We start from the raw sequence: 170207 nt of genomic DNA, 5'->3' as shown, positions 1-170207 counted from the left end.
CTTTGATAAATCTAGTGATGATGGCGTAGAGGAAACACTCCTTTCCATTCCGAACAGGAAAGTTAAGCTCTACAGCGCCGATGGTACTGCATGGGAGACTGTGTGGGAGAGTAGGACGTTGCTAGGTTTTTTGTTTTGGCTCGATAGCTCAGTCGGTAGAGCAGAGGACTGAAAATCCTCGTGTCCCTGGTTCGATTCCTGGTCGAGCCACCAGGAAAAAGCACTAACTTATGTTAGTGCTTTTTGTTTTACAAAAAATAATATTAAAAACCTACTAATATTTTAATTAGTAGGTTTTTAGATTTAAATTATAAAGATGCAAGTACTTCTTCGATATGGCCCTTAACTTTAACTTTTCTGAATTCATGCATAAGAATTCCTTCTTCATTGATTATAAAAGTACTTCTTTCAATTCCTAAAACTTTTTTACCGTACATATTTTTTTCTTTAATTACATCATACAATGAGCAAATAGCCTTATCTTCATCAGCTAATAGTATAAAAGGAAGACCAAATTTGGTGATAAATCTATCGTGAGATTTTAGGTTGTCCTTACTAATACCTATTACTACAGCATTTTTATTCTGAATACTAGTATAGTTATCCCTAAAGTCACATGCTTCAGTAGTACAACCAGGAGTATTATCTTTAGGATAGAAGTATAATATAACCTTCTTACCTCTATAATCACTTAGTTTATGTTCTTTCCCATCCGATCCCATCAGAGTGAAATCAGGAGCTAATTCATTTATATTAATCATAAAAAGCACCTCCAATATATTATAAAATATTATATAATAATTATTATTAATTATCAAGAGTATTTATAGTAATTATTATTAATAATAAGTTGTGATTAAGGGAAGATACTGTTAAAATGTAGGTATACTAATTTATATATATGAAGGAGATAAACGATGGAAAATAAGGTATTAGCAGTAGTTGCAGGAAATGAAGTAACTGATAGGGACTTAGATGCAATAATAATGAGATATCCAGAAGATAAGAGAATGTATTTCAATAATGAACAAGGCAAGAAACAACTTTTAGAGCAAACAATAGCATTTGAATTAATGAATAAGTTTGGAGAAGAGATTGAGCTTGATAAGACAGTAGAATATAAAGAAACTGTAAATAACTTAGCAAAAGAAATCCTTACTCAAATGACAATAAATAAAATATTATCAGAAGTAACAGTTACTGATGATGAAGTAAAGAAATTCTTTGAAGATAATAAAGAAAAATTCCAAGAAGCAGCAACAGTGTCAGCAAAGCATATATTAGTGGAAAATGAAGAAGAAGTAAAGAATATAAAGAAAGAAATAGATGCAGGAACTTTAACATTTGAAGAAGCTGCAATGAAATATTCAACTTGTCCATCAAAGGAACAAGGTGGTAATCTTGGAGCATTCGGCAGAGGGATGATGGTTCCTGAGTTTGAAGAAGAAGCTTTCAATTTAGAAATAGGAAAAGTAAGTGAACCAGTTAAAACTCAATTTGGATATCATTTAATCCTTGTTGAAGCTAAGAATGAAGCAAAAGAAAAATCTTTTGATGAAGTTAAAGACATGGTAACTGCACAATTAATTCAAGAAGCACAACAAAAGAAATATATTGATGTTGTTATGGAATTAGAAAAGAAATATGGTGTAGATAGAAAGTAATAAAAACTCCCGTTATGGGAGTTTTTTTATTATAGTATTTCATGAAAATTCAATATATATTTATCAGCAATATTTATTAATTCAGCATTTTGATATTCTGCAAATTTATCATAGATAGCAACTATCTTCATATTTGCTAATTTAGCTCCTTTAACGGCTTCTAATATATCTTCGAATACAATACATTCCCTAGGAATAGTATCCAATTTATTAGCAGCTAATAGATAAACATCAGGATTATTTTTACCTTTTTTAGCCTCATCTGTAGTTGTTATAGCATCAAAGTAATCATATATACCAACACAACGCAATCCAGCCTCTAGTAAAGGGGTAGAGTTACTAGTAGCTAGTCCAATTTTAATGCCGGACTTTTTAAGGTACTGTAATAATTCAAGTGCTCCATCCTTTAAAGTTACACTTTCTGTATAGTGCTTAAGGGCCATATTGTGCCATGTATCTAAAATAGAATCTATTGAATCAGTTAAATTAAATCTATTTTTAAAATAATGCGCAGTTTCTTGGAAACTTAAGTGATTTATCTCATCTTTTAAGTTCTTAGGCATATCAAAGCCTTTATCTTTTAAAAAATCAACGTCAATTTTTTCCCAAATCCACATTGAATCAATTAGTGTTCCATCTAAATCAAAAATTGCTGCTTTTATATCTTTTAACATTTGTCACCTCTGAAATATTTTAAGAATTTACTATAAGTATATAAATATAATAGCCTAAAGTAATAGAAAAAGAAACATAAGGAAATTATTATTTAATCATTGGTAGAATAAAAGAATCAAAAAATCATGGTTAAATTATATATAGATAAATAAATTTAATAAAAAGAGTAAATACTATTTCAATAGGGTTTATAAGGGAGATAAGAATATGGTTATAGTATTTATCTGTTTATATGTAATTGCGCTAGTAATGATATATTCTTTATGTAGGGCGGCAGGAAAGGAAGATAAGTTTAGGAATAAATAAAAATAGGGTAAAGAAAAAGGTAGACTTAAAAGTCTACCTTTTTTACTGGTCGGGGTGACAGGTCTCGAACCTGCGACCTCATGGTCCCAAACCATGCGCGCTACCATCTGCGCCACACCCCGTAGTACAAGTATAATTATATATTGTTGAAATGGCATTGTCAAATATATCTTTGTGAAATATAGATGTAAAGAAATATGATGAAATTATTTACATAAAGTAGAATTAAGAAGAATATAAAAGCATATGGTAAGTATACAAAGGTAGTAAAGGATAATGAAATGTATAAATCTTAAATTAGAATCAATTACCGTTGTGGCTTCCCCCTATAGATGTTATAATTTAAAGTGTGATTCTATTAAAATGACGAAATACAGGAGGGGAGGAGTGGTCAAAAGACCATATATATTATGAAAAATAAAATTTTAGCTGCAATTATAGCAGGAGTAATAGTTCTTAGTACTGTAATGCCAGCAATGCCAGTAAGTGCTACACCGGCAAGTCAAGAGCTACAAGAAGTACAAAATAAGCAAAAAGAATTAGAAAAGAAGCTTGCGGAACTTAGAGAAAAGGTACAAGTTTTAGATAATCAAATAAGTCCACTAGCTGAGAAGATTAATAAGAATAATAATGAAATATCGAATATAAATAAAGAAATAGATAATACGAAGAAGGAAATAGAGCAATCAAAGGTAGATATATCTGAAAAGGAGCAGGTCTTAGGGGAAAGACTTAGAGAACTTTATAAATCAGGTGGACAAACTAGTTACATATCTTTAATATTTAGTGCAGATAGTTTTAGTGATTTAATAAGTAAAGTTGATTCAGCTAGTAGGCTTGTAAAACTAGATAAGAAAGTTGTACAAGAACTTGTAGAAAAAAAGGACAAGCTAGATGAAAAAATAGGTTCTTTAGAGGATAAGAGTAAGGAAATTGCCAAGATTAATGAAGATACTGAAAAGCAAAAAGAAGAATTAGATGTAAAGAAAGCTGAAATACAACCTGTTCTTAATGAAGCTAATGCAGCAGCAGAGGAATATGCAAGAGAAAACTTAATACCTATGGAAAGAAGTATGGTTAAGTCACAAGTTGATATTTGTATGGATTCTAATAGCTCATTAGATCAGCTTAAAAGTGCTGTGAGCCAATTAAGAGCAATTAGAAGTGCTAATCAAATAAAGAGTCCTGTCGTTGATAAGGAAGTGGTTGATGCAATAGAGAATGCTAAGAAACTTATTAAGCAAAAGGAAGATCAAGCATCAGCGCCTAACAGAGGTGATGGAGTTACAGCAAATGCAACTCAAGCAGCTATATTAGATGAGGCATATAGACATTTAGGTAAGCCATATCTATGGGCTGGAAAAGGACCAAATAGTTTTGACTGTTCAGGTTTTACTTCATATGTTTATAGACGTGTTACAGGCATTGAAATAGGAGGATCAACATATTCACAAATAAATGCAGGTAGAGAGGTATCGCAATCTGAATTACAGCCAGGAGACTTAGTATTCCCGCATTCAGGTCATGTTGGTATATATGTTGGTAATGGACAAATGATTCACGCACCACAGACTGGAGATGTAGTTAAAGTATCATCAGTATATAAGTTCTGGAGAGCAAGAAGAATACTTAATTAAAATTATGGAGAGCAGAAATGCTCTCTTTTTTTGATATTATTTAATTTAAAGAAAATATTAAGGAATACATAAAATCAGATATCTAAAAAGGTGCAGGATAGGCTTTTAGTTAAAATTACAGATTAGTAATAGCTATAAAATAACCTTGTAATTTGTTACTTATGAAATATTAATGTATAATAATATTTATTATTTTTGTGAGGTAATTAATATGAATGAAGTTAAGATATATGAAGATGAAGCTATTGATGATTTACAACTTAATGGTTTGAAACTTATTCAAAAAAATGATGCTTTTAGGTTTGGAGTAGATGCAGTATTATTATCATATTTTGCAAATGTGAAAAAGAACTTTAGGGTTATAGATTTATGTAGTGGAACAGGCATATTACCATTTCTTATGTTAGGAAAATATTCGCCAAAAGAAATACTTGGAATTGAGATACAAGATGAGATGACAGAGATGGCTAATAGAAGCACAAAGCTTAATTCTGTGGAAGATAAAGTTAAATTTATTACAAGAGATTTAAAGGATATAGATTTCCTTAAAACTCTTGGAAGATTTGATGTATTAACTGTTAATCCACCATATAAGCTTAATAGTGCAGGTATAGTTAACCCATCAGATAAGTTAGCAATAGCAAGACATGAGGTAATGTGCAATTTAGAGGATGTTATAGCTGCTTCTAGGGTGCTTTTGAAAGATAATGGAAGAATGTATATGGTTCATAGACCAGAACGCTTAGCAGACATTATAACGCTTATGAGAAAATATAAGATTGAACCTAAGAGAATAAGAATGGTCCATCCTAATACAAAGAAGGCACCTAATATAGTATTAGTGGAAGGTCAAAGAGATGGTGGAAGCTTCTTGAAATGGGAGGCACCGTTATATGTTTATAATGATAATGGTGGTTATAGCGACGAAATAAATCAGATTTATGGGAGGCATGAACTATAATGAGTATAGGAAAACTTTATTTAGTACCAACGCCTATAGGCAATTTAAAGGATATTACATTAAGAGCATTAGAGGTATTAAAAGCAGTAGATATTATTGCAGCAGAAGATACAAGACAAACATTGAAGTTACTAAATCATTTTGAAATAAAAAAAACACTTATAAGTTATCATCAGCACAATGAACAAGGTAAGAGTAATGAAATTATAGATAGGCTTAAGGAAGGTCAGAGTATTGCTATAGTAACGGATGCAGGAACCCCTGGAATATCAGATCCAGGTGCAGTTATAGTTAGTAAATGTATAGAAGAAGAGATAGATTTTGATGTGCTACCAGGTGCGACAGCTATTACAACAGCCTTAGTTTATTCTGGATTAGATACAACAAGATTTATATTTAGAGGGTTTATACCGAGAGAGACAAAGGACAGAAAGATACTTTTGGAAGAGATAAGGGAAGTAAGAGAATCAATAATTTTTTATGAATCTCCCCATAGATTACTAAGTACTCTTTCATTGCTATATGAAAGTTTAGGCAATAGAAGAATAGCTGTATGTAGAGAATTAACAAAGCTGCATGAAGAAATCAAAAGAGGTACATTAGAAGACGTAATAGAGTTCTTTGAAGATAAGGGGCCAAGAGGTGAATTTGTATTAGTATTAGAAGGTAAACAACAGAATGAAATAGATAAAGAAAATAAACAGAAATGGGAAGGGCTAAGTATAGAAGAGCATATAATAAATTTAATAGATGAAGGGCTATCTAAGAAGGATGCTATTAAAAGGGTAGCAAAAGAAAGAGGACTTCCTAAAAATGAAGTTTATAAGCACTCAATGAATATTTAAATATAGAAAAGGTACCTCTAGGGGATAGAGGTACCTTTTTAGAGAATATAGGGGATATATTCTCTATGTAATATAATTTAATTACTTACTAGCTCTCATTTCTTCTAAGCAGTTTTTGCAGATGTTCTTACCTTTGTAGTTAATAACATCTCTAGCATCTCCACAGAAGATACAAGCTGGTTCATATTTCTTTAATATTATTTGCTCTCCATCTACATAGATTTCTAAAGCATCCTTTTCAGCTATGTCTAGAGTTCTTCTTAACTCTATTGGGATTACTATTCTTCCTAATTCATCTACTCTTCTTACTACACCTGTTGATTTCATAAAGTTTCCTCCTTGATTTTTGCATCTTTCGACAATTTACTATGCTATGTTACCAAAATTGTAATTTAAAGTCAACCTTAAATTCAAATTTAATTTAATAAATTACAAATTTCACTATAAAACTATGTTATATATAGAATATACTACCATAAATTAGAATTGTCAATAGTTTACAATTAAAAAAATAAAAATTATTTTTAAATTAAGAATGGCTTGTCTACATTGTTTGATTAATATATATAGGAATTATAATCTAACGGATGAAAAATATAAAGAGAAAAATAAGCAAAAACTGTTAATTGTAAAATGTAGAATAAGAGTCTATAGTTAATTGATTTGTCGAAAAATGAATAAAAAATATACTATTATGTAGATAATATTATGGATATTATCTAAGTAAAAAATATAAGTGGAAAATGAATAAAAAACATTATAATGGTAAAAATAACTTGTAATAAGTTTTTATTTACTATATAATATAATAAAATAATAAAAAATAAAGGTGGAATATATATGGGCAAAAAGCTTGATTCTAATTATATTAAAGGGTTAGCTGAAGAAATGTCTAAGAGTAGTATGATTTCATATGGAGATTTACCACAATATGATTTATTCTTATCACAAGTTATAGATTTTCTTAATGATAAATTTACTGATGATAAATATACAAACAATATAGTTCAAAACTATATTAAGAGTGAAGTTATAACAAAACCTGAGGATGGCAAAAAAAGAGGCTATACCAAATTACACTTAGTTCAATTGGTTTTATTAAGTTATATGAGACCAGTTTTAACGACAGAAGAAATTAAAAAGGTATTTAGCCTAGCTTTTAATGAAATTAATGATAGAGATGATGATATTATTTCTTGGGAATCTGCCTATAAGGTATTTGCAGAAATTCAACAAGAGAGTTATGATTCATTTTTAACTAATCCTATAGGGGATGAAGGAAAGTTAGATGAGCTAATGAAAAACTTTGATTTAGATGAAGGCGATGAAGAAAGAATAAGAATATTTATTCTGGTTATTTCTCTAGTAGCTCAAGCAAGTGTAATTAAAAAATTAGTACAAAAAATAGCAAATGAGTATCATGCGGAATAGGAGAAATTTTTCTCCTATTTTTTACGCTATAAAAAATATAATTGGTATGTTTAATTTTAATTGATTTAGATAGGAATTAGTGAGAGTTATGGAGATTAAAAAGTCCGTTAGAGAATTTATTGAATTTATTATGAGTAGAGGTAGTCTTGATAATAGGTTTATTACAAATGCTAGAGCTATTGAGGGAGTAAGAGCACATCAAAAATTACAAAAAAGTAATGAGGAGCTATATAAGGACTATGAAAAAGAAGTTTTCCTAAAGGCAGATATTAGTATGGGGATATTTAAATTACATTTAGAAGGTAGATGTGATGGTATCATTGTAGAGAATGGTGATGTGGTTGTAGAAGAAATTAAATCTACATACACCCCCTTAGTAGACATCCCAGAAGATTATAATACTATGCATTGGGCACAGGGAAAAATATATGCGTATATGCTATGTAGGGAGAAAGACATTTCTTATATTTATGTTCAATTAAGCTATTACAACTTAGATTGCAATGAAGTAAAATCCTTTAGAAAAAAGTATGAATATATAGAGTTGGTGGAGTTTGTTAAAGAACTAGTTAATAGTTATGAAAAATATGCTATGGCTGATTATGAACATAAGAAGGTTCGAAATGAAACAATAGAGATGATACAGTTTCCTTTTAAGGGATATAGAAAAGGTCAGTTAGAACTAGCTAAGGCATGGTACGGAACAATAAGAGAAGGCAAAAGGTTATTTGTTCAGGCACCTACAGGAATAGGAAAGACTATTTCAACTATATTTCCAAGTATTAAAGGAATAGGGGCAGGTTTAGGTGACAGAATTTTTTACCTAACTGCGAAGAATGTAAATAAAAAGGTGGCTGAAGATACCTTTGATAAACTAAGAGAAGATGGGTTGATATTTAGAACAGTATCTTTAGTAGCGAAAGAAAAAATTTGTCTTAATGATAAAGTTAGCTGTAATCCAGAAGATTGTCCTTATGCAAAAGATTACTACTCAAAGGTGAAGAATGTGATTTTTGAAGTACTTGAGAATGAAGAAGGGGTTTCCCGGGAAATATTGCAACATTATGGAGAAAAATATAAAATATGTCCTTTTGAATTATCATTAGAGCTTGTAAATTGGAGCGATGGAGTAATTTGTGACTATAATTATATATTTGATCCAAGAGTATACCTAAGGCGGGTAATAGATGAAAAAGGTAGGGATAATATAATCCTTTTAGGTGAGGCTCATAATCTTGTTAGCAGAGGACGGGATATGTATACTGCAAGTCTATATAAAAGTAAGTTTTTAGAACTTAGAAGGGAGACAAGAGGAAAAGTTCCATCATTGTATAGGCATATTAATAAGATAAATGACTATTTCATACAAGAAAGAAGAAATTGTGAAATAGAAGATAGAAATTATATATCTACTGAAGAAATGCCAAAAGAGCTATGTCAATTACTAAGAGTGTTTACAAGAGAGGCTGAAGAAGTATTAGGTAGGAAGGATAAATTGAGCTTTCATGAGAAACTACTCGATTTATACTTTGATTCAAATAGCTTTTTATCTATGTCTGAATTATATGGAGATGATTATGTAACCTATGTTGAAGGAACAAAGGATGAAGTAGAAATCTGCTTGTTTTGCGTAGATCCATCCAAAAGATTAAAGGCAACAATGGATAAGTGTAGGGCAACAGTATTATTTTCGGCAACACTATCTCCTTTTGAGTACTTTATTAAGGTTCTAGGGGGAGATATAGAAGATTATAGGTTAAGACTTAACTCACCATTCCCTAAAGAGAACTTAAAGGTTTACCATTATCCAGGAAATACGAGATATATGGCTAGAGAAAGAACCTTGCCAAGTATATGCGGTAAGATAATGAAATTTATAAAACAAGAGGAAGGTAATTACATTATATTTTTCCCATCTTATGACTATATGAAAAAGGCAAGTGAATTCCTATATGAGGAATATTGCTCAGAGGAATTTATTGTTCAGAAATCGGATATGGATGAAAAAGAAAAGGAAGAATTCTTAAATCAATTTTCAGAAGATAGTAAAAAAATAGCATTATGTGTAGTTGGTGGAGCATTTTCAGAAGGGATTGATTTACCTGGTAAGAGACTTATAGGTACAGTTATTGTAGGAGTAGGTTATCCTAAGATATCCTTACAAGGTGAGATAATAAAGAATTATTATAAAGAGGATGGAGATAAGATAGCATATGTATATCCAGGCATAAATAAAGTAATGCAAGCTGTTGGAAGAGTTATTAGGACTGAAAGTGATATTGGAAGAGTACTTTTAGTTGATGATAGATATAGAAATAGAATATATTCTTCACTAATACCAGATGAATGGAAACCACTTTTGGATAGTAAAAAATAACACTCTAGTTTAAGTAAATCAACTAGAGTGTTATTACATTGTAAATTAAGAAATAGAAATAGTATAACTACATCCAAAAGATTTATTTTCATCTAAGGATATGATACCTTCTTTTTCTTTTAACTCTCCAGTAAAGTTATCATAGTCAGCATGACCAAACCAAGGCTCAATACATACAAATGGAGCTCCTGCTGCTGGTGCCCATAATCCCATATAAGGGAAACCTGTGAAATCTAGAGAAAGTGATTTACTATGATTTTTTGATTGAATAGTAATTTTATTAGATTTTAAATCATCAAATACTAAGGCATCATTATTAAATACTTCTTTTGATAGAGGTATAGTGTCAGAGTTGTTTAGGTAATCTAATCTTTCACCTGTAAAGTATCCTTGTTTATTAAGCAACATTATTGAACTTGTTTCCTTAGAATTAAATTTAAATGAATAGTCTTCAAGTTTTTCATTTTCTTCAATAGGACACATAAAAGCAGGATGGGCCCCTATTGAGAAAAATATTTCTTTATCATCTAAGTTATTAACTGTATATGTTACTTTAACTGCATTTTCCTCAAGAGAATATGTGATTTGTAGTGAGAATTTATAAGGATAAACCTTAAGAGTATCTTCGGAGTACTTTAATTCAAAAGTAATTGAATCTTCAGATTGTGATAATAAGTTGAAATCAGATATTCTTGCTAAACCATGCTGAGGTAATTCATATTCGATACCATCGACTCTATATTTTAAATCTTTAACCTTACCAACTATAGGGAATAAGATTGGAGCGTGATATTTCCAAAATTCTGGATTACCATTCCAAAGATATTCTGTTCCAGTAATTTTACTTGTTAATGAGTGGATTTCGCCACCGTGGTTACTTGCAGTTATCTTAACTGTTGAATTTTCTAATGAGTAAATCATAAATCTCATCCTTTCATTATTAAGTAGAATAAATATCATAAATTTATTACAATATAAATTATACTATAGGACAAATTAATGTTAAATATATATAGACTTATTGAATGTTGTGATAATAGGATTTATAATAAATATTTTGAAATAGGGAAAAATTTTTATGATAATATGAGTAGTATATAAATTAAATATAAGAATTATGAACATAGAATTATAATAAAAGCATATATAATAGAAATATTAGTATAAGGAAAAATGGTGAAATTAATGATAGATAATAAACAAGAAAGAAAAATATCAAAAGTGGATTTATTAATCCATTTAATAGTAAAAGTAAAGAGGGATGATATTTTTGCGCTTGCATCGCAGCTTGCGTATTATTTAGTATTAGCATTTTTCCCGTTTTTAATATTCCTTATTACATTAATGGGTTTTATTAAACCTAATGCAATCGATATTCTTGAAGGATTAAAAGCAATAATGCCAACTAGTGTTTTTGAGTTAACAGAGTCAACAATAAGGGAAATTCTTGGATCTCAGAATACAGGATTATTAGGGATATCAATCCTATTGTCAATATGGACAGCATCTTCAGGATTTAGAGCTGTTATTAAAGGTATTAATAAGGCTTATAATATAAAAGAAAAAAGATCATACATTAGAAGATCAATAATTTCATATATAAGCACAATAGTATTAGCATTAACTGTTGTAGCAACTCTTATTTTATTGGTTTTTGGTAGTGCTATAGGAAGATATCTCACAGAGATTTTACCATTTCATGATGTAATATTAGTAACTTGGAATATATTAAGGTATGTAGTTATAATTTTTGTATTAATTTTTGTATTTGCTGCTATTTACAAATTTACTCCATCAAAAAGATTAAAGTGGCGTCAGGTACTGCCAGGGGCAATTGTTAGTACCTTTGGATGGATAATAATATCTTTAGCTTTTTCATTTTATATAAATAACTTTAATAATTACTCAAGATTTTATGGCAGCTTAGCAGCTGTTTTCATATTAATGATATGGTTATTCTTAACATCAATAATCTTTATGTTTGGAGTAGAGATTAATTCTGTTTTAGTGATAAAGAAAAAAGAAAACAAATTTTAGAATTTTATTTTAAATCTTGAATAATAATTTCCTTATATGTCAATTATTATTAAGGAAGATATTCAGGAGGTGCTAAAATGAATAAAATAGTATTGTTAGGTAGATTAATTAAGGATCCTGAACTAAGGACTCTAGAGAGTGGAGAGAAAGTTTTTAGCAAGTTTATTGTAGCAGTTGATAGAAGCTTTAAATCCGCTGATGGAACTAGAAAGGCTGATCTCATTCCTGTTACTGTTTGGGGTAAAAAGGCTGAGGTAATATGTAAGTATATGAGAAAGGGAAGTTATATAAGTTTAAGTGGTCGATTAAGAACGGGAAGCTATGAGGATAGAGAGGGAAATAAAAAGTATATAGCAGAGGTTGTAGCAGAAGATTTTAAATTTGTTGGTGGAAGAAGGGACTATGAGGAAGATAGACCAGAGGAAATAAATGAAAATTAGATTATAATCCCATAAAATATAATAGGAAATATAGTGTAATAAAATATATTATAGTAAATCTTGAAATGTTTGATTTTTGTGTTATAATAGGTATATGAGATGATAACGTATTCACGTTTTTCAATTATGGTTTATGAGAATTATGGTTATATAAAAAAGAGCTTATGGCTCTTTTTTGTTTTATAGGACAAAAGGATGAGATTAATTTGTTAATCTCATCCTTTTATTATAGATATTATTATATTATTTGAATAAAAATGCATTATTTAGAAAGAAGGTATATTACTCGACAAAAATAGTACTATAAGTAAACAAAATAAACCAATAAATCTTAAATAAAAGTAGAAGAAGTGAATAATTAGTTTTTTTATGTCAATAAATAAAAAATAATTTTTAAAGATACACACCATGCTTTGACAATATTTTAGAAAACAGTATGATACCATTTACTTATTAATTAATATTATGTCTAGTAAATGAAAGGAGTATAAAGGTATGGTTGTAGAGAACTTACTTATTACAAGATCTATAAATAGTGTGGAAATGAAGTACACATATAAGCTGACAAAACGTAACTACGAAGATGTACAAGCATATGGCATAGAGATAGAAAGAAATGATATGAAAAATGGAAAAATTATAAATATAGTAAAAGATAGTGTAGACTTAATTTCAACTCAAAGACATAAAGTAAAGGAATTATTAGATATGTTATATAAGAATGAAGTATCACCAATTCATCTAGTTGATATAATTGGGAGCTATGTTGATGAATATGTCTATGATTTTGATAATATTAGTATAAAGGCAAGTAATCAAAATTGAAGATATGACGATATAAAGAAGTTTTAAATTTTTCTTTGATATATAGTAAAATATAATTCGAGGGGATGGTGACAATGATAAAAGGAATTGGAACTGACATTGTAAAGGTAGAAAGAATAGCACAATCTATTAGAAGAACAGAGAACTTTCTGCCTGGATTATTTACATTAAAAGAAATTGATTATTTTAAAAGTAGAAAGAATAATGTGGAAACAATAGCTGGGACATTTGCTGCTAAGGAAGCGGTAAGTAAGGCTTTAGGAACAGGGTTTAGGGGGTTTAGACTAAAAGACATAGAGATAATTCATGATGAACTAGGAAAGCCAGCTGTTAATTTAAGCGATAAGGTAATAACTTTATTTAATTTAACTAATTACAAAATACATCTAACAATTTCCCATACAAGTGAAGATGCAATTGCTTTTGCGATATTAGAGGATATTTAATAAAGATTAGATATTAAGAAGGAAAGTATACATATTTTTTAGTAATAGATAAACGAGCAATTCAAGAGACATAATATAAGAAATACTGAAAACATTAGAATATATGATTACAAACTAGAATAATTTCAACAAGGTACTAATAAGAATATTAATGAATAATTTACCTTGGAGGAAATATGAAGAGTGAAATGCAGTTCTTAAAAAATATTAAAGGGAAGAAATGGATGTTGTTATTATTACTAATTCCCTTTATATCAATCATATTAATAATAACGTTCAGGCATACATATGCTCCAACAAATGAAGAGATTATAGAAAAAATTAAAAAGATAGATGCTTACAATACAAAGGCAGAATATATAATAAAAAATACTAAGAGTGAGTATAAAGAAGAAACAAATATGTATTATTGTAAAGATATTGGTATGAGAATAGAATTTGGGGAGGATAGGGTTAAGATATACAAAGATGGTTTCGTTAGTATGAATGATAATGGTGATGAATACGAGATAAAGGAGAATTTTGATACATTATATCCATTGGCATTCTATAATAATATTTTAAATAATGAAATAAAGGAAGTAAAAGAAGGAGCAGAAGAATGGGGAGATATAAAGTATCTTGAGGTCGATGTGTCTTTGTCAAGTAAGAACAAACATATATCTTCTGCAAAGGTTTATATCAACAAAGAGGACAAGAGCCCAATTATCACAAAAATATTTGATATTGATGGAAAAGAAAGAGTAACGATAATATATAAAAACTTTAAGGAGCTAAAAGAAATAGATAGGGGACTATTCTAAATATACAACTTAGATAATTTATGAAAATGTATTCTGAGTAGGTGCTATTGTATATGCACCTATTTCAGAAAATTATTAGTAAATAATTAATTAACCATAGAAGAAAGCTAAAATTATAGTTTTATAAATAGAAGATGAAAATTTAATAGGTAAATAAAAAATAAAAAAAAGGCCAAGATTAACATCACAGTAGGATATAAAGATATATACATATGACCTGTAGGCAAGGAGAGCGTTATTTATCTTAGACTATGGTAGTAGAAGTTTGTATGAAAACTGTTAACAGACTAAGGATATATATAGCATAAGTCTACAAAAAAAGTGAGGATATTATATAAATAGTAATTTATTTGTAAAAAAGGGTATTTAAATATACATTATCCTTTGACATAGTGACATAATTTGCAATATAATTTGAGTATACATAGAACTCTTTACTACCAAGGAGGAAGAATTATGTCACAGCTATCAAAGAGTAAAGGAATATTGGAAATAAAAAAACAAAATAAAAAAAATAGTAAATTATTTGAGGAAGATTTAATACTATATAGTGAAGAGGATAAAGACCTCGAGTTTTTTGAGATAATGAAAAAAGGTTATATAGAAATGGGTCAAATTAACTTAAGTATTGCTATTGATGATGAGAAAGAACTTGTTGATGTTAATAATTATGAGACATGGCTTTGCGGAGTGTGATTATTTAGATGACGACTATGGTAGTAAAAAGAGGAGATATTTTTTATGCTGATTTAAGTCCGGTTATTGGATCAGAGCAGGGAGGAATAAGACCTGTAATAATAATGCAAAATGATATAGGTAATAGATACAGCCCAACAGTGATTGTTGCAGCTATTACATCGCAGATAAATAAAGCAAAATTACCTACTCATGTGGAGATATCTTCAGAAGAGTACGGACTAAATAGGGATTCTGTTGTTTTACTTGAACAAATAAGAACTCTAGATAAGAGAAGATTAAAAGAAAAGATAGGACATATGACTGATAGCGATATGGAAAAGGTTAACAAAGCTTTATTGATAAGTTTAAGTTTGGTATAAAAATAGAAGGGAATAAAAGGAATCGAGATGAAACTTATTTCATCTCGATTTTATTTTAATAAAAATAAAATACATCATAAATACAAATAGTATATACTAATTAAAATGTTTACATAAGAAAAGTAAGCATAATTAAATATATAGTATATCCAAACTACAAAAAATGTGCTAAAATATTCTTAGAAAATTAGGGGAAAATAGAGTCTATAAACATATTAAATTATCTAGGAGGATATATAATGAAGAAAAGTAAGGAAGAGCTAATTCAAATTTCTAAGCTAATTAGAAAGGATATCGTTGAAATGTTAACAGAGTCAGCTTCTGGGCACCCAGGTGGTTCATTATCAGCAACAGATATAGTTACAACATTATTTTTTAATGAATTAAACATAAATCCAGAAAATCCGAAAGATGGAAATAGAGATAGATTTGTATTATCTAAGGGACATGCAGCCCCTGTTTTATATAGTGCATTAGCAAGAAGAGGATATTTTGATCCAAAGGAATTATTAACTTTAAGAAAAATCGGTTCAAGATTACAAGGACATCCTAATATGAATGATCTTCCAGGAATCGATATGTCAACAGGTTCACTTGGCCAAGGAATATCAGCAGCAGTTGGAATGGCATTAGCTGGAAAGACAGATAATAAGTCATATAGAGTATATTCTGTTTTAGGTGATGGAGAACTTGAAGAAGGTCAAGTATGGGAAGCGGCTATGTGTGCAGCTCATTACAAATTAGATAATTTAACAATATTTATAGATTTTAACGGATTACAAATAGATGGAGATATTACAAAAGTTATGAATCCATCACCAATAGATAAGAAATTCGAAGCTTTTGGTTGGAATGTAATGATTATAGATGGACATAATTACGATGAAATTTTAGATGCTATTGAAAAGGCTAAGAATCATAAAGGTCAACCAACTGCGGTAATTTGTAATACTGTAAAAGGTAAGGGTGTATCATTTATGGAAAATGAAGCTAGTTGGCATGGAACAGCACCAAGTAAGGAACAATGTGAAGCAGCAATTAAGGAAATTGGAGGGGACAAATAATGAGTAAGAAGATAGCAACTAGAGAAGCTTACGGAAAAGCATTAGCAGATTTAGCAAGTACAAATAAAAATGTAGTGGTTTTAGATGCAGACCTTTCAAAGTCAACAAAGACAGCAGATTTTAAAGATGTTGCTCCAGAAAGATTCTTTAATATGGGAATTGCTGAAGCTAATATGATGGGAGTTGCAGCAGGACTTTCAACATGCGGTAAGGTTCCATTTGTAAGTACATTTGCAATGTTTGCAGCAGGAAGAGCTTTCGAACAAATAAGAAACTCAATATGTTATCCTAAATTAAATGTCAAGGTTTGTGCTACACATGCAGGGTTAACAGTAGGTGAAGATGGAGCATCTCACCAAGCTATAGAAGACATCTCGCTTATGAGAAGTATTCCAAACATGACTGTAATCAATCCAGCAGATGCAATAGAAACAGATGCTGCTATAAAAGCAGTTGCAGAAATGAATGGTCCATGTTATGTGAGACTTGGAAGAATGGCAGTTTCAAATGTAAATGATGCAAGCACATATAAATTTGAAATTGGTAAGGGTGTTACTTTAGCAGAAGGAAATGATGTAACTATTATAGCAACAGGAATAATGGTTGAAGCTGCATTAGAAGCTAAAGAAGAGTTAGCTAAAGATGGAATAAATGCAAGAGTAGTGAACATTCATACTATAAAACCAATAGATAGCGAGCTTATAGTTAAAGCAGCTAAGGAAACTGGTGCTATAGTAACTGCAGAAGAACATAGTATCATAGGTGGACTAGGTTCAGCAGTTGCAGAAGTTGTTTCAGAAGAGTGTCCAGTACCAGTAGTAAAGCTAGGGGTTAATGATACATTTGGAGAAAGCGGAAAGCCAAATGAATTATTAGAAGCTTATGGATTAACTACTAAGGAATTAGTAGCAAAAGTTAAGAAGGCTTTAGAATTAAAGAAATAAATTATTGATATAAAAATAGGGTGTATCAAAATAGTAGGTTATTTTGATACACCCTATTTTTAATATTTAAATATAGTTGAGACTATATTTAAATATTAACAACAAAGGATATTTTTTAGTGACAAGAGGAACTATAATTATAATTAGATATTAAAAAGGAGGAGTGGTTAGTATGGATAAGAGTAGAATAAAGGAGTATTTATTAATAACATTTGGAATTATATTGGTAGCTATATCGGTAGAGTATTTCTTTGCACCAAATAATTTAGCAGCAGGTGGTGTAACTGGATTAGCAATAGTTATAAATAGTCTTATTCCAAGTATAGGCGTTGGAACTATTACATTGATAGTTAACTTATTATTATTTGCCTTAGCATTTATGGTCATTGATGGGAATTTTGGAGGGAAAACTATTTTTGCTAGTGTTGGCCTTTCAGTGGTTATGTGGATTATTGAAAGTTTTTTTGCACCAAGTGCAATTACAAATGATTTGGTTATTGCTACAGTATTTGGAACAATTATCTCGGCTTTTGGGATGGCAATAGTATTTAATAACAACTCTTCTACAGGGGGTACAGATATACTAGCTAAGATATTAAATAAGTTTTTACATATCAATATTGGTACGGCTCTACTTATAGTAGATTTCTTAATAACCTTTGGGGCTGCTATGGTATTTGGATTAGACATTGGATTTTATTCTATGCTTAGTGTAATTATCTTAGGGATTACAGTTGATAGATTTATTGATGGATTTAATCTTAGTAAAGAAATAATCATTATGAGTAGTAAGCAGGATGAAATAAGTAAATTTATTTTAGAGGAATTGTTTAGAGGGTGTACTTACTTAAAAGGTGAGGGTGCTTATACAGGTAAGGACATAAAAGTAATTTATACAGTATTAGGTCGTAGTGAATTTATTAAATTAAAAGGATTTATAAAAAAAATCGATCCCAAGGCATTTATTAGTGTTAGGGAATCTCATGAAATTTTAGGAGAAGGCTTTAAAGAAATGGACTAAACTTAAGGAGGAACTAATGAAGAAGTTTAAAGAATATCTATTAATCACAGTAGGAATTATAATAATTTCTATAGGGCTAGAGTATTTTTTCTTTCCAAATAAGATAGCTTCAGGGGGAATATCAGGATTAGCTTTAGTATTGAACGATGTATTTAATGTAGAACCAGGAATTGTAATGACAATGTGTAATGCAGTGTTATTTGTATTGGGATTCATTTTCATTGGAGGGAGCTTTGGTATAAAAAGCATATATGCAGCTTTTGGATTATCAGCTATACTATCAGTAATAGAAAAAACTATGGCACCAGTAGGACTAACAGATAACTTAATACTTGCAAGTATTTTTGGAAGTGTTCTTTTAGCAATGGGATCTGCCATTGTTTTTAATCAAGGCTCATCAACAGGGGGTACTAGTATTACTGCCAAAATATTAAGCAAATATTTTAATATGGATATAGGTAAGGGACTTTTAATTTCAGATTCAATAGTTATTATATTAGCAATATATACATTTGGAGTAGAGCTTGGCTTGTTTGGATTATTGAGTGTATATTTAACTAGTAGTTTAGTTGATAAATTTATAGATGGATTTAACTCTTGTAAGCAAGTTATAATATTTACATCGCAACAAAAACTTGTGGTTAATTACATTAAAGACGATGTAGATAGGGGATGCACAGTTTTTAAGGGGAAAGGAGGATATACAGGGGAGGAGAATACTGTTATATTTACTGTTCTGAATAGAAGAGAGTTTATTAAACTTAAGCAATTCATGAAAGCAGAAGATCCAGGAGCATTTATAACTGTAAATGAAGCTACAGAGGTGTTAGGGAAAGGATTTGGAAGTTTGATAGAGCAGTAATAGGATAATTAAGAATGACGAGTTTTCCGAATTTATAAAAAAAATATATAATGAAGTAAAATAGTGAATTATATCCTCATATAAGAGGACTATGGTATAATATAACTGTAAGATGGACAGGTATTTTAAAGAAAAATATCTAAAAGTGCTAAGGAGTGTTAACATGATAAAATTTAAGAATGTATCTAAAATTTATGATAATAATGTAAAAGCCCTATCAGATGTAAGTATTGATATAGAGGCGGGGGAATTTGTATTCCTAGTTGGTCCATCAGGATCAGGTAAATCAACTTTTATAAAAATGCTTCTAAAAGAGATAGAGCCTACTAAAGGGAGTATTGTTGTAGGAGGTACAAATTTAACAGATTTACAAAGAAAGGAAGTTCCGTATTTTAGAAGAAAAGTAGGGATGGTATTCCAGGATTTTAGATTAATTCCTAATCTAAATGTATATGAAAATGTAGCCTTTGCGATGAAAGTTGTAGAAGCATCACCAAGAGAAATCAGAAGAAGAGTACCTATGGTATTATCACTCGTTGGGTTATCTCATAAATACAAAATGTTTCCAAACGAATTATCAGGTGGAGAACAACAGAGAGTATCATTAGCAAGAGCTATTGTAAATAACCCATCTGTATTAATTGCAGATGAGCCTACGGGAAATCTTGACCCAGAAACAGCTAAAGAGATAATGGCTTTATTAGATGATGTAAATAAAGCAGGAACTACAATTTTGATGGCTACTCATGCTAAGGATATAGTTGATAACATGAAGAAAAGAGTTATTGCTATAGAAGGTGGAGAAATAGCTAGAGATGAAAAGCGAGGTATGTACGAAGATGAAAATTAATACAGTAAATTATTTCATAGGAGACGCGTTTAAGAGTTTAAAAAGAAATAAGACTATAAGTATAGCATCAGTTATAACCGTCTTAATTACATTCTTAGTTTTAGGAGTATTTTCACTTGTTGCAAAGAATGCAAATTTAGCAATTATAGGTGTTGAATCTAAGGTAGAGTTAAAGGTGTTTTTACTTGATGATGTAAAATTAATCGACAAAAGAGAAATAGAAGTTAAGCTTAGAGAACAACCAGGAGTAAAGGAAATACAATACGAATCAAAGGAAGAGGCCTTTAAGAACTTTGAAAGTAGTATGCAAGAGAGTGAAGGGATGTTACAAGGATATACTTTAGAAAAGAATCCATTCCCAGAGTCATACATAATAAAACTTGATGATCCAAGTTATGCAGAGAGTATAAGTGAAGCTGTTAAAGATTTACCAGGAGTTGAAAGTATAAAAAATCAGCAAGATTTAATAAATACTGTCCATAATATAGTTAGAGGTGTAAAAATTATAGGTATAATCCTATTTGCAATTTTAATAGGAGTATCTATATTCTTAATAATGAATACAACAAAGTTAACAGTATATTCAAGAAGAAGAGAAGTTGGAATAATGAAGTTTGTTGGAGCAACAGACTGGTTTATTAGATGGCCATTCATTATTGAAGGAATGGTTATAGGGTTCTTTGGAGCACTATTCTCTGTAATAGCAATATATATTAGTTATGAGCTTGTATCTTCATGGATAGCGGCTAATATGATAGCAGTAAGGCTTGTACCAACTAGTTATGTATCAATATCACTATTATGGAAGTTTATTCTAGGTGGTATTGCGGTTGGTGGAGTTGCAAGTTATGCAGCATTAAGAAAATTCTTAAGAGTATAATTTATAATTATAAGAATAGAATACTTACTATAGGAAAGGGTATCTTCGAAGAATGAAAGGAAGTTTGAGTAATGAGCCAATTGGGAGAAGGAAGAGAAAATAGTATAAAGAGAAAAAAACTTACTAAAAATCTTTTGATAGTAGGAACTGTTATAGCGATAATAGGATCATTTTTTGCAGGAAATATATTTGCAAAATATGGATATGTTATGGGACCTAATGGGGCTGAATACTCAAAGGTAATGAAGAACATAAAAGATGTAGATAAGTATAGTGCTTTATTTGAAGTAAGAGAGGACTTAAATCGTCTTTATGATGGAGAATTAGATGATAACGCTATGCTTGAAGGAGCTATAAAAGGAATGACTAATGCCTTAAAAGATCCATATACAGTTTTCATGAATAAAGAAGAATATGATAAATTTATGGAATCTAATTCGGGAGCATTTATGGGTATTGGGGTATATATAGCTTTAAAAGATGATAAGGTCACTGTAGACTCTCCAATTGAAGGCGGTCCTGCAGAAGCTGCTGGTGTAAAGGCAGGAGATGTAATATTGGCAGTTGATGGAGAGGAAATAGGAAATGATCAATCTAAGGCAGTATCATTAATATCAGGAGTAGAGAAGAAGGCTGTTAAACTTACTATTAGTAGAGGTAATGGTGAAGTATTTGATGTTGACGTAATGAGAGACACAGTAAAGACAGTATCAGTTAAGGGTGAAATGATTTATAATGAAGTAGGATATATAAGATTAACAAGTTTTGATAAAGATGTATCTAAAGATTTTAATAATATGCTTAAAGATTTTAAAGCAAAAGGAATGAAGGGTTTAATTCTTGATCTAAGAGGAAATGGTGGTGGATATTTAACAGAAGCTGTTAATATTGCATCAGAGTTTATTCCAAAAGGAAAGACAGTAACCTATACAATAAATAAATATGATCAAAAAGATGTATCATCTTCAGTTGGAGGTATAGCAGAAGGTACACCACTTGTTATATTAACAGATGGATTAACTGCTAGTGCTTCAGAAGTTGTTACAGGAGCCTTAAGAGACTACGATATTGCAACGACAGTAGGTACTACAACCTATGGAAAAGGTGTAGTACAATTACCTTTTGAAATAAAAAGCGGTATTGGTGGATTAAAGGTTACAATTTCAAAGTATTACACACCTAATGGTGAAAACATTAATAAAAAAGGAATTAATCCTGATTATGAGGTTAAGTTATCAGAAGAAGATATTAATAGAGCCTATGACAGAAATAGTGATCCTCAATTCCAAAAAGGTCTTGAGGTAATCAAAGACAAGATTAAGTAGGAGGGGCGTGAGTTATGGATTTAGTACTATATACATTAAGATCTGTGGCATATGTTATTGTAGAGCCCTCACTAATGTTAATATTAGTTTTACTCGGAGTAATGTTTTTCATTAAAAATAGAAGATTAGTTGTAATGCAAAAAATGATAGTAGGGGAGAGTGTAAACTCTCCCCTAGAACTTACATTATCACAAATAGTATTAGGTATATTTGCAGGGATACTGGCAAGTTTAATTTTAAGTCATTTGGGAGTAATATTTACAAAAAATTCAGGTATTGAGTTCCTATTCATGTTATCAGTACTGTTAATGTTTATAAAACCTAGATTTGTATGTTTTTCTTATTCAGGAGCAGTATTAGGAATAGTAAGTTTAATATTTACTTATTTCAATATAACAACAAGTAATGGAGAAGGACTGTTTAGGGTTGATATTATGGCTCTTATGACCTTTGTAGGTGTTTTACATATTGTTGAAGGAATTTTAGTGATGTTTGATGGGGATAGAGGAGCTATACCGGTATTCTCCAATAGAAATGGCAGAATTATTGGTGGCTATGCCCTAAGTAGGTATTGGGTATTACCTATAGCTATTTTCATTGCCTACTCTACAGCTTCTGTATCTGGAGCTGGAACGGAAAGTATTGGTACACCAGGATGGTGGCCACTTTTAAATAGTGATAGTATAATGTCTATTATTAACACTATGGTGCTTACGTTACTTCCTATGTTTGGTGTATTGGGATACTCCTCAGTTACATTTACAAGAAAGAAAAAAGAAAAGGCAATATCATCAGGGGTTTTTACATTAGGTTTTGGTATATTGCTTACTCTTGTAGCACAGTTAGCTAGGTTTGGATTCATTGGAGAAATAATAGTGGTATTATTTGCACCTCTAGCTCATGAAGGTATGATGATAATTCAAAGAAAATTAGAGGAAAAGAGATCTCCTATATTTGTGAGTGGAGCAGATGGAATATCTATTCTTGAAGTAATTCCATATTCAAAAGCATTTGAACATGGATTAAGAGCTGGGGATAAGATACTTAGTATAAACGATAAAGAAGTATTATCTGAAAAAGAAATATACTCAATTGTGAAAGAGGGTATATATAATTTTACATTAAGAGTAAGAGACAAAAGAGGTAGTGTTAAAGAGATTTATATGAAAAATGATAAGAGAGGATTTGGTGCTGTCTTAGTTCCTAAAGCTGTAACACCGGATAAGGTAGTATCATTTGAGAATAGAAACTTTAGCGAGGTATTACAAAAAATAAAAGAAAATAGAGAAAATAAAGATAAGTGATATAATGAGGTTGGCTGGTAACAGTCAACCTTTTTTGTGGATAAAAATATTAAATAGGGACAAAGATAATATTATATGATTGACTATAATAGGGGGAAAAAGTAAAATATAGATACGAATATAAGTTCGATTAAAGAGAGCAGGTGAAATTATGGGAGAATTTAAAATACATTCAAAATTTAAACCTACAGGTGATCAACCTAGGGCTATAGATGAGCTTGTTAATTCAATTAACAATGGTAATAGAGGGCAAACATTACTTGGAGTAACTGGATCTGGAAAGACCTTTACAATGGCGAATATAATAGAAAAGTTACAAAGACCAACAATAATATTAGCACATAATAAAACTTTAGCAGCACAGCTATGTTCAGAATTTAAAGAATTTTTTCCGGACAATATTGTTGAGTATTTTGTATCTTATTATGATTATTATCAGCCTGAGGCTTATGTACCTCAAACTGATACATTCATAGAAAAGGATGCATCAATAAATGATGAAATAGATAAACTTAGGCACTCTGCCACTTCAGCATTATTTGAAAGAAGAGATGTAATTATAGTAGCATCAGTATCTTGTATATATGGATTGGGTAACCCAGATGAATATAAGAAGCTTACAGTTAGTTTAAGAACAGGAATGGAAAAAGATAGAGATGAGATAATAAGAAGTCTTATTGAAATTCAATATGAGAGAAATGATATAGATTTTAAAAGAGGTACCTTTAGAGTAAGGGGAGATTCATTAGATGTAATACCAGCATCATCATCGAATAAAGGTATTAGGATAGAATTTTTTGGGGATGAAATTGATAGAATAAGAGAGTTTGATGTCTTAACGGGGACTATTTTAGGAGAGAGGGAACATGTAGCTATATTTCCAGCATCTCACTTTGCTACTTCAACAGAGACTTTAGAAAAAGCAATAAAAAGAATTGAAGATGAACTTGAAGAGAGGCTAAGAGAGCTTAATGCCCAGGATAAGTTATTAGAGGCGCAAAGAATAAGACAAAGAACTAATTTTGATATAGAAATGATTAGGGAGATGGGATATTGTAGCGGGATAGAGAATTACTCAAGGATACTTGATAATAGAGATCCAGGTACACCACCAAAAACATTAATAGATTACTTCCCAGAAGATTTCTTAATGTTTATAGATGAAAGTCATGTTACATTACCTCAAGTAAGAGCAATGTATGCAGGAGATAGATCAAGAAAGGATTCACTTGTTGAGTATGGATTTAGATTACCTTGTGCATATGACAATAGACCTTTAAAATTTCCGGAGTTTGAAAAGAAGGTTAATCAAGTAGTGTTTGTAAGTGCAACACCAGCCCAATATGAACTTGATAATTCTTCAATAATTGCTGAGCAGATTATAAGGCCAACGGGATTATTAGATCCAGAAATAATCATAAGACCAGTTACTGGTCAAATAGATGATTTATATGCAGAAATTCAAAAGACAACAGAAAGAGGCTTTAGAACATTAATAACTACTTTAACTAAGAGGATGGCTGAGGATTTAACAAAGTATTTGACGGAGCTGGGGATAAAAACTACTTATATGCACTCTGATATAGATACTATTGAGAGAATGCAGATAATTAGAGATCTTCGTTTAGGAGAATATGATGTTTTAGTTGGAATAAACCTTTTGAGAGAAGGTCTTGATATTCCAGAAGTAGCATTAGTGGCAATATTAGATGCAGATAAAGAAGGTTTCTTAAGGTCGGAAACATCTCTTATACAGACAATCGGTAGAGCAGCTAGAAATTCAGAGAGTAAGGTAATTATGTATGCGGATAGAATAACTGGATCTATGGAAAGGGCAATAAAAGAAACTGAAAGAAGACGAAAAGTTCAAAATGAATATAATGAAGAACATGGAATAATTCCCACAACAATAATTAAGGATGTTAGGGAAGTGATTGAAGCAACTAAGGTATCAGAGGAGTCAGTTGAATATAGTACTGAAGAAGAAAGCGGGAGCTTAAGTCCAAAGGAAAAGAAAGCATTGATTAAGAAGTACACAGCAGAAATGATGGATGCAGCAAAGAATCTTCAATTTGAAAGAGCTGCAGAACTTAGAGACCTTTTAGAAAAGTTAAAAGAATAGAAAAAGAGATAAGCAATTTGATTGCTTATCTCTTTTTATTTATTAATATTTGAAAGGACTTTTCGAAGTACCCTTTTACCAACAACATCTTCTTCCATTTGAGCAATAGCTGTATTAATTTTTTCCCATCCAGCCATCTCTACTTCATCTGATTTTGTTAATGTTCCAGATTTATATCTTGCTTGGAATGTTAGCATAAGCAATTCTTTACCATCTATATATTCAGTTCCAAGAAACTCAATATTATCTACCTTTATTCCTGTTTCTTCCAAAACTTCTCTATAAACGGTATCTTCTGCTTTTTCATCTACACCTATATAGCCTGAAATAAGAACCTTAGAATTTTTATATATGTAGCTCTGTTTCAATAAGAGTATTTCATCATCCTTAATAACAGCAACCATTATACATGGTTTTGGTAAGTCAAAAAACAATTCATTATCATATGAACAATAAGGTACTCCACCTTCATCCCAGCTATATTTCTCTTCTAGTTGTTTTCCGCAAATTGGACAAAAGTTGAATCTCATATTATCCCCCTGTTTTCTATAGTCTATATATTAATTACTATAGCATAGTATAGTAGCTACCTCAATATAATATCCACAGGTTTATCTAAAGTTATACCTAGTTCAGTAACATTGCATGAATAGGCGAAAATATCCACTCCATGTTTATCTGCAAGTCTTAGTGCGTTACCAAAATTTGGATCAGTTTCATCGTTTGGTCTAAAACTTTTTACATCATCTATTTGAATTAAGAAAAGAACTCCAGCTCCACGACCGCTATTTTTCACATCAATCAATTCTAATAAGTGTTTTGTTCCTCGCTCTGTTGGAGCATCTGGGAATCTACAATGACCATCTTCTTCTAGTGTAACACCTTTAACTTCTAGATAATATTCTTCACCATTTTCATTAGATAGTTTAAAATCAAATCGACTAGAACCAAAAGTTTTTTCGCTTAAAATTTGAGGATACTTTTTCAACTTATCCACAGCACCATTTTCTAGAGCTTCTTTTACTACCTTATTTGGAATTTGAGAATCGATGCTTATTAAGGTATTTTCTTTGTAAGCTGCTATTAAATCAAAGGCTGTTTTTCTTGTAGGATTAGTTTCTTCTCTTAGGAAAACTGTACATCCAGGAACTAATATTTCACGACAACGCCCAGTATTAGGTACATGGACAACAATTTCTTCTCCCTTAAATAATACATGGGCATTAAATCTATTAGGTCTTTTTATAAAGGTTGCTTTGTGTATATTTTTATTATAGTTCATTTATCCACCTCTTTTATACACATTATCCACAGAAACTATCCACAGTTTTGTTGAATATGTGTGTATTTATTATAGAAAGTTACTCTTTGTATGTAACAGATTTTAACGGATAATTATTTTTTATGCAACTTTCTCTATATTGTTGTTGTAATAAAAAGAATTAGTATATATTGTGTTTTAATTTCTGTGGATAAAGTATTAGCTAAAAACAGGTTATCCACAGAAATGCAATTTCTATCCACATTATACACATAAACGCCTATTTTAGGGCATTAAGCTTGTGTATAACTTTATTTACTTATCCACATGGTTTTTATAATTTATGAGAATAAGTCAGAGAATGAAAATAAACAATTATTATTAGATAATTAATAGTAGTTATTATATAATATAAAAGAATATGGTAGTATAATTGACAATAATATAGATAAACTTTAAAATGGTTATAGAACTTATGTTCGGGATTAAATTATAAGAAGAAGTACAAAATATAGATATTAAGTGAAAAGGGGATTACATTATGAAAGATAAGATAATAATTAAAGGAGCAAAGGTACATAACTTAAAAAATGTAGATTTGGAAATTCCAAGAGATAAGTTGGTTGTATTCACAGGACTATCAGGATCAGGAAAGTCATCATTAGCTTTTGATACATTATACGCAGAAGGTCAAAGAAGGTATGTAGAATCTTTATCTGCTTATGCAAGACAATTTTTAGGACAAATGAACAAACCTGATGTTGAGTATATAGAAGGGTTATCACCAGCAATTTCTATAGATCAAAAAACTACAAGCAAAAATCCAAGATCAACAGTAGGAACTATTACTGAGATATATGATTATTTAAGATTATTATATGCAAGAGTAGGAACACCATACTGTCCAAAGTGTGAAAAAGAAATTAGTAAACAAACTGTGGATCAAATAGTGGATAAAGTTATGAATCTTGGGGATAGAACTAAAATTCAGATATTAGCACCTATTATAAGAGGTAGAAAAGGTAATCATGAAAAAGTAATTGAAAATATAAAGAAAAGCGGATTTGTAAGAGTAAGAGTTGATAATGAAATATATGATTTAAGCGAAGAAGAAATAAAAATCGAAAAAAATATTAAGCATAACATTGAAGCAGTCGTTGATAGATTAATTATAAAAGATGGAATAGAGGGTAGATTAACAGATTCTTTAGAAACAGCCTTAAAATTAGGTGAGGGATTAGTATTAGTTAATATTATAGATAAAGAAGATATATTATTTAGTGAAAAGTTTGCATGTCCTGACTGCGGAATAAGTATAGATGAGCTTGCTCCAAGATTATTTTCCTTTAATTCACCTTTCGGAAAGTGTGATGAGTGTGACGGGTTAGGTAGCTTGTATGAAATAGACGAAAATCTAGTTATACCTAATAAAGAACTAAGTATTATGGAGGGTGCAATAGCTACCTGGGGAGAAGGTAGATTAAAGGGAGATTCATGGACATATGCAATTTTAAAAGCTTTAAGTAAGGAGTATGATTTTTCATTACAAACTCCAATAAAGGATTTATCAAAGAAGGTTGTAGATATACTATTCTATGGAACTAAGGGTAAGAAGCTACCTGTAGAGTATGTAAAGGATGGGGTAAAAGCTATCTATAACTATGCTTTTGATGGAGAAATAAATTCTTTAAAGAGGAGATATAATGAAACTAACTCAGATATGATTAAAGGCGAAATAGAACAATATATGAGTAATAATCACTGTCCTAAATGTCACGGAGCAAGGCTTAAGAAAGAAGCTTTAGCAGTTAGAGTGGGAGATAAAAATATAAACGAATTTACTAAATTACCAATTAGAGAAGAATTAGAGTTCTTAAATAGCATAGAATTCTCTGAGAAGAATAAAATTATTAGTGAGCAAATTGTAAAAGAGATTAGGAGCAGATTACAATTTTTAATTGATGTTGGACTTGATTATTTAAATCTATCAAGAAATTCAGGAACTTTATCAGGAGGAGAATCTCAAAGAATAAGATTAGCAACACAAATTGGATCATCATTAATGGGAGTCTTATATATTCTAGATGAGCCAAGTATAGGACTTCATCAAAGGGATAATGATAGATTAATTGGAACATTGAAGAATCTTAGAGATGTAGGTAATACAGTTATAGTTGTAGAACACGATGAGGATACAATGAAAGAAGCTGACTATATTGTTGATATAGGACCTGGGGCAGGGGAACATGGTGGTAAGATAGTTGCAGCTGGTACGCTAGATGAAATAAAAGCATGTGAAGGGTCTATTACTGGTCAGTATTTAACTGGAAAGAAGAAGATAGAAACACCTACATCAAGGCGAAAAGGTAATGGACAAAAAATAACAGTTAAGGGTGCAAAAGAAAATAATTTAAAGAATATAAATATATCAATTCCTTTAGGAACATTAACAACAGTAACAGGTGTATCTGGATCAGGAAAGAGTACTCTAGTGAATGATATATTATATAGAGGGTTGAATAAATTAGTAAACAGAAGTAAAAATCCAGTAGGTGCTCATAAGGAAATATTAGGCTATGAGAATATAGATAAGATAATAGATATTGACCAAAGTCCAATAGGAAGAACACCTCGTTCTAATCCAGCAACTTACACAGGAACTTTTGATATCATAAGAGAACTATTTTCTACAACGCCAGAAGCAAAGATGAGAGGATATAAGCCAGGAAGATTTTCATTTAATGTTAAAGGTGGAAGATGTGAAGCATGTTCAGGTGATGGAATTATAAAGATAGAGATGCAATTTTTATCTGATGTATATGTTCCTTGTGAAGTATGTAAGGGAAAGAGATACAATAGAGAAACTCTAGAAGTAAAATACAAAGGTAAGAACATAGACGACATATTAAATATGACAGTAGAGGAAGGATTAACATTCTTTGAAAACCTACCTAGAATTAAGAATAAACTACAAACATTATATGATGTGGGATTAGGATATATTAGACTAGGTCAGCCATCAACTCAATTATCAGGTGGAGAAGCTCAGAGAATTAAATTAGCTTATGAGCTATCAAAGAGAAGTACAGGAAAGACTTTATATATCTTAGATGAGCCTACTACAGGATTACATATTGATGATGTAAGTAGATTGGTTGAGATTCTTCAAAGATTAGTTGATGCAGGTAATACAGTTATAGTAATAGAGCATAACTTGGATATGATAAAATGTGCTGATTATATGATAGATTTAGGACCAGAAGGTGGAGATAAGGGTGGTACATTAGTAGCACAAGGGACTCCAGAGCAAATTGCTAAGAATAAGAATTCATATACTGGTAAGTATTTAAAGAAGATGCTGTAATTCTTAATTAATTATTATGTAATAGAATAATTATGGTTTTATACATCATTTGTTGTATAATCTAAGTTATATAGGAAAAATATTTTTGAGGTGAAGTTATGAATTTTTCTAAAATTGCAGCTGTGGTGTTTGGTATTATTTTTATAATTATTTTATACTCTATAATTTACCAAGCTCTAAAAATAATGAGTAAAGATGTCAAGGGTGGTGGAAGAAAGAGACAACCTACATCCAAGAAAACCCATGGGCTAGAAGTGCTAGAAGCAGTAGAGGGTACGAATATAAAAAAGGGATCAGTAATTCCAGTTAGAAGTACTATTACTGTAGGAAGAAAAGATGATAATTCCATTGTATTATCAGATCAGCACGTATCAGGTAACCATGCTAGATTAGTGATAAAAAATAATATTCTTTATATTGAGGATTTAAACAGTACAAATGGAACTTTTGTAAATGGAAATAGAATTACAGGTAGAGTGAAGCTATTTGGAAATGATGAAATAAAGATAGGAACAACGAATTTTAAAGTTTTAGCATAGGTTTAAGGATCGAGGTGGTAAGGTGAAGATGCGAAAGGATGAAAAGAAGCTATTAATATTTACATATATTTTATGTATAGCTCTTTTTGGAAATCTAGCAATATTAAAGAATCCTATTAATAAAAGTGCGTTAATAATGGGTGTAGTATTATGTTTAGTAATAGGTTATGCACACTACGTAATCAGAAAGTTTTATCCCGATGGAGATAAGTTCTTACTTATATTTGCAAGTATTCTATCTGTAATAGGAATTGCAATGATATATAGAATCGAGCCACCAGAAGGAATTAAACAAGTGGTTTGGTTTATTTTGGGGATAATAGTATACATTTTAACGGTTGTACTATTACCAGATATGACAAAGTTATCAAAATATAAACACGTGTATCTTGGAATAACATTAGTATTAATGCCATTAGCATATTTATATGGATTAATAACTGGTGAGTCTACTTATGGTGCAACTAACTGGGTATTTATCGGGGGGATGGGATTCCAGCCTTCAGAATTTGCAAAGATAACTTTAGTTATATATTTAGCAGCAGTTTTAAAGGATTATGATTCTGAAAAGAAGGGATTAGATCGTATAAAACAATTAATACAACCAGCGCTAGTAGTAATGTTCTCACTAGGATGTTTAGTTCTTCAAACAGATTTAGGTTCTGCATTAATATTCTTTGGAGTTTCAGTATCTATATTATATGTTGCTACATCAAAAAAGAAATATGTTGCAACTTGTTTAGGACTATTTGCAATAGGTGCTAGTATAGCATATAAACTATTTGGTCACGTTAGAAATAGAGTTGAGATATGGAAAGATCCATGGGCTGATCCAAATGGAGCTGGACATCAAATTGTAGAAGGATTATTTTCAATTTCTTCAGGAGGGATGTTTGGTTCTGGGTTAGGACAAGGATATCCAGGTTTTGTGCCAGTACCAAGTTCAGATTATATTTTTGCAATAATTTGTGAGGAATTTGGGATGGTATTTGGGATAGGAATAATGATTTTCTTCTTCTTACTATTCTATAGAGCTATAAGAGCAGCTTTTGTAACTGAGAATAAGTTTTCACAGATTACAGCAGTAGGATTAAGTGTAATGATAGCTTGTCAGGTATTGGTTATAATCGGAGGAATATTCAAAGTGATTCCTTTAACAGGTATAGCACTACCATTTGTTAGTTACGGTGGTAGTTCGATGCTGACTACTTTCTTTGCACTAGGAATATTACAAAAGGTATCAGAGGAGGGCTAGAATATGAATGACTTTAGAAATAATGTAAAGAAGGTAATGGTAGTCTTTTCATTTCTTCTTGTAGCTTTGATATCTTATATTGCATATTTCCAAGTTTTTAAGGCACCTGAAATAGCTGCAAAGACTACAAATAAGAGATTATGGGCTAAGAGAAATGAAGTTTTAAGAGGAACTATTTATGATAGAGATAAGAATGCCTTAACTAGTGGTGAGAAAACAGGTACCCTTACACAATCAAGAGAATATATACAGGGAGACTTATATGTTCATGCTTTAGGTTATGTTAATCAGAAGTATGGATTAACTGGATTAGAGGCTGCTTATGATGAAGAATTATCTACTTATAGTAGTGTAGGAACGGGATTAAGAAGCTTTCTTAGAGATTTTGATTCGGAAGAATTAAAAGAGGCTTTTAAAACAAGGGGAAAAGATGAACCTAAAGTTGGCAATGGATTAATTACAACTTTAGATCCAGCAATTCAAAAAGCAGCTTATGATGCTCTTGGGAATAGAAAAGGTGCTGCAGTGGCCTTAAATCCAAAGACTGGAGAGGTATTAGCTATGGTATCTAAGCCAACATACAATCCCAATGATTTAGATGCAGCCATGGCTACTGGGGAAAATGAAGGAATTCCACTTATAAATAGAGCGGTTGCAGGATTATATCCTCCAGGGTCTACTTTTAAACCTATTACAGTAGCAAGTGCATTAGAGAATATTCCTGGTGTTACATCGAGGATATTTAAGGATGAAGGTAGGATAGTATTTAATGATAAACAGTCATTGCCTAATGTAGGTGGGCAGGCTCATGGAGATATTAATCTTAAGACGGCATTTCAGCTATCAAGTAATGTAGTTTTTGGTACTTTAGCAATGGAACTAGGGAATGATAAGTTGAAGGAAACAGCAGAGAAGTTCGGATTTAATAAATCAATTCCTGCAGATGGATTTAGAATTGAGAATAGTAGATTCCCTACATTAGAAAAGTATGAAAAAGGCATGATTGCACAAAGTGGTATTGGTCAAAGTAGTATTTTAGCAACACCTATGCAAATGGCATTAGTTGCGAGTGCTATAGCTAATGATGGAATAATGATACAACCTAAGCTTGCAAATGAAGTAGTTGATATGAATGGAAATACAGTTAAGAAAATAGGCAGTAAGAAATACTCACAAGCACTATCGGCTGAGGATGCAAATATAATAACTGATTATATGGTAAACTTAGTTAAGAGTAATGGAATGTCTTATTTTAATGGTAAAAATGTTGCAGGTAAAACAGGAACAGCAGAAAATTCTTCAGGGAAAGATCATTCATGGTTTATAGGATTTGCACCAGCAAATGATCCTGAAATAGCAGTAGCCGTAATTGTTGAAAATGGTGGATTCGGGGCAACATCAGCAGCACCAGTTGTTGGAAGCATGATGAATGCGGCTTTTAGTAAATAAAAAATATTTTTAGAGCATTGTAGAAATACAATGCTCTTTCTAATTTAATAAATATTACAAAAAATGTTTAAAAATGGAATAGACTATATTATAATGTATATTGTATATGTAAACGATATTTAAGTTTAATTGGAGGAATAGATATGCTTGATGATTTAGGATATAGAAAAAATATTAATATTTTTAGTGAATTATTATTTATAATCCTAAGCTTAGTAGCATTTTTATTTCGAATAAATCAGATTAATTTTGTATTTGGAATAACATTTAATCTATCAAGTATATTTTTGTTAATAATATTTAGTGTATGGGGCTTTAGGAGAAGTTTGATAGTAAGTATATTAATTTACACAGTTTCGATTTTTTTTGACGTTAGTCCGAGCAGTATATATATTATTATAGAAATAATATTCATAGGAATATTTGATAGATATAATAAAACCATTGACTTAATAGTTAAGGATTTATTATTTTGGCTTATTGTTGGAGTACCAATATACTTAGTAGTAAATAATATTAGTTTAAGGAATTTAAATAATGAGTACACATTATTTTTAATATTGAAGGATACGACAAATGCAGTTATAAATGCAGTTATAGCAGAATTGGTAGTTACGTATATTCCCATAAGAAGATGGCTAGGGAAAAAATATGAGATATATTTTAAGGATTGCATCTTTCATACTTTGATAGTAATAATAGTATTTCCATTTGTGTATAATTTCTTTATTAGTACATTAAAGGCATATGAATGGATGAATGAAAATGATAACTTTCACTTTAATAATTATATAGATATTGTGTATAGAGAGGGAGTGGAGCAATTTAGATTGATTCTATTATTCTCAGTTATTGCATTGTGTATAATATTTTTAATTAATAAGAAGATTTTCAGAAGTTTAAGAAACCTAGCTAAAAGTACAAGGGGAATGGTTGAAGAGATAAATCTTCTTGATAGGATTGATTGGCCAAATAGTAATGTTGTTGAAATAAACTCATTAATTAATAACTACAAAGAAGTTGCTTTTAGTTTGAGGGATAAGTTATTAGAGAGTAAGAGTTTAAATAAGAAGTTAGAAAATCAAACTAAGGAATTGATATTATCTAAGAAGAAGCTCCACAAGCAAGCATATTACGATATACTAACAGATTTACCGAATAGATTTAATTTTATGGAGCAGTTAGAAGGAATAGCAAATATTAAAGATATTGAAAATAAAGTTGCTATAATTTTCTTTGATATCAATAGATTTAAGCAGATAAATGATACTTTAGGTCATGACACAGGAGATAGGTTATTATTCTTAATAGCAGAAAGAATGAGAAGTATAGTATCAGATAAGACTTATGTTTATAGATTGGGAGGAGATGAATTCGTAGTAGTCGCCACTATAAAAGAAGATACAGAGGCAAGAATATTGGGAGATAGTATAATTGAAATTTTAAAAGATAGATTTATTATTGATAAAAAGGAGATAGAAGTAACTGCAAGCATGGGGGTAAGCATATATCCAGATGATGGTGAAGATATTAATTCTATAGTGAAATATGCAGATATAGCAATGTATAAGTCAAAAGAGAATGGAGGAGGTTACTTAGAGGTATTTAATGAAGAAACAAAAAAGGTATTCACGGAGAAGCATAAGATAGAGAAGGAAATAATTAATGCAATAAAGAATAATGAGTTTACACTATATTATCAGCCTAAAGTTAACTGTGATACAGAAGAAATAGTTTCCTTAGAAGCCCTTGTTAGATGGAGAAACAAAGAGTTAGGAGAAATTAAGCCTTCAGTATTTATACCAATAGCTGAAGAGAGGAATCTTATAGCATCTATAGATAGATTTGCACTATTAAAGAGTTGTGAAAAAATTAGAGAGTTAAGAGATAAGGATAATATAAATATGCAGATATCAGTTAATATATCTCCAAAGCACTTTGTAGAAGGCGAATTGTTGGTAGAAGTTAAAGAGGCATTAAGTAAGCATAATGTACCATCTAAATATTTAAAAATTGAGATAACAGAAGGAATGATAATAAAGAATTTAGATATTGCAATAAAAATAATTAATGAATTAAATACTATTGGTGTAGAAGTTTGTATGGATGACTTTGGAAGTGGATTCTCATCATTTAACCAATTAATAAACTTACCTATTGATGAGTTGAAAATTGATAGGAAGTTTGTTAAGGGGGTAAATAAGAATAATAAGAAAGGAATGGTTGCAAGATTAATAGTTGAGTTAGCTCATGGTTTGAAATTAAATGTTGTTGGAGAAGGGGTTGAAACTAAGGAAGAAGCAAGCTATCTAAAGTTAATTGGTTGTAATCAACTGCAAGGGTTTTTGTACGGTAAACCTATGGGGGATGATGAGTTAGATAATTATTTACAAAAACAGATAAGATAGCTATAAGTTTTCATTATGCAATATGAAAATTATTTTTGAATATGAATAGGAACTCTTATATTTCTTGAAAGGTTAGAACTCGTAGAGTTATTGACCATGAAAATGAGGGTTCTTTTATTTTGTTATTAAATAAGATTTTATAAAAGGATAGAATAAGCAATAAAAATGAGTATAATAATATTTAAGACTACTCAATGGGGGTGACTAAAATTTTTGATTTTGAATATCAATTAAAGATATTGCCTGATAAACCAGGTGTTTATTTAATGAAAAACTCTTTAGGAGAGATTATATATGTAGGAAAAGCTAAGATACTTAAAAATAGAGTTAGACAGTACTTCCAAAATTCTAAAAACCACTCAGAAAAGGTTAAGAGTATGGTTAAGAATATATCAGAATTTGAGTATATAGTAACGGATTCAGAGATGGAGGCACTCATCTTAGAGTGTAATTTAATTAAAAAGTATAGTCCTAAATATAATATTGCATTAAAGGATGATAAATTTTATCCTTTTATAAAGGTAACAACAAATGAGGATTTTCCGAGAGTATTTATTACTAGGAACTTTGTTAGGGATGGAAATAAGTATTTTGGACCATATACAAATGTGACAGCAGTACATGAAACAATAAATTTAATAAGAAAAGTATTCCCAATAAGAACATGTAAAAAAAGTATAGTTGAGGGAGAACCACCAACTAGACCTTGTTTGAATTATCATATAAAGAAATGTAGTGCGCCTTGTGGAGGACATATCTCAAAAGAAGATTACAATAAGATAATATCTGAAATTATGGATATACTGAGTGGAAAAGATAGAAGTATAGTAGCTAGATTGAAGGATGAAATGCATAAGGCATCCATGGCCCTTGAATTTGAAAAGGCAGCTTCATTTAGAGACAAGATACATGCTATAGATAACTTGGTGGAACGACAAAAGATATTTAGAGTATCTGAAGGTGATGAGGACTTTATAAATTTATATAAAGATGAAAAAGATACATGTATACAGATATTCTTCTTAAGGGATGGTAAGATTACAGGGCGGGAAGATTTTATGATAGAAAACAGTGCAGATGAATTAGATGAGGTGATATTATCTCACTTTATGATAAGTTTCTATGGAGGTACTGCTAAAATTGCTAAAAATATTTATGTCCCTAAAGTGGAAGATGCAGATCTATTAGAAGAATTTCTAACGATAAAAAGAGGATCAAAGGTATGGATTAAGGTTCCTCAAAAGGGAGATAAAAAAGATCTATTACAAATGGTTAAGGATAATGCAAAATTAACATTAGAACAGTTTAAAGATAAAATATTAAGGGAGAAAGAAATTAATAAAATATCAACGGAAGAGCTACAGAAAGTTTTAGAGTTAGATGAAGCGCCTCACAGAATAGAAGCATATGATATATCAAATATACAAGGGGTTGACTCTGTTGGTACTATGATTGTTTTTGAAGGTGGAAAGGCAAAAAATAGTGATTATAGAAAGTTTAGAATAAAAACTGTAAAAGGTGCCAATGATTATAATAGTATGCGAGAAATCTTAACTAGGAGATTTGAGCATGGATTAAGAGAAATACAGGAAATACAAGAAAGAAATTTAGATTTCTCTAAAGGTAAATTTTCAAACTTCCCTGATCTTATAATGATGGATGGGGGAAAAGGACAGGTAAATGTAGCATTAGAAGTATTGAGGGATTTGAATATAGATATTAATGTTTGCGGTCTTGTTAAGGATGATAAGCACCAAACAAGAGGAATTATCTATAATAATAAAGAGGTTATGATTAACAGAAGTTCTAACTTAATGCAACTTATAAGAAGAATTCAAGATGAGGTTCATAGATTTGCAATCACATATCATAGAGCATTAAGAGATAAAAGAACTCTACATTCAGTTCTTGATGATATACCTAATGTTGGAGAGAAGAGAAGAATAGCTCTATTAACACGATTTGGTAGTGTGGAAAATATAAAGAAGGCATCAGTTGAGGAATTATTAGAGACACCATCAATAGATAGGAAGAGTGCAGAGAGTATTGTAACCTATTTTAAAGGAAAGTAACAAATTCATTGTATTATGCTATAATATATTGATAAAAGTTACGAAGTTGTATCTTGTTTAATAAAGTCATTTATTTTATACTATTAAAATAAGACTTTCTTGTTAAAAATAAGTAATTAAGAGGTTGAGGAGTTTAGCATGCATCAATATTTAAAATATAAGGATTTATTCCAAAAAATATATTCAGATAATCAATTAGAAACAAATGCAAATATGAGTGAACATATATACTTCAAAGTAGGTGGACCAGTAGACATACTATTAAATCCCTCTAGTGTTGAACAGATAGTAGAAACTCTTAAAATATGCAAAGAAAAGAATATACCTTACTATGTGATAGGAAATGGATCTAATCTCCTAGTTAAAGATGGTGGAATTAGGGGAGTAGTTATAAAGTTAAGTGCTTTAAATACTATTCAAGTTAATGGAAATGAAGTGAAAGCTGAGACTGGAGCCTTATTAAAGGATGTTTCTGCAGAGGCAGTAAAAAATTCGTTAACTGGATTTGAATTTGCATGTGGGATACCGGGATCCGTAGGCGGAGCAGTATTCATGAATGCAGGTGCATATGATGGTGAAGTAAAAAATGTAATTAAAGAAGCAGAAATTATAGATAATGAGGGAAATATTGTTACTTATTCCAAGGATGAGCTTGAATTAGGATATAGAACTTCAAGAGTTATGAAGGATGGGTTTATTGTTATTAGTGCTACCTTTGAACTAAATAATGGAGAAGAAGAGAAGGTTAAAGCAAGAGTAGATGAATTGACTTTGAAACGAGAAGAAAAGCAGCCATTAGAGTATCCGTCTGCAGGAAGCACCTTTAAAAGACCTGAGGGACATTTTGCAGGTAAGTTGATTCAAGATGCTGGGTTAAAAGGCTTTGCCATAGGTGGAGCAGCAGTTTCTGAGAAGCATTCAGGTTTTGTAATTAACAGGGGTGGAGCTAAGGCTAAGGATATATTAGACTTAATATCTCATATTCAGGAAGAAGTTAAAAAGCAATTTGATGTTGACCTACATCCTGAAGTAAGAATTTTAGGTGAAGACAGTATAGAAATAGAAGAGTAAAGATATTTTACTTGTTTAAATATCATTTATAGAGAAAATGGTTAATTCTAAAAATTTAGAATTAACCATCTTCTCTTATTTAAAAAACGGGGAAAAGAATATTGGGGATCTTACATAGCTACATAAGTTATTCTTTGAAATGTAATTGTTTAAATGGTATAATTAGTAGATAAAGGAAGCTGGAGGGATAATATGGGCACAATTGTAATGGGAATAGCAGGTGTTGGATTAGCTATATTTGGAGTACTAGTAAGGTTTAACAAGAAGATATCATTGATTCCTGCAATAACAGAGGAACGATTATTAAAGATAAAAAAAGTGGACAAGGTTGCAAAGGATTTTGGGAACAGCTTATTTATTATGGCAGGTGCTGTAATAATTATGACGCTAGGCATGTATTACTTTGGAACAGTAGGTGGATTAGCAGGACTTGTATTAACAGTAGCATCAGCTGGAAGTTGGAATAGTCTAGCCAACAGTGTAGATGACAAGATAAAAAAACGAATATATTAGTACAGTTTTATTTAAAAGAGTATGATTAATCTTACTCTTTTTTTATTTATTTTTAATCCTTTTTTTAAGATGTTGTTAATCTTTTAAATTTGGGTCTTAAAAAAATAATCTATGATATAATATACGTATAGAGTAACATCGATAGGAGGGATACCCATGAGATTTGTGGTAGTAACGGGATTATCAGGAGCAGGAAAAACAGAAGCAACAAAAAGTTTAGAAGATATGGGCTACTTTTGTGTAGATAATTTACCACCAAAGCTTATCCCTAAGTTTGCAGAAGCTTGTAATACAGGGGCAATTGAAAAGGTGGCATTAGTAATAGATATAAGAGGTGGAATATTCTTTGATGATTTATTCGAATCATTAATGTTCTTAAAAAATAATGAGTTTGAGTATGAAATATTATTCCTTGATTCATCTGATGAGGTTTTAGTTAAGAGGTTTAAGGAAGCTAGAAGAAGCCATCCATTATCACCTCAAGGAAGGGTGTTAAATGGAATAAATGAAGAGAGAAAGAAGCTTAGAGAAGTTAAAGATAGAGCAGATATAATTATTGATACATCTAAGTATGCAATAAGGGATTTAAGAGAAAAGATAACTAAGTATTATGGAGAAAGCGACGTTCCAGAGAAAGATTTATCAGTAACTGTATTAAGTTTTGGATTCAAATACGGCATTCCAGTTGATTCGGATTTAGTTTTTGATGTGAGATTTATACCAAATCCTTTCTACATACCAGAGTTGAAAAAGTATTCTGGAAGTGATGAACCAGTTAAAAAATACGTTTTAGATCAAAATGAAACGAAGGGGTTTATTACAAGATTAGAGGATATGTTAAAGTTCTTAATACCTAATTATATAAAAGAAGGTAAGAGACAACTTATAATATCAATAGGATGTACAGGCGGAAGACATCGTTCAGTAGCAATTGCTAATGAGATACATGAAAGATTAGTTAAGGATAATTTTAATGCTAGAATAGAACATAGGGATATAAGTGAGGATCTTCATAAAGGAGTCAAGAAACTATGAGGCTTGCAGATTGGTTAAAGCCAGGGATAAAGGTTAAGAGATGGCTTATATTTGGAGTATTAGGGGTACTGTTGATAGCATTTGGCTTTACTGAACTTGTTAATCATAGACTCTATCATATATATTATAAGATTTTTTATATATTTCTTAACTTGACTGGTATATTTGTTATTTATATTTCAGTAACTGAGGCAATGAAGTCAATTTTAGTTTTAGTTAATAAGGGGTATCTAAAGGTATCTCTTGATAGTAAAAAGATCGAAAGTTTGATATATGAAAAAAGACTTTTGGTTAGAGGTCCTAAAATAGTGGTAATTGGAGGGGGAACTGGATTATCTACAATGTTAAGGGGACTTAAGTATTACACATCTAATATTACAGCAATAGTTACTGTTGGTGATGATGGTGGAGGTTCTGGTGATTTGAGAGAAGATCTAGGAATGTTACCACCAGGTGATATAAGAAACTGTATTTTAGCATTAGCTGATACAGAGCCTTTAATGGAGGAATTGCTACAATATAGATTTCAAGATGGAAGATTAAAAAATCAAAGTTTTGGGAATTTATTTTTAGCAGCTATGGCAGGAGTATCAGATAACTTTGAAGATGCAGTTCAAAAAATGAGCTCGGTTTTAGCTGTAACAGGTAAAGTACTGCCAGTTACCCTAGATGACATGCATCTTGTAGCATACTTGGAAAATGGAAACAAGGTATGTGGCGAATCTCAAATTCCTGAAGAAGCTATAAAGCAAAAATCAAAAATTAAAAAATTAAAGATTAATCCAGAAAATGCTGAACCTTTAGAAGAGGCATTAGAAGCAATAAAAGAAGCAGATGCTATAGTAATGGGACCGGGTAGTCTTTATACAAGTGTCATATCTAATTTGCTAGTAAAAAAGATTAGCCAGGCAGTAAGAAAGAGTAGTGGATATAAGATTTATATATCAAATATAATGACTCAACCAGGAGAAACTGACGGATTTTCAGTATCTGACCATTTAAAGGTACTGAAAAAGTATGGTGGAAAGGATATTGTTGATTGTGTCATAGCAAATTCAGGACGAGTATCTGATAAACTTTTAGAGAGATATATTGAAGAAGGATCAGAAATGGTTGACCTTGATAAGAATATAGTTAAAGAGTTAGGTGTTGACTTAGTAGCTGAAAATATTATTAAGGTTAAAAAAGGTTTTATAAAACATGATTCTGAACGTCTTGCAGAAGTTCTTGTTGATACAATAATGGAGAAAAAGTTATTGTATGATAGAAAGAAGATAATAGAATATATGTATTTATCCCAGCGTATAAAGGAAAGGGAGAAAGAGGAGAAAGCTGAGAAGGAATCAAACAAAAATTAATATGAAATAGCACTTATTTTTGGTTTATAACATAATGGTTAGAATCATATATAAGTGCTATTTATTTCTATGGATTAGAACTTTCATTAGCCTCGTTAAGTTAAATATTTTATGCTATAATTAAATATCATATTACATAGAAAATTATTGATTAATCATAGATAGAAGGAGAATACCATATGTCATTTTCATCAAAGGTAAAAGGAGAAATAAGCCGATATACAGATATAAGTAAATCAGAAGCTTTAGCTCAAATTTCGGCAATAATGAAGGTAGGAGGAACCATTGGATTTAGCGGAAAGGGACTATCCTTTAAGATAACTACAGAAAATCCAGCTAGTGCTAGATTAATATTTACATTACTTAAGGAACATTTTGATATTCACTCTAGATTAATGGTTAAGAAGAGTAATTCATTAAAGAAAAATAATATATACATGGTTCTTATTGATGAAGAAATGGGTGTAAGGGATTTACTTAGAGATACTGGGATATTGAGAGATATAGATGGAGTAATGAGTTTAGACTACAGAATAGAAGAAGAGATGATAAGTGGAGATGAAGAAAAAAGAGCATACATTAGGGGGGCCTTCTTAGGTGGCGGTAGTGTAAGTAACCCTGAAAAAACATATCATTTAGAGTTTGTTACTCATAGTGAAGAGTATGCTATTGATTTATGTAAGCTTATAAATAGCTATGGATTAAACTCAAAGGTTATACAAAGAAAAAATTCATTTATTATATACATAAAAGAGGGAGAGCAAATAGTTGATTTATTAAATATTGTAGGGGCTCATACCTCATTATTAGAGCTTGAGAATATAAGAATTATGAAAGAGATGAGAAATAATGTAAATAGGCTTGTAAACTGTGAAACTGCAAATCTATCAAAAACAGTAAATGCAGCAGTTAGACAAGTTGAAAGCATAAAGCTTATTCAGTCTCAAATAGGATTAAAAAGATTACCTAAGAACCTTAGGGAAATAGCTGAACTTAGATTAAATTATCCTGATGAATCATTAAAAGAATTAGGTGAGATGCTTGAACCACCAGTAGGGAAATCAGGAGTTAATCATAGATTAAGAAAGATTGAAAAGATAGCAGAAGAATTAAGAGCTAGTGAATAGAAAGGAAGTGAATGAATGGGAGATAAGAAGTTTTGTCACCTACATCTTCACACTGAATATAGTTTACTAGATGGTTCAGGAAAGATTCCAAAACTTATTAAAAAAGCAAAAGAACTTGGTATGGAAAGCATAGCCATTACAGACCATGGAGTCATGTATGGCTGTGTTGATTTTTATAAGCAGGCCAAGGAACAAGGAATCAAGCCAATTTTAGGATGCGAGATTTATGTGGCAAGTAAATCAATGCATATAAAACAGGTGGATAAGGAGAATCATACAAACCATTTAGTACTTTTAGTTAAGAATGAAGTAGGGTATGAAAATTTAATGAAAATAGTTTCTCAAGCATCTATAGAGGGGTTTTATTATAAGCCGAGAGTAGACCATGAGTATTTAAGAGAACATAGTGAGGGTATTATTGCTTTGAGTGCTTGTCTAGGAGGAGAAGTACAGAGTTATTTATTAAAGGATAATTATGAGAAGGCGAAGGAAGTAGCTTTACTTTATAGGGATATATTTAAGGATGGATTCTATGTAGAATTACAGAATCATGGAATGGAAGAGCAGCGAAAGGTTAATGAAGGAAATATAAGAATATCAAGAGAAACTGGAATTCCTTTAGTTGCTACTAATGATGTTCATTACATAGAACAGAAGGATTCAGCATCACATGATATATTAATGTGTATACAGACGGGAAAGACAGTGGATGATGAAAATAGAAGGAGATATCCTTCAGATCAATTTTACTTAAAATCTCCAGAAGAGATGTGGGATATGTTTTCTTATGTACCAGAGGCATTAGAAAATACAATTAAGATTGCAGAGGAATGTAATTTTGATTATAAATTCCATGAATCTAAGCTACCTAAGTTCCCATTGCCAGAAGGTAGAGAACCTTATGAATATCTTAAAGAAACCTGTTATAGGGGACTAATAGAAAGGTATGAGGTATTTAGTGAATTAGTTGAAAAGCCCTTTGATTTAGAGGCTATTACTAAATTAGCAGAGAAGGATAGTAATGCAAAGGAATATGTTGATAGACTTGAATATGAGTTAGATATAATTAACCAAATGGGATATGTTGATTACTTCCTAATAGTTTGGGATTTTATAAGGTTTTCTAATGAAAATGGTATACCTACAGGACCAGGAAGAGGATCAGCGGCAGGATCAATAGTAGCCTTTACATTAGGAATTACTAAAATTGATCCAATAAAATATAGCTTACTATTTGAAAGATTTTTAAATCCAGAAAGAGTAAGTATGCCAGATATCGATTCTGATTTCTGTTATGAAAGAAGACAGGAAGTTATAGATTATGTTGTAGATAAATATGGAGTAGAGGATGTATCACAGATAATTACATTTGGAACAATGGCTCCTAGAGCTTGTATAAGAGATGTAGGAAGAGCAATGGATTACTCCTATGCAGAGGTTGATAGAATAGCTAAGATGATTCCTACAATGCTTGGAATCAGCATAGATAAGGCATTAGAGCTAAATCCAGAGCTTAAATCTGCTTACGACACTGATGAAAGAGTAAAACATTTAATAGATATTAGTAAGGATCTAGAAGGATTACCAAGGCATTCATCAACTCATGCTGCAGGAGTGGTTATTGCATCTAAGCCTTTAGTGGAATACGTACCACTTCAAAAGAATGATGAAATGATTGTAACTCAATTTGGTATGACAACCCTTGAAGAGTTAGGCTTATTAAAAATGGATTTCCTTGGCCTTAGAACTTTAACTGTAATGAATGATGCAGTTAAGATGATTCAAGAAAATAGAGGGAAAGAAATCGACCTAGATAAAATAGATTTTGATGATAAAGAAGTTTATAAGATGCTAGGAGAAGGTAGAACTGCTGGGGTATTCCAATTAGAATCACCTGGGATGACTTCCTTCATGAAGGAATTAAAACCAGATAATCTAGAGGATATAATAGCAGGTATTTCCCTTTATAGACCAGGTCCTATGGCGGAGATTCCTAAGTATGTGGAGTGCAAAAGGAATCCTGATAAAGTTCAATACATAGTACCAGAATTAGAAGAAATACTAGATGTAACTTACGGAGTAATGGTATATCAAGAACAAGTTATGGAGATAGTTAGAAAGCTTGGCGGATATTCTATGGGAAGAAGTGATATGGTTAGAAGAGCCATGTCAAAGAAAAAACATAAAGTTATGGAAGAAGAAAGAAGAAACTTTATATATGGAATAGTAGATGATAAGGGTAATATTGAAGTACCAGGATGTATTAGAAATGGAATAAGTGAAGAAGCTGGTAATAAAATATTTGATTCCATGATGGATTTTGCATCCTATGCATTTAATAAGAGTCACGCGGCTGCTTATGCTGTAGTTGGATATCAGACTGCATATTTAATGAAATACTATCCTGTAGAAACAATAGCTGCCATGCTTAACTCAGTAATGGGTACTAGTGAAAAGGTAGCACATTATATTAAATTTGCTGAAAGCCAAGGAATACAGGTATTACCACCGGATTTAAATGAAAGTTATTCTAAATTTACAGTTAAGGGTGATAGTATAAGGTTTGGCCTTGCAGCAATAAGAAACGTTGGTTGGAATGTAGTTGAAAGTATTGTAAGGGCAAGAAAATTAAAAGGAGAATTTACTTCTTTAGAAGATTTTGTAGATAAGATAGACTTATCATCTGTAAATAAAAGAGCTGTTGAAAGTTTAATTAAGGCAGGTGCTTTAGATAGGTTCAAAGTATTTAGGTCAAAGCAATTAGCTGTTTTTGAAAAAATAATGGATGGTGTTTCAGGTGAACGAAAGAGAAATATAGATGGGCAGATTAGCTTATTTGGAATAGCAGAAGAAGCAATAGATTTACCAAAAGCTAATTATCCAAATATAAAAGAGTTTAATAAGAAACATATCCTGGCAATGGAAAAAGAGATGACTGGAATATACCTTTCAGGACATCCATTAGATGAGTACAAAAAGAGTTTAGAATTACAGACATCAACCACCATTGATACAGTATTTAAATCATATGAAATGTTACAAGAAAGTTTAACTAATGAGATAGATGTAGAAGGTTTAGTTGAAGATCCTCCTATAAATGATAATGATACGGTTATTTTAGGTGGAATACTAACTGAGGTAAATCAAAAAGTAACAAGAAATAATACTATGATGGCCTTTTTGAAGCTTGAGGATTTAACAGGTACAATAGAGGTGATAGTTTTCCCTAAGGCACTAGATAGGCTTAGAAGCTTAATACAGCAGGATTCATTAGTAAAGATTAAAGGCAGAATTAGTATTAAGGAAGATGAACTACCTAAACTAATATGTGAAAGCATAGAAGGGTTAGAAAAAGTAAATTCAGATAAACTATATATAAGAGTTGAGAATGAAGCAAGGGCTAAAGAGGTAAGTCATCAGATGAAAGACATTATTAAAGGGAATAATGGTAATACAGCAGTATATATTTTTGCGGCAGATAAAAGACAATATTATAGATTACCAAATGATAGATGGATAGATACTGAGACAGAAGTGATCGAAATAATAAAAGATAAGTTTGGCGAGGATAACGTAAAATTAATAGAAGGTTAAGGAGAAGGGTGAGCAAATTACCCTTCTTTTTTATTTATTCACCTATAAAATTATCCATGTATTTTTGATATATTATAATGCTCAGGTACATGTAATTTTTAAGTGTAAAAGAAAGTAAAAATTTTACGAACTTAGTAATTTGTTTTGTAAATGATATCAAATATAATGAGGTTGTAAATGATATCAAAATAATAAACTTAAAGAAAAATTGTAAGGAGTGAGGATAATGTATAATAAATTTCTAGAAGCATTAGAAAGATACCTTTCACCAATAGCTGGAAAGGTAGCAAGTAATAGTTTATTAATGGCAATAAAAGATGCATTCATATTAAGTATGCCTTTTACTGTAGTAGGTTCTTTAACAGGACTTGTAAAGTCACAGGGGGATTATTGGTTTAATGAATGGGGAGTTCCATTAGACGGACTTTTAGGGAAGATACTTAGTATATTTGGAAACATAAATATAGTTGCAATGGGGTTAGTTGGAATAATTATAGTTATATCATCATCATATTTTTATTCTAATCATTTAAAAGAGAATAACCCAAAAGTAACGCCAGTAGTAACATCACTAATTGCACTAGTAACTTACTTTGTAACAATACCAGATAAAATTATACTTGGAACAGAAACAATTTCAGCATATACACCGAATTTTTTCAATTACGAAGGTGTGTTTACAGGGTTAATAATAGGTCTATTAACAGCTTATATATATTCAAAGTTAATAGCATCAAAGTTTACAATTAAATTACCAGATTCAGTGCCACCGATGATTATGGATTCATTTAGGGCAATAATACCATTCTTTTTAGTATTATTCCTATTCTCCACATTAAGAGTAGTGGTAGAAAGTTTTGGATTTGAATCATTACAAAAGCTTGTAGCAGAAACAATTGTAACACCTTTATCAGGAATTGGGACAGGCTTACCAGCAGTAATTATTGTAATCATTATAATGCAATTACTTTGGTTCTTTGGAATTCACGGATTTTCAATTATGTGGGGATTAATATCAGTATTATGGATGCCAATATTTATGGAACATATTGATTTATATCTAAAAACAGGAAGCTTTGATGCAATCACTCAAGTAGCGCCAAATACATTAAGTAACGTTTATGCAATGATAGGTGGATCAGGTTCAACATTAGCACTTGTTGTATTAATATTAATGGTTGCACCAAAGGGATCAGCTGAAAGAGCAGTTGGAAAGGTTTCATTAATACCAGGATTCTTTGGAATAAATGAACCATTAACATTTGGTTTACCAATAGTATTAAACCCAATAATGTTTATTCCATTTGTATTTGTACCAGTAATAAATGCGATTATAGCATTCTTTGCAATAAGCTCAGGGCTTGTTACTCCATTGGTTGTATTAAACTCTGGGGCAGAGCCAGCATTTTTAAATGTATTAGTTTTAGCAGCATTTAAATGGTCACCAGTAATTTTATATGCATTACTATTTGTATTAGATATGGTTTTATATTCACCATTCTTAAAGTTACAACTTAAACAAAATAAGATGAACCAAGAGGCTTAATCGTCTCTCATATACAATAGGACTAAGAGGGTTAGCATTCTTAGTCCTAAAAAATATAGCAACAGAAGGTGAAAGAAATGAAAAATATACATTATATTAATCACACTCATTGGGATAGAGAATGGCTAAGGTCATCAGATACATACAGAATTAGATCAGTATATATGTTTGATATGCTTATAGATATATTAGAAACAAACAGTGAATATAAATATTTTACATATGATGGGCAAACTGCAGTTGTAGAGGATTATCTTCAAATAAGACCTGAAAACAGAGAAAAAATAAGTAAGTTTGTCAAGGAAGGAAGAATATTCATAGGCCCTTGGTATACTCAGCCTGATCTAGCTTTAGTTAGTGGAGAGTCATTACTTAGAAATTTAATTATTGGAAGTAATATTGCAGAAAATCTTGGTCATTGTATGGAGTGTGGATGGATACCAGATGCATTTGGACAAATACAGTCAACTCCACAAATTTTCAAAGAACTTGGGATGAAGTCACTTTTCGTTTGGAGAGGTTTCAACTATGAGTATACAGAGGATTCGGTATTTTTATGGGAAGCACCAAATGGGGACAATATTTTAACAATACATTTTCCACTAGGTTATGGATATTATAGATACTTACCTGAGGATAAAGAGGATGCATATAAAGATATAATGGGCTTTACAGAAAAAGTTGAAAATAGATTTATAGATGGTGAAATACTATTAATGGGCGGAAGTGATCATACTAAGCCACAAGAAAGTATTGCAAAAACAATTGCTGAGCTTGAAGAGATGGTTGAAAAAGATGGTTATACTATAAAGCAATCAAATCCTGAGATGTTTTCAAAGGAAGTAATAAAGAAAATAAAATCTTCTAATAGAAGACTTGAAGTATTTAAAGGTGAAGCAAAATCAGCTGCCCTTGGAAGAATACATGCAGGTATAACCTCGACAAGAATGGATATTAAAAATGAGATGAAAAAATATGAGGTAATGTTACCCCTTGTAGTAGAGCCTATGTCAATAATTAGTAGTACTATTGGCGGAAAATATGATCAATCAATAACTAATTATTATTGGAAGACTATTTTTAAAAATCAATTCCATGACTCAATATATTCATCTTCACCAGAGTCAATAAATGAAACTGTTAAAAATAGGTTATTAAATTTAAGACATGGACTTAATGAACTTATATGGTTAAATTTAAGAACACTAAAGGATAAACTTGATTTTACATCGGTTAAGGAAAATGAAGAAGTTGTTGTATTATTTAATACACTTCCTTATAAGAGAAATGATCTAGTACTATTAAACTTTATATGTAAAGATACGGAATTTACATTGAAAGATGAGAATGATAATATAATACCATTTGTTACAGTAGAAAATATGGAGAAAATTAATACGGAAATTGAAAACTACAATGGAACTGAAAATTATCATGATGCAGCTGAAATTATTGAAGGAACAAAATTTAATGTACAAGTGAAAATTAAGGGTGATATATTACCTAAAATGGGATACAAGGTAATTAAAGTTTGTTATGGAGAAAAGTTTGAAGAAGAAGTTTGCGGTAGTGTTAAATTAATAGATGAAAGAACCTTTGAAAATAATTATTTGAAGGTGAAAATTAATGATAATGGAACATTAAATATTTTAAATAAATCAAATAACATTAATTATGAGAATGTACATTACTTTGAGGAGGCTGGTGATGATGGAGATGAATATAATTTCTCACCGCCAGTAGAGGATAAGGTAATTACAACAAAAGAGTTAACTCCAATTATTGAATTAATGGAGAATACAGGCTATGAGGTTAAATTTAAGATTATATTTAATATTGAAACACCTTTAGAATGTAGAGATCATAAGAGATCAGATGAAATGGTTAATTCTGAAATAATTACTGAGGTATCTTTAAAGGATGAATCACATAAAGTTGATTTTAGAACAACAATAGATAATAAAGCAAAGGATCATATTATTAAAGCTGTATTCGAGGATGTTGAGTGTAGTGAAGAAAGTCTTTCACAAGATCACTTTGGAACTATAGTTAGAAATAATAGAATATTGGATCAAGTTGGTCTTAAAAATGGAGCAACAGAGGAAGAACTACCGATTTATCCAATGCAAAGATTTGTTAAGCTTAATAATACGAAAAATACATTTGCAGTACTTAGTAAGGGTCCTTGTGAATATATGATTTACAACAATAAGGAAATTGCACTAACCTTATTTAGAGGTATTGGTAAGTTTGGGAAAGCAGATTTATTAATAAGACCAGGAAGAAGTTCAGGATATAGATTAGATGCACCATCATCTCAGCTTTTAAAGAAATTAACTTTTGAATATTCATTATTCCTTGGAGAAGGTGAGGAAGTTGGAAGATTATTTAGAGAAGCGAACATGCTTAATGTTGATGTACCATCTAGACAATTAAATATATTTAAGAGAGAAAAGAATGAGGCAAGACCTTGGGAAAATTCTATATTAGAGTTACCTGAAAATGTAGAGTTGACTGCATTTAAGAAAGCTGAAAATAGAGATGGATATGTTTTAAGAATATTAAATCCAAGCAAAGATGATATTCATAATGTTAATATTAAGGTTAACATTGGAGAAGAAAAGGCATATTTAAGTTCTTTAAGGGAGAGAGAAGAGGCAATATTATCACTTGATAATGGTATGATTACTATTCCATATATTAAAAAAGAAAGTTTTGTAACTATAATAATAAAATAAGAGGTTATATATATGTAAATGTTTAAGTTAAGTGTTTCTTATTAGATTAAATCTTGTATAATATTAATATTACAGCTGGTCTAAAGCTTTAATTTAGAAGGAGTAGTGGGATTAATGAGTTTACTAAAGATGTATCAAGAAAATGAGAAATACTTGACTAAAACAGAAAAGCAATGTTTTGAGAATTTATTAAAAAATATTGAAATAAAACCTGATATTACAATACAGAAGATTGCGGATGAAACTAGCGTATCAACAACCACTATATTTAGAATGATCAAAAATTTAGGCTATGGATCCTTTGGGGACTTTAGGTATGATTTATTGTATTTAAAGAGAGAGAGGATTTCCACAGGATATGATAAGAATAATGATGCTTTAGAATCTATTGAGGAAAATCTTGCTGAAACAATAAAACTTTTAGGAGAGATTTCAATTGAACCAATAGTTGATAAAATAATGAATGCAAAAAGGGTAATGGTTTGCGGAAGTGGAATGAATCATTACATAGGCAGAATTTTAGAAGTAAAATTGAATTTATGTAATATTGATACCAAATACAGGGAAGATAGTTGGCTTATGTATTTAGAATCATCAAATCTAACAAAGCATGATGTAGTTATTATATTATCTAAAACAGGTGAAACAAAGTCATTAATTGATATTGTGAAAAATATAAAAATAAATGGAGTAAGTATAATTTATATAGGGGAAGTTGGACACTCAACCATAGGAGATTTAGCAGACTACAAGCTTGCGGTTGCAAAGGTTGAGGAAGAGGGAATAGATATGGACTCTAGGCTTCAAGAGCATCTTGCAATAAATCTATTGACTAAAAAAATTACTGATAGAATACAAGCTACTAAAGAGGAGGGTGTATTAAGTGGAAAATAATAAAAAATTAGAGCAAATAAAAAATAGTATATATGAAATAGGAAATAAGTTAGGGAAGCAATTAGAGAATGAAAAACTAAGGAAAATGTTTTACGATTGTTTCATAAATACGATTGATACTACAGTTGATGTAATGGAAGAAGATGCTTTTGTAATTACAGGAGATATCCCTGCAATGTGGCTTAGAGATTCTGCAGCACAAATAGAACACTATTTACCATTTGTAAATGAATATCCAGTATTAAAAGATTTATTTTTAGGCCTTATTAATAGATATGTTAAGTGCATTAAAATTGACCCTTATGCAAATGCATTTAATAGAGAGGCAAATGGGCAAAAGTGGGACAATGATATTACAGAGGATAGTCCATGGGTTTGGGAAAGAAAGTACGAAATAGATTCCCTTTGCTACCCTGTAAGATTAATGTATAACTACTGGAAGGAAAGTGGAGATGATAGCTTTTTTAAGGAGGATGTTAAGGAAGTTTTAGAAACAATAATTGCTTTATGGACAGTGGAACAAAATCATTTTGAAAAATCTAAATATAGATTTACAAGATTAAATTGTCAATATCAAGACACACTTCATAATGAGGGTATGGGAAATCCAGTTTCTTATACAGGGATGACATGGTCAGGTTTTAGACCTAGTGATGATGCATGTACATATGGTTATTTACTGCCTTCAAATATGTTTGCAGTTGTTGTTTTAGGATATATGGAGGAAATCTTTGAGAAAGTTTATAAGGATGAATCTTTAAAAATAAAAGCTAAGTCTATTAAAGTAGAAATTGAAGAGGGAATAAATAAGTTTGGAATTATTCATCATGAGGAATATGGCGATATTTATGCCTATGAAGTTGATGGAAATGGAAATATAAATTTAATGGATGATGCAAATGTACCAAGCCTTCTTGCAATTCCTTACTTAGGATATAGAAATGCTGGGGATGAAATTTATCAAAATACTAGAAGGTTTGTTTTAAGTAAAAATAATCCTTACTATTATGAAGGAAGTGAAGCTAGGGGAATAGGTAGTCCACACACTCCTGAGGAATATATATGGCATATAGCTCTTTCTATTCAAGGGTTAACATCACTTGATAGGTCTGAAAAGATGGACATTGTAAGAACTCTTATTAATACTGACGGTGGTAAGGGATTGATGCATGAAGGCTTTAATTGTAATAATTCTGAGGAGTTTACAAGAGAATGGTTTGCATGGTCAAATTCTATGTTTGCAAAGTTCATATATGATACTTTGATAAAAGGTTAATAACCAAAGACTATAGTTTAAGTAATCCTAAAATAATCGATCTATAGTAATTAGAAAAAGCTAGGGAATAATAAAAACCAGTGGTCGAGCAATAATAAATGCTTACTACTGGTTTTTAACTTAATATAGATTAGCGACTTTATTTTTCATAATATTATCATTTTTCCTTTGGATTTTATAAAAAAATGACTTATTAATTACTAAATGGACAAAAAAATACTAACAAAAGAATGAAATGGTAAAATAAAATAGGGAAAAAATGATAAATAATCAAATGAAAATTATTACAAAAATTAAATCGTGAAATATTTCAAAATTATCGATAAATTTACCTTGGCTAGGGTATAATAGATATTGTAAATAGGTGAAAACGACAAATTAATATAATAAGTTGCAAAAGTTCTGTGAATTACATTGATAAATTGCCGAAATTTTTGTACAATAAGTATCGGTCATCAATATGTGGGTAAATTTAGTATATATGGGACTTGGTTGGTCCCTAGTGGTGTGTAAGGAGGAACAAAAATGAAAAAGATAGCTATTTTAACAAGTGGTGGAGATGCACCAGGAATGAATGCTGCTATAAGAGCTGTTGTTAGAACTGCATTAGACAACGGTTTAGAAGTCATGGGTGTTCAAAGAGGATATGCTGGTCTTATAAATGGAGAACTATTTAGTATGGACAGAACATCTGTATCTGACATTATCCAAAGAGGTGGAACAATGTTAAGAACAGCAAGGTGTGTTGAATTTAAACAAGAAGAGGTAAGAAAAAGAGCTGTTAAGATACTTAAAGCATATGGAGTAGACGCTCTAGTTGTTATCGGAGGAGATGGATCTTTCATGGGAGCCAAGCTTCTATCTAAGTTAGGTGTTAAAACAGTAGGATTACCAGGTACTATAGACAACGATTTAGCTTACACAGATTACACAATAGGATTTGATACTGCCTTAAACACAGTGCTAGATGCAATAAACAAGATAAGAGATACTTCAACTTCACATGAAAGAGTTTCTATAGTGGAAGTCATGGGAAGACACTGTGGAGATATAGCAGTTTATGCTGGTCTTGCAGGTGGCGCAGAAGCTATCATAGTTCCAGAAAAAGACTTTGATAAGAATGAATTATGTAAAACAATACTTGAAGGAAAAGCAACAGGGAAAATGCATAACCTAGTTCTTTTAGCAGAAGGTGTTGGTGGAGCATTTGAACTTGCAAAGGAAGTAGAAGATGTTACTGGAATAGAAACCAGAGCAACAATATTAGGACATATTCAAAGAGGTGGAAGCCCAAGTGCATTTGATAGAGTTTTAGCTTCAAAGATGGGGTCAAAGGCTGTAGAAGTGCTAATGGAAGGAAAAACTTCAAGAGTAATTGGAACTAGAGGAAATAAAATAACAGATGATGATATAGATGAAGCATTAGCAGTTGAAAGAAAGTTCGATCAAGAATTATATGACATTGCTGAAGTTTTATCAAAATAATAAATGCCAATAATTTTAAATTTATCATAACAACAGCGACAAAATTAAACAAAGGGAGTGTTATTTACATGAGAAAGACTAAAATGGTATGTACAATAGGACCAGCTAGTGAAAGTGACGAAATATTATCAAAAATTATAGAAGCAGGAATGAACGCTTCAAGACATAATTTTTCACATGGTGATCATGAAGAACATGCAGGAAGAATAAATAAAGTTAAGGAATTATCTAAGAAGTATAACAAAGAAATAGCTATAATCCTTGATACTAAAGGACCAGAAATCAGAACTGGTAAATTCGAACCAAATAAGGTTGAATTACAATTAGGTACAGATTTCACAATATATGCAGGTGAAGAAGTGATAGGTGATGCCACTAAGTGTTCAGTAACTTATGCTGGATTAGCTAACGATGTTAAGCCTGGAGATACTATCTTAATAGATGATGGTTTAGTAGGATTATCAGTTAAATCAGTAGAAGGAAACAAGGTTCACTGTGTAGTTAATAATACAGGACTAGTTGGAACTCATAAGGGTGTTAACGTACCAGGAGTATCAATAAAGCTTCCAGCTTTAACTGCTAAAGATGAAGCAGATCTTAAGTTCGGTTGTGAAATCGGAGTTACTATGATAGCTGCATCATTTATCAGAAAAGTTGCTGACGTTGTTGCTATAAGAGAATTACTTAAGAAGAACGGTGGAGAACATATACTAATCTGCTCTAAGATTGAAAACCAAGAAGGTGTTGATAACATAGATTCAATACTTGAAGCATCAGATGCTATCATGGTTGCTAGAGGAGACCTTGGAGTTGAAATTCCAATAGAAAGAGTACCAGCAGTACAAAAAATGATCATAGATAAATGTAAGCAAGCTGGAAAGCCAGTTATAACTGCTACACAAATGCTTGATTCAATGATCAGAAATCCAAGACCAACAAGAGCAGAAGTTTCTGACGTTGCTAATGCAATTCTTGATGGAACAGATGCAATAATGTTATCAGGAGAAAGTGCTAATGGAACATATCCAGTAGAAGCTGTTGAAACTATGTCAAGAATCGCAGTTGAAACTGAAAAGCAATTAGACTATGAAGTAGCAGTTTCATATGCTAAAAAACATATTCCTGCAATTGGTGGAGTAATATCAAGAGCTACTTGTAATGCTGCAAGCGAATTACAAGCATCTGCAATCATTACTTCTACTCAAAGTGGTGCTACTGCTAGAAGAATTTCTCAATGTAGACCAGAGTGCCCAATTATTGCAGTAACTCCAGATGAAAAGGTTGCTAAGACTTTAGCATTCTCATGGGGAGTATATCCAATAGTTGCTGACAGAATGGAATCAACTGATGAAATAATGGATAAGTCTGTTGTAATAGCTGAAAAGAATGGATTTGTTAATAAGGGAGAAACTGTAGTAATCGCTGCAGGAGTTCCAGTTGCAAAGGTTGGAGCTACTAACTTAATGAAGATAAGCGTAGTAGAATAATATATTAAAAAAACTCTCGATTAATCGGGAGTTTTTTTCTTTGAAAGAATATAAGTAGAATTATTAACAGAAAGTTTACAAATATATTATTTTATATTAGGATATAATGTATAATATCAATAAAAATAAGCTATAATCTATATATGGAATTGATTGGCAACTGATTCTGTAATTTGCACCCGAAAGGGTGCATTTTTTACGCTCCAGGAAATTATCATCCATATTAAAATTTAGATAACTTTTGAAAATAATTATGTTATTAAAGTTAGTTAAGGGGAGTAAAAAAGAAATATATGTGCCAGCAATATTTTCCTCAAACAAGCTTCAGAAATGCAGATGCGCCAAAAAGTCTTCCCTAATAATCGCTACGACTTTTTTGTGGGAAAATAGAGAATAAATTTCCCTGATTTGTCCAAACTAACTATAAAAGTATAAGGGAGGATGAGTGTAATGACTAAATTAAGTTGTACAGCAAGAAATTGTGTGAATAATGAAGGTGGATTATGTGGAGCTGAATATATAATGATAGAGGGGATAGATTCCACAACCAGTGGGGAGACATATTGTTCTAATTATAGGGAGGAAACTATGGTCAGCCAGATTGCAGCTTTAGGTAATACAAATTACATTGGAGAAGTAATGCAAATGCTATCTTCAATGGGTGAAGTACTTATGAGCCCGGAAGTATGCTGTCATGCAAAACATTGCTTTTATAATGGTAATGGGAAATGTGAAGCAAGGGATATTATGATTATAGGTGATAATCCAACAGAATCAGTAGATACAAGATGTGAAACATTTGTAGAATAATGGAGGACTAAGGCTATTGTTATATGATATAATTTATTGAAGTTAGGAATGTAAAGGGGATTTAAAAGTTGGTAGAAAAGAATAAAGAATATATTTTAGATATAATAGCTCAAGGTTATGAAGGTGAAGGAATAGCTAAGATTGATAGCTATCCTATATTTATAGAAGGTGCATTAACTGGTGAAAGGGTTAAAGTTAAAATAATAAAGGTTAAGAAAAGCTATGCTTATGGAAAGCTTGAAGAAGTATTAGAAAGGGCAGTGGAAAGAGTAGTGCCTAAGTGTCATCATTACAAAAGATGTGGTGGTTGCTCTATCCAACATATGAGTTATAAAAAACAATTAAACTTTAAATTTGAAAGAGTGAAGGATTGTATTTCAAAGATAGGTGGATTATCAGAAGGGTTAGTAAAAGCCCCATTAGGAATGGAAGAACATCCATATAGATATAGAAATAAAGTTCAGCTACCTATTGGAAAAGTAAATGGTGAAGTAGTAATAGGTTTCTATGCACCACGAAGTCATAATATAATAGACTTAGAGAGTTGTTTAATTCAAGATGAGATAGCAGATAAAGTAGCTAGACTTACTAAAGGGTGGATAAAGAAAAACAACATTGAACCAGCAACTTTAGATGGAGAGTTTAATTCAAAAGGATTATTAAGACACATAATGATTCGTAGGGGATTTAAGACTGGTGAAGTAATGGTAGTACTTGTAGTAACTACTAAGGATATTCCAAATTTAAATGAATTTAAGGATTTAATAGTTGAAAATATAGAGGCAATTAAAAGCATAGTTTTAAATGTTAATCCAAAGAATACAAATGTTATATTAGGTGAAGAATGTATTACTTTATATGGTTCAGATACAATACAAGATTACATAGGCCAATTTAAATTTAGCATATCCCCATTATCATTCTTCCAAGTAAATCCTGTGCAAACAGAAGTACTTTATAACAAGGCATTAGAATATGCTGATTTAACAGGTGAAGAAACTGTGTTTGATGCATATTGTGGAACAGGCACTATAACATTATTTTTATCACAAAAAGCTAAGAAGGTCTATGGAGTGGAAATAATAGAAGCTGCTATAAATAATGCAAAAGAAAATGCCAAGTTAAATAATGTAGATAATGCAGAGTTCTTTGTAGGAAAATCAGAAGAGATTATACCAAATCTTATTGAAGAAGGAATAGAAGCAGATGTAATTGTTGTAGATCCACCAAGAAAGGGATGCGATATAAAATTATTAGAGGCTATAGGAAGAACTAAGCCAAAGAAAGTTGTATATGTTTCTTGTGATCCAAGTACATTGGCTAGAGATTTAAAGATATTAGAGGAAAAAGGATATAGAACTGTTGAGGTGCAACCTGTTGACATGTTCCCTCAAACATCACACATAGAATCAGTAGTATTAATGTCAAGATTAAAGTAAGCTCTAGAGAGCAGTATGAAAAAATATGAAAATTGCGGAGGATTATTTGACAAATAATCTAAAGTAATATCTATAGTAAAAAGAACTCCTTATTAGGGAGTTCTTTTTTGTGCATAAAATTAATAAGATATATTTAGAAAAAATATACAAAACTGTATTGACAAGAAAAATAAGGATGTTATAATTAAACCATACAATTCCTAGTAAACATATATGAATTATAAATTAAATAAAAACTTATCAAGAGTGGTGGAGGGACTGGCCCAATGAAACCCAACAACCAGCATTTTTCATTTAAATGTATGGTGTTAATTCCTGCAAAGTAGAGTTTGAGAGATAAGAAAACAGGCACGTACGGTATTTATTACCCTAGGAGGCTATTTTTCTTATAAGAAAAATAGCCTCATTTTACTTGGTAGGATATATTTAAAGTATTTAACATTATGAAAAGCAGAGGAATATTATATAAGAAGTAATTATGAAAGGGTGTAATAGATATGACAACTGAAAGATTACAAATAGTAAAAGATAAATTAGGTGAGGAGCTTAGCAGTATATTTTGCAAGTTGCATCAAAATCCTGAATTATCAAATGAAGAATTTGAAACAACAAGAATTCTAAAAGAGGCTTTAGTAAAAGCTGGAATAAAGGTATTAGATTTACCATTAAGAACTGGTTTGGTAGCAGAGGTAAAGGGCAGAGAGAATGGGCCTATAGTTGCAATTAGATCGGATATAGATGCATTACCAATATCGGAAGAAACAAGTTTATCCTATAAATCTGTAGTGAATGGAAAGATGCATGCTTGTGGACATGATTTTCATGCTACATCAATTTTAGGAGCAGCATATTTATTAAAATTAAGAGAATCGGAGTTGGCAGGAACTGTGAAAATTTTATTTCAACCGGCAGAGGAAACAGCTCATGGAGCAGAACAAGTAATAAATACTGGAGTACTATCAGATGTTCAAGCTATATTTGGATTACACACTTCAAGTGATTTACAAGTAGGAACAATAGGGACAAACATTGGACCATTAACTGCAGCAGTTGATAGATTCGAAATAACTGTATTAGGTGTTGGAGCTCATGCAGCAGAGCCAGAAAGAGGAATAGATCCAATAGTAGTAGCAGCTAATATAATAACATCACTTCAAACTATTATAAGTAGAAATATAAGTGCATTTGATCAAGCACTTATAAGTATTACTCATATAGAGAGTGGGAAGACATGGAATGTAATACCAAAGTCAGCTTATTTAGAAGGAACAGTTCGTACTCTAAATCCTGAAACACGTAAGTTGATAGAAAAAAGAATCAAAGATGTTATCCATGGCATAGCACAATCTTTTGGAGCAGAGATAGAAGTAAAGTGGCATGCAGGACCTCCTGCTACAAATAATACTGAAGAATGGACTAAGATTTCAATGGAGGTTGCTAGTGAAATAGGATATGAAGTTCAAAAGCGCCAAACAGGATTAGGTGGAGAAGATTTTGCTTATTATCAAGAAGAGATACCAGGAACATTTATTTATGTTGGAACTGGTAAATCATATTCTCATCATCATCCTAAATTCCAAGTTGATAAAAGTGCACTAAAAGGTACTTCAGAGTATTTCGCAAAATTAGCTGAAAGAGCTTTATTAGAATTAGATAAAGATAAAAGAGAAAGCTAAAGGAAGGAGGGAAATAGCATGATTGAACTACAAAATGTGGGGAAGGTGTTTAAGAGAAAAGATATAAGTGTAGAAGCCTTAAAGAATGTAAATCTTAAGATTGATAAGGGTGATATATTTGGAGTAATAGGATTTAGTGGAGCGGGAAAAAGCACTTTAATCCGGTTGGTTAATTCATTAGAGGAGCCAAGCTCTGGAAGTGTAATTGTAGCAGATAAAGATTTAAATAAACTATCAACTAAAGAATTAAGGAACCTTAGAAAGCAAATAGGTATGATCTTTCAACATTTTAATTTGCTTAATTCAAAAACTGTTTTTGATAATATTGCTATTCCGCTTAAACTAAATAATACCCCTAAAAGTGAAATAGAAAAAAGAGTTAATGAGTTATTAGAATTTGTAGGACTAGAGAGTAAGGCTAAAAGTTATCCAGATGAATTATCAGGAGGGCAAAAGCAGAGGGTAGGTATAGCTAGAGCTTTAGCTACTAATCCCTTAATACTATTATGTGATGAGGCAACATCTGCACTTGACCCTCAGACTACTGAATCTATTCTAGAACTTCTTAAGAAAATAAACAAGGAATACAATATTACAATTTTGATAATTACCCATGAGATGAACGTAATTAAAGATATATGTAATAAGGTTGCTGTTATAGAGAAGGGAGAAATAATTGAGGAAGGTAGTGTGTTGGAGGTATTTGGAAGACCTAAAGAAGAGACAACAAAGAGTTTTGTTAGAACGGTTATAAAAGATAGTATTCCTAAAAGTATCATTAACTCACTTAGCAGTGAAGAAGGGAATAATAAAGTGTTAAAGCTTGGTTTCGTTGGAACTAATACTAAGGAAGCATTAATATCTGCTATAGCAAAAAGATTTGATGTTGAAACTAATATTTTATTTGCAACAGTTACAGAAATACAAGGAACAGTATTGGGGAATTTAATAGTGCAATTAAGAGGGGAAGAATTTGCAATAGAGTTAGCTTACAAATATTTAAAGGATAGAAATGTAGTAGTGGAGGAGGTATTGATATGGTAACTATAACTAATGAACAAATAGTAAAAGCAATTGTTGAAACCCTTCAAATGCTTAGTTTCTCATTAATAATAGGATCAATAATAGGTATTCCACTTGGTGTAGCTTTAGTTATAACAAGGAAGGATGGAATAATTAAAAATAGATTTATTTTTACTATATTGAGTAATGTAATAAATATAGTTAGATCAGTACCATTTATCATATTATTAGTTGCAATAGTACCATTTACAAGGCTTGTAGTTGGTACATCTATTGGGACAAGTGCAGCAATAGTACCATTAATAGTTTATATTAGCCCATATATCGCTAGATTAGTTGAAAATTCACTTCTTGAGGTAGATGAAGGAATTATTGAAGCCGCAGAAGCTATGGGGGCAACACCACTAGAAATAATAAGATATTTCCTTCTTCCAGAAGCCTTAGGGTCATTAATATTAACTATTACAACTGCAGCTATTGGGCTAATAGGAGCTACTGCCATGGCGGGAACAATAGGAGGGGGAGGAATAGGAGATTTAGCTATTTCTTATGGATACCAAAGATTTGATACTCCAGTAATAGTTGTAACAGTAGTTATTTTAGTGATTTTTGTTCAAGGAATTCAATGGTTAGGAAATATATTAGCTAGAAAGGTAAGAAGACATTAGCAAAAGGAGAGGAGACTAAATGAAAAAGATATTATCTAAAAAAGTCATTATACCGATTTTTATGAGCATATTAGTATTTGCTTTGGTTGGATGTGGAAAATCAGATGAAGATAAACAAGATAAAAAGAAAATTACAATAGGTGTATCAGTAGGTCCATATAATGATCTGTTTAACGATGGAATAAGACCTATATTAGAGAAAAAGGGATATGAAATTGAAGATGTTAGTTTTTCAGAATTCATACAGTCAAATATTGCTTTAACGGAAGGGCAAATTGACTTTAATCTAGCTCAGCATACAGCTTATTTAAATTCTTTTAATAGTGAGAAAAAATCAGAACTAGTACCAATAGTTCATATTCCAACAGTGCCAGCTGGGATATTTTCAAATAAGTATAACTCTATAGATGAGTTAAAGAATGGAGCAATAGTAGCAATACCTAAAGATCCTTCAAATGCAGGAAGAGCATTTAATGTGCTAAAAAAGGCTGGTTGGATAAAGCTAAAGGAGGGAATAGATCCTGTAAAGGCTACAATTAATGATGTGATAGATAATCCTCATAATATTGATATAAGGCTTATGGATTCAACTCAAATCCCACGTGCAATGGATGATATTGATTTTGGTGTTTTACCTGGAAGTATAGTATATGAAGCTAGAATTGATCCATCAAAGTCATTATTGGCTGAGGATGTAATTAGCGATTTAGAAATAACTGTTGTAGTTGATAAGAAAAATAAAGATACACAATGGGCTAAAGATATAGTTGAAGCATATAAATCAGATGAGTTTAAAAAGTATTTAGAGGAAAATAATAAAAACAATTATTGGCAAATACCAGAAGATTTAAAGTAAATATATTAAATAGGGGGCAAGTATAAAATGGGGAGAAAATTATTCATTAAGGTTATTACAGTGCTTTGTGCAAGTACACTAGCATTTGGGTTAGTTAGTTGTGGGAAAGCAGAGGAAGGTTCTAATGATAAAAAGGTTATAACTATTGGGGTATCTCCGGGGCCATATAATGATTTATTTGATGCTGGGGTAAAGCCTATACTAGAAAGTAAAGGATACGAGGTTAAGGCAGTAACCTTTTCAGATTTATTACTATCAGAGGTGGCTTTAACAGAGGGGCAAATTGATTTTAATGTGGCACAACATACAGCTTATGCAAATGCCTATAACAAAGAAAAAAATGCAGAGCTTGTATCGATAGTACACATACCAACAGTTCCAGCAGGTATATACTCAAATAAATATACTTCAATTAAAGATATTAAAAATGGAGCAAAGGTCGCAATACCAAAGGACCCGTCAAATGCAGCTAGAGCATACAATGTATTGCAAAAGGCAGGGTGGATTAAATTAAAAGAAGGAATAGATCCAATGTCAGCAACTTTAAATGAAATTGTAGAGAATCCTCATAATCTTGATATAACTTTAATGGAGTCATTACAAATTCCACGTGCAATGGATGATATTGATTTTGCTATATTACCAGGTAGCGTAGTATATGCAGCAAAGGTTGATGCATCAAAATCTCTTTTATCAGAAACTGTTATTAAAGATTTAGAAATAACAGCTGTTGTTGATAAGAAAAATGTAGATACTAAATGGGCTAAAGATATAGTGGCAGCATATAAATCAGAGGCGTTTAAAAAGTATTTAGAAGAGAATAATAAGGATAATTACTGGCAAATACCAGATGACCTAAAATAAAAAATTATTGTAAGAAGGCATATTCCTTTAGAGGGATATGTCTTTTTAGATATGTAAAGATATAATGTGATATTATAGTATTAAAAGAACTAAAGAATATAGGAGATTAAATTATGAATGGAAAGAATCGTTCAGATATAAAAGCTGGAATAAAGGTTAAAATCGTACAAAAGCAAGACCAAAGAACAGGTAAACTTACAGAGGGAGTTGTTCAAGATATATTAACTAATTCATCAAATCATCCTCATGGAATAAAGGTTAGATTAGTAGGTGGAATTGTAGGTAGAGTACAAGAAATAATTGAATAAAGGAATGACGTGGATAAAATTGTAATATACCACCTTGAGTTGTATAATCATAGTAAGAATAATTAATAATAGGTGATTATAGTGATATACTGTTTGGAAAATAGTACTGTACATAGGGATACTATAGAAAGTTTATATCTTGATAGGAAAAAGGAACTTATCTGCATACTGACACTAGAGGAATTAGGAGAGTTAGCGAAAGATATTGATATAAACGAAAGAATAGTATCAGAGTGTTTGAATAGTAGAACATCAAAATTTGAAAGTCATGATGGATTTGATTATATAGCTTTAAAAGTACCATCCATTGAAGATCCATTTAAAGAACCTAAGAGAATATGCATATATTTTAGAAAAGATATACTTATTTTTATTTGTGATAATACACTTATGGTTTCAGAAACATTGAGCGAACTAGTAAAAAATCAACAAAAGTGTTCAAGTCTTAGCAAGATTTTAGATATATTTTTTGATAAGCTTACAATTGGAGATACATATGCTATAGAGAATATTGAAGAAGAAATTGCTGAATTAGAAGAGGGATTAGTAAATTCAATAAAATCTGATTATTTGAAAGAGATAATTGGACTTAGAAAAAAGTTATTGATTTTAAAAAGGTATTACGAGCAATTTTATAATATAGCTGAGGGAATAGAAGAAAATGAGAATGGTCTAATAGATAAAAAGACAATTAAATCCTTCAGGATAATGACTAGTAGAATAAATAGACTATATCAAAGTGTTATTAATTTAAGGGACTATGTTACACAAGTTAGAGAGGCATATCAAGCACAGATAGATATTAATCAAAATAACATAATGAAGTTATTCACTGTTATTACAACTATATTCTTACCGCTTACCCTTATTGTTGGATGGTATGGGATGAATTTAAATATGCCAGAGTATAACTGGAATTATGGTTATCCATTTGTAATTGTTATAAGTATTATCGTTATAATATTGTGTATAATTTGCTTTAAGAGAAAGAAATGGTTTTAGCATATTTATATCTTATGATATCTAGAAGAATATCATATAAGAACAGGGTATTTCATATTTCTTTGAAGACTACATGTGTTAGAGCTGGTAGAATTAAAAAGATATATTAAGTACCTTGTTCTATTTTAAATCTCTTATATAGTTTCTGTCTTAATTAAGTTAAGATTACTTTTTAAACAATCTTTTACCTTCCTTCAAAGTTTCTAAAACTTGAATATTTTTTATTTCCATAGGATCAACTTTAAGAGGATTTTTATCTAAAATTACTAAGTCAGCTAATTTACCTTCTGTTATGGAACCTTTCTTATCTTCCTCAAAATATTGATATGCAGCATTTATAGTAACTCCTTTTAATGCCTCTAATGGAGAGATTCTTTCATCAGCACCGATTATTACACCGGATTTTGTAGATCTATTAGTGGCAGCCCATACTGTTTCAAGCATATTAGGAGCTATTACAGGAGAATCTTGATGTAAAGTATAGAGTACACCTTTCTTTATAGCACTACGAAGAGGACTTATCTTAAAAGCTCTATCTTCTCCAAGATTAAAAATATGTATATCTCCCCAGTAATATGTATGTGCTACAAAGAACGAAGCAATCATATCTAGAGTTTTCATTTCATCTAATTGATCATATCTAACAGTTTGAGCATGAATAATAACAGGACGTATTTTCTTTGCAGAGTTACCTTTTCCTAAGATGTCTTGAAAGGAATTAAGCAATTGATCTGCAGCAGCATCACCATTGCAATGTGTAAGAAGTTGAATATTTTCATCTAAAGCTGTTCTAACAAAATCCTCCACCTCTTTATCATTATAAATTGCATATCCACGGTAATCAGCTGAATTTTCATAAGGTTTAGTAAGCCAAGCTGTCTTTCCTTGGGGAGACCCATCTAAAAATATTTTATATCCACCAATTTTAAATCTGTTTACATATTTTTTGAGGTATTCATTATTATCCATTAAATACTTACTATTTTTTAAATCCACATAACCAACCAAATCTATTTTAAGCTTATGATTTTCTGCAATAAAACTAAGTAAATTAAATTCAGCATCTTTCATTATTCCTTCTTGAGCTGTTGTTATACCGTAGCTTAAATAAATATTTTGGGCTTCTTCAATTTGTTTTGAGATTGATTTTAAAGATGGTTTATCCATTTTAGAAGAGTATTGCATAAAGGCATTTTCCTCTAGGTAACCATTAGGCTCATTTGTATTACCAACCCTACCAATTACCCCACCTTCAGGATCAGTGGTATCCTTACCTATACCAAGTTTCTTTAAGGCCAATGAATTTAAAACACCCATGTGACCGGAAGCATGAGATATCATTATTGGATTATCGATTGAAGCCTTATCTAAAATATCTTTATTAGGATGCTTACTATTTGGTAGTGAGTTATTATCATATCCAAAGCCTACTATCCACTTACCCTTAGGAATACTTTTAGAATTTTTAAATTCTTTAATTTTATTTATTAATTCTTCTATGCTTGTTACATCTCCTAAAGGAACTAAGCCTAGTGTAGTTGCAAGGGCAGAAAGATGACTATGAGAATCTATAAATGAAGGCATTAAAGTTTTACCTTTTAGATTTATAACTTTAGTATTTTCATTTTTAAATTTTAGAATATCATCTTTACAACCAATTTTATGAATTAGACCATTTCGTATAAGGATGGCATCAACATATAGAGTCTCATCCATTGTTAAAATATCACCGTTATAATATATAATTTCTCTCATAAAAAACCTCCTTATAAATAGATTAGTATTATAGTATGAATTAATTGACCATATAAAATACTCAATTGATTGAAGAAATGTAATTGAAGAGAGGAATAAATTTTGTAGGGGATTACAAAGGTGGAGATATAATTTGTAATATAAACAAATAAATATAAATATTATCAATATAGATACTAAATATAAAACTAATATAAATTTAGTAGAAGAAATAGTGTGGAGGAAGCCATTATGAAAAGAGGAGCAGGGGTTATAATGCATATAGCATCATTACCTGGGGAGTTTGGAATAGGTTCATTTGGAAATGAAGCATATAAATTTGCAGAGTTTGTGAAAAAATCAGGATTTAAATATTGGCAAATACTACCTTTGGGACATACTTCTTATGGAGATTCACCTTATCAATCTTTTTCAGCCTTTGCTGGTAATCCATATTTTATAGACTATGATTTCCTTAGAGATGATGGGCTTTTAGTAGATGAGGATTATAAAAATGAGAATTATGGAGAGTTAGATAATTCAATTGATTATGGAGCAATATTCCTGTCTAAATTTAAGGTTTTAAAAAAAGCATTTGAAAATTATAAAAAGAATAATATTTCACAAATAAGATATGGTATAGAAGAGTTTCAAAAGGAAAATGATTTTTGGCTTAAGGACTATTCTTTATATATGTCATTAAAATATCACTTCTCATTTAAGAGCTGGTATGAATGGGATGATAGTATTAAAAGAAGAGAAGCTACAGCAATCAATAGTTATGAGGAATTGCTTAAAGATGAGATAGAATATTGGAATTTCATACAATATTTATTTTACTTTCAATGGAGGAAACTAAAAAATTATGTTAATAAACTAGGTATACAGATAATTGGGGATATACCAATATATGTAGCGGAGGATAGCGTAGATACATGGAGTAATTCAGATAGCTTTAAAATGGATAAAGATATATTAGAACCACTAGTTGTAGCAGGATGCCCGCCAGATTCATTTTCAGAAACAGGACAACTTTGGGGAAATCTAATTTATGATTGGGACAAGATGAAAAAAGATAACTATAAGTGGTGGAAAATGAGAATAAAAGAAAGCTTAAAATTATATGACATAGTTAGAATTGATCATTTTAGGGGATTTGAATCTTATTGGGAAATACCTTATAAAGATAAAACAGCTGTAAATGGTAGATGGATAAAAGGGCCAGGAAAAGAATTTTTTGAGGATATTAAAAGAGACATTGGAGAAGTAAATATTATAGCTGAAGATTTAGGTTATTTAACAGATGAAGTAAGGCTATTTCTAAAAGATACAGGATTCCCAGGGATGAGAGTATTACAATTTGCTTTTGATGGAGCAAATAATAACAATTATTTACCTCACAGATATTCTAAAAATTGTGTGGCTTATACAGGAACACATGATAATGATACATTCTTAGGGTGGTATGAGACAAGCGGAAGTGATAGGGAAGTTATAAATGCTAAGAAATATTTAGCTTTAAATAAAGAAGAAGGTTATAGTTGGGGATTTATAAGAGGCGTATGGAGTAGTATTGCAGATGTTGCAATAGCACCAATGCAGGATTTTTTGAATCTAGGAAATGATAGTAGAATGAATTTACCCTCTACTCTAGGAGCTAATTGGGGATGGAGAGTAGAAAAGAATAGTCTTAGCAATGATTTAGCTAATAAGATTTATGAAATTACAAAAATATATGGGCGGTGTGATTAAAAATTAAGAGCTATCTTTTAGATGGTTCTTATTTTTTAATCTAATTTTTACATATTGCCAATAAAGAATTTATTTTACAGAGATATTATGAAAATAGAATAATATAGTTAGGAGAAATATATTGAGTAAAACTGATATATCAATTGAAAATATTATTATGGACAACTTAATCTTAAATATAAATGAAGGTCGATATCTACCAGATGAGAAGCTACCATCAGATAATGAACTTTCGGATAAATATGGAGTGCCTAGAATAAAGATACGTCATGTTTATGAGAGATTAGAAGCTATGGGATATATATATTCTTTACAAGGAAGAGGACGATTCTTAAAGAATAGAAATGAAAATATTGAACTTATTTTATCAGGTAAAGAGAGCTTTTCTAAGAAAATAATAGAACAAGGATATGAATTGGAATCTAAAAATATATTCTGTGAAAGAGTGCCATACAACGAAAAGATATATGGTGAATTAAGGGCGGAAAAAAAAGATGAGATATATAGAGTAGGTAGACTAAGAATAGTAGGGGGAGAAGCTATAGCAATACATATTTCCTATGTATTAAAATCAGTATTCCCCAATATTTATGAGGATGGAAAGAAGATTACATCTATGTTTGAGTATTATAATAAAAATGGATTTTCTAATTACTCTACGGAAAAAAGCTTTTTAAGTATAGCTTATCCTACATCAAAGGAAAGAGGATATTTAGAATGTGGAGAACTTGTACCAGTACTTAAGTTAGAAACTAATTGTAGAGGAGGAGATGGAAGCATATTGGAATATACAGAGATAATGTATAGAGGAGATAGGTTTAGGTATCAGATATAAACTAAAATTATATTCATTAATTTAAAGAAAGCTAATAGCTTTCTTATTTTTTTACCATTTTTGCTCAATAATATTCTTTTAACATTAGTTAACATCCATTTATCACCTCTTAACTTGGCACCAAGATATAATCCGAATTGTAGGAGGGGATTATATGAATAGAAGAAAACGAACAGAAATCTTAATAAAGAGCGATGAAAAATTAGCTATGCAGTTAGCAAATGAAATTAGAAATAAGTATAAGGTAAAAGAGATTGAAGACTCAAACCATGGACTTGTAATGATAAAGATAAGGGAAACAGCAAAGAGAGAGTTGTTTTATTTGGGAGAGGTATTAGTTAGTGAAGCAAAAATATATATTGATGGAGCGTTGGGTATTGGAATAGTAGCAGGTGATAGAGAGGAGTTAGCTAGTAATCTAGCAGTTATAGATGCTGCATATAAAAGGGGATTACAGGAAGTTGAAACTTGGGAAGAAGTTCTTTTGGAAGCAGAAGAAAAGATTAAATATATAGAAAGTATGGAAGAAGCAAAGATATTAGAAACTAAAGTTGATTTTAGTACTATGGATATTTAAGGAGGAAATTATATGAAATTAGATTTGGTTCATGATGTTCAAAGTGCATATAGAAAGCTTTTGAATTCCATGGCAAGACCAGGGAATATTGAGAATCTAGAGGGTGAAGCAAAGAAAGTAGATATGAATACCTACACTTATAGAGGCACATTTTTAATAATGCTAATGTTACTTGATGGAGAAGTAAGTTTTAATGTAGTTTCAAAAAACGAGATGTATATAACAAGTCTTGTAAGTCAGATAACATATGCAAAGTTAAAGCCTATAGAAGAAGCAGATTATATTTTTGTTATTAATGATTCTGTAGATAAGGAATTGGATGAAATCTTTAAAAGAGCAAAGATAGGAAATTTAGTTGATCCCAATAAATCAGCAACAATAATAGCAGAGTTTGATTATATAGAAGAAGGAAATAATTTAGAACTAATAGGGCCTGGAATCAAAGGTATTAATAGGATAAGTCTAAGTGGAAATAGTGAATGGATAGGGTCGAGAAAAGGTAAGAATGAAGAGTATCCACTAGGGATTGATGCAATATACCTAGATAAGAATGAGAATGTTTTATGTTTACCAAGGACAACTCAAGTTAAAGAAAAGGAGAAGTAGTTAATGGGATACGTTGCAGTTAAAGGTGGTACAAAAGCCATTGAGGAGTCAATAAACAGATTAAAATATGAAAGATTAAAAGAGGGTAAAGTAGCTAACGTGAAAAATATTCTTTCAGGAATGAGAGGTATGATAGATCAAGTTATGTCCGAGGCAAGTATTTATTCCAGAGAATTAGCAGCATTAGCAATAAAGCAATCAGAAGGAAATATAGAAGAAGCAGTATTTTTACTTAGAGCCTATAGATCAACTTTACCAAGAAAGCATTATACAAGAACAGTTGAATCAAGTGATATGTGGGTAGAAAGAAGAATATCAGCTTCTTTTAAAGATATACTAGGTGGCCAAATACTAGGGGCTACTTACGATTATACCCATAGATTATTAGATTTTGATTTATTAGATGAAACAGAGGAAGAATCAGAAAAGTGGATTAGTGCCTTTAATAATAAAGTCAGTGAAAGGAGAAATGAAGGGCCATCATTAAGAGAGTTACCTAAGGTACTTGATTATTTAAGGAAAGAAGGGTTAATTAAAGATTTTCAAGATAATAATGAAGAGCCATCAGATATAACAAAAAAGAGTTTGGAATTCCCAACAAAGAGAAGCGAAAGATTACAAAGTTTAACTAGAGGACAAACAGGAGGAATTAATTCATTAGCTTATTCTGCATTAAGATCCTGTGGTATAGATCATCCAACGGTAGGTGAGCTTAGAGTTGGTAAACTACCTTTATATGTAGCAGATCCTATTAGTGAAAATAGTGAGATAGAAGGAGATTATTATATAGGTGCAATAAGGGTAACAGAGGTGGAATCCTTTATACCAACATCAGTTCAAAATGATAAAGGTGAAAGTGAAAAGGTCTTTGAGATAGGTTATGGAATATGTTATGGCCAAAATGAAACAAAAGCTATAGCAATGAGTATTCTTGATCAATGTTTAGAGAAGAAGGATAAAAAATATCCAACTGGAGATGAGGAGTTTGTTCTTTACAACATAGATTCAGTAGAGTCTACAGGATTTTTATCACATTTAAAGTTACCTCATTACGTAACATTCCAATCAGAATTAGATAGTATACGTAAAACTCATAAAGGAGAAGAAGCTTATGAAGGCTAATTATAATTTTGCATTTTTTGATGAGGGTTCAAAAAGAGAAATAAGAAGAGCTACTTTAAAGGCAATAGCAATACCTGGATACCAAGTTCCATTTGCATCAAGGGAAATGCCAATTGGAAGGGGATGGGGAACTGGAGGTTTGCAATTAACCCTTTCATTAATAGGAAAGAAAGATAAGTTAAAGGTTATTGATCAAGGAGCAGATGAATCTCTAAATGCAGTAAACATAAAGAAATTAGTTGGAAAAACCACTGGAGTTGAAACAACAGATAGAACTGAAAATGCTACTTTAATTCAATCAAGACACAGAATTCCAGAAGTACCTTTAAAAGAAGGGCAGATTTTAGTACTTCAAGTTCCAACGCCAGAGCCATTAAGAAGGGTAGAACCTAGTGAGTATATAACAAAGAGGCTTCATGGAGATAAAGAATATAGTGGAGCATGGTTAATATTGCTTGAGCAAATTATTAAGTATGATGAAATGTCCACAGGAGCTGATCATCCTGTAATGGTGAATAATAGATATGTTATGGCACCAAGTCCAATTCCTAGATTTGATAATTCAAAGATGGATTCAGCAGAGGCATTAATTTTATTGGGAGCAGGGAGAGAAAAGAAGGTATATGCTGTCCCTCCATATACTAAGGTAGTTTCATTAGCTTTTGAAGATTACCCTTTTAGAATAGAGAATTTTGATGATAAATTCTGTAGATTATGTGGAAAAACAGGAGTCTATATGGATGAACTTGTGGATGAAACTACAGGAGAAACTTACTATCAATGTAATGATACTAGTAATTGTCTTACTACATTAAATGAGAAAAGGTAGGGATGAAGTATGAAGAATTTTGAAAAACCTATTTTAGAGGTGAAAAATCTAAGAAAGCAATTTGGAGATGGCTGCGAATACTGTGGAAACCTTGAAGAGGATAGATTAGAAAAAAATTATTGTCCTAAATGTGGTACAGTTTATGCCTGTCAGAATATTTCATTTAAGGTATATGAAGGGGAAATACTAGGAGTAGTAGGGGAAAGTGGTAGTGGAAAATCTACCATGATGCAATGTTTATATTTTGATAAGGATGTAACTAGAGGTGAAGGATATATAAGAAACTTTGCTGATGGTAATAAGAATATTTTCAATGTATCATCTCAGAAAAAAAGAAATATTAGAAATAATCTTTTAGGTAAGGTATATCAAAATCCAATGTTAGGACTAAAGATGGATTTTTCTTGTATTGGTAATATAGCTGAAAAATTAATAGCAGCAGGAAATAGAAATGTATCCTTTATGGAACAAAGGGCAAGAGAATTATTAAGCCATGTTAATATTCCTATATTTAGAATGAAAGAAGCCCCTAAAAACTTTTCAGGTGGGATGCAACAAAGGGTTCAGATTGCTAAGGCTTTATCTAATAATCCACCTATATTGCTTTTAGATGAAGTAACGACAGGATTGGATTTATCTGTACAAGCTAATGTACTGGATTTAATAAAAAAACTTCAACGAGAATTAGGTATAAGTATGGTTGTAGTTTCTCATGACTTAGGAGTAATAAGGATGTTAGCAGATAGAACAGTTGTCATGCTAAATGGAAAAATAGTAGAAGAAGGGTTAACTGATCAAATATTAGAGGATCCTCAACATGAATATACCCAGCAATTAGTGCAATCACTGCTATAAGGAGGCAACTTATGTATTTATTGATAAATGGAAAGATTGTTACAGAAGAAAGAATCTTAGAGGGATATGAGCTCTTCATAGAAGGGGATTCTATAAAAAGAATTGAGAAGTCAGGTGAATTAGAGAGAGATGGCATAGAGGTGGTAGATGTAGATGGAGCTTATATATCACCAGGATTCATAGATATACATGCTGATTATATTGAGAATATGTCAGCACCAAGACCTACTAGTATGATGGATTTTGATTTGAGTATAAGGGAAGCCGAAAAGGTGTTGATTAATACAGGAATAACAACTATGTTTCATTCACTATCTTTATATGGTAAGGATCTATTTGAGACTAAGCCTATAAGAAGGAGTGAAAATGTAGATAAGCTTATAGCTGTTATAAGTAGATCACATAATGAGAAACACTTAATAAGACATAGATTTCATGCAAGGTTTGAAATAGATAATTTAAATGGAGTAGATCAATTAAGGAAATATATAAAAGAGGGAAAAGTACATCTTTTATCCTTTATGGATCATACACCAGGACAAGGACAGTATAGAGATATTGAAATGTATAGAAAGACATTAAAAGGTTATAGATATGTAACTGATAATGAGATAGATAATATAGTTAGAAATAGCCAAGAAAAAGAAAAGCTAACAGTAGAAATGATAGAAAGTATAGCTGAACTAGCAAGGGAAAATAATATTGCAATTGCATCTCATGATGATGATAGTGAGGAGAAAATTAATTTTATAAAAACCTTAGGTGCTAGTATAAGTGAATTTCCTATTACGATGGAAGTGGCAAAGAAGGCTAGAAAAGAGGGATTACTTACAGTTGCAGGGGCTCCTAATGTACTCTTAGGTGGATCACATTCAGGGAATCTTTCAGCAGCAGAGGCAGTATTAGAAGATGAAGTTGATATTTTATGTAGTGATTATTATCCAGCAGCAATGCTTCATTCTATATTTATCCTTAATGAGAAATATAATAGAGATTTATGTGAAATGTTTAAACTTGTGACAATTAATCCAGCAAAGGCAGTTAATATAGATAATTATCTTGGGTCAATTAAAGAAGGCAAGAAGGCAGATTTATTAGTAATAGAAAAATTAGATAACAACATACCAGTGATAACTTCAGTATTTGTTGATGGGAAGCTTATTTCGAAAACAAATTATAGGATTTAGGAGGAAGAATTATATGGATGAAATATTAAAAATAAAAGATTTATCAAAAACCTTCACCCTTCATACTCTTAATAAGCATATCATTGCTTCAAAGGATATCAACATGGCTCTTAAAGAAGGAGAGTTTATAGGAATAACAGGAAAAAGTGGTAGTGGTAAATCCACAATACTTAAATGTTTATATAGAACCTATTTGCCTGAAGAAGGGGATATTTGGTACATGTCTAATAAATTTGGACTAATAAATTTATCAACTGCATCTGAAAGGGAAATAATTTATTTAAGAAAATATGAAATAGGATATGTATCACAATTTTTAAATGTAATGCCAAGGACTACAGCAAGAGAATTAATTGAGCAAGCAGTTCTTGAAATGGGACATAGTGAAGAGGTAGCGGAAAAAGAAGCAGAAAATATGCTTATACATTTTGAACTAGGGAAAGATCTTTGGGATAGCTATCCTAATAATTTTTCAGGGGGAGAAAAGCTTAGATTAAATATAGCAAGAGCAATGGTAAAACATCCAAGATTACTTTTACTTGATGAGCCAACTGCAAGTCTAGATAATGCTTCAAAGATTAAGGTTAGGGAGCTTATAGAACAACTAAAGTCAGAAGGAACAACAATGATTGGAATATTTCATGATATTGAGTTTATGGAAGGGCTCTGTGATAAAACATATAACATGGAAGCAGGAAAGTTTGTATAGGGGGGGCTATTATGAAAGGAGATTTACATGTTCATACAAATATATCAGATAGTTCTTACAATTCTGAAGAAACATTAAATATGGCTAAAGAAAATGGAGTTACTCACATTGGAATAGTAAACCATGACACAGTAAAAGGATTGAAAGAGATTGTAGACCTAGGGATTGAAAAAGGAATAAAGGTAATACCAGGGGTTGAGATATCAGCATATGACTTTATACATAATAGAAAGGTTCATTTGTTAGGATATAATTTTAATCTTGAAGGCACCAATATAAGGGGAATATGTGAACCCTTATTAGAAAAAAGAAATGCTAATAGTATATGGCAGATAAATACTTTGTTAAAAGATGGTTATGAGATAGATATTGATTATATAGCTAAGAAGAGCAAAAATAGTGGAGTTATATATAAACAGCATATAATGGATGCACTTATAGATAAACATTACACAGATAAAATATATTCAGATTTATATAGAAGGTTATTTAAAAATGCTGGTATATGTGCCAATGACATAGAGTATATAGATATCTTTAAAGCTTTAGATGCCATAAAAAGAGATGGAGGCATAGCTATAATAGCCCATCCAGGTCAGTTAAATTCCTATGATATTATTCCAGAGTTAGTTTCTAGGGGCTTGGATGGGGTGGAAATATATCACCATAGTCATAGTGAAGAAGATATCAGGAGGATAAGGGTTATAGGAGAAAGATATGGATTAATCCTAACTGGAGGCACTGATTATCATGGAAATTATGGAGATAGTGATTTGAGAATAGGTGATATTGAATCTCCAGGTGAATTTTTACAAGTATTCTAACAAAATCAAAACACTAGTTAACATGACTATAATATTGAATTAACTTAAGATAGATACAATTAATTTGTAAATAAAGGAAACAATACAACTTGATTTTGGGAGGAGAATATTAATGAAAAGAGTACTTATGTTGGTAATGAGTTGCTTAGTTGGAGTAACTATGTTAACAGGGCTTGTAGGTTGTTCAGGAGAGAAATCTAATAAGGCAGATTCGAAAACTATAACAATGGTTTGGTATCCAAATGAGTCAGGAGGAGATCTTGAAGAAGCACGTAATGAAGTAGGTAAGGTTGTTGAAAAAGCAACAGGTAAGAAGGTAGAACATAAATTAACAACTGACTATTCAGTAGCAATTGAAGCTCTAGCAAATGATACAGCTGCTCTTGGATTTATGGGAGCTCAAGGATATGTTGAAACAAATAATAAAAATAAAAAAGTATTACCATTAGTTGTTCCAACTGGTAAGTCTGGAACATTAGAAGATGCAGTTTATTATAGTTGGCTTGCAGTACCAAAGAATAAAGCAGATGAGTATAAAAAAGATGGACAGTATGTTAAGGATAATATTCAAGGAAAGAAAATATCATTTGTATCAAATAGCTCAACATCAGGATTTAAGGTTCCAACAGCATCAATAGTATCTTATTTTTCAAAGCAAGATAAGTGGAAAGACTTAAAGGTTGATGATTTAATGCAAGGTGGAAGTGACAAGTTCTTTTCAGAAGTTTTATATGGTGGGTCTCATCAGGGTGCTGCTGTAAATGTAGTAACAGGGAAATCAGATGTAGCAGCTTTCTGTGATACAGTTTTAATTAATTATGTAGAAGCAGTTAGTGGAAAATTTAATGAAGTAGGTACAACTTATAGAGTTAAGTCAGATGCAGCAGAACCATTTAATACAAGCATAGGAAAAGAGTTTACTGCAATATCAAGTGAGCCAGTTTTAAACTCACCAATAGTTATAAATACAAAGGTAGTAAGTGAAGAAGACCAAAAGAAATTAATAGAAGCATTTACCTCTGAGGAAGTTACTAAAAATGAAAAGATATTTGTTCCGAAGGGAGCAACATTTAAAGGATTTTTCCCTAAAGAGGGTCAAGAAAAATTCTCAAAGGTTGAAGATTCATGGTTTGAACCAGTTAGAGCATTGTCAAAATAAATTATATAGAAGGAGTTAACAGACATATGGAATTGCTAAAAGTAAATGATCTTAGTAAAGAATATAGAGGTGGAACAAGAGCTTTAACAGATGTTAACTTCTCAGTAGAAGAAGGAGAGTTTATTTCTATAATAGGACCATCTGGAGCAGGGAAATCTACTCTTCTTAGGTGTATTAATAAAATGATTGATACTACTGAGGGGAAGGTTATTTTTGATAATACAGATGTTGGAAGTGTTAAAAAAAAGGGTCTAAGAGAGTTAAGAACAAAGATTGGAATGATATTTCAACATTATAACCTGGTAAATAGATTAAGTGTTATAGAAAATGTTCTTCATGGAAGATTAGGATATAAATCAACTATACAAGGAGTCATTGGAATCTACACTGAAGAAGAGAAGAAACAAGCTTTTCATATTCTTTCAATGTTAGGATTAGAAGATCAAGCTTATAAGAGATGTGATCAGTTAAGTGGAGGACAAAAGCAAAGAGTAGGAATTGCAAGAGCTTTAATTCAGAACCCTAAGCTTGTTTTATGTGATGAGCCTATAGCTTCTCTTGATCCGAATGCTTCTAAAATAATTATGGATCATTTAAAGATGATAAACAAAGAAATGGGAATTACATGTATTTTGAATTTACATCAAGTTGATGTAGCTATGAAATACTCAGATAGAATTATTGGAATTAATGGAGGTAAGGCTGTATTTAATGGAAAGCCTTCAGAACTAACTGAAGAAAAGATCCATGAGATATATGGTTCAGATTATGGTAGCCTTATCACAGACTAGGGGTGAGAAAATGAAAATAGAAGCTTTAATAAAAAGAAATAGGATAATAACCCTAGCAATTATTGCTATTACCTTTATAGCAATAGTATCTGCACAATTAACAAAATTTGATTCTATTAAAGGTTTATCATCAGTACCTAAGGCAATCATGTGGATGTTTACTCAGTTTATACCTAATGAAGAGGCATTAACAAAGTTTCCAGATATACTATCAAAGTTAGTTGAAACAATATTATTATCAATTGCAGCTACAACAATAGGTGCTATATTTGCTTTATTCTTCGGTATAATGGGATCTAAAGTAAGTAAATCAAGGGGATTAGTAAGTGGTTTTAGTAGATTAGTTGCCTCATGTTCGAGAAATGTGCCAGATGCAGTATGGGCAATGATTTTTCTCTTATCTTTTGGACAAAACATTTTAACCGGATATTTTGCATTGTTTTTTGTATCCTTTGGAGTACTAACAAGGGCATTTATAGAAACAATAGATGAATCAAGTGATAGTGCTGTTGAAGGGTTAGAAGCAACAGGAGCTTCATATTTTCAAATTATATTTCAAGCTATAATACCATCAAGTCTTACACAGATGATCAGTTGGATACTGTATATGATTGAAACAAATATTAGAAGCTCAACATTAATAGGAATATTGACAGGTACAGGTATTGGATTTATTTTTGATCTGTACTACAAGAGTATGAATTACTCGGTAGCAAGTTTAGTTGTAATAGCTATAATAATTTCTGTATTTATAATTGAGTTTACTTCTAATTATCTCAGGAGGATGATATTATGATGGAAGCTATACCAAAGTCCTTAGATGTTTATGTTAGAAAAGACATATCTGGAAGGATAAAAATTAAATCAAAAGATCCATCACAAATGTACGTTAAAATTACTCTTGGAAGCTTAATAGTTCTAACCATATTAGGATTTCTTACATTTGACTATAAGGGAATAGATATAATCAAAGCTTTAGGAGAGACAATGGTTAATGTTAAAACCATGTTTTTAGAAGCTAGTTTAACTCATTTTTCTTTTAATGATGCTTTAAGTCAGATAGGTGTAACAATATCATTAGCCTTCTTAACAACATTAATTGGAGGGATTATAGCATTAGTACTGGGGGTGTTTGCTGCTAGAAATTTATCTAATCAAATTGTATCTAATGTTATAAAAGGAGTAGTAGCATTTATACGTGCAGTTCCTACAGTACTTTGGGTATTAATTTTTGCAGTAAGTGCAGGTCTAGGAAGTGAAGCAGCAATAATTGGTATGACCTTTCATACAGTAGGGTATTTAATAAAAGCTTATTCAGAGGCTTTTGAAGAAATTGATGAAGGTACAATAGAGGCACTTAAAGCTAGTGGAGCAAGCTGGTGGCAGATAGTTTTCCAAGCAGTACTACCATCATCAATGACATATATTATGGCTTGGACATTTATGAGATTTGAGATTAATTTTACAAATGGAGTAGCAATGGGAGCAGCAGCTGGAGCAGGGGGAATAGGGTTTGAGTTGTTTATGGCGAGTAATTTCTATTTTAATGTAAGAGAGGTTGGATTCATAACAATTGGAATATTAGTTTGTGCTATTTTATTAGAGACTTTTTCAACACAGGTTAAAAATAAATATCTAAAATAATATTTAAATGTAAATAAGTAGAATGAATAATTAGGGTTAACCTTCTTATTCATTCTACTTATTTTACTTTTTTATTTATTCCCTTTGCTATCTAAAAATAGGTAAAATTAAATTAGTGTAGCAAACAATCTAAATAATCTAAGTCCTGTCTACTTTCATTTATTTGACAAGTAAGGGATTTTATTTGCTTTTCTAAATTTAGAAGTAGGACTTTTTCAGTTTTGCTTATGCAACCAGAGTTACATATAGTCTGTGCAAGGAAAATTAGATTAGCTCTTGTTTCAGCTAAGGTAACCTTCATATCACATAAATCATTATCTAATTTCTTTATAGTTGCATCTACTGGGTCAACATTACAACATTGTTGTGGCTGTTGATCTTTGCATTGGCAATTAGATATTGAGTCAGTGAAATTATCCTCATCATTACAACAGCTATAAATATTTGTTTCCATTTGTATCCTCCTTTAGTTTAGAGTTATTGTCTACACTCTATACTATGATAGGAATGGCATGGAGGTTATAAGTTTTTTTGTTATAAGTATGAAAGGAATGTTATTCATTAATATATATATAAGGATTTATAGAGTACCCCTATGGAAAAACGTACTGAATAAATTGATCAGTACGTTTTTAGATACTAAATCAATTTAGAATTAACAGATTTCATTATCTAAAGATTGAGCACACTTTCTACTTTTTGCAATGCTACAATCAAGAGAATTCAAAGACTTTTCGATAGAGATAAGAAGTTGCTTTTCTTCAGCAAAAATACCACCACAGATACACATAACTCTTACTAAGTTTATTAGGTTAGCACGTGCAGCTGCTATATCAGCCTTCATATCACATAATTCATTATTAATACAATCTATATCATTACAAACTGAATTAGAGCAAGTAGATTCTTTGCATTCACATTGATTATCATTAAAATTGCAACACTCATAAATATTTTCCATTAGTAAAACCTCCTAAATACTTTAAGAACAATTAATAATATATACTATGTTAGTTATTGAATATCTGTTACATATTAAAATAAGGTAACCAAATAAATTAATTATTTATTTAAGCAATAGTAGTAAGATGTAATGATGAAAAACACAAATGATATTATATGAAGTTAAAAAAACAATATAGTACTAATAAACATAAAAATAGGTACTAATATGTTATTTCAATAAAATGTAACAACTACAATTACCCAATAATAGTAAAGAATTTACCCCATTTTAGTTAGTTGTTTGTCCATTTTTAACAAGATATAATGGTATTAGCAGAAATTTGATTGAGGTGAAACAGATGAAAGTGGAAAAAAGCATACTTAAATTTTCAGCAATTGGTGCTTTATTTTTCGCTGTACTTGGAATAGCATGGGGTGTAATGATAAAATCAAGCATGATTATGTTTGATGGATTATATTCATTAATAAGTTTATTTTTATCCATATTAGCAATATATATAACTAGTTATATAGAAAAAAGTGATTTTGAAAAATTCCCATTTGGTAAAGGAATACTAGAACCTATAACGGTGGCATTTAAATCAATAGTTTTAATTGTAATGTGTAGTATTACATTTACTAATGCATTTAAAGAGGTATTAGCAGGTGGTAATCCTGTAGATACAAGTTTGGCCTTAGGGTATTCGATAGTATCAACTGTTGGATGTGCATTCATATACTGGTTTATGTATAAAAAGGGTAAAAGGTTATCTTCGGATATACTAAAGGCAGAAAGTAATCAATGGCTTATGGATACAGTTTTAAGTGCAGCAGTTCTTGTAGGATTTATAATTTCATTTATATTAGGAATGACTTCTATGGCAAATTTAACAAGGTATGTAGACCCAGTGATGGTAATATTAACATCGGGATTATTTATTAGGGTTCCTTTAGTTACTTTAGTTAACAGCCTTAAGGAAATAGCTAATGGAAATGCGGATAAAGAAATTAATGATAAAATATATACTATAGTTAAGGATATAGAAGAGGAATATAACTTCGAAGATTCTTACACAAGAGTAAGTAAAATCGGAAGAGAATTAAGAATAGAAATAGATTTTGTCTTTAATGATGATTCAAATTTAAATGAGCTTGAAGAGATGGATAGAGTTAGAGAACAGGTTTACAGGAATATGACAAATATAAAACTAAAAAAATGGTTAAATGTAAACTTTACTGGAGATAAAAAGTGGGCTCTTTAATAGTCTATAGACAAAATAAATAATAACTGATAGGATAAAAGAGTAAATTAAATAGGCGATGGAGTTCGCCATTAAACGCTAAAAGCTAATGACTCCTACAAAATAATGGTAGTAATATCTTTATTTTGTAGGATTTTTTTATGTTTAAAATAATTAAATTTTGGAGGATTTTATGGCATTAAGTTTAGCAATAATAATTATACTGGGACTAATTTTAAATAAGGTTTTTGAAAAATTAAGACTTCCAGGAATTTTAGGAATGTTATTTTTGGGGGTAATTATAGGACCTTATGTACTTAATTTAATTAATCAAGATATTCTAAAAATATCACCAGACTTAAGGAAGATAGCTCTAATAGTTATATTATTAAGGGCAGGACTTGGTATTAAAAAAGATACATTAAAGGAGATAGGGCCTACAGCTCTAAAGATGAGTTGTATACCTTGTATATGTGAGGGATTTGCTATAGCAGCAGTAGGAAAGGTTATATTAGGAATTTCCTTTATAGAAGCTGGGATGTTAGGTTTCATAATAGCAGCAGTATCACCTGCAGTTGTAGTACCTCAAATGTTAGGATTCATTAATAGAGGAAAAGGAAGTAATAAAGGTATACCAACAATAATTTTAGCAGCGGCCTCTATAGATGATGTTTTTGCTATAACAATTTTTTCAACATTCTTAGGTTTTTACGGAGGAGAGAATATTAATATTACTGGAAAGTTACTTGGAATACCAATATCAATAATTATAGGATTAGTAGCAGGGGGGATTATAGGGATAGCACTTACTACTATATTTAAAAAATATCATATAAGAGATACAAAGAAGACCTTAATGATTTTAGCGGTGGCAATAATACTTACAGGAATCGAGGATATTTTAAAAGATATAATACCTATGGCAAGTCTTCTAGGAGTTATGACTATAGGATTTGTATTGTTAGATAAATATCCAAAGGTAGCAAATAGATTATCTGAAAGGTTTAATAAGGTTTGGGTATTTGCAGAGATAATATTATTTGTTCTAGTGGGAGCAGAAGTTAATATAAATGTTGTATTACATTCAGGTTTACTTGGATTACTTGTTTTAATATTAGGTTTGATAGCAAGATCAATAGGAGTTTTTATATCATTGATTGGAACAAATTTAAATCTAAAGGAAAGATTATTTTGCATTGTAGCATTTTTACCCAAAGCAACTGTTCAAGCAGCCATGGGTGCAGTACCACTAGCAGCAGGTGTTGCATCTGGTGAATTAATATTAGCTATAGCAGTACTAGCAATAGCTGTAACTGCACCATTAGGAGCCTTGGGAATTAAGTACACAGGAGAAAAGTGGCTTAAGAGTAATTAGCTAGGCTGTTTCCTTTATCAATTTAACATAGCTTTTACAGGGGGATAACACTATTATTAAGTGTTATTAACAATGGATAGTTAAAATATAGTTGTGTGTTAAATATAGATAAAGGGGATGGGAAAATGAAGGGTAGAAAAATACTAACAATGCTTTTAGCTACATGCATAATTTCAACAATAGGTGGGATTAGTGGTAATGTACAAGCGAACACCAATACATCAATAGAAAGTATAAGGAAGGTAAATGCCACATTCTATGGGGATACAACCTCAAGTAAGGGATTTACTTGGTATACAGCAAAGGAATTTGGTAATAGTAACTTACAAATAGTAGAGAAAGTAGGGGGGAATCCCGACTTCACAAAGGCAAAAAAATTTACTGGAAGAAGCTCAGTGCCAACAAATTCAAAATCAGAACTTCTTCATAAGGTAGAAGCAACTGGACTAAAGGAAGATACTAATTATTTTTATAGAGTTGGAGATGAGGAGAAGAATAATTGGAGTGAAGTAGGAACCTTTAAGACAGCACCGAAGGGTGGAGCGTTTACATTCATAAATATAGCGGACACCCAAGCAAAGACTGAGGAGGAAGCAGATTTATCAGGTCAAACAATTAGAAAGGCATTCAATACTGTTAAAAATGCTGAATTTATTTCATTAAATGGAGACTTGGTAGATAGTGGTAATAAAGAGGAACAATGGGATTGGTTATTTGCTCACTCACAAAGCAATCTATTAAATACTACATTTGCACCAGTAGCAGGAAATCACGAAAAGCAGAAAAATTCATTTATTGATCATTTTAATTTAAATACTCCCCAAGGCTCAGATACAACTACAGGGGCATATTATTCATATGATTATTCTAATGCTCATTTTATAGTTTTAAATAACAACGAGAATTCAGATGAATATGCAAATTTTACTACAGGCCAAATTGAATGGATGAAGAAGGATGTTAAAGCAGCTAAAGAAAAGGGTGCTAAATGGATTGTTGTAAATATGCATAAAGGGCCATATACAACATCTAATCACTCAACTGACTCAGATATAATGGGTGAAAATGGAGTAAGGAACAAGGTAGCGCCAATTATGGAGGAGCTTGGAATAGACTTAGTCTTGCAAGGACATGATCATATATATTCTCGTACTAAGGCATTAAAAAATGGAAAAGTAACAGAGGAATCAAAGATAACAGAAATTGTTAATGGGCAAAGTGTTGAATACTCAGTAAAGCCTAATGGAACTATATATGTAACGCCAAATACAGCGGGACCAAAGGTATATTATAAGAATAAGGAGATAGATAAATCATACTATGATTTATTTGATAGAGCAGATGAACATCATGCAGCAATATATGGTCCAGACCCAAGTGATGCATCTAGACCTGTTCGTTCACAAATTCAAAATTTTATGGGAATAACTATTAATGGAGATAAGTTAACTGCAACAGCTTATGAGATAGATCAAAGTAAGAATAATGCAGAGCCTTATATTGTAGATAATTTTGGGATATCAAAATTAGAAGAAGCGTCCCAAGTAACACCAAAGGAGGAGAAGCCAGCAGTGGAGACAATTAGTACTGTAATAGAAAAGAAATCGCCAAAGACTGGAGATAATAATATGTTATCAATAATAATACTTATGGCTTCATCAACTATATTAGCAATACTAACTTTAAAGAAAAAGGTTAGAAAAGCTTAAAATATATTTGATAATAGGGTATGCCTATATAATAGACACTAGTAACAAATGTGTTTATTGTATAGGCTTTTTTCTGTTATAAATACTAGGAATTTGATTGATAATATAAGGGAGTGAAATTTAATTTCAAAAAAATATAAAATTAAATTTTATTTTTTTCAAATAATACTTGAAATTAAATTTTAAAAGTGATATTATGAAATCGTAGACAGAGAGAACTTACTTAAAGGAGTTGAGAATATGGCAGAAATAAATTTGAATAAGTTAGTGACGGAAAGTGTCAATAAGAAAACATTAAATATAGATGCTATAGAGACTATAGATATGGTAAAGATGATAAATGAGGAAGATAAGTTAGTTCCCCTAGCTGTAGAAAAAGAATTACCTCATATAGCAAAAGCCATAGACAAGATTGCAGAAAGGTTAAAAAGAGGCGGTAGACTTCTATATATAGGAGCTGGTACTTCAGGAAGACTTGGAATATTAGACGCCTCTGAATGCCCACCAACATATGGTGTATCTGAAAATTTGGTTCAAGGAATTATTGCTGGAGGATATGAAGCAATTTTCAGAGCTAAAGAAGGAGCGGAGGATTCTAAAGAACTAGCAGTAAAAGATTTACAAGAAAAAAATATATGTTGTGATGATGTTGTGGTTGGATTAGCTGCATCAGGGAGAACACCATATGTAATTGGTGGTTTAGAGTATGCAAATGAAGTAAAAGCACTAACAATATCAGTAACTTGTAATGGTGAATCAGAATTATCGAAGGTATCTCAGATATCAATTGCACCAATAGTTGGACCAGAAGTTATAACAGGATCAACTAGAATGAAAGCAGGAACAGCCCAGAAGCTAGTTCTGAATATGCTATCAACTGGCGCAATGATAAAGTTAGGAAAAGTATATGGAAATCTTATGATTGATGTAAGAGCTACTAATGAAAAACTAGTTGAAAGATCAAAGAGAATTATACAATCATGTACAGATTGTTCAAGAGAAGTAGCAGAAGAATATTTTGAAAAAAGTAATAGAGACGTAAAAATAGCAATATTTATGATTCTTACAAGCATAGGTAGAGAAGAGAGCATTGCTATATTAAATGAGAATGAAGGAAGAATAACTAAAGCACTTGAGGCTTTAGAGGGATAGAGGAGAAGTAAAATGGCTAAATTAGATATGGATGTAATTATTTTTGAAATTATCAGTCATGGTGGAACAGCAAAGGGAATGGCTTATGAGGCATTACAAGCTGCTGAAAAGGGAGACTTTGAAGAAGCAGATAGATTATTAAAGGAAGCTGATAAAGAACTTTTAGAGGCACACCATATTCAAACAAGTATTATTCAAGCAGAAGCTGCAGGGGATAAAACTGAGGTGTCAGTATTATTTGTTCATGCACAAGATCATTTAATGACTGCTATTGAAGCAAAGACATTAATTGAATGCATGATAAGGTTATATAAGAGACTGGACAATAAGTAGAAAATTATTAGAAAATGTAATAATCAAAGGGGGCATCAATTTATGGCAAAAGTGATTAATAAAAAAAAGTTGGTAGCTAAGACTGATTATGATATTCCAATGTTTAGTGTGAAGAGTGCTATGATTATTATTTTAGCAGGAACTATATCAAGTTTATTTGTTCCCTTTATATTGGGCTTTATTGGAATAGATAGAAATATATCTATAGTTATAGGTAATGCATTGATTTTAGGATTTGCATTATCCTATACAAGATTCTTTGTAGAAACTAAAAGAGGTTTTTGTAAAAAATTCTGGAATACTTACGCAGGATTTGGAGTTGCTTTTGGAGTGATATCATTCTTTTGGATGTATCTACAGACATATATTTAAAATAATATTTCATATAATTAACATAATTATATGAAATATTATTGCAAAAGTTAAGAAAAAGGTGTATTATAAAAATATAGTAATAAAAAATTTACATTAAAAGAAAACGTTTAGGAGGAAGAATTTATGAAGGTATTATTTGTTTGTTCACAAGGTATGTCAAGTGCTATAGCAGTAAATGCACTTAAAAAAGAAGCAGAAAAGAATGGTATAGATATGGAAGTGTTAGCAGTTAGCACTCAAGAGTTTGAAACAGAAGTTAAGGCAGGATATGATGTAGCGATGGTAGCTCCACAAATTAGACATCGTTTTGAATATCTAAAGGAGTTTGCTGCAGAAGCAAATGTTCCATGTGCCCTAATTCAACCACAGGCTTATAGTCCATTAGGTGGGCCTAAGTTATTAAAACAAGTTAAGGAAACAATGGAAGGGTAAAACAGCTAGTCATTATATCTTAATATATAAATAATAAACGAGGGGGAAAAAAATGTTAGATAAGTTTACTAAATTTTTAGATGAAAAACTTTCAACGCCAATGGCTAAGTTAGCCGAACAAAGACACTTACGTGCAGTTCGTGACGGTATTATTGCAACATTACCACTTATTATTGTAGGATCATTTTTCCTGATTATTGCATTTCCACCATTACCAGAAAGCTGGGGAATAACAGCTTACTTAAAGGCTAATGCTAGTACAATACTTTTACCATATCGTATGACAATGTATATAATGACCATGTATGCGACCTGGGGTATCGGTTATAGTTTAGCCAAATCCTATAAGTTAGATGGAGTTACCGGTGGAGTTTTAGCTTCTATGGCATTCATGCTAACTTTAGTACCTCAAGTAATTGAAGGTTTCGGATTTATGATGCCTATGGCTAACATGGGTGGAGGCGGAATGTTCGTTGGTATTATAGTTTCTATAATCGCTGTAGAAGTTCTAAGATTTACTACAGTAAAGAATATTAGAATTAGAATGCCAGAACAAGTTCCACCATCAGTTGCTAGATCCTTTGAAGCATTAACACCAACTGCCATAGTTATATTCTTAATAGGTTCAATAACTTACTTCTTAGGATTTGACTGGCATAGTGCAGTATCAAAGGCGGTAGCGCCATTAGTATCAGCAACAGATACATTACCATCAGTTCTTATACTAGTATTATTAGTTACATTCTTCTGGTCATTTGGTATTCATGGAGTATCAATTGTAGGATCATTAGCTAGACCATTATGGTTACAAATATTAGATGCTAACACTGCAGCTCAAGCAGCTGGAGAAGCATTACCAGGAATCGCAGCAGAACCTTTCTTCCAATGGTTTATATGGATAGGTGGTTCAGGATGTACTATAGGATTAGTAATATTATTAGCTACAATTACTAAATCTTCTTATGGAAGAACTTTAGGAAAAGCAACATTAGTACCAGGTATATTTAACATAAATGAACCAGTAATATTTGGAGCACCAATAGTTTTAAATCCAACACTAATAATACCATTTATTATTGCACCAATGGTTACTGCAACAGTAGCATGGTTTGCAACAACAATGGGATTAGTTAACGCAGTAGTTGTTACAGCACCATGGACATTACCAGGACCAATAGGAGCATTTTTAGCTACAGGAGGAGACTGGAGAGCTTCCGTATTAAATATAGTATGTATAATTATAGCTATAGTTATCTACTATCCATTTGTTAAGATGTACGATAATAAGTTATTACAAGAAGAGCAAGTGGAAGCTTAAGATATTTTATAATGGACAATTAACAATGGGGCAAATGCACAGTTGTTAATTGTCCATTTTCAAATTAATAATAGTATATGGAGGAGACTTTAATGGGAAAGTTAGGAATATCAATTTATGTAGAAAAGACTACAGAGAAAGAAATATATGATTATATTGATAAAGCTTACGAGCATGGATTCAGTAGAATATTCTCATGCTTACTTTCAGTAAATGATACAAAGGAAAATATCGTTAATAAATTTAAGGGTATTAATGATTATGCTCATAAAAGAGGATTTGAAGTTATAGTTGATGTAAGTCCAAGAGTATTTGATGAATTGGGGATTAGTTATAAAGACTTAACATTCTTTAAGGAAATAGGGGCGGATGGATTAAGGTTAGATGCTGGATATACAGGATCAGAAGAATCATTAATGACTTTTAACCCACAGGGATTAAAAATAGAAATAAATATGAGTAACAATACAAATTATATAGATACTATAATGAACTACATGCCAAATAAGGAAAATTTAATTGCATGTCACAATTTCTATCCTCATAGATATAGTGGATTAAATTTTGAACATTTCATGCAATGCATAGAGAGATTTAAAAAGTATGGACTAAGAACAGCAGCATTTATTACAAGTACTGAGGAAGGAACATTTGGACCATGGCCAGTTACAGATGGGTTACCAACATTAGAAATTCATAGAGAGTTACCAATTGATGTTCAAGCAAAGCATTTAATAGCTTTAGGAAATATAGATGATATAATAATATCTAATTGCTATCCAACAGATGATGAATTGAAGAGTTTATCTACAATGAGAAAAGATATGGTAACATTTGATATAGTATTAAATGAAGAAACACCAGATATTGAAAGAAAAATATTATTTGAAGAAATGCATTTCAATAGAGGAGATTTTTCTGATAATATCATTAGATCAACTCAAAGTAGGGTTAAATATAAAGGACATGAATTTAAAGTATTTAATGCTCCGGAAATGATAAAAAGAGGAGATATAGTTATAGAAAGTAGTGAATATGGACATTATGCTGGTGAGGTTCAAATAGCAGTAAGGGATATGAAGAATAGCGGAAAATCAAATGTGGTTGGACGAATAAGAGAAGAAGAAATATTCTTGATTGACTATATCAAACCATGGCAAAAGTTTGCTTTTAAGAAGTTTAAGTAAGAAAATTGACAAAGCAGGCTATATATCATTAAAATTATAGTTGACAAGAAGGGGGGATTATTATGAGTTGTGTATACAAGATCAAGGAAGGTATGGGGAGTTTTACAGAAACAGAAGAAAAGTTAGCTAATTATATTCTTGAAAACAGACAAGATGTAATAATGTTAAGTGCACAAGAATTAGCAGAAAGAGTATCTACTTCAGCGGCAGCAGTTGTGAGATTTTCGAAAAAGGTAGGGTTCAAAGGTTTTACAGCGTTAAAAGTAGAGCTTGCTAAAGATGGTGATGATGAAGTTGAAGATTTTAATACTATAATAAAAGAGAACGACTCTATAGGTACTATGGTGAAAAAATCTGAAGCTATAAATATGAAAGCGATGGAACAAACATATAAGTTAATTAATAATGATATTTTACAAAGAGCTATAGATCAACTTAATGGATGTAAGAATGTATATCTTTTTGGGGTTGGAGCATCTGGATTGGTAGCTCAAGATTTTCAATATAAGTTATCTAGAATTAAGAGAATGGCAATTTATCAACAAGATGCACATATCCAATTAGCATCAGCAGTACATATAGGCCCAGAAGATATTGCTATAGGAATCAGTTATAGTGGGGAAACTCGAGAGGTTAACCTTGCTTTGAAAAAGGCAAAAGAGGCTGGGGCTAAAACAATTGGAATTACAAAGTTTAATAATAACTCTTTAAGCAAAATTGTTGATTATCCTTTATATATTCCTAGTGAGGAAAAAGAGATTAGAATAGGTGCAATAACTTCAAGAATGACAGCATTACTAATAATGGATTTATTATATCTAGGAATTGCTAAGAACGACGTTGATAAAACTGAAGAATATATACTAAAGACTAGGGAAATTGTAAAAACATTCAAATAATAGGGTCCGCTGTTATATCACAGCGGATTTATTTTACAAAAGTTCAGAAATATTATTACGTAAAATATTTTAAATAATTGAAATAATATTTTAAAAGGGGTATAATTAATATATAAAATAGTATTGAGGGTAGGAGGATTTTATTATGAAAGATTTAAAAATTACTGTAATTGGAGGAGGGAGTAGCTATACTCCTGAACTTATTAATGGATTTTTAATAAGAAAAGATGAATTATCTGTAAAAGAGATTGTATTAGTAGATATAGAAGAGGGAATGGAAAAGGTATCAATAGTATCAAAGCTAGCTGAAAGAATGGTTAAGAAGGCTGGATTAAATACAAAAATATCTGTTTCACTTAATAGAAAGGAAGCTTTGATAGGGTCCGATTTTGTTGTAACTCAATTTAGAGTTGGGGGACTTGAAGCAAGAGCTAAAGATGAAAGATTCCCTTTAAAATATAATGTAATTGGGCAAGAAACTTGTGGTCCAGGAGGATTTGCAAAGGCATTAAGAACTATACCAGTAGTATTGGATATATGTAAGGATATTGAAGATGTATGTCCTGATGCATGGTTAATTAACTTTACTAATCCATCAGGAATGGTAACAGAAGCAGTTAAGAAGTATTCAAACGTAAAATGCATAGGATTATGTAATGTTCCTATTCATATGAAAATGGATTTTGCCAAAGCATTAGGAGTAGAACCAGAAGAGTTGTTTGTAGAGTTTGTAGGATTAAATCACTTAGTATGGGCAAAGAATGTTTGGTTAAATGGTAAAGATATAACTCAAAAGGTAATTGATGCAATGACCGATAAAGAGGTTCTTTCCATGAAGAATATACCAGCAATAGCATGGGATAGAGATTATTTAAAAACTATTGGAATGATACCATCACCTTATCACAGATATTACTTAATGACTGAAGATATGGTATCAGAAGAAAAGGAAGTTGCAAGTGAGAATGGAAAAGGAACAAGAGCAGAGGTTGTTAAAGCTGTAGAAAATAGATTATTTGAAATATATACAGATGATAATTTAGATACTAAGCCAAAGGAACTTGAAAATAGGGGTGGAGCATATTATTCAGATGCAGCAGTGTCTCTAATAAGTGCAATACATAATAATAAAAAAGAAGTTCATACAGTAAACATACCTAATAATGGAATAATAAAAGCTTTGCCAGATGATTGTATTATTGAAACTAATGCAATAATTGATAATACAGGTGCAACTTCATTAGCATTAAAAACACCATTAGTAGAAGATGCTGTTGGATTAATTCATTCTGTTAAATCATATGAAATAGCAACTGTAGATGCAGCTGTAAATGGGAATAAGGAAAGAGCTCTGATAGCACTTGTAAATAATCCACTAATACCATCAATCGATATAGCTAAAAAGTTATTAGAAGAATTATTAGAAATTAACAAATCATATTTACCACAATTCAATAAATAATATATCTGAGGTGTTTTATATATGTTTTATATAGGAGTAGACGGTGGAGGAACTAAAACAAGATTTTCATTAATGGATGAGGAAGAAAATATAGTAGCTACAGTAGAAAAGGGGACTTGTCATTTTAATCAAGTTGGATTTGACGGATTAGAAAATCTGCTAAATGAAGGTCTAAAAGAGTTATTACTGAAGGCAAATGTAAAACAAAGGGATGTAAAAAGAGGATGCCTTGGCTTAGCTGGATATGGAAAAGTCAAAAGTGCAATTCCTAAGATTGAAGGGATTGTAGATAGAGTATTTAAAGGTATAGAGGTTTTACTTTTTAATGATGTACATATAGCACATGCAGGTGCATTAGCAGGAATAGACGGAATAGTAATAATTGCAGGTACAGGTTCTATTGGATATTCTTTAAAAAATGGTGAAAATAAGCGTGTTGGTGGCTGGGGCTACACAATAGGTGATGAAGGCTCTGCATACTGGATAGGGAAAAAGGCAATTGAATATTTCTCCAAACAAGCTGATGGCAGAGTAGCAAAAGGTAGACTATATGATGTATTTAGAGAAAAGCTTGAATTAGAAGATGATTATGACCTAATAAAATATGTAAATGAAAAGATAAAAGCAGATAGAGGTGAAGTAGCAAGATTTGCGAGAATTTGTTCAAAAGCAGCTATAGATGGCGATATAAATGCAATAGATATATTTAATCAAGCAGGAAAAGAGCTATCATTATTAATTAATGTTTTAGCAAAAGATTTTGGAGATAATAAGGTAGTTGCCTCTTATATAGGTGGAGTATTTAATTCGGAGGAATTGATATTGAAGCCTTTAAGAGAAAATATTGATAAGGGAATTGAGCTAGTTGAACCTAAGTATTCACCAGAAATAGGTGCTTGCTTACTGGCAAAGTATAATAAAAACAACCAATAGGAGGATAACATGTATTGTATAGGATTGATGTCTGGAACATCCTTGGATGGGATAGATGCAGCTTTAGTTAATATATCTGGTTATGGGTTAGATACAAATGTTGAGCTAATTGCTTTTGATACATATGATATACCGACAGATATTAAAGATGAGATAAAAGAAGCATGCTTAAACATATCATCTTCAACAGCATTAATATGTAGTCTAAACTTTAAGTTAGGATATTTATTTAGTGATGCAGTTAAAAAAATATGTAAAAAAGCAAATATATCAATAAATAATATAGAGTTTGTGTCAACTCATGGACAAACAATATACCATATTCCTAAGGCTATAGATGGTTATGTACCTTCATCATTACAAATAGGAGAACCAAGTATTATAGCTTATGAGAATAATGTAAAGGTGATTTCAAACTTTAGAACAATGGATATAGCAGCAGGTGGTGAAGGTGCTCCATTAGTTCCATATAGTGAATTCATATTATATGGCGGTAAGGGTGAGAATATAGCTCTACAAAATATAGGTGGTATTGGAAATGTTACAGTTATCCCAGGTAGTAAGGATATGAGAGAAATATATGCCTTTGATACTGGACCGGGCAACATGATGATTGATGAAGCTTGTCAACAGTTATTTGGAATAGGATATGATAAAAATGGTGATATAGCTAGAAGCGGGAAAATATCAGACAGGATTATGAATGAGCTTATGTCGCATCCATATATAAATATGTATCCACCAAAGACTACAGGTAGGGAAGATTTTGGTGAGCAATTTGTTTCTAGTATATTAGAAAGATATAGAGAAGAGTCACCAGAAGATATTATAGCAACATTTACAGCATATACTGCAAATACAATTATTGAGAACTATAAAAGGTATATAATTCCAAAGGTTAAGCTTAGTAAAATTATTATTGGTGGCGGTGGTGCTCACAATAAGACATTAGTAGAATTAATCCAAAATGGACTAAAAGATATAAAAGTATTTACTCAAGATGATTTAGGATATTCATCTGATGCTAAGGAAGCCATTGCTTTTGCTATTTTAGGTAATGAAACTATAAATGGTAATTGTTCTAATGTTCCTACAGCCACAGGGGCTAAAGAGAGTGTCATTCTGGGAAATATCACATTACCACCAAGAGGAAATATAATATAAAGTTACATTTTAAGAAGAAATAAGAATTGATATAAAATTCCTTATTTCTTCTTTTTTATTTTGGAATATCTATTAAAGATATCAGTAATGAATAATTTGTAGGATTTACTTGTATATATGTATAAGAAAAAAGTAAAGAAAATTGATATAAATACAATAATGTCACCAAAGTAGAGGTAAAAGCTAGTATCATCTATAAGATCAGCCATCCCAATTATATATCCAGACTGAAGAGGAGGAATACTGCTAAGGATTATACCTTTATTTGTTATACATGCAGATATTCCAGTATTAGCAGATCTAATTACATATCTATTATTTTCTACAGCTCTTAAAACAGCTTGCTTTAGGTGTTGATTTATAGCCTTTGAATCTTTAAACCAGGAATCATTTGTTACCAACAATAAGATTCTTGCTCCAGAAATAGTTGTGCACCTTGCTAAATGAGGGAAGGTTGATTCAAAAAGCATATTAAACCACCTAATTTACCATGACTAGAAGATAATAGGTTAACCTTATGGCCAGCTGTCAGGTTACTAGAAAATAAGTTTATCTGTTTAAGAGAAGGTATAAGTTTACTTAATATATTTTCAAAGGGGAGATATTCACCAAATGGAACTAGATGTCTTTTAAAATATGGAGCAGAAAGTTTACCAGAAGGAGAAATATTATATATAGAATTATAGCTATTATCACCTTCTTCATGATAAGCACCAACTATAAGCTCAGCACTGCTAGTTGAAGCTAGAAATTTATATTCTTTTAATATTTTTTCATTATTATTTAAGGTAACTGGAATTGCAGTTTCAGGCCAAAGAATAAAATCGATTTTATCATATATACCCTTTGCATTATTTAAAGCCTCATAGGATAAGTCTTTATACTTTTTAAATATTCCTTCTAAGTCGGAAGTCCATTTTTTAGATGAGGAAATATTTCCTTGGATTATAGCGAATGTAAGCTTACTAGCATCTGAGTTCTTATTTAAATTAAAAGAACCATAAGCGATATTAAAGATTATCATTGAAGATAAAGAAATATATACACTTCTAATATTTAATATATTTTTTCTATAAATAAAAATATAGGTTATACATGAATTAACAGAAACAATAAAGAAAGATATAAGTAAGCTACCCAATAATGAAGCACTTTGGATTAAGAGAGGAATCTTCCCCTGAGATATAGCTAATCTTCCCCAAGAAAATCCCAATAATCCTAGTTGCTGTCCCCATTCAACTATTATCCATATAGCCCCAAAGGAAAAGATATTTATTTTAGGATTAATCTTTATACGTGAGAAAATTAAAGGAACTAATGATAACCATAAACCTTCATAAATACTAATAAAAATCCAACCAGAAAAAAGTAAAAGAATACTTTGGATTTTATTAAAACCATAGTTATCTAATGGATATAGTTCGAATAACCAATGTAGCAAAACCAGGTAGTATGTAGTTCCATATAGAAATCCTACTTTTAAGCTTTCTTTTTTTGATAGACTATAGTTAAAAACAATATATAAATATGGAGTTAATCCAATCCAAGCTAATGGCCATAGAAAGTCAAAGGTTAGACTTAAGGCCATTAAAAATCCAGAAGTTATTGTAAGAAAATATATATTCATTAAAGCCTCCATAAATAGTAAGGATACTATAGTATTCTTCAAATCTCTTAATAAATATTTAAGTTTTTAATAATTTAGAGTCAGGTATAATAATATTAGAGATAATTATGTAGAGGGGTAGCATTATGTTGGAGACTAATAGGCAAAGAAGGCCATCTAAAAGGGTTATAATGAAGAGGAGACGGATTGTTACAATACTAGGATTAACTATTCTAGCTCTTATATTTGGATATTTGACAATAAGATTTCTAAGGAATGAAAATGTTCTTTATTTAGAAAATATGAATAGAGGGACTTATAGTTTTAATAAATTGAAGAAAATACAAGAAGATTACGAGAGTAATTTAAATATAAAAGAAATAGACTTTAAGTGGACAGGCGAATTTGAAAGTGGTAATAATCCCAAATACTTAGTATATCATCATACTGCTTCAAGTGAGGATACACCAGAGGGGATTAATAAAACCCATATTGATAATGGATGGGGAGGTATAGGGTATCACTATTATATTAGAAAAGATGGATCAATATATAAAGGTAGACCAGAAGGAGCTGTGGGAGCTCATGCTATAGGAAGAAATAGGGATAGCATAGGGATATGTTTAGAAGGTAACTTCGAGAAAACAAAGCCAACAGAAGAGCAATTAAATTCAATAGTTAAGTTATCTGTAGATATGATTATTAAATATAATATAGGAAGTTCAATAGGTCATAAAGATGTATATGAAACATTATGCCCAGGTAAAAAGTTCCCAATGGATGATATAAAGAATAGGGTAGCAGATGAGCTATTAAAGGAAATTAATTAATTATAGAAATATTAATGTAGTCAGATATAAAAAGTTAAGGTTTACACTAATAACTAGATTGAAATTAATGTATAATTGTAGTAATAGTAAATCTGGTGGTGAGGATATGCAAGTAGACCTATATACCTTATATCTCTATTCATACTCAAAAGAATATTTATTTGAGAAGAATCCTGACTTAAAAAAGTTAAGATCATTTTCAGATTCATCTAATTGCTTATTTATAGATGACTTTTTGGGTGGAGATGTACTAGCTGTTACGCCTATGGATTTTTTTTCTTATCTAAAAAAAAGAGATTGCTTTAAGATAGAATTGTTTAAAGATAAGGATGAAGAATTGGTTATTAGATGTAGTTGCAGATTTTCAGAAGAATATTGGACTAGGGCATATTATGATAAAAATAATGGCGGTCTAGTATTTAATAAAAAAGGTGAACGACTGTGGATTACAACATATAGAGAAACATCAGATAAAGAGATACTAGAAATAAAAAGCAGGCTAAAAGCGGTAAAATACGAAGATAAATAGATATTTTATACCAAGGACGAACTAACTATAGTTTATTTTCTTAGTTGGTATAAGAATAGACTTAATATTAAGATACCCTGCAATTTAAGTTTATATAAAATAAGAACAAGGACTCTCATATTTCTTTGAAGGCTACCTCTTGAAGAGCCAGTAGACCTGAAAAGATATATGAGAGTCTTTGTTATAGGTTAGATCACATCTATAGTTTAGTGCGTCCTCTAAAGATATTATACCTAGGGTTAATTATTAATTTCTAAGTCGCCGCTAGTTGTACTAACAGTTATTGCATTAGATCCATCACCATTTGTTATGGTATGGTTATTTCTATTACCTGAATTTCTATTGGAGCCAAAACCATTTAATTCTCCTGAAGAAGTACTGAATGATAGGTTATATCCAATAGTTTTATCGATATTAAGATATATAGTACCAGAGGTAGATGAGAAGTTTGAAGTTTTTCCAAGGCTGTTTAGAGATAATGAAACCTCTCCAGAGCTTGATCCAACCTTTGTATCTCCTAGTGAACCTATTATATCTATATCACCGCTACTTGTCATAATATTAGACTTAGTACTATTAGTATTAGAAGCATAAATATCAGCACTTGTAGCATTTATAGTAAGATCTTGAGATGTTAGGTTACTTATATCAATATCTCCACTATGAGTAGATAGATTAATCTTTGCTAAGTCACCGCCAATTATATTTAAATCACCACTTTGAGTAGTTAAATTAACATTTCCTTTATAGATTGATGGAATATAGATTTTAACATTTAAAGAACTACATCTATTACCTTCATTAGTATCAATTGTAACTAAATTGTTTGAAATATCAAATGATCTTAATCCATCTTCATAACTATAATTGCTATAAAAATTACCACTTATATCAACTTTAATTGTAGAGCCCTCATAAAACTGGATATCTATATCAGCAGAACTTGAATTTACATTCAAATTTTCAATGGAAGTAGGAAAATCTTTTTCTATTGTTCCAAATGAATTAGAATCATTCCAATCTCTCCATCCCATATGCATATTAAATCCATTATCCATTCTATTGAAGTGACCATCTATTTCATCAATGTAATTTGCTAGTTTAAAATCACTATTATAAAGTACTATGGCTGCAGCAATATAACATCCTATAGAGATAGAAGCTAATAGAGCCATAAAAATTTTCATTTTAGTTGATATGAATTTTTTCATTAGATTCCCCCCTTGTTAGATATCTTATTAATAATTTTTTTAGTAATTAGAAATAAGAATTTAATAAAGTAAACACATAAAATAATAACTAATATAGTAGCTGCAATAGATGCAATAGTTACTAATACAATTACGCTTGAAGGAAAATCAGAAAAGAATGAAGGAACTCCAAAGCCTAAAATATTAAAACCTAATTTACCAAACATCATAGCAATACCGCTCACACTTAGACTAAAAGGTATTGCCAGTAATGAAACAAGCAAAGCAAGAACAGTTGCTACTCCAGCTAATCCAACAGGACCAAATAATATTGCAATAGCTATAATAATTGCGATTTTTAATACTGTATTGGCTGTGTCGCCATTTGTTTTACGAGGATTACTACTAGTACTGTTATTTGATGTATACTTAGATTCTTGATAGCCCTCATTTTTATGGTTACTTTCAGCATTTGGTACACGTTGAATGTATCCACTTCTATATTGATTTACAATAACGTAGGGATCACCAAGTTCATTTATAATTTCTTCTTCTGATTTACCAACTGATATAGCATTATCAAAATGTTCTCTATAATCATAAAGAATATCTTGTAGCTCGCTTGGTGGAAAGTCATTTAATCCATCTTCAATAATTCTAAAAAATTCACTTTTAGTCATGATTATAACCTCCTAGTATAATATTGTTAATTGAGTTTTGAAAATCTAACCATTCTCTCTCAAGTTCATTCTTTGTTTCATAGCCAACCTCAGTGAGTCTATAGTACTTTCTTGGAGGCCCTTCCTGTGATTCTTGTAAATAAGTAGTAAAGTACCCTTCATTAGTTAGTCTTCTTAATATAGGATAAATAGTTCCATCTGAAATAGAAATATTCTTAGAGATTTCACTAACTAATTCATATCCATAACAATCCTTTTTAGATAGGACTGATAAAACACATAGCTCTAAGACACCTTTTTTTAGCTGTATATTCATATGTATCCCTCCTTATTTTTATGCATGGGTATATTATATGCTAAGGTATTGTTTAATGCAAGGTAGTGTTTTATATTTAATATTATTTTAAGAAAATATTTAGAAATGATATGCCTTAGTATTCCTCAATTCTAAGGATTTCAATACTTAGTTTATTAAACTCATATCTAACATTAGCCATATCAATCATCATTCCCACAAGGGATAGTTCGCTATCAAATTCGCTTTCGCCACCAAGGTTCCAATAATACTGCTCAACTTCTCGTTGTCTTTTAGTATTTAAAGTTTCAGTCAATTCCTCTAATAGAGTATGAGATAAATTATCAACTATAGATAAAACTTTAAAGATTGTGGATTTATCTGTACTTTGTATATGAACATTTACATCAGAGCTACCAATCTTATAACAATAAGCAATAAGTTCATTTATAATTTTTAAGTTTTTTTCCAATTTAAATTTCATCTAAATATTCTCCTTTTTAAAAGTTGTTATTAATGGAATAAGTACCATAGCAACAAAACCACCAGCAAGACCATTATTATATAAGTTAAGGCCACCATGTAAATATCCTATATTAGTAACTACATTAACATGTAGGAAGCCAGCTAGAACTCCATATAGAAAGCCAAATTTTCCTGCTATAGGAGCTAAGCAAGTACTAAATAGTATTGAAAGTACAAGATTTGGAGAGTTAATAGGATCTACATTTATTAAAGCAGCAAGTAAAGAACCTAATATTATAGGAGTTATATTTCTAAGATTCTTACCAAAGCATCCAAAGCCCATTATAGTGAATATGGCACTAAGAGTTGCGCCATTCAAATCACCACCAATTAGAATTACAAATAATGTAGAACATAAACCTAGAATCCCAATATTAATATAAATTGATTCACCATAGCGAAGGTAAAAATCAGCAACAAGTCTACCAGGTTCCTTATTAATTTTAACTAAGTCATTTACAGGGTCATTTCCGTAAATATATCCAACTATAATTAAGAAAATACATATTATTGAGATAAAAAATAAGAGAAATTCATTACTACCAGTATTCCATATAAATCTACTTTCAAAGTTTATACCTAAACCTCTTAAAATTGACATCATAATAGTTGCTACAAGTCCACCAGCAAAACCTATATTATAAAGGTTATATCCATTATGTGATTTAATACAGTGAGAAGCAATTGGAGGGATAATAAAGCCAGTGAAAATACCAATTGATATTCCAAGGGCAGCGCTAACTATAGGATGAAAATGTCCAGTGAAGCTTAATTGACTTACAGTTGGAGCAAGTGTGGTGGCTAGAATAGTAACAAGGGTATAGTTAAGAAAGGGTTCTTTTTGATATTTTGAGAATAGCCAAACTCCAATCATTATTGGCCAAATGTTAAGTATGTTTTTTCCGAAGAAAGAGAAACCTGTCATTAGTAAAAGTGCCATAATTGTAGAGCCATTTGGCTTTATACGATTTTTAACCAAAATCAATAAACAGATAATACTTGTAAATGCAGAATTAACAAGGGTAGCTCCCAAGCCACCTAATTCAATATAATCAGTAATTAAAATATCAGGAGTGGAAATTATAGTTTGTAAGCCAGAGAAAATTTCTGATAGGGAACTAATAGAAAGACTGAATAGAATAAAAAATATATAAATACAAAGTAAAATTATATAGGGGGGGTAGAAGTTCTTTTTGCACAAAATCAAATTAGTAGCCTCCTAAGAATCTTATATTTATAATTTACCATTAATCCTTTAAATGGGAAAGATTAAATGAAATTTTTTTAGAATTTTTAATATGTATTATTTAAATTTTCTCTTTGAGAGTGTATACTATTAATTCACATATTAAGAATAAAAGTGTGGCTGCAAATATTATTTAAAATGATATTTGTAGTTAAGTTTTTTCAATAAAATGGTCAGTTAGAAGATATGTTGAATTAAATATATAATTTTATAAAGCTGAGTAATTATTCAAAGGGATAAATTTCACTTTTTTTTTATCTTTATAAAAGTTTATAAAAGAGTATAATATAATGTATAGCGATAAGGTAGGGAGGAAAGATAATGGCAAAAGAGGCTAAATTCGTGCCAGAAATAAAAGGTACATTAAGAAACCATGTAGTAGAGGTTCCATCAGTTATTAGAGATTGTAGTGGAATTAAGATATTTGGAAAAAGAATAAAATCATTACTATTTACTACAGATGTAGCTATTATTAGAAATACAAATGCTGACGCAATTATAGCTGTCTATCCATTCACACCGCAGCCACTTATAACTGAAGCTTTAATTATGGCAGCAGATGTACCGGTTTTTTGTGGAGTTGGAGGTGGAATCACTCAAGGGAAAAGAGTGGTTAATCTAGCCTTAGATGCAGAATTCAAGGGAGCTATGGGTGTCGTTGTAAATGCACCTACATCTAATGAAATAGTTAGAAAAGTAAGAGCTACCATTGATATACCAGTTATAGTGACAATAGTATCGGAGCATGAAGATATAGCGGAAAGAATAGAGGCTGGAGCAACTATACTAAATGTATCAGGAGGTAAGGATACTCCAAGAATAGTTAGAAGTATAAAAGAACAGTTCCCAGAGGTTCCTGTTATGGCAACAGGAGGTCCTACAATAGAAAGTGTTAAGGCAACTGTAGAGGCTGGAGCAAATGCTATTACATATACACCGCCTACTTCAGCAGAGATAATGGGTGAATTAATGGACAAGTATCGTGGTTTCTAGTAAAGTTAATGAAAGTTTTGTTATTATTTCAAAAAATTCATTACAAATGTAATAAATTGTGGTATCATAATGATTAAAGTTGAATAAAATGGTATGAGAGATATTACCTAGGGTAGAGGTGCCAAAGCAATTAGTAATTAATAAGAGTCGGCAGACTATGATGATTAATGAAAGGTGTTAGGCCGAAGAAGTAGGATTTTTGCAGGATCTATTTCTGGATATACATAAAATATGTGTATAACTGTCACAAAATGTGATGAGCTACAAGGTACATTATATATGTGTATTTTGGCAGCAAGGGTTATCTTTGCTGTTTTATTTATTTTATGAAGATTTAATCAACTTTTATACTAAATTGGGGGTATATTTATATGAAATTATTTGGAAGTATGACAGTAGACAGCAATGAGTTGATAATTGGGGGCGTTAAAGCAAGCAATTTAGCAGCAGAGTATGGTACACCATTATATGTAATGGATGAAGAATTACTTAGAAATACATGTAAAGATTATTATAATTACTTTAAATGTAGTGAGGAAAATAATAGAGTTGCCTTTGCAGGGAAGGCTTTTTTAAATGTTGAAATGGTTAAGTTAATCAAAGAGGAAGGATTATGCCTAGATGTTGTATCCGGTGGAGAACTATATACAGCATATAAAGCAGGATTACCTATGGAAAAGGTATATTTCCATGGGAACAATAAAACATTAGATGAAATTGAATTTGGAGTAAAGTTAGGCGTAGGTAGATTTGTAGTAGACAACCTATATGAAATGGAGAATCTAGATAGAATAGCTAATAATATGGGAAAAGTACAAGATATTTATTTAAGAATAACTCCAGGAATAGAAGCTCATACACATGATTATATAAAGACAGGACAAATTGATTCGAAATTTGGATTTGCACCTGTTGGAGATATAATAATGGAAGCGGTAAAAATGGCAATTAGCCTTAAAAATATAAATTTAGCAGGACTTCATTGTCATATAGGATCTCAAATATTTGAACTTGAACCATATAGAGATGCAGTTGAAGTAATGCTTACGTTAATAAATAATATAAAGAAAGAAACAGGACATTTAATTAAGGAATTAGACCTTGGTGGTGGATTCGGAATATACTATACAGAGGCAGATTCACCAAGAACAACTAAGGAATATTGTGAAACAATTTTAAACAAAGTTGATGAAGTATGCAAAAACTTAAATGTTGAAAGACCTATATTAACAATAGAACCTGGCCGTTCAATAGTTGGAAATGCTGGGTTAACTCTTTACAGAGTTGGATCTGTTAAAGAGATTCCAGGGGTTAGAGAATATGTAGCAGTTGATGGAGGAATGGTTGATAATATAAGACCAGCTTTATATCAAGCTAAATATGAATGTGGAATAGTAAATAAAATGGGACAACCTAATACTAATAAGGTTACAATAGCAGGTAAATGTTGTGAATCAGGAGATATATTAATTACTGATACTATGCTACCAAAAGCTGAGACAGGAGATCTACTTGCAATAATGTCTACAGGAGCATATGGATTTTCTATGGCAAGTAGCTATAATAAGATTCAAAAGCCAGCAGTGGTAATGGTTAAGGAAGGTACTTCAAGATTGGCAGTTAAGAGGGAAAGTTATGAAGACCTTATAAGAAATGAGCTAGTTTAAGATATAAAAATATATTAAAAAGGTGTAGAGAATCTACATCTTTTTTTCTTTTATTTTAAGAAAAAAAATCTTAAAATCATCTTGAAAACTATTCTGAATTTATGTTCAAATCAGATTTAAGTGTAAAATGGAGTAAACAAAGGAGAGTATTAGTTAAAAACAGAAGAGTAACTCTTATAAGGGGTAGATAAGAAAAAATTCAAGATGCAGTATGTTATGCTATATATAGGAATTCGGAATAACTGTAATAAATACAGTTAGTATGAAGGGACGGGATATAGTGATAAAAATAAAAAATGTAACAAAAAAGATTGGATCTCGAGTTATATTAGATAATATTAATTTGGATATAGAAAGAGGTTCATTTGTAGTTTTAATCGGTCCAAGTGGATGTGGAAAAACTACTACATTAAAAATGATTAATAAGTTGATTAAACCTACTAGTGGAGATATCTTTATTGATGATAAGGCTATTTCAAAAGAGGATACCATACAGTTAAGGAGAAGGATAGGTTATGTAATTCAAAATACAGGACTTTTTCCACATCTAACAATTAGAGAGAATATAGAATTAATTCCAAAGTTGAAAAAAGAAAACTTAGAAGAGATTCAAAAGAAAACAATAGACTTATTAGGAATGGTAGGATTAGATCCAGAAGAATATCTTGATAAGTATCCATCACAATTAAGTGGAGGACAGCAACAAAGAGTTGGAGTTGCAAGAGCCTTTGCAACAGATTCTGAAATCATATTAATGGACGAGCCTTTTAGCGCTTTAGATCCAATTACAAGAAACTCTCTTCAAGAAGAACTATTCACACTTCAACAAGATCTAAAAAAGACTATCATATTCGTAACTCATGATATGGATGAGGCTATAAAGCTAGCTGATAAGATATGTATCATGGATGGAGGTAAGGTAGCACAGTACGATACTCCAGAAAATATCTTGAAAAATCCAGCCAATGATTTCATAAAAGATTTTATAGGAACTAAGAAAATATGGGATACACCTGAGTACATAAAGGCGAAGGATATTATGATAAAAGACCCAGTTCGTGTATCACCTTCTAGAAATATATTACAGGCAATAGAAATGATGAAGTCAAATAAAGTTGATAGTTTATTAGTTGTAGACAAAGATAATACCTTAATAGGACTAGCAACCTTAAAAGAAATAAGAAGAAGCATCCCATTAGATACAAAACTTAGAGATGTAATGGAAGAAGATATTGTATCAGTTAATGAAGAAGATAACCTAGTGGATATATTGTCTCTTATCAATGAACATTCATATGGGTATTTACCTGTAGTAAATGAAAATAAAAAGCTAACAGGCCTTGTAACTAGAAGTAGTTTAATCTCAGTACTTAGTGAACAGTACTTAGAAGAGGAGGTCATAGATAATGAGTAATTTTATATCATTTATATTTGAAAGAAAAGAGCAAATATTATCATTATTGATGGATCACATGTTACTTACTGTGGTTGCCATAATATTTGCTATTATTATAGGAATTCCATTAGGAATATTAATTAGTAACGTAAAGACTTTAAGAAAGCCTATATTAGGGTTAATTAATTTACTTCAAGCAGTACCATCAATGGCATTGTTAGGTTTATTAATACCTATACTTGGAATAGGAAGTCTACCAGCTGTTACTATGGTTGTTATGTATTCGCTATTACCAATAGTTAAGAATACTTTTACAGCCTTAACTAATATTGATGAAAATATATTAGAAGCAGCTAGAGGAATGGGATTAACTAACTCACAAACAATGCTAAAAATAAAGCTACCAATGTCACTACCAGTAATAATGTCAGGTGTTAGAATATCTGCAGTTACTGCTGTTGGACTGATGACCTTAGCAGCATTTATAGGAGCCGGAGGTTTAGGGTACTTAGTATTCTCAGGAGTACAAACTGTAAATAATAATATGATATTAGCTGGAGCAATTCCAGCATGTCTATTAGCATTAGTAATAGATTTTATCTTTAGTAAAATTGAGATTGCTGTTACGCCTAAGGGATTAGATACAAGTAATAAAAAAGGAAATTCAATAGTTCTTAAAGTTATTGGGGCAGTATTAGCTGTGATTTTAATATTTACTGGGATATCAAAAATAATAGACAGCAATAAAGAATCAATAGTAATAGCTTCAAAAAATTATACAGAACAACTTATACTTGGGAATATGATTGCAGATTTATTAGAAGATAAAACTGATTTTAATATAGAAAGAAAGCTTAATCTTGGCGGAAGTTCAGTAGTAGCATCTGCAATAGAAAGTGGAGAGGTAGATTTGTATGTAGATTATACAGGTACACTACTCCTTAATATTCTAAATGAGCCATTAATTAAAGATAAGGATGAAGCTTATAAAAGAAGTAAGGAATTAATGGAAGAGAGATACAAGGTAACTTTATTAGAACCCTTAGGATTTAATAATACTTATACTATTGCAACTAGAAAAGATATTGCAGAAAAGTATGGCCTAAGTAAAATTTCAGACTTAAATAAATATAATGGAGAGTTTACAATGAGTCCAACTATGGAATTCCAGAATAGAGATGATGGACTTCCAGGCTTAACAGAAGTATATGGAACTAAGTATAAGGCTGTTAAAGCAATGGATGGAAGTTTACGTTACTCAGCCTTAGAAAATGATGACTCTCAGCTTATAGATGCCTTCTCAACAGAAGGATTACTAAAAGCTTTTGATTTAAAAGTATTAGAGGATGACAAGAATTTCTTCCCACCATATAATGCAATACCAGTTATTAGAATGGAAACATTAGAAAAATATCCAGAGATAGATGATGTATTATCCTTACTATATGGAAGACTTACAGAAGAAATAATGATTGATCTTAATTATAAGGTAGATAAATTAAGTATGAGCCCAGAGGATGTGGCAAGGGATTATTTAATTTCAGAAGGATTAATTGAAAAATAGAAATTTATATAATAATGAAGCTAAGGTAATAATATTAGGGCCTTAGCTTCATTATATTTATGTTATAAATTTATTTAATCTATATCATATATTTTAGTAGTTAAAAATAAACATATTAAATCTATATGAAAAAATAAAAATTACTAGTTATAGAAAGAGTTAAGTATGTTATACTTAGTATGTATCTTTATATGAAAGAGAGGCTATAAGAAATATGAAAGAAATCTATATTGTTGATAGAATTGAAGGGGAATATGTGGTGCTAGAAGCTCCTAATGGGGATATTCTAAATATAGAAAAAGCACTTGTAGCTATTGGGGTAAATGAAGGAGATTGTTTAATAAAAGAAGCTAACTACTTTAAAATAGATAAAGAAGAGACAATTAAAAGAAAAGAGAGTATTTCGACTATGATGAAAGGAATGTGGGCGGATTAATGAATGAAAAAGAGCAAGAATTTAATGAGGAAATTGTAGAAATAGAAGATGTAACAAGTGAAGAAGATAATAGTGAAGGTTTAAGCGATGAAACTTTAGTTAGTACGGGGGAAACTAAAGTTAAAAAGAAACAAAATATTTTTTTTGAATGGGTATTACCAATAGCCCTAGCTTTTGCTATAGCTCTACTAATTAAACAATTTTTAATCTTTAAGGTATACATTCCATCAGGGTCAATGATTCCGACTTTAAATGAGGGGGACCATTTATTTGTAAGTAGAGTGTATAATCTTGACAATATAAAACGTGGTGATATACTTGTGTTTTATTCAGAAGAGCTAAATGATACACTTATTAAAAGAGTGATAGGATTACCAGGGGATAATATAGAAATTAAAGATGGTAAGGTATCAGTAAATGGGGAAGAAATAAATCAAGACTATGTTAAAAATGAAGATCAATCCTATGGGGAATTTAATGTACCAGAAGGAAAGTATTTCTTCTTAGGAGATAATAGACCAATTTCATTTGACTCAAGAAAATGGAACAATCCATATATAGATGGAAAAGATATTAAGGCAAAAGCTCAAATAAAGGTATATCCATTTAGTGATTTTGGCAGCATTAAATGATAAAAAGTTATACAGACGGAAGAGGTGGATATAATGGAACAGAAAGATCCTAAAAAAAGTAAATCATCCTTTTGGACCTATTTTCTAATAGTATTTGCAATATTATTAATGGTCACATATGCAAAGGATTCATATTTAAATAAAGAAATAATGTATTCTAAGTTTTTAAGTATGGTAGAGAATAAAGAAATATCAAAGTTAGTAATAGCAAATGATAATATTTTAATTACACCAAAAGAAGGAACTGAATACGAAGGTAAAATATTATATACTGCAAATTTACATGATGATAAATTAATTCAAGAGCTTAAAGAATCGAAGGAAATAGAATTTGTTGGTAAGAATCCTAAAGAATCAATTATTATGAATTTTCTAATGAGTATAGGATTACCATTAGTACTATTCTTCTTCATGTGGAAGTTCTTATTTTCCAAGATGTCAGGAAAGATTGGCGGAGGAATGGGTTCTATAGGTAAGAATAATGCTAAGGTTTATGTAGAAAATGAAATAGGCATTACATTTAAAGATGTAGCAGGGCAAGAAGAGGCAAAAGAATCTCTTGAAGAAGTAATTGATTTCCTAAACTGTCCAGCTAAGTATACAGAAATTGGTGCTAAGTTACCTAAGGGAGCACTTCTAGTAGGACCTCCAGGTACAGGTAAAACACTTATTGCAAAGGCAGTTGCCGGAGAAGCTAAGGTTCCTTTCTTCTCACTATCAGGATCAAGCTTTGTAGAAATGTTTGTAGGTGTTGGAGCATCAAGGGTTAGAGAGTTATTTAAAGATGCAGAGCAAAAAGCTCCTTGTATAATCTTTATAGATGAAATAGATGCAATTGGTAAAAGCAGAGATAGCCAACTTCAAGGTAATGATGAGAGAGAGCAAACATTAAATCAATTATTATCTGAAATGGATGGATTTGATTCATCTAAGGGGATAGTTATTTTGGCAGCAACTAATAGACCAGAAATCTTAGATAAAGCCCTATTAAGGCCAGGTAGGTTTGATAGAAGAATTATAGTTGATAGACCTGACTTTATAGGAAGAGAAGCTATACTTAGAGTTCATGCTAAGAGTGTATGCTTAGATGCAGAAGTTGATTTGAAAGAAATAGCTAAGGGAACTCCTGGTGCAGTAGGAGCAGATCTTGCAAATATTATAAATGAAGGTGCTTTAAGAGCTGTTAAGCATGGCAGGAAACAAGTATTACAAGAAGATTTAAGAGAAGCAGTAGAAGTAATTATTGCTGGTAAAGAAAAGAAGGATAGAATTCTTTCAGATAAAGAAAAGAGAGCTGTTGCATTCCATGAGGTTGGACACGCACTTGTGGCTGCCTTATTAGAAGGAACAGATCCAGTTCATAAAATAACAATAGTACCTAGAACTATGGGGGCACTAGGATATACAATGCAGCTTCCAGAAGAAGAAAAATACTTAGTATCTAAAGAAGAGCTTATGAACCAAATAACAGTAATGCTTGGTGGTAGATCGGCTGAGGAAGAAGTATTTAACTTAGTATCAACAGGCGCTTCTAATGACATAGAAAGAGCTACTCAAAGTGCTAGAAGTATGATTACTATGTATGGTATGAGTGAAAGATTTGATATGATGGGCTTAGAATCTATGCAGAATAGATACTTAGATGGTAGAGCAGTAAGAAATTGTAGTGAACAAACTTCAACTTTAATTGATGAAGAGATACTAAAGGTTATTAAAGAAGCTCATAATAAGGCTAGAACTTTATTAAGAGAAAATAGAGACTTATTAGATAAAATATCTGAACTTCTTCTTGAAAAGGAAACATTATTTGGTGATGAATTTATGGATATAGTTTGTGAGAAGTATCCTGAGCTTAAAAAGAAGGAAAAGAAAGATTTTGATGAATTAGCAATAACTGAAGAGAGTGTTGAGCTAATAGAAGAAATCAAAACTAAGGAAGTAAATGAAGAAAGTGCAGAAACAGTAGAAATTGAAAAATAATATATAAGCATAGCTCTTTTTAGAGCTATGCTTTGTCACTTAACAGGAGGTGCTATTTTGAATAAAGATTTAGAATTTTTAATGGAAGAAGGTAAACTAGAGGATACCATAAAAATATTAAATGATGAAATACTTAACTATGTAGGTAAAAGAAAATATATAACAGATTATATTATTGATTATAGAAAGAAGTTTATCGAAGAATATAGAGATGATGAGGATAAGGTTATAGACTATTTTGACCATGAGAATTATGTAAAGGAAGAAGCTTTTAGAACTATAGATAAAAGACTTAAGGAATTTACAATACTAAAAGAATCTCCATACTTTGGGAAAATAACATTTACTGAGGAAGATGAAGGGGCGGAGGAGTTATATATAGGTAGATTTGGTTTGACTCCAGAAGAAACCTATGAGCCAATAATAGTAGATTGGAGAGCACCAGTTGCATCTTTATTTTATAAAGGAACTTTAGGTGAATCTACTTATACATCTCCAAATGGAGAAATAGGTGCAAATTTACTAGGTAGAAGACAGTTAATTGTTAAGAAGGGTGAATTGAAGGGGATATTCGATTCTGCTATAGACGTAAAGGATGAAATTCTTCAAATGGTTTTAACATCTAATTCTGGAGAGAAGTTAAAAGATATAGTAATGACTATTCAAGAAGAGCAAGATGAGATAATTAGAGCACCAAAGGAAAAGGTAGTTGTAGTTAATGGAGTTGCAGGGTCAGGAAAGACTACAATAGCCCTGCATAGAGTTTCATACCTTCTATATAATCATAGAAAGCAATTTGGAGATAAGGTTTTAATACTAGGTCCAAATGATATATTTATGGATTATATTGCACAAGTTCTACCTACCCTAGGTGAAGGTGGAGTTAATCAAATGACATTCCAAAATTTTGCTATATCAGAAATAGGATTAGATGAGCCAGTAAAAGGTTTTTCTGAATATATAGATGAGGCAATGAGTGGAAATGAGGAAGCATTAGAGGAATATAAATATAAGAGTTCTAATAAGTTTGCTGAATTCTTAGAAGAAACTACAGATAAGATGAATGATGATTATTTTGAAGTTAAGCCTGTAATATTCTTTGATGAAGAAATAGTCGGGATAAATGAGATAAAAGAACTATTCACTAAGCATTACGGGTATATGCCTTTATTTAGACGTAGTGAAAAAATAAAGAGAATATTAATATCTAAAATAAAGGATAAGAGAGATGAACTTGTAAGAGAGTTAAATACTGAAATAAGTGAAAAGTTAAAGTCTTTATCCGAGGATGAATTAGAAATAGAAAAAAGCAATATAGAATTTAGAAGAAGGATAAGAGTAAGAGAAATAGTAAGAGGGGTTATGAATGCAAGAGATGAACTAGATAAGTGGATTAACCATGAAGATACTGTTTCATTGTATAAGAAAATAACAAATACTAAAGCCTTAGGTTATATGGATCTTGCAGGAATACTATACTTAATGGTAAAGCTTGATGGTAAGAAGTGCAAGAGTGAAATAAAGCATATTGTAATAGATGAAGCTCAAGACTATAATATGACTCAATTTAAATTGATAAAAGAGCTTACAGGTTGTAAGAGTTATACTATAGTTGGGGATAGTAATCAAAGGTTAATTACTACAGATGAGAAACCAGCAATGTTATCATTAAATGAAGTCTTTGGTAAAGATGTGGAGGCCTTTAGTTTACTAAAAAGTTATAGATCAACTCAAGAGATTATGGAATATGCCAGCCAATTCTTAGATGAGGATAAGATAATACCTTTAGTAAGATCAGGTGAGCCTGTCTTAGAGGAAGAAACTACTTCTATAGAGGATACAGTTGAGACAATAACTTCAATAATCGAGGATTATGAAGAAGAAGGCCTAGAAAGTATTGCAATAATAACAAAAGATAAAGAAAACTTAAGTAAGATATCTAACTTACTTAAGGAAAAGACTAAGGTACTTACTTTTGATAGAGAAGATATGTTATACAAGGGTGGAAATGTATTACTGCCAGCTTATTATGCAAAAGGATTAGAATTTGATGGAGTTATTTTATTAGATAATTTCGAAAACACACCTAATCTTGTTAAGTATATAATGTGTACAAGAGCCCTTCATAGGCTATCTATAATAAAGACTAAATAGTAGTGAGTAAAGAAAAATGAGCTTGTGTGATATACACAAGCTCATTTTATTAAATATATTTACTTATTTTAGCTAAGGTTTCATCATATAAAGAATCAACAAGGTTAAAATTCATGGAATCAATATAATAAGATTCAAGATCGTCATGAAGTATATGAGCATTGGTTATACAGGATAAAGCTTTATTAACAAGAGAATCAAATTGAGATTTATCAAATTCAATTTCACTAACCTTTGAGTTGAGAGTAGTTTTATTACATAAATTCTTCATATCATATTCAATTCCATTATAGTTTAATCTACTTATTTCATTTGAGGTGAATACACCTGTAGATATCTCAGGTATAAGGATATTTTCAATTCGTTCAGGGATAAATGGGTCATGTAAGTACTCTACAAAATAGCCATTCTTTTGTGCCTCTGAACCTAAGGCTTTTAGAACATCGCTTTTACCAAGTCCAGGACCGCCTTTTAGTACATATAGGCTATCAATATTAGAAGATAGCTCCATATTATATGTGATAACACCATTAGGGGTAAAAGCAGTACTAAATAGATGACGATCACTACCGAAACCAGCCTTTGCTGAAGTTAAAATTTTTGAGTTAAGTTCGCTAATCAATGAATTTAATTTATAAGGGTTTAAAGATTCACTATTTAAAGAACTCCAATCTTCATGAACCCCCTTTGCAGCTCCTAAAAATTTATAAGCTCTTTTAAAGTTTTTACCTATCTCTTTATTTATGGTGATAATTTCTTTTTTATTCTTTGCCAAAGAATCTGCATCTAAGGCAACACCTAAATTTAAAATTTCATCTACAGCACCAGGGCTAATAGGGTCAACAACATGGGGAGAGGTACCGTCAAGTAGAGCCACTTTAAGTTCTTTTATAACAATACCATCAAGGGATTCGTTATCAGAAGAGCAATGGTGATGTTCAATGGAATAGCCTAAGTCACTAAAATGAGAGCTTACTTTCTTCATGAAAGAAGATTTTCCTGTGCCGGGACCTCCTTTAAGGCAAATTATTCTATTTGCATCTTCTTGGGATAAAATATACCTATAAAAAGAATAAAATCCTTTAGTGGTATTACCTCCAGGGAATAAATGTCTTAGGTTAGAATTATTCATTTTAATCAGCTCCTATATTCAAACTAGTATATTATATGTAAATTTTATAAATGGTGATATGAAAAAATATGAATATATGCATGAGTATTATGCATAAAGTATACAGAAGAGGAGTAAAGAAATGATGAAAAACTACTGAAAATACGCTATTAAGTTACAATAAATTTAATGGAAGTGGAAAAACTTTAAAAAATGTAGAAAAAGGTGTTGCATAAATATAACTGTATGATGTATAATTATGCTATAGTAAAGAAAAGGAAAGCTTTAGGAAGAAAAAAGGGGGATATATATAATGAAAAAAGGATTATTAAAAAAGATATTTGCAGTAGCTATGATTGGGGTTATGTCACTTTCTTTAATGGCATGTGGTAATAAGGAAGAAGAGGACATGCTATCAAAGATAAAAAAGGATGGAAAGATTACAGTTGGTATGAGTATAGATTATGCTCCATATGAATTCTATGTTATGGAAAATGGAGAAAAGAAGATGACAGGCTTAGACATAGAAGTAGTTAAGGAAATAGCTAAAGATCTTGGGGTAGATTATAAGATTGAAGAAATGGAATTTGCTACAATTTGTGAATCAGTTAAGAATGGTATGATAAATATAGGTGTATCTGGTTTAACACCAACTGACGAAAGAAAAGAAATTATAGATTTCTCAGATTCTTACTTAGCAGCAGAACAAGGGATATTAATAAATAAGAAGGATGCTGGTAAGATAAAAAGCTTAAAGGACTTAAAGGGATTAAAAGTTGGAGCTCAAAATGGTTCTATACAAGCACAAATTGCTGAAGGAATTGAAGGTGGAGCAGATTTAAAATTCCTTGCAGAAGTACCAACACTAATTCAAGATTTAAGAGCTGGAAATTTAGATGCAGTTATTGTTGAATTACCAGTTGCAGATATACAAGCAGTAGTTAATACAGAATTAGCAGTAGCTGAAGAAAAGGTTGAATACGAAGAAGGTGGAAATGCTATTGGAGTTCCAAAGGGACAAGAAGCATTATTAAAAGAAATTAATAAGACATTAAAGAGATTACAAGATGAAGGAAAGATAGATCAATACTATAAAGATGCAGTAAATAAGAGTAAAGATGAAGTTACTGCTGAATAGTAGAATTAGAAGGAGTCTCTTATAACTTTAAGAGACTCTTTACTTTGATAATAGGGAGGAAACCATGAATAATTTAAGTTTTAAATTTTTAGAAAAATATTATCCTGTTTTTATCGAGGGGATAAAGTGGACACTATTAGTATCATTTTTAACTGTATGTTTAGGTGTATTAATAGGATCAATTCTATGCTGGATGAAGAAGTCTAAAATATCAATATTTAAAGTTCCAGTATTTAAGATGATTGCAGTTGCATACATAGAATTAATAAGGGGAACTCCACTATTATTACAAATATTTATAGTATACTTTGGACTTAATAGCTTTGGAATAAAGTTAGATGCTTTAGTTTCTTGTATAATTGCATTATCTATAAATTCATCTGCCTATGTGGCAGAAATAATTAGAGGTGGAATTGATTCTGTTGATAAGGGGCAAATGGAAGCAGCAAGAAGTTTAGGTATGAATGAAATGATGGCTATGAAGAATATCATAGTTCCTCAAGCAATAAAAACAATATTACCAGCTATAGGTAATGAATTTGTTGCAGTAATAAAAGAATCATCAATGGCTTCTACTATAGGTGTAGCAGAGATAATGTATGGCGCTAAGCTTGTAACAGGGGCAACATATAGAAGTTTCGAGCCTTTAATAGTAGCAGCAGTTTGTTATTTCATACTTACATTTTCATTAGGTAGATTAATGGCATATTTAGAAAGGAGGTTGAGAGCAAGTGATTCACGTTAATAATTTGCATAAGAGCTTTGGAAAAAATGATGTATTAAAGGGAATAGATGAACACATAAAAAAAGGAGAAGTGGTGGTTGTAATAGGGCCATCAGGATCTGGTAAATCAACTTTTTTAAGATGTCTTAACCTATTAGAAGAGCCAACATCAGGTGAGATAATATTTGAAGGTAATAATATTACTGATAAGAAAATGGATATAAATAAACTTAGAGAGAAGATGGGGATGGTATTCCAACAATTCAACCTTTTTCCACACAAGTCAGTAATAGATAATATAACTCTTGCCCCAATAAAAGTTAAGGGAATGAAGCAAGAAAATGCAAAGGCTAAGGCAATGGATCTATTAAAGATGGTAGGGTTAGTTGAAAAGGCAGATGCATATCCTGCCTCATTATCAGGAGGGCAGAAGCAAAGAATAGCAATAGCTAGAGCACTTGCTATGGAACCAGATGTAATGTTGTTCGATGAACCAACATCTGCCTTAGACCCAGAAATGGTTGGAGAAGTTTTAAGTGTAATGAAAGATCTTGCAAAGGGTGGAATGACCATGGTAGTTGTTACACATGAAATGGGATTTGCAAAGGAAGTTGGAGATAGAATTCTATTTATGGATGGTGGGAAAATTGTTGAGCAAGGAGCCCCAAGTGAATTGTTTAATAATCCTAAAAATTCTAGAACAATAGATTTTTTATCAAAGGTACTTTAATAGAAATAAAAAAAATCTAACGCAATTTAGAAGCGTTAGATTTTTTGTTTTATTAGTAAATTAAGTTGCTAGCGCCACCGATTAACGCAGCAACTATGATAAAGATTAAGATTAGTAAAATAGCGTATATAACAACTATAACAATAACTGGAATCCAGTTGATTCCACCGTTGGCACGTAATCTTCTACTTAAATCCTCTTTGCTCATGTTTGGAATTGCATTTTTAATTCCAGTAATCTTTTTTATACAATTCTTAATATATAATTGATTAGCCAATAGACCAGAGCCAATCATAACAGCTAAAGAGATTAAAGAGTTTAGACCACTTAAATCAAATATTACTGAGGTAAATATACTTGAAAGAATTGATATACCAAATATAATACCAGCTATACCATACATTTTTCTATAGGCAAACCATATAAGGCCAAAGAAGAATGCCGGCCAGTTCCAAGAAATAAATTTATCATTTTCTTGATATCTAGTCCATTTCTCCATATAGAACTCAGTTTTCTTATCTCCAATAAAATCCATCATTTCATTTGGAGTAACACCATACATATCTGCATATTCATCAGTGCTTGAAGTAGATGAATATTCGTCATATCCATAGGAATTGATTTCTTGAGGTTGATACTGATTAGTATTACTATAATTTGTATTTGTTTCTGAATTATTAGTTGCATTAGATGGACAAGATGGATTAGTACAAACACTATTTAAATTTAACTCTTGTCCGCATTTTGAGCAAAACATTATAAATTCCCCCTTATAGTTTAATATAATTATAACAAGATAATTATATTATAAAAATAGAAAAAAATGTATTATATTTTTATAAAAGTAAAAACTTATTTAAATAAGAAAATGGACTGTATCGGATTGGGCTAGTACTGCTTAGTATTATTGTGATTTGTATTTGATTCTGAATTAGTTTAAGTAATAAAAAAGGAAGCTAAGCTTCCTTTTAATTTATTTTAGATATATTATATTTGTTACAAATTTATAAAATTACAATTACTTTATAAATAGTCATTATCAATAGTAATAATACAATCATAATCAGGATGAATGTGCTTAACAGAATTGATAATATCTTTTTTTAACTCATCTTCACTCATTACTTTTTTTAGAGTTCCAGAGTGAACGACAACATCAAATATAAGATTTTTGTTATCACCCTCACCAACTACTCTAAAGTCATGCATGGATCTAATTAGTGGATTATACTTAATTATCTTATTAACTTCATTAAATGTATCTTTGATTTCATCACTAGTCACACAGATTGGATCCATATGAATAACAAGATATAAATTAAGTTTATCAGAGATTTCCCTTTCAGCATCGTCTATTACTTCGTGAATCTTAATTATAGATATATCTGCCGGAATTTCTGCATGAATGGAAGCCATACATCTTCCAGGGCCATAGTTATGAATAATGAGATCATGAACACCAGTTATATATTCATAGCTTAAGACCATTCTTTTAATTTCTTTAACTAATTCCGGATCAGGTGCTTCTCCTAAAAGAGGATTAATAGTTTCTTTTACCAAAGAAAATCCAGAATAAACTATAAATAATGCAACTAATATACCGAAGTACCCATCAATAGGAAAGTCAGTGAAATTTGAAGCAAGGAATGATATAGCTACACATGATGAAGTAAATACATCACCTAAAGCATCTACAGAAGATGCCTTCAAAGCAGAAGAATCTATTTTGTTGCCTACAAATTTATTGAATTTTGATAGCCAAAGTTTTAAGGCTATTGAAATAACTAATAGTATAAAAGGAATAGTTTCGAATTTTATACCAACAGGGTTTAGAATTCTTTCAAAAGAAGATTTTACAAATTGAAAACCTACCAGCATAACCATAAAGGCAACAATTAGAGCAGATACATATTCCATTCTTCCGTGGCCAAAAGGATGTTCAGCATCTGCAGGTTTATCAGCCATCTTAAAACCAATAATAGTTATTACAGATGACGCGGCATCTGATAGATTATTAAAGGCATCAGCCATAACAGCTATACTTGAAGCTAATAAACCTACAGATAATTTAATTAAAAAAAGGACTAGGTTTACAATGATACCAATGATGCCACCAAGCATTCCATAGGAACTTCTGACTTTATCATTTTTCACATCATTATTATTTTTAACGAAAGTATTAACTAAAAATTTTGATAGCAATAATAAACACTCCATTCATAAAATTAGTAATTATATATTATTCTATATTACCACAAAAGAAGAATCAATTAACTTATAAAGAATTAGAAAATTTTTACTAAAATACCTCTTTCATATGATATAATTTAATATGTAAAAGATTGTAGTAAAAGGAGTGAGGATTATGACTAAGGTAATGAAGGAAGTAAACGGAATAAGTATTACTAAAAATTTAATAGGTATTAACTATACTAAAGGAATATTCATTAAGCCTAAGTACATAGTGGTTCATGATATTGTAGATGAAAGATTTACTACAATGAGGGAATATAGAAATTATATAGCTAGGGATAGTGGAGCTAAGGTTTCAACTCATTATTTAGTTGGAGCAAGAGCAATTATAAAAATTTTAGAGGATGATTGGAGAGGATGGCATGTTGGAGATGGGCCATCTAAGGAAATTACAAACTCAAATAGTATTGCAGTTGCAATGTTTGTAAGAGATAGAAAGGATGTAGCTAGAACCGTTCAAAATACAGTTGAGTTAATAAATTCATTAAGAGAAAAGTATGATATAAGCATAAAGAATGTAAAAAGGCATTATGATGTTACAGGAAAGCGTTGTCCTAAGTTATTAATGGAAAATGAGGTTTGGAGTAGATTCCAATTAGCTTTGAAGGGGATTTATCAAGAATTAATTCCTAGAGGAAGAGGTAAAATTATTGGAGTGCTTTCATCATTAAATTTAAAGAAAGAACCAAAAGATGACTCAGAAGTAATAGGAAAGATTAAATCTGAGGATAGTTTTTATATATATGCAGAATTTGGAGGATGGGTAAAAACAACCTATGAAACAGAGGAAAAGATTGTAGTTGGTTACTTAAGTAAGGATTATGTTGAGCTTTTGCCACTTGAGGATAAGAAAAAGGATAAAGATCAAACTATAGTTGAAAAAGAAATAGATGAGATAGAGGCTTTGGATCAAATTAGAAAGTTATATAAAAAGCCTAGTGAGACATATAATGCAGTGGCAGAATTAGAGAAATTGATAGCAAGTGAAGAGAAAAAAGTTGAAGGAATAATTACTAAGGCAAAAGTTGAAACTAATGTTGATAAGCCAGTATATTCACCTATTGAAAGAAGAGAGATGAATAATGATGGTGTTGTTGTAAATGTAGATACAAATCTAGGTGTTAGAAGGGGTCCAGGTGAAGAGCATTTTGTAATAGGATACTTATTAGCAGCTCAAAAAGTTAAGGTTACTCAAGAGATAGGAGATTGGTATAAAATAATATATCAAAGTAGCATTGGCAGAAGAATAGGCTTTATAGAAAAAACATTTATTAAGTTGATTTGATTATGATAGAGTATTAATATTAGACTAAAGACAAATTAGAGGAGTGTAGGTCATGGAAAAAGAATTAGCAAAAGAATTAATAGATTTTATTAGTAAAAGCCCAAGTCAATATCATGGAGCTAATACTGTTAAAGTAATGTTGGATAAAGAAGGTTTTAAAGAGCTTAAAGAAAGCGAAAAATGGAAGCTTGCTAAAGGTGGCAAGTACTATGTAATGAAAAATGAATCAGCTGTTATTGCTTTTGAAATAGGTCAAGGTGAATTAGAGGAAGATGGGTTTAGATTAATTGGGGCTCATACAGATTCCCCAACTTTCAAAATAAAACCTAATGCAGAAATGAAAACAGAAAATCATTATGTTAAATTAAACACAGAAGTGTATGGAGGACCAATTCTAAGTACTTGGTTTGACAGACCTTTATCTATTGCAGGAAGAGTTGCAATAAAAGGAGCTTCTCCAATAAAACCAGAAGTGAAATTAGTTAATATAGATAAACCATTATTAATAATACCTAATCTTGCCATACACATGAATAGAAATGTTAATGAGGGCTATGCATATAACAAACAAAAAGATACACTTCCATTATTAGGATTTGTAAATGAAAGGTTTGAAAAGGAAGGGTATTTAATTAACTTAATAAGTGATACATTGGGAGTAAGCAAGGAAGAAATAATAGATTTTGATTTATTCTTATATGAGTATGAAAAAGGATGCTTATTAGGAATGGATGAAGAATTTATATCATCATCAAGACTAGATGATTTATGGATGGTTTTTGCAGGAATAAAGGCATTAATAGATAGCAAGGAGAGCAAATCAACAAAGGTTATGGTTTGCATTGATAATGAGGAAATAGGAAGTTTAACTGCACAAGGAGCAAATTCAGCTTTACTTAAAACTTTATTAGAGAGAGTAGCATTGGCTTTAGGTAAAGATAAGGAAGACTTCTTTAGAGCATTATCTAATTCAATTATGGTATCAGCAGACTTAGCTCATGCAGTTCACCCAAATCAAAGTGAAAAGCATGATCCTGTTAATAAACCATTATTAGGTGAAGGGCCAGTTATAAAGATAGCAGCATCGGGAAGTTACTCTACAGATAGTTATTCATCTGCAATATTCCAAAGCATTTGTAATTCTGCAGGAGTACCATTCCAAAAGTTTGTTAATAGATCAGATGTAAGAGGTGGAACAACAATAGGACCTATGTCAGCGGCAGATTTATGCATACCTGTAGTTGATATGGGAGCTCCACTTATTGGGATGCATTCAGTTAGGGAGCTAGCAGCTGTTAAGGATAATACTTACACAGTTAAGGCATTTACTGAGTTCTATAATATTTAAATATGTTAGGGCTAAGAAAAATAATATAATTCTTAGCCCTATTAAAATGTTTTTAAGTGTGACTCGATGCAATAAGAGTTGATTTAGGAAGTAGGAGATAACCATGGAGAAAAAGAATAATTATAAATTTATATTATATGTAGGGAATTTGTTATTCTTATTATGTCTGTTTATTTTAGATAATAAGTTTATGATTAACCATCTATTTGCAGCAATATTTTTCAGTTTTATATTCTTCCTTTTTAAGGAGGAGAGTTTAAAAAAACATATATATTTAGCAGTTATACTTACCAGTATAATGGGAGCAGCTTTAAAGGTACCATTAGGAGACAATAAAATATTATCTCAATTAAATGTTTACTATATCTATATATTTATTTATTATATAGTTTTATTTATTGATATATATAATAAAAGAGTAAAGGTAAGGGTGACAAGCTTTACAAGGAAGCCAATTATATTGCTTGGACTAGCCTTTATTATTTATGTTTACATATCTATTTTCTGGGCCGGAAACAAAGTTATGGCTATAAAAGAACTTGTATCATACACTGCAATATTTGCATTATCTGTAATCGTAATAATTGAAAATTTAACAGCAAAAGATAGGCGTATAACTTACAAAATTTTATTTTATGTAAGTTTGGGAATATTAGTATATAGTACTATTAAGATAGTGACTGGAATGGCTATAGAACCACGTACAATGTATACAGACTATGAATATTTTTCAGATCCTGCATATATGTATACTAAAAGAATTCCTGTTGTTTTTTATTATAATCCAAATGATTATGCATTGGTTTTATCAATAATATTAGCGAATCTTTTTGTAAGTATTGTAAGGAATAAGAACAGTAATAGAAAAGCAATATTATTATTTGTTATGTTTATAGTAGGACAAATAAATTTAATATTCACGTCCTCAAGAACAGCCTGGATTGGGATTATTATCTCCTGTGTAATAACTTCAGTTTTATATATAGTAAGGAGGAAAATGAATTTACTAAAAAGATCAGGAATGTTGATAGCCTGTATTGGGATTGTCTTTGTAGTACTATATAATTGTCCATTTACAGAAATATACTTCGGAAAGATAAAGAAAGTAGATGTAGAACAAAGTTTAAGTAATAAGGAAAATTACATTGTTACAATAAATGAGTCACTATCATCGAAGAACATTAATGAAGAAGAGCAAAAAAGTCATTTTAGTGGAATAGTAGGGGGGCAAAGTTCAGATAGGACTAGGTTAAATTTAATTATTAATTCATTTAACTACGTATTTAAGGAGGGAAATTTCCTTGGAGCTGGTGTAGGGAATATTAATGTATATAATGAAGAGATGAATAATACAGGTAGTACACATGATCCACATAATTTATGGGCAGAAATACTTGGGGATTTTGGAGTTCCAGGATTTATCTTATTTATAGCAATATATATATATTGCTTTATAAAAAGTATGAAGATGAAAGATGGGGTGCTTAGTGATAGGAACGTCATATCTATAGTAGCAATGGCTATGTTAGTCTTTGGGCCAAGTAGCGTTGTTCCAATTGCGCCATTCTGGATGTTTTTATCATTGATCATATCAACTACACTTGATAAGTCACTATTGAATGTTAATTAAGGTAGATATCTAATTTAAGAAAAAGAAGTGTGTATTTCCTTATTATTGACATATAAGTGGTAAAAGAATATACTTAAAATGTTTTAAAAAAAGTAGAAAGAGGTAATTTTATGGAATTAACTAAAGGCAAGGTTCTAAAAGATCTTATATTAAATATATTAGGGTCATTTGTGCTAACAGGAACTTTACAGCTTATTATATATCCTCTATTAGGCTATAAAATGTCACAGGAGGAATATGGAAGATTATTAACTCTTATAGGTATGTCAAATGCGATAGGCGGAATTTTAGGTAATTCATTAAATAATATAAAGTTACTACATCAAAATGATTATGAAGAAAATGACTTAAAGGATTTTGGGATATTAATCAAAAATATGGTGATAGCTACAGTTATATTGACTGCAGGTGTTGTAATTTTATACAAAGATCAAATAAGCTTAATAAATGCAATTATTTTAATATTTGCAACAGTATTCATAGTACTTCGTTGTTATATATCGGTTTATTATAGAATTAGATTAGATTATTTAGCAATGTTAAAGCAAGTAGTAGCAACTGTTATTGGCTATGTAGTAGGAATAGCTATATTCTTTATTATTCCATTATGGCCAATAGTATTCTTATTAGGTGAGCTAGCAGCATTCCTTTATGCATACTTCACAACAGATTTTAAATATGAGAAAAAAGAAAAGTCTGAGAAATATAATATTGTAGTTAAGGATTTTATGCAAATTAGCTTATCAAATTCTGTTGCTAACTTATTATTGTATTTAGATAGAATAATAATCAATCCTGTTTTAGGTGCTAGCAATGTGGCAGTTTATTTTGTTGCATCTCTTGTTGGAAAAACAGCGGGAATAGTTTTAAATCCGTTATCTACTATAATACTAACATACTTGGCAAAGATGAAGGATTCAAGTTCAAAGAAGAGCTTTATGATTTTATCATTATCATCAGTAGTTATGGGATTAACAATTTTTCTGGTTTCTATTCCATTAACTCCAATTATAATTAAAATATTATATCCAAATGATTATTTAGCTGCTAGTCCATTTTTCAACCTAGCGAATCTATCGGTTATCATAATGATTTGTGGATCATTAATTAATCCTTTATTATTGAAAAATTCACCATTATATTGGCAAAATATAATACAAGTTATATATGGCGTGTTATACATAGGTGGAAGTACATTATTAATGCAGAAATATCAACTATTTGGATTTTGTCTAGCTGGAATAATAGCTAACGGAATAAGAATGTTGTTAATATGGTCAATAGCTTTTTATTATATTTTTATGGGAAAAGAGAAGGAGATTGAAAGTTAGATGGGTATGGAAATAAAAGAATTGCAAAGAATAATATTAGAAATTATGAAAGATGTGGACAAACTTTGTAAGGAAAATAATATAGAATATTGGATATCAGGTGGTACATTGCTAGGGGCAGTAAGACATAAGGGATTTATTCCTTGGGATGATGATCTTGATATAGGTATGCTTAGGGAAGAATATGATAAATTTATAGGTCTATGTAGAGAAAAATTACCTAATTATTTAGAGATGCAGAATTATATTACTGATGAGACAACTCCATTTTCATGGACAAAGATAAGATATAAAAATAGTATATTTTATGAGAATGGATTTAGAAATAGAGAAAAATTTAATGGAGTATTTATTGATGTTTTTCCAATGGATGTTTTTGAAAATATCGAAGAAAGATTAGAATTTAAGAAAAAGTATAAAAAAGTAAAAATGGTAGCCTCAGGAGAAGGTGCTATAGAACGACCGATATTTGCTAATAAAGATATAAATATAAAATTTTTAATACAGAATATTGGTAGTATGATGTTTTTAGGAAAGAAAAAAGAAGATTACTATAAAGAGCTGGTAAAGATTGCACCAGATTTTTGCTTGAAAGAGTATAATAAGGATACGGCCTATGTAGATTATGGGGTTGAAACGCCATATTACACAGAAATAGTAAAATATAATGATATATTTCCATTGATAGAGCTGGATTTTGAAGGTACAAAGCTACTAGCACCTAAAAACTATAAAAAATGTTTGGAAGTGACTTTTGGCTCAAGTTATATGGAGTTACCACCAGAGGGTGAAAGAGTTTGGCACCATAAAGGTTATTATATTGATGAAAATGGATATTATTCGAAATAGAAAATAGAATTATAGACTAAAAATTTAAATTGAGCTATAATTAATATGATTAAAATTTGGAGGAACACAGTATGGAAAAGAATACAATAAGCTTGGCAGAACTAATGTCAGCTTTAAAAAAGAGAATAGCCTTAATAGTTGTAATAATAGTTGCATTTACTGGAGTATTTGGATTAGTTTCATTAAAAACAGAAGATCCAACATATACTGCTAATAGCAAAATATTCTTCGGTAAAGATGTAAGTGGAGGAAGTAGTTACGATAAAGATGATATAACATTTTATGTAAACATTATAAAAACATACGCAGAAGTTATTAAAACTGATGACTTTCTAAAAAATGCACTTAAAAAGGTAGATTTAGAAGATCAGTTTGATGATGTAAAAGGAAATGTATTGATAGAACAATATGAATCAACGCAAGTAGTGAATATAACATATACAGGGAAGAATGCTGAAGACTCAGCAAAAGTAGTGGAAGGTGTTATAGAAGAATTAAAAGAGACTTCTAAGACCTTAATTCCAATCGATAATTTGACAGTTATAGAGGATGTAAAGACAGAGGGAAATTATAAAGAAGTTAATAGAGCGGTATATCTTGCTATAGGATTTGTTTTAGGTACTGTAATAGCGATTTTACTTGCTTTAATGCTTGAATTTATGAAGGTTAAAAAGGCAAAGTAGGATATTAGATTAAGCTTTTTTACTAGAAGGAGTAAATTTATGAGGAAAAAGAAATCTCTAAAAACTTTAATGTTAGTATTAGTTGATATCTTTATAGTATATGTGGCATACACTCTTAGTTTTTATTTTAGATATGAGTTTCATGTTTTTGATGAACATTTAGTTGAGTTTAATAGATATTTTCCAATAATAGCTTTAATTTATGTGTTATTTTTAGCAATTTTTAGGATGTATAGAAGCTTATGGCGAATAGCTGGTATAGATGAGGTAATTTATGGAGCTGTTGGCTGTATGTTTGCTTGTGGGGTAAACCTTATATTTATGGAGGTTTTACCTACAAGAGTACCTAGGCTTGTAACACTACTAGCATGTCTATTTATATGTATAGGTGTTTTGAGTGTAAGGTTATCATTTAGATTTTTTAGAAGAATAATTATATATAGTAACTTTATCTCAACAGAGGGCAAGGACAATGTATTAATTGTAGGTGCTGGTACATGCGGACAGATAATATTAAGTGAAATTAGAAGAGAGAAATCTGAGGAGTATAATTTAATTGGAATAATAGATGACGATGCTTATAAGAAAAATACTTATTTAAATGGAATAAGAGTTATTGGAAATAGAAGAGATATTCCAAGGGTAGTTGAAGAAAAGCAAGTATCATTAATCATTATTGCAATCGCAAGTATTACATCAAAATCAATGCAAGAATTGGTAGATATATGTAAAGAGACTAAAGTTAAGCTTAAAGTTGTACCAGGTATTTCTGAGTTAATGGATGGCGAGATAAAGCTTAATAAAATGAGAGATGTAGATTTAAGAGATTTATTAGGAAGAGATCCTATAGAATTAGATAAATCAGGTATAGAGCAATACATAAAAGGAAGTACTGTTTTAGTTACTGGTGCAGGCGGATCAATTGGGTCAGAATTATGTAGACAAATTGCAAGATTTGAACCGAAATTACTAATACTTCTAGACATATATGAGAATAGTGTTTATGATTTGCAAAATGAGTTGTCTAGAAAGATTCCTGAATTAAATAAAGAAGTGATTATTGCATCAGTAAGAGAGAAGGATAGATTAAATCAAATTTTTGAAGCATACAGACCAGAAGTTGTTTTTCATGCAGCTGCTCATAAGCATGTACCATTAATGGAGGGAAGTCCAGCAGAAGCTATTAAAAATAATGCTGGTGGGACTAAAAACTTAGTAGAGTGTGCTGATTCTTTTGGAGTAAGACGTTTTGTACTGATATCGACAGACAAAGCAGTTAACCCTACAAATGTAATGGGGGCTACAAAAAGATTATGCGAAATGATTGTACAGGCAAAAAATAAGGAAAGTAAAACAGAATTTGTAGCTGTAAGATTTGGAAATGTACTTGGAAGTAATGGTTCAGTTGTACCTTTATTTAAAGAACAAATAGCTGAAGGTGGTCCAGTTACATTAACACATAAGGATATAACAAGATACTTCATGTTGATACCAGAAGCAGCTCAATTAGTTCTTCAGGCAGGAGCATATGCAAAAGGTGGAGAGATATTTGTATTAGATATGGGAGATCCAGTAAGAATATATGATTTGGCTGAAAGTCTAATAAGACTATCTGGGTATGAGCCTCATAAGGAGATTCAAATAAAAGTAGTTGGATTGAGACCAGGAGAAAAGCTATATGAAGAATTATTAATGGATGAAGAAGGGCTTACACAAACAGAACACAAGAAGATATTTATAGGTAAGCCAGGAAGATATAGCTATAGTGAGATAAGTAGCAAAGTTGATAAGTTATTACAAGTGGCTCATAATAGTGATACAAATGTAATAAAAGAAGAACTAAAAAAGGTGGTTCCAACTTATCATAATCCTAAAGATTGTAAAAAAGAAGATCAAGAAATAGCAGTTACAGAGTAGGTACATAGACTTTAGTAGAGTAAGTGAGTGTATGGTAATTGTTAGGGAGGATTAAAATGGAGAATACTCAGATAGAAAGAGATAAAACTAATGTAATAGATATTGAAGTTTTTAATAGAACATTAATAATTACTAGTTTCTTTATATATTTTGTTATAAGACCAATTGATAAGTTTCTAATGATTCATTATAAAATAATACCTAATATTAACTTTACGCTATTAATAATAGTAATGTTGGGAATATATATTACCATTAATATAATAATAAACTGGAGAAACTTAATTAAAATTCAATTCAAGCCTAGCATGATTGCAGGTGCGTGTATCATTGGTGCTTTAGCAATTATTACAATTATAAATGCACCTAGGGCGTTAGAGTATGCATCAATAGGACAATATGTTAATACTATAGCTGATGTTACTATTCAAGGTATATTTTTCTTTATAATTGGAATTAATTATAGATATTTAGTTAAACCGTCAGAGAAGGCTAGAAAAATAATGTATATCGGTTATATTATTTTTGTAGCAACAGTCTTATGGGGAGTAGCTATAAATCCTGATAAAACAGTATTTTTTGTTCATATGGCAGGAGAAAAGTCATATTTTACTTTATCAGATTCAATGGCCATATATAGTTTTTTGATACTAGTTTTATGTAGAAGAAATATTTCTAAGATTGTTGTAGCAATTATGTCAACAGCATGCTTATATGCAACATTATCTAGAACATCATTATATTTATTTGTGGGTATAGCCATATTGTATTTTATTACTAAATTTAAAAATTTCAAACAGGTTATAGCAGTTGGTTGTATACTATCTGTATTAGGTGGAGTAGGAATTTTTTATGTTGCATATAAAGGTGGCCTACATCTTACAAATTCTAGAATGGTTAATTTAATATTTAATAAAGAAAAAGATCAATCCTATTTGAGTAGGCAAGAGATACTTAAAGAAGGAAAAGAGGATATAAAAAACAATCTTTTAACAGGTAAATTATTGGTGGAAGTCGAGAGGGGTAAACCGGGAAAGTATATCCATAATATACTTTCATATTTACAACAATACGGGATTATAGTATTTGTTTTATTCATTGGATTAGTTGCTTATTGTGGATTAAAAACTATAATATTGTTGGTAAAAGATTGGAGAGATGAGGAAGTACTATTTCTTGCCTCTTTAATATTATATACGTTTGTCGCAGTAATATTTAGTAGGGCATATAATTATGTTTATATATGGATGTCAATAGGGATATGTCTAGAAATGGATGTAATTAGAGGTCAAAAGGAGTTGAAAAGCAATGATGGTATCAGTGTTAGTTCCGATTTATAATGAAGAGGAATATTTAGAAGAAGCTATACAGAGTTTTGTTGAACAAGATTATAAAGAGAAAGAAATAATACTGGTAGATAATGGTTCATCTGATAGAACCTTTGAGATTGCTAAAAAATTTGAAGAAAAGTATCCTGAGATAATTCAAGCATATTCGATTGATAAAGGGAAAAATAAAGCTTTAAATTTTGCATTCGAGAGAAGTAAGGGTGATTTGATTTTATTTTTTGCTGGTGATGATATTCTTACGGAGGGATCTTTAAGAGAGAGAGCAAAGGCTATGGAGAAATTTAATCCATTAACAGATATGGCTGGTGGATATGCAAAGCTAAAAATGATTTCAAAAAATCCTAAATTTGATGGTGTGGAAGTTCCTAAAGCTGGTATAGCAAAAGGTACAGCTTCGGGAGGCACGATTGTAATGACAAGAAAGTTATCGGAAAAGGTATTCCCGATACCGGAATCATTACCTAACGAAGATCAGTGGATGACTTTATGTATTGAGAATTTTAATATACCAATAGTACAAATACCAAAGATAGTCTTAAATTACAGAATACATGAACATAATTCAACAGCTTTTGTACAAGATTTTGCAATAAGAAACAAAGCACTGACTGCTAGATCTAAAGTATATCAATTATTTTTAGATAAGTTTGGAAGTGAGATATCGGAAGACAAACGAAGATATGTTGCAACACTTGTAGAACTAGAGAAGTATAGAATTGAGGGTAAAGTATTCAAGATTTTAATGGCTAAGAATATTGGATTAAAGTCTAAGTTATCATGGTGTGCGTATACAAATAAGTTTCTTTACTTTATAAGATTTAAATTTTATAAATTATTTACAGGAGTTTAGATAAATAGACCTAGCGATGCTAGGTTTTATTTTTTATGGTGGGATAGTAGATAAAATGGGTATATTCCTTAGTAATATTGACATTACTTCTTGATAAAAGATATAATTAAGTAATGTCGTAAAGTAAATAGTAGATATTTGTTAAAAAGTGTATTTAAAATAATTATATGAAAAAGAGGGATATTATGAGTAAACTTAAATTCGGAATAATTGGTTGTGGAAGAATTTCTTACAAGCATGTAGAAGGTTTAGTAGAAAATAAGGAGATAGCAGAATTAGTTGCGACATGTGATGTTGTAATTGATAGAGCACAAGAAAAATCAGAGGAATACATAAGTGCTATGAGAAATACTGCAAGGGTTGCAGTTTATGAAGATTATAAAGAAATGTTAGATAATGAGGAAATAGATGTTGTTACCATAGCTACAGAAAGTGGATATCATGCTGAAATTGCAATATATTGTATGAATAAAGGTAAGCATGTAGTAATTGAAAAACCAATGGCTATGTCTATTGATGATGCAAATGAGATGATTAAAGTGGCAAAAGAGAATAATGTTAAATTATCAGTATGCCATCAAAATAGATTTAACCCATCAATTCAAAAATTAAGAAAAGCTATTGATAAGGAAGGTTTTGGAAGAATATTCAATGTTACTGCAAGAATATTATGGAATAGAAATGAGGGATATTATTCTCAAGCCCCTTGGAGAGGTACATGGGAATTAGATGGTGGAACATTAATGAATCAATGTATCCATAATATAGACTTATTACAATGGACGGTTGGAGCTGAAGTAGATACTGTTTATGCACAATGTGATACATTCCTTCGTCCAATTGAAGGTGAAGATTTTGGAGCTATAATAGTTAGATTTACAAATGGTACTATTGGTATAATAGAAGGATCGGCTTGTGTATATCCAAAAAATCTTGAAGAGACTTTAAGTGTATTTGGAGAAAAAGGAACAGTTTGTATAGGTGGTTTAGCAGTAAATAAAATCGAGAACTGGCAATTTGCTGACGAAGAACTAAATAATGAGAACTTAGTAGAAGAAGAAATAGATTCAGTATATGGAAAAGGCCATACACCTCTATTTAAAGATGTTATAGAAGCTATAAATGAAGATAGAGAACCTTTAATAAATGGAGAAGAAGGGAAGAGAGCTCTTTCAATAATTCTGGGTGCATATAAATCAAGAAAGACAGGATTAGCAACCAAATTCCCTCTTACTAATTTTAGTACAATTGATATGAAAGACCTTACTAAGTAATATTTTTAGGGGGAAGTTTAAATGAACTCAACAAAAGTTACCTTTATCATAGTTGCATATAATTCTTCAATGTATATTGATAAACTATTTGAAGATTTAAAGAATCAAGATTATGATAAAAATTTAATTCAATTCATTCTGGTTGATAGTGTGTCTACTGATAATACATATGCCTTAATGGAGAATTTTAAAGAGTCGAATAAGGAGTTAGATGTTACTATTCTAAGAAATAAAAAGAAGATTTTATCATCTGGTTGGAATATTGCATTATCCTATGCTACTGGAGATGTAGTGATTAGAGTAGACGCTCATTCAGAGCTTCCAAAAGATTTTATTTCAGCTAACGTTATAGAAATAGAAAAAGGAAATTACATTGTTGGAGGAACAAGACCATCTCTAAAACCAAAGAGTATTTGGTCAAATATACTTGCTACTGTTGAAAGAAGTAAATTTGGAAGCGGAATAGCCCCATATAGGCACCTACAAGAAGCAAAGCATGTAGATACTATTGCGCATGCGTGCTACAGTAGAGAAGTTTTTAAAAAGGTTGGAGGCTATGATGAAAGGCTTGTTAGAACAGAAGACAATGATATGCATTATAGAATGAAAGAAGCAGGTTATAAGTTTTGGTTTAGCCCGACAATAAAATCATATCATTATCCGAGATTTAGCTTGAAAGGGATGCTTAAACAGAAATATGGAAATGGATATTGGATAGGTGCAACTATGTCAATTCAGCCAAACTGTTTTTCTGTAAGGCATTTTATTCCGCTAGTATTTGTGTTGGGACTAATTTTTACTTTAGGTATTAAGTTTATTTTTGGATGGGATATGTTATTTAATTTAGCATTAGGATCGTACTCCCTTTTAGCATTATTATTTACAATTCTAGCAATAATAGATTATGATTACGATAAGAAGCCTATTGTAGGAATACTTATGTTCTTTATACTACCATTTATATTTTTTATAAATCATCTTTGGTATGGGATAGGAACAATAGTAGGTCTTTTTAAAGGGCCTAAGATAAAAAATGCAAATAAAAAATATAAAGTTCCATATCCTATAAAGTAGATTGTTTAAAAAATAATAAATAAGTTTATATTAATAATATAATTATAAAAGCAATAATTAATAGAAAAAGGAAATAACAAGATGAGTACTTTTAATAAGATATTAAAGAGATTGTTTGACATTGTTGCATCATTAATAGGTATTATAATTTTAAGTCCTATATTTATAGTAATATCTATTATCATTAAGATAACTAGTCCTGGGCCAATATTCTTTAAGCAAAAAAGAGTGGGCTTAAAAGGAAAGAATTTTGACATTCTTAAATATAGAACAATGGTCATAGATGCAGAGAAACAAGGAAAACAAATCACTGTTGGAGAGGACAAGAGGATAACACCAATTGGAAAAACTTTAAGAAAATATAAAATAGATGAATTACCTCAATTATTTAATGTATTTAAAGGTGATATGAGTTTAGTAGGGCCAAGACCGGAAGTACCAGTATATGTTAATATGTATACTGAAGAACAAATGAAGGTATTAGATGTGAGACCTGGAATAACAGATTTAGCATCATTAAGGTATAGAGATGAAAATGATGTTTTAGGTAGTGTTGAAAATCCAGAAGAGTATTATATAAATGTGATAATGCCTGATAAGTTAAAGTTAAATATGGAGTATATATCAAAAAGTAGTGTTTTTTTTGATATATCAATAATTATAAAAACAATAATAAAATGCTTCAAGTAAAAAAAGGAAAGTTCATTGATGAACTTTCCTTTTTATTTGCAAGATTTATTTAATTGAATATAACTTATTGATATTCCCAAAATAACAAACATAGAGAATATTACTTTTGGAGCGCCATAGTAACAGTCTATTAGATTCATAGATTGGAAGGCTAAGAAGCTTACTAGAGAGCCAATTAAAATATTTTTTATTAAAGTAATTTTTGAAGAAGTAATTCCTTTATACAATGTTGTAATTGCAATTAATATAAATAGTATGAAGATGATTGTCCCTACTATACCTAATTCCGATTGGATTTTAAGAAATATGTTATGAGGATGCTCTGGCAAATAATCAGTACTAATGAATAAATTATCTGGATTAGCTGCGACATATTTTCCGTAAGTTGTTGAAAAATTATTATATCCAACTCCAAGTATTGGATTATCTGAAATCATATCAAATGAAGCATTCCATATTTTGAATCGCGATGAATTCTGTGATAGATCAAATATTTGAAAAATTCGAATCCTGCTAGCTGGAATAATAAGTAATATAACCGGAAGTATGATAGAGGCTATTAAAAATCTTTTATCATAAAGTATAGCGATTATAAAGGATCCTACTATTAAAGCTAATAAGGCATTTCTTGATTGTGAAAGTATTATACTAGTACCTAATAAAATTATAGTTAAAATATAAAATAGTTTCATTTTCTTATTTTTAGAATTTAAATAGAGCATTACTACTATAAATATGGACAAGATAGAAAATGCACCTAAATTATTAGAATTCTCCAGGAAAGAAGCAATTCTATTATTACCACCAAGTATAGTATTTGATTCATCTAATTGGAAGAATTGAATTATTGAAACAATTGCTGATAGAACAGAAACTGAAATAAATGAATATGTAATATAGTTAGTGAATTTTATTGATTTACTTCTGTATGCAATTAAATAAAAAACAAAAACATACATAGAGAATCTAATACTATGAGAAATAGCAATTCTTTTATCTGTAGCAACGAAGAAAGATAAGTACATAGTAATGTTTAATATTACAAGCATTAATAATAATTTATTATTTTTAATATCTTTAAATATTGAAAATATGTATTTACGTTCTTCTTTTGAAATTACAAATTGAATGAATTGTAATAAAATAAGTAAGTAAATAATATAATCACCTCTTACTACACCAAATGTGGGTAATATAGGGTAAGCGATGATTAATATGATAGTTAAGTAATGAAATATTTTAGTTGGAATTTTCATTTTATATCTCCTCTATTTTATAGTAATTATTAAACAAATATTTAAATTATATAAGTAATAATTGTTGATTCATTAATATATAAGCCTGTTAATTTCACTAGTTAATTATAGTATTACTATAATTTTATGTCAATTAGGAGAGAGGATTAATAGCTACATAAGGACAATAGGTATTATTTAAACAGAAAAAAGTATAAAAAAAGAGAAGCAGGGGGTGCTTCTCTTTTTTATGTGTGTAAAATGCTCATCATCTTTTGTTAGCTGATATCTTTAATTTCTAAAGTATCATATTTAAAGTTTGTCCATAATTTTCAAGTTCTATACAAGTTATAAAAAATATTTTGGAATTTAAATGAAATGAGATTTTGTAATTTTTTTAGTCTTTTTGGGAAAACTAAGCAGAGAATTATGAAAACTTCAGTAAGGAGTGATATTTTTGAGTACAAAAGAGGGCAATAATTGCAGAAAACATGTTTTGCAAGAGTTGAAATTTGGTTTTAGAAGGATTAAAGATAATTATAAATATATAAGATCTATAGCAAAGCAGGGGGAAGAAGTATTAGGATCTGGTGAATGGCTATTAGATAATATTTATTTGATAGAAAAGGAATATAAGGGAATAAGAGAAAATATGCCACAGGAATATTTCAATAACCTACCTCTATATGATGAGGTTGATACTGAAGGCATACCTAGAATATTTGCATATTCTAAGGAGTATATAAAGAAAAAAGAAGGGGTAGTAAAAGAGGGGGAGGTTATAAATTTTATAAAAAATAAAGATTCAAGATTTACTATGGGAGAACTATGGGCTTTTCCACTTATGCTTAGAATAGCTTTGATTTTAAAATTATCTAAAACTACTAATAAATTAGTAAAGATACAAGAAAAGAAAAGTAATGGTAAGGCACTAGCCTATAGAATAATAGAAGGTAGTACAAGAGATAAATTAGGTCATGTATTAGAGGAAATAGATAGAGAGTATTCTGAAATATCAGGAATGACTTTAGCAGAGTTATTAAAGACATTAAGAGATAATTCTATAGAAACTAAGGAGGTTTATGACCTTATAGATAAAAAGAAGAAATCAGAAAATGGTGACGAGGAATTTATAAAAAATAATTTCTTAGAAGGTAGCATAGAGCAAACAATTGGAAGTTGCATAATCTCCTTAAGAGAAATAGAAGGTATTAATTGGAAGAGATTTTTCGAAGAAACATCAAAAGTTGAAAAATTATTATTAACTGATCCAGATGGGACATATGAAAGAATGGATTTTGAATCAAAGGATTACTATAGGCATAAGATAGAGATTTTAGCAAGAAGGTTACAGTTGGATGAGATAACTTTAACAGAAAAAATTATCTATTTAGCTAGTAGGTCTAAAGAGGAAGGAAAAAGAACATACAGAGCCCATGTAGGTTACTATATTATTGATGATGGTATTAAAGAACTATCAGAGTCAGTAAATGCAGGGATAAAAATTAAGACAAAGTTTTCAGAAGGAAAATTTATATTATTAAATATACTAGGTACATTTACAATTGTAGTAGCTGTTATAATTTTAAGTTATATACTAGGAGTGAGATTTACAACAGTACAGTATCTAACTGCAATACTTGTAATGATTATTCCTTCAAGTGAAATAGTTACAGCCGTAATAAATTGGTCAGTAAGTAATCTTGTACCGATGAGATTTGTACCTAAACTTGATTTTTCAAAAGGGATCCCTGCTAGTAAGAAAGCTGTTATTGTAATACCAGCGATATTACCCTCAGCAGAAAGAACTAAAGAACTTATGGAACAATTAGAAGTAGTATATCTAGCAAATAAGGATAAGAATCTTTACTTTGCATTGCTTGGAGACTTACCAGATAGTAAAGAAGAAAGAGGAGAGGGAGAAGAGGAGATAATTGAAGCAGGGCTAAAAGAGACACTTAGGATTAACTTTAAGCATTTCAATGGAGATAAGCATTTTTTCTTTTTAACAAGGGAAAAGTTATATAATTCAAAAGAAAAAGTATATATGGGAAGGGAAAGAAAAAGGGGGAAGCTCATGGAGTTTATGTCCCTTTTAAAAGATGAAGATAATCATACTTTTAATGTTATCAGTAGTTATATAGGACCAGTGATGGATGCTAAATATATTATTACATTAGATGCAGACACTGTTATGCCAAGAGAAACGGCATATAGACTAGTAGGTGCAATGAGTCATATTTTAAACAAAGCATCAATAAAAAACAATAGAGTTATACGTGGATATGGAATAATGCAGCCAAAGGTTAGTATTAGTCTAGAAAGTAAAAATAAAACATCATTTTCAAAGATATTTGCAGGGGAAAGTGGTATTGATGGATATTCTATAGCTTATTCAGATACATATGAAGATTTATTTGGAGAAGGAAGCTTTACAGGCAAAGGAATAATTGATATTGATACATTTTATAATGTGTTGAAGTATGAAATTCCTAATGATACAGTACTTAGTCATGATCTTTTAGAAGGTTCCTTTGCAAGATGTTCATTAGTAACAGATGTTGAATTTATAGATAATTATCCATCAAGTTATGAAGCTAGTTGCAAGAGATTACATAGATGGGTTAGGGGAGATTGGCAACTTTTAAGATGGCTTTTTTCATTAAAAATATCACTACTATCAAGGTGGAAGATATTTGATAATTTAAGGAGGAGTCTATTAGCTCCTACTTTATTAATTGCAGTATTATTAAATTTAACAATCTTAAGTGGAGCTAATCAGATTGTATTACTATGCTTTCTAGGAGCGATTATACCATTAGTATTTACAATAACTGATTTTGTTGTAACCCCTAAAAATAAAATTATGGGAACATTTAAGAGCTTTCAACAAATAATTCTTATAATAAGCTTTATTCCATATCAAGCCTATTTAATGATAGATGCAATTATAAGAACATTATTTAGGGTGATTGTGAGTAATAAGAACCTACTTCAATGGCAAACATCAGAGGAAGCGGAGAGGAAAGTTAATAATTCATTACAAGCATATACAAAGAGAATGTGGTTCTCATCTGTATGTGGAATTATCATAATAGCATTAACATTAGGATCAAGAGCAGGAATAGCAGTAACTAATTTGCCAATTGCTATACTTTGGATAGTAAGTCCGTATATCGCCTTTTATATAAGTACTATTGAAGGAGAAGAGAAATTTAATCTTAGTGAAGAGGACAGGAGTTACCTAAGAGATAATGCAAGAAGAATATGGGCTTATTATGAAGACTTTGTGAATGAGGAAAATAACTACCTAGCACCAGATAATTATCAAGAGAAACCCTATAAAGGGGTAGCATATAGAACATCGCCTACTAACATAGGAATGGGACTTACCAGTAACTTAGTTGCCTATGACCTTGGATATATAGGTTTTGGTGAAGTTTTAGATAGGTTAGAACTAATTATTAAAGGAATGAATTCTCTAAAAAAATATAATGGTCACTATTTGAATTGGTATGACACAAGGAGTTGTGAAGCATTGTGGCCACGATATATTTCTACTGTGGATAGTGGGAATCTTTTAGGATATTTGTGGATAATATCTAGGACTATTGTGGATTATAAGAGAAATTCTTTGATTAGAGTTGAAGAATTATCATCCCTTAAAGATACAATTAGAATTGCTGGGATAGAAGATATTTTAGAGATAGATAAATATGACATTAGTAACATTAATGACTATCTTCCAATATTAGAGGAATTATTATCTAAGATAGAAAAAATAGAGCTTGAAAAAGAAGAAGATAAAGAAAAGGTATATTGGTTAGAAAAATTAAAAAAAGAAATAAAAGTTAAGATTTCTTACTATGATTATTTCTTTGGAGGAATAGAGAAACTTTTGAGTGATGATTATGATAGAAAAAATTTATCTATATATGAATTGATGCATCACTTAGAAGAATTATTAGTAGCTTCAGGAGATGATTTTAAAAAGATTTTAGAAGATAGAATAAGAAGTGTAAAGGCTTTTATAACAAGAGTGGATAGTGTTATTTTAGACATAGAAAAAATTATGGAAGAAATGGACTTTAAATTTTTATATAACAATGAAAGAGCCCTGTTTTCCATAGGATACAATCTTGAAGAAAAATCCCTGGGTAACTCTTATTATGACTTATTAGCTTCAGAATCAAGAGCCACATCATTTATAACTATAGCTAGAAATCAGATTCCGAAAGAACACTGGTTTAATTTAAGTAGAGCAATGACTAATGCTTTTAAAGAAAAGAGTTTAGTTTCTTGGAGTGGAACTATGTTTGAGTACTTTATGCCTCCCCTTATTATGAAGAGTTTTAAAGATACATTATTAAACATGACTTATGAATCAGTTATAAAAGCTCAAAAGGAATTCGCAAGACAAAAGAAAGTTCCATGGGGAATATCAGAATCTGCTTATTATCAATTTGATATTGGTGAGAATTATCAATATAAAGCCTTTGGAGTTCCTGGAGTAGGATTAAAGAGAGGTCTAGAGGATGAACTAGTAATTTCTCCTTACTCAACACTAATTACATTACCTTACTCAAAGCAAGAAGGTATCGAAAATTTAAGAGTTTTAGAATCTAAAGGTGCATATGGCAGATATGGATTTATTGAAGCAATAGATTATACACCTAATAGAGTAAGTAAGATGGATAGTGGAGAAGAAGATGGCGGCAGTAAAAATGTAAGGTGCTATATGGTTCATCACTTAGGTATGTCATTAATGGCATTGAACAATATATTAAATAATAATATATTTCAAGAAAGATTTCATAGAATACCAGAGGTAAAAGCAACTGAATTACTATTAAAGGAAAGAATTCCTGAGAGAATTACATTTGAACAAGAAGAAGACTTCACAGCTACTAGAGAAGGCTTTCATAGAGAAAATTTTGTTCCAAGGGTATATGAAGGTGCTAAGAGAGAAAATCCAGAAGTACTTTTATTATCAAATGGGAGTTATTCAACTATGTTAACCCTATCAGGTAGTGGATATGGTAAAAAGGAAAATATGACTGTATACAGATGGAAAGGGGATAACACATCAGATAGTAGTGGTATGTTCTTTTATATAAAGAATTTGAATTCAAATGATTACTGGAGTTCAACCTATGAACCATGTAAGGATGGAGGAGAAGATTATACTGTTGAGTTTACATTAGATAAGGGGGTATATAAAAGGAAAGATGGTTCTATAGAAACAGAGGAGCAGGTAGTTGTATCACCAGAAGATGATGTAGAAATTAGGAAGATAATTTTAAAGAATACAGGTAATAAGGGAAGAAGTATAGAGATAACAAGCTATATGGAGGTAACACTGCAGTCCTTTGAAGGAGATGCAGTGCACCCAAGTTTCTCAAATCTATTTATAGGTACAGAGTATGTTGAAGAAGAAAATTGCTTGCTAGGTAATAGAAGAGCAAGGGTTAAGAATGGAACTGTGCCATATATTCTTCATAAAGTTCTTGTACCAACAGAAATGGAAGGTGCTGTTACTTATGAAACTTCAAGGGTTAATTTTATAGGAAGAAATAGAGATTTAAGAAGCCCAAGAGCTTTGGATAATGATTCAGCTCTTTTAAATACAGTTGGAATAGTACTTGACCCAATTATGAGTATAAGAGTTAGAGTTAGGCTAGAAGCAGGAGAAGAAAAGGAAGTTTACTATATTACTGGTACAACTAATTCTAGAGAAGATGCTTTAGAATTAGCTAATAGCTATGGTGATAGAAGCAGAATGGAAAAAGCTTTTGGTTCCTATAATAGAGCAGTACAGCTTGAATTAAAGGGATTGGGAATAAAATCTCATCAAGCAAATATTTATCAAAACTTAGCCTCATATATTTTATTCCTTCATACTGGAAGAAGGGATAGAGAAGAATATATAAAGAATATAAGTAAGCACCAACAAGATTTATGGGCTTATGGTATTTCAGGTGACTTGCCAATAGCTTTAGCCCTAGTAAAAAATGAAGAGGATATGGATTTAGTTAGATCAATAATAAAGATGCATTATTATTGGAAAAGTAAGGGACTTAAATCAGATCTTATTATATTTAATGATGAAGAGGCTAGCTATGAACAACCAATGCAGAGGAATATTTTGAGTGCAATTAGTCTTTCAAAGGAAGGTGATGCAATAAATAAGCCAGGAGGCATATTTATTCATAATAAATCAACTATGGGAGAAGATATAAGAGATTTTCTAATTGGAATAGCTGCTATATATATTGATAGTAGCAAGGGTTCAATAATCACTCAGATGAAGAACATTGAAGGTGAAGAAGAGGTAGGGTGCTTACGACATAAAGAGCTCAGTGAAGAACATAGAGTTAAGGTGTCCATTAACAAAGATGAATCAAATGACCAAGAGGCTGGCTTTAAAGCTTTATCCTTAGATGAGTTAGATGAAAGAAATAGTAATATAACAACATCATGTGATGTAGATAAATTAGATTTCTGGAATGGATATGGAGGATTTGATCCTAAGGATAAGAGTTATGTAATTAAATTAAATAACTATAAGAATACTCCAGCACCATGGATTAATGTAGTATCTAATGAGGATTTTGGATTCCATATTTCAGAATCAGGCTCTGGATATACTTGGTGTGGAAATAGTAGAGAGAATAAGATTACTCCTTGGAGCAATGATTGGGTAATTGATCCACCGGGGGAAGCTATGTTTATTAGAGATAACAATAGTGGGGTATATTTTTCAATTACACCAAAGCCAGTTAGAGATGCTGGAGAATATACTATAAGACATTCCTTTGGATATTCAACTTTTATTCATACTGCTTATAATATAAAAGGAGAAATGAAGATATTTTGCCCTAAGGGAGAAAATCTCAAGATTCAGAGGGTTACATTAGAAAACTTGTTAGATAAGGAAAGGGAGGTTTCAATTTATTATTACGCACAACTTGTATTGGGAGTATTTAACTATGGGAGTGCAAGATATATTACTACATCTTTAAATGATAAATTTATAATGGGAGAAAATCCATATAGTCAGTACTTTGGAAAACTTAAAGCTTATCTAACTATTTTAGGTGGAGATGAGTTATCCTTCTCTGGAGATAGAAAGGAGTTTCTTGGGATTGAAGAAGATATTTCAAGTCCAAGGGCTTTAAGATATCAAAAGCTATCAAATAGAGCAGGTAGTATATATGATCCTTGTTTGGCTACAGAAACAAAGATTACATTAGGACCAGGGGAAAAGAAGGAGATTATTATACTATTTGGTCAAGATGAATCTACAGATAATATAGAGAAAATAATAGAGAAATATAGGAATATAGAAGAATGTCATAATGCTTTAGAGGGAGTAAAACAATATTGGTCAGATTTCCTAGGAAATATACAAGTTGAGACAAAAGATAAGTCTATGAACTATATGCTAAATGGATGGTTATTATATCAAACCTATAGCTGTAGGTATTTAAGTAGAACTGCCTTTTATCAATCAGGAGGAGCGTATGGATTTAGGGATCAACTACAAGATTCTATGTCATTAGGAATAGTTAAGCCGGAAATAACAAAGACACAAATCTTACGAAATGCTTCAAGGCAATACTTGGAGGGAGATGTACAACATTGGTGGCACCCAGTAGTTAATAGTGGTATAAGAACAAGATTCTCAGATGATCTACTATGGATGCCTTATGTAACGGCTGAATATATTAATAGAACTGGAGACTATAGTATTTTAAGTGAAACTGCACCTTATTTAGAGGATGAACCTTTAAAGGAAGGAGAAGATGAAAGATATACTATAGTAAATAATTCTACTAAAGAGGGAACTATATATGAACATTGCATTAAGGCTATAGAAAAGGGCCTTAAATTTGGAGAACATAATATTCCGTTAATGGGTAGTGGAGATTGGAATGATGGCATGAGTACAGTTGGTAACGAAGGAAAAGGTGAAAGTGTGTGGCTTGGTTGGTTCCTATATAAAATACTAGATAACTTCCAAGATATCTGTAAGCATATGAAAGATGAAGAGAAATTAAATAGATATGTTGAGATGAAAGATTTTATTAAAGAGAATTTAGAGAAGAATGCTTGGGATGGCGGTTGGTACAGAAGAGCGTACTTTGATGATGGAACTCCACTAGGGTCTAGGGATAATGAAGAATGTCAAATAGACTCCTTAGCACAAAGCTGGTCATTAATATCTGGAGCGGTAAAGCATGATAGAGCAATAGAGGCTATGAAGGCAGTGGATATGAATCTTGTTAATAAAGATAAAGGAATGATTCTACTACTAGCACCGCCATTTGAAAAATCCTCACTTGAACCTGGTTATATTAAGGGGTATGTAGCAGGGGTGAGAGAAAATGGAGGACAATATACACATGCAGCAGTATGGGTAATTCTAGCTTTAACTAAGCTAGGTCTTGGGGATAAGGCCTGGAAGTATTATAATATGATAAACCCAATTAATCATACAAATACAGAATTAGAATGTAGAACCTATAAGGTTGAGCCTTATGTAATGGCAGCTGATGTATATATAAAAGAACCTCATGGCGGAAGAGGTGGCTGGAGTTGGTATACAGGTGCTTCAGGATGGATGTATAAGGTTGGAATAGAAGATATCTTAGGATTACAGAAGGTTAAGGGCAAAGGATATAGGATAGAGCCATGTGTTCCTAAGGAATGGGATGAATATACTATTTATATAAAAAATGAGACAGAAGATTATACAATTAAGGTAGTAAGGGGAAATAATAATAAGATAATAATAAATGATAAGGAAATAGAAGGACAATTAATACCAAGAAATAAGGGGAAACAGAACATAGTAGTAGAATATAGGTAGTTATATAAGGAGGAGTGGATAGCTATTCACCCCTCCTTATATAAATTGCATAGGATATAAATGAATGGTATACTTCCCTTATAATATAGATAGTTAATTGAAGAGGTGTAGGTTTGTTAAACAAGTTCAAGATAAATAAAGATGTATTTTCATACGGGATAATAACTTTAGTTTTTTTTATAGTTATAGTAAGGACATTTTATGGATTTGACTGGTCAGATGAGACTTATTATATAGCATTACCATATAGATTTCTTTTGGGAGATAGTATGTTTATTCATTCGTGGGATATACATCAACTTAGTGCATTGATAATACTACCATTTGTATGGTTATATAATGTGTTTGTTGGAGGTACTGATGGAATAATTTTATTTTTCAGAATACTTTATGCTGTATGTCAATATAGTGTTGCATTAATTATTTTCAAGACATTAAAGAAATATTATAATAAATATGCAGTGTTATTTACTGCAATAGTTCTATTAATTTTCGCACCATCATCTATTAGTAACCTTTCATATAATACTATGTCATTACAATTGTTTTCTGTAGCTATAACATTATTTATAGAGATATTACATTCAAAGAGAGAGAGAAAGTTTGTGGGGTTTTTCTGTGGATTAACTTATGCGCTTTCAGTGCAGGCATACCCATATCTTGTTATTACATTACCTTTAGTAATAATAGGGATGATTACCAAGTTCAAGAAGGAAGGATATGATGATAGAAAGATATTAAAAAATAAGTTGAAATTTATAGGAATTGGAATATTAGCTGTGGTAATATCTTTTACTATTTTTGTTTTGTGTAATTCATCAATAAAAAATATAGTTAATAATGTAAAGTATATTTTATCTGATCCAGAACATATCAGTAGAGGACCATTAGAACCATTGTTTAGTTATTATGATTCAATAGTAAGTGGATATGGGATAATTGTGGTAGCTACCATAGCTACTGTGATTATTACATTAATAACAAGGTTTATCAGGTCAGATAAAAGCAAGAATATAATAAATAGTATGATTTATATATTGGGAATAATTATATTAATTAAAGGTATGATTATTACACTAGAATCCTATGTACCTAATATAATAATGATTAATTATTTATGTATACCATTTGCATTAGTAGGCCCGATATTTTATACATTAGCATATAGAAAAACAAAGAGAGTATTTTATACATTTTGGATAGGTGGGATATTATATTCTATAGCAATTCAGTATGGAACCAATAATGGCTTAGGGGTGTCTTCATTTGGACTTTTATTTTCTACTTTGGCAACAATAATATTTATATTTGAGAGTGGGCAAGAGTTACTAGGTTCTATAACTTCAAAAATATGTATGAAGAGAATAATTACTATTATATGTATAGCTATAGTGGGAGTACAGTTTGGATTAATCTTAAAGTATAGATTTATAACTGTATATAGAGATGGAGAAATATCTACATTAACAGAAAAACTTAAAATAGGTCCAGCAAAAGGAATATATACAAGTAGTTCTATGGCCTATAAGTATGAAAAGGTAGTAGCAGATATTAAAAATAATGCTCCAGAGGAAGGAACCGTACTATACACAAAATTATTACCATTTGGATATTTATGTACTAATTTAAGTCCAGCTACACCATCTTTATGGAGAACACAGTTTAACAGTCAACGATTAGAAAAGTTCTATGAATTGAATCCTAATAAAGTACCTAAAATGATTTATATAGTAGATGAGAAGTACGGCTTTACTAATAGTGATAATAGTATTGATGGAGAACTTAAAAAATATATTGATAGTAATACTACCAAACGGTTAGAGCTAGATAGCGGGACAATGTTAATCATTAATTAGAGTGTAAAATTGAGTTAATATTTTCCAAGGGGTATTGTAATTGCAAAACTGTTTACACGATATCTAAAAATGTGTAAAATATACATGGTTAGGATGGTGAATTAATTTGAATAATAGTAAAAAGGGATTAGCAATAATAGTAACTTTAGCTATAGTATTGATAACAGTCTTTACATTTGGAATTTTACGAGACAGAAAGATAAGTGCCAAGAATAGAGAAGATTATAAGGCATGGATAGAAGGAACAGTTGAAACAAGTAATCAAAAAGAGGAAATTGTGGAGAGTGTAGTAGAGGATACAGAGGCTAAAGGAGAAGCAGAGGAACTGAATTTCTATGGGAAGCTTAAAAACAAGAAACCAGTAAGAGTATTAATTTTAGGTGATGGATTAGCATTAAGCCAAGGAAGAAATACTGATAATGGTATATGGGATCAAGGAGTAGCATCATTTATACAAAGTACATATGGAAGTACAGTTGAACTAAAATCTTTAGCACAAAATGGAGCGGCTTCAGCAGTTGGTTATAATGTTGTAAAAAATAATGATATAAGCAATTATGATTTTATAATTACTTGCTATGGACAAAATGATAATAATGCAGCTGTAAACATAGATCAATTTAGGACAAACTATGATAGCATTATAAAAGAGATAAAAGCTAAGAATCCGAATGGAACGATAGTGCCTATATTACCAAGTACCCTTACTACTGATAATAGGTATAGAACTACAATTCAAGCAATAGCTACAGAACATGGCTTACAAGTAGCCGATACAAAGACAACGTTTATTAATTCAGGTATTCCTGAAGGAACTTTATCTAATGGAGTATTGCCTAATGATAAGGGATATCAATTATATACAGAGACAGTAGGAAATGTTATAAAAAATGGAGTTAAATAGTTAGAGAGATTGATTTCCATAAAGAATAGTATGTAAAATTCCAGTGCCTAAGCACTGGAATTTTACATACTATTTTTTAGTTTGATTTATTTAAATTACTAAACTTATAAGAGTAAATAACAATGAGAATTCTATCTGACATAATAAAAAACAATTAGACAAATGTAATAGAATAAAAAAATAGAATAAAATTATATATACAAATATATACAAAAAATGATAAAGGTTGTACAATTAACTAGTAATAATAAATATGTATATAATTTGAAGAGGAAGTGGTATTTATGAAAAAAATTAAAACTTTAGTAGCAATTTCTTTAGTTTATGTAACAGTAACACTTTTAGTACCTGTTGTATCAACTAATGAGATAGCTTTTGCATCAGAAAACTTACAAACATATAACGGGGTAGAGAGTGAAGATTCTTCTTCAGTAATAAAGGAGAGTAATGGCTGGGCTAAGGAAGATGGAACTTGGTATTTTTACAAAAATGGAGAAAAGCAAAAAGGTTGGATTTATGAAGAAGGTAAATGGTACTATTTAAATAAAGATAATGGTTCTATGGTGACTGGGTTAAATAAGATAGATTCAAAACAATATGTATTCAATAACTCAGGAGAAATGCAAATAGGATGGGCTAAAGCAGATGATACTTATTACTATACTGATAAGAGTGGAGCTTTGACTACTGGATGGATTCATGATGGTGAAAGTTGGTATTATTTAAATCCGGTAGACTATAAGATGACAACAGGATTTGCAACTATAGATGGTCATAGATATTCATTTTTATCCTGGGGACCAATGGAAACAGGATGGATATTAGATGGAAGTGATTATTACTACGGAAATTCATCAGGAGAACTTGTAAAAGGTTGGATATACGATTCTGGTAAATGGTACTTTATTAAAGATGATTATAAAATGGCAACAGGTTTTACAATAGATGGTGATAAAAAATATTATTTGAATAATTGGGGTCAAATGCAAACCGGTTGGATTAAAGTTGATGGAAACTACTATTATGGAAAATCATCAGGAGAGCTTGTAAAAGGATGGCTTTATGAAGGTGGTTATTGGTATTACTTAGATACTGAAGATTATAAGATGGCAACAGGAGTTACTTTAGTAGACTCAAAGGCTTACTTTTTTGAATCTTGGGGAGTAATGGTTACAGAAGAGGGATGGATTGCTACTGGATATGTTGATAATAGTGGTAGTTGGAGATATAAATATAATTATGCCAAATCATCAGGAGAGCTTGTAAAAGGATGGCTATATGAGGATGGTTATTGGTATTTCTTTGATGATGAGTATCTAATGAAAAAAGGTTGGTTAGATGAAAATGGTAAGAAATATTATTTAGATTCATCTGGAGCAATGGTTACAGAAAGCTGGATCATTATGGGATACATGGATGGAGATAGTTGGGAATACAAGTATAGTTATGCAAAAGCATCAGGAGAAATAGCAATAGGATGGCTAGAAATAGATGGAAATAACTACTACTTTGATGAAAACGGAGTTATGTTATCAAACACAACAGTTGATGATATAGAATTAGGGGCTCATGTAGTAGCAAAATAATTAGAGATAAGTTTGAATTGTTATTTAGCAGATTTGAAGAGGGGTATAATATGAAAAGAACGAAAAAGGTAATAAGCTTAGTATTGCTTTATATTATTTTAAATATAGTAGTAGCTCCAGTATCTGATGATAAAACAGCTTGGGCAACTGAAAATATACCAAGTTATGAGAAAATAGAAGAGGGATATCTTCATCAGGTTACTAAGTATAAGGATAAGTATATTGCAAATCAGAGAAAAGGTCCTCATGAAATGGGAGTATTTTATTTTGATGGTAGCCAAAAGAATATTTTAGATTATAAAGTTATGCTAGGAAATATTACTGAAAATAAAGTGATGTTAGATTCAGATTATAATAGAGCGGTATTTGATATATCAACAGGAAAAGCAAATCCAAGAGATGAATTAATATCTATTTATGAAAATATCAATAATAAATTATCGGAAAAATATGGTCAATATAGTTACTATCTTGACCTTGAAGCCAAGAATTTATCAGATGCAAGATGGTTTAAATTTATATCTAAGAACAGCGGTATTGTTGATGAATATGGTAATATTATCACCTTGGTAGAAGATTCAGTAGGTGTTATGGGATTGGAATTAACAGAAGAGAAGGTTTATATATGGAGAGACCAACCAGTAATGGGATTACAGGTTTATGATAGAAAAACAGGTAAGCTTTTAGTAAATTCAATAGCGCCAACGGACATTGTACCTTCATTTTCTAAAGTTATTGGTGATAAGATTATAACATGTAGATATATTGACGAGAATAGATATGATATAGTAAGCCTTAGATTAGAGAATAATGAATGGATTATTGATAAAACTTTAGTTACTATAAATAATAATATAAATGAAGCAAAAGGGATATCTACAGATAAAAATGGGGATATTTGGATAGTAAATGAAGGATATGTTGAAAAATTAGAAAATAATGAATTTATCAAAAAATTTAAAGTAAATAAATCTTTAAATTGTATAACTGTTTATGATGATAAACATATGTTAGTGTGGTCACTAGATGAAGGAATCTACACTAATATTGACGTAAAGGATGTAGTTAAGGAAGGATGGATTAAAGAGAGTAGCATTTGGTATTTCTATAAAAATGGAGAAAAGCAAAAAGGTTGGATTTATGAAGAAGGTAAATGGTACTATTTAAATAAAGATAATGGTTCTATGGTGACTGGGTTAAATAAGATAGATTCAAGACAATATGTATTCAATAACTCAGGAGAAATGCAAATAGGATGGGCTAAAGCAGATGATACTTATTACTATGCTGATAAAAGTGGAGCTTTGACTACCGGATGGATTAAGGATGGTGAAAGCTGGTATTATTTGAATCCAGTAGACTATAAGATGACAACAGGATTTGCAACTATAGATGGTCATAGATATTCATTTTTATCCTGGGGACCAATGGAAACAGGATGGATATTAGATGGAAATGATTATTACTACGGAAAATCATCAGGAGAACTTGTAAAAGGTTGGATATACGATTCTGGTAAATGGTACTTTATTAAAGATGATTATAAGATGGCAACAGGTTTTGCAATAGATGGTAATAAAAAATATTATTTGAATAAGTGGGGTCAAATGCAAACCGGTTGGATTAAAGTTGATGGAAATTACTATTATGGAAAATCATCAGGAGAGCTTGTAAAAGGTTGGATAGAAAAAGGCTCAGATTGGTACTTCATGAATGATGATTATATAATGGAAACAGGTTGGATAATAGATGCTAATAAGAAGTATTACTTAAAAAGTTGGGGTGCAATGCAAAAAGGTTGGTTAAGGTATGAGTATAAGTGGTATTACTTAACTGGCAGTGGTGCATCAGCAACAGGATGGCTAGAAGTAGATGGAAAGAAGTACTACTTTGATCAAAATGGAGTTATGTTATCAAATACAACAGTTGATGGTGTGCAATTAGGTACTGATGGTTCAGCAAAATAATTATTTGATAATGTATTTATAATCAATTTAATTTAAACAATATAAGGAGCTGTATCGAGAGATATCTTGATACAGCTCCTTATATTAACCTAAAGTTATTTTTTACCAGGTGCTAAGTTTAATTCATGATGGTTATCACTGTCATCAGATAAAATATTAGTACCTTCCTCAACTAAGCTTTCAGTATAATCAAATTCTTGCCCAGCTATATTATTGACAGCAATAGAATCTACTGTAGGATTTGGTAGAGGTGTTGAATCACCATTTGGTGCATAACTTTTTATTTCATTTTCAGTAGGATGATAGCTTGTTCTTACCTTTGGTAAATATGGCTTTTTTTCGCTCATAAGAAATCCCCTCCTTAACTTTAATAACTATAGTTTGGTCAATAGGAGAGGAAAAAATTCAATTAATAATTTAATATTTTCTTATTTATCATGTCTGCAATTCCATCATTTTCATTAGATAAAGTTATATAATCTGCTTTAGATTTAACCAAGTCATTTGCATTTTCCATAGCTACACCAAGACCAGCAAATTCAATCATATCAATATCATTTTCTGCATCGCCGCAAGCCACTATTTCATCTTTACCAATTCCTAGGTGATTAGCTAAAGCATTAAGTCCAGATGACTTAGAGCAATTTTTATTCATAAATTCAAGCATAAAGCTTGTACTTCTCACAATATGATACTTTTCAAAAAATTCATTTGGAATTTTATCTATTACATTATTTAGAATAGATTCTTCTTCCATTATCATAACTTTTATAATAAAGTCATCATCCTTCAAATCATTATCAAAATCAATCAATGATATAGGAACTTTATTATGCGTTCTTTCAGCATCAGTGTATTTATTTTCTCTAGTAGCAATACATTCTTCATCAGTAAAGCCGTGGAATTCTACACCCAATTTTTTTGATAATCTATAGATTTCTTTTACTTCTTCACCAGTAAGTCCATTACGTATAATAGGCGTTAAAGTTATTGTATTATATACTGAAGAACCATTATAAGCAAGTACATATTCATCTTCACCTATTAAATCTAGTTCTTCTATATAGTTCATAATACCCTGAAGAGGACGTCCGGTTGCAATGACAACTTTAACACCATAAGACTGAGCTTTTTTCAAGGCTTCCTTTGTAATATAGGATATAGTTGAATCTCCACGTAATAAAGTGCCATCTAAATCTAATGCTAAAAGCTTGTACATAAATACCTCCATAGATTATTAGTATTGTATTTATTATACAATACTAGGGATGGAAAATCCTTTATATAAGTAATATTTCGGAAAAATAGTTAAAAAAGTAAGAGATTCAAGAGATACATTATTATATTAAAAATTTATAAATTGTGATATAATTTAGAGATGTGTGAAAAAATATAAGTATAATTAATATAGTTAGGAGGACAAAGCTTTGGCTGATTATATAAATGAAATTGAAAAGAGAAGAACCTTTGCGATTATTTCTCACCCTGATGCTGGTAAAACTACATTAACAGAGAAGTTCCTATTATATGGAGGAGCTATAAGACTTGCAGGTTCTGTAAAGGCAAGAAAGGCCTCTAAGCATGCAGTTTCTGACTGGATGGAAATAGAAAAGCAAAGAGGTATATCTGTTACTTCGTCAGTAATGCAATTTAACTATGGTGGACACTGCATAAATATACTAGATACGCCAGGACACCAAGACTTCTCAGAAGATACATACAGAACACTTATAGCAGCAGATTCAGCAGTAATGGTTGTAGATGCAGCAAAGGGTGTGGAAGATCAGACTAGAAAGCTTTTCCAAGTTTGTGCATTAAGAGAGATGCCAATATTTACTCTTATAAACAAAATGGATAGAGAAGCAAGAGATCCATTCCAACTACTTGAAGACATAGAAAATGAACTTGGAATTAAAACTTATCCAATGAACTGGCCTATTGGTTCTGGTAAAGAATTCAAGGGTGTTTATGAAAGAGATAATAAGAGAATTATCGCTTTTAATGGTGGTAACCATGGACAAAATGAAGCTGAATCAATTGAAGGAAATGTAGAAGATGAAAAGTTCAGAGAAATATTAGGAGATGCTCTTCATGATAAGCTAATGGAAGATATTGAGCTTCTAGATATTGCTGGAGATGAATTTGATATAGAAAAAGTAAGAAAAGGTGAACTTACACCTGTATTCTTTGGATCAGCATTAACTAATTTTGGTGTTGAGCCATTCCTTGAACATTTCTTAGAGATGACAACAGCACCATTACCAAGAAATTCAAGCATTGGAGAAATAGATCCTTTCGATGATAAATTTTCAGCTTTAGTATTTAAGATTCAAGCTAATATGAATAAAGCACATAGAGATAGAATTGCCTTTATGAGAATTTGTTCAGGTAAGTTTGAAAAGGGAATGGAAGTAATGCATATGCAAGGTGGTAAGAAGATAAAGCTTTCTCAGCCACAACAATTTATGGCACAAGATAGAGAAATAATTGAGGAAGCATATGCAGGAGATATTATTGGTGTATTTGATCCAGGCATATTCTCAATTGGAGATACATTATGTTCACCTTCAAAGAAATTTAAATTTGAAGGGATTCCGGCCTTTGCACCAGAGCACTTTGCTAGAGTTAGACCAGTAGATACAATGCAAAGAAAGCAATTTATAAAAGGTATTACTCAAATAGCTCAAGAAGGGGCAATCCAAGTATTTAAGGAACTTCATATAGGAATGGAAGAGATTATAGTTGGAGTTGTTGGTGTTCTTCAATTCGAAGTATTAGAGTATAGACTTAAGCATGAATATAACACAGATATTAAAATGGATAGACTTCCATATAGATATGTTAGATGGATTGAGAATAAGGATTTAAATCCAGATACATTAAACTTAACTTCAGATACTAAGAAGGTTAAGGATCTTAAGGATAGAAATCTACTTATATTCCAAAATGATTGGGGAATAAGTTGGGCTTTAGATCATAATAAGGGAATCGTATTATCAGGAGTTGGAAAGACTGAATAGAATATAAGTATAAAAGTAGTTGGTACAAAATTATTGTTAAATAGTGTTGTACCAATTATTTTTTTATTATAAATACAATTAGCGAATAAATGTAAAAATTAAAAGAAAAGAAGTATATTATATGATAAAATAATAGTGAAAAATAATATATATTTAAGTGGGGGAGTGTAGAATGAAAGTAAAAAAGGCAATCATACCAGCAGCAGGTCTTGGAACAAGATTTTTACCTGCAACTAAGGCACAACCTAAGGAAATGCTACCAATAGTAGATAAACCAACAATTCAATATATTATTGAAGAGGCAATAGCATCAGGAATAGAAGAAATACTTATAATTACAGGTAGAAATAAAAAGTGTATAGAGGATCATTTTGATAAATCTGTGGAATTAGAGTTAGAACTTGAAAAGGCAGGGAAGTCTGAACTTTTAGAATTAGTTAGAGATATATCTGATATGGTAGATATACACTTTATCAGACAAAAAGAGCCTAAGGGATTAGGTCATGCTATAAATTGTGCAAGAACTTTTGTTGGAAATGAACCCTTTGCTGTCTTATTAGGAGATGATGTTGTTGATAGTGAAGTTCCATGCTTAAAGCAACTAATAGACTGCTATTCGGAATATAAGACAAGTATTTTGGGAGTTCAAACTGTAGAAGAAACTCAAGTTAATAAATATGGTATTGTAGATGGCATTCATATTGAAGATAGGGTATATAAGGTAAAAGATTTAGTAGAGAAACCATCAGTGGATGAAGCACCTAGCAATGTTGCAATATTAGGTAGATATATTATAACTCCAAAGATATTTGAGATTCTTGAAAAAACTAAGCCAGGTAAAGGTGGAGAAATACAATTAACTGATGCATTAAAAGAATTAATTGCACAAGAAGCTATGTATGCTTATAATTTCCAAGGAAGAAGATATGATGTTGGTGACAAGTTAGGCTTTTTACAAGCTACCATAGAATTTGCATTAAAGAAAGAAGAATTAAGGGATGAATTTATTGATTATTTAAATACAACACCATGGAAATAAAAATAATTAGTTTAAAAAGATTCTACATGTCTATCAAATAGATATGTAGAATCTTTTTTTGTTTTATGATGATTATTTTGAATATCCAGTTGGATGATTCTTATGCCAATTCCAAGCAGTGCTTATTATTGTTTCTAAGTCATTAAATTTTGGTTCCCAACCAAGTTCTTTAATAGCTCTTTCAGATGATGCGATTAGAGTAGCAGGATCACCTGCTCTTCTTGGAGCAACTTCAGCAGGAATAGGATGACCAGTTACCTTTCTAGCTACATCTACAACTTCTTTAACAGAGAAACCAGTACCATTACCTAAGTTGTATATAGCACTATCTCCTCCATTCATAAGCCTTTTAAGAGCAAGTGAATGGGCTGATGCTAAATCAGATACATGAATATAATCTCTTACACATGTACCATCAACAGTATCGTAATCATCACCAAACATCATTATCTTATCTCTATTACCTAAAGCAACATCTAATATAATAGGAATTAAATGAGTTTCAGGAGAATGATCTTCACCAATTTTACCATTAACATGAGCACCAGCAGCGTTAAAGTATCTTAAAGCAGTAAATTTAATTCCATAAGCATGGTCACACCATCTTAAAATCTTTTCCACTAAAAGCTTAGATTCTCCATAGGCGTTAGTAGGTATTGTATCACTACTTTCTGCAATAGGGATAACCTTTGGTTCTCCATAAGTAGCAGCAGTTGAAGAGAATACAATATACTTAACGTTATGTTCTCTCATGGCTTCTAGTAAGTTTATTGTACCGTAAACATTATTGTTAAAATATTTTAAAGGTTCTGTCATACTCTCACCAACTAATGAGTAAGCAGCAAAATCAATAACGGCATCGATTTTATTTTCACTGAAGACTTTATTTAATATTTCTTTATCTCTCAGATCGCCCACATATAACTTTCCTCCTAATAAAGCATCCTTATGTCCCTTTTCTAGATTATCTAATATAACTACATCTTGATTGTTTTCAAGTAGTTCTGCTACCATGTGACTTCCTATGTAGCCAGCACCACCACAAATTAATATAGACATTGTAATACCTCCCATAGATATAAAAATTATTTACATATACACTTTATCACTATATTAGAATAGTTTAAATGTTAATTTACAATAAAAACGTTCCCTATAATTCGACAAAAATAAAAAATATAAAATAAGTTAATAGTGAAATATTTTTTTGATAATGGTAGAGGGTGGAGGATATATATATAATAGTGATTTTATTATCTATATTTTAGAAATAATGTAATAAAAAGAAGTATATGTCGAAAGTTACTGAAGAGTGGGGAGGAAAAAACATTGAAAAATAATCTGTATAGAGTAAAATTAAAGTTGTGTCATTATGCGAATATTTTTATATTAATTGTAATTAAAATTCGACTATATATGGAGATAAAGATTGCGAAGAGGTAGGATATTGGAACGTCTTCCAAAAAAACATAATGTTTTTTCACTTAACAAATCATTAACAAAATGATACAATGATACGGTAAATTGAGATATTAAAGCGAGAAACATCATGGAGGAATTAAGATATGAATGAGGAAAATATAAGAATACAAGATATTTTAGATGCATTGAAAAAAAGATGGCAATTAATAGTGGGAATTACATTAGTAGCCACTATTTTAGCTACTATTTTTAGCTTTTTTGTGATAAAGCCAAAGTATCAAGCATCAGCAAAACTGTTTATTGGAAAAGAAAGTACTGCTGAAAGTAATAATAGTGATATACAAATGTATCAGCAACTTATTAAGACGTATACAACAGTAATTACTACTAATGATTTAGTAGATAGGGCTCTTAATAAAAAAGGAATAGATTTAAAATCTGAGGAGGTATTATCAGAATTAAGTGTAGTACCAGGATCAGGAACTCAGGTATTAGAAATCAAGTATGTTAGTAAAGATAAAGAACAAAGCAGGTCTGTTGTAGAAGCAATTGCCAGTGAATTTGAAGTTTATTCAAAAGAGCTTATAACTAACGCTGACGTAAAGATTATAGAGAAGGTACGATTACCTGAAAATCCAATTAGTCCAAATAAAAAGCTTAATATAGCTATTGCATTATTATTAGGGGTAATGATTGGAGTTGGACTAGCACTATTACTTGAATTTATGGATAGCACATTTAAGGATAAGGATGCTTTAGAAAATACTATGGGAATACCAGTTATAGGGGTTATTCCAGATACAGAAAAGGTTAAGTAAAGGAGAAGAATATGTTTATAGTAGAGAAGAAACCAAAATCAATAGGGGCAGAAGCCTATAGAACTTTAAGAACGAATATACAATATTCTTCTTTTGATAAGGAGATTAGAACTATTGTTATAACTAGCTCTGAGCCAGGAGAAGGAAAATCAACAACAGCAGGTAATGTAGCTTTATCTTTTGCACAAGCAGCTAAGCGTACAATTATGATTGATTGTGATTTAAGAAAACCGTCACTACATAGAAAGTTTAAAATTTCAAATATGATAGGTCTTTCAGATATTTTAATAGGGAAGGAGAAGCTTGAAGATGTAGTACATGAGTATAATGAGTATCTAGATATACTACCTTCAGGGAAATTGCCTCCAAATCCATCGGAAATGTTAGGATCTAAGACTATGGGAAGACTTATAGAAGCCCTTAAGGATAGATATGACATAATAATATTAGATACAGCACCATTACAAGCGGTAACAGATGCGCAGATACTTTCAACTAAGGCTGATGGGACTATACTAGTTGTAAGAGCGGAGAAGACTAAGAAGGAATCAGTGTTACAAGCTAAGGGACTTTTAGATAAGGTAGGAGCTAATGTTATTGGTACAGTCCTGAATGGTGTAGAAAACAGTAGGAAGAAATATTACTATTATTATGGTAATGAAAGCTAAAGTAAGAATTATATAGGGGGGAAATTGGTGGAACAGGCAAATGTAGAGAAAGAAGAGGTATCTGTAGAAGAGAGAGCAGAGCATAAAGTTAGCTTTGGATATTATTTTATTAAGAGAATAATAGATATTGTATGTTCTTTTTTTGGTTTGATTATTTTGAGTCCCATTTTATTGATTGTAGCAATTGCAATAAGGGTAGAATCAAAAGGTTCTGTTATATTTTCTCAAGAGAGAATTGGATATAAGGGAAAAAGCTTTAAAATGTATAAGTTTAGGTCTATGGTAGTTAATGCTGAGGAGCTTAAGGCGCGATTAGCACAGCATAATGAAATGGATGGGCCTATGTTTAAGATGAAGAATGATCCTAGGGTTACAAAGGTTGGAAAGTTTATTAGAAAGACTAGCATTGATGAACTACCACAACTTATTAATATACTTAGAGGTGAGATGAGTTTAGTTGGTCCAAGACCTTCTTTACCTAAGGAGGTTAAGGAATTTGAGCCTTGGATGATGGAAAGACTAAATGCGAAACCAGGACTTACATGTTATTGGCAAATTTCAGGTAGAAATGATATTGAATTTGAAGATTGGATGAAGCTTGATATTAAGTATGTAAGAGAAAGAAGTACGCTTATTGATATAAATTTGATATTTAAAACATTTTCTGTTTTATTTGGAGACGAACATGCAAGATAGGGGGTGAAGGTATGAGTAAAATTAAAGTAATGAGTATATTTGGTACAAGACCTGAAGCAATTAAAATGGCACCTTTGGTAAAAGAGTTAGAGAGAAGCAGTCAGATTAAATCAATGGTATGTGTTACAGCACAACATAGAGAAATGCTAGATCAAGTTTTATATTTATTTGATATAAAACCGGATTTTGATTTAGATATAATGAAAGATAGACAAAGTTTAACTGGCGTTACTACTAGAGTATTGCAAGGATTAGAAGAGATATTTCAAGAAGCAAAACCTGATATGATTTTGGTTCATGGAGACACAACGACAACATTTTCTGGTGCACTTGCTGCCTTTTATCAGCAGATAAAAGTTGGGCATGTAGAAGCAGGACTTAGAACAGGAGATAAATACTTCCCTTTTCCTGAGGAAATGAATAGAAAACTAACAGGATCTATTGCTGATCTACACTTTGCTCCAACTAGTGGATCTAAGGAAAATTTATTAAAAGAAGGAATAGATGAGGGTAACATAATAATAACAGGCAATACAGTTATTGATGCTATGAATTTTACTGTGGATTATAATTATAAATTCGAAAATGAGGAACTGAATAAGATAGACTATGAAAATAAGAAGGTTATTATGGTTACTGCTCATAGAAGAGAAAACTGGGGACAAGGGATTGAAAATATTTGTATTGCACTAAAAGAGATTGTTAGTAAAAATAGAGATGTTGAAATTGTTTATTTAGTACATTTGAATCCGGTAGTTAGAGAGTGTGTAGAGAGGTATTTAAAAGACCTAGATAGAGTACATCTGTTATCACCATTAGATACTAAAGAAACTCATAATTTAATGAATAAGTGCTTTATGGTAATGACAGACTCAGGAGGGTTACAAGAGGAAGCTCCACATTTGGGGAAACCGGTTCTTGTATTAAGGGGGGTTACAGAGAGGCCAGAAGCCATAGATGCTGGAACTGTAAAGCTAGTAGGTACGGATATAAGTATAATAGTAAAAGAAGCGAATGCATTATTAAATGATAAAAAAGCTTATGAAAAAATGAGCAAGTCAATTAATCCATATGGTGATGGATTTGCTTCGAAAAGGATAGTAGAAAGTATTAAAGACTATTTTGATATATCTATAGATTTATAGAAGAAATAAAATAATAATGAGGAGAAAAAATATGTTATGTGCATTAATAATGGCTGGGGGAAAGGGAACAAGATTTTGGCCTATGTCTACAGAAGAGCGACCAAAGCAGTTTTTAAGTTTGATATCTGATGATACTATGCTACAAATGACTGTTAAAAGAATTTTACCAATTATTCCAATGGAAAGAATTTTTATATGCACTGGCAAACAATATGAGGGAATTGTAAAAGAACAAATACCGGATCTTCCAAGTAGAAACATAATCATTGAACCAGAAGGTCGAAATACAGCACCGTGCATTGCCTTATCGGCTTTGGTAATAAAGAGGTATTATACTGGTGCAAATATGATAGTATTACCATCTGATCATTTAATAGGTGATGAGTTTGCCTTCCGAGAAATTGTGATAAAATCGGATAGTTTTATAGAAAAGAACAAAGATTGTATAGTTACCTTAGGTATAAAGCCAGATAGAGCAGAAATAGGTTATGGCTATATAAAAAAGGGTAGTGAGTATGAAGGAGATAATGGAATAGGGAAAGTTGAACTATTCGTAGAAAAACCGGATATTAATACAGCAACTAAATATGTGTCAGATGGATGTTATTTATGGAATGCTGGAATGTTTATGTGGACAATAGATGGTATCTTAAGTATGATAAAGAAATATTTACCGAATACATATGAGGCATTAATAAATGTTGAAGATATACCACAGAATTTATTACAAAATGAAATAGATGAGAAATATAAGTATACAGATAGTATATCGATAGATTATGGGGTTTTAGAAAAAGCTGAGAAAATTTTTGTTATACCTACTGAAATTGGTTGGGATGATATAGGAAGTTGGGGTGCCTTAGAAAGATATCGAGAGAAAGATAAGAATGGGAATATCATACTAGGAGATGCTATAAGTATTAACTCAAGCAATAATATTATTATTTCGAATGATAAGAAAATAGTAATTAGTGAAATAGATAATATTTATGTGTTGGAAAACAAGGATAGAATATTTATAGGTAAGAAAAATGATATTGATAGACTTAAGAGTATAAAAGAAGGTGTTGATTTAGAAAATGAAAAGAATACCATTACTAAATATAGAAGTTGATAACCTAACGATGGATGAGGCAATTCATGAAGTTGATAAATTAATCAGAATGAGAAAGAATAGCTATATTGTTACTCCGAATGTGGATCACATAGTTAAGTTGGAGACGGATGATGAATTTAAAAGGATCTATAAAGAGGCGGATTTAATATTAACAGATGGAATGCCTCTAGTATGGATTTCTAAATTGAATGGGAATTGTATTAAGGAGAAGGTATCAGGGTCAGATTTGTTTCCTAATGTATGTGGGTTAGCTAGTAAAAGGGGATATAAGCTATTTTTATTAGGAGCAGCAGAAGGAGTAGCTGAAACAGCAGCACGTAATTTAATTAATAAATACAAAGGATTAAATATTGTTGGCACATATTCACCAAAGTATGGCTTTGAAAATGATGAGGAAGAAATAATGAGAATTATATCTCATGTAAAGAGTGAACAACCTGATATACTGGCTGTTGGACTTGGTGCTCCTAAGCAAGAAAAGTTTATATATAATTATAGAAAGGAACTGGGAGTCCCATTATCATTAGCAATTGGGGCAAGTATAGATTTCGAAGCTGGAACTATTAGGAGAGCACCGAATTGGATGCAAAAAGCTGGTCTTGAGTGGTTCTATAGATTGATAAAAGAACCAGGTCGTATGTTTAAACGATATATTATTGATGATATGAAAATAATAGGTCTATTTTTTAAGTACAGGTAGGGGGAGTTGTGTGAAAAGAGTTGCATTGTTTCAGTTGGCGAGGGAATATGGTGGCGCAGAAAAGGTAGTAGAAAACTTATATAATTTAAATAATAGTAAATCTATTGAAATGTATTTAATATGCTTAGACGATACAAAATTTTCTGATGTATTAAAAAAAGATTTTAAAATTGACAATATACTTTTCTTACCTAATAATAAATTTGCAATTTTTACAATTATAAAAGAAACAGTAAGGTTTATAAGAAAAAATGAAATAGATATTCTTCATGTACATAACGTAGCATCAGAGGTTATAGCAAGTATTATTGCAGTTTGTACAAAGGTTAGAGTAATAACAACAATACATAGTTTTATAGATTATGATTTTAGTGGGTTCTTAAAAAGAAATATATATAAGGCTTTTAGACTGATAGCGAATAGACTAAATGATAAATATGTTACAGTATCAGAGGGATTAAAGATTTCATTACCGAAAAGTATACGTAAAAAGACTGAAGTTATTTATAATGGTATTTCAGAGTTTGGTTTGAAGACGGGGCTTGAACATAATGAACGTTTCACTATATGTAGTATAGGTAGGTTGGTAGAGGTGAAAGCCCATAGTAAATTACTAGGAGCAATTAAAATACTTAAAGAAGAAGGTATAGATGTAGATTGTATAATAGCTGGAGAAGGAGTATTAGAGAATGAGCTAAAAGAATATGTTAATAAAAATGGACTAGGAGAGCAAGTACACTTTTGTGGATTTATTGGCGATATCCAGAGTATATTTTCAAAATCAGACATATATATTGTGCATTCAAATATGGAAGGTCTCCCATTGTCTACGATGGAAGCAATGAGTTATGGAATACCTATAATTGCGTATAGAGTAGGTGGATTGAAGGAGTTATTAAATAGAACAACGTGTGTAGAAATAGAGAATAATGATTGTGAGAGTATTGCTAAAGCGATAAAGTATGCAATGAACAATGGGGATATTACTAAGTCAAACGTAGTAAATGCAAGGGAAGTATATGAACGAAGGTTTTCATTAGAGGCATTTAACGAAAAATATTTAAAGTTATATAAACTTGAGTAGATATAGGTTCTTGAAAAATAAAAAGATTTTACTTTAGATTTAAGTAAAGATGAGATATAAAGATGAATCTATAAAAAGTGAAATATTGATATATGGAGGAAGAGTAATGAGTGTTTTAAATGTTATAGGATTAGGGTATATAGGATTACCAACGGCTTTAATGTTTGCCTCGCATGGGGTCAAGGTTGTTGGAACAGATTTAAATAAAGAATTGGTTGATACATTAAAGAGTGGTAGACTTACATTTGAAGAAGATGGGTTAGAAGCGGTATTTAGTGAAGCAATAAATAGAGGAATTGAATTTAAAAGTGAGTACGAAAAAACAGATAGATATTTAATAACAGTACCTACACCATATATGTCAGATAGTAAAAAGATTGATGCAAGTTATGTTGTTTCAGCAATAAAGCAAGTCATGGAGGTATGTAATAAAGAGGCAATAATAGTAATAGAATCTACTATATCGCCTGGAACAATAGACAGATATGTTAGACCTATAATAGAAGAAAAAGGATTTTTGATTGGGACTGATATACACTTAGTACATGCACCGGAGAGAATTATACCAGGAGATATGATTCGTGAGTTGAAGAATAATTCTAGAACAATAGGAGCAGACAAAAAGGAAGTTGGAGAAGAGGTAAAAGGATGGTATAAAAGTTTTTGTCAAGGGGATATAATAGTAACGGATATTAAGACTGCTGAAATGAGTAAAGTTGTTGAAAATACTTTTAGGGATATAAATATTGCATTTGCAAATGAGTTAGCAAGAATTTGTAATAGAGAAGAAATGGATGTATATGAACTTATACGTATAGCAAACAAGCACCCAAGGGTAAATATATTACAGCCGGGGCCAGGGGTAGGTGGACATTGTATCTCTGTAGATCCATGGTTTTTGGTAGGTGATTATCCGGATATAGTTAATGTTGTAGTAAGTGCAAGAGCAGTAAATGATGCAGCACCTAATTATGTTTTTGATAGAATTCATGAGATAATGAAGATAAATAATGTCAAGGATTATTCAAAGGTTGGATTATATGGAATGACATATAAAGAAAATGTAGATGATACAAGAGAGAGTCCAACTTTACAATTACTAAATATATTTGATAAATACAATATAGATAACATTAAGATTTATGATCCGATGATTAATGAAAAGAAATATAGTAGCCAGTGCAGCAGTTTAGATGAATTTTTAGGGGCTATTGATATTGTAGTAGTTTTAGTAGGACATGATGAGATAAAGAACAATGAAGCGTTATTAAAAGAGAAAATTGTATATGACACAAGAAATATAATAACATGTGGAAAAAAGATATATAAACTGTAGATTAATAAGTAAGAAAGATATTATTAAAGGGGTGTCAAATTGAAAAATATACTTGTAATAACAAGCCACTTTTATCCGGAACAAACCATAGCAGCAATACGACTAGAGAAAAGGATAAAGGCACTAGTAGGAAATAATTATAATGTATATGTTTTAACCAATGGTGATGTTACAGATCCTAGATGGGGTGAAAAAGAAGTATATAGAGTTAATAAATCAAATACTATTAAGAGTGAAGAAAGAGTGAGTTCATTCAGTGGAAGCTTAAAAGGATATTTGTTATCAAAAGGGTATTTAAATAATAGAATTAGAGCATTAAAAAAAATTAAGAATGGATATGATTCTAAAGTATGGTATAAAAAAAATATTGAATTAGCAAGTAAGATTGTAAGAGAGAAAGAGATAGATATAATTTATTCGACAGTGCCAAAATTAGAGACTTTAATGATTGGTAATTATCTGAAGAATAAATTTGAGAATGTTAAGTATGTTGTCGAATTTAGAGATATATTAGCTGATAATTTAGCAGAGAAGAATCCATTAATAGTAAATAATATTATGAAGAGACATGAGAAGGATATGGAATCACTTGTAGATGGATTCATATTTTTAACAGAAGGACTATATGAACATTATGCGAATAGATACAAAATTGAAAAATATAAGGTCGTTTATAATGGGTATAGAAAAGTTAATTTAGATGAGACTGATAATAATGAGGCCAATATTATATTTAGTCACATCGGATCTTTATATGGAAGCAGGTCTCCCAATGAATTCATATTTGCTTTAGGTGAATTATTAAATGAAAACAAGTTTAAGGGATATAAAGATAAGATTAAAATAAACTTCGTGGGTGACATTGCATCTGATATATTATACGAAATGAAAAATATAATAAGTGCGTATAACTTAGAAGGTGTAATAAACTTTACAGGAATGATAAATAATGAGAAGGCAGTAGATATAATGTTTAAATCTGATATTAATATACTTATTACTCATGATGAAGGCAGTGAGTATGCAATACCTGGGAAGTTATTTGAATATATAGGAGCTAGGAATAAAATTTTGGCACTAACACAAGATCCAATAGTTAAAGATATGATAGAAAGTAATAATTTTGGGACTGTTATTAAAAATAATAAACATGAGATAATAGAGTTTCTGAGGAATTATTTAGAGTGTGATGAGAATAATGGGAAAATTGATTTAAATGTAGCTGAGAAGTTCTCACAAGAGTATCAGGAAGAGCGATTTATCGAATTTATAGATGGAGTATCTAAGAATGGGAATTAAAAATATTTTAATTAAAATATATAATAAAGTGTATAAGAAATATATATGTGGAGTGATATATAGCTTCAAGAGTTTCCATTATTATATAAATTATAATTTTATTGATAACATTATTGATATAGATTGCCTTGAAAAAAACACAAATTTTAGTGATGAGAATACAGAAGAAATAGAAAGATTAATAGTTAAAAAATACTTAAATCATGAAATTGATTTATTAGGTAGTGGATGGGTTAAATTAGACTATGGAAATTTTAGTGTAGGATTTGAAGGAAATAGATATACAACTTCTATAACAGAGTTTAAATTAAAGAAAATAATAAATAAAAAGAATTATAAATATAGCGAGAAGTTGAGTAAGCTTATAGATAGAGAATATATTCACATAGATTGGAGCAAGGATTTTAGAAGCGGTTTTAGATATAATTCCAAGAAACATAGGAATCTAATTAAGATTGGTAGCCCAAATGGTGTTGATATCAAATGGCCATGGGAGTTATCTCGTATGCAGCATTTGTTGAGGATGGCAATTATTTCAATAAAATTAGATGAAGGTAATAGGAAAAAAATAATAAGGGAATTTAAAAATGAGGTTTTAGATTTTTTTGTTACAAATCCATTGGAGTTCGGGGTAAATTGGGTATGTACAATGGATGTATCAATAAGGTTAGCAAATATGTTATTAGCTTACGATATATTAGAACAATTGGATAATGAAGATATACTTAATAAAGAATTTAAGGAGATTTTTTCAGGAAATTGCAGATTTCATTTGGATTTCATTTATAACAATCTAGAGAATAAGGGTGTTAGCGGTAATCATTATTTGTCAAACTTAGCTGGTTTAATAATTGGAGGAGCATATTTTAAAGAAAATACATATCTTAAGTTTGGAATTGAAGAGTTCTTTAAAGAGTTCTATAGACAATTTAATGAAGATGGATCAAGTTTTGAGGCATCAACAGCATATCATAGATTATCATCTGATATAGTTGGAATGGTAACAACGTTCTTAATATATATAAAAGAGAATAATATTGAATGTAGTGAAATAATAAGTAGACATATGAATAGTAACTTTTTTACTAGACTAAGTAGACTACTAGATTTTAATAAGGATATTTTAAAAGAAAATGGAACTATTATTTTTATTGGAGATAATGATAGTGGAAAGTTTATAAATATATCACCTATTGGGGAACTGGTATCGTCAGATAAGATAATAAAAAAATATAAGAATTTTAATGTAGACAATATAAATTCAGAAAAATATTTTGATGAAAACTTTGGGAATAACGAATCTACGATCACACTACTATCTTCTATTTTTAATATAAATTATAAAAATTATATTAATGAACAAGCATTAGTTAAATCAATAATAAGGGATTGTTATTTGCCAAGTTGCTCAAGTGTCATGGATAATTTAAAAAATATAGATTTAATAGATGAGAAATTAAGGAGTAATCTTCCTTTTAATCAGACTCACAGAATAAAAATTAACATAACTGATATTGAAAAGATGGTTATGAAGTATTATAAAAATTTTGGATTATACTGTTTAAAGGCGGATAAATTTTCATTTTATTTATATGCTGGAGAAGTGGGGTATGAAGGAAAAGGATCACATTCTCATAATGATAAGATGAATATCGAAGTATTTAGTGACGGAAAAGATATATTGGTGGATCCAGGATGCTATGTTTATACTGCAGATGAAGATAAAAGAGATATATATAGGAGTAGTCTAGCTCATAATATTCCAATACCTAGAATAGGAGATTGTGAGCAAAATAGATTTATTCATATGTTCGAGACAAGTAATGAGGTGAAGTGTAAATTTATTGAGATTAAAGAAAATATAGTAAGTGTAAGATGTGAGTACAGAGATAAGGTGTTTATTAGAACTATACGAATTGAAAATCATTATATAGAAGTAGATGATAGGGCTAATATTGATTTTATACAAAATTTTAATTATAAACTATATTCAAATGGATATGGAAAAGAAATGTATATCTACTAAAATAGAAGTTGATTAAAACTGGAGGGTATAATGAAGATATGTTTTTTGACAGATACTATATTTTTGCATGGTGGAGTGGCGAGAGTAATAACTACATTAGCAAATAATTTAGGTAAGGATAATGAAGTAGATATTATATGCACACAAGTAAATGTGAAAAAAGATTATAAACTATATGATTTAGATGAAAAAAATGTAAATGTAATTTACAAACCGTTAAAAGGTACTATTTTTGAAAAAATAAGAAAAAGAATATTTAAAAAAATTAATAATATCAGTTCATATTTTGATAATGAAAAAATGAGTAAATTACAAGAAAATGTTATGTATCCTAAAAGAATGAAAAGTGATTTAATATCTTTTTTCAATAATAAAGAATACGATATTATAATAGGATGTCATTTCGAATATACGATTATTTTAGGCTTAATTGCTCCATATCTAAATGCTAAGACAATTTCATGGCAACATAATATGTATGAAGCATATATCTCAGTTAAAGGTAGATATATATACAATAAAATTAACCTTTTTAAAAGAGCATTATATAATATAGATGCAAATGTAGTATTAACAAAAAAAGATCAAGAAAATTATGAGAAATTTTTGAATAAGAAGTCATTTCAAATTTATAATCCAACTAGTATAGTATCTAAAACAAAATCATTATGTGATAGTAACACAATTATATCGGTTGGAAGATTAGATAAAAGCAAAGGCTTTGATATGTTAATAAAGGCATTTAAGGATGTAAATAAATGTAATGATAAGATAAAGCTAAATATAGTTGGCGATGGAGAACAGCGTAGCGAGCTTAGTCAATTAATAAAAGAATTAAATCTTACAGAAGTTGTGAATCTTAATGGATTTAGTAACAATATACAGGATTTATATACGCAATCAGATATATATGTATGCTCATCTAGATGGGAGGGATTTCCATTAACTCCTATTGAAGCAATGGAATGTGGACTACCAATTATATCATTTGATATTCCTTCTGCGAAAGAACTTATAGAAGATAATAAGTATGGAATATTAGTTAAGCAAGGAGATATAAAGAGATTAACAAATGAAATGATAAAAATGGTAGAAGATAAAAACTATATGAATAATTATTCTAAGAAATCAATAGAAAGAGCTAGGGAGTTTAGTATTGAAAAGATAATGGAAGACTGGCATAGGCTATTTGTGGAGCTTAAGTTAGAGTAAGCATTAATATGAAATATAAAAAAGTAATTGAAATAATTATGTATGAGATGAGGTAAAAATAAAATGTCGACTAAATATAACAAATTAGATAAATATTTAGCTCTTATTTTAAAGATATTTATATTTGTAAGTTTATTTATTCCTTTTTATATTGGAAAAACTAATAGAAATGTAATATTTAGTCTTAGTAACAGTATTGCTACGTTTATTATATTATTATGTTGTATTAAGAAAGGCAGAGGCAAATATTCGAAAACATATATATTAATACTGGTTTTTGTAATATTGATATACAACATTGTTATGCTATTTTATAATATTAAATATACAGGGATGTATAGTGAACAGTTAAATAGACTTATTAGTATGATTTTTTATATTCTATTAATAAAAAAAATAGATCAAGAGTTCCTACAAGATAATAATATAATAGGTTTTTTTATCAAGTGTGTAGTACTTACATTAGTATTAAGCATAATATATTACTTAATTGGTAGGGATGCTGTATATTTAGTTAATGGAGAGATAAGTTTTACAGCACAAGGTGGATATACGGATAAAAGACTAACATGGATATTTGGGCATAAAAGTTCATATTCATTAATGATTTTAATGTTTACAGGGATAGTAATTAAATATAAACAGGAGATTAAGAGGCATAAAAGTATATTAATACTTTTAGCAGTTGTATGTGTTTTAACGAATTCAAAAACTGCGTTACCTTTTATAATAGCATTAGTAGGGTATGATTTAATATGTAATAGTAAAAATAAAAATTTAATTATACGGATGATAAAAGTTATTATTATTCCGATTCTATTCATAGTAGGAAGTAGTATAATTATTAAAAGTTTAGCTGAAAGCAGAGATATAACGTCATTAGGGAGTAGAACGTATATTTATGACGCTGCTAAACTTAATCTGTCCATAATGCCGCATGGAATAGGAGATAAATTTGGGGAAATGATGTTTACAACACAGGTATTTCCCGTTGATAATTTTCATAATATATTTTTAAATGAAATGCTAGTTTTTGGAGTAGGAGTGGGAGTTGCCTATTTCCTACTATTCACAACGATAGGAATTAGTAACATAGGCACTAATGGTTTAAGTAGCCTTATTTTATGGACAGGAATATTTACGTTGTTTTTTATGGACTATTCATTAAGAACAGATATCTTATCATTATTTTTATTTTTAACATATTTATTATCAGTAAAGAAAAAGAGTGGCAACATAGAATATTGTGAGGTGGCCGATGAATGTATTACTTAAAAAGTTTATAGAATTTGCATTTGGTAATGGAATTGTATTGATATTAGGGTTTTTATCTTCACCTATAATAACAAGATTAATTTTACCAGAGGAATACGGAAAATTCTCAATGTTTAGCACTATAACCAATTTATTACTGATAGCTATGCTGCTAGGATTTGATCAAGCATACGTAAGGTTTTATTACGAAGAGGATAGTGATGGTAAAAAGAAACTATTAAGAGAGAGTATAAAGATTCCATTAATGATAAGTATGTTTATATCTATCATTTTATTGATTTTTCACAAATCAATTTCAAGATTTTTAATAGGTGAGAGCTCTATAATAATTATTATAGCAATAATTATTCAGATTCAGTTTAGCATTTTAGGAAGATTTGCATTGTTATTAATACGAATGCAACAAAGAGGTAAGCTTTATTCTACGTTACAGGTGATAACTAAAGTATTATATATTACATTTGTTTTGATGATATTTAAAATAGTTAAAAATGATTATAAAACGTTAGTATTTGCTACAATATTATCTAATATAGTTGTAGTTGTAATATCAATACTGGCAGAAAAAAAAGAGTGGTTCTTCAAATGTGATAATATAAAAATGAATACTACAAATAAACAAATGATTAAATTTGGTATTCCGTTAGTATTTTCTATGATAATTACATGGGTATTCCAATCTATTGATAGGGTTGCTATCAATTTGTTTAGTAATTTTAATGAACTAGGTATATATTCATCTGCTTTTTCTATAGTAGCTTTATTAAATGCATTTCAAGATGCATTTACGACATTCTGGGTACCAGTAGCAAATGAGAAATATAAAGAGAATTCTAAGAATACAGAGTTTTTTAGAAAAATATTTTCCTTAGTATCTTTATTTATGCTATTGATTGCAATTTTACTAATAACTTTTAAGGATGTTTTGATTTTGCTATTAGGTTCAAAATATAGAGAGGCATCGTTTATATTCCCATTTTTAGTATTTATGCCATTAATGTATACAATTTCAGAAACAACTGTAGTTGGAATTAACTTCAAGAAAAGGACTAAAAATCATATATTGATTGCAGTAGTATCTGCTATATGTAATATTTTAGGGAATTGTATATTAGTACCACCATATGGAGCGAAGGGGGCTGCAATATCAACAGGTATTTCTTATATTATATTTTTTATTTTAAGAACTAAAATTTCAGGTAAACTATATGAAGTTGGCTATAATATTAAAAAGCTATATATTTCACTAGTACCTTTAACAATATTAGCTTTATATGCTAGTTTTAATACTTTTGATATTAAACTTATAGCTATTGGAAGTATAGCTTTGTTAACAGTTATTGTTATGTATGGAAATGAAATTAATGATATTTTTCAGTATATAGTTAAGTTATTTTCAAGAAAAAAAAGTGATAAGTAGTAGTAGGGAGAGTTGGATATATGATTATGAGAGCCTTAAGTGCTACAAAAATTTATAGATTATCAAATAAGCTATTTAGAGCAAAATTTAAAAGATTAGCATATTTTTTTCAATGCATTAATCGTATTATAAATAATTCACATATTCCTGCGAGTGCAGAAATAGGAGAGAAAAGTGAGTTTGCGTACGGCGGTATAGGAATTGTGATACACCATAATGCCAAGATAGGAAAAAATTGCATTATTGGTCAAAATACTACTATTGGAGGCAGAAAGAATCATGGAGGAGTTCCTAAAATAGGAAATAATGTATATATATCAGCAGGTGCGAGAGTCATTGGTGGAATTATTATAGGAGATAATAGTATTATTGGGGCAAATGCTGTTGTTATTAAAGATGTTCCTGAAAATTCTGTAGTAGCAGGAGTGCCGGCTAAAGTAATAAAGATAAACAATTTAGATTATATAGAAGCAATAAAAAGTTAAATATATGTTAAGTGATAAATATCAATATTAAAGTGCATAAAATTCTAAAAAAGAATTAGAATTTATGTACTTTTTTGCGGTTATTTTAGAAAATGATTATAGATAGGTAAGAAATAATTAGATGTGATTATAATGAATGATATATATAATATGATTAAAGATAAAATTGGTGTTAATATGATAAAAAATAGATAGACAAAACCTGCGATTTGAATTGATGATTAGATTTAATGTTACATAAAAAAAATTATAATATAAGGATTGTGAGAAGAGAACTTTAATATTAAAAACCTATGATATTTTATATTAAAATTATAATCTGATTAGCAAAACTTACGAATATAAGAGTTTAATAATGTTAGTAAGATCAAGTGGTAAATAATAAGGAGAGAGGAGCTTAATTGATCTAATTGGTTTAATAATAATAGAATCAACATAGCAAGTATAATAGAACTACGATAGGTGTTATTTATGTAGGTATTTCTAATGATACTAAAACAAAAAAATCACTAATCACCATCGAATATATCTTTAAGTGATTTTGTAATATTGTAAACTTCAATAATTATCCTCTTAATTTCATAAGTATCTTTGTATTCTTGATTACATTATTAAATACACCTATTCATTTATAATTTAATTATTTAATCACGATATATCCATAAAAATATATTTAAATTATGAATATAAGATAGAAATGACAAAAACTCCACTTCATATATTCTAATATTTAGTGGAGTTTATATAGTATGATATTATTAAGTATTAAAAAACATAGTATTAATTCCTTATTGCATAATCCATAGTTTTAAAGCTATCAACCTCATTTTTAGAGTTAACATCCTTAGCGTAAACACTTATAACATAGTTTCCAGTAGTAGTAGGATTCCAAGTGAAAGAGTTAGAAGTAGAGTAATCCTTA

General features: G+C 30.5%; 146 protein-coding genes, 2 tRNA genes, 1 rRNA gene and 3 riboswitches. Of the genes, 124 read left to right on the top strand and 25 right to left on the bottom strand.

Annotation, left to right across the window (positions count from 1 at the left end; all coding sequences use genetic code 11):
• Window positions 1–10: 10 nt before the first annotated feature.
• Window positions 11–127 (top strand): 5S ribosomal RNA (rrf, locus tag ACSYT2_RS17605).
• 10 nt (window positions 128–137) lie between these two features.
• Window positions 138–213 (top strand) — tRNA-Phe (locus tag ACSYT2_RS17600).
• A 95-nt stretch (window positions 214–308) separates the two neighbouring features.
• Here the strand turns inward: ACSYT2_RS17600 and bcp are convergent.
• Window positions 309–761: a thioredoxin-dependent thiol peroxidase gene (gene bcp / locus ACSYT2_RS17595; RefSeq protein ID WP_430857043.1), complete on the bottom strand. Its 453-nt coding sequence runs from the start codon at window positions 759–761 to the stop codon at window positions 309–311.
• A gap of 156 nt (window positions 762–917) precedes the next feature.
• Between bcp and ACSYT2_RS17590 the strand changes: the two genes are divergently transcribed.
• Window positions 918–1664 (top strand): peptidylprolyl isomerase, encoded by a 747-nt coding sequence (locus ACSYT2_RS17590; protein WP_430857042.1) that lies wholly within the window; start codon window positions 918–920, stop codon window positions 1662–1664.
• 29 nt (window positions 1665–1693) lie between these two features.
• Here ACSYT2_RS17590 and ACSYT2_RS17585 read toward each other — a convergent pair whose 3' ends face one another.
• Together ACSYT2_RS17585 and ACSYT2_RS17580 are read right to left on the bottom strand one after the other, a co-directional pair.
• A complete protein-coding gene (locus tag ACSYT2_RS17585; RefSeq protein WP_438385308.1) occupies window positions 1694–2338 on the bottom strand; it encodes an HAD family hydrolase in 645 nt (214 codons plus the stop codon).
• Window positions 2339–2691: 353 nt separating this feature from the next.
• Window positions 2692–2767 (bottom strand) — tRNA-Pro (locus tag ACSYT2_RS17580).
• Between the two features lie 288 nt (window positions 2768–3055).
• Here ACSYT2_RS17580 and ACSYT2_RS17575 point away from each other — a divergent pair.
• From ACSYT2_RS17575 to rsmI, 3 genes are all read left to right on the top strand, one after another.
• Complete coding sequence (locus tag ACSYT2_RS17575; RefSeq protein ID WP_430857040.1) at window positions 3056–4282, top strand: C40 family peptidase; 1227 nt, start codon at window positions 3056–3058, stop codon at window positions 4280–4282.
• Between the two features lie 211 nt (window positions 4283–4493).
• Window positions 4494–5243 (top strand): tRNA1(Val) (adenine(37)-N6)-methyltransferase, encoded by a 750-nt coding sequence (locus ACSYT2_RS17570; RefSeq protein ID WP_430857039.1) that lies wholly within the window; start codon window positions 4494–4496, stop codon window positions 5241–5243.
• Complete coding sequence (rsmI, locus tag ACSYT2_RS17565; RefSeq protein WP_430857038.1) at window positions 5243–6088, top strand: 16S rRNA (cytidine(1402)-2'-O)-methyltransferase; 846 nt, start codon at window positions 5243–5245, stop codon at window positions 6086–6088. The genes ACSYT2_RS17570 and rsmI overlap by 1 nt, the downstream gene beginning before the upstream one ends.
• Before the next feature lie 81 nt (window positions 6089–6169).
• On the opposite strand, the gene ACSYT2_RS17560 is transcribed toward rsmI, so the two are convergent.
• Window positions 6170–6415: an AbrB/MazE/SpoVT family DNA-binding domain-containing protein gene (locus tag ACSYT2_RS17560; RefSeq protein ID WP_430857037.1), complete on the bottom strand. Its 246-nt coding sequence runs from the start codon at window positions 6413–6415 to the stop codon at window positions 6170–6172.
• Window positions 6416–6928: 513 nt separating this feature from the next.
• Between ACSYT2_RS17560 and ACSYT2_RS17555 the strand changes: the two genes are divergently transcribed.
• Together ACSYT2_RS17555 and ACSYT2_RS17550 are read left to right on the top strand one after the other, a co-directional pair.
• Window positions 6929–7519, top strand: coding sequence for a DUF1836 domain-containing protein (locus ACSYT2_RS17555; RefSeq protein ID WP_430857036.1), 591 nt, complete (start codon window positions 6929–6931; stop codon window positions 7517–7519).
• An 88-nt stretch (window positions 7520–7607) separates the two neighbouring features.
• Window positions 7608–9896, top strand: a complete 2289-nt coding sequence (locus tag ACSYT2_RS17550; protein WP_438385306.1) for an ATP-dependent DNA helicase — start codon at window positions 7608–7610, stop codon at window positions 9894–9896.
• A 45-nt stretch (window positions 9897–9941) separates the two neighbouring features.
• Here the strand turns inward: ACSYT2_RS17550 and ACSYT2_RS17545 are convergent, their stop codons facing one another.
• Window positions 9942–10817 (bottom strand): aldose 1-epimerase family protein, encoded by an 876-nt coding sequence (locus ACSYT2_RS17545; RefSeq protein WP_430857034.1) that lies wholly within the window; start codon window positions 10815–10817, stop codon window positions 9942–9944.
• A gap of 264 nt (window positions 10818–11081) precedes the next feature.
• Here ACSYT2_RS17545 and ACSYT2_RS17540 point away from each other — a divergent pair, with 264 nt between their 5' ends.
• The 16 genes from ACSYT2_RS17540 (at window position 11082) to uvrB (ending at window position 25877) form a co-directional block, all read left to right on the top strand.
• Window positions 11082–11933 (top strand): YihY/virulence factor BrkB family protein, encoded by an 852-nt coding sequence (locus ACSYT2_RS17540; RefSeq protein WP_438385304.1) that lies wholly within the window; start codon window positions 11082–11084, stop codon window positions 11931–11933.
• Window positions 11934–12010: 77 nt separating this feature from the next.
• On the top strand, window positions 12011–12373 hold the full coding sequence (locus ACSYT2_RS17535; protein ID WP_430857032.1) for a single-stranded DNA-binding protein: 363 nt from the start codon (window positions 12011–12013) through the stop codon (window positions 12371–12373).
• A gap of 495 nt (window positions 12374–12868) precedes the next feature.
• Complete coding sequence (locus tag ACSYT2_RS17530; protein ID WP_430857031.1) at window positions 12869–13198, top strand: DUF6514 family protein; 330 nt, start codon at window positions 12869–12871, stop codon at window positions 13196–13198.
• Between the two features lie 74 nt (window positions 13199–13272).
• Window positions 13273–13644 carry a holo-ACP synthase gene (gene acpS, locus ACSYT2_RS17525; RefSeq protein WP_438385303.1) on the top strand — a complete coding sequence of 124 codons (372 nt, stop codon included), beginning with the start codon at window positions 13273–13275 and terminating at the stop codon, window positions 13642–13644.
• A 176-nt stretch (window positions 13645–13820) separates the two neighbouring features.
• Entirely contained in the window at window positions 13821–14447 is a 627-nt protein-coding gene (locus tag ACSYT2_RS17520) for a germination lipoprotein GerS-related protein (RefSeq protein ID WP_438385301.1), read from the top strand.
• A gap of 456 nt (window positions 14448–14903) precedes the next feature.
• Window positions 14904–15143 (top strand): hypothetical protein, encoded by a 240-nt coding sequence (locus tag ACSYT2_RS17515; protein WP_430857028.1) that lies wholly within the window; start codon window positions 14904–14906, stop codon window positions 15141–15143.
• Between the two features lie 8 nt (window positions 15144–15151).
• Window positions 15152–15505 carry a type II toxin-antitoxin system PemK/MazF family toxin gene (locus ACSYT2_RS17510; protein ID WP_430857027.1) on the top strand — a complete coding sequence of 118 codons (354 nt, stop codon included), beginning with the start codon at window positions 15152–15154 and terminating at the stop codon, window positions 15503–15505.
• 239 nt (window positions 15506–15744) lie between these two features.
• On the top strand, window positions 15745–16569 hold the full coding sequence (locus tag ACSYT2_RS17505) for a transketolase (protein ID WP_430857026.1): 825 nt from the start codon (window positions 15745–15747) through the stop codon (window positions 16567–16569).
• On the top strand, window positions 16569–17513 hold the full coding sequence (locus tag ACSYT2_RS17500; protein ID WP_430857025.1) for a transketolase family protein: 945 nt from the start codon (window positions 16569–16571) through the stop codon (window positions 17511–17513). The genes ACSYT2_RS17505 and ACSYT2_RS17500 overlap by 1 nt, the downstream gene beginning before the upstream one ends.
• Window positions 17514–17685: 172 nt before the next feature.
• Window positions 17686–18534 (top strand): YitT family protein, encoded by an 849-nt coding sequence (locus tag ACSYT2_RS17495; RefSeq protein WP_430857024.1) that lies wholly within the window; start codon window positions 17686–17688, stop codon window positions 18532–18534.
• 16 nt (window positions 18535–18550) lie between these two features.
• The gene (locus tag ACSYT2_RS17490; protein ID WP_430857023.1) at window positions 18551–19396 is read left to right on the top strand and encodes a YitT family protein; all 846 of its coding nucleotides are present in this window, start codon (window positions 18551–18553) and stop codon (window positions 19394–19396) included.
• Window positions 19397–19559: 163 nt separating this feature from the next.
• On the top strand, window positions 19560–20246 hold the full coding sequence (gene ftsE, locus ACSYT2_RS17485) for a cell division ATP-binding protein FtsE (RefSeq protein WP_430857022.1): 687 nt from the start codon (window positions 19560–19562) through the stop codon (window positions 20244–20246).
• The gene (gene ftsX, locus ACSYT2_RS17480) at window positions 20236–21126 is read left to right on the top strand and encodes a permease-like cell division protein FtsX (RefSeq protein WP_438385315.1); all 891 of its coding nucleotides are present in this window, start codon (window positions 20236–20238) and stop codon (window positions 21124–21126) included. Before ftsE ends, ftsX begins: the two co-directional genes overlap by 11 nt.
• Before the next feature lie 71 nt (window positions 21127–21197).
• On the top strand, window positions 21198–22451 hold the full coding sequence (locus tag ACSYT2_RS17475; protein ID WP_438385298.1) for a S41 family peptidase: 1254 nt from the start codon (window positions 21198–21200) through the stop codon (window positions 22449–22451).
• A gap of 14 nt (window positions 22452–22465) precedes the next feature.
• Window positions 22466–23755 carry a signal protein PDZ gene (locus ACSYT2_RS17470; protein WP_438385296.1) on the top strand — a complete coding sequence of 430 codons (1290 nt, stop codon included), beginning with the start codon at window positions 22466–22468 and terminating at the stop codon, window positions 23753–23755.
• A 151-nt stretch (window positions 23756–23906) separates the two neighbouring features.
• Complete coding sequence (uvrB, locus tag ACSYT2_RS17465) at window positions 23907–25877, top strand: excinuclease ABC subunit UvrB (RefSeq protein WP_438385294.1); 1971 nt, start codon at window positions 23907–23909, stop codon at window positions 25875–25877.
• A 35-nt stretch (window positions 25878–25912) separates the two neighbouring features.
• Here uvrB and ACSYT2_RS17460 read toward each other — a convergent pair whose 3' ends face one another.
• Window positions 25913–26407, bottom strand: a complete 495-nt coding sequence (locus tag ACSYT2_RS17460; protein ID WP_430857018.1) for an NAD(+) diphosphatase — start codon at window positions 26405–26407, stop codon at window positions 25913–25915.
• A gap of 56 nt (window positions 26408–26463) precedes the next feature.
• Window positions 26464–27159, bottom strand: a complete 696-nt coding sequence (gene sfsA / locus ACSYT2_RS17455) for a DNA/RNA nuclease SfsA (protein WP_430857017.1) — start codon at window positions 27157–27159, stop codon at window positions 26464–26466.
• A 520-nt stretch (window positions 27160–27679) separates the two neighbouring features.
• Between sfsA and uvrA the strand changes: the two genes are divergently transcribed.
• The 27 genes from uvrA (at window position 27680) to ACSYT2_RS17320 (ending at window position 64995) form a co-directional block, all read left to right on the top strand.
• Window positions 27680–30502 carry an excinuclease ABC subunit UvrA gene (gene uvrA / locus ACSYT2_RS17450; protein ID WP_430857016.1) on the top strand — a complete coding sequence of 941 codons (2823 nt, stop codon included), beginning with the start codon at window positions 27680–27682 and terminating at the stop codon, window positions 30500–30502.
• 98 nt (window positions 30503–30600) lie between these two features.
• Window positions 30601–31041: an FHA domain-containing protein gene (locus tag ACSYT2_RS17445; protein ID WP_430857015.1), complete on the top strand. Its 441-nt coding sequence runs from the start codon at window positions 30601–30603 to the stop codon at window positions 31039–31041.
• A gap of 28 nt (window positions 31042–31069) precedes the next feature.
• Window positions 31070–32296, top strand: coding sequence for an FtsW/RodA/SpoVE family cell cycle protein (locus tag ACSYT2_RS17440; protein ID WP_430857053.1), 1227 nt, complete (start codon window positions 31070–31072; stop codon window positions 32294–32296).
• 3 nt (window positions 32297–32299) lie between these two features.
• On the top strand, window positions 32300–33745 hold the full coding sequence (locus ACSYT2_RS17435; protein ID WP_438385292.1) for a peptidoglycan D,D-transpeptidase FtsI family protein: 1446 nt from the start codon (window positions 32300–32302) through the stop codon (window positions 33743–33745).
• Window positions 33746–33888: 143 nt separating this feature from the next.
• Window positions 33889–36153 carry a putative bifunctional diguanylate cyclase/phosphodiesterase gene (locus tag ACSYT2_RS17430; RefSeq protein ID WP_438385290.1) on the top strand — a complete coding sequence of 755 codons (2265 nt, stop codon included), beginning with the start codon at window positions 33889–33891 and terminating at the stop codon, window positions 36151–36153.
• Window positions 36154–36362: 209 nt separating this feature from the next.
• Complete coding sequence (gene uvrC, locus ACSYT2_RS17425; protein ID WP_430857052.1) at window positions 36363–38225, top strand: excinuclease ABC subunit UvrC; 1863 nt, start codon at window positions 36363–36365, stop codon at window positions 38223–38225.
• A 138-nt stretch (window positions 38226–38363) separates the two neighbouring features.
• Window positions 38364–39296 carry a UDP-N-acetylmuramate dehydrogenase gene (gene murB, locus ACSYT2_RS17420; RefSeq protein WP_430857012.1) on the top strand — a complete coding sequence of 311 codons (933 nt, stop codon included), beginning with the start codon at window positions 38364–38366 and terminating at the stop codon, window positions 39294–39296.
• A gap of 192 nt (window positions 39297–39488) precedes the next feature.
• The gene (locus ACSYT2_RS17415; RefSeq protein WP_430857011.1) at window positions 39489–39809 is read left to right on the top strand and encodes a hypothetical protein; all 321 of its coding nucleotides are present in this window, start codon (window positions 39489–39491) and stop codon (window positions 39807–39809) included.
• A 156-nt stretch (window positions 39810–39965) separates the two neighbouring features.
• Window positions 39966–40844, top strand: a complete 879-nt coding sequence (gene rapZ, locus ACSYT2_RS17410) for an RNase adapter RapZ (protein WP_430857010.1) — start codon at window positions 39966–39968, stop codon at window positions 40842–40844.
• The gene (locus ACSYT2_RS17405) at window positions 40841–42202 is read left to right on the top strand and encodes a gluconeogenesis factor YvcK family protein (protein ID WP_430857009.1); all 1362 of its coding nucleotides are present in this window, start codon (window positions 40841–40843) and stop codon (window positions 42200–42202) included. The genes rapZ and ACSYT2_RS17405 overlap by 4 nt, the downstream gene beginning before the upstream one ends.
• Before the next feature lie 179 nt (window positions 42203–42381).
• Window positions 42382–43329 carry a DNA-binding protein WhiA gene (gene whiA / locus ACSYT2_RS17400; protein ID WP_430857008.1) on the top strand — a complete coding sequence of 316 codons (948 nt, stop codon included), beginning with the start codon at window positions 42382–42384 and terminating at the stop codon, window positions 43327–43329.
• A gap of 15 nt (window positions 43330–43344) precedes the next feature.
• Complete coding sequence (locus ACSYT2_RS17395; RefSeq protein ID WP_430857007.1) at window positions 43345–46923, top strand: DNA polymerase III subunit alpha; 3579 nt, start codon at window positions 43345–43347, stop codon at window positions 46921–46923.
• A gap of 226 nt (window positions 46924–47149) precedes the next feature.
• Window positions 47150–48469: a PTS sugar transporter subunit IIC gene (locus tag ACSYT2_RS17390; RefSeq protein ID WP_430857006.1), complete on the top strand. Its 1320-nt coding sequence runs from the start codon at window positions 47150–47152 to the stop codon at window positions 48467–48469.
• Window positions 48470–48546: 77 nt separating this feature from the next.
• Complete coding sequence (locus ACSYT2_RS17385) at window positions 48547–51207, top strand: glycoside hydrolase family 38 N-terminal domain-containing protein (RefSeq protein WP_438385289.1); 2661 nt, start codon at window positions 48547–48549, stop codon at window positions 51205–51207.
• A gap of 114 nt (window positions 51208–51321) precedes the next feature.
• A complete protein-coding gene (locus tag ACSYT2_RS17380; protein ID WP_430857004.1) occupies window positions 51322–52101 on the top strand; it encodes a MurR/RpiR family transcriptional regulator in 780 nt (259 codons plus the stop codon).
• Window positions 52091–53377, top strand: coding sequence for a glycoside hydrolase family 125 protein (locus tag ACSYT2_RS17375; RefSeq protein ID WP_438385288.1), 1287 nt, complete (start codon window positions 52091–52093; stop codon window positions 53375–53377). Before ACSYT2_RS17380 ends, ACSYT2_RS17375 begins: the two co-directional genes overlap by 11 nt.
• Window positions 53378–53902: 525 nt before the next feature.
• Window positions 53903–54862 carry a 6-phosphofructokinase gene (gene pfkA, locus ACSYT2_RS17370; RefSeq protein WP_430857002.1) on the top strand — a complete coding sequence of 320 codons (960 nt, stop codon included), beginning with the start codon at window positions 53903–53905 and terminating at the stop codon, window positions 54860–54862.
• A gap of 68 nt (window positions 54863–54930) precedes the next feature.
• Window positions 54931–56349, top strand: coding sequence for a pyruvate kinase (gene pyk, locus ACSYT2_RS17365; RefSeq protein ID WP_430857001.1), 1419 nt, complete (start codon window positions 54931–54933; stop codon window positions 56347–56349).
• Between the two features lie 450 nt (window positions 56350–56799).
• Window positions 56800–57159, top strand: a complete 360-nt coding sequence (locus ACSYT2_RS17360) for a DUF1540 domain-containing protein (RefSeq protein ID WP_430857000.1) — start codon at window positions 56800–56802, stop codon at window positions 57157–57159.
• 68 nt (window positions 57160–57227) lie between these two features.
• Window positions 57228–58598, top strand: coding sequence for a 23S rRNA (uracil(1939)-C(5))-methyltransferase RlmD (gene rlmD / locus ACSYT2_RS17355; protein WP_438385287.1), 1371 nt, complete (start codon window positions 57228–57230; stop codon window positions 58596–58598).
• Between the two features lie 234 nt (window positions 58599–58832).
• Window positions 58833–58941, top strand: a riboswitch (SAM riboswitch).
• Window positions 58942–59095: 154 nt separating this feature from the next.
• Window positions 59096–60274 carry an amidohydrolase gene (locus tag ACSYT2_RS17350; RefSeq protein ID WP_430856998.1) on the top strand — a complete coding sequence of 393 codons (1179 nt, stop codon included), beginning with the start codon at window positions 59096–59098 and terminating at the stop codon, window positions 60272–60274.
• Between the two features lie 18 nt (window positions 60275–60292).
• On the top strand, window positions 60293–61318 hold the full coding sequence (locus ACSYT2_RS17345; protein WP_430856997.1) for a methionine ABC transporter ATP-binding protein: 1026 nt from the start codon (window positions 60293–60295) through the stop codon (window positions 61316–61318).
• Complete coding sequence (locus tag ACSYT2_RS17340) at window positions 61312–61965, top strand: methionine ABC transporter permease (protein WP_430856996.1); 654 nt, start codon at window positions 61312–61314, stop codon at window positions 61963–61965. Before ACSYT2_RS17345 ends, ACSYT2_RS17340 begins: the two co-directional genes overlap by 7 nt.
• A 19-nt stretch (window positions 61966–61984) precedes the next feature.
• Entirely contained in the window at window positions 61985–62821 is an 837-nt protein-coding gene (locus ACSYT2_RS17335; RefSeq protein ID WP_430856995.1) for a MetQ/NlpA family ABC transporter substrate-binding protein, read from the top strand.
• 27 nt (window positions 62822–62848) lie between these two features.
• A complete protein-coding gene (locus ACSYT2_RS17330; RefSeq protein ID WP_430856994.1) occupies window positions 62849–63685 on the top strand; it encodes a MetQ/NlpA family ABC transporter substrate-binding protein in 837 nt (278 codons plus the stop codon).
• Window positions 63686–63798: 113 nt separating this feature from the next.
• On the top strand, window positions 63799–63993 hold the full coding sequence (locus ACSYT2_RS17325) for a YwbE family protein (RefSeq protein ID WP_430856993.1): 195 nt from the start codon (window positions 63799–63801) through the stop codon (window positions 63991–63993).
• 81 nt (window positions 63994–64074) lie between these two features.
• Window positions 64075–64995, top strand: a complete 921-nt coding sequence (locus ACSYT2_RS17320) for a magnesium transporter CorA family protein (protein ID WP_430856992.1) — start codon at window positions 64075–64077, stop codon at window positions 64993–64995.
• Between the two features lie 165 nt (window positions 64996–65160).
• Here the strand turns inward: ACSYT2_RS17320 and ACSYT2_RS17315 are convergent, their stop codons facing one another.
• Complete coding sequence (locus ACSYT2_RS17315) at window positions 65161–66750, bottom strand: amidohydrolase (RefSeq protein ID WP_438385286.1); 1590 nt, start codon at window positions 66748–66750, stop codon at window positions 65161–65163.
• Window positions 66751–66981: 231 nt separating this feature from the next.
• Between ACSYT2_RS17315 and malQ the strand changes: the two genes are divergently transcribed.
• The 14 genes from malQ to ACSYT2_RS17245 all read left to right on the top strand — a co-directional run bounded on the left by malQ (window position 66982) and on the right by ACSYT2_RS17245 (window position 79619).
• On the top strand, window positions 66982–68481 hold the full coding sequence (gene malQ, locus ACSYT2_RS17310; protein ID WP_430856990.1) for a 4-alpha-glucanotransferase: 1500 nt from the start codon (window positions 66982–66984) through the stop codon (window positions 68479–68481).
• 121 nt (window positions 68482–68602) lie between these two features.
• Complete coding sequence (locus ACSYT2_RS17305) at window positions 68603–69316, top strand: GntR family transcriptional regulator (protein ID WP_430856989.1); 714 nt, start codon at window positions 68603–68605, stop codon at window positions 69314–69316.
• A 154-nt stretch (window positions 69317–69470) separates the two neighbouring features.
• Complete coding sequence (gene phnG, locus ACSYT2_RS17300; RefSeq protein WP_430856988.1) at window positions 69471–69893, top strand: phosphonate C-P lyase system protein PhnG; 423 nt, start codon at window positions 69471–69473, stop codon at window positions 69891–69893.
• 12 nt (window positions 69894–69905) lie between these two features.
• Window positions 69906–70499, top strand: coding sequence for a phosphonate C-P lyase system protein PhnH (gene phnH, locus ACSYT2_RS17295; RefSeq protein WP_438385285.1), 594 nt, complete (start codon window positions 69906–69908; stop codon window positions 70497–70499).
• A gap of 3 nt (window positions 70500–70502) precedes the next feature.
• Window positions 70503–71621: a carbon-phosphorus lyase complex subunit PhnI gene (locus ACSYT2_RS17290; RefSeq protein WP_430856986.1), complete on the top strand. Its 1119-nt coding sequence runs from the start codon at window positions 70503–70505 to the stop codon at window positions 71619–71621.
• Window positions 71611–72450: an alpha-D-ribose 1-methylphosphonate 5-phosphate C-P-lyase PhnJ gene (locus tag ACSYT2_RS17285; protein WP_438385284.1), complete on the top strand. Its 840-nt coding sequence runs from the start codon at window positions 71611–71613 to the stop codon at window positions 72448–72450. The genes ACSYT2_RS17290 and ACSYT2_RS17285 overlap by 11 nt, the downstream gene beginning before the upstream one ends.
• A 9-nt stretch (window positions 72451–72459) precedes the next feature.
• Complete coding sequence (locus tag ACSYT2_RS17280; RefSeq protein ID WP_438385283.1) at window positions 72460–73305, top strand: ATP-binding cassette domain-containing protein; 846 nt, start codon at window positions 72460–72462, stop codon at window positions 73303–73305.
• Between the two features lie 11 nt (window positions 73306–73316).
• A complete protein-coding gene (gene phnM, locus ACSYT2_RS17275) occupies window positions 73317–74492 on the top strand; it encodes a phosphonate metabolism protein PhnM (protein WP_438385282.1) in 1176 nt (391 codons plus the stop codon).
• A 13-nt stretch (window positions 74493–74505) separates the two neighbouring features.
• On the top strand, window positions 74506–75201 hold the full coding sequence (gene phnL, locus ACSYT2_RS17270; protein ID WP_438385281.1) for a phosphonate C-P lyase system protein PhnL: 696 nt from the start codon (window positions 74506–74508) through the stop codon (window positions 75199–75201).
• Window positions 75202–75212: 11 nt separating this feature from the next.
• Window positions 75213–76025 (top strand): PHP domain-containing protein, encoded by an 813-nt coding sequence (locus tag ACSYT2_RS17265; protein WP_438385280.1) that lies wholly within the window; start codon window positions 75213–75215, stop codon window positions 76023–76025.
• 112 nt (window positions 76026–76137) lie between these two features.
• Window positions 76138–77184, top strand: a complete 1047-nt coding sequence (locus ACSYT2_RS17260) for a PhnD/SsuA/transferrin family substrate-binding protein (protein ID WP_430856980.1) — start codon at window positions 76138–76140, stop codon at window positions 77182–77184.
• Between the two features lie 26 nt (window positions 77185–77210).
• Window positions 77211–77975 (top strand): phosphonate ABC transporter ATP-binding protein, encoded by a 765-nt coding sequence (gene phnC / locus ACSYT2_RS17255; RefSeq protein ID WP_430856979.1) that lies wholly within the window; start codon window positions 77211–77213, stop codon window positions 77973–77975.
• Between the two features lie 10 nt (window positions 77976–77985).
• Window positions 77986–78771 (top strand): phosphonate ABC transporter, permease protein PhnE, encoded by a 786-nt coding sequence (gene phnE, locus ACSYT2_RS17250; protein WP_430856978.1) that lies wholly within the window; start codon window positions 77986–77988, stop codon window positions 78769–78771.
• The gene (locus tag ACSYT2_RS17245) at window positions 78768–79619 is read left to right on the top strand and encodes a PhnE/PtxC family ABC transporter permease (protein ID WP_430856977.1); all 852 of its coding nucleotides are present in this window, start codon (window positions 78768–78770) and stop codon (window positions 79617–79619) included. Before phnE ends, ACSYT2_RS17245 begins: the two co-directional genes overlap by 4 nt.
• Before the next feature lie 112 nt (window positions 79620–79731).
• On the opposite strand, the gene ACSYT2_RS17240 is transcribed toward ACSYT2_RS17245, so the two are convergent.
• Window positions 79732–80073 (bottom strand): hypothetical protein, encoded by a 342-nt coding sequence (locus tag ACSYT2_RS17240; RefSeq protein WP_438385279.1) that lies wholly within the window; start codon window positions 80071–80073, stop codon window positions 79732–79734.
• Between the two features lie 201 nt (window positions 80074–80274).
• On the bottom strand, window positions 80275–80580 hold the full coding sequence (locus ACSYT2_RS17235; RefSeq protein WP_430856975.1) for a hypothetical protein: 306 nt from the start codon (window positions 80578–80580) through the stop codon (window positions 80275–80277).
• A 343-nt stretch (window positions 80581–80923) separates the two neighbouring features.
• On the opposite strand from ACSYT2_RS17235, the gene ACSYT2_RS17230 reads away from it, so the two are divergent.
• The 13 genes from ACSYT2_RS17230 (at window position 80924) to anmK (ending at window position 94144) form a co-directional block, all read left to right on the top strand.
• Complete coding sequence (locus ACSYT2_RS17230) at window positions 80924–81826, top strand: cation diffusion facilitator family transporter (protein ID WP_430856974.1); 903 nt, start codon at window positions 80924–80926, stop codon at window positions 81824–81826.
• Window positions 81827–81871: 45 nt separating this feature from the next.
• Window positions 81872–81931, top strand: a riboswitch (Fluoride riboswitch).
• Between the two features lie 67 nt (window positions 81932–81998).
• Window positions 81999–83180, top strand: a complete 1182-nt coding sequence (locus tag ACSYT2_RS17225) for a cation:proton antiporter (protein WP_438385278.1) — start codon at window positions 81999–82001, stop codon at window positions 83178–83180.
• A 125-nt stretch (window positions 83181–83305) separates the two neighbouring features.
• Window positions 83306–84889, top strand: a complete 1584-nt coding sequence (locus ACSYT2_RS17220; RefSeq protein ID WP_438385277.1) for a metallophosphoesterase — start codon at window positions 83306–83308, stop codon at window positions 84887–84889.
• A gap of 240 nt (window positions 84890–85129) precedes the next feature.
• The gene (gene murQ, locus ACSYT2_RS17215; RefSeq protein ID WP_430856971.1) at window positions 85130–86041 is read left to right on the top strand and encodes an N-acetylmuramic acid 6-phosphate etherase; all 912 of its coding nucleotides are present in this window, start codon (window positions 85130–85132) and stop codon (window positions 86039–86041) included.
• A 12-nt stretch (window positions 86042–86053) separates the two neighbouring features.
• A complete protein-coding gene (locus tag ACSYT2_RS17210; RefSeq protein WP_430856970.1) occupies window positions 86054–86374 on the top strand; it encodes a PTS lactose/cellobiose transporter subunit IIA in 321 nt (106 codons plus the stop codon).
• A 42-nt stretch (window positions 86375–86416) separates the two neighbouring features.
• The gene (locus ACSYT2_RS17205; RefSeq protein ID WP_430856969.1) at window positions 86417–86746 is read left to right on the top strand and encodes a hypothetical protein; all 330 of its coding nucleotides are present in this window, start codon (window positions 86417–86419) and stop codon (window positions 86744–86746) included.
• A gap of 126 nt (window positions 86747–86872) precedes the next feature.
• Window positions 86873–87181 (top strand): PTS sugar transporter subunit IIB, encoded by a 309-nt coding sequence (locus ACSYT2_RS17200; RefSeq protein ID WP_430856968.1) that lies wholly within the window; start codon window positions 86873–86875, stop codon window positions 87179–87181.
• A gap of 52 nt (window positions 87182–87233) precedes the next feature.
• Window positions 87234–88499 carry a PTS sugar transporter subunit IIC gene (locus ACSYT2_RS17195; RefSeq protein ID WP_430856967.1) on the top strand — a complete coding sequence of 422 codons (1266 nt, stop codon included), beginning with the start codon at window positions 87234–87236 and terminating at the stop codon, window positions 88497–88499.
• Window positions 88500–88591: 92 nt separating this feature from the next.
• The gene (locus ACSYT2_RS17190) at window positions 88592–89686 is read left to right on the top strand and encodes a DUF871 domain-containing protein (protein WP_438385276.1); all 1095 of its coding nucleotides are present in this window, start codon (window positions 88592–88594) and stop codon (window positions 89684–89686) included.
• A 62-nt stretch (window positions 89687–89748) separates the two neighbouring features.
• On the top strand, window positions 89749–90585 hold the full coding sequence (locus ACSYT2_RS17185) for a MurR/RpiR family transcriptional regulator (RefSeq protein ID WP_430856965.1): 837 nt from the start codon (window positions 89749–89751) through the stop codon (window positions 90583–90585).
• A 145-nt stretch (window positions 90586–90730) separates the two neighbouring features.
• Window positions 90731–92047 carry a 6-phospho-beta-glucosidase gene (locus ACSYT2_RS17180; protein ID WP_430856964.1) on the top strand — a complete coding sequence of 439 codons (1317 nt, stop codon included), beginning with the start codon at window positions 90731–90733 and terminating at the stop codon, window positions 92045–92047.
• 21 nt (window positions 92048–92068) lie between these two features.
• On the top strand, window positions 92069–92980 hold the full coding sequence (locus ACSYT2_RS17175; protein WP_438385275.1) for an N-acetylglucosamine kinase: 912 nt from the start codon (window positions 92069–92071) through the stop codon (window positions 92978–92980).
• A gap of 9 nt (window positions 92981–92989) precedes the next feature.
• Window positions 92990–94144, top strand: a complete 1155-nt coding sequence (anmK, locus tag ACSYT2_RS17170) for an anhydro-N-acetylmuramic acid kinase AnmK (protein ID WP_438385274.1) — start codon at window positions 92990–92992, stop codon at window positions 94142–94144.
• 41 nt (window positions 94145–94185) lie between these two features.
• Here anmK and ACSYT2_RS17165 read toward each other — a convergent pair whose 3' ends face one another.
• Together ACSYT2_RS17165 and lnt are read right to left on the bottom strand one after the other, a co-directional pair.
• Entirely contained in the window at window positions 94186–94614 is a 429-nt protein-coding gene (locus ACSYT2_RS17165) for a nitrilase-related carbon-nitrogen hydrolase (protein ID WP_438385273.1), read from the bottom strand.
• Window positions 94584–95771 (bottom strand): apolipoprotein N-acyltransferase, encoded by a 1188-nt coding sequence (gene lnt / locus ACSYT2_RS17160; RefSeq protein ID WP_438385272.1) that lies wholly within the window; start codon window positions 95769–95771, stop codon window positions 94584–94586. The genes ACSYT2_RS17165 and lnt overlap by 31 nt, the downstream gene beginning before the upstream one ends.
• Window positions 95772–95896: 125 nt before the next feature.
• Between lnt and ACSYT2_RS17155 the strand changes: the two genes are divergently transcribed.
• The gene (locus ACSYT2_RS17155; protein ID WP_430856960.1) at window positions 95897–96580 is read left to right on the top strand and encodes a peptidoglycan recognition protein family protein; all 684 of its coding nucleotides are present in this window, start codon (window positions 95897–95899) and stop codon (window positions 96578–96580) included.
• A 67-nt stretch (window positions 96581–96647) separates the two neighbouring features.
• Window positions 96648–97109: a hypothetical protein gene (locus ACSYT2_RS17150; RefSeq protein ID WP_430856959.1), complete on the top strand. Its 462-nt coding sequence runs from the start codon at window positions 96648–96650 to the stop codon at window positions 97107–97109.
• A 239-nt stretch (window positions 97110–97348) separates the two neighbouring features.
• On the opposite strand, the gene ACSYT2_RS17145 is transcribed toward ACSYT2_RS17150, so the two are convergent.
• The 5 genes from ACSYT2_RS17145 to ACSYT2_RS17125 all read right to left on the bottom strand — a co-directional run bounded on the left by ACSYT2_RS17145 (window position 97349) and on the right by ACSYT2_RS17125 (window position 100865).
• Window positions 97349–98320: a DUF4097 family beta strand repeat-containing protein gene (locus tag ACSYT2_RS17145; protein WP_438385271.1), complete on the bottom strand. Its 972-nt coding sequence runs from the start codon at window positions 98318–98320 to the stop codon at window positions 97349–97351.
• Window positions 98320–98979, bottom strand: coding sequence for a DUF1700 domain-containing protein (locus tag ACSYT2_RS17140; protein ID WP_430856957.1), 660 nt, complete (start codon window positions 98977–98979; stop codon window positions 98320–98322). The genes ACSYT2_RS17145 and ACSYT2_RS17140 overlap by 1 nt, the downstream gene beginning before the upstream one ends.
• On the bottom strand, window positions 98972–99295 hold the full coding sequence (locus ACSYT2_RS17135; RefSeq protein ID WP_438385270.1) for a PadR family transcriptional regulator: 324 nt from the start codon (window positions 99293–99295) through the stop codon (window positions 98972–98974). Before ACSYT2_RS17135 ends, ACSYT2_RS17140 begins: the two co-directional genes overlap by 8 nt.
• Window positions 99296–99410: 115 nt before the next feature.
• The gene (locus ACSYT2_RS17130; RefSeq protein ID WP_430856955.1) at window positions 99411–99758 is read right to left on the bottom strand and encodes a hypothetical protein; all 348 of its coding nucleotides are present in this window, start codon (window positions 99756–99758) and stop codon (window positions 99411–99413) included.
• Window positions 99759–100865 carry a DUF1576 domain-containing protein gene (locus ACSYT2_RS17125; protein WP_438385313.1) on the bottom strand — a complete coding sequence of 369 codons (1107 nt, stop codon included), beginning with the start codon at window positions 100863–100865 and terminating at the stop codon, window positions 99759–99761.
• A gap of 501 nt (window positions 100866–101366) precedes the next feature.
• Here ACSYT2_RS17125 and ACSYT2_RS17120 point away from each other — a divergent pair.
• The 8 genes from ACSYT2_RS17120 (at window position 101367) to ACSYT2_RS17085 (ending at window position 111867) form a co-directional block, all read left to right on the top strand.
• Window positions 101367–102038 carry a beta/alpha barrel domain-containing protein gene (locus ACSYT2_RS17120; protein ID WP_430856954.1) on the top strand — a complete coding sequence of 224 codons (672 nt, stop codon included), beginning with the start codon at window positions 101367–101369 and terminating at the stop codon, window positions 102036–102038.
• 105 nt (window positions 102039–102143) lie between these two features.
• A riboswitch (Lysine riboswitch) is annotated at window positions 102144–102310 on the top strand.
• Between the two features lie 99 nt (window positions 102311–102409).
• Window positions 102410–103705, top strand: coding sequence for a diaminopimelate decarboxylase (gene lysA, locus ACSYT2_RS17115; protein WP_430856953.1), 1296 nt, complete (start codon window positions 102410–102412; stop codon window positions 103703–103705).
• 280 nt (window positions 103706–103985) lie between these two features.
• Complete coding sequence (locus tag ACSYT2_RS17110; RefSeq protein ID WP_430857050.1) at window positions 103986–105119, top strand: betaine/proline/choline family ABC transporter ATP-binding protein; 1134 nt, start codon at window positions 103986–103988, stop codon at window positions 105117–105119.
• The gene (locus ACSYT2_RS17105; RefSeq protein ID WP_430856952.1) at window positions 105112–106665 is read left to right on the top strand and encodes an ABC transporter permease/substrate-binding protein; all 1554 of its coding nucleotides are present in this window, start codon (window positions 105112–105114) and stop codon (window positions 106663–106665) included. Before ACSYT2_RS17110 ends, ACSYT2_RS17105 begins: the two co-directional genes overlap by 8 nt.
• A gap of 214 nt (window positions 106666–106879) precedes the next feature.
• The gene (locus ACSYT2_RS17100) at window positions 106880–107101 is read left to right on the top strand and encodes a DUF3006 domain-containing protein (protein ID WP_430856951.1); all 222 of its coding nucleotides are present in this window, start codon (window positions 106880–106882) and stop codon (window positions 107099–107101) included.
• Window positions 107101–107733 carry a signal peptidase I gene (lepB, locus tag ACSYT2_RS17095; RefSeq protein ID WP_438385269.1) on the top strand — a complete coding sequence of 211 codons (633 nt, stop codon included), beginning with the start codon at window positions 107101–107103 and terminating at the stop codon, window positions 107731–107733. The genes ACSYT2_RS17100 and lepB overlap by 1 nt, the downstream gene beginning before the upstream one ends.
• Before the next feature lie 33 nt (window positions 107734–107766).
• Window positions 107767–109713 (top strand): ATP-dependent zinc metalloprotease FtsH, encoded by a 1947-nt coding sequence (ftsH, locus tag ACSYT2_RS17090; RefSeq protein ID WP_438385268.1) that lies wholly within the window; start codon window positions 107767–107769, stop codon window positions 109711–109713.
• Window positions 109714–109770: 57 nt separating this feature from the next.
• A complete protein-coding gene (locus ACSYT2_RS17085) occupies window positions 109771–111867 on the top strand; it encodes a HelD family protein (RefSeq protein WP_438385267.1) in 2097 nt (698 codons plus the stop codon).
• A 49-nt stretch (window positions 111868–111916) separates the two neighbouring features.
• Here the strand turns inward: ACSYT2_RS17085 and ACSYT2_RS17080 are convergent, their stop codons facing one another.
• Window positions 111917–112999: a PRK06851 family protein gene (locus tag ACSYT2_RS17080; protein ID WP_438385266.1), complete on the bottom strand. Its 1083-nt coding sequence runs from the start codon at window positions 112997–112999 to the stop codon at window positions 111917–111919.
• Window positions 113000–113291: 292 nt separating this feature from the next.
• Between ACSYT2_RS17080 and ACSYT2_RS17075 the strand changes: the two genes are divergently transcribed.
• From ACSYT2_RS17075 to ACSYT2_RS17065, 3 genes are all read left to right on the top strand, one after another.
• Entirely contained in the window at window positions 113292–114116 is an 825-nt protein-coding gene (locus tag ACSYT2_RS17075; protein WP_438385265.1) for a transporter substrate-binding domain-containing protein, read from the top strand.
• Window positions 114117–114180: 64 nt separating this feature from the next.
• The gene (locus ACSYT2_RS17070; RefSeq protein WP_430856945.1) at window positions 114181–114861 is read left to right on the top strand and encodes an amino acid ABC transporter permease; all 681 of its coding nucleotides are present in this window, start codon (window positions 114181–114183) and stop codon (window positions 114859–114861) included.
• On the top strand, window positions 114848–115570 hold the full coding sequence (locus ACSYT2_RS17065) for an amino acid ABC transporter ATP-binding protein (RefSeq protein WP_430856944.1): 723 nt from the start codon (window positions 114848–114850) through the stop codon (window positions 115568–115570). Before ACSYT2_RS17070 ends, ACSYT2_RS17065 begins: the two co-directional genes overlap by 14 nt.
• 52 nt (window positions 115571–115622) lie before the next feature.
• On the opposite strand, the gene ACSYT2_RS17060 is transcribed toward ACSYT2_RS17065, so the two are convergent.
• Both ACSYT2_RS17060 and ACSYT2_RS17055 read right to left on the bottom strand, forming a co-directional pair.
• Entirely contained in the window at window positions 115623–116327 is a 705-nt protein-coding gene (locus tag ACSYT2_RS17060; protein ID WP_430856943.1) for a DUF2628 domain-containing protein, read from the bottom strand.
• A 266-nt stretch (window positions 116328–116593) separates the two neighbouring features.
• Complete coding sequence (locus ACSYT2_RS17055; protein ID WP_438385264.1) at window positions 116594–117772, bottom strand: cation diffusion facilitator family transporter; 1179 nt, start codon at window positions 117770–117772, stop codon at window positions 116594–116596.
• Window positions 117773–117935: 163 nt separating this feature from the next.
• Between ACSYT2_RS17055 and ACSYT2_RS17050 the strand changes: the two genes are divergently transcribed.
• The 12 genes from ACSYT2_RS17050 to ACSYT2_RS16995 all read left to right on the top strand — a co-directional run bounded on the left by ACSYT2_RS17050 (window position 117936) and on the right by ACSYT2_RS16995 (window position 132103).
• Window positions 117936–119108 (top strand): SH3 domain-containing protein, encoded by a 1173-nt coding sequence (locus ACSYT2_RS17050; protein WP_438385263.1) that lies wholly within the window; start codon window positions 117936–117938, stop codon window positions 119106–119108.
• A 52-nt stretch (window positions 119109–119160) separates the two neighbouring features.
• Window positions 119161–120456, top strand: a complete 1296-nt coding sequence (locus ACSYT2_RS17045) for a M18 family aminopeptidase (RefSeq protein WP_438385262.1) — start codon at window positions 119161–119163, stop codon at window positions 120454–120456.
• A gap of 103 nt (window positions 120457–120559) precedes the next feature.
• The gene (locus ACSYT2_RS17040) at window positions 120560–122086 is read left to right on the top strand and encodes an O-antigen ligase family protein (RefSeq protein ID WP_430856940.1); all 1527 of its coding nucleotides are present in this window, start codon (window positions 120560–120562) and stop codon (window positions 122084–122086) included.
• 110 nt (window positions 122087–122196) lie between these two features.
• The gene (locus ACSYT2_RS17035; RefSeq protein ID WP_430856939.1) at window positions 122197–123417 is read left to right on the top strand and encodes a lipopolysaccharide biosynthesis protein; all 1221 of its coding nucleotides are present in this window, start codon (window positions 122197–122199) and stop codon (window positions 123415–123417) included.
• Entirely contained in the window at window positions 123418–124266 is an 849-nt protein-coding gene (locus ACSYT2_RS17030) for a LicD family protein (RefSeq protein ID WP_430856938.1), read from the top strand.
• Between the two features lie 71 nt (window positions 124267–124337).
• Complete coding sequence (locus ACSYT2_RS17025; protein ID WP_430856937.1) at window positions 124338–124949, top strand: YveK family protein; 612 nt, start codon at window positions 124338–124340, stop codon at window positions 124947–124949.
• Between the two features lie 39 nt (window positions 124950–124988).
• A complete protein-coding gene (locus ACSYT2_RS17020; RefSeq protein ID WP_430856936.1) occupies window positions 124989–126866 on the top strand; it encodes a polysaccharide biosynthesis protein in 1878 nt (625 codons plus the stop codon).
• Window positions 126867–126922: 56 nt separating this feature from the next.
• Entirely contained in the window at window positions 126923–128206 is a 1284-nt protein-coding gene (locus ACSYT2_RS17015) for an O-antigen ligase family protein (RefSeq protein ID WP_430856935.1), read from the top strand.
• Complete coding sequence (locus tag ACSYT2_RS17010; protein WP_430856934.1) at window positions 128175–129065, top strand: glycosyltransferase family 2 protein; 891 nt, start codon at window positions 128175–128177, stop codon at window positions 129063–129065. Before ACSYT2_RS17015 ends, ACSYT2_RS17010 begins: the two co-directional genes overlap by 32 nt.
• Window positions 129066–129250: 185 nt before the next feature.
• Window positions 129251–130339 carry a Gfo/Idh/MocA family protein gene (locus ACSYT2_RS17005; RefSeq protein WP_430856933.1) on the top strand — a complete coding sequence of 363 codons (1089 nt, stop codon included), beginning with the start codon at window positions 129251–129253 and terminating at the stop codon, window positions 130337–130339.
• Window positions 130340–130360: 21 nt separating this feature from the next.
• Window positions 130361–131413: a glycosyltransferase gene (locus ACSYT2_RS17000; protein WP_438385261.1), complete on the top strand. Its 1053-nt coding sequence runs from the start codon at window positions 130361–130363 to the stop codon at window positions 131411–131413.
• Between the two features lie 81 nt (window positions 131414–131494).
• Entirely contained in the window at window positions 131495–132103 is a 609-nt protein-coding gene (locus tag ACSYT2_RS16995) for a sugar transferase (protein ID WP_438385260.1), read from the top strand.
• Between the two features lie 32 nt (window positions 132104–132135).
• On the opposite strand, the gene ACSYT2_RS16990 is transcribed toward ACSYT2_RS16995, so the two are convergent.
• The gene (locus ACSYT2_RS16990) at window positions 132136–133359 is read right to left on the bottom strand and encodes an O-antigen ligase family protein (RefSeq protein WP_438385259.1); all 1224 of its coding nucleotides are present in this window, start codon (window positions 133357–133359) and stop codon (window positions 132136–132138) included.
• Between the two features lie 436 nt (window positions 133360–133795).
• Here ACSYT2_RS16990 and ACSYT2_RS16985 point away from each other — a divergent pair, with 436 nt between their 5' ends.
• From ACSYT2_RS16985 to ACSYT2_RS16965, 5 genes are all read left to right on the top strand, one after another.
• Complete coding sequence (locus tag ACSYT2_RS16985; RefSeq protein ID WP_438385258.1) at window positions 133796–142210, top strand: glycoside hydrolase family 94 protein; 8415 nt, start codon at window positions 133796–133798, stop codon at window positions 142208–142210.
• Window positions 142211–142323: 113 nt separating this feature from the next.
• Window positions 142324–144066, top strand: coding sequence for a hypothetical protein (locus ACSYT2_RS16980; protein WP_438385257.1), 1743 nt, complete (start codon window positions 142324–142326; stop codon window positions 144064–144066).
• A gap of 106 nt (window positions 144067–144172) precedes the next feature.
• Window positions 144173–144970 (top strand): SGNH/GDSL hydrolase family protein, encoded by a 798-nt coding sequence (locus ACSYT2_RS16975; RefSeq protein WP_430856927.1) that lies wholly within the window; start codon window positions 144173–144175, stop codon window positions 144968–144970.
• Between the two features lie 284 nt (window positions 144971–145254).
• On the top strand, window positions 145255–146556 hold the full coding sequence (locus ACSYT2_RS16970; protein WP_430856926.1) for a PspC-like choline-binding domain-containing protein: 1302 nt from the start codon (window positions 145255–145257) through the stop codon (window positions 146554–146556).
• A 50-nt stretch (window positions 146557–146606) separates the two neighbouring features.
• Complete coding sequence (locus ACSYT2_RS16965; RefSeq protein ID WP_438385256.1) at window positions 146607–148523, top strand: N-acetylmuramoyl-L-alanine amidase family protein; 1917 nt, start codon at window positions 146607–146609, stop codon at window positions 148521–148523.
• A 95-nt stretch (window positions 148524–148618) separates the two neighbouring features.
• On the opposite strand, the gene ACSYT2_RS16960 is transcribed toward ACSYT2_RS16965, so the two are convergent.
• Window positions 148619–148870 (bottom strand): hypothetical protein, encoded by a 252-nt coding sequence (locus ACSYT2_RS16960; protein WP_438385255.1) that lies wholly within the window; start codon window positions 148868–148870, stop codon window positions 148619–148621.
• Window positions 148871–148932: 62 nt separating this feature from the next.
• Window positions 148933–149742, bottom strand: coding sequence for a Cof-type HAD-IIB family hydrolase (locus ACSYT2_RS16955; RefSeq protein ID WP_438385254.1), 810 nt, complete (start codon window positions 149740–149742; stop codon window positions 148933–148935).
• Window positions 149743–149950: 208 nt separating this feature from the next.
• Between ACSYT2_RS16955 and ACSYT2_RS16950 the strand changes: the two genes are divergently transcribed.
• The gene (locus ACSYT2_RS16950) at window positions 149951–151543 is read left to right on the top strand and encodes a peptide chain release factor 3 (protein WP_430856922.1); all 1593 of its coding nucleotides are present in this window, start codon (window positions 149951–149953) and stop codon (window positions 151541–151543) included.
• 172 nt (window positions 151544–151715) lie between these two features.
• On the top strand, window positions 151716–152582 hold the full coding sequence (gene galU / locus ACSYT2_RS16945; RefSeq protein WP_430856921.1) for a UTP--glucose-1-phosphate uridylyltransferase GalU: 867 nt from the start codon (window positions 151716–151718) through the stop codon (window positions 152580–152582).
• Between the two features lie 72 nt (window positions 152583–152654).
• Here galU and galE read toward each other — a convergent pair whose 3' ends face one another.
• Window positions 152655–153641, bottom strand: coding sequence for a UDP-glucose 4-epimerase GalE (gene galE, locus ACSYT2_RS16940; RefSeq protein ID WP_438385253.1), 987 nt, complete (start codon window positions 153639–153641; stop codon window positions 152655–152657).
• Between the two features lie 506 nt (window positions 153642–154147).
• Between galE and ACSYT2_RS16935 the strand changes: the two genes are divergently transcribed.
• From ACSYT2_RS16935 to ACSYT2_RS16870, 14 genes are all read left to right on the top strand, one after another.
• Window positions 154148–154822, top strand: coding sequence for a YveK family protein (locus ACSYT2_RS16935; RefSeq protein WP_438385252.1), 675 nt, complete (start codon window positions 154148–154150; stop codon window positions 154820–154822).
• Window positions 154823–154833: 11 nt separating this feature from the next.
• Window positions 154834–155490, top strand: a complete 657-nt coding sequence (locus tag ACSYT2_RS16930) for a CpsD/CapB family tyrosine-protein kinase (protein ID WP_438385251.1) — start codon at window positions 154834–154836, stop codon at window positions 155488–155490.
• A 24-nt stretch (window positions 155491–155514) separates the two neighbouring features.
• Entirely contained in the window at window positions 155515–156186 is a 672-nt protein-coding gene (locus tag ACSYT2_RS16925; protein ID WP_438385250.1) for a sugar transferase, read from the top strand.
• An 11-nt stretch (window positions 156187–156197) separates the two neighbouring features.
• Window positions 156198–157331 (top strand): non-hydrolyzing UDP-N-acetylglucosamine 2-epimerase, encoded by a 1134-nt coding sequence (wecB, locus tag ACSYT2_RS16920; RefSeq protein WP_438385249.1) that lies wholly within the window; start codon window positions 156198–156200, stop codon window positions 157329–157331.
• Window positions 157332–157362: 31 nt separating this feature from the next.
• On the top strand, window positions 157363–158445 hold the full coding sequence (locus ACSYT2_RS16915) for a mannose-1-phosphate guanylyltransferase (protein ID WP_438385248.1): 1083 nt from the start codon (window positions 157363–157365) through the stop codon (window positions 158443–158445).
• Window positions 158411–159148, top strand: a complete 738-nt coding sequence (locus tag ACSYT2_RS16910) for a WecB/TagA/CpsF family glycosyltransferase (RefSeq protein ID WP_438385247.1) — start codon at window positions 158411–158413, stop codon at window positions 159146–159148. The genes ACSYT2_RS16915 and ACSYT2_RS16910 overlap by 35 nt, the downstream gene beginning before the upstream one ends.
• A 10-nt stretch (window positions 159149–159158) precedes the next feature.
• Complete coding sequence (locus ACSYT2_RS16905; protein WP_438385246.1) at window positions 159159–160232, top strand: glycosyltransferase family 4 protein; 1074 nt, start codon at window positions 159159–159161, stop codon at window positions 160230–160232.
• 106 nt (window positions 160233–160338) lie between these two features.
• Window positions 160339–161568 (top strand): nucleotide sugar dehydrogenase, encoded by a 1230-nt coding sequence (locus tag ACSYT2_RS16900; protein WP_438385245.1) that lies wholly within the window; start codon window positions 160339–160341, stop codon window positions 161566–161568.
• A 39-nt stretch (window positions 161569–161607) separates the two neighbouring features.
• Window positions 161608–162867, top strand: a complete 1260-nt coding sequence (locus ACSYT2_RS16895; RefSeq protein ID WP_438385244.1) for a glycosyltransferase family protein — start codon at window positions 161608–161610, stop codon at window positions 162865–162867.
• Window positions 162857–164893: a heparinase II/III domain-containing protein gene (locus ACSYT2_RS16890; protein ID WP_438385243.1), complete on the top strand. Its 2037-nt coding sequence runs from the start codon at window positions 162857–162859 to the stop codon at window positions 164891–164893. The genes ACSYT2_RS16895 and ACSYT2_RS16890 overlap by 11 nt, the downstream gene beginning before the upstream one ends.
• A 30-nt stretch (window positions 164894–164923) precedes the next feature.
• Window positions 164924–166105 carry a glycosyltransferase family 4 protein gene (locus ACSYT2_RS16885; protein WP_438385242.1) on the top strand — a complete coding sequence of 394 codons (1182 nt, stop codon included), beginning with the start codon at window positions 164924–164926 and terminating at the stop codon, window positions 166103–166105.
• Between the two features lie 366 nt (window positions 166106–166471).
• On the top strand, window positions 166472–167380 hold the full coding sequence (locus tag ACSYT2_RS16880) for an O-antigen ligase family protein (RefSeq protein ID WP_438385241.1): 909 nt from the start codon (window positions 166472–166474) through the stop codon (window positions 167378–167380).
• Window positions 167364–168800, top strand: a complete 1437-nt coding sequence (locus ACSYT2_RS16875) for an oligosaccharide flippase family protein (RefSeq protein WP_438385240.1) — start codon at window positions 167364–167366, stop codon at window positions 168798–168800. Before ACSYT2_RS16880 ends, ACSYT2_RS16875 begins: the two co-directional genes overlap by 17 nt.
• Before the next feature lie 20 nt (window positions 168801–168820).
• The gene (locus tag ACSYT2_RS16870; protein ID WP_438385239.1) at window positions 168821–169285 is read left to right on the top strand and encodes a serine O-acetyltransferase; all 465 of its coding nucleotides are present in this window, start codon (window positions 168821–168823) and stop codon (window positions 169283–169285) included.
• Window positions 169286–170065: 780 nt separating this feature from the next.
• On the opposite strand, the gene ACSYT2_RS16865 is transcribed toward ACSYT2_RS16870, so the two are convergent.
• On the bottom strand, window positions 170066–170207 hold a 142-nt coding region (locus tag ACSYT2_RS16865), incomplete at its 5' end, for a triple tyrosine motif-containing protein (protein WP_438385311.1).

The sequence above is a fragment of the Clostridium zhoujianii genome (assembly GCF_051590805.1).
Taxonomy (GTDB): Bacteria; Bacillota; Clostridia; order Clostridiales; family Clostridiaceae; genus Clostridium.
Note: the sequence above shows the minus strand (reverse complement) of the source record. Positions and strands in the feature narration are given on the sequence as shown.

Coding starts and splice junctions, on each gene's coding strand:
- ftsX (WP_438385315.1), top strand. CDS start 20,236: ATGAAAATTAATACAGTAAATTATTTCATAGGAGACGCGTTTAAGAGT.
- ACSYT2_RS17155 (WP_430856960.1), top strand. CDS start 95,897: ATGTTGGAGACTAATAGGCAAAGAAGGCCATCTAAAAGGGTTATAATG.
- ACSYT2_RS17510 (WP_430857027.1), top strand. CDS start 15,152: ATGACGACTATGGTAGTAAAAAGAGGAGATATTTTTTATGCTGATTTA.
- ACSYT2_RS17430 (WP_438385290.1), top strand. CDS start 33,889: ATGCTTGATGATTTAGGATATAGAAAAAATATTAATATTTTTAGTGAA.
- ACSYT2_RS17490 (WP_430857023.1), top strand. CDS start 18,551: ATGAAGAAGTTTAAAGAATATCTATTAATCACAGTAGGAATTATAATA.
- ACSYT2_RS17165 (WP_438385273.1), bottom strand. CDS start 94,614: ATGCTTTTTGAATCAACCTTCCCTCATTTAGCAAGGTGCACAACTATT.
- acpS (WP_438385303.1), top strand. CDS start 13,273: ATGATAAAAGGAATTGGAACTGACATTGTAAAGGTAGAAAGAATAGCA.
- ACSYT2_RS17240 (WP_438385279.1), bottom strand. CDS start 80,073: ATGGAAACAAATATTTATAGCTGTTGTAATGATGAGGATAATTTCACT.
- ACSYT2_RS16960 (WP_438385255.1), bottom strand. CDS start 148,870: ATGAGCGAAAAAAAGCCATATTTACCAAAGGTAAGAACAAGCTATCAT.
- ACSYT2_RS17330 (WP_430856994.1), top strand. CDS start 62,849: ATGGGGAGAAAATTATTCATTAAGGTTATTACAGTGCTTTGTGCAAGT.
- ACSYT2_RS17135 (WP_438385270.1), bottom strand. CDS start 99,295: ATGAATATACAGCTAAAAAAAGGTGTCTTAGAGCTATGTGTTTTATCA.
- ACSYT2_RS16935 (WP_438385252.1), top strand. CDS start 154,148: ATGAATGAGGAAAATATAAGAATACAAGATATTTTAGATGCATTGAAA.
- ACSYT2_RS17385 (WP_438385289.1), top strand. CDS start 48,547: ATGAAAAATATACATTATATTAATCACACTCATTGGGATAGAGAATGG.
- ACSYT2_RS17570 (WP_430857039.1), top strand. CDS start 4,494: ATGAATGAAGTTAAGATATATGAAGATGAAGCTATTGATGATTTACAA.
- ACSYT2_RS17260 (WP_430856980.1), top strand. CDS start 76,138: ATGAAAAGAGTACTTATGTTGGTAATGAGTTGCTTAGTTGGAGTAACT.
- ACSYT2_RS17005 (WP_430856933.1), top strand. CDS start 129,251: ATGAGTAAACTTAAATTCGGAATAATTGGTTGTGGAAGAATTTCTTAC.
- ACSYT2_RS17015 (WP_430856935.1), top strand. CDS start 126,923: ATGGAGAATACTCAGATAGAAAGAGATAAAACTAATGTAATAGATATT.
- ACSYT2_RS17195 (WP_430856967.1), top strand. CDS start 87,234: ATGTTAGATAAGTTTACTAAATTTTTAGATGAAAAACTTTCAACGCCA.
- ACSYT2_RS16875 (WP_438385240.1), top strand. CDS start 167,364: ATGAATGTATTACTTAAAAAGTTTATAGAATTTGCATTTGGTAATGGA.
- whiA (WP_430857008.1), top strand. CDS start 42,382: ATGTCATTTTCATCAAAGGTAAAAGGAGAAATAAGCCGATATACAGAT.
- ACSYT2_RS17100 (WP_430856951.1), top strand. CDS start 106,880: ATGAAAGAAATCTATATTGTTGATAGAATTGAAGGGGAATATGTGGTG.
- ACSYT2_RS16885 (WP_438385242.1), top strand. CDS start 164,924: ATGAAGATATGTTTTTTGACAGATACTATATTTTTGCATGGTGGAGTG.
- ACSYT2_RS17265 (WP_438385280.1), top strand. CDS start 75,213: ATGAAAGGAGATTTACATGTTCATACAAATATATCAGATAGTTCTTAC.
- ftsE (WP_430857022.1), top strand. CDS start 19,560: ATGATAAAATTTAAGAATGTATCTAAAATTTATGATAATAATGTAAAA.
- ACSYT2_RS17190 (WP_438385276.1), top strand. CDS start 88,592: ATGGGAAAGTTAGGAATATCAATTTATGTAGAAAAGACTACAGAGAAA.
- ACSYT2_RS17575 (WP_430857040.1), top strand. CDS start 3,056: ATGAAAAATAAAATTTTAGCTGCAATTATAGCAGGAGTAATAGTTCTT.
- uvrB (WP_438385294.1), top strand. CDS start 23,907: ATGGGAGAATTTAAAATACATTCAAAATTTAAACCTACAGGTGATCAA.
- phnM (WP_438385282.1), top strand. CDS start 73,317: ATGTATTTATTGATAAATGGAAAGATTGTTACAGAAGAAAGAATCTTA.
- bcp (WP_430857043.1), bottom strand. CDS start 761: ATGATTAATATAAATGAATTAGCTCCTGATTTCACTCTGATGGGATCG.
- ACSYT2_RS17440 (WP_430857053.1), top strand. CDS start 31,070: ATGCGAAAGGATGAAAAGAAGCTATTAATATTTACATATATTTTATGT.
- ACSYT2_RS17555 (WP_430857036.1), top strand. CDS start 6,929: ATGGGCAAAAAGCTTGATTCTAATTATATTAAAGGGTTAGCTGAAGAA.
- ACSYT2_RS17475 (WP_438385298.1), top strand. CDS start 21,198: ATGAGCCAATTGGGAGAAGGAAGAGAAAATAGTATAAAGAGAAAAAAA.
- ACSYT2_RS17470 (WP_438385296.1), top strand. CDS start 22,466: ATGGATTTAGTACTATATACATTAAGATCTGTGGCATATGTTATTGTA.
- ACSYT2_RS17285 (WP_438385284.1), top strand. CDS start 71,611: ATGAAGGCTAATTATAATTTTGCATTTTTTGATGAGGGTTCAAAAAGA.
- ftsH (WP_438385268.1), top strand. CDS start 107,767: ATGGAACAGAAAGATCCTAAAAAAAGTAAATCATCCTTTTGGACCTAT.
- murQ (WP_430856971.1), top strand. CDS start 85,130: ATGGCAGAAATAAATTTGAATAAGTTAGTGACGGAAAGTGTCAATAAG.
- lepB (WP_438385269.1), top strand. CDS start 107,101: ATGAATGAAAAAGAGCAAGAATTTAATGAGGAAATTGTAGAAATAGAA.
- ACSYT2_RS17225 (WP_438385278.1), top strand. CDS start 81,999: ATGGCATTAAGTTTAGCAATAATAATTATACTGGGACTAATTTTAAAT.
- rsmI (WP_430857038.1), top strand. CDS start 5,243: ATGAGTATAGGAAAACTTTATTTAGTACCAACGCCTATAGGCAATTTA.
- ACSYT2_RS17560 (WP_430857037.1), bottom strand. CDS start 6,415: ATGAAATCAACAGGTGTAGTAAGAAGAGTAGATGAATTAGGAAGAATA.
- ACSYT2_RS17105 (WP_430856952.1), top strand. CDS start 105,112: ATGAGTAATTTTATATCATTTATATTTGAAAGAAAAGAGCAAATATTA.
- ACSYT2_RS17545 (WP_430857034.1), bottom strand. CDS start 10,817: ATGATTTACTCATTAGAAAATTCAACAGTTAAGATAACTGCAAGTAAC.
- ACSYT2_RS16955 (WP_438385254.1), bottom strand. CDS start 149,742: ATGTACAAGCTTTTAGCATTAGATTTAGATGGCACTTTATTACGTGGA.
- ACSYT2_RS17245 (WP_430856977.1), top strand. CDS start 78,768: ATGATGGAAGCTATACCAAAGTCCTTAGATGTTTATGTTAGAAAAGAC.
- ACSYT2_RS17345 (WP_430856997.1), top strand. CDS start 60,293: ATGATTGAACTACAAAATGTGGGGAAGGTGTTTAAGAGAAAAGATATA.
- phnE (WP_430856978.1), top strand. CDS start 77,986: ATGAAAATAGAAGCTTTAATAAAAAGAAATAGGATAATAACCCTAGCA.
- ACSYT2_RS17315 (WP_438385286.1), bottom strand. CDS start 66,750: ATGAGAGAAATTATATATTATAACGGTGATATTTTAACAATGGATGAG.
- ACSYT2_RS17000 (WP_438385261.1), top strand. CDS start 130,361: ATGAACTCAACAAAAGTTACCTTTATCATAGTTGCATATAATTCTTCA.
- ACSYT2_RS17340 (WP_430856996.1), top strand. CDS start 61,312: ATGGTAACTATAACTAATGAACAAATAGTAAAAGCAATTGTTGAAACC.
- ACSYT2_RS17495 (WP_430857024.1), top strand. CDS start 17,686: ATGGATAAGAGTAGAATAAAGGAGTATTTATTAATAACATTTGGAATT.
- pfkA (WP_430857002.1), top strand. CDS start 53,903: ATGAAAAAGATAGCTATTTTAACAAGTGGTGGAGATGCACCAGGAATG.
- ACSYT2_RS17405 (WP_430857009.1), top strand. CDS start 40,841: ATGAGGCTTGCAGATTGGTTAAAGCCAGGGATAAAGGTTAAGAGATGG.
- phnH (WP_438385285.1), top strand. CDS start 69,906: ATGAAATTAGATTTGGTTCATGATGTTCAAAGTGCATATAGAAAGCTT.
- murB (WP_430857012.1), top strand. CDS start 38,364: ATGCATCAATATTTAAAATATAAGGATTTATTCCAAAAAATATATTCA.
- ACSYT2_RS17035 (WP_430856939.1), top strand. CDS start 122,197: ATGGAATTAACTAAAGGCAAGGTTCTAAAAGATCTTATATTAAATATA.
- ACSYT2_RS17030 (WP_430856938.1), top strand. CDS start 123,418: ATGGGTATGGAAATAAAAGAATTGCAAAGAATAATATTAGAAATTATG.
- ACSYT2_RS17395 (WP_430857007.1), top strand. CDS start 43,345: ATGGGAGATAAGAAGTTTTGTCACCTACATCTTCACACTGAATATAGT.
- ACSYT2_RS17220 (WP_438385277.1), top strand. CDS start 83,306: ATGAAGGGTAGAAAAATACTAACAATGCTTTTAGCTACATGCATAATT.
- pyk (WP_430857001.1), top strand. CDS start 54,931: ATGAGAAAGACTAAAATGGTATGTACAATAGGACCAGCTAGTGAAAGT.
- ACSYT2_RS17210 (WP_430856970.1), top strand. CDS start 86,054: ATGGCTAAATTAGATATGGATGTAATTATTTTTGAAATTATCAGTCAT.
- ACSYT2_RS17040 (WP_430856940.1), top strand. CDS start 120,560: ATGGAGAAAAAGAATAATTATAAATTTATATTATATGTAGGGAATTTG.
- ACSYT2_RS17335 (WP_430856995.1), top strand. CDS start 61,985: ATGAAAAAGATATTATCTAAAAAAGTCATTATACCGATTTTTATGAGC.
- ACSYT2_RS17505 (WP_430857026.1), top strand. CDS start 15,745: ATGAAGAAAAGTAAGGAAGAGCTAATTCAAATTTCTAAGCTAATTAGA.
- ACSYT2_RS16870 (WP_438385239.1), top strand. CDS start 168,821: ATGATTATGAGAGCCTTAAGTGCTACAAAAATTTATAGATTATCAAAT.
- ACSYT2_RS17460 (WP_430857018.1), bottom strand. CDS start 26,407: ATGAGATTCAACTTTTGTCCAATTTGCGGAAAACAACTAGAAGAGAAA.
- wecB (WP_438385249.1), top strand. CDS start 156,198: ATGAGTAAAATTAAAGTAATGAGTATATTTGGTACAAGACCTGAAGCA.
- ACSYT2_RS16900 (WP_438385245.1), top strand. CDS start 160,339: ATGAGTGTTTTAAATGTTATAGGATTAGGGTATATAGGATTACCAACG.
- ACSYT2_RS17150 (WP_430856959.1), top strand. CDS start 96,648: ATGTATAATTGTAGTAATAGTAAATCTGGTGGTGAGGATATGCAAGTA.
- ACSYT2_RS17205 (WP_430856969.1), top strand. CDS start 86,417: ATGGCAAAAGTGATTAATAAAAAAAAGTTGGTAGCTAAGACTGATTAT.
- ACSYT2_RS17145 (WP_438385271.1), bottom strand. CDS start 98,320: ATGAAAAAATTCATATCAACTAAAATGAAAATTTTTATGGCTCTATTA.
- galU (WP_430856921.1), top strand. CDS start 151,716: ATGAAAGTAAAAAAGGCAATCATACCAGCAGCAGGTCTTGGAACAAGA.
- ACSYT2_RS17075 (WP_438385265.1), top strand. CDS start 113,292: ATGAAAAAAGGATTATTAAAAAAGATATTTGCAGTAGCTATGATTGGG.
- ACSYT2_RS17500 (WP_430857025.1), top strand. CDS start 16,569: ATGAGTAAGAAGATAGCAACTAGAGAAGCTTACGGAAAAGCATTAGCA.
- ACSYT2_RS17415 (WP_430857011.1), top strand. CDS start 39,489: ATGGGCACAATTGTAATGGGAATAGCAGGTGTTGGATTAGCTATATTT.
- ACSYT2_RS16915 (WP_438385248.1), top strand. CDS start 157,363: ATGTTATGTGCATTAATAATGGCTGGGGGAAAGGGAACAAGATTTTGG.
- ACSYT2_RS16930 (WP_438385251.1), top strand. CDS start 154,834: ATGTTTATAGTAGAGAAGAAACCAAAATCAATAGGGGCAGAAGCCTAT.
- ACSYT2_RS17290 (WP_430856986.1), top strand. CDS start 70,503: ATGGGATACGTTGCAGTTAAAGGTGGTACAAAAGCCATTGAGGAGTCA.
- phnC (WP_430856979.1), top strand. CDS start 77,211: ATGGAATTGCTAAAAGTAAATGATCTTAGTAAAGAATATAGAGGTGGA.
- ACSYT2_RS17350 (WP_430856998.1), top strand. CDS start 59,096: ATGACAACTGAAAGATTACAAATAGTAAAAGATAAATTAGGTGAGGAG.
- malQ (WP_430856990.1), top strand. CDS start 66,982: ATGAAAAGAGGAGCAGGGGTTATAATGCATATAGCATCATTACCTGGG.
- ACSYT2_RS17360 (WP_430857000.1), top strand. CDS start 56,800: ATGACTAAATTAAGTTGTACAGCAAGAAATTGTGTGAATAATGAAGGT.
- phnL (WP_438385281.1), top strand. CDS start 74,506: ATGGATGAAATATTAAAAATAAAAGATTTATCAAAAACCTTCACCCTT.
- ACSYT2_RS16880 (WP_438385241.1), top strand. CDS start 166,472: ATGATTTTTTATATTCTATTAATAAAAAAAATAGATCAAGAGTTCCTA.
- ACSYT2_RS17060 (WP_430856943.1), bottom strand. CDS start 116,327: ATGTTTTGCTCAAAATGCGGACAAGAGTTAAATTTAAATAGTGTTTGT.
- ACSYT2_RS16970 (WP_430856926.1), top strand. CDS start 145,255: ATGAAAAAAATTAAAACTTTAGTAGCAATTTCTTTAGTTTATGTAACA.
- ACSYT2_RS17435 (WP_438385292.1), top strand. CDS start 32,300: ATGAATGACTTTAGAAATAATGTAAAGAAGGTAATGGTAGTCTTTTCA.
- ACSYT2_RS16890 (WP_438385243.1), top strand. CDS start 162,857: ATGGGAATTAAAAATATTTTAATTAAAATATATAATAAAGTGTATAAG.
- ACSYT2_RS16995 (WP_438385260.1), top strand. CDS start 131,495: ATGAGTACTTTTAATAAGATATTAAAGAGATTGTTTGACATTGTTGCA.
- ACSYT2_RS17175 (WP_438385275.1), top strand. CDS start 92,069: ATGTTTTATATAGGAGTAGACGGTGGAGGAACTAAAACAAGATTTTCA.
- ACSYT2_RS17530 (WP_430857031.1), top strand. CDS start 12,869: ATGGTTGTAGAGAACTTACTTATTACAAGATCTATAAATAGTGTGGAA.
- ACSYT2_RS17230 (WP_430856974.1), top strand. CDS start 80,924: ATGAAAGTGGAAAAAAGCATACTTAAATTTTCAGCAATTGGTGCTTTA.
- ACSYT2_RS17080 (WP_438385266.1), bottom strand. CDS start 112,999: ATGAATAATTCTAACCTAAGACATTTATTCCCTGGAGGTAATACCACT.
- ACSYT2_RS16965 (WP_438385256.1), top strand. CDS start 146,607: ATGAAAAGAACGAAAAAGGTAATAAGCTTAGTATTGCTTTATATTATT.
- lnt (WP_438385272.1), bottom strand. CDS start 95,771: ATGAATATATATTTTCTTACAATAACTTCTGGATTTTTAATGGCCTTA.
- ACSYT2_RS17515 (WP_430857028.1), top strand. CDS start 14,904: ATGTCACAGCTATCAAAGAGTAAAGGAATATTGGAAATAAAAAAACAA.
- ACSYT2_RS17050 (WP_438385263.1), top strand. CDS start 117,936: ATGACTAAGGTAATGAAGGAAGTAAACGGAATAAGTATTACTAAAAAT.
- ACSYT2_RS16990 (WP_438385259.1), bottom strand. CDS start 133,359: ATGAAAATTCCAACTAAAATATTTCATTACTTAACTATCATATTAATC.
- ACSYT2_RS17235 (WP_430856975.1), bottom strand. CDS start 80,580: ATGGAAAATATTTATGAGTGTTGCAATTTTAATGATAATCAATGTGAA.
- phnG (WP_430856988.1), top strand. CDS start 69,471: ATGAATAGAAGAAAACGAACAGAAATCTTAATAAAGAGCGATGAAAAA.
- ACSYT2_RS17590 (WP_430857042.1), top strand. CDS start 918: ATGGAAAATAAGGTATTAGCAGTAGTTGCAGGAAATGAAGTAACTGAT.
- ACSYT2_RS17445 (WP_430857015.1), top strand. CDS start 30,601: ATGAATTTTTCTAAAATTGCAGCTGTGGTGTTTGGTATTATTTTTATA.
- ACSYT2_RS17140 (WP_430856957.1), bottom strand. CDS start 98,979: ATGACTAAAAGTGAATTTTTTAGAATTATTGAAGATGGATTAAATGAC.
- uvrA (WP_430857016.1), top strand. CDS start 27,680: ATGAAAGATAAGATAATAATTAAAGGAGCAAAGGTACATAACTTAAAA.
- ACSYT2_RS17585 (WP_438385308.1), bottom strand. CDS start 2,338: ATGTTAAAAGATATAAAAGCAGCAATTTTTGATTTAGATGGAACACTA.
- galE (WP_438385253.1), bottom strand. CDS start 153,641: ATGTCTATATTAATTTGTGGTGGTGCTGGCTACATAGGAAGTCACATG.
- ACSYT2_RS17540 (WP_438385304.1), top strand. CDS start 11,082: ATGATAGATAATAAACAAGAAAGAAAAATATCAAAAGTGGATTTATTA.
- ACSYT2_RS16910 (WP_438385247.1), top strand. CDS start 158,411: ATGAAAAGAATACCATTACTAAATATAGAAGTTGATAACCTAACGATG.
- ACSYT2_RS17380 (WP_430857004.1), top strand. CDS start 51,322: ATGAGTTTACTAAAGATGTATCAAGAAAATGAGAAATACTTGACTAAA.
- ACSYT2_RS17045 (WP_438385262.1), top strand. CDS start 119,161: ATGGAAAAAGAATTAGCAAAAGAATTAATAGATTTTATTAGTAAAAGC.
- sfsA (WP_430857017.1), bottom strand. CDS start 27,159: ATGAACTATAATAAAAATATACACAAAGCAACCTTTATAAAAAGACCT.
- ACSYT2_RS17185 (WP_430856965.1), top strand. CDS start 89,749: ATGAGTTGTGTATACAAGATCAAGGAAGGTATGGGGAGTTTTACAGAA.
- ACSYT2_RS17325 (WP_430856993.1), top strand. CDS start 63,799: ATGAATGGAAAGAATCGTTCAGATATAAAAGCTGGAATAAAGGTTAAA.
- ACSYT2_RS17550 (WP_438385306.1), top strand. CDS start 7,608: ATGGAGATTAAAAAGTCCGTTAGAGAATTTATTGAATTTATTATGAGT.
- ACSYT2_RS17200 (WP_430856968.1), top strand. CDS start 86,873: ATGAAGGTATTATTTGTTTGTTCACAAGGTATGTCAAGTGCTATAGCA.
- ACSYT2_RS17280 (WP_438385283.1), top strand. CDS start 72,460: ATGAAGAATTTTGAAAAACCTATTTTAGAGGTGAAAAATCTAAGAAAG.
- ACSYT2_RS17535 (WP_430857032.1), top strand. CDS start 12,011: ATGAATAAAATAGTATTGTTAGGTAGATTAATTAAGGATCCTGAACTA.
- ACSYT2_RS17130 (WP_430856955.1), bottom strand. CDS start 99,758: ATGAAATTTAAATTGGAAAAAAACTTAAAAATTATAAATGAACTTATT.
- lysA (WP_430856953.1), top strand. CDS start 102,410: ATGAAATTATTTGGAAGTATGACAGTAGACAGCAATGAGTTGATAATT.
- ACSYT2_RS17390 (WP_430857006.1), top strand. CDS start 47,150: ATGTATAATAAATTTCTAGAAGCATTAGAAAGATACCTTTCACCAATA.
- rapZ (WP_430857010.1), top strand. CDS start 39,966: ATGAGATTTGTGGTAGTAACGGGATTATCAGGAGCAGGAAAAACAGAA.
- ACSYT2_RS17025 (WP_430856937.1), top strand. CDS start 124,338: ATGGAAAAGAATACAATAAGCTTGGCAGAACTAATGTCAGCTTTAAAA.
- ACSYT2_RS17020 (WP_430856936.1), top strand. CDS start 124,989: ATGAGGAAAAAGAAATCTCTAAAAACTTTAATGTTAGTATTAGTTGAT.
- ACSYT2_RS17520 (WP_438385301.1), top strand. CDS start 13,821: ATGAAGAGTGAAATGCAGTTCTTAAAAAATATTAAAGGGAAGAAATGG.
- anmK (WP_438385274.1), top strand. CDS start 92,990: ATGTATTGTATAGGATTGATGTCTGGAACATCCTTGGATGGGATAGAT.
- ACSYT2_RS17120 (WP_430856954.1), top strand. CDS start 101,367: ATGGCAAAAGAGGCTAAATTCGTGCCAGAAATAAAAGGTACATTAAGA.
- ACSYT2_RS17010 (WP_430856934.1), top strand. CDS start 128,175: ATGATGGTATCAGTGTTAGTTCCGATTTATAATGAAGAGGAATATTTA.
- ACSYT2_RS17070 (WP_430856945.1), top strand. CDS start 114,181: ATGAATAATTTAAGTTTTAAATTTTTAGAAAAATATTATCCTGTTTTT.
- ACSYT2_RS17180 (WP_430856964.1), top strand. CDS start 90,731: ATGAAAGATTTAAAAATTACTGTAATTGGAGGAGGGAGTAGCTATACT.